General features: G+C 53.4%; 185 protein-coding genes, 7 tRNA genes and 3 pseudogenes (2 of these 195 only partly in view). 92 read left to right on the top strand and 103 right to left on the bottom strand.

Features of this window, described 5'->3' with window-relative positions; translation table 11 throughout:
* Both KTE_RS15085 and KTE_RS15080 read left to right on the top strand, forming a co-directional pair.
* Window positions 1-93: the 3' portion of a hypothetical protein gene (locus KTE_RS15085; protein WP_201382214.1), read on the top strand. The gene continues 1,269 nt to the left of window position 1, outside the view; only the last 93 of its 1,362 coding nucleotides appear in the window; the start codon falls outside the window, past its left edge; the stop codon is at window positions 91-93.
* A 111-nt stretch (window positions 94-204) separates the two neighbouring features.
* The gene (locus KTE_RS15080) at window positions 205-906 is read left to right on the top strand and encodes a MerR family transcriptional regulator (RefSeq protein WP_374226778.1); all 702 of its coding nucleotides are present in this window, start codon (window positions 205-207) and stop codon (window positions 904-906) included.
* An 84-nt stretch (window positions 907-990) separates the two neighbouring features.
* Here KTE_RS15080 and lgt read toward each other — a convergent pair whose 3' ends face one another.
* A complete protein-coding gene (gene lgt, locus KTE_RS15075) occupies window positions 991-2,016 on the bottom strand; it encodes a prolipoprotein diacylglyceryl transferase (RefSeq protein ID WP_201382212.1) in 1,026 nt (341 codons plus the stop codon).
* 410 nt (window positions 2,017-2,426) lie between these two features.
* Here lgt and KTE_RS15070 point away from each other — a divergent pair, with 410 nt between their 5' ends.
* From KTE_RS15070 to KTE_RS15055, 4 genes are all read left to right on the top strand, one after another.
* Window positions 2,427-3,374 carry a DMT family transporter gene (locus KTE_RS15070; protein ID WP_201382211.1) on the top strand — a complete coding sequence of 316 codons (948 nt, stop codon included), beginning with the start codon at window positions 2,427-2,429 and terminating at the stop codon, window positions 3,372-3,374.
* 179 nt (window positions 3,375-3,553) lie between these two features.
* Window positions 3,554-4,435 carry a DUF3592 domain-containing protein gene (locus KTE_RS15065; protein WP_201382209.1) on the top strand — a complete coding sequence of 294 codons (882 nt, stop codon included), beginning with the start codon at window positions 3,554-3,556 and terminating at the stop codon, window positions 4,433-4,435.
* Window positions 4,436-4,465: 30 nt separating this feature from the next.
* Window positions 4,466-4,879: a cytidine deaminase gene (locus tag KTE_RS15060; protein ID WP_201382207.1), complete on the top strand. Its 414-nt coding sequence runs from the start codon at window positions 4,466-4,468 to the stop codon at window positions 4,877-4,879.
* Window positions 4,880-5,779: 900 nt separating this feature from the next.
* Entirely contained in the window at window positions 5,780-6,910 is a 1,131-nt protein-coding gene (locus KTE_RS15055) for a carboxylate-amine ligase (RefSeq protein ID WP_236600409.1), read from the top strand.
* On the opposite strand, the gene KTE_RS15050 is transcribed toward KTE_RS15055, so the two are convergent.
* Window positions 6,895-7,032 (bottom strand): hypothetical protein, encoded by a 138-nt coding sequence (locus tag KTE_RS15050; RefSeq protein ID WP_201382202.1) that lies wholly within the window; start codon window positions 7,030-7,032, stop codon window positions 6,895-6,897. The two genes, KTE_RS15055 and KTE_RS15050, sit on opposite strands and share 16 nt — an antisense overlap.
* A 405-nt stretch (window positions 7,033-7,437) precedes the next feature.
* On the opposite strand from KTE_RS15050, the gene KTE_RS15045 reads away from it, so the two are divergent.
* Window positions 7,438-8,148 carry a tryptophan 2,3-dioxygenase family protein gene (locus KTE_RS15045; protein ID WP_201382200.1) on the top strand — a complete coding sequence of 237 codons (711 nt, stop codon included), beginning with the start codon at window positions 7,438-7,440 and terminating at the stop codon, window positions 8,146-8,148.
* Between the two features lie 57 nt (window positions 8,149-8,205).
* Here the strand turns inward: KTE_RS15045 and KTE_RS15040 are convergent, their stop codons facing one another.
* Window positions 8,206-9,591 (bottom strand): M20/M25/M40 family metallo-hydrolase, encoded by a 1,386-nt coding sequence (locus KTE_RS15040; protein ID WP_201382198.1) that lies wholly within the window; start codon window positions 9,589-9,591, stop codon window positions 8,206-8,208.
* A gap of 362 nt (window positions 9,592-9,953) precedes the next feature.
* Complete coding sequence (locus KTE_RS15035; RefSeq protein WP_201382196.1) at window positions 9,954-11,318, bottom strand: dipeptidase; 1,365 nt, start codon at window positions 11,316-11,318, stop codon at window positions 9,954-9,956.
* A 1,712-nt stretch (window positions 11,319-13,030) separates the two neighbouring features.
* Here KTE_RS15035 and KTE_RS15030 point away from each other — a divergent pair.
* The 3 genes from KTE_RS15030 to KTE_RS15020 all read left to right on the top strand — a co-directional run bounded on the left by KTE_RS15030 (window position 13,031) and on the right by KTE_RS15020 (window position 16,617).
* A complete protein-coding gene (locus KTE_RS15030) occupies window positions 13,031-14,053 on the top strand; it encodes a phosphotransferase enzyme family protein (RefSeq protein ID WP_201382194.1) in 1,023 nt (340 codons plus the stop codon).
* Window positions 14,054-14,757: 704 nt separating this feature from the next.
* Window positions 14,758-15,162, top strand: coding sequence for a COX15/CtaA family protein (locus KTE_RS15025; protein WP_201382192.1), 405 nt, complete (start codon window positions 14,758-14,760; stop codon window positions 15,160-15,162).
* Window positions 15,163-15,276: 114 nt separating this feature from the next.
* On the top strand, window positions 15,277-16,617 hold the full coding sequence (locus tag KTE_RS15020) for an exonuclease SbcCD subunit D (protein WP_201382190.1): 1,341 nt from the start codon (window positions 15,277-15,279) through the stop codon (window positions 16,615-16,617).
* Window positions 16,618-16,751: 134 nt separating this feature from the next.
* Here the strand turns inward: KTE_RS15020 and galU are convergent, their stop codons facing one another.
* A complete protein-coding gene (gene galU, locus KTE_RS15015; RefSeq protein ID WP_201382188.1) occupies window positions 16,752-17,642 on the bottom strand; it encodes a UTP--glucose-1-phosphate uridylyltransferase GalU in 891 nt (296 codons plus the stop codon).
* A gap of 236 nt (window positions 17,643-17,878) precedes the next feature.
* Window positions 17,879-19,048: an AZOBR_p60025 family cell surface glycopolymer formation protein gene (locus KTE_RS15010; protein WP_201382186.1), complete on the bottom strand. Its 1,170-nt coding sequence runs from the start codon at window positions 19,046-19,048 to the stop codon at window positions 17,879-17,881.
* A 289-nt stretch (window positions 19,049-19,337) separates the two neighbouring features.
* Between KTE_RS15010 and KTE_RS15005 the strand changes: the two genes are divergently transcribed.
* Together KTE_RS15005 and KTE_RS15000 are read left to right on the top strand one after the other, a co-directional pair.
* A complete protein-coding gene (locus KTE_RS15005) occupies window positions 19,338-19,628 on the top strand; it encodes a hypothetical protein (RefSeq protein WP_201382184.1) in 291 nt (96 codons plus the stop codon).
* 229 nt (window positions 19,629-19,857) lie between these two features.
* Entirely contained in the window at window positions 19,858-20,622 is a 765-nt protein-coding gene (locus tag KTE_RS15000) for a hypothetical protein (RefSeq protein WP_201382182.1), read from the top strand.
* Between the two features lie 69 nt (window positions 20,623-20,691).
* Here KTE_RS15000 and KTE_RS14995 read toward each other — a convergent pair whose 3' ends face one another.
* Entirely contained in the window at window positions 20,692-22,419 is a 1,728-nt protein-coding gene (locus KTE_RS14995; protein ID WP_201382180.1) for an Nramp family divalent metal transporter, read from the bottom strand.
* A 339-nt stretch (window positions 22,420-22,758) separates the two neighbouring features.
* On the opposite strand from KTE_RS14995, the gene KTE_RS14990 reads away from it, so the two are divergent.
* On the top strand, window positions 22,759-23,343 hold the full coding sequence (locus KTE_RS14990; RefSeq protein WP_201382178.1) for a hypothetical protein: 585 nt from the start codon (window positions 22,759-22,761) through the stop codon (window positions 23,341-23,343).
* A gap of 38 nt (window positions 23,344-23,381) precedes the next feature.
* Here KTE_RS14990 and KTE_RS14985 read toward each other — a convergent pair whose 3' ends face one another.
* The 7 genes from KTE_RS14985 to KTE_RS14955 all read right to left on the bottom strand — a co-directional run bounded on the left by KTE_RS14985 (window position 23,382) and on the right by KTE_RS14955 (window position 29,006).
* Entirely contained in the window at window positions 23,382-24,908 is a 1,527-nt protein-coding gene (locus KTE_RS14985) for a sensor histidine kinase (protein ID WP_201382176.1), read from the bottom strand.
* Between the two features lie 9 nt (window positions 24,909-24,917).
* Entirely contained in the window at window positions 24,918-25,622 is a 705-nt protein-coding gene (locus tag KTE_RS14980; protein WP_201382174.1) for a response regulator transcription factor, read from the bottom strand.
* Between the two features lie 188 nt (window positions 25,623-25,810).
* Window positions 25,811-26,629 (bottom strand): DUF5666 domain-containing protein, encoded by an 819-nt coding sequence (locus KTE_RS14975; protein WP_201382172.1) that lies wholly within the window; start codon window positions 26,627-26,629, stop codon window positions 25,811-25,813.
* A 125-nt stretch (window positions 26,630-26,754) separates the two neighbouring features.
* A complete protein-coding gene (locus KTE_RS14970) occupies window positions 26,755-27,129 on the bottom strand; it encodes a hypothetical protein (RefSeq protein ID WP_201382170.1) in 375 nt (124 codons plus the stop codon).
* Between the two features lie 115 nt (window positions 27,130-27,244).
* Window positions 27,245-27,317 (bottom strand) — tRNA-Arg (locus KTE_RS14965).
* 239 nt (window positions 27,318-27,556) lie between these two features.
* Window positions 27,557-28,363: a CHAP domain-containing protein gene (locus KTE_RS14960; protein WP_201382168.1), complete on the bottom strand. Its 807-nt coding sequence runs from the start codon at window positions 28,361-28,363 to the stop codon at window positions 27,557-27,559.
* Window positions 28,364-28,718: 355 nt separating this feature from the next.
* Window positions 28,719-29,006: a hypothetical protein gene (locus KTE_RS14955; protein WP_201382159.1), complete on the bottom strand. Its 288-nt coding sequence runs from the start codon at window positions 29,004-29,006 to the stop codon at window positions 28,719-28,721.
* A 400-nt stretch (window positions 29,007-29,406) separates the two neighbouring features.
* Here KTE_RS14955 and KTE_RS14950 point away from each other — a divergent pair, with 400 nt between their 5' ends.
* Entirely contained in the window at window positions 29,407-30,381 is a 975-nt protein-coding gene (locus tag KTE_RS14950) for an NAD(P)-dependent oxidoreductase (protein ID WP_201382158.1), read from the top strand.
* 25 nt (window positions 30,382-30,406) lie between these two features.
* Here KTE_RS14950 and KTE_RS14945 read toward each other — a convergent pair whose 3' ends face one another.
* Together KTE_RS14945 and KTE_RS14940 are read right to left on the bottom strand one after the other, a co-directional pair.
* Window positions 30,407-30,703, bottom strand: a complete 297-nt coding sequence (locus KTE_RS14945; protein ID WP_201382156.1) for a hypothetical protein — start codon at window positions 30,701-30,703, stop codon at window positions 30,407-30,409.
* Window positions 30,704-30,718: 15 nt separating this feature from the next.
* Window positions 30,719-31,867, bottom strand: a complete 1,149-nt coding sequence (locus KTE_RS14940) for a radical SAM protein (RefSeq protein WP_201382154.1) — start codon at window positions 31,865-31,867, stop codon at window positions 30,719-30,721.
* A gap of 556 nt (window positions 31,868-32,423) precedes the next feature.
* Here KTE_RS14940 and KTE_RS47515 point away from each other — a divergent pair.
* The 5 genes from KTE_RS47515 to gcvPB all read left to right on the top strand — a co-directional run bounded on the left by KTE_RS47515 (window position 32,424) and on the right by gcvPB (window position 38,183).
* A complete protein-coding gene (locus KTE_RS47515) occupies window positions 32,424-33,317 on the top strand; it encodes a DUF6585 family protein (protein ID WP_236600407.1) in 894 nt (297 codons plus the stop codon).
* Between the two features lie 122 nt (window positions 33,318-33,439).
* On the top strand, window positions 33,440-34,564 hold the full coding sequence (gene gcvT, locus KTE_RS14925) for a glycine cleavage system aminomethyltransferase GcvT (protein WP_201382148.1): 1,125 nt from the start codon (window positions 33,440-33,442) through the stop codon (window positions 34,562-34,564).
* 100 nt (window positions 34,565-34,664) lie between these two features.
* On the top strand, window positions 34,665-35,060 hold the full coding sequence (gcvH, locus tag KTE_RS14920) for a glycine cleavage system protein GcvH (RefSeq protein ID WP_201382146.1): 396 nt from the start codon (window positions 34,665-34,667) through the stop codon (window positions 35,058-35,060).
* Window positions 35,061-35,343: 283 nt separating this feature from the next.
* A complete protein-coding gene (gene gcvPA / locus KTE_RS14915) occupies window positions 35,344-36,696 on the top strand; it encodes an aminomethyl-transferring glycine dehydrogenase subunit GcvPA (RefSeq protein ID WP_201382144.1) in 1,353 nt (450 codons plus the stop codon).
* Window positions 36,693-38,183, top strand: a complete 1,491-nt coding sequence (gene gcvPB / locus KTE_RS14910) for an aminomethyl-transferring glycine dehydrogenase subunit GcvPB (protein ID WP_201382142.1) — start codon at window positions 36,693-36,695, stop codon at window positions 38,181-38,183. The genes gcvPA and gcvPB overlap by 4 nt, the downstream gene beginning before the upstream one ends.
* Before the next feature lie 102 nt (window positions 38,184-38,285).
* Here the strand turns inward: gcvPB and KTE_RS14905 are convergent, their stop codons facing one another.
* The 8 genes from KTE_RS14905 to KTE_RS14870 all read right to left on the bottom strand — a co-directional run bounded on the left by KTE_RS14905 (window position 38,286) and on the right by KTE_RS14870 (window position 46,077).
* On the bottom strand, window positions 38,286-39,158 hold the full coding sequence (locus KTE_RS14905; RefSeq protein ID WP_201382140.1) for a putative RNA methyltransferase: 873 nt from the start codon (window positions 39,156-39,158) through the stop codon (window positions 38,286-38,288).
* Between the two features lie 97 nt (window positions 39,159-39,255).
* A complete protein-coding gene (locus tag KTE_RS14900; protein WP_201382138.1) occupies window positions 39,256-39,450 on the bottom strand; it encodes a hypothetical protein in 195 nt (64 codons plus the stop codon).
* A 26-nt stretch (window positions 39,451-39,476) separates the two neighbouring features.
* The gene (locus tag KTE_RS14895) at window positions 39,477-39,761 is read right to left on the bottom strand and encodes a hypothetical protein (RefSeq protein ID WP_201382136.1); all 285 of its coding nucleotides are present in this window, start codon (window positions 39,759-39,761) and stop codon (window positions 39,477-39,479) included.
* A gap of 234 nt (window positions 39,762-39,995) precedes the next feature.
* Window positions 39,996-40,232 carry an Os1348 family NHLP clan protein gene (locus tag KTE_RS14890; protein WP_201382134.1) on the bottom strand — a complete coding sequence of 79 codons (237 nt, stop codon included), beginning with the start codon at window positions 40,230-40,232 and terminating at the stop codon, window positions 39,996-39,998.
* Between the two features lie 100 nt (window positions 40,233-40,332).
* The gene (locus KTE_RS14885; RefSeq protein WP_201382133.1) at window positions 40,333-40,851 is read right to left on the bottom strand and encodes a hypothetical protein; all 519 of its coding nucleotides are present in this window, start codon (window positions 40,849-40,851) and stop codon (window positions 40,333-40,335) included.
* A 146-nt stretch (window positions 40,852-40,997) separates the two neighbouring features.
* Window positions 40,998-41,657 (bottom strand): hypothetical protein, encoded by a 660-nt coding sequence (locus tag KTE_RS14880; RefSeq protein WP_201382132.1) that lies wholly within the window; start codon window positions 41,655-41,657, stop codon window positions 40,998-41,000.
* Window positions 41,658-41,759: 102 nt separating this feature from the next.
* Window positions 41,760-42,341, bottom strand: a complete 582-nt coding sequence (locus KTE_RS14875; protein ID WP_201382131.1) for a hypothetical protein — start codon at window positions 42,339-42,341, stop codon at window positions 41,760-41,762.
* A gap of 415 nt (window positions 42,342-42,756) precedes the next feature.
* Window positions 42,757-46,077 (bottom strand): BTAD domain-containing putative transcriptional regulator, encoded by a 3,321-nt coding sequence (locus KTE_RS14870; RefSeq protein ID WP_201382130.1) that lies wholly within the window; start codon window positions 46,075-46,077, stop codon window positions 42,757-42,759.
* 317 nt (window positions 46,078-46,394) lie between these two features.
* Here KTE_RS14870 and KTE_RS14865 point away from each other — a divergent pair, with 317 nt between their 5' ends.
* The 4 genes from KTE_RS14865 (at window position 46,395) to KTE_RS14850 (ending at window position 51,247) form a co-directional block, all read left to right on the top strand.
* The gene (locus tag KTE_RS14865; protein WP_201382129.1) at window positions 46,395-47,681 is read left to right on the top strand and encodes an NAD(P)/FAD-dependent oxidoreductase; all 1,287 of its coding nucleotides are present in this window, start codon (window positions 46,395-46,397) and stop codon (window positions 47,679-47,681) included.
* 404 nt (window positions 47,682-48,085) lie between these two features.
* A tRNA-Pro gene (locus KTE_RS14860) sits at window positions 48,086-48,162 on the top strand.
* Window positions 48,163-48,716: 554 nt separating this feature from the next.
* Window positions 48,717-49,262: an HNH endonuclease gene (locus tag KTE_RS14855; RefSeq protein WP_201382127.1), complete on the top strand. Its 546-nt coding sequence runs from the start codon at window positions 48,717-48,719 to the stop codon at window positions 49,260-49,262.
* A gap of 503 nt (window positions 49,263-49,765) precedes the next feature.
* Complete coding sequence (locus KTE_RS14850; protein WP_201382125.1) at window positions 49,766-51,247, top strand: DUF3536 domain-containing protein; 1,482 nt, start codon at window positions 49,766-49,768, stop codon at window positions 51,245-51,247.
* Window positions 51,248-51,482: 235 nt separating this feature from the next.
* Here KTE_RS14850 and KTE_RS14845 read toward each other — a convergent pair whose 3' ends face one another.
* The 4 genes from KTE_RS14845 to ffh all read right to left on the bottom strand — a co-directional run bounded on the left by KTE_RS14845 (window position 51,483) and on the right by ffh (window position 57,349).
* The gene (locus tag KTE_RS14845) at window positions 51,483-52,277 is read right to left on the bottom strand and encodes a DUF6585 family protein (RefSeq protein ID WP_201382102.1); all 795 of its coding nucleotides are present in this window, start codon (window positions 52,275-52,277) and stop codon (window positions 51,483-51,485) included.
* Window positions 52,278-52,441: 164 nt separating this feature from the next.
* Window positions 52,442-53,509: a DUF6585 family protein gene (locus tag KTE_RS14840; RefSeq protein ID WP_201382100.1), complete on the bottom strand. Its 1,068-nt coding sequence runs from the start codon at window positions 53,507-53,509 to the stop codon at window positions 52,442-52,444.
* Window positions 53,510-53,741: 232 nt separating this feature from the next.
* Complete coding sequence (locus KTE_RS14835) at window positions 53,742-55,469, bottom strand: L,D-transpeptidase (RefSeq protein ID WP_236600406.1); 1,728 nt, start codon at window positions 55,467-55,469, stop codon at window positions 53,742-53,744.
* A gap of 362 nt (window positions 55,470-55,831) precedes the next feature.
* Entirely contained in the window at window positions 55,832-57,349 is a 1,518-nt protein-coding gene (gene ffh, locus KTE_RS14830; RefSeq protein WP_374226810.1) for a signal recognition particle protein, read from the bottom strand.
* 445 nt (window positions 57,350-57,794) lie between these two features.
* Between ffh and ubiG the strand changes: the two genes are divergently transcribed.
* Window positions 57,795-58,535: a bifunctional 2-polyprenyl-6-hydroxyphenol methylase/3-demethylubiquinol 3-O-methyltransferase UbiG gene (ubiG, locus tag KTE_RS14825; protein WP_201382095.1), complete on the top strand. Its 741-nt coding sequence runs from the start codon at window positions 57,795-57,797 to the stop codon at window positions 58,533-58,535.
* 47 nt (window positions 58,536-58,582) lie between these two features.
* Here the strand turns inward: ubiG and KTE_RS14820 are convergent, their stop codons facing one another.
* The 15 genes from KTE_RS14820 to KTE_RS14750 form a co-directional block, all read right to left on the bottom strand.
* Window positions 58,583-59,170, bottom strand: coding sequence for a helix-turn-helix transcriptional regulator (locus KTE_RS14820; protein WP_201382094.1), 588 nt, complete (start codon window positions 59,168-59,170; stop codon window positions 58,583-58,585).
* Between the two features lie 143 nt (window positions 59,171-59,313).
* The gene (locus KTE_RS14815) at window positions 59,314-60,060 is read right to left on the bottom strand and encodes an RNA polymerase sigma factor (protein ID WP_201369976.1); all 747 of its coding nucleotides are present in this window, start codon (window positions 60,058-60,060) and stop codon (window positions 59,314-59,316) included.
* A gap of 257 nt (window positions 60,061-60,317) precedes the next feature.
* On the bottom strand, window positions 60,318-61,211 hold the full coding sequence (locus tag KTE_RS14810) for a PfkB family carbohydrate kinase (protein WP_201382093.1): 894 nt from the start codon (window positions 61,209-61,211) through the stop codon (window positions 60,318-60,320).
* A gap of 82 nt (window positions 61,212-61,293) precedes the next feature.
* Window positions 61,294-62,289, bottom strand: coding sequence for an RNA-binding cell elongation regulator Jag/EloR (jag, locus tag KTE_RS14805; protein ID WP_201382092.1), 996 nt, complete (start codon window positions 62,287-62,289; stop codon window positions 61,294-61,296).
* 287 nt (window positions 62,290-62,576) lie between these two features.
* Complete coding sequence (locus KTE_RS14800; protein WP_201382091.1) at window positions 62,577-63,644, bottom strand: YidC/Oxa1 family membrane protein insertase; 1,068 nt, start codon at window positions 63,642-63,644, stop codon at window positions 62,577-62,579.
* Between the two features lie 27 nt (window positions 63,645-63,671).
* Window positions 63,672-63,902, bottom strand: a complete 231-nt coding sequence (yidD, locus tag KTE_RS14795; RefSeq protein WP_007912653.1) for a membrane protein insertion efficiency factor YidD — start codon at window positions 63,900-63,902, stop codon at window positions 63,672-63,674.
* 130 nt (window positions 63,903-64,032) lie between these two features.
* Window positions 64,033-64,491, bottom strand: a complete 459-nt coding sequence (rnpA, locus tag KTE_RS14790; RefSeq protein ID WP_201382089.1) for a ribonuclease P protein component — start codon at window positions 64,489-64,491, stop codon at window positions 64,033-64,035.
* A gap of 98 nt (window positions 64,492-64,589) precedes the next feature.
* Window positions 64,590-64,724: a 50S ribosomal protein L34 gene (gene rpmH, locus KTE_RS14785; protein WP_007912655.1), complete on the bottom strand. Its 135-nt coding sequence runs from the start codon at window positions 64,722-64,724 to the stop codon at window positions 64,590-64,592.
* Between the two features lie 179 nt (window positions 64,725-64,903).
* Entirely contained in the window at window positions 64,904-65,566 is a 663-nt protein-coding gene (locus tag KTE_RS14780; protein ID WP_201382087.1) for an FHA domain-containing protein, read from the bottom strand.
* 67 nt (window positions 65,567-65,633) lie between these two features.
* Window positions 65,634-66,872 carry a VWA domain-containing protein gene (locus tag KTE_RS14775; RefSeq protein WP_007912659.1) on the bottom strand — a complete coding sequence of 413 codons (1,239 nt, stop codon included), beginning with the start codon at window positions 66,870-66,872 and terminating at the stop codon, window positions 65,634-65,636.
* 184 nt (window positions 66,873-67,056) lie between these two features.
* Complete coding sequence (locus KTE_RS14770) at window positions 67,057-69,039, bottom strand: protein phosphatase 2C domain-containing protein (protein ID WP_201382085.1); 1,983 nt, start codon at window positions 69,037-69,039, stop codon at window positions 67,057-67,059.
* 154 nt (window positions 69,040-69,193) lie between these two features.
* The gene (locus KTE_RS14765) at window positions 69,194-71,230 is read right to left on the bottom strand and encodes a protein kinase (RefSeq protein ID WP_201382083.1); all 2,037 of its coding nucleotides are present in this window, start codon (window positions 71,228-71,230) and stop codon (window positions 69,194-69,196) included.
* A 267-nt stretch (window positions 71,231-71,497) separates the two neighbouring features.
* Window positions 71,498-72,361, bottom strand: a complete 864-nt coding sequence (locus tag KTE_RS14760; RefSeq protein WP_201382081.1) for a PP2C family serine/threonine-protein phosphatase — start codon at window positions 72,359-72,361, stop codon at window positions 71,498-71,500.
* A gap of 369 nt (window positions 72,362-72,730) precedes the next feature.
* Complete coding sequence (der, locus tag KTE_RS14755; RefSeq protein ID WP_201382079.1) at window positions 72,731-74,155, bottom strand: ribosome biogenesis GTPase Der; 1,425 nt, start codon at window positions 74,153-74,155, stop codon at window positions 72,731-72,733.
* Window positions 74,156-74,517: 362 nt separating this feature from the next.
* Window positions 74,518-75,468, bottom strand: a complete 951-nt coding sequence (locus KTE_RS14750) for a ribose-phosphate pyrophosphokinase (RefSeq protein ID WP_201382077.1) — start codon at window positions 75,466-75,468, stop codon at window positions 74,518-74,520.
* Window positions 75,469-75,668: 200 nt separating this feature from the next.
* Between KTE_RS14750 and KTE_RS14745 the strand changes: the two genes are divergently transcribed.
* The gene (locus KTE_RS14745; protein WP_201382075.1) at window positions 75,669-76,214 is read left to right on the top strand and encodes an RNA polymerase sigma factor; all 546 of its coding nucleotides are present in this window, start codon (window positions 75,669-75,671) and stop codon (window positions 76,212-76,214) included.
* A complete protein-coding gene (locus tag KTE_RS14740) occupies window positions 76,214-77,593 on the top strand; it encodes a WD40 repeat domain-containing protein (protein WP_201382073.1) in 1,380 nt (459 codons plus the stop codon). The genes KTE_RS14745 and KTE_RS14740 overlap by 1 nt, the downstream gene beginning before the upstream one ends.
* A 71-nt stretch (window positions 77,594-77,664) precedes the next feature.
* Here the strand turns inward: KTE_RS14740 and KTE_RS14735 are convergent, their stop codons facing one another.
* From KTE_RS14735 to KTE_RS14725, 3 genes are all read right to left on the bottom strand, one after another.
* Window positions 77,665-78,150 (bottom strand): YggT family protein, encoded by a 486-nt coding sequence (locus tag KTE_RS14735; protein ID WP_201382071.1) that lies wholly within the window; start codon window positions 78,148-78,150, stop codon window positions 77,665-77,667.
* Between the two features lie 262 nt (window positions 78,151-78,412).
* A complete protein-coding gene (locus KTE_RS14730) occupies window positions 78,413-80,188 on the bottom strand; it encodes a DUF2079 domain-containing protein (RefSeq protein WP_201382069.1) in 1,776 nt (591 codons plus the stop codon).
* A gap of 45 nt (window positions 80,189-80,233) precedes the next feature.
* The gene (locus tag KTE_RS14725) at window positions 80,234-80,833 is read right to left on the bottom strand and encodes a metal-dependent hydrolase (protein ID WP_201382067.1); all 600 of its coding nucleotides are present in this window, start codon (window positions 80,831-80,833) and stop codon (window positions 80,234-80,236) included.
* 274 nt (window positions 80,834-81,107) lie between these two features.
* On the opposite strand from KTE_RS14725, the gene KTE_RS14720 reads away from it, so the two are divergent.
* Both KTE_RS14720 and KTE_RS14715 read left to right on the top strand, forming a co-directional pair.
* Window positions 81,108-82,886 carry a chloride channel protein gene (locus tag KTE_RS14720; RefSeq protein ID WP_374226809.1) on the top strand — a complete coding sequence of 593 codons (1,779 nt, stop codon included), beginning with the start codon at window positions 81,108-81,110 and terminating at the stop codon, window positions 82,884-82,886.
* A 350-nt stretch (window positions 82,887-83,236) separates the two neighbouring features.
* Window positions 83,237-84,151: a PhzF family phenazine biosynthesis protein gene (locus tag KTE_RS14715; RefSeq protein WP_201382065.1), complete on the top strand. Its 915-nt coding sequence runs from the start codon at window positions 83,237-83,239 to the stop codon at window positions 84,149-84,151.
* Window positions 84,152-84,205: 54 nt separating this feature from the next.
* Here KTE_RS14715 and KTE_RS14710 read toward each other — a convergent pair whose 3' ends face one another.
* From KTE_RS14710 to KTE_RS14675, 8 genes are all read right to left on the bottom strand, one after another.
* Entirely contained in the window at window positions 84,206-84,526 is a 321-nt protein-coding gene (locus tag KTE_RS14710) for a non-heme iron oxygenase ferredoxin subunit (protein ID WP_007912675.1), read from the bottom strand.
* Between the two features lie 6 nt (window positions 84,527-84,532).
* Window positions 84,533-84,943, bottom strand: coding sequence for a Fe-S cluster assembly sulfur transfer protein SufU (gene sufU, locus KTE_RS14705; RefSeq protein ID WP_007912676.1), 411 nt, complete (start codon window positions 84,941-84,943; stop codon window positions 84,533-84,535).
* A gap of 16 nt (window positions 84,944-84,959) precedes the next feature.
* On the bottom strand, window positions 84,960-86,228 hold the full coding sequence (locus tag KTE_RS14700) for a cysteine desulfurase (RefSeq protein ID WP_201382063.1): 1,269 nt from the start codon (window positions 86,226-86,228) through the stop codon (window positions 84,960-84,962).
* A 332-nt stretch (window positions 86,229-86,560) separates the two neighbouring features.
* Window positions 86,561-87,940 carry a Fe-S cluster assembly protein SufD gene (gene sufD / locus KTE_RS14695; RefSeq protein ID WP_201382061.1) on the bottom strand — a complete coding sequence of 460 codons (1,380 nt, stop codon included), beginning with the start codon at window positions 87,938-87,940 and terminating at the stop codon, window positions 86,561-86,563.
* A gap of 70 nt (window positions 87,941-88,010) precedes the next feature.
* On the bottom strand, window positions 88,011-88,829 hold the full coding sequence (gene sufC / locus KTE_RS14690; RefSeq protein ID WP_007912687.1) for a Fe-S cluster assembly ATPase SufC: 819 nt from the start codon (window positions 88,827-88,829) through the stop codon (window positions 88,011-88,013).
* Window positions 88,830-89,149: 320 nt separating this feature from the next.
* A complete protein-coding gene (locus KTE_RS14685) occupies window positions 89,150-89,674 on the bottom strand; it encodes an Rrf2 family transcriptional regulator (protein WP_201382059.1) in 525 nt (174 codons plus the stop codon).
* A gap of 347 nt (window positions 89,675-90,021) precedes the next feature.
* Window positions 90,022-90,738 (bottom strand): alanyl-tRNA editing protein, encoded by a 717-nt coding sequence (locus tag KTE_RS14680; RefSeq protein ID WP_201382057.1) that lies wholly within the window; start codon window positions 90,736-90,738, stop codon window positions 90,022-90,024.
* Window positions 90,739-90,824: 86 nt separating this feature from the next.
* Window positions 90,825-91,631, bottom strand: a complete 807-nt coding sequence (locus tag KTE_RS14675; RefSeq protein ID WP_201382055.1) for a trans-aconitate 2-methyltransferase — start codon at window positions 91,629-91,631, stop codon at window positions 90,825-90,827.
* A gap of 356 nt (window positions 91,632-91,987) precedes the next feature.
* On the opposite strand from KTE_RS14675, the gene KTE_RS14670 reads away from it, so the two are divergent.
* From KTE_RS14670 to KTE_RS14660, 3 genes are all read left to right on the top strand, one after another.
* Complete coding sequence (locus KTE_RS14670; RefSeq protein ID WP_236600403.1) at window positions 91,988-93,535, top strand: cellulose-binding protein; 1,548 nt, start codon at window positions 91,988-91,990, stop codon at window positions 93,533-93,535.
* 191 nt (window positions 93,536-93,726) lie between these two features.
* Window positions 93,727-95,154, top strand: coding sequence for an amidase (locus tag KTE_RS14665; protein WP_201382053.1), 1,428 nt, complete (start codon window positions 93,727-93,729; stop codon window positions 95,152-95,154).
* 162 nt (window positions 95,155-95,316) lie between these two features.
* Window positions 95,317-96,174: a DUF2785 domain-containing protein gene (locus tag KTE_RS14660; RefSeq protein ID WP_201382051.1), complete on the top strand. Its 858-nt coding sequence runs from the start codon at window positions 95,317-95,319 to the stop codon at window positions 96,172-96,174.
* A gap of 94 nt (window positions 96,175-96,268) precedes the next feature.
* Here the strand turns inward: KTE_RS14660 and KTE_RS14655 are convergent, their stop codons facing one another.
* Window positions 96,269-96,724 (bottom strand): response regulator, encoded by a 456-nt coding sequence (locus KTE_RS14655; RefSeq protein ID WP_236600402.1) that lies wholly within the window; start codon window positions 96,722-96,724, stop codon window positions 96,269-96,271.
* Window positions 96,725-97,000: 276 nt separating this feature from the next.
* Here KTE_RS14655 and KTE_RS14650 point away from each other — a divergent pair.
* Window positions 97,001-97,072 (top strand) — tRNA-Thr (locus KTE_RS14650).
* Between the two features lie 238 nt (window positions 97,073-97,310).
* Here the strand turns inward: KTE_RS14650 and KTE_RS14645 are convergent.
* Both KTE_RS14645 and KTE_RS49580 read right to left on the bottom strand, forming a co-directional pair.
* Window positions 97,311-97,652 (bottom strand): hypothetical protein, encoded by a 342-nt coding sequence (locus KTE_RS14645; RefSeq protein ID WP_201382048.1) that lies wholly within the window; start codon window positions 97,650-97,652, stop codon window positions 97,311-97,313.
* Window positions 97,653-97,832: 180 nt separating this feature from the next.
* Window positions 97,833-98,075: a tyrosine-type recombinase/integrase gene (locus KTE_RS49580; protein ID WP_374226777.1), complete on the bottom strand. Its 243-nt coding sequence runs from the start codon at window positions 98,073-98,075 to the stop codon at window positions 97,833-97,835.
* 309 nt (window positions 98,076-98,384) lie between these two features.
* Between KTE_RS49580 and KTE_RS14635 the strand changes: the two genes are divergently transcribed.
* Both KTE_RS14635 and KTE_RS14630 read left to right on the top strand, forming a co-directional pair.
* Window positions 98,385-99,650 carry a lactate racemase domain-containing protein gene (locus tag KTE_RS14635; protein ID WP_201382047.1) on the top strand — a complete coding sequence of 422 codons (1,266 nt, stop codon included), beginning with the start codon at window positions 98,385-98,387 and terminating at the stop codon, window positions 99,648-99,650.
* 62 nt (window positions 99,651-99,712) lie between these two features.
* Window positions 99,713-102,316, top strand: a complete 2,604-nt coding sequence (locus tag KTE_RS14630; RefSeq protein WP_201382046.1) for a hypothetical protein — start codon at window positions 99,713-99,715, stop codon at window positions 102,314-102,316.
* 414 nt (window positions 102,317-102,730) lie between these two features.
* Here KTE_RS14630 and KTE_RS14625 read toward each other — a convergent pair whose 3' ends face one another.
* A complete protein-coding gene (locus KTE_RS14625; protein WP_201382045.1) occupies window positions 102,731-103,666 on the bottom strand; it encodes a hypothetical protein in 936 nt (311 codons plus the stop codon).
* Between the two features lie 275 nt (window positions 103,667-103,941).
* Between KTE_RS14625 and KTE_RS14620 the strand changes: the two genes are divergently transcribed.
* A complete protein-coding gene (locus tag KTE_RS14620) occupies window positions 103,942-104,310 on the top strand; it encodes a calcium-binding protein (protein ID WP_201382044.1) in 369 nt (122 codons plus the stop codon).
* Window positions 104,311-104,418: 108 nt separating this feature from the next.
* Here the strand turns inward: KTE_RS14620 and KTE_RS14615 are convergent, their stop codons facing one another.
* Complete coding sequence (locus KTE_RS14615) at window positions 104,419-104,559, bottom strand: hypothetical protein (RefSeq protein ID WP_201382042.1); 141 nt, start codon at window positions 104,557-104,559, stop codon at window positions 104,419-104,421.
* A gap of 377 nt (window positions 104,560-104,936) precedes the next feature.
* On the opposite strand from KTE_RS14615, the gene KTE_RS14610 reads away from it, so the two are divergent.
* Both KTE_RS14610 and KTE_RS14605 read left to right on the top strand, forming a co-directional pair.
* Complete coding sequence (locus KTE_RS14610) at window positions 104,937-105,566, top strand: calcium-binding protein (RefSeq protein ID WP_201382040.1); 630 nt, start codon at window positions 104,937-104,939, stop codon at window positions 105,564-105,566.
* Between the two features lie 14 nt (window positions 105,567-105,580).
* Entirely contained in the window at window positions 105,581-106,924 is a 1,344-nt protein-coding gene (locus KTE_RS14605; RefSeq protein ID WP_201382038.1) for a hypothetical protein, read from the top strand.
* Window positions 106,925-107,069: 145 nt separating this feature from the next.
* Here KTE_RS14605 and KTE_RS14600 read toward each other — a convergent pair whose 3' ends face one another.
* The 3 genes from KTE_RS14600 to KTE_RS14590 all read right to left on the bottom strand — a co-directional run bounded on the left by KTE_RS14600 (window position 107,070) and on the right by KTE_RS14590 (window position 111,112).
* Window positions 107,070-107,780: an IS1 family transposase gene (locus tag KTE_RS14600; protein ID WP_236600662.1), complete on the bottom strand. Its 711-nt coding sequence runs from the start codon at window positions 107,778-107,780 to the stop codon at window positions 107,070-107,072.
* Between the two features lie 343 nt (window positions 107,781-108,123).
* Entirely contained in the window at window positions 108,124-108,936 is an 813-nt protein-coding gene (locus KTE_RS14595; protein WP_201382034.1) for a DUF2290 domain-containing protein, read from the bottom strand.
* A complete protein-coding gene (locus tag KTE_RS14590; protein WP_201382032.1) occupies window positions 108,923-111,112 on the bottom strand; it encodes a DEAD/DEAH box helicase in 2,190 nt (729 codons plus the stop codon). The genes KTE_RS14595 and KTE_RS14590 overlap by 14 nt, the downstream gene beginning before the upstream one ends.
* 679 nt (window positions 111,113-111,791) lie before the next feature.
* Here KTE_RS14590 and KTE_RS14585 point away from each other — a divergent pair.
* Window positions 111,792-112,238, top strand: a complete 447-nt coding sequence (locus KTE_RS14585) for a hypothetical protein (RefSeq protein ID WP_201382030.1) — start codon at window positions 111,792-111,794, stop codon at window positions 112,236-112,238.
* A gap of 263 nt (window positions 112,239-112,501) precedes the next feature.
* Here KTE_RS14585 and KTE_RS14580 read toward each other — a convergent pair whose 3' ends face one another.
* Window positions 112,502-112,873 carry an ImmA/IrrE family metallo-endopeptidase gene (locus tag KTE_RS14580; protein ID WP_201382028.1) on the bottom strand — a complete coding sequence of 124 codons (372 nt, stop codon included), beginning with the start codon at window positions 112,871-112,873 and terminating at the stop codon, window positions 112,502-112,504.
* A 100-nt stretch (window positions 112,874-112,973) separates the two neighbouring features.
* Between KTE_RS14580 and KTE_RS14575 the strand changes: the two genes are divergently transcribed.
* Entirely contained in the window at window positions 112,974-114,503 is a 1,530-nt protein-coding gene (locus KTE_RS14575; RefSeq protein WP_201382025.1) for an SEC-C metal-binding domain-containing protein, read from the top strand.
* 192 nt (window positions 114,504-114,695) lie between these two features.
* On the opposite strand, the gene KTE_RS14570 is transcribed toward KTE_RS14575, so the two are convergent.
* Window positions 114,696-115,238, bottom strand: coding sequence for a helix-turn-helix domain-containing protein (locus KTE_RS14570; protein WP_201382023.1), 543 nt, complete (start codon window positions 115,236-115,238; stop codon window positions 114,696-114,698).
* A 398-nt stretch (window positions 115,239-115,636) separates the two neighbouring features.
* Here KTE_RS14570 and KTE_RS14565 point away from each other — a divergent pair, with 398 nt between their 5' ends.
* From KTE_RS14565 to KTE_RS14525, 10 genes and pseudogenes are all read left to right on the top strand, one after another.
* On the top strand, window positions 115,637-117,859 hold the full coding sequence (locus tag KTE_RS14565; protein WP_201382021.1) for a helix-turn-helix domain-containing protein: 2,223 nt from the start codon (window positions 115,637-115,639) through the stop codon (window positions 117,857-117,859).
* A 39-nt stretch (window positions 117,860-117,898) separates the two neighbouring features.
* Entirely contained in the window at window positions 117,899-118,600 is a 702-nt protein-coding gene (locus KTE_RS49575; RefSeq protein ID WP_201382019.1) for a TnsA endonuclease N-terminal domain-containing protein, read from the top strand.
* Between the two features lie 10 nt (window positions 118,601-118,610).
* On the top strand, window positions 118,611-120,869 hold the full coding sequence (locus KTE_RS14555; RefSeq protein WP_201382017.1) for a Mu transposase C-terminal domain-containing protein: 2,259 nt from the start codon (window positions 118,611-118,613) through the stop codon (window positions 120,867-120,869).
* A 24-nt stretch (window positions 120,870-120,893) separates the two neighbouring features.
* Entirely contained in the window at window positions 120,894-121,982 is a 1,089-nt protein-coding gene (locus KTE_RS14550) for a TniB family NTP-binding protein (protein ID WP_201382015.1), read from the top strand.
* A gap of 78 nt (window positions 121,983-122,060) precedes the next feature.
* Window positions 122,061-122,513, top strand: a pseudogene (locus KTE_RS49570) (TniQ family protein); the annotation flags it as partial.
* Window positions 122,514-122,783: 270 nt separating this feature from the next.
* Window positions 122,784-124,238 (top strand): helix-turn-helix domain-containing protein, encoded by a 1,455-nt coding sequence (locus KTE_RS14545; RefSeq protein WP_236600400.1) that lies wholly within the window; start codon window positions 122,784-122,786, stop codon window positions 124,236-124,238.
* A 259-nt stretch (window positions 124,239-124,497) separates the two neighbouring features.
* Window positions 124,498-126,228 carry a phosphoadenosine phosphosulfate reductase family protein gene (locus KTE_RS14540; protein ID WP_201382011.1) on the top strand — a complete coding sequence of 577 codons (1,731 nt, stop codon included), beginning with the start codon at window positions 124,498-124,500 and terminating at the stop codon, window positions 126,226-126,228.
* Window positions 126,229-126,243: 15 nt separating this feature from the next.
* Complete coding sequence (locus tag KTE_RS14535; protein ID WP_201382009.1) at window positions 126,244-127,167, top strand: DUF4007 family protein; 924 nt, start codon at window positions 126,244-126,246, stop codon at window positions 127,165-127,167.
* Window positions 127,167-130,886 carry a hypothetical protein gene (locus KTE_RS14530; RefSeq protein WP_201382007.1) on the top strand — a complete coding sequence of 1,240 codons (3,720 nt, stop codon included), beginning with the start codon at window positions 127,167-127,169 and terminating at the stop codon, window positions 130,884-130,886. Before KTE_RS14535 ends, KTE_RS14530 begins: the two co-directional genes overlap by 1 nt.
* A gap of 16 nt (window positions 130,887-130,902) precedes the next feature.
* On the top strand, window positions 130,903-132,072 hold the full coding sequence (locus KTE_RS14525) for an aminotransferase class V-fold PLP-dependent enzyme (RefSeq protein ID WP_201382005.1): 1,170 nt from the start codon (window positions 130,903-130,905) through the stop codon (window positions 132,070-132,072).
* A 28-nt stretch (window positions 132,073-132,100) separates the two neighbouring features.
* Here KTE_RS14525 and brxL read toward each other — a convergent pair whose 3' ends face one another.
* The 7 genes from brxL to KTE_RS14490 form a co-directional block, all read right to left on the bottom strand.
* The gene (gene brxL / locus KTE_RS14520) at window positions 132,101-133,528 is read right to left on the bottom strand and encodes a BREX system Lon protease-like protein BrxL (protein ID WP_201382004.1); all 1,428 of its coding nucleotides are present in this window, start codon (window positions 133,526-133,528) and stop codon (window positions 132,101-132,103) included.
* Window positions 133,525-135,867, bottom strand: a complete 2,343-nt coding sequence (locus tag KTE_RS14515) for a PglZ domain-containing protein (protein WP_201382003.1) — start codon at window positions 135,865-135,867, stop codon at window positions 133,525-133,527. Before KTE_RS14515 ends, brxL begins: the two co-directional genes overlap by 4 nt.
* Window positions 135,864-139,832 carry a hypothetical protein gene (locus KTE_RS14510; protein WP_201382002.1) on the bottom strand — a complete coding sequence of 1,323 codons (3,969 nt, stop codon included), beginning with the start codon at window positions 139,830-139,832 and terminating at the stop codon, window positions 135,864-135,866. The genes KTE_RS14515 and KTE_RS14510 overlap by 4 nt, the downstream gene beginning before the upstream one ends.
* A 4-nt stretch (window positions 139,833-139,836) precedes the next feature.
* Window positions 139,837-140,310: a hypothetical protein gene (locus KTE_RS14505; protein ID WP_201382001.1), complete on the bottom strand. Its 474-nt coding sequence runs from the start codon at window positions 140,308-140,310 to the stop codon at window positions 139,837-139,839.
* Window positions 140,307-141,140 (bottom strand): DUF4007 family protein, encoded by an 834-nt coding sequence (locus tag KTE_RS14500; protein WP_201382000.1) that lies wholly within the window; start codon window positions 141,138-141,140, stop codon window positions 140,307-140,309. Before KTE_RS14500 ends, KTE_RS14505 begins: the two co-directional genes overlap by 4 nt.
* 468 nt (window positions 141,141-141,608) lie before the next feature.
* On the bottom strand, window positions 141,609-143,615 hold the full coding sequence (gene gyrB, locus KTE_RS14495; RefSeq protein ID WP_236600399.1) for a DNA topoisomerase (ATP-hydrolyzing) subunit B: 2,007 nt from the start codon (window positions 143,613-143,615) through the stop codon (window positions 141,609-141,611).
* Between the two features lie 543 nt (window positions 143,616-144,158).
* Window positions 144,159-144,737 (bottom strand): zinc ribbon domain-containing protein, encoded by a 579-nt coding sequence (locus KTE_RS14490; RefSeq protein ID WP_201381999.1) that lies wholly within the window; start codon window positions 144,735-144,737, stop codon window positions 144,159-144,161.
* Between the two features lie 904 nt (window positions 144,738-145,641).
* On the opposite strand from KTE_RS14490, the gene KTE_RS14485 reads away from it, so the two are divergent.
* On the top strand, window positions 145,642-146,676 hold the full coding sequence (locus KTE_RS14485) for a glucosaminidase domain-containing protein (protein WP_201381998.1): 1,035 nt from the start codon (window positions 145,642-145,644) through the stop codon (window positions 146,674-146,676).
* Window positions 146,677-146,686: 10 nt separating this feature from the next.
* Here the strand turns inward: KTE_RS14485 and KTE_RS14480 are convergent, their stop codons facing one another.
* Both KTE_RS14480 and clpB read right to left on the bottom strand, forming a co-directional pair.
* Complete coding sequence (locus tag KTE_RS14480; RefSeq protein ID WP_201381997.1) at window positions 146,687-148,084, bottom strand: response regulator transcription factor family protein; 1,398 nt, start codon at window positions 148,082-148,084, stop codon at window positions 146,687-146,689.
* Window positions 148,085-148,225: 141 nt separating this feature from the next.
* Window positions 148,226-150,820 carry an ATP-dependent chaperone ClpB gene (clpB, locus tag KTE_RS14475; RefSeq protein WP_201381995.1) on the bottom strand — a complete coding sequence of 865 codons (2,595 nt, stop codon included), beginning with the start codon at window positions 150,818-150,820 and terminating at the stop codon, window positions 148,226-148,228.
* A 656-nt stretch (window positions 150,821-151,476) separates the two neighbouring features.
* On the opposite strand from clpB, the gene KTE_RS14470 reads away from it, so the two are divergent.
* Complete coding sequence (locus KTE_RS14470) at window positions 151,477-153,903, top strand: FtsK/SpoIIIE domain-containing protein (RefSeq protein ID WP_201381993.1); 2,427 nt, start codon at window positions 151,477-151,479, stop codon at window positions 153,901-153,903.
* A gap of 78 nt (window positions 153,904-153,981) precedes the next feature.
* A complete protein-coding gene (locus KTE_RS14465; protein ID WP_201381991.1) occupies window positions 153,982-155,103 on the top strand; it encodes an FtsK/SpoIIIE domain-containing protein in 1,122 nt (373 codons plus the stop codon).
* Window positions 155,104-155,200: 97 nt separating this feature from the next.
* Here KTE_RS14465 and KTE_RS14460 read toward each other — a convergent pair whose 3' ends face one another.
* Window positions 155,201-156,733, bottom strand: a complete 1,533-nt coding sequence (locus KTE_RS14460; RefSeq protein ID WP_201381989.1) for a zinc ribbon domain-containing protein — start codon at window positions 156,731-156,733, stop codon at window positions 155,201-155,203.
* Between the two features lie 551 nt (window positions 156,734-157,284).
* Window positions 157,285-157,569, bottom strand: coding sequence for a hypothetical protein (locus KTE_RS14455; RefSeq protein ID WP_201381987.1), 285 nt, complete (start codon window positions 157,567-157,569; stop codon window positions 157,285-157,287).
* 364 nt (window positions 157,570-157,933) lie between these two features.
* Between KTE_RS14455 and scpB the strand changes: the two genes are divergently transcribed.
* Together scpB and KTE_RS14445 are read left to right on the top strand one after the other, a co-directional pair.
* Window positions 157,934-158,647, top strand: coding sequence for an SMC-Scp complex subunit ScpB (scpB, locus tag KTE_RS14450; RefSeq protein WP_201381985.1), 714 nt, complete (start codon window positions 157,934-157,936; stop codon window positions 158,645-158,647).
* 52 nt (window positions 158,648-158,699) lie between these two features.
* Entirely contained in the window at window positions 158,700-159,578 is an 879-nt protein-coding gene (locus tag KTE_RS14445) for a deoxyribonuclease IV (protein WP_201381983.1), read from the top strand.
* Window positions 159,579-159,769: 191 nt separating this feature from the next.
* Here the strand turns inward: KTE_RS14445 and KTE_RS14440 are convergent, their stop codons facing one another.
* Window positions 159,770-162,592: a choice-of-anchor D domain-containing protein gene (locus tag KTE_RS14440; protein ID WP_201381981.1), complete on the bottom strand. Its 2,823-nt coding sequence runs from the start codon at window positions 162,590-162,592 to the stop codon at window positions 159,770-159,772.
* A 609-nt stretch (window positions 162,593-163,201) separates the two neighbouring features.
* Between KTE_RS14440 and KTE_RS14435 the strand changes: the two genes are divergently transcribed.
* The 4 genes from KTE_RS14435 (at window position 163,202) to KTE_RS14420 (ending at window position 167,465) form a co-directional block, all read left to right on the top strand.
* Window positions 163,202-164,218: a Gfo/Idh/MocA family protein gene (locus tag KTE_RS14435; RefSeq protein ID WP_201381979.1), complete on the top strand. Its 1,017-nt coding sequence runs from the start codon at window positions 163,202-163,204 to the stop codon at window positions 164,216-164,218.
* A gap of 97 nt (window positions 164,219-164,315) precedes the next feature.
* On the top strand, window positions 164,316-165,329 hold the full coding sequence (locus KTE_RS14430) for an AraC family transcriptional regulator (protein ID WP_236600398.1): 1,014 nt from the start codon (window positions 164,316-164,318) through the stop codon (window positions 165,327-165,329).
* A gap of 144 nt (window positions 165,330-165,473) precedes the next feature.
* Entirely contained in the window at window positions 165,474-166,469 is a 996-nt protein-coding gene (locus tag KTE_RS14425; RefSeq protein ID WP_201370020.1) for a Gfo/Idh/MocA family protein, read from the top strand.
* Between the two features lie 183 nt (window positions 166,470-166,652).
* Window positions 166,653-167,465, top strand: coding sequence for a site-2 protease family protein (locus KTE_RS14420; protein WP_201381975.1), 813 nt, complete (start codon window positions 166,653-166,655; stop codon window positions 167,463-167,465).
* Between the two features lie 24 nt (window positions 167,466-167,489).
* On the opposite strand, the gene KTE_RS14415 is transcribed toward KTE_RS14420, so the two are convergent.
* Window positions 167,490-168,053 carry a GNAT family N-acetyltransferase gene (locus tag KTE_RS14415; protein WP_201381973.1) on the bottom strand — a complete coding sequence of 188 codons (564 nt, stop codon included), beginning with the start codon at window positions 168,051-168,053 and terminating at the stop codon, window positions 167,490-167,492.
* Window positions 168,054-168,070: 17 nt separating this feature from the next.
* Entirely contained in the window at window positions 168,071-168,349 is a 279-nt protein-coding gene (locus KTE_RS14410; RefSeq protein WP_201370023.1) for an Lrp/AsnC family transcriptional regulator, read from the bottom strand.
* 189 nt (window positions 168,350-168,538) lie between these two features.
* Here KTE_RS14410 and KTE_RS14405 point away from each other — a divergent pair, with 189 nt between their 5' ends.
* Complete coding sequence (locus tag KTE_RS14405; RefSeq protein ID WP_201381971.1) at window positions 168,539-169,726, top strand: carboxylate-amine ligase; 1,188 nt, start codon at window positions 168,539-168,541, stop codon at window positions 169,724-169,726.
* Window positions 169,727-169,860: 134 nt separating this feature from the next.
* Here KTE_RS14405 and KTE_RS14400 read toward each other — a convergent pair whose 3' ends face one another.
* Window positions 169,861-170,352, bottom strand: a complete 492-nt coding sequence (locus KTE_RS14400; protein ID WP_201381969.1) for a hypothetical protein — start codon at window positions 170,350-170,352, stop codon at window positions 169,861-169,863.
* Window positions 170,353-170,672: 320 nt separating this feature from the next.
* Between KTE_RS14400 and KTE_RS14395 the strand changes: the two genes are divergently transcribed.
* The 4 genes from KTE_RS14395 to KTE_RS14380 all read left to right on the top strand — a co-directional run bounded on the left by KTE_RS14395 (window position 170,673) and on the right by KTE_RS14380 (window position 175,150).
* Window positions 170,673-171,341, top strand: coding sequence for a hypothetical protein (locus KTE_RS14395; RefSeq protein ID WP_201381967.1), 669 nt, complete (start codon window positions 170,673-170,675; stop codon window positions 171,339-171,341).
* Window positions 171,342-171,485: 144 nt separating this feature from the next.
* Window positions 171,486-172,670 (top strand): CaiB/BaiF CoA-transferase family protein, encoded by a 1,185-nt coding sequence (locus tag KTE_RS14390; RefSeq protein ID WP_201381965.1) that lies wholly within the window; start codon window positions 171,486-171,488, stop codon window positions 172,668-172,670.
* Window positions 172,667-173,836: a M20 family metallopeptidase gene (locus tag KTE_RS14385; protein WP_201381963.1), complete on the top strand. Its 1,170-nt coding sequence runs from the start codon at window positions 172,667-172,669 to the stop codon at window positions 173,834-173,836. The genes KTE_RS14390 and KTE_RS14385 overlap by 4 nt, the downstream gene beginning before the upstream one ends.
* 108 nt (window positions 173,837-173,944) lie before the next feature.
* Window positions 173,945-175,150, top strand: coding sequence for a pyridoxal phosphate-dependent aminotransferase (locus KTE_RS14380; RefSeq protein ID WP_201381961.1), 1,206 nt, complete (start codon window positions 173,945-173,947; stop codon window positions 175,148-175,150).
* Between the two features lie 58 nt (window positions 175,151-175,208).
* Here the strand turns inward: KTE_RS14380 and KTE_RS14375 are convergent, their stop codons facing one another.
* The gene (locus tag KTE_RS14375; protein ID WP_201381959.1) at window positions 175,209-176,060 is read right to left on the bottom strand and encodes a methyltransferase domain-containing protein; all 852 of its coding nucleotides are present in this window, start codon (window positions 176,058-176,060) and stop codon (window positions 175,209-175,211) included.
* A 212-nt stretch (window positions 176,061-176,272) separates the two neighbouring features.
* On the opposite strand from KTE_RS14375, the gene KTE_RS14370 reads away from it, so the two are divergent.
* Window positions 176,273-176,836, top strand: coding sequence for a PadR family transcriptional regulator (locus tag KTE_RS14370; RefSeq protein ID WP_201381957.1), 564 nt, complete (start codon window positions 176,273-176,275; stop codon window positions 176,834-176,836).
* A gap of 814 nt (window positions 176,837-177,650) precedes the next feature.
* Window positions 177,651-178,528: pseudogene (locus KTE_RS49565) on the top strand (isoaspartyl peptidase/L-asparaginase family protein).
* A gap of 55 nt (window positions 178,529-178,583) precedes the next feature.
* Here the strand turns inward: KTE_RS49565 and KTE_RS14360 are convergent.
* Complete coding sequence (locus tag KTE_RS14360; RefSeq protein ID WP_201381955.1) at window positions 178,584-179,759, bottom strand: protein kinase; 1,176 nt, start codon at window positions 179,757-179,759, stop codon at window positions 178,584-178,586.
* A 118-nt stretch (window positions 179,760-179,877) separates the two neighbouring features.
* Entirely contained in the window at window positions 179,878-180,942 is a 1,065-nt protein-coding gene (locus KTE_RS14355) for an ROK family protein (RefSeq protein ID WP_201381953.1), read from the bottom strand.
* Window positions 180,943-181,344: 402 nt separating this feature from the next.
* Between KTE_RS14355 and KTE_RS14350 the strand changes: the two genes are divergently transcribed.
* A complete protein-coding gene (locus KTE_RS14350) occupies window positions 181,345-181,842 on the top strand; it encodes a hypothetical protein (protein ID WP_201381951.1) in 498 nt (165 codons plus the stop codon).
* 72 nt (window positions 181,843-181,914) lie between these two features.
* Here KTE_RS14350 and KTE_RS49560 read toward each other — a convergent pair whose 3' ends face one another.
* From KTE_RS49560 to KTE_RS14335, 3 genes and pseudogenes are all read right to left on the bottom strand, one after another.
* The gene (locus tag KTE_RS49560) at window positions 181,915-182,106 is read right to left on the bottom strand and encodes a TOBE domain-containing protein (RefSeq protein WP_201381949.1); all 192 of its coding nucleotides are present in this window, start codon (window positions 182,104-182,106) and stop codon (window positions 181,915-181,917) included.
* Window positions 182,016-182,612, bottom strand: coding sequence for a hypothetical protein (locus KTE_RS14340; protein ID WP_201381947.1), 597 nt, complete (start codon window positions 182,610-182,612; stop codon window positions 182,016-182,018). The genes KTE_RS49560 and KTE_RS14340 overlap by 91 nt, the downstream gene beginning before the upstream one ends.
* Window positions 182,613-183,037, bottom strand: a pseudogene (locus KTE_RS14335) (ABC transporter ATP-binding protein); the annotation flags it as partial. It lies immediately after the preceding gene.
* Window positions 183,038-183,298: 261 nt separating this feature from the next.
* Between KTE_RS14335 and KTE_RS14330 the strand changes: the two are divergent.
* The 7 genes from KTE_RS14330 to KTE_RS14300 all read left to right on the top strand — a co-directional run bounded on the left by KTE_RS14330 (window position 183,299) and on the right by KTE_RS14300 (window position 190,826).
* Window positions 183,299-183,712, top strand: coding sequence for a helix-turn-helix domain-containing protein (locus KTE_RS14330; RefSeq protein ID WP_201381943.1), 414 nt, complete (start codon window positions 183,299-183,301; stop codon window positions 183,710-183,712).
* 163 nt (window positions 183,713-183,875) lie between these two features.
* Window positions 183,876-184,379, top strand: coding sequence for an HIT domain-containing protein (locus KTE_RS14325; protein ID WP_201381941.1), 504 nt, complete (start codon window positions 183,876-183,878; stop codon window positions 184,377-184,379).
* A gap of 457 nt (window positions 184,380-184,836) precedes the next feature.
* Window positions 184,837-185,967 carry an ATP-binding cassette domain-containing protein gene (locus KTE_RS14320; protein WP_201381939.1) on the top strand — a complete coding sequence of 377 codons (1,131 nt, stop codon included), beginning with the start codon at window positions 184,837-184,839 and terminating at the stop codon, window positions 185,965-185,967.
* Window positions 185,954-186,814, top strand: a complete 861-nt coding sequence (locus tag KTE_RS14315; RefSeq protein ID WP_201381936.1) for an ABC-2 family transporter protein — start codon at window positions 185,954-185,956, stop codon at window positions 186,812-186,814. Before KTE_RS14320 ends, KTE_RS14315 begins: the two co-directional genes overlap by 14 nt.
* 4 nt (window positions 186,815-186,818) lie before the next feature.
* Entirely contained in the window at window positions 186,819-187,628 is an 810-nt protein-coding gene (locus KTE_RS14310) for an ABC transporter permease (RefSeq protein ID WP_201381934.1), read from the top strand.
* A gap of 248 nt (window positions 187,629-187,876) precedes the next feature.
* Entirely contained in the window at window positions 187,877-189,223 is a 1,347-nt protein-coding gene (locus KTE_RS14305; RefSeq protein ID WP_201381932.1) for a hypothetical protein, read from the top strand.
* A 322-nt stretch (window positions 189,224-189,545) separates the two neighbouring features.
* A complete protein-coding gene (locus KTE_RS14300) occupies window positions 189,546-190,826 on the top strand; it encodes a pitrilysin family protein (protein ID WP_201381930.1) in 1,281 nt (426 codons plus the stop codon).
* A 220-nt stretch (window positions 190,827-191,046) separates the two neighbouring features.
* On the opposite strand, the gene KTE_RS14295 is transcribed toward KTE_RS14300, so the two are convergent.
* The 6 genes from KTE_RS14295 to KTE_RS14270 form a co-directional block, all read right to left on the bottom strand.
* Window positions 191,047-191,970 carry a WD40 repeat domain-containing protein gene (locus KTE_RS14295; RefSeq protein ID WP_201381928.1) on the bottom strand — a complete coding sequence of 308 codons (924 nt, stop codon included), beginning with the start codon at window positions 191,968-191,970 and terminating at the stop codon, window positions 191,047-191,049.
* 77 nt (window positions 191,971-192,047) lie between these two features.
* On the bottom strand, window positions 192,048-192,533 hold the full coding sequence (gene mog / locus KTE_RS14290) for a molybdopterin adenylyltransferase (RefSeq protein WP_201381926.1): 486 nt from the start codon (window positions 192,531-192,533) through the stop codon (window positions 192,048-192,050).
* Between the two features lie 95 nt (window positions 192,534-192,628).
* Window positions 192,629-193,279 carry a CpXC domain-containing protein gene (locus tag KTE_RS14285; protein WP_201381924.1) on the bottom strand — a complete coding sequence of 217 codons (651 nt, stop codon included), beginning with the start codon at window positions 193,277-193,279 and terminating at the stop codon, window positions 192,629-192,631.
* A 191-nt stretch (window positions 193,280-193,470) separates the two neighbouring features.
* Window positions 193,471-194,745 carry a DNA double-strand break repair nuclease NurA gene (locus KTE_RS14280; RefSeq protein WP_201381923.1) on the bottom strand — a complete coding sequence of 425 codons (1,275 nt, stop codon included), beginning with the start codon at window positions 194,743-194,745 and terminating at the stop codon, window positions 193,471-193,473.
* A 232-nt stretch (window positions 194,746-194,977) separates the two neighbouring features.
* Window positions 194,978-198,124: an AAA family ATPase gene (locus KTE_RS14275; RefSeq protein ID WP_201381922.1), complete on the bottom strand. Its 3,147-nt coding sequence runs from the start codon at window positions 198,122-198,124 to the stop codon at window positions 194,978-194,980.
* A 194-nt stretch (window positions 198,125-198,318) separates the two neighbouring features.
* Window positions 198,319-200,733 (bottom strand): cation-translocating P-type ATPase, encoded by a 2,415-nt coding sequence (locus KTE_RS14270; protein WP_236600395.1) that lies wholly within the window; start codon window positions 200,731-200,733, stop codon window positions 198,319-198,321.
* 637 nt (window positions 200,734-201,370) lie between these two features.
* Between KTE_RS14270 and KTE_RS14265 the strand changes: the two genes are divergently transcribed.
* Window positions 201,371-201,637, top strand: a complete 267-nt coding sequence (locus tag KTE_RS14265) for a metal-sensitive transcriptional regulator (RefSeq protein WP_201370059.1) — start codon at window positions 201,371-201,373, stop codon at window positions 201,635-201,637.
* Between the two features lie 38 nt (window positions 201,638-201,675).
* Window positions 201,676-201,891 (top strand): heavy-metal-associated domain-containing protein, encoded by a 216-nt coding sequence (locus KTE_RS14260; RefSeq protein ID WP_201381921.1) that lies wholly within the window; start codon window positions 201,676-201,678, stop codon window positions 201,889-201,891.
* Window positions 201,892-202,055: 164 nt separating this feature from the next.
* Here KTE_RS14260 and KTE_RS14255 read toward each other — a convergent pair whose 3' ends face one another.
* On the bottom strand, window positions 202,056-203,456 hold the full coding sequence (locus tag KTE_RS14255; protein ID WP_201378659.1) for an IS4 family transposase: 1,401 nt from the start codon (window positions 203,454-203,456) through the stop codon (window positions 202,056-202,058).
* A gap of 35 nt (window positions 203,457-203,491) precedes the next feature.
* A complete protein-coding gene (locus KTE_RS14250) occupies window positions 203,492-204,103 on the bottom strand; it encodes a TMEM175 family protein (protein WP_201381920.1) in 612 nt (203 codons plus the stop codon).
* A gap of 290 nt (window positions 204,104-204,393) precedes the next feature.
* Here KTE_RS14250 and KTE_RS14245 point away from each other — a divergent pair.
* From KTE_RS14245 to KTE_RS14235, 3 genes are all read left to right on the top strand, one after another.
* Window positions 204,394-204,466 (top strand) — tRNA-Ile (locus KTE_RS14245).
* A 211-nt stretch (window positions 204,467-204,677) separates the two neighbouring features.
* On the top strand, window positions 204,678-205,112 hold the full coding sequence (locus tag KTE_RS14240) for a hypothetical protein (protein WP_201381919.1): 435 nt from the start codon (window positions 204,678-204,680) through the stop codon (window positions 205,110-205,112).
* Window positions 205,113-205,287: 175 nt separating this feature from the next.
* Window positions 205,288-205,650, top strand: coding sequence for a DUF4352 domain-containing protein (locus KTE_RS14235; protein WP_201381918.1), 363 nt, complete (start codon window positions 205,288-205,290; stop codon window positions 205,648-205,650).
* A gap of 98 nt (window positions 205,651-205,748) precedes the next feature.
* Here the strand turns inward: KTE_RS14235 and KTE_RS14230 are convergent.
* The 3 genes from KTE_RS14230 to KTE_RS14220 all read right to left on the bottom strand — a co-directional run bounded on the left by KTE_RS14230 (window position 205,749) and on the right by KTE_RS14220 (window position 206,089).
* A tRNA-Met gene (locus tag KTE_RS14230) sits at window positions 205,749-205,821 on the bottom strand.
* Between the two features lie 92 nt (window positions 205,822-205,913).
* Window positions 205,914-205,989 (bottom strand) — tRNA-Met (locus KTE_RS14225).
* Between the two features lie 24 nt (window positions 205,990-206,013).
* Window positions 206,014-206,089 (bottom strand) — tRNA-Met (locus tag KTE_RS14220).
* A gap of 507 nt (window positions 206,090-206,596) precedes the next feature.
* On the opposite strand from KTE_RS14220, the gene ftsH reads away from it, so the two are divergent.
* On the top strand, window positions 206,597-208,603 hold the full coding sequence (ftsH, locus tag KTE_RS14215) for an ATP-dependent zinc metalloprotease FtsH (RefSeq protein WP_201381917.1): 2,007 nt from the start codon (window positions 206,597-206,599) through the stop codon (window positions 208,601-208,603).
* Window positions 208,604-208,714: 111 nt separating this feature from the next.
* Here the strand turns inward: ftsH and KTE_RS14210 are convergent, their stop codons facing one another.
* Complete coding sequence (locus KTE_RS14210) at window positions 208,715-209,626, bottom strand: hypothetical protein (protein ID WP_201381915.1); 912 nt, start codon at window positions 209,624-209,626, stop codon at window positions 208,715-208,717.
* A gap of 788 nt (window positions 209,627-210,414) precedes the next feature.
* On the opposite strand from KTE_RS14210, the gene coaA reads away from it, so the two are divergent.
* Both coaA and KTE_RS14200 read left to right on the top strand, forming a co-directional pair.
* A complete protein-coding gene (gene coaA, locus KTE_RS14205; protein WP_201387076.1) occupies window positions 210,415-211,374 on the top strand; it encodes a type I pantothenate kinase in 960 nt (319 codons plus the stop codon).
* Window positions 211,375-211,623: 249 nt separating this feature from the next.
* Window positions 211,624-211,959: a hypothetical protein gene (locus KTE_RS14200; protein WP_201381913.1), complete on the top strand. Its 336-nt coding sequence runs from the start codon at window positions 211,624-211,626 to the stop codon at window positions 211,957-211,959.
* Between the two features lie 375 nt (window positions 211,960-212,334).
* Here the strand turns inward: KTE_RS14200 and KTE_RS14195 are convergent, their stop codons facing one another.
* The 4 genes from KTE_RS14195 to KTE_RS14180 form a co-directional block, all read right to left on the bottom strand.
* Window positions 212,335-213,282: an LLM class F420-dependent oxidoreductase gene (locus tag KTE_RS14195; RefSeq protein WP_201381911.1), complete on the bottom strand. Its 948-nt coding sequence runs from the start codon at window positions 213,280-213,282 to the stop codon at window positions 212,335-212,337.
* Window positions 213,283-213,288: 6 nt separating this feature from the next.
* Window positions 213,289-214,536 carry an RNA polymerase sigma factor gene (locus KTE_RS14190; protein ID WP_201381909.1) on the bottom strand — a complete coding sequence of 416 codons (1,248 nt, stop codon included), beginning with the start codon at window positions 214,534-214,536 and terminating at the stop codon, window positions 213,289-213,291.
* Between the two features lie 7 nt (window positions 214,537-214,543).
* Window positions 214,544-214,903 carry a YciI family protein gene (locus tag KTE_RS14185; RefSeq protein WP_201381907.1) on the bottom strand — a complete coding sequence of 120 codons (360 nt, stop codon included), beginning with the start codon at window positions 214,901-214,903 and terminating at the stop codon, window positions 214,544-214,546.
* A 747-nt stretch (window positions 214,904-215,650) separates the two neighbouring features.
* Window positions 215,651-216,268: a TetR/AcrR family transcriptional regulator gene (locus tag KTE_RS14180; protein WP_201381905.1), complete on the bottom strand. Its 618-nt coding sequence runs from the start codon at window positions 216,266-216,268 to the stop codon at window positions 215,651-215,653.
* A 296-nt stretch (window positions 216,269-216,564) separates the two neighbouring features.
* Between KTE_RS14180 and KTE_RS14175 the strand changes: the two genes are divergently transcribed.
* The 7 genes from KTE_RS14175 to KTE_RS14145 all read left to right on the top strand — a co-directional run bounded on the left by KTE_RS14175 (window position 216,565) and on the right by KTE_RS14145 (window position 224,190).
* Complete coding sequence (locus tag KTE_RS14175) at window positions 216,565-217,332, top strand: SDR family oxidoreductase (RefSeq protein ID WP_201381903.1); 768 nt, start codon at window positions 216,565-216,567, stop codon at window positions 217,330-217,332.
* A 70-nt stretch (window positions 217,333-217,402) separates the two neighbouring features.
* Entirely contained in the window at window positions 217,403-218,584 is a 1,182-nt protein-coding gene (locus KTE_RS14170; protein ID WP_201381901.1) for an acyl-CoA dehydrogenase family protein, read from the top strand.
* Between the two features lie 149 nt (window positions 218,585-218,733).
* Window positions 218,734-219,264 carry a flavin reductase family protein gene (locus KTE_RS14165; protein WP_201381898.1) on the top strand — a complete coding sequence of 177 codons (531 nt, stop codon included), beginning with the start codon at window positions 218,734-218,736 and terminating at the stop codon, window positions 219,262-219,264.
* 30 nt (window positions 219,265-219,294) lie between these two features.
* Window positions 219,295-220,185 carry an SDR family oxidoreductase gene (locus KTE_RS14160; RefSeq protein WP_201381896.1) on the top strand — a complete coding sequence of 297 codons (891 nt, stop codon included), beginning with the start codon at window positions 219,295-219,297 and terminating at the stop codon, window positions 220,183-220,185.
* 62 nt (window positions 220,186-220,247) lie between these two features.
* Window positions 220,248-221,012 (top strand): hypothetical protein, encoded by a 765-nt coding sequence (locus tag KTE_RS14155; protein ID WP_201381894.1) that lies wholly within the window; start codon window positions 220,248-220,250, stop codon window positions 221,010-221,012.
* Window positions 221,013-221,183: 171 nt separating this feature from the next.
* Window positions 221,184-222,074, top strand: coding sequence for an SDR family oxidoreductase (locus KTE_RS14150; RefSeq protein ID WP_201381892.1), 891 nt, complete (start codon window positions 221,184-221,186; stop codon window positions 222,072-222,074).
* Window positions 222,075-222,531: 457 nt separating this feature from the next.
* Window positions 222,532-224,190, top strand: a complete 1,659-nt coding sequence (locus KTE_RS14145) for a glycosyltransferase family 39 protein (RefSeq protein WP_201381890.1) — start codon at window positions 222,532-222,534, stop codon at window positions 224,188-224,190.
* A gap of 78 nt (window positions 224,191-224,268) precedes the next feature.
* Here KTE_RS14145 and KTE_RS14140 read toward each other — a convergent pair whose 3' ends face one another.
* Both KTE_RS14140 and KTE_RS14135 read right to left on the bottom strand, forming a co-directional pair.
* The gene (locus KTE_RS14140; RefSeq protein WP_201381888.1) at window positions 224,269-225,012 is read right to left on the bottom strand and encodes a TetR/AcrR family transcriptional regulator; all 744 of its coding nucleotides are present in this window, start codon (window positions 225,010-225,012) and stop codon (window positions 224,269-224,271) included.
* A gap of 565 nt (window positions 225,013-225,577) precedes the next feature.
* The gene (locus tag KTE_RS14135) at window positions 225,578-225,919 is read right to left on the bottom strand and encodes a hypothetical protein (protein WP_201381886.1); all 342 of its coding nucleotides are present in this window, start codon (window positions 225,917-225,919) and stop codon (window positions 225,578-225,580) included.
* Between the two features lie 299 nt (window positions 225,920-226,218).
* Here KTE_RS14135 and KTE_RS14130 point away from each other — a divergent pair, with 299 nt between their 5' ends.
* The 4 genes from KTE_RS14130 to KTE_RS14115 all read left to right on the top strand — a co-directional run.
* Entirely contained in the window at window positions 226,219-228,246 is a 2,028-nt protein-coding gene (locus KTE_RS14130) for a hypothetical protein (protein ID WP_201381883.1), read from the top strand.
* Window positions 228,247-228,512: 266 nt separating this feature from the next.
* Window positions 228,513-229,346, top strand: a complete 834-nt coding sequence (gene modA / locus KTE_RS14125; RefSeq protein WP_201381881.1) for a molybdate ABC transporter substrate-binding protein — start codon at window positions 228,513-228,515, stop codon at window positions 229,344-229,346.
* 15 nt (window positions 229,347-229,361) lie between these two features.
* Window positions 229,362-230,192 carry an ABC transporter permease gene (locus KTE_RS14120; RefSeq protein WP_201381879.1) on the top strand — a complete coding sequence of 277 codons (831 nt, stop codon included), beginning with the start codon at window positions 229,362-229,364 and terminating at the stop codon, window positions 230,190-230,192.
* Window positions 230,193-230,364: 172 nt separating this feature from the next.
* Window positions 230,365-230,686, top strand: the 5' portion of a protein-coding gene (locus KTE_RS14115; RefSeq protein ID WP_201381877.1) for an SRPBCC family protein. It continues 140 nt past the right edge of the window; the window shows 322 of its 462 coding nt (coding positions 1-322); it begins with the start codon at window positions 230,365-230,367; the stop codon falls past the right edge of the window.

Raw genomic sequence — 230,686 nt, 5'->3', positions numbered from 1 at the left:
AAAATTGATGATGAGAAGGCCAAGCTGAATAACCCTCAGCCCTCGCCGACTGTTCCCGCTTCACCACAGGCCACACCCAAGGCCAAGCAATAAAGCAAGAAAATAGTAACCTGCCGAGACTGAGAAATTGGCGCCCCTGCGTTCGCCGATCTCTCAGTCTCGGCACATTCACTATATCGAAGAACGTATATGAGGAAGAGTGCCTTGATCCAGAGTGATGTAGAGCAACCTTCCATGCTGCGTATTGATGATCTGGCGCAACTGGTGGGCATGCCAAGCCGGACGATTCGCTTTTACAATACCCAGGGACTGTTGCCGCCTCCTGTCATGAAAGGGCGCACGGCCTACTACACGCAAGAGCATCTCGTGGTTCTGGGTATTATTCGCGAGCTTAAAGAACATCAGAATCTCTCGTTAGAGGCAATCAAGCGCCTGCTCGAAGTTCGCGACCAGCAGGGAGATGTACAGATGCACATGGCGCTCAAGCAGCGCCATCTCAAATCCCTGACCGTAGGTGGTACACAGGTTCATTTAGCCCAGGAAGAGCTGGCGCGCCAGGGAGAAGTAGCTGTCACGCGCATCAATGAACTGGTAGAATTGGGGCTGCTCTTCCCCTTCGAGGGCGAGCAGGGCAAGCGGCTCTTCACTGGAGATGATGTGCTCTTGCTTCAGCTTTACCGCCACCTGGAAGAACTGGGCCTCCCCCTCGCGCTCCCCTCACTTATCCGTTTCCAGCTCAAACAGCTTACGCGTAGCGAGGTCGCGGCCTATGAGCAACATCTGCTCCCCCGCTGGCGTGAAGAGGGTCTCACGCTGGAGCAACAGACCGAGCGCTTCGAGGAGGTTATGGCTTTGTCTGATACACTCATTTCTCTCCTACACCGTAAGCTTCTCTACCAGGGTTAATATATGTAGTATCGAGTGAAGAAGCCCTCAGAGGCGTCGCATACGCGACGCCTCTGAGGGCTTCTTCACTCGATACTACATATATTACTCTTGTGTGGCCTGTTTGTTTGAGACTACCTGTGTCTCGGCCTCTTCCTCATCCACTTTCTCCTCTTCGGCTGGCTCCTCTGGCTTTTTATCGCTCGCTACCTCCTTGCTTGCCAGTTGGGGAATGCCATAGGTGGCGGCGACTTCGCCATCGGGAACTGGTTTGGAGCGGGAGATGACCAGGTAGGTGATGGGCAGCAGGAGGACGAACAGGATTACCGAGGTCCACTGCGCCTGCTTGAGAATATGTGTTCCCAGGAAGTCGACTATGATGTTGTCGCGCGTAAAGAAGATGAAGAACTGCGTAATCACATACGCGTACAGGTAAACCAGCATCAGCATGCCTGGGCGCCTGAACTTGCGCGCACAGTAGAGCATGACGCCGAGCAGTACGATATTGGTGATCATCTCGTATAGGGCTGCGGGCTGCACGGGAACGTTACAGAGGTTGTAGACGCCGCAGGCCCAGCTCTCGGGATGTACATAGACCGTCGACCAGGGTAGCGTGCTCTGATAACCAATGATGTCGCCATTGATGATATTGCCAATACGCCCAAAGATCTGGCCCGCCGCGCCAAAGAGGACAGCCGCGTCTACCAGGACCAGCGGATTCACGCGCTCGACACGCGCACGCCAGAAGAGGGCCGCGATAACCAGGAAGATCGCGCCAAAGAAGGCCATGCCGCCCTCCCAGGTCGCGATAATATGAATAGGATTCTTCAAATAGTATTCAACCAGGTTTGGCTGCTGTAAGACGAAATACAGACGCCCACCAATCACACCAGCCGCGATACACCACCACAGGAGGCGGTAGACCAGGTCTTCCGTAACTCCCTTGCGCTGGCAGTATCCCTTGATGACCCATAATCCTATCAGGATACCAACGACATACATCAAGCCATACCAGCGTACGGCCAGCGGTCCAAGCCTGAAGATGACCGGATCAATATTCAAGTAGATATAGGGTGGACCAATACGTAACCACCCCCAATTTATAAGATCGGCGAACGGGAGAGTTCCCATGCTGTCACTCCATATACTGATAATTTCTCTAGCAAACAGGCGAGTAGAGTTGCAACCTCTTTCGCACCTGGTATTGCCAGCATTGTTGTTTTACGCTTTCCTGTATCATAATATGCATTACGTAACCACGCAACCCATCTATCGGGTAGATGTGGGGGGTTCCAGTTCTTGCCTCGGCTCGCTACGCTCGCCGGGTAAGGGGATGTGGATGGAAAACGGCTTTGCCATTTTCCATCCACATCCCCTTACCCACGGGCGCCGCGGGCGCGCAAGCGCTCCTGAGCAAGAGAAGCTTCCCCCACACACCTACCTCTGAGCGCTACGTATACCATTATCATAATCGAGTTATTCTTTCTTTTCTTTATCGCCATAGAAAGGCCTATCTAACTACTATGCAGGAATGTCAAGAATTGCCGTCATCAACTACGCAGTCGGTGCCTACGGCAGCAGATCCGCGCAAGGCACGCATGCTTACGCTCCTGGGCTTTGGCGCCATGGTGCTCGTCTGGGGATCTTTTCCCGTGGCAGCCAAAATTGGGACGGAGCACGTCCCGCCTCTGCTCTTCTCTGCGGTACGCTTCCTTCTGGCGTTTTTGCTCTTGCTCCTGGTCGCACGCTGGCGCCGGGAGAGCCTCCAGATCACACGCACACAGCACTTGCGCATCTTTCTGACCTCGCTCTTTATGGTGGGTATACCAGCCGCTATTTTCTTTGCCTCAATTCCATACGCGCCAGCAGGCGCGCTTACCTTGATGTGGGCCACCGCGCCCCTCTTCGTCTCGCTCTTTAACTTCAGGGGGGCGGGAGAAGCGCGCGGCTGGCGTTTGCCTGTAAGCTTGCTTATTGGTATCGCGGGTATTTTGCTTGTGCTTCTGGGACGTGTTCCCTTTCTGCCCAACCAGGGGGCGAGCATACCTGGTTTTGCCATGAGTGGACCCGCGCTTATCGCGGAGCTAGTGGTCCTGGCCTCGGCGGCGGTCTATGGCTTTGGAATGCTGCTTGCTAAGCGCTATAGTGCCGATGTACCAGTGCTGGTTATGACGGCTTGGCAGGTCTTCTATAGTGGCGTTGTTATCTTACTGGCCTCTCTCATCTTTGAGCATGGGGGTCCATTCGCGCCTACCTGGACAACCCTGGAGGCTCTACTCTATCTCGTGGTATTTTGTAGCTGCATTAGTTTCTTTCTGACCTTCTGGCTTATTCGACGGATCGGTGCGATCCGAACGGCTTACTCTGACTTTATCATTCCAGGTGTTACACTCCTCCTGTCATACTGGCTATTGGGAGAAGAGCTCTCGCCAGCTAAGCTTGGCGGCTTTCTCCTGGTTATGCTGGGGTGCGCTCTGGTTGAGAAGTAGCAAGGATTGGAGGCGCGTGCTACAATCATTTTGCGATCTCCTAGCAAAAATCTGAGTGCGGAGCACTAGCCACCCCCATTAGGGGGCAGGCGATAGTGGCGCCGCGCCCCCTAATGGGGGCGGTTTTCGTATACAAAACACTTGCTGTATTGAACAAGCTTTATCCAGCAAGAATCTGCATGCAAGCGAATGCGAGTTACAATTTTGTGAAAAAGAGAGCATTCTTCCTGCGGCGCGTCCTCCTGGTGATATGTGTCGTTGTATTTTTAGCATTACTGGCCCCTGTGCGCCGCGCACTCTACTATAATTCCTTTGTACAGGCACCTTGTGTCATTACTGCTAAATCCCTGCTCACCATTCGGGAGGGCAAGAGCAACGGAAGTGGAAATGTATATGGAAGTTACCAGCCTCAACTCTCCTACACTTTGATTCTTCCTGGAGGACAGCAGGTTCGCACAAAGGGCTTTGAGGGGCCAGATATCCTGGTCTACAGTACGAAAGAGGCTGTCCAGCACATTCTGGATCGCTATCGCGTTGGCGATATGAAGAGTTGTTGGTACGATCCAGCCAATCCCCAGCGTGCGCTGCTGGTCTTTCAGGGCTTTACCTTTGGGCAGATCTTGTCCAGTTTTGCCTTCTTTTTCCTGGCCTTCCTGATCTTTGTTCCCGCGCTGGCCTACTGTCTGGAGTGGCAGTTCTGGCGTTATATCGCGCTGCGTACGCGTGGCGTGCTGACACGCGGCATTGTTGTCAATCGTGTTGAGCAACGCCGGCGCGACTTTACTATTAATGTGTATACGGTGCTTTATCGCACGGGTGAAAATCAGCAAGAGGGGGTTGCACGTCATATCCAGCTTATGGCACCTCCTATTGAGCGACATAGTCTCCCCGATCTGTATAATATTTTTGTCTGCTACGATCCGCGCCAGCCTATGTATGATCGTTGTGGGAAGTTTCCACGTCTCTATCGCATTATTCCAGGTGTGGTTGGTTCGCTCTTTTTTCTGGGGTTGACGCTTGTGTTTATGTATGAGGCGCTCTTTAATCTCTATTGGGTATGATTTTAAAGCTAGAGAGAGGATGGATGGAGCATGATTAGCCCGGAAGAGTTGGTTGCGAAGGCGCGTGAGGCGGCTCGCAATGCGCATGTGCCTTATTCGCATTTTCATGTGGGGGCGGCGGTGGTAGCCGATGGACGTGTGTATACGGGTGTGAATATTGAGAGTGCCAGCTATGGCCTGACGCTCTGTGCGGAGCGGTCGGCACTGGCTTCGGCGATTTCGGCGGGGGATAAGCAGGTGAGCGAGATCGCTGTGGCCTGCGTTGATGCGCCTGATGGCGCGCCCCTGAATACGCGTACGCCCTGCGGGGCCTGTCGTCAGTGGATGATTGACCTGGCTCCAGATGCTGTTATTCATATCGATGGCGGGGTGGATGAGCAGGGGAAGCCAGTTATTCATAGTATGCATGTGCGTGATCTCCTTCCTAATGCCTTCCAGCTTTAACCTCGAATACGCGCTATATGACAGAGATGGCATGGCGTTGCTAATAGGTACACCCGGCAAGTGGAGGGCACGCCACCTATGCAGGAGGAACTTTGCATCGTAAGCAAGGGGCACACCACCCATGCAGGAGGACTGAGGTAGTGCTTCTAAAGGGCGCACCTACCTCAGTCCTCCTGCTGCGCGGCTGCCGTCCCTGGCAAGAGAGGGTAGGTAAGCTTGTGGCACATGAAGTCTTATAAATCGGGCATCTATGAAAGAAAATGTGAGCCATTCTATTTATTTGCCTCTTGTGTGAATTTTGTGTGAACTTCCCTTGACAGGCATTCTATTCTTGTGTACGCTATATTTTACCAGTAGCATCTTGATAGATGTATGCGCCCTTTATGCCTGAGTTTGTAGCGTGAACCCCTAGTGCGAAAACTCTAGTTCTCGCTCTGAGGTGCATCTATGTGGTTTGGCGCACAGGCGCACAAGTACCACAACGGTCTCCTGACAACTTATCCCGGGTTCTGGCTCGGGTTCTCTTCCTGTTTTCTACGAGCACCAGGTCCGCGCAGGGACATATGGTGCACAGATGGCAGTTCTCTTTCCTCAATCCTAATTTTCCTGAGTCTGAAGCTTTCTCACCACCTGTTCGCGCATTGTTCCGATTACTTTATTTCCGGCGCACAACTGGCCCGCACAAGCAAGCATACATGCAATCTTTCTCACTAAACGGGCCTTCTGCGTGGGGAAAAGCTATTGTTCGCGCACAACTGTACCGTGAGCCTTGAATTGGGGCAGCAGGGTAGGTGCTCCCAATTGCCGGTTTACAGAACGAGTAGTGCTTCCATGCATCTAATGGTGTTTCGCTACCAGGTCGTAGGCCTGGATACTAGCAAGCTCAGGAAGGAGCCTACCATGGCGCATCAGTTTACACTTGGCGTCGAAGAAGAGTTCCAGATGGTCGATAAACATACGGGCCAGCTTGCCTCGCATATTCATGCCATCATGGACAAAAGCGCCCCCTCGCTCAGCGAACACATTAAGGCAGAGATGTTGCAGTCAGCAGTGGAGCTGATTACGAATGTCTGCTCCGACATTACGACGCTGCGTCTCGATCTCCAAAACCTGCGAGCCCAGCTTATTAACCTGGTTGAGGCCGAGGGGCTGGCCTTGATTAGCTCGGGGACGCATCCAACGGCGCACTGGAAGGACCAGGAGCGCACGCATAATCCGCGCTACGAGGAACTTGAAGAGGAATACCAGGATGTAGGGCGCTCGATTCTGATCTTTGGTCTGCATGCGCATGTGGGGGTCGAGAGCCAGGAGATTGCGATCTCGCTTTTGAACCAGTTGCGCACCTGGATACCTCACCTTCTGGCCATCTCTTCTAACTCGCCCTTCTGGGCCGGACGTCATACGGGCCTCAAATCGTATCGCTCTATCGTCTGGAAGCGCTTCCCGCGCTCTGGCGTTCCTATGCTCTTCAACTCGTATCGCGATTTTGATGGCTATGTACAGGGGCTTATCAATACTGGCTGTATCGATAACGGTAAGCGCATCTGGTGGGATGTGCGCCCACATCCTTTCTTCAATACGGTCGAGTTTCGGATCGCGGATATGCCCGCGACCCTTGAGGATACGCTGGCCATGACGGCCTTTGTTCAGGCCCTGGTGGCCAAGCTCTCCTGGATGCATAAACGCAATCTGACTACGTATGCTCTGCCCGCGCACTTCATTGAAGAAAACAAGTGGAAGGCCAGCCGTTACGGACTCGATGCTGAGTACGTCGATTTTGTGCAACAGCGCCGCATGACTATGCGCGAGTCGATTGGCGAGACGCTTGATTTTGTAGACGATGTGCTGGATGATCTGGGAAGCCGCCGCGAGATTAATTATCTGCGTACGCTCCTGGAGGATCCGCGCGGTACCGGGGCCGATAGGCAGCTCGCGGTCTATAAGGAGACTGGGAGTCTGTATGCGGTGACTCACTACCTTATGCGCCAGGTACATGAGAGTTCGTCGCTCAATAATCATCGCTCCTGGTGAGTGATGGGTAGGGAAATTGTTTTTGCCTTGCGGTTGTCTAAAGTGCGGTTGGCGCGACGTGGGACCTGGCGACCGTAGGTGGTTCGCCAGGTCCCACGTCGCCCCCCAATCTTCCTCTTCATTAGTTTCTCCTTCCTTTGTGTGGTGGGGTTTTGTTTTTTGCCGCCGCAGGCGGCAAAAAACAAATTAAAAAGAATTTTTCTGGGGACACCCCAGACCCCGGCAGGGGAGACTTCGTCCCCTGCACCCCCTTTTTCTGAGCCACTCTAGGCTCCGGCGGGGATCCTGCACCCCCTTTCTCTGGGCCACTCTAGGCTCCGGCGGGGATCCTGCACCCCCTTTTTCTGGGGGACATCAGATCCTGGCAGGGGGATTTCGTCCTTCTGCACCGCCTTATGTGAAGGGGATATAATAGGGGGGAGCCGTGGGGCTTGGGAGAAGATGTTGGTGTTATTTTTTGCATGGTCTTCTCTACTTTCATGGGAAACGGTGTTGTTTCCAGGGACCAATGAGGGAGTGAATAAGAAATGGTTAAAGAAATGGTTCACGAGTCGGGTAGGGGGCGCGAGTTGAGTACGTATGAGCGTTATCTGCGTACGGATGAGTTGCTTGCGCTGCAGAAGGCGGAGGGGGAGCTGGCTCATCATGATGAGTTGCAGTTCCAGGTTGTGCACCAGGTTTTTGAGCTGTGGTGGAAGGAGAGTGCTTTTGAGCTGCGGACAATTCGCACGCTTCTGGGCAAGGGCGATCTGCCTTATGCTATTCGCTTGATGCAGCGGGTGATTCGTACGCAGCATTTGATGCTGGAGAATTTGCGGATGCTTGAAAGCATGACCCCCTGGGAGTTCCATGCTTTTCGCAAGGTGCTTGAGGATGGGGCGGGTACGGATTCGCCTGGCTTTCACGCGCTGATGCGGCTCTCGCCTCTGCTGTGGGATGATTATAAGGCTCTGCTTGAGCGCGAGGGCGTGACACTGATCGAGGTTCATACACAGCCACAACATTACCCCCTCCTCCTGGCGATGGCCGAGGCACTCATCGATTATGATGAGATTTTTCAGCTTTTCCGCGCCCAACATTTTAAGCTGGCGATACGGATGATTGGTCCGGGTTCGATGGGTACGGGTGGGACCTCTATGCAGGTCCTTGAGCGCACCCTGCGTGATGCCTTCTATCCTGAGCTCTGGCAGGTGCGCAATGAGCTGACTGACCTGGCGAATCAACAGGGTGAGCGATAGGGAATTTTTTGTAGAACGTCTTGTTTGTCTGCGCAAAGCGCAGACAAACAAGACGTTCTACAAAAAATTATTCTTCTGCCAGGGCGGTGAACATGTAGCAGTTGTAGGAGACGGCGCGTTCGAGGTCTGAGAGGCGAATGTGCTCGTTGGGTGAGTGGGCTGCGCTGCCCCAGTAGGCGGCGTTGCCGGGGCCATCAGTCCGAGCAGGTTGACGTGCTTGCGCATGGAGCCGAGCAGGGGTAGGGTTCCTCCACCAAGGGGGGTGATGGAGACGGGCTTCTCCGCGTACTCCTCGGCGATATGGGCCACGCGTTGCGCGAAAGGATGGGCCAGGGGTGTCATGGCGGGTTCGGCATTGCCGAAGGTCGTGATGCGAATGTCCTGGTAGCCGTGGGCGTCGAGGTGGGCGCGCAGTTTGGCGACGATGTCGTCCGGGTCCTGCTCGGGAACGAGACGGAAATCGATCTTGGCCATGGCTTTCGCTGGCAGGACGGTTTTGGTGCCCTCGCCGGTGTAGCCGCTCAGCAGGCCCGCGATATTGCAGGTTGGCGAGAATGCCTGGCGCTTGCGCAGTTCGATGCCGGTCAGGTTGTCATTGAAGGTCTCGACGGCGAAGGCTTTTTTGAGGAGTTCTTCGTGATCACCCTGGCTGGCTAAAGCCTCGATCTCGGCCTCGCTGGGGGTCATGACGGCGTCATAGAAGCCGGGGATGAGGACTTTTCCTTCGGGGGTGCGTAGCGATGCCAGGGCCTGTACCAGGCGCCAGGCGGCGCTGGGCAGGATAGGGGCATTGCCTGAGTGCGCGTCCACGCCTACGCCCTGGACGTCGAGCTGAACATATACCAGGCCTTTACAGCCAAGCACCAGGCTGGGGCGACCATCCTCATCGAAGCCGGAACCTTCCCAGAGCGCGCCATCGCCTTGCAAGAGGTGAGCGTATTTCCGCGCGATTTCGTCGAAGTGGATGCTGCCGATCTCTTCTTCGCCTTCGATCATCCAGCGAATCGTGATGGGGAGTTCGCCGTGGGCGGCACGTAGAGCGCGGATAGCAGTCATGCGGGCGGCGATCTCGGCTTTGTTGTCGGAGGAGCCGCGGGCGTAGAGCTTGCCATCGCGTATGGTTGGCTCAAAGGGTGGAGTATCCCAGAGCTCCAGGGGTTCGGCGGGCTGGACGTCGTAGTGGTTGTAGAGCAAAAGGGTGAAGGGGCTGCGGCCGCGAATTTCGCCGAAGATGACGGGTGGGGCGTCGTCTACGGTCAGGCGTTGGATGCTGAAGCCATTCTCAGCGAGCAGCGACTCTACGAGGTTCGCCATTTCTTCGACGCCGTCATTCTGGGCGGCGACGCTGCGCTGGCGGCAGAGGCGTTCCAGAAGGTGTTGGGCTTCGTCTTTGTGTTCGTCGAGGTATGCCTGGACGGCGTTTGATTGGAGCTTCCTGGTCATAAGAGTTGTTCCTTTCTTTTTGTTTTTGCCGCCTGCGGCGGCAAAAACAAATTAAAAAAGTTTTTTCTGGGGACACCCCAGACCCCGGCAGGGGGACTTCGTCCCCCTTGCCCCCCCTTTGCTACATCACCTTACAGAAAAAGAAGTTTCTGGGGACACCCCAGGCCCCGGCAGGGAGGACCCTGTACCCCTTTTCTGGGGACACCCCAGACCCCGGCACTTCTCGCGCCTGCGGCGCTCGCCTTGGTAGGTGGTGTGGTGCGGGTTGGCGGCCTGTGGCCGCCAACCCGCACCACACCACCTACCAGAAAGATTTGGCTGGGGGCACTAGCCTGGCACCGCGTCATTAACCACTTTTTTAGTTAGGCGAGGTTTTGGAGGAAGCGGGCGACGGTGCGGATGCCGCGGTAGAATTGGGCGAGCGAGTATTTTTCGTTGGGGGCGTGGAGGTTATCGTCGGGGAGGCCGAAGCCCATGAGGACGACGGGGACGTGTAGGATTTCGTTGAAGAGGGCTGCGACGGGGATCGAGCCGCCTTCGCGGAGGTAGATGGGTTCTTTGCCGTAGGTCTCTTTGAGGGCCTGGGTGGCGGCGACCATGGCGGGATTATCCAGGTCGACGACGAGGCCTTCGCCGCTGTGCAGGTTTTGGACTGTGACCTTGACGCCTTCGGGGGCTGCGTTGTGGACGGCCTTCTCAAAGAGGGGGAAGATCTCTTTAGAGATGAGGTCGGGCGGGAGGCGCAGGCTGATTTTGGCTTTGGCGACGGCCGGGATGACCGTTTTGGCGCCCTCACCGATGAAGCCGCCGACGATGCCGTGAACCTCCAGCGTGGGGCGCGCGCTGATGCGCTCCAGGGGTGGGTGTTCTGCCTCGCCAACGAGTTGCGAGACGCCCATTTCCTCGCGCAGGGCCTCGGCGAAGTTCAGAGGGTCTTTCTCCCAGAAGTCGCGCTCAACCTGGGCGGCGGGGCGTAGTTTGTCGTAGAGGCCGGGGATATGGATGTGTCCCTGCTCGTCCTTCAGTTTGCTGATAATGATGGCAAGGGCGTGCAGGGGGTTGGGGGCGATGCCGCCGTAGGTGCCTGAGTGCAGGTCGCGCCTGGCGCCCTGAACTTCGACCTCGGTGTAGGTGATGCCACGCAGGCCGGTGATCAAGGCCGGGGTCTCGGGTCCGGGCATGTGGGTGTCACAGATGAAGGCGGCGTCGCAACCCAGGGGTTCGGGAGTGGTACGCACATAGTGCTCGATGGATTCGCCTCCGGCCTCTTCCTCGCCCTCGATGAGGACCTTGACGTTTACGGGCAGCTTGCCATCGACAGCCATGAGGGACTCCAGGGCTTTAAAGACGAGCATAGTCTGCCCTTTGTCGTCGCATGCGCCACGGCAATAGATGTTGCCATTGCGGATGGTTGGCTCGAAGGGGGGCGTATCCCAGAGTTCCACGGGATCGACAGGTTGGACGTCATAGTGCCCATAAATAAGCACGGTAGGCTTGCCAGGGGCATTGAGCCACTCTCCATACACGAGGGGATGGCCTTGGGTCGCGATGACCTCGACTTTGTCGAAGCCGATGCTTTGCAGGTCGCGGGCGGCGTATTCGGCGGCGGCGCGGACGTCGCCTGCATGCTCTGGCAGGGTGCTGATGCTGGGGATGCGCAGCCAGCCTTTCAGTTCGTCGAGGAAGCGTTCCTCGTGTTCGGTAATATATGTTTCTAGCTGTGTCATGAAGCGAGTAGACCCTTTCTATTTTTCCAAGTTTTATTCGCCCAAGCCATATTCAGAAAAGGAGTTTTTTTCATCCTATCAGCTAGGGAGGGGAGTTGTCCAGTGGTGCACCGCCTATGCAAGAGGACCAAAGGAGCCAGTGGTACGACGCCCATGCAGGGAGGAGCAAGGCCACAAGGCAGTTAAAGGTAGGTTACCTGGGTGCGTTGGTGAGACGGTGGGATGGTAAGAAACAGATGATCCATCGTGCGAGATGCCGAAAGTGAACGTTTTAGGCTGCGCCTACAGGCCATAAAAGGCGTTTGGACGTGATAAATCGGGTCCCTACCAACAATTCGGGCGTTTATCACAAGTCTGTTCGGACAACTTGACAAAATTTCCAAGCAGAGTCATAAATGTGGCGCCTATGATTGGGAATGCCTTCGCATCCGATTTGAGCTGCCACATCCGGACAAAGCGACTCAGCGCTTGTGGGGCGAGAGGCGGACCGCCGCATGGGAATTCAAGTTGTTAAGGTGCAGGTGGTGATTGTGAGTAATCAGGGTTTGGTTGTGAGCGATTGCGGATTTGGGTTAGATGGTAGGTGGTCGGTGTTGTTGGTAAGCCGGGTTGTAGGTTGGGTTCATGGAAGAGTGGCCGCCAAGTGGGTTGGAAGAGTATGTGTGTTGTTGCAGTTGATTGTGAACGATTGTAGGAGTAGGTGTGGCTAGTGAGTTGTGAGCGATTGTAGGAGTAGGTGTGGCTAGTGAGTTGTGAGCGGTTTGAGAAACGGGGATGAATGTGGCCGGGGATAGTTAGTGATTTGAGAGATGGGTGTGGCTGGGGTCGGTGGAATGTGAGCGATTGTGGTTTTGGATGAAGAAGAGCTGGTAGGTTCGGAGGTGGCATCAGATGGAGAGAGATTGGAGGGGATTGTGGTGGGGGAAGAGGTTTCGGGGTCAAGGTCAGAAGGATCGAGGTCGGGATCAGAGGAGTTGAAGTTAAAAGTTTCAGAGTCGAAGGTGTCAGGGTCGGAGGGTTCGGGGTCAGAGTCTGAAATTTCGGGGTCGGCGGATGGGATGTGAGCGATTGTGATTTTGGGGAGGAAGGGGTATTGGGTGAGAAGGGAGGGGATGAGGAGGCGGATGGCGGGGTGAAGGGTGTTTTTATGTGTGCACAGAAGATGTTATATAATATATTAGTTATATAAGTGTATATAAAGTGCAATAAAGAATAGATGGTTTTTTCAAGGGTAACGGGGATAGATTGAAGGAATTGGAGGGAGTGGCGGGCACAACGCTACTGAAGTACACGTCTACATATGGATGGGAGGGAGGCACGACGCTACTAAAGTACGCGTCTACATATGGATGGTGGCGGGCACGACGCTACTAAAGTACGCGTCTACATATGGATGGTGGCGGGCACGACGCTACTAAAGTACGCGTCTACATATGCGCTTTTGGGGGCAACCACAGGAACGTGCGCTTTTTCCGTTTGGAGGTGCCTATGCCTTATTTTGTCCCAATTTACTAGCGAGAAGGAGGGGTACTTTTACGTTACGATTCATGATGTGCGGCGGCGATTGTTGGAGAAGCCCTTTCGGATCTTGCATAGCTCACTAAGGCTCGCGTAATATAGGGAGACATCCCCTTTCACCAATGGGTGAACACATATTCCTTTGAATGGATGAAGAACACTGAAAGAAAAGATAGGATGGGATGAGCAGAACTATGCGTGAATCACCGAGGATTAGCGAGGAAGACCTTCGCGCCTGTTTGCAGGACCAGTATGATCTGAGCCCTGTCACGCTGACGTTTCTTCCCCTGGGGCATGATTACGACGCCGGGATATATCGTGTGGAAAGCGAGCAGGGAACAGCCTATGCGCTCAAAGTCACGACGAGATCGCTCTACGAACCACGATGTCTGGCTCCTCGCTATCTCAACGACCAGGGGATTGCATCGGTCGTGGCTCCTATTCCCAACCGCAGCGGTGCATTGTGGGCCCAGCTCTCGGATTGGACCGTGATCGTCTACCCCTGGATCTCCGGAGAGAGTAGCTTGACAGGGATGACGGACGAGCAGTGGAGGCAGGTGGGAGCCATCTTCCAACGGATTCACCAGGTCATGCTGCCGCCTGGTGGCTTTGCATCCTTGCGCAAGGAGACCTTTGATCCGACAGAGTATGTTCGATGGGTGCGTGCCTTTGAAACCCAACACACCTATGCTCAAGACGGAGGTGCCTCACAGCGTGCACTTCGCTCCTCCTGGGTGGCGCATCAGTCCACGATTCACACGGTGGTGACCTCCCTGGAAAAGCTGGCAGCGGTGCTCCAGTCGCGACCATTGCCTTGCGTCATCTGTCACGCCGACCTGCATGCAAGGAATCTGATCCGGAATCGAGCGGGCCAGGTGTTTGTGGTCGATTGGGATGAGGTGATGCTGGCCCCCAAAGAGCGCGATTTCATCTTTGTCAGGCCACCACACGCTGAGGCGTTTTTTCAGGGCTATGGGCAGGCGGAGATTGATTGGGTGGCCCTCACCTACTTCCTCTGGGAACGGGTCGTACAAGATCTGATCGAGTGTACCCACAACGTGTGTTTCAGGGATGATTGGGGAGAAGAAAGCAGGGCCGAGGCCGTCCAGTTGCTTGATATCATCCTGGCAGAGGACAAGGGCCACATCGACGCCGCCTATCAAGCCGCAGCCCATCTACCAAGAGATCTCACCGTTCACAGCGGGAAGAGCTCTTGATGAAACTTCTCCGATCCAGAGGTGATTTTCGCCCTCCGCTTTCCTCTGCGCAGGCACGCAGAGCCAGTACCTCTTTCTTCCCTTCCAGATCAACTCTCAAGGCCGTCAAAATGATGCTGGTAAAGATCCAGTGATTAGCGTCAAGATAAGTAAGGAAGTGATGCAAGCGCGATGCTGGCCTTCACTTGACGCCAATGGGACCAGCTTTAGCGCGTCCGAAGGCGATTCATCGCATTGTGGCGCTAGCCAAAAGTGTCCCGGAGAAGCACGATGAGTAATCTCTTGCTTGTCTAGCTGGAAAATTTAGGCTTACGCCGCACTGCCATAAATGGCGTTCGGACGCGCTAAAGCTGGTCCCTACCGATAGCCGACAAGCCAGCAAGCCAGCAAGCCGACAAGCCGGCAAGTCGACTAGCCGACATTTCTTGTCTTTCGTGCCTTTCGCAGATGTCTGTTCGGACAACCTCCTAAAATTTGCCAGCAGAGTCATGAATCGCCTGCCAATCCTGTTTTTTTGTGGTATGTACGTAAGTTGGAGGGCGAGGCGAGTGGTGAGAGGCGGGCTGTAATGTGGAGGCATACCGCCATACCTTACCCCCAACTTGTTTTTCCTCCCTACTCGCGCTATATTACAACACAGCATCCACAACCCTTACCGGTTATGCCAGGTACGCAAAGAATAGATTCCTTGAGGAGTATCAACCTTGACTGGACTTGTATTAACCCTTCATCAGTACAACCCATACCTGATCTTTCTCTCAGGCGCCATCGTCATGATCTGGAGCTTCGTGCAATATTTCCGCAAAGAGAGGGGGGGCGTTACCCGGCCCCTGGCGATTGGCATGTACATCGCCGTTGGCCTCGCCGCCCTACAGGGCCTACTCGGCCTCATCATGGTGGCCTCGGGCCTCAAACCCGGCGGCGGCTCCAACCTCTACTACCTCCACTACGTCTATGGAGCCATCGTCATCTTCGCCATACCCGTCGCTACCACCTACGCATCCAGTGGCAAGAACCCACGCCGCGACGCCCTGATCTATGGCCTCGCCGCCCTGATCCTCGTCGCCGCCGCCGTTCGCGCCTTCATGACCGGCCCCGCCACTATGTAACACAAAAAGGGAGGGTGCAGGAGGGTTCCCCTCCTGCCGGGGCGTGGGGTGTCCCAACAAAAATTTTTTCTTTCCCAATTTAAGAATATACAAAAAAAGAAAGGCATAACCCTTATGCGCGCATCCTTCATACACTGCGCGGACACCCACCTGGGCTATGAACAATACGGCGTCCGCGAACGCTTCAACGACTTCACATGGGCCTTCTGGGAACTCGTCGACGAAGCCATAGAGCGCCGCGTCGACTTCATGGTCATCGCTGGCGACCTCTTCAATAAACGCGCCATCGACGCCCTGACCCTCATCCATGCCATCGAAGGTCTCAAGAAGCTCAAGGACGCCAACATCCCCGTCATCGCCATCGAAGGCAACCACGACCGCAGCTACTACCGCGAAGGTACCTCCTGGCTGCAATTCCTCTGCTACCAGGGCTATCTCGTCCTGCTCCAGCCGCGCATGGTCGACGGCATGCCCCAGCTCGAACCCTGGGACCAGCAAAACATGCTCGGCGCCTATGTTGACCTTCTCGATGGCAATCTGCGCGTCTATGGCATCCACTGGCTCGGCTCCTCAACGTCCCGTGCCCTCGAAGGCATGTCGCACGCCCTCCAGGATGCTCGCGCCGACGAAGACGCCTCCGGCGTCGCCTACCGCCTGCTTATGATGCATACCGGCATCGATGGCATGGTCGCACGCATCCAGGGCCTTCCTACCATGGCCCAGTTCCAGGCCCTCAGCGGCCAGGTCGACTATCTCGCCCTCGGTCACGTCCACAAACCCTACGAATTCGACGGCTGGATCTACAATCCCGGCTCCACCGAGACCTGTAGCGCCGAAGAGGTCCAGTGGGAGGATCGTGGCTACTACTACGTCGAGATCGACACCGACGAACCCGGACGCATCATCAACCTGGAGAAGAAAGAGCGCATCCATCACGCCGAGCGCCTCAAGAGCACCCGCCGCCCCTTCGTGCGCCACGAGATCCGCGTCGACGGCCTCAACGAGCCCGAAGACATCTATCTGCGCCTCGAATCCTACTGCCAGGACAAAGGCCCCACCTACGCCCAAACCGAGAAGCCTCCCGTCGTCCAGGTCACCCTCTCGGGCACCCTCGCCTTCGACGCCGGCTCCCTCGACATATCGCGCATGGAAGAAATGCTTCGTCAGTACTTCAACCCCCTCCATGCTCGCATCGACAACCATACCAGCGACCAGGACTACGAACCCGACGAAGGCGACCTCGATGGACGCGACCGCTCCCTCTGGCACGAACTCGAACGCCATATCTTCGAGGAACTCCTCGCCCGCGACAACCGCTTCCTCACCGCCAAAGAGCAATGGAGCAACGTCCTCGCCGACATCAAAGCCCAGGCTCTCCGCAAAGAGGAACCCGCCCAGATCGCCCAATATCTCCGCGACAAACGCACCACCCTCCTCACCCCCGAAAAAAACTAACCAACCACCTTACCCCCGGCGCCCCATACGATGGTTTGGTGCGCCGGGCCATCCATAGCCGTGGCGGTTATGGGAGCGATACCGCAAAAGAATGACGCTCACCCACATCCCCTTTCCCCGTGCGCAAAAAAGGATTAGCGCTCGTTGAGTTTCTGGTCCTGGAGGACGGAGTGCATGTATTCGCGGAGGGCGGGGGCTAGCTCGGGACGTTTGAGGGCGTAGGCGATGGAGGTCTTGAGCAGGCCAAGCGGGGTGCCGGTGTCGAAGCGCTCGCCGTCGAAGCGGAGGCCGTAGCAGCGGCCGGATTCGGCCTGGCGCTGGAGGGCGTCGGTGAGCTGAATCTCGCCGCCTTTGCCGGGCTGGGTCTGCTCTAGAAGTTCGAAGATGTCGGGCGAGAGGACATAGCGACCGGCAACGGCCAGGTTGGAGGGGGCCTCTTCGGGGTCGGGCTTCTCGACCATGTGGGAGATTTTGATGAAGTCGTTTTCGCCTTTGACGGCCTCGCCAGCGACGATGCCAAAGGATGAGATCTCTTCTTTGGGGACCTCGAAGAGGGAGATGACGCTGCTCTGGGTGCGCTCGAAGAGTTCAATCATGCGAGGCAGGCAGGGTGTTTCGGGGGCGACCAGGTCATCGCCGAGCATGACGACGAAGGGTTCGTTGCCCACGAGGTGTTTGGCGCAGAGGACAGCATGCCCCAGGCCGTGGGCCTCCGGCTGGCGGACGGCGGCGAATGAGGCCAGGGTCTGTACGCGGCGCAGCTCCTCTAGCTCTTTGAGCTTGCCTTTGCGCTCCAGGGTGCGCTCCAGGTCGGGGAAGGAGTCAAAATGGTCTTCAATGCTGCGCTTGCTGGAGCTGGTGACAAAAATAATCTCTTCAATTCCAGCGGCCACAGCCTCTTCTACGATGTATTGTAACGTCGGTCGATCGACGAGGGGTAACATCTCTTTGGGGATAACTTTACTTGCTGGCAGAACACGAGTGCCTAGACCAGCTACCGGCAGTACGGCTTTACGTATGCTCATCGGTCCTCCTGATAATAAGAGCACAGAAGTGACGCCTTAATGTCTGACGCTCGACTTCTCTTTTACTATTGTAGTGTATGTACTTATGGTTGGTCAATCTGTACCAGGGAGACGACGCTGCGGGGGGACGACGCTACTAAAGTACGCGTCTACATATCATGGGGACGGGGTTGCGGTACATGGGTGTATGGGGTGACGTGTCACATACGTCACCCCATACACCCATGTACGTTGTTTTAGCTGGGGAAGTGGAGGATGAAGAGTCCGGCGATGTAGAGGACGAAGGTGATGGTGTAGATTTGGGAGACCCAGAGGGTGAAGCGGTCACGGGCCTGCCAGCCGTAGAGGAGCATGGCCAGGACGAGGCCGGTTGAGAGGCGGCCGGCGGAGACCAGTTCCTCATATGAAGCGATGGACATGAAGATGGTCAGGGCCAGGTTCAGGCCCCAGATGAGCCAGGTGTGCCAGGTACAGTTGCCCCAGCGGCGCAGGAGGGCGGCGCGGGCGAAGGCGATGATGCTGAGCACGGTGGGGATAAGCATCAGGATGATGAGTGGGGGGAAGCGGTTATGGTCCTGGTAGAAGACAAATAGCCCGCGAAAGGGGATGCGCTCGAAGGGGGGAGCATAGCCCAGACCGGTGCGCCCGAAGATGACGACGATCAAGCCATACCAGAGTACGGTGGGGAGGAGCGAGATGAGGGCGAAGCGGATGCTTTCCCACCAGCGGCGGCGCCAGAAGAGGAGCGCGATATAGCCCAGGGGGAAGAGGACGGCGGTTTCGCGTGCGAGGACGGCCAGGCTCATGCAAAGGGCGGCTGTACGGGTACGTTTCCATTCTAACGAGAGCAGGCCCAGGCAGATCAAAAAATAGGTCAGGGGTTCGGTTGTGTCGAAGATAAAGGCGGTGGTCTGGCCGAAGTAGAGGCCCAGGGCCAGGCTATACCAGGGCGAAAGCTGGCGTCGCTTGAGCAGATAGGCCGCGATCTCTACGCTGCCCACAATTGAGATAAAGTTGATGAGCAGCATGGCATATGGGACCAGGGCTTTCTGTCCCAGGCTAAGTAGCGCCGTCAAGAGGGGATAGATAATGCGTTGATAGCGATATGAGGGATCATCAATATGCGCGGGCGCGTGCTGGGGGTCAGTCACCATATAATAGAAAAACTGGCCATCGTAGCCGGCGCTTCCATGAGCTACATGCTGCGAAAAGACTGTACCGATGTGCACATAATGCAAGGCGTCATACTGCCTATATATGCTAAATGCCACGATGAAGACTAGATAGAGCAACGCTGTAACCAGCGAAGGTCTGATAAGAAATGCCAGGAGGCGCCTGGGTCCTGCCTGTCCCTTCCCCTGCTGAATCAGTTCGCCTGAAGACGCCGTCTGTGTGCCTGTACTCATGAAAAAACCTGCTTCCTCTTGCAATATTAGGAAAAAGTCTAGCAGAACCATTTGGAAATGGCAAGAACGATGCTTTGGCGGGGGGATGACTTATTCGAGAGTATTTGCAGAGTAAAGATTAACTGCGTCTTGATGTTTTCTTGAAATCTCAGCTTTATAATCGAGAGTGTCGGTGGGAAAACAAGTAGGCAGAGAAATAAGTTCCCGGGCGACAAGCTTATTCCACGCATATGTTTATGCTCTGCGAAAAGAGAATAGATAGAATTTTTGGAAATGAAGGAGCTGGCTGATGAATTGGAAAAAGCAGGCACGGCGCTTGAGCCTTCTTCTCGTCTTGAGCGCGTTGCTGATTCTCTCATGCACGCTGGTGGCGTGTGGAGGTAATGCTAGGGGTACGAGCACAGGTACGACGACGAGCAGCACACAGACGACGTCCAGTCAGTCGACGTCTGATCAGTCTACGACGAGCGATAATGGCAGCGATGATCAGCAGATTCAGAACCTGATGCAATCGGCGAATGATACGTCTCCAGATAACAATGGTGGTTCCCATGGCAGCGATAATGGGTTTATTCCCTAAGCCCGCTACTGGCGTACGCGGCTACTGTTGAAGCCAGTGCGTCCATTCGAAAAGTTTTGAGGCTGCGCCTACAGGCGATTAATCGCCTTTGGACGCGCTAAAGCGGGTCCCTACCGGTATGTTGGTCTTTGGACGCGCTAAAGCGGGTCCCTACCGGTATGTTGGCCAAGTTCATAGCCTATATTCACTCTGAAGAAGAGTTTTTTGAGAAAGGATTCGGTTTAAAGATATGATCAGCCCAATGCAGTTTGTACGCCGGTTTTCGGGTCGTGTTGGTTTCGCGGTTGGTTTGGGGGTGCTCTCGTTGAGTATGGCATTGCCGGCACAGGCTTTCGCGGCCACGACGAATGTTGATGCCCAGAAGTGTGGGGTCAAGGATGTAAAGTGTGTGATTACCTTTGGAGATCAGCGTATCACTGAGCGCCTGACTGATCTCAGCGCCCTGGACACCAAGGTGCAGACCTTGCAGCAGAAGAAGCATATCGGCGAAGACGAGGCCGAGGCCCTGAAAAATGATGTGAGCACCAATAAGAATGGCCTCAATACGCTGAAGAGCAAGCTGGACGCCGAGAGCGATGCCCAGGCCGCGCGCCAGGATGTGAAGAACATTTATGAGCAGTTCCGCATCTATGCCGTTGTGCTACCACGCGATGAGCATAGGCTGCACCTTGACGTCGAGAAGACCCTCGATGATAAGCTCACGGATATGAAAACGAAGATTGAGGCCCGCATCGATAAAGCGCCCGCAGATAAGAAGGATCAGTTGAACAGCCTGTACAATGACTACAAGGCGCAGTTGGCGGCCGTCACGCCTCTGATTGATGGGGCGAAGGCTATCCTCCCTAACATGACCCCGGCCAACTTCAATACTAATCGCAGCGTCTATGAGGGGCAGCTCAACACACTGAAAAGCGATGAGAAGACCATCCAGAGCGACCTGCAAAAGGCCACCAGCGATCTGAAGCAGATCAACCAGACGCTTAAAAAGAAGTAAAAGTGGATAATAAAAACACAGTGGTGCCCTCGCATGCGAGGGCACCACTGTGTTTTTATTATCCACTTTTTAATGGCCCTGGCCGGTCAGGAGGCCGTAGAAGAGGAGGAGGGCGGCTGTGGTGAGGACCAGGGTTGTAATAATGAGGCCGGTATTGGTCAGCCAGTTCAGGCGCTGCTGCTTCATTACCTTGCGGCTATTGCCGATGATGAGCAGGTAGATGACCAGGATGGGGGTTAAGACGCCATTGAGGATATTGGCCCAGAAGAGTAGGGTGATGGGATCGAAGTGGCAGAGGGCCAGGACCAGGCTTACCACTAGCGCGCAGGTAAGGATGAGGTAGAAACCTTCGCGCTGCCAGGGCTTCTTGGAGAGGCCCACGGGCCAGCCGAAGGTGCCTGCCACGGCATAGGATGTACTGGCGAGCAGGACGGGAATCGCGACCAGGCCCGCGCCAATGAAGCCAATCGCGAAGAGGTAGGTGGCGTAGGGTCCGAGGATGGGAGTGAGCGCGACTGCCGCATCTGAAGCGGTTTGAATCGTCTTGTGGTGAGTAAAGAGGGTAGTCGCGGCAGTCAGAATAATACAGTAGGCGACCAGGTTACCACTCACGGCTCCCAGGGCGATATCGAGGGCCGCGTAGCGTGATTGCTGACGCTTCGTCTTGCCCAGGCGTTTCTCCTCTTTCTCGCCCTGCATCTGCCAATAGATCGTATAGGGCGAGATGGTGGCACCTAGTAGGGCCACGGCGCTACTGATGCTATCGAAGGAGAGTCCAACGTGGGGCACAAAGGTATTAAAAAGGACCGCGCTCCAGACCGGCTTTGAGAGGACGGAGGTCACGAGGTAGACCACAAAGGCCAGGCTCATCACAAGAAAGACCTTCTTGATGGACTCAAAGTTGCTATAGACGGACAGGTACCAGAGGATAAGGGCCACGGGAATGACAAACCAGATCCAATTGATGCGTAAACCCGTGAGGAGTTCAAAGCCGCTACTGACCGCGACCAGGTCAGCAGTAATCAGCGCCACATTAGCGCTAATCAGCACCAGCGAGGCCAGGATAGCCACGCGGCGACCATAGTGAGTTCGCAGTACCTCGCCCAGGCCCTGGCCAGTGGCGCGGCCGATTTGAGAACAGCTATACTGGACCGCCTGGTAGAGGGGCGTCGCCAGCAGCATTAGCCAGAGGTGCGCGAGTCCAACCTGGGCGCCATCAAGCGAGTAGGCGCCAACGGCTGAGGCATCATTACCGGCCATGCCGCTCAGGAAGCCGGGGCCAAGCATGCGTAACAGGCTGGCTTTACCACCCTTCTGAGAAGTTTGCTCCTCCACATCTCGGGCCGCTTCAGCGTCGATACCGGGATGTGCCTCCATCTGGCGCAGGCCTTCAGCGGTAGGGATATGCTCTTCAAGCTCGTCGAACAGGTCGTTCTCTTGCTGGTGCTCGGCCTCGGTCTCGATCTGCTCGCGGCCCTGAGCAGTTAGACGTTTAGATTCGTTCTTATCAATGTCGAGTGTCACCGTGCCAGGATTATGGCTATCGTGAGGGGAGTCTGGTGCATCGACCTGTTGAACGCGGTCGGCGGGAATCTCTAATTGCTTATGGAAAACGGTACCCTTACGCACGAGGAGTTTTTGGACGCGGCCCTGGCTATCGCGTACGACTTGCTCAACCTTCGGTTTGCTAACATCCTCTTCGCCCAGATCGCCCTCGGTGGCCGCGACTGACATACCGGGCTGGATGTCATCGACTTGAGATGGGGGAGTTTGTTCCTCTGGATTTTTCGTGGCCATACGTGCTTTTCCTTTGCTCTTTGGGCGAAGGCGGGAAGATGATAGCGTACCCCTCGCCACGCATGGGATATTGTTCTGTTCTATCTTATTACTATCGGAAAAACAGAAAAGTTTCAGGGTAGGGGGCTGCGTGGGGGGCGACGCTACTAAAGTACGCGTCTACATATTATGGGACGGGTCACAATGCTGAAGAGGGGGGCGACGCTACTAAAGTACGCGTCTACATATTATGGGACGGAGGAGTTCACACATGTTATTGAAATTTTTCAGCTTGGCAGGCAGCTTTTCATGCGTTATACTGTTATCGATGTATATATTTCTTTTTATAGCAAGGATGGCATGATGAGTACTTATGTTGAGCAGTCTGAGGTTGTTGCGGATAAGACGAGGCGGGTAGTGGGGCGGGTGGCATATATTTCGGCGGGACTCTGGATCGTGCGTTTGCTGGCTTTTTTTGTTCCGGCATTGCGGGATGCGAGTCCGAGTGGGGCGCCGTTGTTAAGTGAGGTATTTTGTGTGTTGGGGATCGCGACGCATATGACGTTGCTGCCGGTTGTGGATGCGCTGCCGGGTCCGAGATGGGGGAAGGCAGCGGGCTATAGCTGGATCGCGATTGACATGGCAACTGAGATCATGCAGTTGAATGGTGTGCCACATGCGACGTATATCGCGTTGAAGTATGGCGGGCACATTTCGGCGGCGGTCTGGTTCGCCACGGCCTCGTGGAGACAGAAGGGGGCGATGCGTGTTGTGGGGCTGCTCCTGGCCGCGGTCCTGGGTGGCTACTCTTTCGTCGCGCCGTTTGATCCAACGCATTTTATCGGGTTGCTGCCCTCGCTGGTTTTGATTCCGACGTGGATTATCCTGGCGGGGCGCAAGATTGCCAGAGAGAGGCGAGCCAAGGCTGACGTGGCTGTGGAGTAGTTGGTACATACAATTTCAAGACATGGCGTCAACGTGTTTCACGGCATCACCTGGTTTCCTACCCGCTGATTCGTGGGAAATTGGAGGGTTAAGGTGGTGCCCTGGTTGGGGGTGCTGGTGAGGGTGATGGTACCGCCGTGGGCACGGACCAGGCCCTGGGCGATGGAGAGGCCCAGGCCGCTACCACTCTGGGCGGTGGTGCGTGTGCGGGCTTGATCGACGCGATAGAAGCGATCAAAGATGTGGGGGAGAGCTGAGGTGGGAATGCCAAGGCCGGTATCGGTGATTTCTACGCAGGCCAGAGAGAGATCCTCGCATTGTTTACTCAGGGCGCGCAGAGTGATATCTCCACCAGGAGGGGTAAACTTGATGGCATTCTCAACAAGGTTGAGGAAGACGCGACGCAACTGGTCGCTATCGCCTTCAATGGAGAGGGGTTGTTTGGGCAGATCAAGAGTAATATGCTGACCTTGAGCTAGAATATCGGCCTGTTCTTTTACATTGGTCAGGAGTTGGCAGAGATCGATGTGGGTCTTTCTGAGTTTCACCTGGCCTTCGTCCAGGCGAGAGAGCACGAGCAGGTCAGAGACCAGGCGTTGCATACGCTCGACCTCGTTGTACATGCCAAGAACCAGGCGGCGTTTAGCCGCCGCGTCACCATTGTCGGCTTCCAACAGCAGCATCTCCAGGCTTCCTCCCAGGCCCGTTAGGGGGGTACGTAGCTCATGGGAGACATCGGCCACAAATTGTTTCTGGCGCGCAAACATGTGCTCCAGGCGGATGACCATACTGTTGAAGGCCGTGGCCAGGCGGCCAAGCTCGTCCTGGGTTGGGGGTTCGGAGAGGCGCTGAGTGAGATCGCCACTGGCGATACGCATACTGGCGCGCTCGATTTCGGTCAGGGGGCGCAGAGCCTGGCGAATCAGGGGTAATGTCAGGAGAGCGGCCACAAGGAGGCCGATAGCAATGGCGATAAAGAGGAGCAGGCGTGTAGAAGAGACGGCGCTATCGATGACAGTGGTTGAGCTTTGAAGTTGCAGGATACCCCCGGCATAAGTCATGCTTTGCTTATCCATCGCCAAAATGCTATAACGCACCACCAGTTCGCGCTGTCCGTTGGGAGCGGTCGCAATCATGTCGGCATGGCCCTGTTTGTGCAACTGCTGTAGTAATTGTTGCTCCTGCTCGGAGCTAAAGAGATATGTGGAATTCGTTCTCCCGTCGCTCTGAGCCAGCAGATGACCATCGGGCGAGAGAAGCGTCACGAGGGTGCTTTTATCAACAAAGTTTTGCGCGCTCCCAGCGATTTTGCCCGCCATACCCTTCGAGAGAGGCTGAAAATTAGCAAGGGTATTAGACTGGTCACCTGAAGTTTGGATCAGAATGCTCGCCTGAGTGTTAAGCGTGCTGAGCTGGTTGGAGAGGAGCACCTGTTCCTCGACGCTTGAAACCACAATACCCATCGTAATCAAGATTAGCGCCAGCAGACCAAAGGAGACGAGAGCCACACGCCAGCGCAGGGGAAGGCGATTGAGCCAGAGAGAGAGCCCGGAGAAGCGGCGCATAGGATCACCTCAGCTTTTCACTTCGCGCAGGACATAGCCAACGCCACGCACGGTTTGCAGTAGTTGGGGAGGGAGATCCTGAAGTTTCTCCCGCAGGTGTTTAACATAGACCTCAATGACGTTATCATCACCGACATAGTTGTAGCCCCAGATACGCGCCAGGATGGCGTTGCGCGTCAGCACCTGGCGGGGATGAGAGAGAAATAGCTCAAGAAGCTCAAACTCGCGCGGAGTCAGCTCTATTTCGCGTGTACCACGGCGTACGACACGGGTGGTGCGGTTAAGCGTGATATCCTGAAAGACCAGCACATTGCCAAGCTGCAAGCCGCGTCGTCGAAGGACTGCGCGTACACGAGCCAGGAGTTCTTTGAAGGCAAAGGGCTTGGTCACATAATCGTCGGCCCCTAGCTCAAGGCCAGCCACGCGATCCTCCACCTCCTCGCGGGCCGTCAGCATGATAATGGCGGTATCGTAGATGCCGTGAAGTTGTTGCGCAACGGCCATACCATCCAGGCCGGGGAGCATAAGGTCGAGGATCACAATATCTGGCTTGTGCCTTTCCACGGCTTGCAGGGCCTCGTGGCCAGTCATGGCTACATGCACAGTAAAGCCCTCATACTCGAAGCCCATGCGCAAAAACTCAATAATCTGCCGCTCGTCATCGACGAGCAAGATGGTGGGCCTGTGCTCTTGTGCTTCGGGAGAAGATACCATATGACCTCATTTTGTTTGATATGTAAACGCTGCTAAAGCACGCGTCTACATATGATGACCATATGTAGATACGTGCCTTGGTAGGTGCACGACGCTGCTAAAGCACGCTTCTACATATCAGGTACTAGAAGTAGGCGCGCGCCTTGGTAGCGTCATTGTCCTAGAAAACGGCGTTATTACTTGCTGGGCTACTTGCAGGCTGGAACGTCCGAGGGGAGTGGTCCGACAACCACCTCGCGAGCATCCAGTGAACCATTGCTAGCTAGCGTACCATCTGCCATGATAAAATCGCCAACCTTCAATTTGCTCAGGGAGATCGAGTGGCCTGCGATTTTGCTCGCGAACTCGGTGCTGGTACTAGTATTGACGGTATAGGTCTTGCTATTCTTATAACCGCTTACCGTAAGCGTTGCCCCATGGATCGCGGTAATGCGTCCCACGATGCCGATCTGGTTAGTTTTGGCCGAACCTTCGAGCTTCTGCTTATCGCTCTCGGAAGAGGGCTTTTTCTCGCTGGAGGAGGGTGGCGACACAACCGTGATAGATTGGGCGGTCAGAGCCTTATCAGCACTATATACGGCATCGGCCTGGATAAAGTCACCAACCTTCAAATCTTGAGATGAGATGGCCTTGCCCGCCAGCTTGCTCCCATACCCTGTAGAAGAGGTTGTGGTGACCGAGACAGTCGCCCCATTGTCATAGCGGCGCAGGGTAAGCGAGGAGCCGTTGATGGCGGTAATCGTACCGAGCACATGTACGGTATTGGGATCGGGCTGCTTCCCCGGATTGCACTTGGAGAGATCAACCAGGTTCGTGTTAGCTAGAAGAGAAGCATTGGTAGAGGCCTGAGCCGTGTGCATAAAGATGCCGCCTGCGACGAAGGCCGCGAGCATCAGGCATGTGCTCACCAGGGCGTAGAGATGAACTGGCCTAAAGCGAGGTGGGCGCGGACTAATCTTGTCGAGAGACGTACTGTTCTCGACCTCAGGGTTTTGCTCGTGTGACATAGGATAGTATTTCCTCCTTGATAGGTTTACAGACAAGAGAACAGGTGTGGTCTTGCCTTCGAGAGCAAGCATAGCAAGCTGGATTGAAATATCAGGAGGTTTTTGCTGAAAAAACGCTGAAGAATTTAATCCGATGTGTCAGGCGAGAGGCACTCGATCATGAGGACCTGGGGGTCTTTGACGCGGTGGCTCATCTTGACGATATTCTGGATGTTGGCGGGATGGGTCATGAAGGTTGTGGCCATGTCTACGGCATCCTCGGCGCTGGCAAAGATGCCATCGAAGAAGGCGAGAGGGTCTTTTTCGAGGAGGAGGCCGACATGCCAGCCCTCGTTGAAGGAGAAGACCAGCAGGAGGCCGATGTAGTGACCGGCGATCTTCGCCAGGCTGGTGGTATGGTAGATAACGTCGGTGGCAGTGCGATCTTCGAGGCGGAACTCCTGATCCTCGATACGAAGGGAGGAAGGAAAGACCATATCCTGGGCGGACCCATCACTCATGAAAATATCCTTTGCGCTGTAAGGGCTTTTGTTAGATGTGGATATTATACTATGTAGACGCGATTTCTTCAGAAAGGGGCATGTGTGGAAAAGATGTGGATGAATTGTGGAAAAGTGGGCCTGAGAGGACTCGAACCTCCGACACAGCGTTTAGGAAACGCTTGCTCTATCCACTGAGCTACAGGCCCATCGCCTTCAATGATACCATACTCGTCAATCATCGTTCAATAGGTTTTGTGGGGTATTTAAGGGAAGAGGGAGAGGCAGATTGTGCCTGGCGAAGCCGGGTACAGTCTGCCTCTTTCCTGCAAAAAAGAAGGTGCATGGGGGTCTCGATACGACAGCCATTTATAGGGGCTACCTCTCTCGCGCGGGCAAGCATAAGAAAGGTAGTTTGGCCATTTATAGTTTGGCTATATATAGTTTTTTATTGGGGGCTGACAAAAGATACACCCCGGCCGGGGTAGTAATGCTGGTAAGAGACGGCGCGTGGATTAGGTTGCCAGTTCATGGAGCTGGCGATCACTGATCCATCGTCTAGAACCTGCTCTACGACTCCGACGTGGCCTGCTCCGCCTGAACCTTGCACGCCACCCTGGAGCACGATAATGGCTCCCTCAGTGGGAGCTGAGGAGACGTTCCAGCCTGATTCGGCCGCGCGGTCGGCCCATTGCCAGGCCATGGCGCCACCGTGGCTCCATGGGACATAGTATCCGTAGAGGTCATGGAAACGTTTATTGGCATACCAGGTACAGGTTCCAAAGGGGAAGCTGTTGTAGTCTATCTCATCATCCGAGTCAAACCAGGGGAACTGGCTGATAAATGAGGGCTGTTGTGGCCCTCCTCCCCTGTTGTGTTGCAATGATAGGGATTGTAAATAAGGCTGCGCATTCTCTCCCTTCCCGGCGTTGTCCACGCCCTCCTCCGCATCGGCAGCCTTGAGAAACCCGTTCTGGTATGGCGCTGTTTTTCCATTGTTATGGCATACAAGTTGATTGCGGGAGGAGTGTTGAGAAGATTGGGCGTGTTGATCTGACAGGTGCTGCTGGCTTGCGCTCTCCACGCTGGCACACTGAGACGCCTCGGCGGCTGCGACCTGGACATTCTGCATGGAGAGTCCCAGGGCAACACCAATCGAGAGTACGCCTAGTAGCGCCAGGGCACCGGTCTTGAGTACACGCTGTAGTATATGTGATGGCTGGATTTCGCTCCAGCTTTTTCGCTGCGTTCGCACTATATCCAGTTCCTCATTATGCGAAAACTAACGCCGCTCTCGCGGCTAGCGCTAACCTCCATTCGGGGGCGCGGCGCGCTCAAGTTTTCGGATAAGCACTTCCATTTCGGCAACTTGCAGACCCCTGCAATGGCTTGTACTCCTCTCCTAACACCGTATGGGTTCGCACTGCCCAGTTTTGGCCCGTTAAGGGCGGAATACTCTGCCTAAAAATACTATACACCGCCCCTTGTAAAAATAGATACCGATATGCAGGTAATTTAAGGATAGAGTAGTTATTATCGAGGGTAAAAGATATCGGGGAGCCAGCATACGCTGGCTCCCCGATATCTTTTACCCTCGATAATAGAATATTTTAGAGGCGTTGTTTGGGCTTTTTGTGGATGAAGGGCGAGGTTTTCTCCTCGGTGCCACGGATTTCGGAGACGCCGGTCTCCTGGTTGTACTCAACCTCGGTCACCTGCTCGCGACGAATGGCATTGATGGGCTTCATGCCGGTAGGAGGAGGAGTAGTGCGTGGACCGGGCCGGGAGGAGGGCCATTCCGGAAAAACAACCTTCACTTCGCCGGAGAGAGCGGTATTGTCTGCGGGCGCCTGGCCTTGCAGGGCTTTCTTGGTATCAGTAACTTTTGGTTTCTGCATGTGTCTTCCCTCTGAAAACATTTCTAGATTGATAGGTCAATGTGATAAGGTCAGTAAAAATTTTACTGTACGCCGAGTGAACATACAAGTAAGAAGAACTATAGATTACACGCAGAAGTCTTCTTGACCTGTGACACATCGAAATACTAGTACTTTTAGAAGTTTCGGTATGGGTGTGTGATATTTGCTCGTTGCGTAATGGGAACGAGTAAATCTTCTTTTCTATTGTACAATGCTCAATCTAGTAGCGCCATGTGCTGTTTTTTGGCGTGACTTCTCGCGCCTGCGGCGCTCGCAGGAGTAAGTAGGTGTGATGCAGGTTGGCAGCCTAAGGCTGTCAACCTGCATCACACCTACTTACCCGATTTTTAGATATGTGATGGAAGTGAGGAGGAATATTATGCGTGTGTTGGTGACGGGGGCGACGGGGTTGCTGGGGGGACACCTGGTGAAGGCGTTGCGGGAGAGGGATGAGTGGGTGCGGGCACTGGTACTTCCGGCTGAGGATGCGCGTTCATTGGAGGAGCTGGGAGTCGAGGTGGTGCGTGGGGATATTACGGAGGCTGGTGCGCTGGTGGAGGCTGTGCGAGGGAGCGAGTTGGTCTTTCACCTGGCGGGGATGATGGGGGTCTGGCGTCCCCTGGCGGAGTACCGCCGCGTGAATGTTGAGGGGACACGGAATCTCTACAAGGTAGCTATGGAGGCAGGAGTGAGGCGGTTTGTGCATACCAGTTCGCATACTGTGTATGGGCTGGGATATGGGCGATTTCTGACGGAGGATGAGCCACTACGGCCCGATAACGATTCCTATAGCTTGAGCAAGGCAGAGGGGGATAGGCTGGTGCGCCGCCTGATGCTCACAAGCCCGATGGAGACAGTGATTATTCGGCCGGGAACATTCTTTGGGCCGGGCGATAGGCTGCATTTCGCGCGCATGGCGGAGAAGTTGAGGCGGGGGCGCGGCGTGATTCTGGGGCGCGGCGATAATCATCTCCCCTTTTGTTACGTTGACGATATCGTACAGGGTTATCTTCTGGCGGGATATCATCCCCAGGCGCCAGGGAACGTCTACAACATTACGAATGATCAGCCGCTGACACAGCTTGAGATGTTTAGTGAGATCGCGGACGCCGTGGGGGGAGAGCGCCCCAGGCTGCACCTGCCTTACCAGCCGATCCGCCTGGGGGCGATCTGCGCGGAGAAGTTGGTGGCGCGTATGACGCGGACCCGGCCCCTGGTCACGGAGTTGGGGGCTTTGATGTTTGGTAGTGATAATAAGCATAGTATTGAGAAGGCACGCCGCGAGCTGGGCTACGCGCCCCAGGTGGGGCTGCGCAAGGGAATTCAGCTCGCGGCGCAGTGGTTCAATGGGTAGCCAGGAGTCCATGCAAGCATGGACCCTACAGCAGTGGTTTAGTCGGGAGGGGATTTAGGGGGGCGGCGTTTTGGAGGCCGAAGCGTTGGATGGTGCGCGCCAGCCAGGTGGCGACGGGTCCCTGGTCGGCGCGCTGGCTGGATTGGAGGAGGAAGCTGGCGGTTGGGGGGTGTGAGGGTTGTTGCTGGCTTTGTTTGATGTGCGCCAGTTCGGCGTAGTGTTGCGCGGCCCAGTAGAGGTTGATACGGCAGGCGCGGCAGTTTTTGGCGCTCTCTTCATTGCTTTCGCCACATTGAGGGCAGATGAACATGGGATTGGACATGGTGAGGTAGCTCCTTTATGATGGTTGGCTGGCTGTTTTAGCCTGGGTAGCGCGGGGGCGCAGGGTAATCAGCGATTGGGCGCTCTCGCGGGCGACTGTGAGCGCGACGCGGCTGACAGTGGGTATATGACAGAGCATGTTGGTGTAGGCCGCGTTGGCGAGGGGGCAGTAGCACTCGCCAGCCTTGATGCTGCGTCGCAGTTCGGCGGCGCGGGGAGTGCTCCAGACGCTTTGGAAGTTATAGTCGTGCTCGCGCAGGTTGCCCATGGGTTCGGCACGGATACAGCAGGTCCAGACGTCACCATTGGGAGCGATCTGGGCGGAGGCGACGCCCGCGAGGCAGGGGATTACCTGGCGCTGCTCGGCGAGGGTGCGTTTAACGAGATCATAATAGCGATCCCGGAAGGCCTGGGTGATACGTGAGACGCCGCTGGCCTCGGATTGGCGTATCCCCTGCTGCAAGCGTTCAATAACGGCCTGGTACTTGGGTAGGGGAGGGGTGATGCCCATACCGACTGTGTCCAGCTCCACGCGCTCCTCGGCGATCTCACTGATGAAGGAATCGGGGCGCAGTTCCTCGCGCACGTAGGCATAGATCTGCTCAAATTCGTCGACATTAAAGTTTGAGATGACGGTATGTACTCCCACGGTCAGGTTTTTGTAGCGCGCTTTGAGGGCCTTGAGGCCAGCATAGGTCTTGAGGGCGCGGGCGAAGTTGCCTTTGACACCACGCACGCGATCATGCTTCTCGCCAATGCCATCCAGGGAGAGATTAATAATGACTTCTGAGCCGGGCGCGGCTTCCAGGACCTGCTCGATGCGCGCAGGGATGATGGCGTCCTGGATGCCATTGGTGGGGATATTGATGATGCCAGGTCGACAGTGTCGGTAAGCGGAGGCGATAATCTGGGGGAGGTCCCGGCGCAGGGTGGGTTCGCCCCCGCTGAAGGTGAACCAGTAGGCGGCGCGGCCAATTGAGGCGAAGGTGCGTTCGTATTCTTCTAGCGTGAAGTCGTCGTTGGGACGCTGCCAGACGTTACAGGTTTTGCAGCGCGAGTTGCAGCGATAGCTGACGCTGATGGTGAGGTTGAGTGGGAGGGCCAGTGGTTGGGCTGTGGCGTATGAGGCTTGTATTTTGGCGATTTTTGGTAATATTTCGAGCATGTGTTTCCCTTTCCCTTCTTTCCACGTTGCCGCCTGCGGCGGCAGAAAAAAATCACTCGGGGGCTTCGCCCCCGCACCCCCATAGTTTCCGACCGAGGCTGCATGCGGCGGCAGGAGAATTTATTCGGGGGCGATGCCCCCGCACTCCCCCGCAGTTCCTGACTGAGGCCGCATGCGGCAGCAGAAGAATTTACTCGGGGGCGATGCCCCCGCACTCCCCCGCAGTTTCTGACTGAGGCCACATACGGCGGCAGAAGAATTTATTCGGGGGCGATGCCCCCGCACCCCCATAGTTTCCGACCGAGGCCGCATGCGGCAGCAGGAGAATTTATTCGGGGGCGATGTCCCCGCACCTCCATGGGCGAGGTGCTCTCTTAATTAAGACGGATAACTGTATGCAATTACGTTTGGTATGGTACCAGAGGATATTTTTGGTATTTTTGTAGCTGGGGGTAAATTTGCGCGATTTTTGCTGCCGGATTCCATTCTAAATGATGTAAATAGATGTTACGATATAAGGGATAATAGCAAGCGAGATAGCAAAGGGTGTGTATTTATGGTTCAACAATCCCGATATAGCGATGCTGGCCAGAATGGGGGTCCATATCTTGGGGTGCTGCGTGCGACGTATCGCCACGTTATGCTGTTGAAGACAATGTTGACGCTGATTATTTGTGTGATTGCACTAGGGCTAATATTAGAGGCTGTACGTTTATTAAAAATTCATATGTTGACGGTAGGGATAGCGGGATTCTTCGGGGTGATTTTGCTGATCGTTTTTGGCTTCTGCCTGGCGTTGTTTCTGCGTTATCGGCATGAGACGGTGCAGGTCTATGAGCAGGGGCTGGTGGCGACGAATCGCGAGGGGTGGGTGGCGCTGCGCTGGGATGAGATTGAGTATATCTGGCATAAGGTGGATCTGCAGACGCCTGATCCAGATTTTGAGATTGATACGAACCGCCTGGCATATATCGCGTATGATAATCCGCATGCGACATCGTGGAGTAACCTGGATTATGTGACCCATACCGAGGCGACCAAGGGATCAAGCATTCTGAAACATTCGTATGTTGTGCGTTCATATCGAGGGGTTTCGCTGAACATTCCACAGCATTATCTGCGCTGGTCGAAGCTGTGTGACACGATTGATCACGAGGCCACGCGCTACCAGTATTCACTGGCGCAGACGCTACTACAACAGGGGAGGCCGGTCTCCTTTGGTCCACTCCTGCTAAGTCACGATGGTATTTACTATGGGCAGGATCTCTTGCCCTGGCAGTTCTTCGGTGCCCTCTCTGTGGATGAGCGCTGGGGGCTGATTACGATTACGGTGAAGGGGTATGCGCGGCCATGGGCCTGGCTGCTGGTGGCGCGCGTCCCCAATATCGCGCTCCTGCAAGGCTTGCTGGTCATAGCACAGCAGAAGTTTGCGCGCGGGCCGCTGAGATAGCGTGTTATTGTCGCCATAGCGAAATTTTGCTATAGTGGACAGCGGAAGCTTTGCGCGTCTGGTATTTTTATTAGATAGCGAGAGTAATCGATCCTCTAGAGCGCACGCATGGGAGTTTTTGTATGACCACACAAGACAGCGCCGTCCCTAGTTTAAAAAGGACCCCGCTTTATGAACAGCACCGGGCTCTGGGTGCCCGCCTGGTGGAGTTCGGTGGCTGGGATATGCCTGTACAGTATAGCGGCATTATCGAGGAGCACCAGGCCGTTCGCACGAAGGCGGGTCTCTTTGATGTGAGCCACATGGGTGAGTTTAAGGTCGAGGGAAGCGATGCCCTGGCCTTTCTGCAATATCTTGTGCCCAATGATGTCTCACGCCTGGCAGTTGGGCAGGCATTATATACGCAACTCTGCCGACCAGATGGCACGACGATTGATGATTTGCTGATCTATCACCTGGCGGAAGAGCAGTATATGCTCGTCGTCAACGCCGCTAATATCGATAAAGATTATGCCTGGATCGAGAGTCACGCGCAGAAGTTTGCCAACGTCACCCTCTCTAATCAGTCGGATACGACTGCGTTGATCGCCCTGCAAGGCCCACTGGCGATGAGTATTCTGCAACCGCTGGCGGACGTCAAGCTGGACGAGATCAAGTATTATCACTTCGCGCCGGGCCAGGTCGCGGGCATTCGTTGTCTGATCTCACGCACCGGCTACACAGGCGAGGATGGCTTTGAGCTGTACTGTCCCTCCGTTGATGTGGCCAGGCTATGGCAGACCCTGCTTGAAGCGGGCAAGCCACAGGGGTTGCTTCCGGCGGGCCTGGGAGCGCGCGACACGCTGCGCCTGGAGGCGGCCTACTGCCTCTATGGGCATGAGCTGGACGATGAGACCAATCCGCTTGAGGCCAGTCTGGGCTGGACTGTCAAGCTAAAAAAGAGCGCGGAATTTATTGGTCGCAGCGCCCTCCAGCAGGCGAAGGAGCAGGGACTGAAGAAGCGCCTGGTGGGGATTGAACTGCTGGAGCGTGGCGTACCACGCAGCGGCTATGCTATCTATGATGGCGAGCAGCGCATTGGCGTTCTTACCAGCGGCTCGCATGGGCCCACAGTGCAGAAGAGCATTGGCCTGGGCTTTGTGGACCCAGCACACGCCAGCGCGGGGACACGCGTGCAGATTGAGATTCGCGGGAAACGCGTCGCCGCGCAGGTGGTGGCTCTTCCCTTTTATAAGCGCGGGGAATAGAATTAGTTGTGGGCTTTTAGTCCATGCAAGCATGGACCCTACAATTTCCGTGATGTGGGGAATAGAACAAACAGAGATACATTGAAGGAGAAGATAGACGATGGCTAGCCTTAACCATCCTGCTAACCTGAAATATACGAAGACCGATGAGTGGGTCCTTGTAGAGGGGGACCAGGCGACAATTGGTATTACGGACTATGCTCAGGATCAGCTGGGTGACATTGTGTATATCGAGCTGCCCTGGGATGGCGGCCAGACGCTTGGTAGCGAAGAGAAGTTCGGCGATATCGAGTCGGTCAAGGCGACCTCCGAACTTGTGGCACCGCTCAGCGGCGAGGTGGTTTCCGCCAACCAAGAGTTGAAGGAGCGCCCAGAGCTGATCAACGATAACCCCTATGATGAGGGGTGGATGCTGAAGATCAAGCTTGCCAATACCGCGGAGTTGGACCAGTTGATGACTGCCGAGCAGTATTTGCAATACCTCGAAGGTAGATAGATAACGAGAAAGAAAAGGCCGCTGACAAGCGCGTTGCGCTTGTCAGCGGCCTTTTCTTTCTCGTTATGGTCATTAAAAAGGGCTACTCTCACTTATCCTTTTTGGCTATTCCATTCGTCAATGCGATATAATATTGCAGTATCCTCCGATGGATCGAAGTAATATGGTGAGATATCAACAGCCTCTTTCCACAACCAACTTATGATAACAAGAGTTTAACATGATAAAAGCAAACATATCAAGTGATTTTGCATTGGGATCTCCAGGGAGATGTTTTAATTCCATGAGTTATGTGCCTAATACACCGGAAGAGCAGCAGGCCATGCTGGAAAGCATGGGCCTCTCTTCGATTGAGGATCTGCTGACTCCCGTTCCTGAAAATGTGCGCCTGGATCGCCCGCTCGATCTGCCGCAAGCTCTCTCAGAGCCAGACCTGCGACGCGTGGTCACACGCATGGCGGCACGCAATAAGAGCCTCGACACTACCATTTCATTCCTGGGGGCCGGGACCTATGACCGGGCCATCCCCAGCGTGGTGCCGCACCTGCAACGCCGCTCGGAGTTCGTCACGTCCTACACGCCCTACCAACCGGAAGTGAGCCAGGGCATCCTGCAGGCGACGTACGAGTTCCAGACCATGGTCTGCCAGATCACCGGCATGGACATCGCCAACGCCTCGCTCTATGATGGCGCGACAGCCATGATTGAGGCGGTCTTCGTGGCCCTTGGCCCCGGTGGGCGTGGCGAGGTCGTCATATCGACCGGTGTTGATCCCCAGTATCGCCGGGTGTTGCAGACCTATGCCTTCGCGCGCGGCTTTACGGTACACGAGGTTCCAACTCAGGATGGTGTCACCTCCCTTGACGAGCTGGACGCGGCAGTGACACCCTCGACTTCGGCGGTCATCATTCAGCAGCCGAACTTCTTTGGCTGTGTTGAGGACGCACACGCAATCGAGGCCATCGCGCACAAGGGCAAGGGTCTCTTTATTACGACCATTACCGAGCCGGCCTCGCTGGGTATCCTGGCAACTCCTGGAGAATACAACGCCGATATCGCCGTGGGTGAGCTGATGAGCTTTGGTAATCCCATGAGCTATGGCGCACCGGCCCTGGGCTTTATGGCCGCCAAGCAGAAGTTTATGCGCCTGCTTCCTGGTCGCCTGGTTGGACAGACGGTGGAAGAGGGTGGTCATAAGCAGACCGGCTATGTGCTTACCCTGCAGACACGCGAGCAGCATATTCGCCGCGAGCGCGCTACCTCAAATATCTGCACCAATCAGTCGCTGCTGGCGATTGGCGCGACAATCTATATGGCCGCGATTGGCAAGCAGGGCTTCCGCGAACTGGGCGAGCTATGCCTGCGCAAGGCGCATTACGCCTTCCGCCAGATCACCTCGGTACCCGGCTTTGAGCCTGTCTTCCATAATCCATTTTATGATGAATTTGTCGTCAAGTCCCCCATTCCGGTTGCGAAACTGCAGCAGAAGCTGGCCCAGGCCGACATCATTGGCGGCTATGCCCTGGAAGAACACTATCCCGAGTTGAAGGATTGTCTGCTCTTCTGCGTCACGGAGACCCGTACCCGGCAGGAGATCGACACCCTGGTATCTGTGTTGAAGGAGGTGCAGGCATGAGCGTTGAGACATTAATCTTTGAGAAGGGCGCACCAGGACGCCGCGCCGCGAATATGCCTGCGTTCGACATCCCCATGGAGTCGCTGGACGAGCTTCTGCCCGCGGACATGCGGCGCAAGGAAGAGGCCCCCCTGCCCGAGGTAAGCGAGATCGAGGTGGTACGCCATTATACGCATCTCTCGCAGCGCAACTTTGGCGTCGATAGCGGCTTCTACCCACTCGGCTCCTGCACCATGAAGTATAATCCCAAGATCAACGAGGACATGGCGGGCCTGCCGGGCTTCGCGCATATTCACCCCTTGCAGCCCGATGAGACGGTGCAGGGCGCGATCCAGGTTGTGTATGAACTGGAACGCTACCTGGCGGAGATCTCGGGCATGATCCGCGTCACCTTGCAGCCCTCGGCGGGCGCACATGGCGAGTTGACCGGACTGATGCTCATCAAGGCCTATCACCAGAGCCGGAACGAGGGAGAGCGCAACCTGGTCCTGATTCCAGATAACGCACATGGCACCAATCCCGCCAGCGCAACCCTGGCTGATTACAAGGTCGTCGAGGTCAAGACCAATCCTGAGACGGGCGGCGTGGACCTGGAGCACCTGCATAAACTCTTGCAGCAGCATGGCAAGAGCGTCGCCGCCATCATGCTGACCAACCCCAACACGCTGGGCCTCTTTGACTCCAATATTCTGGAGGTCGCGCGCCAGATTCACGAGGTTGGCGGTCAGCTCTATTATGATGGCGCTAACGCCAACGCCGTCATGGGCATCACACGCCCGGGCGACATGGGCTTTGACGTCGTGCACTTCAACCTGCACAAGACATGCAGCACGCCGCATGGCGGTGGCGGTCCTGGTGCCGGTCCCATCGGTGTCAAGGGGCATCTCGTGCCCTTCCTGCCGGGTCCTCTGCCCATGAAGAACGAGGACGGCAGCTACTCCTGGGAGGATGCTGGCCCCAAGTCCATCGGCAAGGTACGTGCCAATCTGGGTAACTTCGGTGTCCTGGTGCGCGCATACACCTACATCCGCTACAATGGTCCCGATGGCCTGCGCCATGTCTCGGAGAGCGCCATTCTCAATGCCAACTATGTGAAGCATGGACTCTCAGAGGATTATGAGATCGCCTACCCGCTCATCTGCCAGCACGAGTTTGTGGCCACGGCCCGCAAGCAGAAGCAAGAGGCCGGTGTGACCGCGACGGATGTCGCCAAGCGCCTGCTCGACTTCGGCATGTACGCGCCCACGACCTACTTCCCGCTGATCGTCCCCGAGGCTCTCATGATCGAGCCGACCGAGACCGAGACGCGTGAGACGCTGGACAGCTTTATAGCTGTCATGAAGCAGATCGCGGAAGAGACGCGCACAGAGCCAGAGATTGTAAAGACCGCGCCGCATACCACGGTGATTGGGCGCCTCGACCAGGCCCTGGCAGCGCGCAAACCGAACCTGCGCTGGATGCCCGGGCAGGAGGTTACGCACTCCTAGGTTGTGGGGAGGACGACGTGAGGGGACGACGCTATTAAAGCACGCGTCTACATATCATGGGACGAAATGCCTGATACGTGTTTTGACACGTATCAGGCATTTTTATGCGTGTTTTTGGAGGAGGAGGCAGTGGAATTGGATGTCGCAGGGGCGGGAGTCGATGGTGGAGAGGTGTTGCTCGATGGTCTCGGTCATATGCCAGTAGTTGGGGGTCATGCGGACGAGCTGGCGCAGGGAGTCTTGATCGAGGGTGAGCTGATAGGCAAGCTCGCGCTGTTCTAGCAGGGTAAAGTTGGCGGCGAATTGCTCCAGGATGTGTTGTTGCTTCTGTTCCTCGATGTTGAGCAGGCCGAGTTCGGCGCGTACCTGGGAGAGGTGGCGAGGGCCAGGGATGACTATAAGCAGGAGGCCACCGGGAGCGAGGACGCGGGCGTATTCGGGGGCATTGCGTGGAGCAAAGATATTGAGCATGACCTGAATGCTGGCGTTGGCGAGGACGAGGCGCTCCCACAGGCTGGCGACGATAAATTGGGCGTCTGGGTATGACTTCGCGGCCATGCGGATGGCCTCTTTGGAGAGATCGAGTCCGAGCGCGCAGAGGGGCTGACTGGAAATGGTGGGTGGTAACTGGTGAAGGATGGAGTTTAGATAGTAACCGTTTCCGCAGCCAGCATCGAGAATGGTTAGAGGAGAGGTCTGCTCTACCGACCTCTTGTGGAGGTGGGCCGCCAGCAGGTCTGTTAGTGTCTGTGCCAGTGGAGCATAGTAGTCCCGCTCCAGGAAGGCCCGCCTCGCCTTTAGCATCTCCTTTGTATCTCCCCCACTGGCCTGCTTGCGTAACAGAGAGACATAGCCCTCGCGCGCGATATCGAAGGCGTGGGCGTGTTCGCAGCGCAGGGTTTTCTCCTCGACGTGGAGTGGATCGCCACAGATTGGGCAGGTGAGTAGAGCCAGGGCGCAGGTATGGATGGGCAAGTGAGTTCCTCCTAGAGTGTTTAGGCTTTAGGGTACGCCTTTATTTTCCTTTCTGCAAGGTCCCGACATAATGGAAGCCACTGTACTCTTCTGAGATTTATTTCGTACGGCGTGCTTGATCGAGAAAAGCTAATGCAAAGAGGATAGTGACAGTACCAATTACGAGATAGAGAACCCTTCTCTCAAAGAAAGCAAAGGCAATGAACCAGGTCAGGCTTGTCAGGAACCAGCCGATGACTGAAACATAAGGATTTTTGAAGAACTGCCGCAAGGTTTGGACCAGGCTTGGCATAAGAATCGCCTTCCTTCCACTTTCTTTTATGCTCGCTGTGCCCTTATATATGCAATCCCTGCTATGATGGCTAACAAGAAGCCGAGAAGCACACCAATGAGGACCAGCAGAAAGTCAGGCTGAGCAGGACGCCCATAAGACATAACCTGGCTTACCACTGTGCCTAAGAAAACACCGAAGCTTCCACTTGCAAGCATAATTGGTGGCGTAAATCTCTCTCTCACGGTGTTTTTTTGGCGTGTAAGCAGACTAAGTACTGCAAACATGATGATTGCCATAGGTAAACTGATGAGAATAAATATGAGATTCATCGCATTCTCTCCTGTTAAAAATTGAATTCTGTTGCAAGGGCATATGAAATATGAACGCCTGCATTGTGGCAAAATCAAACAAGACGGGCTAAGTGAGCCAACGTCACTTACTCTCCTTCCAATTTCGCCCTTCTGTCTTCGCTGTAGCTGCCTTATGTTCTCTGTAGCCAATTTTGTCAAGCTGCTGATTATTTTGAGTGCCATCCTGGCATATGTATACAAAGCCAGAATGGCCTAAAGAATAGTCTCTCCAGATGATTCTTGATTGTGAGGAGCATATGTTTCGAACAGTTGCTGGCAGAGTTGCGCAAATGGCAAGGTTGTATGCCTTTTAAATACCTCCATCTCATCTGGCGTTAGCTCGAATCCTTGGATCTCCAGAGCGGCTCGTGGATCTTCTTGCAATTGTTGGCGGAAGGCTGGATTGATGGCAGCCAAGCCGAGAATGCGATTGATTATTTTCCATGACATAAGCGTCTAGCCCTTTAGAGCTTATCCGAAAGCTACGGTACAATATAGCTCAGCCTATTTTTTGTCGCATTTAGTTTTCAGATAAGCTCTTATTGGATATCTATTGCCGGTCTGGTTGAGTCCATGCAGTGATCATCACTGGAAGAGACCAAGTCAGAGCGCCAACTATGATTGGAAGCAAACCTCCTATCCTTTTTATGCTCCCTAATGCCGAGTCTGGAAAGAGTGAACCATTGAGATTCCAAGAAACAAAGATTGCGCCTAAGATACATACAAGCGCAAGAATGCGAGAAGTTAATGCATGTGCATGAGCATATGAAGTACGGCCTTCCTCGTTTAGCCGCTGGTATGGAGTGAGGGTAATCTTACGTGTTAGGCCTATGAGGTAAATGTAATGCCAGACAATAAGAAAGATTGTCAGCGCCAAAACAATAATTTGTATGTAGTCCCCGATTGCATTTCCAAAGATATGCGCAAACAACGTTGTGCCATGTGTACCGATGCCAGCTAACCACAATAAGGGTTCAATGATAAGCGTCGTAAAATAGAAGCTGATAACTACCAGTCGTCGGTGTTTCAACGAAAATTTATGTGAGTTTTGCTCATTTCTCTCAACCATGCTATTACTCTCCCGGATGACTATAACCAGGTAGGCTCTGATGATACAGATTGGCTACCTGGTTCTTTTAAATTAGCCCTGCTTAAATCCTCGCCATCTTGCTACGTGAACAAATTGGATTTGTAAGGTTTACCTCTTTCTTAAAATTAGCATACCGGCGTTACACTTGGTTGAAGATACCAGTTTATATCTATGAATACTCCCTTGTTACCACATTGGTTATCATAAAAGGTCGGTGACCAGCCGCCGACACTCAATATCAATCCAACAATGGCCCCAGCAGTAACACCCAGAGGACCTCCTACAGCAGCTCCTATAGAGGCTCCTATAGAGGCTCCTATAAATGCCATAGCACCGCCGAGATTTTGAGCCGCAGGGCTGTTTAGCCAGATACGCACACCCCACCAATACCAATCGTAACTCCACTGATAAGCTGTGCTATTTGGACTCATAGTGTTAGGCTTGTATGTTCCTGACACATGTGGATGCTGCCGGGTGGATAGAGGTAGCTTGTTGTAGTGATTGACAGCGTTTTGAACTTGAGCAATTTCATCAGTGCTTAAATGCTGACTTATTGCTGGATCAATTGTTGCGGTGCCATTGATTATATGCACATATGGATCTGCGCGCTGAACCCAACTAGCAGGAGTATTGCTCGTCTTAGCTTGCTTGTTTTGGTAAACTACCTGCGGTGAGATAGATTTTGAAGCAGCATGTGCTTGTGTAGCTGTTCCAGCAAAAAGAACGATGCCTAGCAACATAGCTAGCACAAGGCTAACATTAAATCCCTTGAATATACTTCTCATGAGATCCTTCTTTCAAATTAGCAATAAACTTTTGTCGCAGATACGACTGACTCTACGCATTGTTTGAAGCATTCCACTGCTTTACCTGCTAATATGAGTCGTTTAGTAACAAGCGAACTGTATTTCACCTGCCGCCATGTACGTTCCATTTTCTCCATTGTTGCTTGAAATCACGACATGATGGATGCCATAGATTCCGAATGCCAGGCCAATCCAACTGTAATGAGTATTTTGGTTGATGCTATAGCGACCTATTAACGAGTTGTCGGCACGATAGAGCCCATATGCTATATTAGCTGTTGCTAATATAGTTGGAATATACACGGTCAAATCACATATCTTGTTTTGACTTGTATCATGCTCATCCCAAACAGCCTTTGAACACGCTTGCGATCGAGTTGTATAGGCGTATTCAAAGGAGTGCAAGTATGGATCAGTAGCACCATTCCAACCTGTTCCACAACCTAGAAAATAGGTGGCGGGGTAGATGACATTTGTGACGCTATCCAATGGCAGTGCTCTATTATTTAAATGTGGAGGGCTTATCTTTAGGCCTGGGTTATTTGCCGCAAATGCTTTTGGGCTGCTGGTGGCAAATAAAGTCAAACACACGATAGCTGCAATAGCAAAGCTACAAAGCAGCTTCCTTACACCAAAAGTTCCAAGAAGCCTTTTTTTCTTCAAAAGCTTACTCCTTTTAATCTCCTATACCCATCGCACCAGCAGGAAGTGATGGCAGAATGCGATTGGGACCAGTCAGGATCACCATTTCCGATATGGTTTGTTCCAATGAGCTGCATCAAGAGGGTGAGTGCCAGGGCCGTCAGCAATAAGGTGCTTCCTATAACTAGGGAGACGCGAGACACGCGCCAGGGCAGTGGCCTCCTTTGCCCTGCTTCTAAATCCTGAAAATAGCGCTTCAATGTTCTTTGTTACCTCCTTTCATGAAAAGTCGATATAGAGCAAACAACCTGCTTTCTTGCGCTGTCCGCTTGTCTTCGCTGTGTCTGAGGAAAGAATAAGCTCTGCCCACTCCGCAGTGACTCCGCACTATGTTGAGTGAGGTAGATGCAGCGGGAAGTCCAGGCTTGCCTGGACCCTACAATTTATTCTGTGGATTGAGGAGTCGCTGGTAGAGGTGCTGCATGGCCTGGCCGGGCTGGACGCCGAGTTCCTCCTGGAGGAGTTTCTGGCAGGTCTGGTACTGGCGGAGCGCGGCTTGCCGTTTGCCCTGGCGGGCGTAGCAGCGTATGAGACCATAGTGCGCCTCTTCAAGGCAGTTGTCCATGTGGAGCATCTGGCGCCAGTGCTCGGTGCTTTCGTTCCAGGCTTCCGCATTCCAGGCTATTTGGGCCAGCTGGCGACGGGCCTCCAGGTACGCGGTACGCAGTTCATCGCGGCGGAAGGTACACCAATCACTGTAGAAGGGACGCCCATAATCGCCGCGATAGAGCTGAACCATTTCAAGCAGGGACTCTTTCGCCAACGCGTGATATTCACGCGCCAGAGCCTGTTCGGCTTCGCTGCGTCGTTGTTGAAATATATGAACGTCATACCAGACCTGCTCTCCGTAAACAGCAGCAAGGTTAAGGCTATAGCCTGAAGGCTGAAAAACCACGCAGGATTCACCTAGGAGCTTGCGCAGATAGTACAGCGTATTGTGAAAGGTTTGATTAGTTTGTTCGTCATATTCTGGCCACAACACCGTGAGAATGGATTCTTTGCTCATGGGATGCCGAGCGTCCAGCAAGAAGAAAAAGAGTTCCATGGTGCGGTTCATGCGCCAGCGTTTGACTGGCTGTCCATTGAGCAAGACGGTTGGCTCGCCAAAGGCGTAAATAGTAAGGCCAGTCAGATTAGCGTTTGTCAATTCAGCTTTGATTGCGGTTGGCTGTGGCTGCTTCTGATGCTGGAGTGGTTCAGCGATGTTGAGCAGTGTGCGCAAGGGTGCGAGGTAGGGATGATTCTGAAGTATGGGAAGTAGGCCTGGGAGCCATTGTAGTTCGATCTGAACCAGGTGAGTATATGTATGATGGGTAGACAGGAGAGTTGCAACCTCGCCAAGCAATTGTACAGCCTGCTCAATTTGGCCCTGCTCGACGTGGCAGGCTGCCAGGCGTATTTTGGCTTGAAGCAGTTCGCGTTTCAAAGAGGTCGAACGTAAAACGGTCTCTATATGTGACAGGCGGGTAGTGGCTTCGAAAGATCGTCCTTGCTTCAGGAGTACCAGGCCATAGGTGAGATCGCGCCAGGCATGTTCATATCCCACTGTTTCTTCGCTCGTTGCCTGGGTCTCCATTTGTTCAACCATGAACAAGGCACTGACGGCATCTCCCAGAAAGAGATAGCTCAGAGCCAAACTTGAAAGGGCGGCATTGACCAGACTACGATTGCCAAATTGGCGCGCCAGACCCAAACCATTTTGCGCATGAGCCAAAGCCTGAGCATACGTTCCTTGCTCCACATAAAACAAGCTTAGATTGACTAAGGCGTAGGCTTTTCCGCGCTGCATATATGAGGGCTCATTAGTAAGTGTTAGTACTTGAAGGAACGATGCCTCGGCCTCAGAGGCCAATCCCCGGTCCTGGGATATAAGGCCTTGTAAAGTTAGGGCGCGTATTTTCCCCGAGATATCCTGGAGCTGCTCGCAGGCATTCATCATTGCTACCAGGTGATGTTGTGCCAGGGGGAAATTGCCTATGAAATAATAGGTATTGGCCAGAGAGCTATGGATCTCAATAGCCTGATTCAGCGGAGGCTCGTTGTTCCAGATACGAAGTGCTTGTTGCAAGTGCTGAATACCAGAAGTGAAGTCCCCCTGGAGACTCGCGCATACGCCCAGGCGCATTTCGGCCGCCGCCCGCAAGATATGGTCCTGCTCGGGAATATATGTGAGCGCCTCCTGGCAAAGCTCCTGGGCTTGCAGGTAATTCCCCATTTGTGAGAAGGCCTTGCCACGCAAAATGGCGATTGAAGCGTGAAACCGAGGGTTCACGCCCTCAACCTGGTCAGGCAAGAGCGCTTCGGCTTTCTCAAGGAGAGGGAGCGCAGCGCTATGTTGTCCATGTTCAAGGAAAATTGACGCCTGGAGTAGCAGGAGTTGCGGATGATGTTCCTGAATCTCTGTGGGGAGAGTGTGCAACCAGCGGATCAAGGTTTCTTGCTGCCCCTGTTGGAACAGGCGCTCAGCATTATTAGAAATAAGGACAGTCGCCAGGTCATAGGCTTCGGATTTTAGGGCATGATAGAGCGCCTGCTCTGCATTCTCACTGGCCTGCCAGAGGGTTGCCGCGTAACGATGTAAGGCGAGAAAACGTTCGGGTTCCTGGCTGCGTAGTTGTGCACTCAGCAGATCGCGAATGACTGGGTGAAGGGAATAGGTGGTACCTGAAAGGCTTTTATAGGAAGTTACAAAGAAGCCCTGGCTTTCCAGATGGGCTAATTGTTCGGCGGCATCGTTGATGTTGAGCAGGGCGTTACAGATGGAGGGTTCGATTTGCTGGAGGATGGAGATGGTTTGCAGAAAGGCGTAGGCTGTTTTATCACGCTTAAGCACTTCATCGACAACGTAGGTAAGAAGTGTGGTCCGTTTGCCTTTTACTGGAGAATACTCGTGAGGGAGTAGTGAAACATCTTCGCGCGAGGCTTGCTGTTGAAGGAGTTGGAAGCGCGCATCCCCTACGCGGGTTCCCAGGAGAATCCCGGCAATCCAGCCATCGAAAGACGTGGCTAATTGCTCGGCCTCGGCAGGCGTGAGAGGAGGCAGGCCTTGCAGGCTAGCCAGTTCCGTAATTTCCTGGGAAGAGAAGCGCAAGGCATTGCTATGTAGCCCACACATTTCATCGTGGATGACGAACGAGGCAAAGGAGATATCGGGAATGACACGACTTTCAATGACAAGCGTTACCTGATCCGGCAGTTTTTTTAGCAGGTAGGTCACCAGATCTGTGAGGACTTCGCTCTCGTTAATCTCTTCGTAGTTGCACAGCATAAGGAGAAAGCGCTCAGAGATTTCGGCAGCAATGGCGATACAAAGCGCATCAATAGTAGCATGATACGAGCTGGCAGTGAGAAAGGGTAATTCTGGAAAGAGGGAGAAAGTGAATGTGGGAAAAGCCTGGCGTATGCTTGCAAGGAGAGTACGAAGAAAGACGACCGGGTCGGTATCGGTATGATCGAGGAAATACCAGCAACAGGGCAAGGATTGAGAGTGCGCGAAATCAGCTAATAAAGTTGTCTTGCCATATCCGGCGGGAGCGCAACACAGAAATAGTTTATAACGTGTAGAGGCTCCATGTTTATATTGTTCAGGTGTAATGGACGCTTGTAATTGCGCAATCAACGCCTTTCGGTGAAGCAGAATCGACGGAAGAGTAGGGCGGACAACCTTCTTATGATGGAAAGATGCATCATGCACCATGTACTCTCCTTATTCATTAAGGCATACTGAAGTTCATGCAGACAGGCAGACGGAAGGCAGGCTTTTCTATCTATGTTGGAAACGATGGCCCGCTTCTATTCTATTTTTGGAATGCCCACAAGTAAGTATAATAACACATGAAAAGCGATGCCAAGCCATATATTTTGCGGTTATCCAAGTTTAATATCTTCATATCCTAGATACTTTAGTAATTACGCGCCGATAGAAAGAGGTCAGCAAAGGTCGGGTATGTTAAAATAGTGCAGGGTAGCTGGATGCATATTTTGAGATTATTTTATATCGGGAGAGAAGAAGGTATGGAATACGCGGTCCTTGGCGGCGGGGCGCTGGGTTTGATGGCGGCATACCGCCTGGTGGAGGCGGGACATACGGTAATGCTCTTTGAGAAGGAGCCGATGGCGGGTGGCCTGGCGGCGGGCTTTCGTGTTGGCGAGGCGTGGCTGGATAAGTTCTATCACCATATCTTTCGTTCGGACACCACGGCCATTCGTGCCATAGAAGAGCTGGGGCTGGGCGAGCGGCTGGAGTGGCAGCGCCCGCGCACGGTGAGCCTGGTTGATGGGAAGCTTGAGCAGTTGGATTCGCCGTTGACGCTGCTGAGATTTAAGCCCTGGCGGTTGGATGAGCGCATGCGCGTCGGCGCGGTCCTGGCCTTTTTGAAGGTCGCGCCACCGGCGTGGTTTGAGGGGAAGACGGCCACGACCTGGCTGCGCAAATGGATGGGGAAGCGTCCCTACGAGGTCCTCTTTGAGCCACTGTTTAGCGGGAAATTTGGCGAGCTACGCGACGAGATCGCCCTGCCCTGGATCTGGGCGCGCCTGCATGATCGCACGACGCAACTGGGGTATTTACGCGGTGGTTTCCAGTTGCTCTATGATCGCCTGGTCGAGCGCATTCAAGAGCGCGGGGGAAAGTTGCTCTTTGGCACCACCGTGGAAGAGGTGCGGCGCGAGGGGGAGCGCTGGCATGTACAGACCGACCAGGGGAACTGGGAGTTTGACGAGGTTATCTCGACGCTGCCGACACGCCTGACCTGCCGCCTGGTTCCAGAACTGCCTGAGGATTACCGGCGTCAGTATGACTGGGGACAGGCCTATGGCGCGCACTGCCTTATTCTGGGTCTGGACCGGCCCCTGACCGATAGCTACTGGATCAACATTTGCGATCCGGGCTATCCCTTCATGGCCCTGGTCGAGCATACCAATTATCGCGCGCCCGAGGAGTATGGCGGGCGACACCTGATCTACCTGGGGAATTATCGCCCCATGAATGATGCCCTCTTTACGCGGAGCAAAGAAGAGGTGTTACAGGAATTTCTGCCGCATGTAAAGCGGATTCAGCCTAATTTTGATCCCAGCTGGGTCACGGAGAGCTGGATGTTCCACGCCCCCTTCGCGCAGCCAATTGTCACCGTCGATTACCGCGAGCATATTCCGCCGCTGCAAACGCCGCTGGCGGGGCTGTGGATGGCAAACATGTTTCAGGTCTATCCCCATGACCGGGGGCAGAACTACTCGCTTGAGCTGGCCGAGCGCCTGGTAAAACAGGTTTTAACACCCGGCGTGGGAAGTCCCGTCCCATGAACGGAGACGGGACTTCCCACGCCGGGTAAAACTCAGCCGTTACTTTGTCCCTGGTGACGGCAAACTTGTGCTCTCCCCCTTTATGGGCGCCGCAGGCGCTCAAGGGAGCGAGGGGAGCCATTGGCTATGACACGGCCTCTCAAGCCAGGATCAATTTGATCGATATATACTAAACACGGGCATTTCCTCTTGTCAAATAGCAAGAGGTATGCTATACTAGCCCATGAGCAGTATTAAAACCTTACCCATCCGAGTGATTGGGAAGAAAAGGGAACTGCCGGTTTCGTAGGGTAGAACTTCGTAGTCGGATAGAGGTATTCGTCTAGTGGTCGAGCCTGGAAATTGAGTAGGATTGCTCAGTACGGATAAGTGCGGTGCGATAAAGCATTTGCATGGAAGACTTTCGGGGTGTGGCGCAGTCGGCTAGCGCGCAGCGTTCGGGACGCTGAGGTCGGAGGTTCAAGTCCTCTCACCCCGACCAGGTAAGGCACATACTCTTCCCCCTGTTTTCAAGGGGGAGTGAAGGAACTATCGATGAATTGGATCGATGTTACAAAAGACATTCCTTCAGCCGTAAGAGTATGTGCCTCTTTTTTTGCAGGCATGCCTTCTTATGCGGAAACCAACGTCGCTCTCGCGACTAGCGCTTCCCCCATTCGGGGACAAGCGCGCGCAGGTTTCCGGGTAGGCACTAAGGAGTTTTCTTAGCATGCGGGTTTACAGGTTGCGTACAACGCTCACTCCATCTCAGGATGGCCCAGTGAGCTTTATAAGCCCTCCCCCCTCTTCACTGGATATGTTGCGCGGGCAACATAGATCTGGGGGAACGCACGCAACTGCTCCTGCATGGCCTGGCCTTCCTGGACATGCAAGATTTCTCCACCCTTATCCGCTTAGTCGTCACAGGCGGCAGTAGAAGCATAGGGCCTGGAAGCCAAATTTATTATTCCAATATATCGCTTCCAATATCCCTTGCGCCTCTTCCTCGCTGTCTGTGTTTGTGTCGGCTCTGACAGAGAGGAAAGGATGTCATTCATGCCTGTTCTTGTTTTGAACTCCTCACTACAACCTCTCTCAGTTATTCCCGAACGCCGTCTCATCGTTTTGCTATCCAAGCAGAAAGTCACCTTTGTCGATGAGAACGTCCGGGCTTTGATTGAGGAGAGCATTAGCGCTCGTCGCCTGGATCTTGAACGTCCCGTTATCGTCCAATTGCTGGCGAATGTGCGCGTGCCTCGCATGGCACTCCAACCGACGCGCTCGAACATTCTCCTGCGTGACGACGATACGTGCCAATACTGCGGCAAGCGCACCCGCGAACTGACGCTTGACCACATTCTTCCGCGCTCACGTGGTGGGCAGAGCACCTGGGAGAACCTGGTAGCCTGCTGCCGCGCCTGCAACGGGAAGAAGGGTAGCCGCCTGCTGAAGGATGCCAATATGCACTTGCTGCGCCAGCCACGCCCGCTCACTACGGAGTACGCCGGCGTCTTCCTGCTGCGCTATCCCAAGCTACGCGCCGCCTATGAAGAGTTCATCACCGGCTTTCATGGTAGTCAGGCCAAATTTATGAGCGCGTAGCCTGGTTAGTCTCAATGCGTATAGGCTTATAGAGAGCAAATTTTCTTGTTCTTATCGTTTTTTGGTAGAGAGAGTGGCCCGACGCTGTTGAAGTACGCGTCTACATATTATAATATGGGGCGCCGTGCCGAGGGAGACGCTGCCGAAGCACGCGTCTACATATTATGGACCATATGTAGACGCGTGCTTCGGCAGTGTCATTGGGCCTTCACATGCAACCGCTGGGGCTCGTCAATACGTATTTAAAGTGAGCAGTGTGACAATCGCTGGCGATGGGCCATATATATTGGTACATTGATTGCCTCATTGCTGACAACTCTGTTACCATTATTGATGAGTAGCCTAGTTGTGTAGAGTCCTTCTTATGCGAAAATCAACCCCCATTCGGGGGCGCAGCGCCACTGTCGTGGCTAGCGCTCACAAGCGCGCTCAGATTTTCTAATAGGAAGTAAGTCCAGGCGTGAGAGTGCTGCTTTTGCTTTGGACAAAATTAAGGTGGTTGCATGATCGAAAAGATACTTTCCAATGAATCTCTATCACGTTCGAAGCTTGGTGAGTCTTACCTCTGTTTGCATGGTCATTTTTATCAGCCTCCACGTGAAAATCCTTTTACACATGAAATACCATTAGAAGCCAGTGCCTCTCCCTTTGTCAATTTCAATGAAAAAATCACGGCTGAATGCTATCGCCCCAACGCGGAAGAGGGCAATTTTGCCGCGATCAGCTATGATATGGGTCCTACCCTGGCAGCCTGGCTGGAAATCCATCATCCCAAAGTTTACCAGCAGATCATCGATGCGGATCGCCAGCATATCGCGCGCTACGGTGTAGGCAACGCTATGGCGCAGGCCTATAACCATACCATCCTGCCACTAGCGACGACACGCGACAAGCATACCCAGATTCTCTGGGGGTTGCGCGACTTCCAGCAGCGCTATGGGCACGAAGCCCATGGCATGTGGCTGGCGGAGACGGCGATTGACCTGGAATGCCTAGATATCCTCGCCCAATATGGCGTCACATACACAGTGCTGGCTCCCTGGCAGGCGGCCACGCCTGTTGATCCGACGGAGCCATATATTGTGCGCCTGAAAAATGGGCGCTCGATGACGGTCTTTTTCTATAATGGTCCGCTCTCGGGTGGCGTCTCCTTTGACTCATCCATGACGAGCAACGCCGATGTCTTCGCGGGCTCATTCCTGACCGGAAACCTGGTACGGGAGAAGCTCGATAACGGTGAGCCGCAACTGATTCTGATCGCGACAGATGGAGAGCTGTATGGGCATCACAAACCATGGCGTGATAAGTTCCTCTCCTACCTGATCCAGCATGGCGCACCAGCAGAGGGCTTTGAGATATGTACGCTTGAGCGCTACATGCAGATCCAGCCGGCAACCAAAGAGGTTCAGTTACGTACTCCCAGCGCCTGGAGCTGTGAGCATGGGGTCGCGCGCTGGAGTGGGGGTTGTACCTGCACAGAGGGCGAAAGTAGCTGGAAATCGGTCCTGCGGCGCGCGCTCTCGCGCCTGGCAGAGCGTGGTGACCTGCTCTTTGAGCAATATACCGCGGAGGTCTTCCAGGATCCCTGGGCAGCGCGTAATGACTACCTGGCCCTACGCAATGGCTGGGAGAGCGAAGAGAGCTTCTGGAGCCGTCATGGCAAAGGAGGTCAGCGTCCCGAGCAACAGCTGGAGTATCGTGCGCGCTTGCTGCTGGAGGCGCAGTACTACCAGCAGTATAGCTTCACCAGTTGCGCCTTCTTCTTTGAGGACCTGGATAGGATTGAGCCACGCAACGCTATCGCCTTCGCGCGTCGCGCCATCAGTCTGACCTGGCAGGCCGTGGATGTCGATCTCCAGTACGACTTCCTGCAAGATCTACTGCCAGCACGCAGCTGGCGTAGCCAGCAGAGTGGTGTTGACCTCTACAAGGAGCTCCCCGAGGTGGATGCTGGCTTGCTACCGCCTTTTCCTTTGGGAATATAGCTCGCTACTTGCGTACGCGGCTACTGGGATGTTCTCAGTACCTGCGGTGCTTCGTATGGTATGGGTGGTGGCGCGTGGCTCTGCCACGCGCCACCACCCATACCCTTACCCGGCGAGCCACGCAATAGCGAGAATATAAGGGCGCTGAGGCGCGAAAAGGGGCTATCTTCGTGGGAAGAGCCCCTTTTGTCTGTTGAAGGCTTCTATTGGTCTTGTAAAGCTTTTTTGAGGGGGTCTAGCGGTACTGGGGTTGGGCACTGAGGCCATCGGTTACTAGCTGGAGCAGGATCGGCAGGTTGGAGACCTTGGCAACATCTACCGTGGCCCAGGAGAGCATGCTGCCCTGCTTCTTCACCTGTACAGAGCCATTGACCAGTTTGACGTCCTTGACCTCGGGCCAGGGGAGGAGTTTATCCCTGAAGCCGATGCCCTGCAAGCTTACGCTCAGATCACCAAAGCTGACGGGGACGCCGCTCGCGTAGGCCTGGCGGGCCAGGGGCAGGTGGCGACGAGTCACCTCGTTCATGATGACATCGCCCAGCTCTTTGACCTTTTTCAAGTGGCTGCTAATCACTACCTGGGCGCCATCAGGGCTCTTAATGGTGTAGGTGTGACGGGTAGAGCCATACCGTGAAGTGCGCACAATCTTCATCCATACTGCCTCAACGCGATCCCAACGGATGACGTTGAGCTGAGAACCGCTGGTATAGATGAAGCCCTCCTGGTAGAGGAAAGCCTTGTGGTTATTGGTCCTGATGGCATTAACGGCATAGATAATGATCAGAATGGGCACGATCCATAAGTAGTAGACAATATAGCCCGCCAGGTAGATGAGATAGTTCAGGATAATATCGAGAACCAGCACCCCGACGGTAATACCCATGGCCACCCAGATGTTGGTTGGTCTGAAGGCACGTACAAAGGGACCCAGAGCATTGATATTCGCCTGCTGGGCAATCTCAACTGGGATCTGCCCCGTAGCGACCTGAGGGGGCAGGGCATTTGCTTGCTGATAGATAGGTTCAGACATATGAGTGCTTCTCCTCAAGAGTGCAAATAATGATAGAAACGACATACAGGCCCTGCATAAGAGAAGATACAGGAGTCAATATGCTACCTGTTACGTCCGTAATATACCAGTTACTGTACGTAGTTACTATGAGCTATCTCACAAAATAGCAAAAACGTGTCAAATCAGGAGTTTGCGTTGAGCAGGATATAGCGAATGACCTCGCGCAGTTGCTCCAGATTGTGTATCTCGCGCAGGGGGAGGGTATACCATTCGCGCGTGTGCTGCTCGCCGTAGCGCGCGATGAGCAGCTCCTGAGGGCCAATGCCGATGGCGCCGATCTCTTCCCAGGCGAGGCAGATGGGGTGTGGTAGCTCAAGCTGAATGCCTTGCTGATCTATTCTTAATCTGCCAAAGGAGAGCGGTTGTCCGGCCTTATAGGCCATAACGTGGGGAGCACGATGCAGGGCATGTTCTTGCCAGGCATGATCGACGAGGCGACGCAGAATATCGATATTTGGTAGGTTGGCTGTTTTGAGGCGAACGAGGGGTTCCTGGGATGTGCGCGTATGTACCAGTACGACTTGTTCATCGATGGTTAAAGCTTGAAATTCCGTCCAGGGCAAGAGGCGCTTGAGTGAGCGAATGGTCAGGCCCTGGCGGCTGACAGCGATCTCATCGAAAGAGACACTTCCACCAGCCCGATAGGCGGTTATGGCACGCGGCAGCAAGCGACGCGTGATCTCGCTTTCCATAAGCGCGCCCAGGAGATCGATATGCTGTAGCTCATTGGTAAAGGTTAGCAGGGATTCATCGCTGCGGCGGATGGTGTAGCGTCGCTTGCCATGCGCGCGCCCATCGCTCTCCTTCCAGAGACGCTCTAGCTGGTCCCAGCGCACGGCCTCGATGGTGTCGGCGCTAAAAATAAGCCCCTCGGGACAGAGGTAAACCTGAGGTTGCGTATAAAAATGGGGTGCCAGCAAGACCCAGCCGCCGAAGATAAGCCAGATCAGACCGATCAGCGGAATCAGCAGAGCCTGCCAGAAGGGCCACCAGCTAAAGAGCTGCGGGTAGGCCACGCCAAAGACCAGGAGGATAAGGCAACCGACGAAGAGGGCGGCGAAACCGGTAAAACGGAAGAAACGAAGCTCCTGGCTCGCCTCAAAGGCTTTCTCGGGCGTGCCAAGGCGATAGGCGGTTGCCGCGCCCAGGATATCGAGCGGCACCTGTTTCTGCGAAAGAATCTGGCGCATGTGGGCAGCCTCCATAGGACAGAAGGGCCAACGCTGGCACAAAGCAGAGTCGCGTGGGGCGGCGCTGCTAAAGCACGCGCTTATATATCATGGTACCTATATTAAGCCAACAAAACGCTAGAAAATGCAAGAGAAAAAAAGATGTGGATGTTGGTTTGCCTGGCTTCTGCCAGGCAAACCAACATCCACATCTGACTCAGAAGAGGAAGGTGCTTCTCTCAGAGTGGAGAGGTTAGTATAGGATGATGCTGGTATTCCAGTCGCTATTGTCCATCAACCAGGCGGCCTGAGCGGTTGGCATATTGATGCAGCCATGCGTACCGTTTCCGGCGCTGCTGTTGCCGGTGGCATCAACATGGGGGAATTGTGTGCCTGGACCGTAGTCGGCGCGCCACCAGGAGTCATGCAGGAAGTAGCCGCCCGCATGATAGCCAATAGCATAGTTGATGGGGGTATCCTCATACCAGTAGGGAGACCCTTTGGGAAAGGGTGACTTGAACTTGATATTGGTCTCGCGACTAAGCACTGTCCAGAGGCCGGGAAGCGCGGGCAGTTCCTGGCGACCAGCCGTGATGTAGAATGAATTGATCAACTGCCCCTCGCGATAGAAGCGGAGAGCCTCTTCAACCATCGAGACGACGACCACGGTACCCTTTTTCAGTTTGTAATGGTCAAGCAGTTGCAGGTCGCTCTGGTGCACCTGGTTGTAGGGAGTCTTGTCGTTGTAGTCGGCCTCCAGCATCTGGTGGTGGAAGATCGCGTTCTGGATATCGTTCAGGGCGGTCTGATAATCGGCTATCGTCGATGCATTGGCGAGTTCCGCATCCAGGTCGCTACCGATACCTTGATCCATATAGCCAACATTGAGGTAGTAGGCGCCAGAGACCATGTGCGCATTGCCCCAATTCTTGACCTCATTATGGAACTGCTGGAGCAACTGGCGGGCCTGCGCCATAATCAGATCCTTCTGCATCGCGTTCAGATCGTTATCAATCTGCTTGCTAAAGGCCTTATAGTCGTCGAGCGTTTTGGTCTTCTGCTGGAGATCGCGAGCGGCGGCCAGGCGTTTCTCATAGTTGCTGACGTCGATGCCACTGCTTTTGAGCTGATTGATCTTCGTCTCCAGGTCATCTACTTTGGCCTTAGCGATAATGGGAATATCCTGTTTGAAGGTTGCCGCGGCCTGCTGGTACTGGGTATCGATCTTCTTATCGATTTGCTTGAGATCCTCGGGTTTGGTGGCTTTGGCCATCTCTTTCTGATCGCTGTCATACTGGTTTTTGAGCGTGGTCACATCTACCTTGCCCGCGGTCATGAGGTCAATTGTGCTCTTGAGCGTGGCGAGTTTATCATTGGTCGCAGGCATCATATTCAAGGTCTGGATGGCATTGCCAGTCGCGTCACTCACCACGAGGTAGTCTTTGGGATATTGCGCGCTCTTCATCTTCTCTAGATTTTGGGTATACACTTGTTGAAGCGTATCAGTGGGATAGCCCTTAGCGCGTTGTTGAGCCAGCGTAATCTGAAGCTTTTGCAGATTATCCTGGGCCTGGTTATCTGTACGCTCGGTCGTCGTATCGATCACGCCCTGGAGTTGGAGGTACAGTTGATCATAGCTATGGGCAGCATTTGTGTAGTACGCATCGACCAGTTGCGCATTGAAGGGATTCCAGGGGGCGGAAGAGTTATCCAGGTTCTGTTTCTGGGTGAGAATGGGATGTAGAGTAGTTGAGGGGACACCAATATCCTGAGCATGTTTGAGCAGCTGCGTCAGTTTAGTGAGGCTCTGATCTTTTTCTTGCTGTACGCGTGGGTCCGCGCCACATGCGCTGATCAGTGGGAGCAGCGCACTGAGGAGCAGGGTCAGCAGAATCATTTGTGCCAGGCGTTTAGTACGCGCCTGCCTGCGGGCAGATGTGGCCTGGCGAGCCACATGAGAGGGCGGGACGGGTGCTGGCATGTGAGTCATTCCTTTGTGTCGCACTATTGGTTGCATCGGGCATATCCTTGCTTTGAATCAATGCATTGGTATAGACAGAAAAGGGCAGGGTATATTGGGCTTCATTTAAGTATTTTTATTTACTGATATAGGGTATGGAAGGAGCAAGCTTACATGCTCTGCCATAAGAGACGTTGGACATGCAAACTTTTCGCGGGCCTGGTACCTTTGGATATTTCTATCCTTCTATATATTACATCGCAGGATATATAAAAATGCAACGCCGAACAAGGAAATTTTGTCTCATGCAAAAAAGAGAGCATGTACAACCCAGGCATATGCCTGGGTTGTACATGCTCTCTTTTTTGCATGAGTTTATGAATTTAGCGGCCGCGACCGCCACGAGATTTCTGCTTCTTGCGTTTCTCTTTACGGGCAGCTTTGCCAGTTTTCTTGCCACGTGGCAGACCGGGCATGCCTTGCATATTGGAGAGGCCATCCATACCAGGGAAGCCACCCAGGCCATCAGGGAGGCCGGGCATACCCTGGCCACCAGCACCAGCATACTGGCGCATCATCTGACCCCAGGGTCCCTTACCGGAGGAGACCTGGCGGATCATGGTACGCATCTCAGTAAACTGCTTGAGCAACTGGTTCAGCTCCTCGACCTTGGTGCCGCTACCCATGGCGATACGCTTGCGGCGGCTGCCATTGATGATATCGGGATTGCGGCGCTCCTCTTTGGTCATGGAGAGGATCATGGCCTCGACGTACTTCAACTGATCGCCTTCAAGCGCCTCCTCCATCTCAGGCGTGGAGGCTAGCTTATTGAAGCCGGGCAGCATCTCCATGATCTGGCGCAGGGGCCCCATTTTCTTTAAGCGATGCATGGCAGTCAGGAAGTCTTCGAGGTCAAACTTGCCCTGTTGCAGCTTCTGCTGGGATTGCAGAGCCTCTTCTTCGTCGATGGCATCGCGGGCCTGGTCAATCAAGGTGAGCACGTCACCCATACCCAGGATACGCTGGGCCAGGCGGTCGGGATAGAAGGGCTGAATGGCATCCATCTTCTCGCCCAGAGCCATGAATTTGACTGGCACACTGGTGACGGTGCGAATGGAGAGCGCGGCACCACCACGGGCGTCGCCGTCCATCTTAGTCAGGATCATGCCGGTTAGCGAGACGGCATCGTTAAAGTCCTTCGCGACGCGTACGGCCTCCTGACCGGTCATAGCATCGGCGACCAGCAGGACCTCGCGTGGGTGCACGCGCTCGCGGATATTGACGACCTCTTGCATCATGCGCTCGTCGATGTTCAAGCGGCCAGCCGTGTCGAGAATGATCACGTTGCAAGCTTGCTCGCGCGCATAGTCTAACGAATGCACGCAGATATCAACGGGATCAGAGCCCATGGGTTCCGAATAGACCGGGACCTGAATCTGCTTACCGAGCGTCTTGAGCTGATTGACCGCAGCGGGGCGGTACATGTCGGCCGCCACCAGCAGGGGACGTGAGCCGTTCTGTTTGCGCAGGTAGTTAGCCAGTTTGGCCGCCGAGGTGGTTTTACCCGAACCCTGCAAGCCCACGAGCATGATGATGGCGGGGTTGCCATTGGTATCGAGTTTATTGCTTTCGCCAGTGCCGCCAAGCACCTCGACCAGTTCATCATGAACAATCGAGAGCACCTGCTGTGCGGGCGAGAGACTTCCCATCACATCTGCGCCGATGGCTTTCTCCTTGACCCGGTCGACGAACTGCCGTGCGACTTTTAAGTTGACATCCGCCTCGATGAGGGCGATGCGAACCTCGCGGAGGGCGGAGTTGACGTCTTCTTCCGTCAGTTTGCCCCGCCCTTCAAGGTTTTGAAAGATGCCCTCGAGGCGTTTGGTTAAGCTTTCAAACATTGCCATATTGTATTACGCGTTCCTCTCTCCGCCGAGCAGATAATGCCTATCTTTAATTGGTGACTATTATATCATGTTTCATCACAGAGGTAAGTACGAAGTTTTTTCGCGTCTGCGGCGCTCAGGGTCAGGTGGTATAGGCATATGGCGCGGCGAATACCGCGCCATATGCCTATACCACCTGACCAGGAGTGAGTTTGCGAACCGGGCTAGAAGAGCTTGAGATACGCTCCTGGCTATTTTGCGCCACACACTCATACCACCTGACTACTGGTAAACTTGCGAGCAAGGTGTCCACTATCTTCAGTGTATATTATCGTCACTTTGATGGTTGTCTACAAGGCTTTTGTATGCATTTCATCTAATCACAAGAGAACACAAAACAGTTACGTTTATTTCTATGCTAGAATGAGGAGAGATTATTTTTTGTGAGCAGAGGGGGCCTATGCGATTTCTGACTGCTAAAGGGGCGCCCAGGTTGGCGCAGGATGAGATATTTTCAACGTATAACTGGTGGGACAAGAGTTGTCTGCTCTTTCAGATTACGGAGGAGCGCTGTGACTATATTGAGGAGCGGGTGGAGCGTGTTTTTGGGCGGGAGGCGTTGCCACAGCAGGAGGTACTGGAGGTAGGGTGTGGAGGGGGCTTGATCTGCGCGAGCCTGGCGCGGCGAGGCGCGGTCACCTTTGGGATTGATCCATCAATTCAGGCATTGGAGGTCGCACGCGCAAAGGTACAGCAGGCGGGATTGGGGCAGCAGGCCTTTTTTGCGCAGGGCTACGCCGAGCGGCTCCCCTATGCCAGTGGGAGCTTTTCCGTGATTGTGTGCCTGGATGTTCTGGAGCATGTCCAGGACCTGGACGCGACAATCCACGAGATCGCACGAGTTCTGGCGCCCGGAGGCATCTTTATCTTTGATACAATCAATCGTACACTCCTGGCCCGCCTGGCCTTGATCTGGATTGGCGAGCGCTTCTTCCATGAGCATGGCCTGGTTCCAGGGTTACATGACTACCAGCATTTTATCAAACCACGAGAGCTTCACGCGACACTGACCAGGCACCAGCTAGCGGTGCGCGAGATGGTTGGCTTCACACCCCGTCTCGTCAAAGGGCGCCTGACGCTGGGTGTGGGTGGGCCAAAGCTCGTTTCTTATGTTGGCTACGCGACAAAGGGACGAAACTAAAGGGCAAGGATCATACGGCACGAAAGACGAACAGCGCACAGGCTAGCCTACTGCTCCAGCCAGAAAGCCTGATCTTCGCTTGACATGTTACTGCGCGCGATAGCCTCCGCGAAGCTCTGTTTCTGTGGTCCCTGTTCCTGCTTGCGTGCAGCCTGAGAGGTCTGACGGCGATTATAGGTTAGCGCGGGCTGGCTATTGTCCAGCAGCGTGGCGAACTGATCGAGTGAGAGCTGGAAGTAGCCCGCGAGGCGCTCTAGCTGGCGCTGGCTCAGGCTAGCGGCCTCGATGGCGCCCGCCTCAAACTTGTTCCAGACATCGACCGAGAGGCGCAAGGCCCTGGCCACATCGACCTTTTTGAGATTGCGGCTCTTGCGTAGCTCAACGAGGGTCACAGTCTCAACCTGCGGGACGAGGACGCGCTGGAGCGCGCTTTGCAGGGCGCGCTGCGTTAATGGCAGAATGGTCGCGTTCTCCTCTAGCTCCTCGGCGGTGGTGGCATAATAGCCAGCGATAAAGTCAGTCAGTTCAGTCTGTGCTGTGGGATGCTCGCACAGGATTTGTAGCTGTGTCTGCGCATCACCTGCCTCCCTGGCGGCCAGCCAGGCCATTTTGAGTTCTTGTATTGACATGCTCATCGTGAGTGCTCCTTTCGTGCCTCAACCCTTTTTATCTTCTCCAGTGCTTTCTTAAGAAAAGAGTTTGGAAAAAGCGGGGACACCCCGCGCCCCGGCAGGGGAGACCCCTGCACCCCCTTTTTCTGCACTGGAAACCTGGATAGTTATTGCTGTGAAATCATGGGTGGATATGAATGCTGGCCCTCGTGCGCGATACATTCGCGCAGATAGCTGCGAGCGCGCTCATAGCGTAGACGGACGGTGCGCTCGGTACGCTTACAGACAACGGCGATATCGTCCCATTTCATACCCTCCAGGACGCGCAGGACCATAATCATGCGATCCAGAGGGTCGTTCAGGTAGGTTAAAATACGCTTACTCTCATCGTTGGCGTGTAGCACCTCGTACTGATCCTGTGGATCAGCCACGTCGGAGCTGGGCATGTTCTCGTCATCCGGCGAGGCTGAACGCAGGGATTCTACCAGGGCGCGTGGCACATGCTGGGGTCGGCCGGCAGGTCGCCCCTCGTCATCGCGGCGATAATAGAGGCCCTCCTGGCGTAGCACGCGGTTAAACTCGTCGACGCAGAGACAGCGTAGATAATGGACAAAGTTCTGGGTAATAAATACCTCTTTTGGATTGAGAGCCTCGCGTAGCAGGTGCTCGCTCATATTCGAGATGACCTCCTCGCGTAGCTCTGGGCGATGGCGCAGGCCCTGAGAGTGGCGCTGAAAGAAGGGGGCGCAGCGTTGAAGCAACACCTCTGCCAGCATGCTCACTCCCGGTGTATCGCCAGCGCGTTGGCGCGCGCGTATATTTTGGACCAGCTCGATCTCGCTGATTTCGTAGCGTCCCTCCGGAGTGCGACGCCGCAAACGCTCTTGAAGCGTGGGATCATTTAGATCGATCATATTCTCCCTCTACTTCGTAATCCTGGTCAGGCTAGCACGTAACCAGGTGTATCTATCCCTCTATTCCTCTCGCCCTACAAAAAACGGAAATGTTTCTGGCTGTTTGGTTATAAGTGGTCTGGTATGCCCTGGCGACCGAAGGCCGCCAGGGCATACCAGGCTACCTTACCCGGTTCTTACCCGGATAAATGCTTTGTGCTTCATGTTGTATTGTACTTGTATTGCTAGCATGAGCACAAGCGTATATGGGAGCAAATTCACGAGAGGGGGCGCAGGCGCTGGACAACCTGGGCGGGGGTGGGGATGCCGCTGATGCCGGGCTGCTCAACGGAGAAGGAGGCAGCGCAGTTGGCGAAGTTGGTAGCCTGGGCGGGATCGCCATGCTGGTAGAGGTGGGCGAGGAAGGAGGCGGCGAAGACGTCACCCGCGCCGGTGGGATCGACCTCGTGGGCGGGATAGGACGGAAAACTGGCGGGAACGCCCTGTTGATAGAGGGTAGCACCGTGACGGCCGTCGGTGGCGACGAGCAGGGGGACACGCTGGCTCCAGGCGTTAAGAATGGCGTCGGCCTCGGTGCGGCTACCATTGGCGAAGGGGAGCAGGTCATCGTGGCTGAGGATCAGCACATCGAGCTGGGGGAGCACCTGCTCGGCATCGAGCCAGGGCGTGGGCCAGACGCGCCCATCGGCATCCCAGCGGCGCAGCCAGCCCTGGGGCGTGGCGGCCAGGATGCGACCGGGTCGGCGTGGAAAGGCCGAGAGGATCTGGGGTGTCAGTTCTTGCGCCAGAGGTCCCAGGAGCACGACCGGAAGGTCACGCCAGGCGGTGGGAATATGGTCGGGCTGGATAGTGCTGGCGCGGGCGCGTAAATACTGGGTGCGGAAGCCCTGGGCATACACATTGACGAACGTAGATGTCTCGGCGGAGGGGATGGCTTGAACGGGGATGGCGGGCGAGAGGAGCGAGGGGAGGCGAGAGAGGAGATCGGCATCAGCCGAAGTCACGATAGTGGGAACTAGTCCCAGGCGATAGGCGGCCAGGGCGGCAAAAGTAACGGTGCCACCGAGTGAGAAGGTACCATCGGGATGCAGATCTTTAGTGACGTGGCCGATGGCGAGAAAGTTGGGTGAGGCAGAGTAGGCGTCCAGCATGAGAGAATGTTGTGGGGCGATTCCATCCAGAGAATCGCCCCGCTCCTTTTTTCAAATAGGTTGTGGGAGAGATGTTTTAGCCTTAGCGACCGGGGCGCTTCAGTGAGATGACCACGCGTCGCGCGTCGCCCTCACCAATGCTCTCGGTACTGATATCACCACTCTCGGAGAGAGCCAGGTGAACGATACGGCGCTCATGAGGTGGCATCGCCTCAAGCGCGATTGAGCGGCGATAGTTGCGCACCTGCTGAGCCACGCGCTGGGCCAGGGAGCGCAGATTCTCTTCGCGGCGCATACGATAGTTCTCAGCATCGATGATGATGCGCATCCGATGATGTGTACGATGGCTCACGATCAGGTTCACCAGCAGCTGGAGCGCGGCCAGGGTCTCGCCACGGCGGCCGATGAGCAGGCCAAGATTCTCATGCATGCCATGAATGTTAAGGGTCAGCGGGCTGGTTGAGCGGACCTGGACCGTGGCGCGAATATTCAAGTGGCGCAAGATGTTCTGGAGCACATCCACCGTAATCTCGATATCTTCGCGCGAAGGTTTCTCAACGAGTGGGAGAGCGCCAGCCGGCTGCTCGGTGGCTTCCGTCTCGGGTTCAGAGGCGATTGCCGCAGCAGAGGTCAGGGCAGGGAAGGTATCGGCGGAGATGAAGGGCGTCACATCCTCGTCCTCGTCGCCTTCCTCCTCCTCCTCCTCCTCCTCTTCCTCCTCCTCATCGAATTCCTCTTCTTCCTCATAGGCCTCGTCGACATATTCCTCCTCCTCCTCCTCCTCCTCCTCTTCTTCCTCTTCCTCATCCTCGTAGAAATCGACATCGCCCAGTTCGTCGTCGGAACCAAGAATGGCATCGGCCATCTCGGGAGTAATGACCGCGCCTCCAAGCGCGCCAGAAGTGGAAGGGCGGACCGTCACGCGGACGAGGGCCTCCTTGCTTCCCAGGCCAAAGGTACCACGAGCAGGTTCTTGAAGCACAGCAATATCAACCTCGTCGCGACGGCGATTGAGATGCGCCAGGGCCTTCTGAACGGCTTCATCTATGCTTTTACCACTAGCCTCTATACTTTCCACAGTTTCCTTGCCTCCCTAAATGCGTCGGTAAGAACTTCACAAGTAATAGATTACAACCTACCTCATAACAAGAGTTTGTGCTAAAGGGCACAACTCTTGACGAGTCAGCCCCTCCCTGTCTCTTCACGCTTGCGGCGTTCAGGGGCAAGGGGTATGGGTGTACCAGGCAGGTCACGACCCGCCTGGCACACCCATACCCCTTACCCAGATGGCTCGCGAAGGAGCCACCGGGTGTGAAGAGCAGCCTTAGCCAAACCCTCAAGGAGGTAGGCTGCAATCGATCAAGCTTAGCCTCGCGAACGTTGAGCGCTACCGCGGCGACGAGCAGAGGCACTGCTGTTGCGCGAGCGACGGCGCTGCTGTTGCGTTGTTGATGATCCAGAACGATTATTTCCAGTGCGCATCTGGCTCGCGACGGGACCACTAGCGGCTTCCTCATCCTCATCAGAGGCGCTATCGGCCTCAATGATGTTGGAGCGGCGCAGGAGATCTTTCTCACGCTGCTTCTTGCCTTCGCTTGCGAGTGTGCTTTCAACCACGGCGGGCGCCACCTTGGGATCATTCGCGAACTTGGGCGTGGTCAGCAGGGAACCCCAGCCGGTGACAAAGTACTGCTGTACCGCCTGGAAGATCGAGGAGATCGTCCAGTACAGGGCCAGGCCCGCGGGGAAGGTCCAACCGATGAAGATGGTCACAAAGGGCATCACATACTGCATGGTCTGCATGGACTGGACCATAGGATCAGGCGTATTTTTATCTTTGTTTTTGTTCGCCTGAGCGTTGCGCGGCTGAGCCATGCGCAGGGAGACGAAGGTGGCCAGACCAGCCAGGATCGGCAGGATATGCGTAGGATCGGGCTGCCCCAGCGAGATGTACCAGTGCGGATTGAGGAACTCGAACCAGCGCAGGTTGATGTCGGGTATATGTGTGAAAGGCGCGATAAAAGAGTACAGATGATCGTTGAGCGTTTTAGTAGTCAGATGCTGATCACGCAAGATGTTGCCCACAGCAAAGTAGAGGCCGTAGAGCACAGGGAGCTGGATCACGAGTGGCAGACAGCCTGCCAGTGGTTTCACACCATACTCTTTGTACAGCTGATTCATGGCCAGGGACTGTGACTGGACATCGCCGGGGTGTTTCTTCTTAATCTCGGCGATCTTCGGCTGAAGTACCTGCATGGCCTTGGAGGAGCGCAACTGCTGAAGAGTGAGTGGGAAGAGTAAAAGCTTGATAAGGACGGTAAGAACGATGATGGCAAGGCCAAAATCACCGAAGAGGCGGTAGAGCACCACCAGGCCGTTGAAGATGGGGTATGAAAAGATTATGTTAAAGAGATTACCGATAGCTCCAAACACGAGAATTTCTCCTGCGTTCCTCTCCTTCTACTTTCCCGGCCAGGTCTCTGGCACGGGATCGTAGGAATCACCGTGATAAAAGGGTTGGCAGCGCCCGATGCGCTTCGCTGTAAGCCAGCCGCCACGGAAGAAGCCGAAACGATCAATTGCCTCGTATCCATATTGGGAACACGAGGGTGTAAAACGGCACGAAGGCGGCATCACTACCGACAGAGTGCGCTGATACAAGCGAATTAAGCCAAGTGCGATATATTTCACAATGACAGGATACCTTTACCGATGGTCAGGCTTCTTATGCGAAAACCAGCGCCACTGTTGTGGCTAGCGCTTCGTCCCCATTCGGGGACCACCTAACCCCCATTCGGGGCAAGCGGTGGCAGGCAAGCGCTCAGGTTTCCTGGGAGGCACTAAGCCTTGTATCGTCTACCACGGGAGCAGGGACCAGGAGCTGAGCCCTACGAAGCAGGAGACGAATGTCCTGTTTCAACGTAGAAAGATCGGCAACAATAACGCGTTTGCCTGTACGAGCGTCAGTGCCCACCACCTGGTGGCGCGCAGTGAGGACGAGGTCATATCCCGGAGGGATTTCGTGCCAGAGCGATCTGACCGCCTCGGAGAGCAAGCGTTTAATAGTGTTACGGGTGGTCGCGTTCTTGGATATGCGTTTGCTTACCACGAACCCCACCCTGGTAATTGCGACATTAGATTCTAAATCGGATTCTAAATGCGATTCTGGATGTGGTGACCAGGCGAGAATAAGCAGCCGAGACGAAACGCTCTGCCTCTGCTGCCTAACCCGCTGAAAGTCACCGTTTTTGCGTAAGCGTTGAGCACGTCGAAGTGCCACTCTATGACTCCTTACACGAAAACCAACGCCGCTCTCGCGGCTAGCGCTCACGCGCTCAGGTTTTCGAGAGGCACTGAACCGTCCGTTCTTGCGAAAAGCTAGACCGTCAGGCTCCAGCGTCCCTTGGCTCGACGAGCCTTGAGAACGCGGCGCCCATTGCGGGTATGCATGCGCTTCATAAAGCCGTGTTCGCGCTTACGCGGAATGCGCTTGGGTTGCCATGTGCGTTTCATGAACAAGCCACCTCCACTTTCAATATCCCGTAGATTATAACGAGTATTATGTATGCTGTCAATTAGCCAGGGCCAAGTGGACCGACGCTACTAAAGTACGCGTCTACATATAGAACGCGCATATGTAGACGCGTACTTTAGTAGCGTCGTCCACGCCGCACATACTATTGCAAGACAGGCTAGGAGGTCTTAAAGCGCAGCAGGACACGGCCGAAACGTACCTCGTCATTGTCCTGAAGAGGAGTTGGCGTCTTGCTGGCCAGGCGCTGGCGATTCAAGAAAGTGAAATTGGTACTATTCTCGTCCTCAACCATATACTGGCCATTCTCGACAAAGATGCGAGCATGCAAGCGCGAGACACCGCCCTCTTCACCACCATGTGGGGTGAGATCGACATCGGGATAGATGTTGCTGACCGCGTCTTCGCGACCAACCGTCACGTTCTCTTTACCACTCAGATCAAACTCCTGGTTATCGGCCTCAACAATCAGGCGGGCGTGTAGCGCCGCAGGAGCGGAGGCCGGGGAAGCGGGAGCCTGCTGAGGTGGCTCAGAGGGCGCGGAAGGCGCTGGAGGTGGGGTCTGCACAGCAGCGGGCGCGCCCTGAAGGCTCGCGCCACAGCTCGAACAGAAGGCCTCACCAGCGGGATTGCTCGCGCCACAGGATGGGCAGGTCTGAGTACCGGTCGCCGTATCGGCGGGAGCAGCAGCGGGTTCCGCCGGAGCGGTCGCGGTCGCAACCGGGGCCACTGTGGGTTCCGCGCTGTTCAGCGGCTCTCCGCATTCATCGCAGAAAGCCGACCCATCTGGATTTTCATGTCCAAGCGAACATCGTACTGACATTGTTATATCCTTCCTCTTCTCTATGTAGTTATCGGCAAGAGTGTGCGCAGGTTAAGTAGTTGCACCTCTATGGCAACAGGTCATCGAGACGCTGCGTGAGTTTACGTGTCTTATTGCCAATCGACTTCACCTGCTCCTGGGAGATCTGCTGGCCCTGGTTCAATTGCTCAAGGGCCGCCTGTGTCTCCTGATCGAGAACACGGGTCACATTGGGAGCGAGTTTCGTCGTCGCCTTACCGGTCCGCTTGTACTCGTCGAGGACGCGTGTCACCAGGCGATTGGCGTTGGCCTTCTCCGCGTAGTTCATGACCAGCGCGTTGACCTGAGCGGCCTGATTGGCATCGTTGGTGAAGCTGACGGTGATGTTCTGCCGCACGCGCTCGCCAATGACATTGGTGACCGGGACATCATAGGAGAGTTCGGCCTGCGCGATACGGAAGAGGCCAGCCGGGCGTGGATCAATCATCAGCTCGACCAGGACGGACTGGGCCGTATCTTTCTCCAGATCGCCCAGGGGCACCACCACGCGGCGGTCGGAGAGGGCCGAGGGATCGATATCGCGAATAAGCGGCAGGACCCTGACGGCCTTGCGGGGCGAGACGCCCGCGGGTAGGTTCAGCGTGATGACGGCGTTACGCACGGCAACAGCCACGGCACTCTGCACCTGCTGCTCAAAGATGGTCATGGCATCATTTGGTGAGCGGATAAACTCAGCGGGCGTACCACCGCTGAGCTGGCCGACATCATCGAGAAGGTTCTCGTCCCAGTCGGCACCGATACCTAGCGGATAGATGGAGATGCCAGCGGCCGCGGCATCACGCGCGAGCTGGCGGCAGCGATCAGTATCACCATAGGTCACGCCATCGGTGAGCAGGATCATGCGGCTCACGGCGTTGGGGATGTTCCAGCGGCGTAGCTCGCCCAGGCTCTGGATCATACCCAGCGACATGGTGGTGCCGCCCGCGTCCTGAATGCGATCAATGGCGGCCTTCATACCAACGGGATCGTTGGCTGGCATCGAGGGAATAATGACCTGAGCAGAATCGTCAAAGATGACGACCGAAATGTAGTCACTTGGCTCCAGACGGTCAATGACCATCTTGACAGCTTCCTTCACATTGCGCAGCTTCGCGCCCTTCATCGAGCCAGAATGGTCGATGACCAGGGAGAAGTTCAAGGGCATACGCACCTGAGCCATAATATCGCTTGGTTTGGCTTCTAGCAGCACATATGCGAGCTGGCTTCCGCCAGTTACTGGCATATATTCTTTCCCTACCTGGGATGTCAGAGTTACCTCTCCGGGCATAGTCTGTCAGCTCCTTTCGCCATCGGCTGGCCCTAGTATATCATATAGAGCCGTGAGTTCAGCTTATTGATGTTTTTAATTTGTGGGAGACTGGTTTCGTATTCCGCCCACCAACAGTGCTCCGCACCTAGCCTACCGGCTCAGGTGGGCGGAAAGGAGACCCCACACCCCGGTTTGAATTTCTTTAGCGCACAAAAACCACGACCGCACTCACGTTATCCTCACCCCCGTTAATGTTGGCGGTCTCAATCAAATGCGAGCAGGCAGTTTGTGGATCGGGTGCATTATTTAGAATCTCTTCCATCTGTGGATCACGTACCATCTCCCAGAGGCCATCTGAGCAACTGAGCAGGACATCACCGGGATGCACCTGTTGCTTGATAATATCGATCTGGACATTGAGCTTATCACCCAGGCTACGGAAGATCTGATTGCGCTGTGGGTGTGTATAGACTTCGTCCGGCTCGATCATACCGCCCGCGACCAGCTGGCCAACCAGGGAGTGGTCCGTCGTCAATTTATAGAGTTTGCTATCACGCAGGAGGTAGGTGCGACTATCCCCTACATTGAGGATATACGCAAAATCCCCCACTAACATAAAACCAGTGATGGTGCAACCCATGTCGGTCTTGTTCTGCTGATTGGCCTGGCAGATGGTGGCGTTGGCATCTTCGACCGCGTCATGCAGCAGTGTCACCAGGGAATCCTCGTCGTGCGCGGCCTCCTGGCCCGCCTGCTCGGCAGAGAGAGATGCGAGCAGTAGTTCGTGGAGCATACGCTCGCTGATACTGCGAATGGCGGTACGACTGGCGAGTTGTCCGTTGTCATGTCCGCCCATGCCGTCGGCGACGATATAGAGGCCCAGCGGCGTTGAGAAAGATTCATGGTTACGCTGCAACTGGAGCACCAGGGTGCTGTCTTCGTTAGGTTCGCTGCGGCGCATATTGCCAGCGTCGGAGTCGCCAGCGGCAAGCACATGCACACCATTGGGGAAGGACGATTGCAGGGTCTGCTGCTGCTCAATCACATAGGTATGACCATTGGCGACAAAAGTATCGAGAATGGCGTCATGTACGAGATTCGCGTCGGCCTGCCCAGAGGACGAGGCGAGGAACTCACGCATCGTATATGTGGCATCCTGTAAGTTCGCGCCACACTCCGAGCAGAAGTCATCTTCCTCGGTATTCTCGGTCGAGCCGCAGTTCCAGCAGCGCTTGTAGCCCTGGTGGTCGACCACCCGGTAGAGGCGACTTCCCTCCTCATCAGCCAGTTGTTCCGCGACCTCGTAGCGATTATTGAGCAGTGTGCCCTCCGCCAGCGGTCCCTCCTGCTCGTTGGTCGCCTCGCCTGTCGTTGACGCGGCCTGAGCCTCGGTATAGGCGCCCTGGGGAGGTTCCTGTTCAGGTACGGCTGGCGTGGGTAGCTCTTGCTGATTCTGCTCCGTCGTATGTGTATCGTGCGGTGGTGTCACCTGCTCCATTACAACCTCTGCATTTCCAGTGGGAGAGGCGGCGCTTGCAGCGTGCTCCTCCCCATAACGATCATCTTCTTCATGGGTCACGCTCTCCGAGAAGGCGCCCGGCTGAGCATACGCGGGAACAGTGCCATACTCTTCCCCAGTTGAAGAGAAGAGCGCGGCGCTCTCCTGCGGCGTCATCAGTACCGTTGGCGTCTCGGAAATATCCTGCTGCTCGGGGGTAAAGGCGAAGGCGCCAGCCTCGTCAGGCGAAATTTCTTTCGGCACAGGCGACATCATCATGGTTGGCGCATCGGCGATATCTCCCTCATGAGAAGGTTGGGCCTGTCCCTGATGATCGCGCTCCAGCTCTTGCTGCCAGCGGCGCGACTGATACTCCACCATTTTCTCAGGCGAGAGAATTTGGGTCGGAGCCTGGCTTAGATCTTCCTCAGAAGCCGGTCCAGACGCGACCACTTCGATAAACTGATCCTCGTCCTCCTCAGGCGCTGGAGAGGAGGATGCTTCCTGAGAAGGGGGGGCAGAGCCGTTCGCGGTCGCCTGCTTCTCATCGAGCGGAGAGTCTGAAGGGGTAGGTGCGGCTTCGGGAGCCGCGACCTCCTGAGCAGGCTCGGCAGGAAGAACCTGCCCGCACCCCTTACAGAACTTGGCGTTTGCACGATTTGATGTATGACATGACGGACAGAGCATTCTGCCCTCCTTCTTTGCTTCATTTGCAGTGAATTGATGTAGGGTCCATGCTTGCATGGACTCTTGCACCCCAGAGTGAAATCCGGGAGGAAACATATCGCTGCGCTTGGAGTCCATGCAAGCATGGACCCTACAACTTTGCGAACACACCGTTTTAGATCTGTTTCAGTAGACGTAAGGCCTCGGCATTAGTGCGATCGCGCTTGAGTGCTTCGTCAAGCATCTGGCGCGCCTCAGCCTTGCGATTTAACTTCAGGTAACAGTTCGCCAGAGCACTATAGATGTTCGGATTTTGGGCACCGGTTTTGCGGGCGCGCTCAAACGCGCTCACGGCATACTTCCACTCTTTAGCACGCATATGGGCGCGTCCCAGTTGATACCAGGCCTCCCAGGAGCTAGCATCAATCTGGACGGCGTGGCGCAGGGCCTCAATGGACTCGCGAGTGCGCTTGGTTTCTCCATAGAGGCGTCCCAGGGCCACGAGCATCAGAGCGTGTTCCGGGCTCAGGCGCAGGCCTTCGCGTAAGTACGATTCCGCATCGCGAAAGGATCCCTGCTCCAATGAGGTCAGGCCGAGTTGATAATAGACCGCTGGGTCATCGGGATTGAGCGAGAGCGCCTTCTTGAAGGACTGCCCGGCCTGTGGCAAGAGACTGAGATCGCGATAGCACATCCCGAGCTGGAAGTAGGCGTTGAAGGATGTATGCGAGTGCTGCAGTGCCGCTTCAAACTGCTCGGCAGCATACTTCATATTCTCCTGCGAGAGCTTTTGATCGATATCGCGCACAGAGAGGCCGTACTGGCGGTAGGCGCGCCCCAGATTATAGAGAATATCATAAGGTGTTCCACCCTGGGACAGAGCAAGCTTCAGCTGGTTAACGGCCTCGGCGTAATTCTTATTATTCAAGGCCTGCAAGCCAGCACGATAAGCCACCGTGGGATCGCTGGCCGGGGCCACGCCATTAGAGGGAGCCACCGGGCGCGCCTGAATGCTGCCACCTGAGCCAACCGGGCGGGCGAGAATAGATGAAGAGCGTGCCTGAAGTGGCTGGCGCACGGGTCGCGCGAGAATAGGCTGACTCATCCGCGCCTGTGGCGGAGGAACAGCCCCCTGCACGAGCTGGTAGCCATCGCGCTTGCAGAACTTGGCGCCGGGTCGGTTGTGAAAGCCGCAGCGTGGGCAGATCGGGCCAGCCGCCGTCACAGTTGACGCGGGCTGGGCCTTGACCGTAATCGTCGTTGCCGGTGACATGGCGGGAATCTGTACTGTTGGCACGGCGACATGCGCCTGAACCGAGGCGGGCAGGCAGGAGAGCAGGGCATTGCGCATGGCCTCGGCACTCTGGAAGCGCTGTTCTCGATCCTGCTGCATGGCCTTAATAATTACCTGCTCGACGGGACAGATGCGCTTCCCGCCCACCTCACGCGCCAGCAGGCGCGGATTTTTGGCTAGAATACTGCCAGGAGCAGGCGTTTGAATCGGATCTGGCTCATAGTTGGTCAACAGGTGAAATATCGTCGCGCCAAGCGAGTAGATATCGGCACGAGCATCGGTCTGGACCGGGCGACCGGGATTCTGTACTGAGCGACGCTGTCCTGGAGTGGTAATCGAACCCAGATGCTCTGGCGAGGCATAGGAGATGGTGCCCAGGTTCTCTGTATTCGTACGCTTATTGGGATCAAAGCGGCGCGCAATGCCAAAGTCGATCAGTTGCACCTCGTTATCGGGGGTAATCATGATATTCCCTGGCTTGAGGTCGCGCAGGATGATGGGCGGCGTACGCGAATGAATATAGGTCAAGGCCTCGCAGACCTGCATCATCCACTTAACGACCTGTTCCTCTGGCAGTGGGCCATGGCTATCTTCGAGAATCTTCTCCAGGCTGCGCCCGGGCACAAACTCCATGGCGAAGTAGTAGTTCCCGCGATCCTGAAAAGGAAGCATCAAGGCCGCGATCCGTGGATGCTTTAGGCTCCGTAGGAGCGCGATCTCTTTATTGAAGCGCTCGACGGCTGAGTTGCGCTCTTCCTCGCTGGTATTGGGGCTGATGAGCAACTCTTTAACGGCGTAGTAGTAGGGAGGATTCGTACCAAGCTGCTCAACCTTGTAGACGGTCCCCATACCACCTTCGCCAAGGATCTGAACAATCTTAAATTTACCGTCGAGTATCGTACCTATAGGGAGAGCCATACTCTACGCACTAAACCTTTCTTCGCAACGCTCCGCACGATGGCATAGTATGCTATAAAAACTATTCATCTTTTCCTGCCGCCTGCGGCGGCAAGAGGAAAAGAATTTGGGGACTGGTTCCTTATTCCGCTCACTACCCCCCATTCGGGGGCGCAGCGGCACTTTCGCACCTAGTCTATCGGCTCAAGTGAGCAGAGAGGAGGCCCCAAACCCCGCCAGGAGCTCCGCCCCTGGACCCTGTTTGTGCAAACTTGCACACCGAGTTAGCTAGTGAGCGCTTACCTGAACCACAACAGCGGTGATATTGTCCTCGCCACCGCCAGCATTCGCCAGCTCGATGAGCTTATCGCAGATGGCCTGTGGACTGGCCTGCATCTTCATTGTACTCTCAAGCTCCTCGGGATGAACCATCTCCCAGAGGCCATCAGAACAGAGCAAGAAGAGATCCCCTGCTTGAACCGTCTCATGGAAGATATCCACTTCCAGCGTTGAGCGACCAGCACCCAGCGAACGATAAATCAGATTACGATGAGGATGCGTATAGACCTCTTCCGGCTTGATCTGCTTGGTCTCGACCAGCTTGGCGACCAGAGAGTGATCCTTAGTAAGAGGGGTTAACGCTCCATTACGTAATAGATACGTACGACTGTCGCCAACGTTGCCAATATAAGCAAGATCATTCTGTATCAGCAGCGTAGTCACGGTGCTGCCCAGGCCACGCGCCTCGGATTGCTGCTCGCCGTAGCGCACGATCGCCTGGTTTGCTTGCTTGATCGCGGCCCGCAGTTGATCCTCTATGGCACTCGCCATCGTCGCTTCAGAGAGTTTATGAGTCTCGGCTTTAGAGGGCTTCCCAGTGGGAGACGAGGGACGCAACATGGAGCGATCAATCTTGATTGTGGGCTGATCCTGAATTGGCTTAAAAAACGTATCCATGGCCTTATTAATGGTTTCCACCGCCATGCGACTGGCAACTTCCCCCGCTTTATAGCCACCCATGCCGTCAGCGACTATAAATAGACCGCGATCACCATCCTCGGCAGATTCAACCCTGCGATATGGTCGATCTTCGTTTTGATCGCGTTGCTTGCCGACATCCGTCTTATCGGCAGCGAAGAGTTTTATGTGCATAGGTACGTACCTCATAGAAGCAGGAATGCGTAATGTAGTTTTCCATGCTCACTATAGCATATAGTAGTATTGATGACAATTGAAACATCGCAGATAGATTGATAAGTAAAAATTCTTTTATTTCTAGCCAGAGCAAGAACGTCGCTGAGAGTTCTTTTCTACAAGCCCATCAATTCATTTATACACTATGATTAGCTGTAGAGCCGATGATGGTTCGCCCGCGTGCATTCCCCTCCTTCTCATCCGCGCTCTGTTGCATATACGTGTTAACTACCTGCAAGGTTGGAAAAAAATAGAGAGAAGAGGTGATGTGCGGGCGTCTGCCCGCACATCACCTCTTCTCTCTATTTGTATCTATAATGGAGCTTGTTATTTCTCGCGGTCGTCTCTGGTGGAGCGGGCGCGGAAGTAGATGCGGATGCCTGTGCCTTTGAAGCTAAAGGCTTCGCGCAGGCGGTTCTCCATAAAGCGCTCATAGGAGAAGTGAACTGAGCGTGGATCGTTCACGAAGAAGACGAAGGTTGGCGGATTGACGCGTATCTGCGTCGCGTAGTAGACGCGCAGCGGCTTCATACCAGTCACATACGCGGGCGTCTGGCGGCGTTTGGCCTCCTGCACAACCTCATTCAGGCGCGCGGTCGGTACGCGCAGGTAGCGCATATCGGAGATCTTCAACGCGGTCTCTAGAATCGACTTGACGTGGTAACCGGTCTTGGCCGAGGCGAAGATAATGGGCGCATAGGGAATAAACTTCAGCTCGTTCATCAATACCTTGCGGTAGTGCTCGGCGTCGTCGATCTCCTCATCTGGCTGCGGATACTCGCCCTCGCGCTCGGCTTTGCGCTGCTCCTGCGCCAGGTCCCATTTATTGACCACCACGATCACGCCTTTGCCCATCTCGTGGATCGTACCCGCGATATGAGTATCCTGCGCCGTCAGGCCCTCGCTGGCGTCGATGAGCATCAGAGCCACATCACAGCGCTCGATGGCGCGGGTTGAGCGCAAGACGCTATATTTCTCCACGCCCACGCCCACGCGACCACGGCGGCGGATACCGGCTGTATCGACCAGTTTAATCTTCTGGTCCCCAAACTCAAGCTCGGTATCGATGGCATCACGGGTGGTGCCGGGGATATCGCTGACAATTGAGCGATTGACGCCCAGGATGGCGTTGAGCAGCGAGGATTTGCCGACGTTTGGACGCCCCACAATGGCGATACGCGGGGTCTGATCGTCTTCCTCTTCGTCCTCCTCAGAGACAGGAGGCAGCGCCTCGACGATCCTGTCCAGCAGGTCGCCGGTACCCGTACCCTGAATGGATGAGATATCGCTGGGCTCGCCCAGGCCCAGGCTATAGAACTCGACAACATCCAGGCGACGCGAGGCATTATCGGCCTTATTGGCCGCCAGGATGACCGGCTTAGTCGCGCGGCGGCGCAGCAGGTCGGCGACCTCATCATCAGCGGCGGTAATACCAGCGCGCGCGTCGACCATGAATACGATCACATCCGCCTCTTCGATGGCGAGTTGAGCCTGGCTCATGACGTGATCCATGATATCGCCTGGCTGTCCGGTCAGGCCGACCTGGCCGACAGGAATGCCCGTCCCCAGTTCCAGGCCACCAGTATCGATGAGCGTAAACTCACGACCGTTCCAATCAGTATCTCCATACAGACGATCACGGGTCGTACCGGGCATATCCTCAACAATGGCGACACGCTCGCCAATCATGCGATTAAAAAAAGTAGATTTACCGACATTAGGTCGGCCAACGATGGCAACAAGTGGCTTCATGTGTCGCCCTCCCACCCTTTCAGTGCAAACAAAAGATGATGTTAATTGTTAACATCATGTGCAAGTCGTTTCTGCCGCCTGCGGCGGCAGGAGGAGGGAAGAAATTGGGGACACCCCAAACCCCGCCAGGGGCGACTGCCCCTGGACCCCGTTCTTGAAAACTTACACATGGGGTTAATTAATTAGATAATAACTGCGTTCAATGTTATCTGGCGAATTCTCGAATCTTGACGCAGGCATTATAGCATAAAGTTTTACCGCTGGGTAATAAAGGGGACCAGCGTGTATGGATTATAGTCCATGCCAGCATGGACCCTACAGGGCCGTTGTAGGGTCCATGCTGGCATGGACTAACGCACTTATTAGTAGAAGAGTTCGGAGACGGAGCGGCCGTCGTGGATACGGGTGATCGCGCCAGCTAAGAGGCCCGCAACCGAGAGCACTGTCAGATTGGGCAGGCGATTGATGTCGGGAGGGGGAATCGAGTTTGTGATGACCAGTTCTTTCAGAGAGGCAGCGCGCAAGCGCTCGATGGCCGGGCCAGAGAAGATGCCATGGGTCGCGGAACAATAGATATCGCGCGCGCCCTGCTCGCGCACCACGCGGACAGCCTGCGTAATAGAGCCGGCGGTATCGATCTCATCGTCCACAATCAAGGCATTGCGGCCCGCGACATTGCCGATGATGCCCATGGCCTCAGTGATCCCCTCGTTGCCCAGGCGGCGCTTCTCAACGATTGCCAGGGGAACGTTCAGGCGGTCCGCCAGTTTGCGTGCTTTCTTGGCGAAGCCCTCGTCGGCAGAGACGATCGTCAGATCCTCGATCTGTTTCTGCGCGAAATACTCGGCCTGGATGGTCTGAGCGGTCAACTCATCAACCGGAATATTAAAGAAGCCCTGAATTTGCCCGGCGTGCATGTCCAGCGTCACCACGCGGTGGGCGCCCGCGACCGTAATACAATCAGCGACCAGGCGCGCCGTAATCGGCACACGTGGCTGATCCTTCTTGTCAGTACGGCCATAGGCGTAATAGGGAATGACGGCGGTGACACAAGCCGCCGAAGCCCGCTTAAGGGCATCAATCATAATGAGAAGCTCCATGATAGAGCGATTGACAGGCGAGCTAAAGGACTGAATAACAAAGACATCGTTCCCGCGGACATTCTCGTTTATTTTGACAAAAATATTTTCATTACTAAATTGAAAGACATCAGCCTCCCCTAGCGATATGCCTAGATGGTCGCATATCTCTATGGCAAGCTGGCGATTAGCGTTTCCAGTGAAAATGCTCAGTTCGCTCGTCAATGTGTTCAAGTGGCACCTCCTGAGTACCCCAGATTATACCATACTGACAAGCGCGACCGCAGGCACACCCCTTACCCCAGAGTGACACAGGCGTGAAGGAACCTCTGAGAAAGTGGCTTTTCATATGTATTGTTACACTTGACCTTTCTATACGATTGGTTCACTGAATATTCGCTAGCGAAATAAATTCTTAAGAATAGGACAATGACATGCAGCCTTTACGTTCCCTGGATGACAGGGATGAGATAGGGATTTCAGAGCTCTATCGGCAACATGCCTCCGCGCTTCTGACCCATCTACGGGCCAACCTGAAGTCGAGAGAGGATGCTGAAGATCTGCTCCTGGAGGTCTTTATCGCAGCCCTTGAACGCGATTCTCTGCGCGCACTCTCTCAAGAAGAGCAACGCTCCTGGCTCTGGCGGGTCGCCCGGAACAAACTGGTTGACCATTATCGCAAGAGAGCACGGCAGCAGAACCTGCCTTTAGAGGTTGCGAGCGACATGGTCTCCCCTGATGGGGAGTTCATACCCGAGTGGACGGTGCTGCGCAATGAGGAGCAACGCGACCTGATAACGGCCATTGAAGGCCTGCCTTCACTGCAAAAAGAGGTGCTGCTCTTACGCTACGTCGAAGGGCTGCGCTCACCAGAGATCGCGCGTATGCTGGGGAAACGAGATACAGCTGTACGGATGATCCTCTCACGCACTTTAAACCTGTTGCGCCAAACCTTCGAGAAACGACTGGGAGGAAGATAATGGAACATCAAGAGCAACCTTTTACACCTGAGCAAGTCGATGAGCAGGTAGAACAGCGTTTCAGCGACTTGCACACGCCCGAGGCCCAGTTTCACTCAGAGATGCAGCAGGTCACCCGGCAGATCCGCGAAGAGCATGATCGCTCCCTACAGCGGGTCGAACAACGCCTGATGAAATACGCTCGTACGCACGCTGAGTACGCGGCAGCCAAACCGGAAAAGCAGCCATCCTCGCCGCATACATTAAAACAAGGAAGATTACGCTTTATGGAAAAGAAGCAAGCCTCAACGTTTGCCCGACGTGTGACCACGTTGGTCGCGGTCTTTGTTATGGTTCTTCTTGTCGGCAGTTTGCTTGTCGTCCTAAACCTTTCACGGCAAACGACGGGCACAGGCTCAAAAGTCACTCCAACCGCAACCGCGACGCCCGTGAAGACCTATACCAGCGCCCAACGGCTCTGTCAATTCGCGAATGATAACAAAGCCACGCGCTTTGGCTCACTACAACCCTCGTTCGACTGGTCCGCCAACGGCCAGCTCGCGGCCACCTATGGAAATCTGGAGATCGTCAATGGAACGACGTGCATGCAGAAGCTACATCTTGACAATCACGGCACAAATGCCCTCTGGTCGCCCGATCATACCCGTCTGCTGAGCGAAACGGATAGTTCACAGCCACAGATAGTAGATGCTAGCACAGGCAAGGTCCTGACGACCTATGTACCCACCATTTATGGCACTGGTAGCGGCGGCGGCGGTTATATGACGCCAGTTGAGTCAGTCTGGTCCACAGATGGGACGCAGATCATCTCGCTCTTTGCTGGCCCGCCACACCACTGGACCATTCAGACCTGGAGTGCCAGCACAAGCAAGGTTGTCAGCACACCCCTGACGCAGAACGGAGACCTGATGTTTATGAGCCTATCGCCACACGGTACACACATCGCCATTAGCACGGGAAAGGATATCGAGATCTGGAATATCGCAACAAAAGCGCTGGTAAGCCATCTTCCAGCCAGCATCGATGATCAACATTCCTTCTCGCGAGCCTGGTCACCCGATGAGACAATGCTCGCCCTTGGCACGGCCGATAGCAACCATGTCAACATCTGGTCTGTGAGTGATGGGAAACAGATCGCCTCATTCGCGGACAAAAACATTGGTTCCCTGGCCTGGTCACCCGATGGGAAGTACCTGGCCGAGAGCAACACCATGATTCACCTCTGGGATGTACACGCGAAGAAAGTGGTGGCGACCTTTGGTGATAATCAGTGGGTTGCCAACCTGGCCTGGTCGCAGGACGGCAGCAAGATTGCTTCCTCAGCGGTCAAACAGGGCGATTTTACTAAAAACACGGTAAGCATCTGGAAGCTCTCATAAAGGGCAAAAGGTGCACCGCAGCAGAAGCAGGGAGGAGGCATGGCACGCCATGCCTCCTCCCTGCTTCTGTCTTATGACTCCACGGAGTCTTCGGGGCCAGTAATCAAGATGTGCAGGAAGCGGCGGATGGCCCAGAAGACCAGAAAGTAGATGAGCATCGCGATGAGCGTTGACCACTCAAAGGCCTGGTTCGGGTGCACCGAGAAGGGATGAACCAGCGTGCTAAAAGGAAAGAGGATAATATCGGTCAGTGAGTAGAGAAAGCCCGCGAAAAGGTTGATGGGATCGGCTCCAATGAGCTTGAGCAGGAAGCGCATTGCCAGCGTGACCTCCAGGACGGTCAAGAACCAGCGCAGGAAGTCATTGAGCTTGCCAATGGCATATTTTACGGTTCGGGCCTCTTCCTGACGCGTCTCCGCTATCTCTACCTCGGGGCCTGGCTCATCGGCCGCAGGCGAAGGGGGCGACGCTGGCTTCATAGGAAGATCATCCATGCGCCCCGTACGCGAGGGCTGTACACTCGTTGGCTCATTGGGATAGGGATTATTATTGCGCATCCTGCCATTCCTCCAACAACTTATACAAAAACCAATCCCCATTCGGGGACGCGGCGCCACTGCCGTGGCTAGCGCTCCCCCCATTCGGGGGCAAGCGCACTCAGGTTTTTCGAAAGGCAACAAACCTCAACAACAATTGCCTGAAAGCGCAGAGACAAACAGTTCAGCAATTGTTTGCCTGCATGGATTATAACATCTCGTGCCCGTGAAAAGCTATGGGTTTACGCGGGCAATTTCAGGACTTCTCTGGGGCATCCGTGCGTCAGGAAGCAGGCGAATTGATCGCGCCGCTGCCACAATGCCCATTGCTCTGCACCAGCAGGATCACTCCTTCAATCTGCTTGAGGGTACAGAACTGTTGCGAACTACGAACCTGGTTGAGCATACGGGCCGTACTATCCTTGTCATCTTCAGGAACGATGTTGTTGAGATCTACCACGATATAATCAACGGTGCGCAGGTTCTTCTGCTCATCGGTATAGGTGATGAGCGGGAAGACCGTCACATAGGGGCGCTCGGTGAGGTGAGGATTAAGCGTCCCGCTTGCCGAGACGGAGGCAGTTGGCGGAATAGATGCAAGCAACTGATTGATGGCCTGGTCACGATCGCCCGGCAGATGATCGGGCAGCAGCACATTGAACCAGGGAATCATGATCACAAAATGCAGCAGGACCATACACACAATCCAGAGCGAGACCACCCATTGCAGCCGTGCCAGCGTCACCGTCCGCGCCAGGTCAACGACGCGATCATTAAGGCGTTTCCGGCGATGCGCGCTTGCGATTGAGACAGCCAGCAGGCCCGGGCGGGCAAAGGTGAAGGGGCGAGACAACAAAGATAAGCCCGAAAGGAATGTCAGGCGCACATTCTCCAGGCCACGCATAAAGGAGTCCACCTGCGCCTTCTCGCGTAGCGCCTGCTCATCAGTCACCAATACGGAGTCAACCGGCTCGCCACGCCACTGCTGCCATAGTGCCACCAGGCGTGCCAGACCAATAATCGACGCCATCACCACAAAGGGAATAATGGGGGCATTGTAGTGATAGATGCCGCTATAAAGAAGGGAATTGTTATTGGGCAAGAGATTGAGGGCCAGATTGGGCAGAGCGGGAAGCAGCCACTCAGGCGCGAAGACACTGAAGAAACCAGAGCAGCGCGCAAGACCTGCCAGATAGTAGAAGCGCTCAAGCGTGAGATAGGTCATAGGAAGAACCCAGGGATGCATAACGATGTTCACAAGCGCATCGCTGGGGGTTGCCCCCAGGTAGGCGTAACGATACCAGAAGTTATTGCCCTGGTTACCGGGATAGAAATGCTTGATCATCAACCAGGCAAAGATGCCATAGAGGATACCACCCAGAATGAGAATCAGGCCCAGGCGAGGCGCCCGGTATTTCCAGATTATCAGCACGCCAAAGACCGCCACCACAAAAGGAATCTCTTCTTTACAGATCGCCGCCAGGGCGCAACAGAGGAGGCACCAGCCAAAGCGGCGGTAGGTGAGGGCGAGAAAGGCATAAAGGAAGCAGGGGGTGACCAGCGCCACCGGGTGAAAATCGAAGAGATTGATTCCGATCAACGGGGCCGAGAGCAGGTATCCCAGCACCATGATCGCGGCCACCAGAGGCCACTGTGGAAGGTAGCGCCGCGTCATAAGAAAGATCGGTAACGCCCCACTCACCAGGACCAGCGTCTGAAAGATCAGCAGGATGCGTGGATCGGCGCCAAAGACATAGAGCAGCGAGAGGGGCAGGAGCACTGGCTCGAAGTGTTGCGCGAGACGAATGGGGGGGCCATACCAGTCAACGCCCTGGTTCGTCCACTGAAACGGGTGCCCATGCAGGGTATTCCAGAGCACCTGGTCCATATTCCCCAGGTCGAAAGCCGTAGCCTTGAAGGAGGTATAGCGTAGCACAGCCAGAAAGCCTACAATCAAGGCGTAAGCCAGCATGGCCAGCACCAGTAACGACCAGGAGAGACGCACCTGGGCGCGCGGCGATACTTGAACCTGTATAGAGAATTGTGGCAAACGTATCATAAATGTTTAACTCGCCTTTGGGTAGGAGTGCCGCAGGCACGAAGGCTAGAGGATGACATACCCCTGCCAGATACAAACCGCGACCACGAACATAAAGCCCCAGACTATTAAAAATTCCGGCCAGGTACCTGTACGGAAACGAAACTTATTATCCATTGGAATGCCAAAGCGTTTTTTGACAGGCCAGAACAGAGGTATACCGCCATAGGTCAGCGAGTCACATAAGAGGTGCATCACACATCCAAACAAGACACCAAAGAAAACGACATGTGAAATGCCTACGACATGCGCGGGAGCGGAATAGCCTCGTAAGCCCAGTAGATATATTACCACTCGTTCTAGCCCTATGGCTAGCAATGAGCCGACAGCCAGGCCAAGAAGACTATGAAACACCGTGCGATGACCTGCAATACCCTGAATCGTCTTACTAATGATACCAAAGCGATGGCCCAGGGTGCTACGTGCATTATCTATATCTGGCAGTAGCGCGCCAAAGCCAACCGCACCATAATATACCGCCTTACTCACCAGCAGTGGGAGCGTCACACTCGTGCCCGCCGTAAGAGCATTGCCAGAGATATGCGTGACACTATCGAAGACGACCCCGGCTACCAGACCAATCAATAAATGTGAGCGACCTTCCATGCGCTTTTTGTCTCCCCTGAAACTCAATTTTCTTTCTGCCTTGGGCAATTGTAGAGAGAATATAGAGTGGTGTCAATAGACACCCTCTTTCAATTTATGTCGTAATACGATATAATATTCAGAGGAACGATATGTGTCTACTACTAAGGAGAAACAATTGGCAATTAATGCGTGGCAGGAGGAACATCGACAGGCGGGGAGGGATGCGGCGAAAAAAGCAGGTAGTCAAAAGAAGGTCAATCATGAGCTGGGGGATTTTACGACTACCCCACGTATGCTTTTCATCTCGCTCATCGCGCTTGTCATTGGTATTGTGAGCACCTTTATAGCTCTACTCTTATTAAAATTAATCGGACTATGTACAAATCTCTTCTTTTATCTACGCTGGGATACGGCCCTTGTCAGTCCTGCACAGAGTCCCCTGGGGATTTTCATTGTGCTGGTGCCTGTAATAGGTGGACTGATTATCGGTTTTATGGCGCGCTTTGGCTCGCCTAAGATCAGAGGGCATGGAATTCCCGAGGCGTTGGAAGCTATCTTAATGAATGGCAGCAAGATCGAGGCCAAGGTAGCACTACTCAAGCCGCTCTCGGCGGCGATCTCGATTGGGAGTGGTGGCCCCTTCGGCGCCGAGGGACCAATCATCATGACGGGCGGCGCCATTGGTTCTCTGATCGCGCAATTCTTTCATTTCTCCAGTAGCGAGCGCAAGACGCTGCTGGTGGCGGGGGCAGCGGCAGGTATGTCGGCAACGTTTGCCACGCCTGTGGCGGCGCTGCTGCTGGCAGTCGAACTCTTGCTCTTTGAGTGGAAGCCGCGCAGCCTGATCCCTGTGGCCCTGGCAAGCGCCACGGCTGGGATTGTGCGCTACTACATTCTGGGGGCGGGCCCAATCTTCCCGGTGCCGGCACATGTGGCATTTATTGGTCCGGTAGGTTTCCTGGGCTGTCTGCTGGTCGGCGTCCTGGCGGGACTGGTCTCAGCGCTTATGACCTACCTGGTCTATCGCTTCGAGGATACCTTCTCACTCCTGCCCATTCACTGGATGTGGTGGCCAGCTATTGGTGGTCTGGGCATTGGCATTGGCGGATTGATCTATCCACGCGCGCTGGGCGTTGGTTATGATGTTATTGCGCAGTTGCTGCGGGGAGATGTCTCGCTCCAGTTGATCCTGGGCGTCCTACTGGTCAAGCTCTTGATATGGTCGTTCTCGCTTGGCTCAGGCACCTCGGGTGGTGTGCTGGCCCCATTGTTGATGATGGGTTGCGCGTTAGGAGCGGCTGTGAGCCTGTTTCTCCCCAACGAAGGACCGGGCTTCTGGGCGCTGATCGGTATGGCCGCGATGCTCGCGGGAACCATGCGCGTCCCCTTTACCAGCCTGGTCTTCGCATTAGAACTCACGCACGACTTTAATGCCCTGGTTCCGCTGCTGCTGGCAACCCTGGTGGCCTATACATTTAGCGTGCTGGTCTTGAAACGTTCGATCCTTACCGAGAAGGTAAGTCGCCGAGGATATCATCTTAGTCGTGAATATGCTACCGATCCCCTGGAGATCCTCTTTGTACGCGAGGTCATGCGTACCAGCGTGGTCGCCATTCCCGCCAGCATTACACGCGACGAATTGAGCAGTTTGCTCACAGAGGGTCAATCGCAGCAGCGTGGCATTCAGCACCTCTATCCCATTGTTGATGACCAGGTGCGGATTGAGGGTGTCGCGACACGCCACGACTTGATGAACCTGGTACGCAACGAGCCGGGCAAGCGCCAACTGGCCGACTGCATCCAGGCCAGCCCGGTTGTGGCGTATGAAGATGAGAATCTGCGCAGCGTAGTCTATCGCATGGCCGAGACCGGCTACACGCGTTTCCCGGTAGTTGAACGTGAGCATCCAGAGCAACTGGTGGGCATGGTCTCACTCCAGGACCTGCTCAAGGCCCGCTCACGCAACCTGGCGGAGGAGCGCGAGCGCGAGCGCTTGCTGCACCTGCGCTTGCTCTTTCCCTCGCGCGCCAGAAAGGAAACACTCGCAGGCAGTCAAACAACAGGAGACTAAGGCAGGCATATCGCTACCTCTGGATGTGTTTCTACACAAACAGCATATACTAATCCTACGATAGCGAGTTTGGGCGGGCCTGGACACATGTGTCCAGGCCCGCCTTCTTTTTGGTGAAACGACGCACTGTAAACGTTTCCGCCGAGGGCAATTCATCGCACTTTGGCACTAGGTTGCTTGTTGCCTACGCAGGAGATTGGCTTGCGCCGAACTGCCATAAATGGCGTTCGGACGCGCTGAAGCTGGTCCCCTACCGAGAGAGGGGCGCGTTTCCACGAGAGGGGTAAATCGATGAGGAGGGGAGTGGCTTGTGGCATAATGAAGGGCAGTAGGAGAAAGGAGCAGCTAAGATGCGCAAACTACGTTATATTTTGGTAGATGTCTTTACGGATAGGGCCTTTGGTGGCAATCCCCTGGCCGTTTTCCCTGATGGGCAGGGCATCACAAACGCCGAGATGCAGGCACTGGCGAAGGAACTGAACCTCTCGGAGACAACCTTTGTCTTGCCAGCAGAGCAGGCCGAACATGACTACAAGCTACGTATTTTTACGCCCGCGCTCGAATTGCCCATGGCGGGCCATCCCACGCTAGGCACAGGCTTTGTCCTGGCACATGAAGGCATGACCAAACTGGCGGAGGGTGAGACACGCATTACCCTGGAAGAGAAAGTCGGGCCGATTCCCGTAAGCTTCCAGGCGCGTAGTGGATTGGTAGAGAGCATAGAGATGCAGCAGCCGCTGCCCAGCTTTGGTGAGCGCTTCGAGCGGCGCGAGGTGATCACGGAAATGCTTTCTCTGTCGCTCACAGATCTGGATGAGACGCTGCCCCTGGAGATTGTTTCTTGTGGCGTGCCCTTCCTCTTTGTGCCACTCAAAAGCCTGGAAGCCGTCAAGCGCGTGAGCTTTAAGCGCGATATACATGATCGCGAGTTGAGTGAGAGCGAGGCGATGGGCGTCTTTGTCTTCGCGCGCGGAGGCGAAACAGAGGGCGCGACCGTCCATAGTCGCATGTTTGGACCAAAATTTGGGATCGCTGAAGACCCGGCCACGGGCGCGGCCAGCGGTCCCCTGGGTGCCTATCTCACGCGCCACAACGTAGTGGATACACGACATGAGGAGGTCGAGATCATCAGCGAGCAGGGTTTTGAAATGGGACGCCCCAGCTTTGTGCGCATTCGCATAGCGCACCAGGGCCAGGAGATCACGCGTGTGCGTGTAGGAGGCCAGTGCTACTACATGGGTGAAGGTACTTTCACCCTGGAGTAGGTGCTGAGAAGCGCCCTGGCAGCCGCAAGTTGCCAGGGCGCTTCTCAGTACCTGTTATTCTTCTTCGGGGAGGCCGACGAAGATGGTTTCATCTTCGATTTTGATGGAGTAGGTATGGAGGTCCTGGCGTGCGGGACCGCGCAGCACCTTGCCGGTGCGCACGTCGAATTGCGCGCCATGCCAGGGGCAGGTCAGCGTGCAGCCCTCCAGCTCGCCCTCGTTGAGGGGGCCGCTGATGTGGGTGCAATTATCGGTAAAGGCGCAGATCTGGCCCTCCACCTTCGTCAGGCAGACTGGTTCGCCATCAACTTCTACCGCGTAAAGCTCGCCTTCTTTGATCTCTTCCAGGCGAGCTGCCTTATAGAACTCAGTCATACGGTCTTATTCGTCCTCATCTTCATCATCAAGATTGGGGTGCTCAAAGCCTCCCATAGCCAGGCCCCGATGGAGTACACGCAGGGAGAGGAAGGCGCACTTGGTGCGAGCAGGGCTGATGGGAATGCCTAGTACCTCCAACACTTCCTCTTTCCCCAACTTTACAACCTCGTCTATCGGCTGGCCCTCAATCATCTCTGAGAGCATGGAGGCTGACGCCTGGCTGATCGCGCACCCACGCCCCTTGAAGCGGACCTCAGCGACGCGCCCATCCTGCACGACCAGGTCCATGGCAAGCTGGTCGCCACAGAGCGGATTGGAGTCCTCTGAATGCACATCGGGCTGCTCCAGGGTACCAAAATTACGTGGATTGCGATAGTGATCCAGGATATATTCGCGGTAAAAATCCATTGCCATATATGTATGCCTCTTTTTAGAAAGTAAAGATTTGGAGGGCTTTGTGCAGGCCCTGGACGAGGGCGTCGATATCTGCTTTTGTTGTATACACGTAGAAGCTGGCGCGGGCGGTTGCGGGCACATCGTAGCGCTCCATGAGTGGTTGCGCGCAGTGATGTCCGGCGCGAATGGCCACACCGGCCTCCTGGTCGAGAATCGAGGCCAGGTCGTGGGGGTGGACATCGCCAAGTGTGAAGGAGATGACGCCACCGCGTTGGCCGATCTCGCGGGGACCATAGATAGTCAGGCCCGGAACCTGCTGGAGCTGCTCCAGGGCATAGGCCGTCATTTCTTGCTCATGGGCCTGAACCCAGTCCATGCCCAGCTCATTCAGGTAGTCGACTGCCGCGCCCAGGCCGATGGCCTCGGCAATCGCGGGGGTGCCTGCCTCAAACTTCCAGGGCAGATCGTTCCAGGTGGACTCGTGGAGCTTGACAGTGCGGATCATATCGCCGCCACCCATGAAGGGGGGCATAGCCTCCAGCAGGGCACGCTTGCCATAGAGCACACCAATACCCGTTGGACCCAGCATTTTGTGCGCGCTAAAGCAGTAGAAATCGGCGTCGAGGGCCTGGACGTCCACTGGCAGGTGGGGAACACTCTGCGCGCCATCCACCAGGACGATGGCCTCGACGGCATGGGCCTGGGCGATCATCTCTTGTACGGGATTGATGGTTCCCAGCACGTTCGACATATGCGTAAAGGCGACCAGCCTGGGGCGCTGCTCCAATAACTGCTGATAGATATCCAGGCGCAGCAGGCCATCATCGGTGACCGGAACGAACTCCAAACGCGCGCCCGTGCGCTGGGCGAGCAGTTGCCAGGGGACCAGATTGCTGTGGTGCTCCATCTCGGTCAGCACAATCAGGTCTCCGGTGTGGATATTCGCGCTGCCCCAGCTATAGGCGACCAGGTTGATGCTCTCGGTCGTGTTACGTGTGAATATCACCTGCTTGCTATGGCGAGCATTGATAAAGCGTGCAACCTTGACGCGAGCACGTTCCTGGGCCGCGGTAGCCTCTTCACTGATCGTATAGACTCCGCGATGTACATTCGCGTTATAGGTCTGGTAGTAGGTATTCATGGTCTCGATGACAGCCTGGGGCTTCTGCGAGCTGGCCGTGCTGTCGAGATATATTAGAGGCTTATTGTGTACCTGGCGTGCGAGGATAGGGAAATCCGCGCGCACCTCGGCGACGGTGCGTCCACTGCGTGTCTGTTGTGTCTGCTTCTCAGATGTCACCATAGTTTTTCCTTGCTGCTAATTGTAGGGATCCACAAAATACACCACCCTGCTAAGGCCGCTTCCCAGGTTGGTAGGGACCAGCTTTAGCGCGTTCAAAGGCGATTAATCGCACTTCGGTGCTAGCCCAAATTGTTCCTGGGAACCATGTCACGTGATAGGTTACTTGTCAGCAGCAAAAGCAGGCTTGCGCCGCACTGCCATAAATGGCGTTCGGACGCGCTAAAGCCCCCATTCGGGGACAGGCTGGTCCCGACCGCGTCTCAGGTGGCCAGAGAGCATAGAGGGCACCCACCGGCCTGGAGGGTGCCCATTGTGTATTTAGCGCTGTGTGACTAGTACTCGCTGAGTTCAATCTCGTCTGATTGAGGACGAGTTGAGTCATCGAGGTAGATGGCACCTTCGTCGACACCCTCGATCTCCCAGCGCTCCTGGGCGTCAACCCAGGTATCGGCCTCGGTCGCGGACTCACCACTCATACGAGAGATGATGCTGCGGCGCAGGCGGATGCGCAGGTTCTCCAGGGGGATGCGCTGCAAGACTGGCTCGAAGAAGCCCTGAACGATGATGCGCTCGGCCTCTGGGCGCGCGATACCGCGTACCATCAGGTAGAAAAGCTGCTCCTCATCAATCTGGCCCGTGGTGGCACCATGGCTAGCGCTGACATCGTTCGCGGCGATCTCCAGGCCGGGAATAAACTCGCCACGAGCCTTCTTGCTTAGCAATAGACCATGCGCGGCCAGGAAAGAGGCCGTCTGCTGCGCATTCTTATGGATACGAATCATGCCATCGAACTCGACGCGTGACTCATCGGTCAGGACACCTTTGATCATGGTCTCCGCGTTGGTTGAGACGCCAACGTGGTCCGAGAGGGTATTGATGGCGTAGCGCTGGTTGTGGTCGGTGAAGAAGACACCCACCAGTTCAGCGGCACAGCCATTGCCCTGTAGGCCCGCGCCAATGCTATTGAGGTTGAGCTGGGCACCCAGATCGGCCATCACGAAGGTCACGCTGGCATCGTTCTCATGCGTCGCGTTCTTGTTGGTGATGAGCCAGGTATGCTGATCGAGATCCTGCAAATTGCTGAACTCGACCATTGCCTCACGTTTGGCGATGACCTCAACCACGTCGCTGACCAGGCTGGGATGCTCGGCCTCGACGCTGGAGGTAAACTCCTGCACAAAGCGGGTGCTGCTCTGGGATTCCGCGATCACCAGTGAGTGGGAGAAGATAGCCGATGCAGAGCTATCGACCCAGACCTGGGCCAGGATCGGCGCCTCGATCTCCACGCCATCTGGGACATAGAGAAAGAAGCCACCCGTCCAGAAGGCCGCGTGCAGGGCAGTATACTTGCTCGCAGTCGCGGGGACACACTTCGTCATAAAGTGCTCCTGCACCAGCTCTGGATACTCGCGAACGGCGGTCTCCAGGTCGGTCAGGATGACCCCCTGCGCCTTCAACTCATCGTTCAGGTGTATATACACAACCGACGAGTTATGCTGCACGATCAGGCCGGAGCGCTCATTGACCAGCGACTCTTGCAGCGACTGCTGAATGGCTGGAGGAAGCGAGGTATCCGGCGCGGGAACAAAGGGCTTTAGTTCCTGGAACTTAAAGCGAGAGAGATTCTGGAGGGTGCCCAGGTCGCCGCGGCGTCCCAGGGGGGCGGGAGTCTGCTCATAATGCTCCCAGGCCTGAAGGCGCTTCTGTAGCATCCACTCAGGTTCCCCCTTCTGACGCGACAGCTCAAGCAGCGCGTCCTTTGTGAAACCTGTAGTTAGAGCATTAAGCATTCGTGGCCACCCCATTCTCATTGGATGTCAGCCACTCGTAGCCCTTATCCTCAAGCTCGAGCGCCAGTTCCTTCGTACCGGACTTGATGATGCGGCCCTGGTACATGACATGCACAAAGTCGGGGGTAATGTAGTTAAGCATGCGCTGGTAGTGGGTGATCAGCAGAATGCCCAGGTCGGGACCGCGGAGCGCGTTCACGCTCTCGGAGACAATCTTCAGCGCGTCAATGTCGAGACCCGAATCGGTCTCGTCCATCAGGGCGATCTCAGGCTCCAGCAAGGCCATCTGGAGGATCTCCGCACGCTTCTTCTCACCACCGGAGAAGCCATCGTTGATCGAGCGGTTGATGAAGCTATTATCAACCTTCAGCAGCTTCATCTTCTCTTGCAGGAGGCGGCGAAACTCACCTGGGGGAACGGCCCGGCGCTTGCCCATCTTGCCGGTAGGATTCTCACCCTCTTCAAGGGGCTTATTGCCCTCACGCACAGCCTCCAGAGAGCGGCGCAGGAAGTTAGCCACGCTCACACCGGGAATGGACATAGGATACTGGAACGCCAGGAAGAGGCGCATACGCGCGCGGCGGTCGGGAGAGTACTCAAGAATATTCTCGCCCTTGAACCAGATCTCACCATCGGTGACTTCATACTTGGGGTTACCCATGATCACATTCGCCAGGGTGCTTTTGCCGGACCCGTTGGGTCCCATCAGCGCATGAACCTCACCCTGGTTGACCACGAGGTCGACGCCACGCAGAATAGGCTTACCTTCAATATTGGCATGAAGGTTCTTTATAACGAGTTCAGATCCCATTATGGATAACACCTTCCTCAATTAAGTCTAAGTCTTATTCCGAAACCCAACGTCACTGACGTGACTAGCGCTTCGCGCTCAGGGTTTTCGGATCAGAAGTAAGTGCGAATCATGGTACTCAAGCCAGAAAACGATTCGCCTTGTCTATCAGAACATATGAATGTGTGCGCCGCGATTGACAATGTAGTAGTGAACACGGCGCAAAATGTGTAAGTTAATGATCTATACAGCCACAAAGTATGGAAAGCGTTCCCGCGCTCTCCTACCTTTGATAACTATCGGCATACAAGGAAAAAAACGTGACCTGTGGTGGCAAGCGGCTATTCGGCGGTCAACAACTCGTGAGGCGATGCCATATTGGCACCGATGCCAACGTGAATATCCGTCAGGGCAATAAACTGGCCTGCCTGCCCCGTAGGCTCGGTCGTTTGAGCCACCAGTTCAGCCAGGGTAATCGAGTCAAGCGTCTGAGCAACCGCGTCACGAACGCGCGCCCAGAGGTACTTGGTCTTACAGGAATCCATAAAACCGCAGACCTGGCTCATCTCTCCCTCGGTCGCACAGATCATAGGTGAGATCGGGCCTTCCAGCACACGCACAATCTCGCCCATCGAGATCTCATTGGGATCTCGGCTCAGGCGATAGCCTCCATGCGCGCCACGCGTACTACTCACTAGTGGCGGGTCGGCATCGCGCAAGAGCTTGACAAGCTGCTCTAAGTACGCCAGTGGCAACGTCTCAGCTTGCGAAATATCTGTGAGCGAACGGGGACGGCCACCGTAATGACGAGCCAGGTCGACCATAATGCGTACACCATACTCGCCTTTTGTAGATACCCGTAACATTGTGGTCTCTCCCTTTTTCCTTGCTCTGACGCCCTTTTCGCTCTATGCTCACGACTCAATGCATCTGTCAGCAACTGGAATACACTTGAGCATAGCCCTGGCGCTAATGAACGCGCCCAGCCAGGAAATACCGTCAGAGGATACACACGTCAGATGAGCAATGAGCACTACACGAAATTAATCCGACCTAATCACTAGGAAATATTTTAGCACTCAGACCACAAAGCGTCAACTGGTGAATCAGAGAGTGAGGGGAGGTGTGAGTGGCCCGACGCTACTGAAGTACGCGTCTACATATAATGGGTACGGGCAACATATATAGACGCGTACTTCAGTAGCGTCGGGCTTTATCGTGCTTCGACGGCGATCTCCAGGCGTTTATTGATCTTGCCCTTGCTCTTATAATTCACCACGCGAATGCGCTCGACCTCGTGGGTATTGGCAACGTGGGTGCCGCCATCGGCCTGGATATCCAGGCCCTCAATCTCAAGGACGCGCACTGTGGTCATAGCGGCGGGGAGGAGGCTGACCTTGGTGCGAATGAGATCGGGATTCTGGTCGGCCTCGGCGCGCGGCAGGAAATAGACTCTGGTCGAGCGGGCCTCGGCGATCTCGGCGTTGATACGCTGCTCAATCTCCTGCACCAGCTCGGCTTTCAGGTTCTCAAACTCAAAATCCATGCGCCCACGCAGAGGCTCCATATTACCGCCCGTCACCTTCGCGCCATAATCGCGCCAGACCACCCCGCAGAGGATGTGCATGGCGGTATGCGTGCGCATGAGTGCATAGCGACGCTCCCAATCCAGCACGCCGTGTACCCGGCTCCCAACGGCGGGTGGCTCGCCCTCGACCTGGTGCCAGACATAGCGCTCATCCTTCGAGACCTTCGTCACCTGCCAGGTTTGCCCATCCTGGCTGAGCGTTCCCAGATCGTGCGGTTGCCCACCACCACCAGGGTAAAAGGCGGTAGTATCCAGGGCGACAGCGTTCCCCTCCACGGCAAGCACCGTCGCATCAAACTCTTTTACATACGCATCGGTATGATATATAGCCTGCGTCTCCACGTTCGCATCTCCTTCTGCATGGCAAAATGATGGGGTTGCCAGTTTCAGACTGACAACCCCATCATATCATTACCATTGACTTACTATTAGCGGCGCTTGCGTCCGACCACAATCTGGCGTGTGCCCTTACCAAAGGGCTTCCAGTCATAGCCGCCGTAGATGGACTCAATTGAGAAACCAGTTGCCAGGAAGAGGAGTTGGAGCTCGCGGGGGAAGAAGACATGCATATCCAGGCGCGTCAGATAGCGCTCGTTCTCGCCCGTTTCAAAGAATTTCTCATGCGTCCAGGTGAGGTGCTGTACCTGCTCAAAGGCATCATACTTACGCGTCGTATAGAGCATCATCGTGAAGTCGCCATCGGGCGATTCCAACTCGTCCTCTAGATAGACGGTCGAAGGGCGATTGAGGGCATCGCTCAGATAATCGATGTCGGGCAGGAAGACATCGACGACAAAGCGTCCGCCGGGGGCCAGGTGCTCCAGCGTTTTCGAGAAGGCCGCGAACTGCTGCTCAATTTCGTACAGGTGCGAGATCGAGTTGAAGGGGAGAATAATCAGGTCATAGGTTCCCCTGGCAGGCAGATCGTAATCGCACATATCGCCCTGATGCAGGCTCACGCGCTGCTGCGTGGCTTCGGGCAGTTCGCCAAGCTTGCGCTGGTAGGCCTTGAGCATGCCAGGCTCCAGGTCCAGGCCATCCAGGCGGAAAGCGCCAGGGACCTTTAATAACTCTAAGCCGATGCGCCCGCTACCACAGGCCAGTTCAAGCACATGCTGAGGGGTATAACGCACCATCAATTCCTGCCAGAAGGGCACATCCTGCTCAGACTGGCTTTGATACTCCAGGTCATAATCGCTGACCCGCTCATAATATTCGCCCATTTCGTAAGGCATGGTCTGGAAGCTCCATTTGCTCGCTCGAAAACGTACCTATGAGATCGATTGGTCGAGCCGCGCCAATCGCCTCTATACAAGAAGAGTTTAGTGTGGAGGAAACCGGGACATGTCCCGGTCTGAAACCTTGTAGAGATTACCATAAAGTCTACAGGGGAGACAATCATTCCACCAAGAATTCCCCCTGCTTCCTTGAAAACTGAATAAAAACTGAATGCTTATGGCATTGCATAGAGAAAACTCTATGTATATGCTTGGTACATATGCGCTTTTATGCGATTCCTGCCCACATTTATCCAGAGGAAACAGGCTTCCACCGAGGGATACCTGGTAGTTTATGAGAGCAAGTAAGGAGCATGATGCGAAAAGTATTTAGCTTGCCACCGCGCCATGGCAGAGGCAGGTCCACGCTGCCAATGATGCTGGCCCTGATCGCAACGTTTGTCATGCTGGGTGCATATCCGCTTAGCGCAGCAGCTGCGGATACTCCCACAGTGCAAGTCACCGTTGATACACATCATACGCTAGCAACCATTCCCGAAACAGCGCTAGGGACCAATGCCGCCGTCTGGGATGGCCACCTACTTGACCAGGGCGTTCCGGATCTCCTCCACAACGCAGGCGTCAAAGTGATCCGTTATCCTGGTGGCTCGACCTCAGATGTGTATCACTGGCAGTCCAATACAACAGAGCCAAATCAGGGTTATGCGAATCCAAACAATACGTTTGACGCCTTCATGAAGGTGGCGCAAGCGACTGGCGCGCAGCCAATGATCACGGTTGACTATGGTGCTGGTACACCGCAGGAGGCCGCCGATTGGGTACAGTATGCCAATAAAGGGGGCGCGGCCTATACCGGGCCTGTCCCAACATATACCGGGGGGAGTAGCACCGGTCACACCTATGGTATCAAGTACTGGGAAATCGGCAACGAGCTCTATGGCAATGGCACCTTTGGCGCGAACTGGGAGTACGATCTCCACGAGAAGGGGCCGGTTGCCTATGCCAATAATGCCCTCCAATTCATCCAGGCAATGAAGGCCGTTGATCCCTCCATCAAGATCGGAATTGTACTGACCTCGCCCGGCGACTGGCCCGATAGCGTGACCGCGCCTGGCTTGAGCACAGACTGGAATAACACCGTCCTTTCCATCCTGGGCAAGCAGATCGACTTCGCCGATGTCCACTGGTACGCGCAGAATCCCGGCAACGAGTCAGACGCGGGTCTGCTCGCCAGCACCTCGGCCCTACCCGGCAAGGTCGCCACACTCAAGACAGAGCTGCAGCAGTATAGTCCGCGCAAGAATGTACCCATCATGATTACCGAGACCAACTCGGTCTCATACAATCCAGGCAAACAGACAACCAATCTGGTCAATGCCCTCTTCCTGGCCTCGAACTATATGAACTGGCTGGAGAGCGGCGTGCAGAACGTTGACTGGTGGGATATCCATAACGGCATCGTGACCTGGGGAAATAACAGCCCAACGCTCTATGGCAGCAATCAGTATGGAGACTATGGACTGCTCTCCACTGGCGATAGCGAGCCACCAGCGAATACCCCATTCCCCACCTACTATAGTCTGCAAATGCTCCATCACTTCGTTGATGGGAATGGCAGCATGCTAGCATCTTCAACGGACCAGAGCCTCATAGAGGTCCATGCTGTGCGTCAACATAATGGCAAACTGGCCCTACTCCTGATCAATAAAGATCCGCAACAAAGCTATCAGCTCAAGCTGGCAGGTGGTTGCGGCGACCAACAGGCTAGCGCCACCGTCTACTTCTACGGCCAGAATAGTAGCGCCATAACAGTACAGTATATCTCCGGCAAGGCCCTCTCGACGCAGACCCTGCCTCCCTACTCGCTCACGACTATCGTGCTGAATGGAGAAGGTGATTAAGAGGCCCCAATCACAACTTCATTCATAGGCATATAGGGACAGTAAACGCGAACCGAGCGGTTCGCGTTTACTGTCCCTACATATTTTCCTCCTCAACCTGATACAATAAAGGGCAATGAAGCCAGAAGACGCATTCGGCAGTGTAGAAATTAGGAGATGCGTCGCATTTTTTGCGGAAGAGGATATTTTGCATGAGCTATTTGTCCATACGTAAAGTGGCCGAGGAGTTACAGGCAGGCATTATTACGCCCACGGAGCTGGTGGAGGAGACCCTCAACCTGATTGAGGAGCGCGACACTGAGGTAGAGGCCTTTGTGACGGTGATGCGTGAAGAAGCCATGGCACAGGCAGAGCAGGCCGAGCGCGAGCTACGCACAGGTCTCAAGCGTGGTCCCTTGCATGGCATTCCCATCGCCATTAAGGACCTCATCGCGGTCAAGGGAGTGCGCACGACAGGCAGCTCGCAGGTCCTGGCAGAACATGTTTCTGAGGAAGATGCCACCGTAATCGAGCTTCTGCGTAAGAGTGGGGCTATTCTTATTGGTAAGACCAATACGTATGAATTCGCCTATGGTCCCTACTCGCCTCCCACGCGCAATCCCTGGGACCTGACGCGCACGACGGGTGGTTCCAGTGGCGGCTCGGCGGCGGCGGTCGCGGCAGGCATGGTACTGGGCGCCATTGGCACCGATACGGGCGGCTCCATTCGTATCCCCTCCGCGCTGTGTGGCGTTACCGGTCTCAAGCCAACCTATGGACGCGTTAGCTGTCATGGTGTGCTTCCTTTGAGCTGGTCGCTGGACCATGTTGGGCCTATCGCGCGGAGCGCCGAGGATTGCGCATTCATCTTTGATGCTATTGCCAAGTATGACCCACGCGATCCCAATAGCGTCTCAGGGCCTCCCAGCTCGCCCAGCCGCTCGACGGCGACCCTGATTGAGGGCGCGGAGGGGCGCGGGCCGCTCTCGCTACAAGGGCTACGACTCGGTGTGCCTCAGGAAGGCTTTGTCGCGCCGCTTGATCCCGAGATCCATATGGCCTGGCGCGGCGCGTTGCACGTGTTGGAGGAAAACGGAGCCGAGCTTGTAAATGTCGAGCTACCTCGTCCCACGATGACAACGTATAGAATGGTGCAGAAGCCAGAGGCGTCCCTGGCGCATATGCAGCAAGGCTGGTTCCCTCACCAGGGTGATCTGTATACCGAGCTGGTTCGCACACGGTTACGCGAGGGACAGGAGATTCCCGCCGTGGAGTATCTCAAGGCGCAACAGGAGCGGCGGGCCTTCACCAGCCAGTTACGAAGCATCTTACGAACCGTCGATGCCTTTGTGCTACCCACCCAGGCCATGGCAGCGATTCCCGCTGAGCAGATGGGGCAGGAGGTTACTATTAATGGCGTGCAGGAGAACGCGACCGATGCCATGCTCCGTATGACTATGCCCTTTAACCTCGTCGGCTTCCCAGCGGTCTCGTTCCCCTGTGGCTTCACGTCTGAGCATCTCCCAATCGGCTTACAAATCGCGGGCAAACCCTTTGAAGAGGCCACGGTATTGCGTATCGCCCATGCCTATCAGCAATTAACCGACTGGCATCGCCGCGAAGCGTGGGAACGCCAGTAGCGGGCTACTACTGGCGTTCGCGGCTGCTACTGGCGTACGCGGCTACTGCACCATCCTATCAATGAGAAAAATGAGGAGGCACGATACGACCGTGTACAATGAACTCAAGGATTGAGTAGTAGACATACCTGAACTTTTACTGGTACTAGAACGGGAAAAGCGATGGAAGCAACAGATAATCTGGCAGAGAACAAAGAGGCCTTACGCTCTATTGTTGAGCAAAATTATGCTATACCAGAGGCGCTTGATAGCCTTGAATTTGCGCAAAAGTTATTAGTAAATCTGGGATCGAGCGATGAAGAGCTGCGTGATGACCTGAGCTATATGATCCTGGCACGTGGCATCCTGGAGCCGGGGAAGCTAGAGTCAGAACAGCTTAAGCAGCTTCTCATAAGTGTTATAAACGATGAGCATCTCTTCTACCATATTGGAGAGGTGAACAACGACAGCATCCTGATGCGCAGCTTCTCGAACCTCATCATCGCGGCTATCCTCTATACGGATGCCTCGCGGCCCAGTCTCTCACGTGAGAGCATTGGCCGTGTGAAGGATGCGCTAGTGCGTTATGTGCGTGAGGAGAAAGACTGGCGTGGCTATATTGAGGGCAAGGGTTGGGCACACAGCATGGCTCACCTGGCCGAGGCGCTTGACACCTACGCGCAGCATCCTCATGCAACCAGCGATGACCGTAAAGATGTGCTCAAGCTGCTTAGCCAGCTTAGCAAGACCTCGGTTCCCCTCTTCTATGAAGAAGATGTACGCCTGGCAACGGTCGCGCACCATATCATTCTGGGGAAACAGGTGGACTCAGAGTTTCTGCATAGCTGGCTCAAAAGCTGCTATGTCCAGCGGGAAACGGATATACGCTCATGGCGTCGCGCCAACAACACCAAAAGCTTTCTACGCAGTCTCTACTTCTTGCTACTCTGGGATAACATCGGCGTTGGCCTGATGGACGATATCGCGCACATCCTCAGACGGCAGGACGAACCCTTTGCCGAGAGCGAAGAGGGAATATAGTTGGTGATCAGGGTCCCTGCCTGGCCCAAAGAGATGAGAGCAACACGCGAGTTCGGCTGCTCTCATCTTCGGGCATATCCACCAGGGAACATTACTAGCATTGTAGTAGTGAGTCGACCTTATCTAGAAATTCGTCCAGTTCAAAAGGCTTGTTCAAGGCCACGAGATTGCGTTTCCGCACCTCTTCCTGGGGCGGCAGGTACGCGCTCATCATAATTGTGGGCGTCCCGGCAAGCTCATTTAGGGCGTGGAGACGATCATACAGCTCAATCCCATTCATCAGTGGGAGACGATAATCGGTAATGATCAGACAGGGCTTTACCTGTTTGGCCAGCGTCAACGCCTGCACACCGTCATTGACCAGTAACGGGCGATAGGGCGTCTCCTGGCACAGGGCCTCCACCAGCATAAAACCGATATAGTCATCATCTTCAATAATCAGAATGGTTTTATCTTCTGAGCTCTGGGGGGCAACCGCCGCGAGCGCCTCAGTTGAAGGCTCGCTTTGCCACATCTGCCCCTGCGCGGTCTCAGTCATGCTCTCAATCATATCATGCATTCCCTCCTCACGTATGCACACAGTATGCACACAATCAAGCTCATACATTCGTCTGTGATATTAAGAACACGCCAAATGCTGGGATTTCGTTTCGCGCCAAGCTTTAGAACTATCTTAAAAACCACCCTAAAAAGTCTTAATACAACCCTTGACATTGGAAGCAGATATCAGTATAATCCTCTACAGATCTACCAAGATCTTATTCCGAAACCCAACGCCACTGGCGTGTCTAGCGCTTCGTGCTCAGGGTTTTCGGAGAAGAAGTAAGCCGGCGTAGCTCAGGGGTAGAGCAGCTGTTTTGTAAACAGCTGGCCGGGGGTTCGAATCCCTTCGCCGGCTCCCATGTTCATCTTATCCACTTCACACCACATAAAAAGCCACTTCAAGCAATTTCCCGCCAAAGACAGAAAACCACTCAAAACGGCCCTTTTTTATATAACCGTTGATGGGAAACCCCACTTTTCAAAACTATAACCGTTGCTCTACAGACCGGCATAACATAACGGAATTAGCCTGACGAGCAAGGAAACAGGGCTTGAGAGATTAATTCTCTCCCTCAGTAATTTCATCTTTAACATTACGCCTCCATGCGATCTGCCAATCGCATCAACCAGAGTACTACCTTCGCAGCAATGTTCCCTTCGTTACTTGCCTCGATAGCTCGTTTCATTGCACGATCGTGTCGTTCTTCAGGAGAGAGAGTATCCCAACCTTCTGGCAGACGGGAGATGCCATCGCGGGCCATCCATCTAGAGAAAAAATTTAACATAATGGGGACAATGAGGAAGGAAAAGCCTATTAGCAGACAACTAATGGTTAGTGTATTCCACCCTATATAGATCACCACAAATACTCCTCCACTCGCCCAGAGAAGTCCCGTAAAAAACGTTTTGAAATCAAAGGCCCGATCATATTGCATGTGACACTTCCTTAAGTGGAAAGAAAAACAGAGATACACTACCTGTGCATCTGCTTAGTATACTGTGGGATTTCCGGAAAATCCATAAACTGGACAAGTGTTACAGCTTAGCTAGAGCTTGAGTATGTCATCTGGCTCAAGCTTTTTGCAAGCCCAAATCGACAAACTACCGGTAGACACTCATTCCTCTAGATAATCAGACGCCTTTTTACGATAGCCGCCCTTAGGTTTGCCCAAGTTCAAACCAGCTATAGGAGAATGCTTCGACTGTACACGCCTGGCTGATCTACTCTCAAAGTCTTTGAGATAATTTTCAGTTACCACCACACTACTATGGCCTAGGAGCACAGAGAGCTTGTATACGTCGCCACCATTCTCTAAAAACATGCGAGCAAAGGTATGTCGGAAAGTATGAGACGACACACGCGCACCTTTAATATTTGCACGCTTTCCAGCTTCTTGTACAAGTTGCTGAGATATATCTAAAATGATATATTTGTGTTACGAGCATTACCTCAATTGAAGCAGAAACACTAATGAAAGCCAATTCTTTCTATTGCAAGAAATTATCCTCTTTCTCTGAGCATTGCTCCTCATCTCCTACGCCCTTTTTCTGGTATCACGCCAAAAGAGAGTGAAGCGACCAGGCAGCAGGCACATGATACAATGCAAGGAATTACAATACGTTGATCTAATCGGTATGGGAGAAAAGTGCAGAGAGGTGATATTACCATGAGTATGGGAACAGGCTATACACAACAGGCGCTCGGTGAGGAAGAGATACGTCAGATCCTGGCGCAGGCCTTTGGCGAGCTTTCGCTGGACGGTAAGCGCGTCCTGGTGATTATTCCTGACAGTACGCGCACGGCGCCCCTTCCCTTGCTGTTCCGCGAGCTATACGCCCTGCTGGGTCAGAGGGTACAACGCCTGGATTATTTGATTGCCCTGGGGACGCACCCGCCGATGTCTGAGGAGGCGATTGCGCAACTGGTTGGCGTTGATGCTGTGGAGCGCCAGGAGCGCTATCCCAATGTCGCAATCTATAACCATCACTGGGACAAAGCAGGCGTGCTAAAGACGGTTGGTGTGATCTCACGTGAAGAGGCCCAGGTACTCACCAACGGCATCCTCTCGGAGGCGGTTCCCGTACGCCTCAATGGTATGATCTTCGACTATGACCAGATCGTGATCTGCGGGCCGGTCTTCCCGCACGAGGTCGTCGGCTTCTCTGGCGGGGCCAAATATCTCTTCCCTGGCATCGCGGGCGCGGATATCATCAACTTTACACACTGGCTGGGCGCGCGCCTGACCAGCATGCTCACCATCGGCACGAAGGATACGCTGGTGCGCCGAGTTATCCATCGCGCCGCGGCCTTTGTGGACCGCCCCATCCTCTGCCTGGCCCTGGTAATGCAGGGCGAGACCCTGCATGGACTCTACGCAGGCAACTATATCGATGCCTACAATGACGCCGCCGACCTTTCGGCGCGCTTGAACGTAATAACAGTTGAGCGACCCTTTAAACAGGTGCTCTCGCTGCCATCGACGCGCTATGACGATTTGTGGACCGCGGCAAAAGCCATGTATAAGACGGAGCCAGCCATCGCAGACGGGGGCGAGGTCATTATCTATGCACCACATATCAGCGAGATCTCTTATACGCATGGCGCACTTATCGACGAGGTTGGCTATCATGTGCAGGAGCACTTCCTTAAGCAATGGGAGCGCTTCAAGCAGGTGCCTGGCTCAATTCTGGCTCATAGCACGCACGTGAAGGGGACGGGAGCCTACGATAGCGCCACAGGCATCGAGCGACCGCGCATCCAGGTCACGCTGGCGACCGCCATCCCCGAGGAGCGCTGCCGCAAGGTCAACCTGGGCTATCGCGATTATCGCGAGATCAATCCCGAGGACTGGGCCGGGCGAGAAGACGAGGGACTGCTGCTGGTCCGCCACGCGGGCGAGATGCTCTACCACGCCCCCAGCGTCAGAAAATAATAGCGTGCTGTAACGTTTCTCTTATAGAACCGAAAATTAGATAGGAGAAGAGAAATTCGCTTATGTCCTGGACACCACTGGCCGAGCGCCTTGACGAGTTACCCTTAATTCTGGCGGGACCCATCTTACGACGGACGGAACCAGGCTCGGTCACTGTCTGGTTGGCGCTTAAAGCCGAACGCCTGGTCACACTCCATATCTTAGACGCTGAGACCAGTGGAGCATTACGGGAGCGCTTCCAGGGCAGGCGCAAGACTGTTCGTCTGGGGGATAATCTACACCTGGTCGCAGTCACGGCGCAGGCCTCGGCAAGTGAAGAGCCACTCGCCTGGGGCGAACTCTACTACTATAACCTCTCTTTTCAGGCCCACCAGGAGGCGGAGCGCGAGGAGCTCTATACGCCAGGCATCTTACGGCCAGCAGAGCAGGCTGATGATCCGCTGGCCTCGCTGGTCTACCCAGGGCATCCCCTGCCAAGCTTCCTGCTTCCCGCGAGCAAGCTAGAGCAGGTGCGCTTCTTCCACGGCTCCTGTCGCAAGGCGCATGGCTCAGGGCGAGAGATGCTCTCGGCGCTTGATCTGCTCATCGAAAAGTCCACCCTGGCGGGAGATCATGAGCATGTTAATCGCCCCCAACAACTCTATCTCACGGGCGACCAGGTCTACGCGGACGACGTCGCGCCGCCGCTACTCTTCGCACTGATGGATGCTGGTGAGACGCTCTTTAGCGGCCAGCGCCTGGAGATACTGCCAGGTGTACGCCAGCCCGCGCCTAATTTTGCTCCCGGCATGCGACGCGACATTATCCATCAGCAGGCGCTCTTCACCTCCAAGACGCCAGATAGCCACCTGCTCTCCTTCGCCGAATACGCCTCAATGTACCTGATGTCCTGGTCCAATCAGCTCTGGCCCGAGACACTTCCGGGAATTGAGGAACTTTGGCAACGTTATCCAGCCAGCCAGCCTGCCATCCTGGCCCAGCAGGACCGTGATGCGCAACACTTCATGGAATGGAATGCCCAGCTCGAACGCTTTCGCGCGCAACTGCCACATGTGCGGCGCGCCCTGGCCAATATCGCGACCTATATGATCTGTGACGATCACGATGTAACGGATGACTGGTTTCTTGATGGTGCGTGGTGCCAGAATGTCCTGAATAGTCAGGCAGGCAGACATATTGTGCGCAATGGTCTGCTGGCCTATACCCTCTTTCAAGCCTGGGGCAACACGCCTGAACAGTTTGCAGACGGCTCTGGGCAGCTCTTGCTCTCAACGCTCGATAGCTGGCAGGGGCAAGAGGGGACAGAGCAACGCTTGATTGATGAGCTCATCGGTATGCCCTTGTCCTACAATGGGCAGGGCGAGCTAGCACGCTCTAAACGGGCTTTGCACTGGCACTACACCTACGAAGCCCCCAGCCACCAGGTCATCGTCATGGATACACGCACACAGCGTCACTACGATAGTCCCAAAGCTTTTCCGGGCCTGCTCTCGCCCCAGGCCTTGCAGGAACAGATTGTCACGGCTGTACGGCCCGAGGCGCAGGTCAACATAATCATTTCAGCAGCCCCGGTACTGGGCATCGACTTCATCGAAAATATTCAATTCTGGAATCAGCTGCGCGCCCACGACAATTATTCTATGGACTGTGAGGCCTGGGGGCTAGAATGGGGGGCGTTCCAACAATTTTTGCGGGCCGTAAGCGGCCTCAAGCGTGCCGTGATTCTGGCTGGAGATGTGCATTATGCCTTTGGCTCCAGCATGGAATACTGGGATATGCACACAGGCGAGACGGCCAGGCTAATCAACTTTACCGCTAGCCCACTCTGCAATGAGGGCGCAGGCGAACATATGGCCGTCCTGGCGCTTGGTTATCCACGCCTCTTGCGCCTGCAAAGTCGTGGGCGAGATCCCTATGTCAGCTTCCTGGCCTGGGATCTCAAGCCGGACAGCAATCTCATTTTCCAGACTGTGGTGAGAAACATTAGCCAGCACCTCTTCCGCTTCTGGTGGTCCCTGCCAAGGCTTATGGCGGCCCACAGGTCCCAGCGGGAGATAGTGTTGCCCGCCAGGGGCTGGCTGCCAGGCACCTTTAAACAGATTCCGCCGGATCGCGTCTATCGCATTCGTTACCTGCAAAACACGCGGGCGCCCGAGACAAGGCAGCGGAAACGGGGCGTGCTCCTGCGCTTTAGCCGTCTGCTACAGCGTCCGCAGCGCCTGGCCCTGGGCATGACCTGGTTACTAGAAAGCGCGCTCAGGAGGATACGGCAGAGGACTACGCGCCTGCATCAAAAAACAGAGCGCCAGCCCTTGAGTGTGCGCTGGCTGCTCGACCGGCCTACCCATGCCGTCACTCACGAGATTCTGGATAAAAGTGCAGACCTGGAGCAAGCGTTGAGCAAGCGCCGCAACGCCCTTGTCACGACGCTTCTCAAGGGCCGCAACTGGCTCAATAAGTGGAAGGCGGGCACGCTTATCGTTGGCTATAACAATATTGGCGAGATCTACTTTACACCCGGCGACGAGGGGCTGCGCGAGGTCCGCCAGCGCCTCTGGTGGTGGCGGCAGGATGACGAGGGACAGAGCGGCGATATGATGCAAAGCACCGAGTACCGCGAGTGCCTGGCGCTGCCCACAAGCGCCGAGCGCCCCCCACTGCCGTAGTTGTAGGTAGAAAAGCGAGAGAGGCCTACAGCAATGCATTTGTAAATTATCATAAATATTTGGCATTACCTCAACAATAAGCGAGCTTATGGGCACCCCTTATGTCATAAATATTTGGCCATTTTTATCACAAACATTTGGGTTGCCCGTACTTATTATCATAAATATTTGGGCCAAACCAACGAATTGACTCACGGAGAGATCTTACTTTAAAAGGTACTTACCTCACCAGTAGTATTACCCGTCAGCCTATTTTATGGCAGAGGGCAAAAGAAGGTTATTGCTGATAGCATCTACCTGGGTAAGATTTTCTCATGAAGTAGTGCGCCCAAATTAGTCCAGATTCAACCCGCCTGACTGGAAAAGGTCGCTTTTTGTGCGAGAGCGAATCTTTTTGCCGCACCAAGGGCACAATCACGGTTCAGCCCCTTCGAGTAGCACCTCTGCTGTTTGCTCAGAAAGCGACCAACAATCTGGGGGCGAAAAATTCATCGCGAGCGATAAAGCCCGTTCTTCCCAGCCATCTTCGCTCTTCTTATTGATAACATTGTAGATTGCATGCATGCTGGGCACCATTCCTTCAGCGACTTTCTGTACGATGGCATATTCTTGTATGGGTGTAATGCGCCGTTGCAGGAGTGGGCGGGGCTCCCATTCACCCGCGTGAATGTCCTCGATGCCCGACTTGTTGCGCCAGTACGCGTTGATCAATCCGTTGGCGAGCCAGCGAGCGGGATTGGGCAGAATCTCTTCCCGCTTCTGTTCGAGCCGTCCATCCCCGTATTGTTCTTTGAGCATCTCAAAGAAGTTCTGGCGCGATTGAGCCGAGTTGATGGAGCTGATGGTCTGGTACAATTTATCGTTGGTCCTCTCGTCGAGAAGTGGTGGAAGCATGGGAAGGACCTGCGCCGTTTTGACCATTTTCCGAAAGCAACCGTCATCTGTTCGCATCAACTCAATCCATTGAGCAAGCGCCGCCGAGGCTTCGATGTTGATTCGTGCCATTTCATCATCGGCGATCATGCTGATCTCTTCCCGCTCCGTCTGCGGCCAGATCGGTTTGGTCCGGTCCGCGAGAACCGCGAAGTAGGTTCCCCAACGTAGACAGACTGCAATGGTTGCCAGTGTGACCTCTCCAAAGTTGAGTTGAGACTTTGGTGGAATCTTGGCTGCGCGAGAAATAGCTTCTAGATGGCGAAACACTTGATCGTACATCGTGGGTTCAGGCGGGTGAATGAGACGACAGGGAAGAGTATTTCCCGAGGCAGTTTCCTCCATAGTTTCTTCCCACCAGCCTGCATTGAGGGCAAAAGTATCACTGACGTTGACAGACAATTGGTGGTGTTGCATCGCTTTTCCCTCTTCTCAGAAGCATTCGGTACTCATGAAGGTACAAGATTGGTTGCTTGCCTCATTGCCTGGGACCGATATATCTCTCTAACCTCGATTATAGCAGATTTGCCAGGTGCCTCAATGAAGGAGCAGTGATTTTTCGTGCATATTTTGTGAGGATGGAGTGGTCTTGCTCCGATTGAGCTGAGTTTCTCAATGCTCCAGTTTGGCGTCTGTTATATACTATAGTGCTTCGTAGATTCTTGGTCTTTATTCCTATCAGGAGGAAGGAGATGACTCGTCCCGCCAAAGAAGAGGAACGTGAAGAGCGCATCCACATGGAAATCATTGTAGACGCCTATGGCCCAGAAGAGCAGGCGATAAGCTGGTACAACTATCTTTCCGACACCTTGCAATTTCCGTTCTCAGCCCGGTGTGTTGCTCGCCGCGCGATCTCGCCGTTGGAACCGGGAGATGAAGTTGAGGTCGTGGGAATAGCTCCCGATGAGGAATGCCAGCATGAAATGTTCGTGCTGATCCGGTGGCGTCCCCATCCGCTTGCTGTTCCTTTGATGCAATTGGAGGGTATTCACGTGGATGAGGAGACCCAACAGGCCATTGAGGATTGGCACTACTGGGTGAACCAGGGCTACGAGCTATAAGTCCCACCAGGTTCAGTACGAGACAGGTCGCAATATCATAGATAGCAACCCCTTATATGGCAAAATATGCAATAACAGGGGAAATAAGATCACCTAAATCGACGCTTTTCATGGCTCCAGTGGTTCTATGTTGGGCTCACGCTCCAGAAGTTGTTCTAGAAGAAAGAGTAATTCCTCGCGGCTTTTCTTCTTCAGTTGTCCCAATACTGTTGTCTCAGCCTCTCCGGTTGCCTGTTCATCTTCCGTCATGCTCTTCCCCCTCTCTAGCAAGAAGACACCCAATATTGCTCAATACTGTGTATCATCATACGCTATTAACGGGCAAAGGTAAATATGAGGTATACTGACCGGCACATGGGTGCCGGTCAGTATAAGAAACATTTCAGCCTGTTGAAAAAGTCTTCAATGGATTAGTATATCTTGCACTAACACTGTCTTTTACGCTCAAATTTTGCTCGCAAAATACAAATTGATGAGATTACTTGGGCTTTTTCAACAGGCTGATTTCCTTTGATCAGAAGTAATCGTCAGTGTGATACACTTGAGGCATGTATTCCCGAGGAGGGAGAATATTAGACATTGGAAGAAAAATGGAAAGCAGAAATTGGACAAAAGGTGAGAGCGTCGTGGTCAAACCAGACGTCACCGATCCAGATACAGGCCGCAACATTGGTGGGTGGCAGGGGCGCATCAGTGCGATCTTTGATGAAATGGGAACCCTGGCCATCCAATGGGATAGCCACACACTGAAGAGCATGCCTCTCACTCATATTACCTGGTGTGAAGAAGAGGGGATGTCCTGGTCAGAGATGAATCTGTCTAACGATGAAGTGGAACCGGCGACAACACGTGATACCGAAGACGACGTGACCAGGACCATCGCAGAGATTGAGTCCAAGTCTAGCTGGCTCCATCTCGGAGGAGAACAAGGCAAACGGATTCAAGAAATCGTGAACCGAGCACAGGATCACGACGTGTTTGCCGTGTTTCGGATCTGGCATGCGTATCTAGAGGAGCATCTGGTCTTCCCTTTCGCGGCTACGGTAGCAGAATATCAGCGCGGGCCGGTTCGCCAGGGCGCTCGGGTCAAGGTTCTGGACATCACCTTCCTGGACGAGACATATGGCACCATCGTGGCGGTGAAGCAGAAAGATGGGGTATATGAACTTCCCCTGTGTGATCTGAAGGCCACAGGTGCGGATGTCGAGATCCAGCAATTGGTGGAGGATTACGCTGTGTGGTTTGCCAATCGCTAAGGAGGCAAGCAATCATGGACAAGTTTGATACCTCTTCACCCCGGCGGACACAGGTGGATGCCAAAGCTGTACGTCGGCAGGTGCAATCTATTTTACGCAGCTTGGACCGGATGCGTTCCTCTGAAGCCTACTGGCAGGTGGGCGCAGTTGTCAATGAGGTACGTCAGTTGCTTGAGCAGGGTTGGGTGTTGATCCGGGCAGATGATGGTCGCAGTGCTCTCGCTTTGCTTGGTGCTATTACTGAAGCATATGTGGCTGACTGGACCAATCTGGATGATTCAGATGGTGAGGCCAGCGGGTTCTTTCAAGACCTTAGCCCTATCTGGACAGAAGCCTTGCTCAGCGTGGACCTTTCGTCCAAAGAGTGTAAGGTATGGGCAAGCAAGTTGGAAACCTGGCAACGGAAAATTGATGATTACGGAGTCGATGAGGTCTTTGCAGCGGCACAGGATGCGGCCCTCCGAGGCTGGGACGATCCTCAACTCCAACATGTTTTGCAGGGAACCGTCAGCGAAAACGACTCCTGGGATGGAGAAGCACCTGAAGTAACGGTTGCCCGGCTTCATATACTGGAGCGACGTGAACGCTTGCAAGAGTATCTTCATCTGGCCCGTGCTGAAGGGCAGCACGAAGCCTACGTTGCTATGCTGGTACGTGTGGGTCGCACGCAAGAAGCAGCAGCCTATGGGCGAGCACACCTGGAGACAGCACAGGAGGCTCTTACTCTGGCCAGCGCGTTGCATGACTGGGGTGAACGCGAGCAAGGCTTGAAAATCGCTGAGGAAGGTCTCCTTCTTCAAGGACCAAAGACAGCTCTCGCGAAGTGGCTCCGGGACGAAGCGGCAACCATGGGCGAGAGAACACAAGCCCTTACAGCAGCCGAAGTGGCTTTTCGCGAGGAACTGAGCTTAGCTAACTATCTTCGCGTGGCAGAGATCGCCGGAGAACAATGGCCGGAGCGGCGTACGAACCTGCTGGAGTATGTACGTCGCACGAAGTCATACACTCCACAGGGGCAAGTTGATGTGTTCCTGCATGAGGGACTTATTGATGATGCCATAGCAGCAGTCGAGCCCAAGGCAACGCATACCCTGGTCGAGCGCGTCGTGGACGCTGCTATGCAGTCACATCCAGAATGGGTGATCAAAGTCTGTCGGCAGCAGGCGGAGCCGTTCATGGATGAAGGCAAAGCCCAGTACTATAGTGCGGCAGCTAAATGGCTTGCGAAGGCACGTACGGCCTATCGAAACATGGGGCGTGAAGAGGAATGGCAGACGTACCTGTCTGAACTGCTAAATCGTCACCGGCTCAAGCGCAAATTAGTGCCGATGCTAGAGGCACTGCGGCGATACAGATGAGAGCAGGAACTTGCACTCTATTGACTCAGCGACGGCCTGGGAAGAACACCATCCGGTTTCTCCCTCACTTTTTTGTAGAAGACTTCGCCTCATCTCTCATCCAACCTCCTGTTGCCTTGAACGTGACGACTTCCTTGGGTAGTGGTTAAATTGTAAGTGATAGGCTCAAATTATATTGGATAATAAAGAGTTGGGTGATGAGGTGGTGAAAGGCATCGCATTTGGAAAATGAGAGCGTCTGTCGCACATAACGACCAACGCGCTGGCGTAATGTATTATTCCACCGCTCCATATGTGCTGTGTCTCCCGTTTCTTTTCCCACACAGCGATGGGTTTCTACAGGAAAGGCCTCTCGATAGGCCGCCCAAAAGTCGCTGAAGGAGTGACAGGTTTTGTATTCATGAGGAAGTGCCTCCCATAAGCGGAGGCAGGTTGCTTTACTGCGGTCACCAATCACAAAGGCCACAATTTGGCGTGTTCGACGGCACATGGCTGTCCACAACCACCTTTTGTACTCTTTTTTGAAGACAAAGCTCCACGTTTCATCTAACTCCAAGACATCATCTGCTGTCGCAGCCAAAAAGGTATCTTTGACATCTGGCAATGTTTGAACGTGTGCTTTGATCCATCGAGCAATAGTCTGCCGCGTGATGCCAAAAATCCGCTCAACTCCACGCAAACTCGAGCGCCCTTGGCAGGCCTGTAGCACCGTTTGTTTCTCAGCTTCCGAATAAACATGCCTTGGTTTTAGGACTCGGTACGTACCACAATTCTTGCAATGATACTGCGCATTTCCACAGCGATTGGTCCCATTTTTGATACTGTTCGTGCTCCTACAGACATGGCATTGGTGCATCATCGTTTCTTGAATCATGCGCCAATCATATCTCATCACTTACAACCTAACCACCACCGCAAAATAAACCATAATTCTTGCAAAGCCAAAAGAGACTGAGCCTCCTATCCAATATTCCCAGCAATTAGTCATAACAACCTCTAAGATGTACATAGTTGCCTATGTATTTCTTTTGGGTGTTGTGAAACTCAGAAGTTGGCTCATGCACATTTCCGATAATAAAGGAGAAATTACTAAGCCATAAATGTCGCTTTCTCCCCTTCTCCTGATTTAGATCTAACCCAAGTTTGTAGGTCCAGTACAAGTCCTTGATAATTTAACTATAGTGATTATTCATAAATCATCACCGACGTTTTTCTGAAAAAATAGGTATGCGAAAATGTGCTATTTGGTTAAAAACCTTATGATCCAACAAAGGAACATATTTTGAATTCACGGTCAAAATGCGTTCTTCAGTAATATACTGACCATTACTATCGAGACGGTGCTTTTCATACTCTTGAGGATAGCAAAGCGCCATAATGAACTCAATAAATTGTTTGGGACTTGGTACACCAGCCACAACCAGCCTTGCGTATGGAAATGCGCTTAAATGCATGTGGCAATCATGGTGTAAAACTCCTCTTGCATGCTGAGGATCATAGTCAATCCTTAACCAATGAGCTAAACTATCATCAGATATAGGTACGTGCTCATCCGATTCTTCATCTTCCAGTGCTTCCTCCTCTTCCAGCACTTCCCCCTCTTCCAGTGCTTCCTCCTCTTCCAGCGCTTCCCCCTCTTCCAGTGCTTCCTCCTCTTCCAGTGCTTCCTCCATCGAGGCTCTTTCACCAAAAGTGCTTATATCTTTCACCCTCTCTTTATACACAGCAGTACTATAAAATGCCAAGCATGCTGATTTTATTTCTTTGCCTCTTGAGTCATAAAGGTAATAAATTTGTATAATAGAACCGTCTGTAGCAATTTGAAAGGTATATTGCCCGCTATCCGCTAGATTAATCACATCAGATATCATTACTGGCTGCTTCAGCATTTTCGGTACACGGCCAGTCCATGTGATCTGGGAATCTTTACGTATACCACAAGGATTAGCTAAAATATGTGACCAATCGATGTAAGCAGAAGTTAAAAGATCGCTTGCCTCATTGATTTTCACGTGCAACCTCGTTAAGACGTTTTAACAATTTATTAAATGCCTCTGGGTTTGTAGATGCCAACTCTTCTAAAGCTTCAACCTCTGTTTTCTGAATAATCTCTGCCGCTTTGCTGAGTTTTTCAAATTTTTTACGCTTGTAGCTATTTTCTGCATCTAAACGACGCACGACCCGCATATCAGGAAATTCGAATTTAAAACTAGGCAGATCTCCTAAAATTTGTTCAATCTCTTGTTTTGCTGCCTCCATTTTTTTCCCTATGCCAGTTATTCGCACCCACGCTTTTGATCTTGTAATAGAAGCAAACGCATGGTTACGATTTCCAATTCCTTCAAAATAATCATAAAGTGCGTCAAAACTAAGGATATAAACAATATGAGCCTCATTTCCCTTGGCCCTAAAGACGGTGGAAAGGGTCACTCTGCCAACTTCAGCAAATGCAGAGGCATCATCTATAAGTCCAGGTATAGTTGAAGCTATGTTAGCCTTAACTAGACGCCCTTGCAATTCCAGCAAATAGCCTTTCGCTCTAGAGTTATCGAGGGATATAACCATAATCTGTCTTGGTGCTACTTTTTCCACTTTTATGTCTCTGATAATAGATTCTGCTATCCAATTTAACTCAGATGCTCTATCTTGAAAGACATTAACAACAACTAATTTTTGCTTATCATATATTTCGTGAATACGATTTGGGCTGTTTTCTAAGGGCCGAGAGATAACAACCTGCTCGCCTTTTTGTAGCTTTCCGCTCTCGACTTTGTATCCGACTGCTTCCCAATATCCTTGATCTTCCAACATTTGAACAGTGCCTTTAGGGTTATGTATACCGAGTCCAATAGCATGCGCGAGCATAAGCACATCTTGTGGGCAACGATAGGAACGATGCAAAACAAAATCTTTTTCTATAGGACCTGGATAGTCGGGACCTTGAAGTGAAACGAGGGGTTCTCCATGTGCATCGTAACCGAAGAGATCTTCGGGTTTAGGAATCTCCAAAGAGGAAAGACTTTGTAGCTCATCGTATGCCCAATAAATTCGGTGATAGGCCTCATCGGACAACTTATATAAAACACGAAAAAACTCTTTTGGAAAATCTTGAGCCTCATCTACAAGTATAAAATCATATTCTGATAATATCTGTCGCTGCAACGCATGTTCACAACAAACCTGGAAAGAAGGTTTCACAGGATTAGTAGCTCTTGCAGCCCGTAAATCCAATGGAATTACACCTTGGCGCGCACATAAATCTGAATAAACGCCAGAACGATTACGGCCACCCCAAGCATGTCTTACATGTAACAAATCCCAATCAGGCTCAGTACCGGTTTGCTCACGATAGGTCTTTGATATAAGCTCTCTCACTTGATTGTAGAGGCTCTGTGTATTAAATGTGAAAAGGATTTTTTTGCCTGGATATAAGATATGGATGTTAGCAGCTTTCTTTGCAAGCAGTACTGTTTTTCCTGTGCCAGCGAGGCCCCGAATACGTTGAGGGCCAGGAGCTATTTCAAGGCCCACTCTTTCTTGCTCATCATCCAAAGCTGCTATCTGCTTATCTAGTTCTCTGATAGCTGATCCTAATGAGGTAATGTTCTGCAATGAAATATTAGATAGTTTATGTAAATTAGTTGCACCTAAATTAGTTAAGCCTTGAATAACTGACCTAGTAAGTATCCATTCCTCATTCGACAACTCTTGTTTCAGGTCATGCTTGAAAATTTGCTTATTACCACCAGACCACAAAATTTTCACATTTTCTTCTTTGAAGGGTCCAAAGTTTTTTTCAAAATCTCGTTTAATTAGAAATGGAAAAGCTAATATCCCCTGAACGTTTAAGCGATTACGTAACTTCCTCTGTTCAACAAATTTGCTTTGCATTTTTAATACAATATCTTCAATTTCTAATAATGGTGAGTCAATAGGTTCACCATTGATTATCCATTCATCATCCTCGACAAGGTTAATATCTTGAAGATTTTGATCAAAAATTTTAACTATTAAAGGTTGGTTGGTTTTAGTAAATAAAATGAAATCAGGAATTTTGCCTGTTTTTGTAATCACAGCAGGATGTTTATAATAGCAAACCCCTTCATCATTACCAAAACATTCCTCCAACCACCTCTCAACCATATCAGCAGCATCGGTTTTAGGCACACTTCTGACAAACTTTAACATTTAAAAATCTCCAGATTCTCACTTTTATATTTGTGAACCTAAATTTATAATACCTCAGAAATGCATTTTTCGCCAATTATATGCAACCACGCTCTGCTATGTGAGAATTGATACATACCATAAAAGCCGTAGTATCTGTGGCTTTTATGAAATAGCGATAATGCCTCTTGCTATGAATAATAGCACGCGAAATAATCTTTCACAATTCTAAATTGTATTAATGTCTAGCCCGCTGAATACTTGTAGAAAATCTACCAAATATTCTCAGAGCTCGTTACGCAATAAATGCTCTTCTTTAAACTTAATACTTATGGCTACAATCTCAATTTTACAAAACCTATATTTTTATGTAAATTAGCACAAATATTTGGGTTGACTATACGGGTTCTCGGCAAATCTTCACTACTATGAGACCTGTGCTAAATTCGTGACCACTCCTGAATATGCTCTACGACTTCGTCTTCGTCGGAAAATTGAGCAAAAACTCGTCGAAGATGCCGTTGCTCGCGGCTAGCAGTGCAAAGTAGAACGGCACCAGTGTACCATTAAACGGATCGAGCAGTTGCTTGCTGATCTGGGTGAGTTTCTTGATGGATCAGAAGCAACAGACTAAAATAGAGACAGTTACAAATATATTTTATGTAAGAACCGGCTCTACTCAAGAAGAGGTGTATCAGTTATGTGGCAACTAGATGACATTACTAAATATGCACTATTAGACAGTTTTGACTATCCCAATGCTTTTACTTCAGCGGATAAAACTAAATCAAGGCGGGAGATTATTCGTAAGGCTGCAGCAGAAAAAATCTCTGAGGAAAAGATCCGCAATGCTCGATATGATGCAAAGTGGTGGGCATTTCGCATCTATTTCCATATAAAACCACGGGGAACGCAGGCATTCGATATCGAGAATGCTTCCAAGCTTGTAATAGATGCATTTAGCAAAAAGACACTTGAAGCTGATCAGTCACCTTTTAAGGACCGTCTAGCTCTTTTTGAGGATGACTCTATCGAATATGTGAGAGTAATCGAGATTGGTGGAAAGCCAGACCAAGATTCGAAGACTACTGTTGAAATATTTTACTGTCTGATAGAAGAAGAGCAGGATGTCCAAAATGAACCTTAGAACTCAATAAAGCTTTTACGCCGCACCTGTTTGAATGGTTTTGTTAAATATTTCAGAAGTGTCTACATAAGCGTGCTATTGTTAACTTTATGGCGAGGACAAGCCGAGCCATCGTAGGGTCTTAAGAATTGATATACCTAATTAAAAGAGCAGGTCGGAGATCAAGCGACTTGAGCAGCGCATATAAGAGCTGAAGCGCGGGAGTTAGCGCATTGTCCCACTGTGCAGATCTCGATCACAGAGAACAACTATTTCTTCGTCGATTATTCTTCCTGCCAGATGTTGAGATTACTTATTCGAATTGACATTGCTTGAGTGCTTACCTGGAACTTATTGGCAAGAGCGGTGAGCATCTCTTCGTCGCCAAAGTCAAAAGGTTGTTTCTGAATCTCAGAGCGCAGAAGGGTAGCAGGCATTAGCAGAGCGGCCGCGAACCGGTTGGCCTCTCTTTCGCGTTGATCCTCACTCGTAGAGGACTTCGCATCGCGGTGATAGACGATGTACTGAGCATCGATAAAGAGAGCAGAGGGATTATCGCTTAGGTGCAAAACGAAATGACCTATTTCATGTGCGATCGTGAACCGCTGTCGGACAGGAGCTTGCGTTGCGCTGTAGCCGATCGCAAAGCTCAGCACATTATTATCGCGTCAGTATTAACGAGACTGCTAAGCTGCCAGGTGTATGTTCTGCAACATTACCCGGATGCAAAGTGGTGCAGCAAGAGAGGAATATATCTTGAGTTCCAGAACTGAGAGTGGTGGCAACCCAGCAGGGTCCATTCACCGACACGATGGCGTTACCCCCGCAGAGCGGTATCTCAAGCGTCTCTGCGATCATTCGTTTCTGTCACTATGGAGTTACTCCGGTGTGTACCGCGATCAGTGGCTGGATGGAACTGTCAAAGAAGGCAAAGAAGTTGCTGACCTGCTGGTGGTGTTTGAAAACCATATCATCATCTTTTCCGATAAAGATTGCGTCTATCCGAGTGGTGATGATCAAGGCTTGAACTGGCGAAGGTGGTTCAGGCGAGCAGTGCAGGAATCGGCAAAACAGATCTGGGGAGCCGAGCGCTGGATAAAGACAAACCCCAAGCGGCTTTTCCTCGATCACGCTTGTACGCAACCATTCCCAATTATGCTCCCTGATCCATCAACGGCCACATTCCATCGTATTCTTGTCGCTCATGGAGTCGCAGAGCAGTGTAGCAAGGTTTTCGGAGGCAGTGGCAGCCTCATCATAGCCCCACAGGTAATCGGTGCAATGCACACGGCCAATGTAGCCGATGGAGGTCAGCCTTTTACCATCGGGCAGATCGATCCGGCCAAAGGCTATATACATGTCTTTGATGATACCTCTTTAGAAGTGGTCTTGGGCACCTTGGACACCGTTATGGATTTTGTCGCCTACTTGACCAAAAAGGAACGCTTTATTCAGAACGGTCAGTTACTTTGGGCCGCAGGGGAAGACGATCTGCTTGCGTACTACCTCAAGGACCTCAACAGCAAGGGTGAGCACGACTTCATTGTCCCAGATGGCACTAACGTGATAGGCATCGACGAAGGGCTTTGGGACAGCTTTGTCAAGAGTCCTCAGCGGAAAGCTCAGGTCGAAGCAAACAGGGTAAGTTATCTATGGGATATGCTCATTGAGCGTTTTGCTACTCATATTCTGGGCGGTACTCAATATTACACTACACATCCCGGCAGTATTAGCGATAGCGAGCGAATCATGCGCTTTTTCGCCCGCGAGCCACGTACTCGGCGGCGTATGTTAGCACAATCACTGCTGGAACTGCTGGAAGCCAGGCCCTTCTCAATGAGGCGAACCCGCGTTCTGCTTCCATCGCGTGAAGGTGACCCCTACTATGTGTTGCTCGTACTTCCTTTTACTGAATGGATGTCGGATGCCGACTATCGTACAGTACGGTTTAATATGCTGGAAGCCTGCTGCATGGTCACGAAACTGGTTTTCCCAGAGGCGCAAGACATTGTTGGGATCGCTACCGAAAGCGGATCAGTTGCAAATGAGCATCGTTCTGAAGATTCTCTCTACCTGGATGCACGTTATTGGACTGAAGAACATCAGGCAGAGGCTGCGCAGCTCCAGCAAGATCTGGGGTTAATGACGAATGTAACGAAGTTTACCAGTGTTGAATTAGAGTATCCAGCAGTGCCAGCAAAACAATTGCCGCCAATGAAAGGACGAGAGAGAAACCGCCCCTGTCCCTGTGGGAGCGGGAAGAAGTTCAAAAAATGTTGTGGGTGATTAGAAATACTCCCACTACGGGTGCTATGACCACACACGCCTGTAGGTCCAGCAGATGGATCCGCCAGTGTTATCGCTGTACGATCTGCGTATTACTGGACCTACGAAGCACTTGGGCTCGATACTGAAACTTGCGCTTCAGATCTCATATCTGAATGCGACGTGATATCCTGATTCCTCTTTTTACCTCATTTAAGTGTGAATAATTGCTTCGTTAGTATCATACTGAGCGGTCCTCCAATCCAGCACATCAGCCATCTCCTCTTGAAAAGCTGCAAGGTCATCTTGGCGCGTGGGCTCTTCGGGCATCTCAGTATCTTTCCAAATGAGTAATATCTGTAGAGCAGTTAACTCGTCATTACCCTTTATGATATACCGTGCGACTGTCCCAGGAAAGGTATGCTTACCCTCTTTCTGAATCACTTTCAATTTGTCTATAAGTTTTTCTTGCTGACCGGCACGAACTTGTACATTAATCTCTGTTGTAAGCAGTTTGCCTCGGCTACGATAAGTTCGCCAAGCAGGAGCCTTGGTCCTCGTGCGTCCAGAAGGGCCAGGTTTGAAGCGCCTGACCTCTTCCTCTGGAAGAATCAAGATATGACCAACTTTTTGCGCTGGGAGACGGCCAGACATAACGTATTGGTAGACTCTCTTATCAGAGACACCTAATATATCAGCTGCTTCTTTGATAGAAACATAACCTGCAAGGTTAGGAATATTTATACCATCCATCATAGAAGAAGTGTATTGATAACTATACTTCTCTGTAAACTTAACTTTTCAGTTATTCTTTGATCAAATTTACTTTATTTCTAGGTTTATTTACAAACCTAGAAATAAATGTTATAATCCTGGTCGCTACTCCTTGATGTGTTTTAAAAAGATACAAGATTGTGAAGAGGTTGAAGATGGAAGAGAAGATGCACTTACTCGCCAAGCAGCAACAGAATTCCTTTCTTTAAGTATGAATTCCAGCTTTGTATTTAAAGGGTGAAATAGACTACATACCAATGCTCTTACAATTTAAATATCACCTTAAATGGCCTGCACAATGTGTTATATGGCTGGATTGCGGGTGCGGCCTCACCTTGAAGAGAGTTGGCAGAGTATTCAAGAATAGGATTCTGGCATAAATGCAAGCAGTATTACAACCGCTACTCGTACGACCACCAATATTACCTGAAGAGTCCTTGTTTTCCTTTTTGATAAGGCTTTCTCAGTCAAACACCTACCTTTCTCCAAAAATTATGTCGGATCTTATACTGGGCACATTAGATTCTCGTAAACACCATCAATACGTAAAAGATAGATTCGATTTCCCTCTTAAAGCTGAAACTTACAATCGGATTGCCACTTTGGCAATGATCGACATTTCGACGCTCTACAAGAGTACTTATCATCGTTTCGCCCAAGTCCTTACGTCTCCACCTCACTCGGTAAGTCATCTCGAGTTACCTGATGGCACATCAGTTCCTTGCCTTTCTAATGGCCATGAGTTGCCACAGCTACGTCCCTCAAATGTTAGCCAGTTTTGTCCTAAGTGCCTAAAGCAAAATCCTCACCATCAATTAAATTGGGTACCAATAGCTTTATCGTCTTGTCTTAGGCATAAATGCCTGCTTGTGGATCAATGCCCTAATTGCCAAAAACAAGTCTCTCAATACGCAGTAATTACGGCGAAATGCAATCACTGTAAAAGTGATTTGATGAGCGCACAAACAATCTCTATAGCTAACGACGAGATCGGATTACAAACTCAGCAAATACTCCGCGCGTGGTTTATGGGGTACGTCACCCCAGAGTACGAAGCCTCCCACTTGCCTCAACAACCTCCATCAGTGTTGTATAGAACAGTTGAGGGCATTCGAGACTCTATAGAAGACGAAATAAGTGGGCATTGGTCGTACATTCATCGTCTCCCTGGCGATCTTGAAACACACACCATAGCTTTTCAGAAAGGAAAACAAATACTTACTCCCAGCGAGAGCTATCGTATGTATACATCTGCTTGTAAGGCCCTTATACATTGGCCCGGCAGTTTTTTCGATTTTCTTACTAGATATAGCAGAAGAGAGAACTGCAGTCTACAAGGCTCGTATCAAGGAGAATATGTCCAGGACCAACTTTTCAAAGGCCCACCCAAAGAACACCTAGGAGAGCTATATACACGGTGGATCAAGCAGCTATGGAGCTATCCAGAATTTAAGTTTATCCAAGATGCACTTGACCACTATATCGCCGATAACTACTGGTTAGACAACTTTGCGATACGCACGAGCTTTTTTAGAAAGAGACCCCACCTCGCCAAGCATACCAAGCCAGTAAGTGTTACAGCCGCTGCAAAACTCCTTGATACCACTCCAAACGTGGTAAGACTGCTACTTAGAAACAAAGAATTGACCCAAATAGCCGAGAATGATGGAGAACTAGCAGACAAACAAAGGGTACTCTACTACTACAAGGCGTGGGATAGCCTAATTACGCCGGAAAAAGCTGGCTTGCTTATGGGAGTACAGAAAAGAGTAATAGAAGAGTTATGTGCTCTGGGACTTATTTCCAAAGCACCTGAGTCAAAGAATAACCCTGGAAGATACTTCAAGCTATCAGAGGTAATGACAAATCTAGAGTCATTTTCAAGATATGTAAAAAGTTATCCCTCTCAGGAACTTATCGAAAAAGGACCCTGGATTGATTTTGCCAAGGCGGATCACGTTTTCAACTACAAAGAGTCCTTCAAAGCCGTAACAATACTACTGCAAATAGTAGAGGGGAATTTGACCGCTTATCACCCATCGGAAGGGAAATTTCAGCTCAAATCTCTTCTATTCGAGCCGCGGGACTTCCAAGAATGTGTTATGCAGCTACGGGATCGAACGATGCGCTTAAAGCGCGAAGAGGTGGTGGAGATCTTAGGCATTAAAGATGCCACTCTAGCAGGGTGGATCAAAAACAGGAGCATTTTACCTACAGCAATGTATAAGCACGACCAATATTTTGACTTAGTAAGAGTTTATGATCTTCGTTCAAAATACGTCACTCAGGCAGAGGCGCTTCGTATTCTCGCGATAAATATCTCTACATTGAGAAACTGGATACGCGCTGGCCTAGTACCTGGGGTACTTACCAACGACATTGATGGAGAAGAAGGTAGCGCACGTGTCTTTGACAAAGAACAGCTAATGCAATGGAAAGGCCAATATTGTACCTCAAGCGAGGCCATACAAATTCTAGGAGTAACAAAGCCTACCCTTTATCGATGGATCAAGGCAGGAAAGCTAAAACCTTTAGATACTGTTAACAGCAATCAATACTGGTTTCATAAACAGGCGGTAGTAGATTTGAAGAAGTCATTATAAACATCGCGCGTGCGCGAAAATCTAGTTAGGAGGGTGTTAATGCCTGTTAGAAAAGTTCGTCATCACGACACAAACGTTATTGTGGTTTTTCAGTCCATCAAGATGAATTGTATAATACGATGCGAGTCTAAAATCGAAGGCGACCTGCCCTACTTCTTAGAATACGATCCCACGGTGCTAGCGTACTCCCCTCAACCTTTTACCATTACTGCTACTGATGCGGCAGGGGAGAAGCACAGTTATACTCCGGACTTTCACGTAATACGGCGGGAGAAAGAAGAGATTGTTGAGTGCAAACCAAAGGAACGCGTAACTGATAAGCACACACAGCACCAGGTAGAGCTGGGCAGGGCCTGGGCCAATGCCAATGACTGTAGTTTTGTTCTTGTCACAGATGAAGACCTACGTGCGGGGCATGTCTTAGCCAATTTGAAACTACTATGGCGTTACAGTCGTCTAACAATACCAACGATACTCCTAAACCGGTGTATAACCTATTTAAAAACACATCCTCAAGGAGTTTCTTTTGAGAACTTAGCATCTTTCCTCTCTAAATCGCCACACAACCAGGCAAATTCACAGCCATTTACTCAGGTGCCATTTATTTACAGCATGCTCTTTCGGCATATCCTCCAGATAGATCTAGATAGTCCAATTACCCCCAGTTCTACTGTCAAATTGGCTCCCACGACCCCAAGCACCGGTATTATAGGCTCTTTGATTCGCGGTTCTAGTTTTTAGTGGAGGACTTATGGCACGCCTGCACTTCACTGTGGGAACTCGCTATCTATACAATGGGCAAGTATACGTCATTAGCGAATTGCTACTCGATAACAAAATTGTTGCCAAAAATCAGAGTTTCCCTGGTTCAGTCACATTAACTCAAGAGGAGCTAACAGAGCTTTGGATGCGAGAAGAAATACGTTTTGAAGTACACGGGCGTTATGTAAAGAAAGAGCCAAACGCTCCACTTTCTGTCGAGTACACGATCGCCGACTTTCAACAACTACCATCAAGCCGCCGAGACGAGGCAAAGCGCAGATATGAGATTATTCGCCCGCTTTTAGACATTCCACCTGAAGAGCGCACTAGAACATACCTGGAGGAATATGCGAGTAAGTTAGCATCAAGGCAGGAAGCTCAACCACTTCCTCTCGGCTCCCCTAAACCTCCCCCTCGCAAGGGAAAACACATTGGTCAAGCTGTTGGACGTTCTAGTATTGAGATGTGGCTAAGAGCTTTTGTAGAGAGCGGGTACGACATTCGATCCCTTGTCCCAGCAACAGACCAACACGGAGGGAGGGGTAAAACGAGGGTAGACGATGAAACGGAAAGTATTATCAAAAGCGTCATGGAAGAGTGCAAATCTCACCCCAAGCATCGCACAATAGAGGATGTTCACTATGCGATAGTCAATCGTATAGCTGATGCAAATAAATTCCTTCCCTCATATCAACAACTAACCCCACCAGGAATAACAACGACCTATCGACGTATAAATGCAGAAGGAAAAGCATCGATTTTACGGCGGCGTGCAAGTCGTCTCGAAGCCCAAGTCAATAATCCAGTATACCGAGGCCCCAAACCCACAAGAATATTGGAGCGTGTAGAAATTGATGATACTACACTAGATCTTATTGTCGTTGACTTGGAAGATCGGCTACCAATTGGTCGCCCAACGCTAATGTATGCAATTGATGCCTACAGTGGCTTCCCCTGTGGTTTCTATGTAGGCTTTGAGCCACCTAGTTACTTGGCTGTCCAAAACTGTCTCCTTCACAGCATCCTCCCTAAGCAAGATTGCCAACAACGCTATGGAACAAAGCATTCCTGGCCAGTTTATGGTCTTCCTGAAACACTTATCGTAGATAACGGAAAGCACTATATTTGCCGTAACCTAGAGGATTCGTGTGGGCAGTTAGGTATTAACATAGAACAGATGCCTATAAGGACGCCTTGGTTCAAAGGACGTATCGAGCGTTTTTTCCGAACCAACAATACTGGATTCATACATAGTTTACCAGGCACAACTTTCTCAAATATTGTTGAACGTGGTGATTACGATTCCCAAAAATACGCGTGTATTTCTCTTACTGCATTCCTGGAATTGCTCCATGTTTTCTTGCTTGATAAGTATACCCAGGAATGGCATGATGGGATAGGTAAATGTGGCGGTATTCCAGCAAAACTTTGGGAAGAGAACTTACAGAGTGGTTTTATTCCTCCCTTGCATGAAGATGCTCGGGAGTTACGTTTCATTCTTTACCCAGGAGAATACCGCACTATCCAAAATACCGGTATAGATTTTGAGTCACTCCGCTATCAACATCCTAGTTTAGCAGCAATTCGAAGTCGCCATCTAAAAAAGAAACAGAGTAGCTATAAAAAGGAGGGAGATGACACCAAAGACGATCGTTCGGAAGAACAACGTGTTGTCCATATCAAATACAATCCATCAGACATAGGTACTTTATACGTCTATGACGATGACAAGCACACCTGGCTAGATATTCCTGCTATAGATCCCGAATATGCCAAAGGACTATCAATCTGGAAACACCGTGTTATTCGAAAATATATACTGAGACAAAAAAAGCCAGTAAATATTTTCGAACTTGCTGCTGCGAAACAGCATATGCGGGAAATTATAGAACGTGAGTATGCACTTACTCGTAAGAGCAGAGGGCGCAAAAAGGGAGCTCGATTCCTCGGAATTGATGTAGCACAGGCTGTTTCTCCAGAACACTCGCAGCCAATTACAGCAGAAGGTAAAGCACTTGAAGATATAAAGAAGGATAGCGCGCAAGAGCATAAACTCCACAAGCCATTACATGCTGTGCCCCAAGTAGACGATACGACTAATCCTCCAACCCAAACAGAGAAGAAAACTCGCAAGAGGAGAGAAAAGAAGAATACCTCTCGAGCGGATATTAGCCCCCTAAGGCAAGCCGCACCTCAGGAAGACTTGAGTGCGGAGGGATGGGGAGGAGACTATGGATTGCCATCGTAGATAAAGAGTTCGAGGAGGCGACCAATGAGCGAAAACGATTCTAAGCACGACAGTACCAAGAAGACATTTTCACGCGAGGAAATGTGCAAGCTCTCTAAACCCGAGCGTTTACGCTGGGTAGAGCAAATGCGGGTCTTCTACCCGCTCTGGAAAGAGATTTCCGAGGAAATTCAACGATGCCATCAAATGAAAGCAATAGCAGCAGAGCCCCAATGTATGCTACTTGTGGGGCCATCAGGAGCAGGGAAAAGTACGCTCGTTAGTTCCTATGCCCAACGACACCCGGCAATAGTTACAGATAAAGTGACACTTAGGTCAGTTGTTATGGCTACTATACCCTCGCCGGCGAGCATCAGTAACTTAGAAACAGCCCTTCTCAGCGCACTGGGGGACCCCGCCGCCACGAGAGGCACGATAGGCGCAAGAGAATATCGCCTCATCAGGTACTTCAAAGAGATTTGCAATGTAGATCTGCTCATCCTTGATGAACTTCAGCATTTTGTGGATCGCGACAACCAGAAAATACTGCAGACTGCAAGTAATTGGCTAAAGACCTTTGTGAAAGAAACAAAAGTTTCTTGCATCCTTGTGGGCCTACAAGGGGAAGCTGAAGATGTCGTCGATGCTAACCCACAATTAGCGCGTTTATTCGGGGACCCCTATATATTGGCGCCATTCGAATGGGATGAAACCAGGCCAGAAAACACAATTAACAAATTCCGCATTTTTTTAAGTGAATTGGAAAAACTTTTACCACTCAAGGAGCCTTCTTACCTTGCTAACTATGAAACAGCTCTGCGCTGCTTTGCGGCCTGTGATGGCATAATTAGCTATCTCATGGCACTTATTCGAAGAGCCACGTACTTGGCACTAGAGAAAGACTGCGAACATCTTGATCTCGATTTCCTTTCCAAAGCCTTTACTCAACGACTTGCTGGCGAGAGACGCGGTATTCCGAATCCGTTTATTGGCGATTTACCCAACCTCGAAGAGATTAGGAAAAATAAACCCAAGCAAAAGCCAGGGAAACACAACAAAAGAGGTACAAACCAGCGCAGCAAACCGCGCAATCCTGATGAACCACCAGAAGAACGGATGAAAGACATTTTCTGATTTGGTCTCTCTGAGACGGTCGTATATCCTTCAGGGGCAAACAGGCAGGCATATTTAGACTGCAAGGGGAAAAGGGCAGTGAGTGACCAAGAAGGTACCTTGATAAGGCGCACATCGGCTTTGACAAATGAATCTTTACCTTCTCTTCTCAGGCGTTTAGCGGTTTTGAACTTTTATGATCCATACAGGACGTTAACTCAGATAATCAGAGAAAGAAGCGACAGTAAAGACCAGGCCGAATTTCCGCGCCTGGCCATCACCTACCAGGAGATCACAAAACTCACCCTTATTCCGGTCTTCGAGATACACATGTCCTCGGCTCATCGCTTTGCAGAGGTACTGACGCCACCACCTAGCCCCATTGATTCTCTAAGCATAGGAGAGCACACTCTTCCTCTGCTTTCCCAAGCGTGCGCGGCCAAGCAGCTCAGGCCTTTACATACCAGTCAATTCTGCCCTAAGTGCCTGAAGGAGTCTGCACATCACCGATTACTATGGCAGCCGATCGCAGTTTCGGCATGTCTGCAGCATAACTGCCTTCTCGTAAACCGCTGTCCAGCTTGCCAAAGCTACGTCACGATACAATGCATTTTAAAAGCCCAATGTAGCCAATGCCACGCGGACCTTTTATCTGCCGAGCCAGGTGATTTACATCAGGACACGTGGGGTTTGTTCGCCCAACGCCTCATACAGGCTTGGCTCATGCGAGAGACGCTTCCTACCTCTACGAGTACCCTTCTGCCCACGGAGACAGCAAGGGTACTCTACCGAGTGGTAGACGGATTACAGTGGGCAACAAGGATGTTAGCAGAAACAGATTGGCCCTATCTACACCGCATCAAATCAAACCACGCTGATAAGCGGTTGCAAAGAAACGAAGCACGCAACATTACTCCATACGAAAGCTATAGCCTCTACGCGACTGCGTGCAAGGGAATAGTATGTTGGCCACATGGTCTCTGGGACTTTCTACAAGCCTATCGGACCCATATGGGAGCTGTAAAACCTGCCAGAGGCGGACCCAAAGCGGACTTGGGGAACTTTTACAGCCAATGGATCCAAGAGTACTGGGAACACACTGCGTTTGAGTTCGTTCACAGGGCCTTCAAGGATTTCTTTATTCGCACATATCCGTTGAGCAGCGCAGTAATACGTACAGAACTTTGCCGAGAAAACGCTGAGGTTGCAGAAAAAATCACATACGTGAGCGTCACAGAAGCGGCCAGGCTTCTCAGAGTATCCCCTAAAACGGTCAATTTACTGATTCAAAGAGGAGATTTGCCTTGCCGAGTAGATCGAGCAGGGAAGCATGTATATCGTTTCTTGGATCGCGAAGAAGTGCTGATACTCCGAGCTAAGTGGAATGAAGCAGTTGGCAGTGTAGAGGCTATCGCCTACTTAGGAGTTACGGAAAAGATAATGCGGGGCCTTACTGAGACAGGCTTACTAGTAGCTGAAAGACACCCAGCAGAAGGATATTCACATTGGGCATTCAGTAGATGGTCGTTGGTCAACTTTATGGAACAGATATCGAAGCATGTCAAAACGTACCCAGAGGTGGATTTGAGAGCACTTTCTTTTGTAGGCCTAATAAGAGCATCTCAATCACTCTCTATAGTTGGAATGAACGCGGCTTCCCTACTGGCACGAGTAGCAGCGGGTAAGCTTCGCGCGTATTATCCCGCAGATCAAGAAATGAAACTCCGGTCGTTGCTATTTGACTCTACTGATATCCAACTCTGTATAGATGCCGTCAAATCGGAAAATGGATGGATGAGCAGGGAGGAAGTAGTCCAGCTATTGCAAATCAAGGATCATACTTTAGCGCGCTGGGTACAAACTGGACTTATTCCTATCGCCGTAACTCATGGAAATGCTCAGTATTTTGATCAAGAGGCTGTAAGACAGTTTATGACTAGTTATATCAATACGAATGAGGCAGCGACAATACTCGGGGTTGGAAAGCTAACAACTCAAAAGTGGGCGCATCGGGGACGGCTAGCTCCAGCTTGCGTAAGTGGTCCGCACATTGACGGATATCATGCCTATCTCTTTGATAAGGAACAACTGATACGATGGCGGCAAGAGCACCTTACATTCGGTGATACGGTGCAATTACTAGGGATCAGTAAGGCAACACTCCACAGATGGGTCACAGAAGGGAAATTGCAGCCTCTGGATAACATGGGAGGCAAGCAAAGGTGGTTTGCCCAAAAGAGGGTCTTGGAATTCTTGGAAAGAAAGGCAGCACATTAAATCCATCTCAAAAACTAGCAAAGGTAATCAATTTATTCTAACAGTTAGAACATTAGCCCCATTTACTCTTCTCCATTGACATGTTTTTGATGCATACTTATACTAAGCGTTACTCATCAGAAATTTTTGCCGTGATCCAAATTGTTGTAAGCAGCGGAACGCTAGACTCAGAGAGACCTCTTGGATCTGTTGTCAATACACAGCAGTTAACTACTCTTTTTTAGAATGTTTATTCAATAACGGTTAAGGAGACCTCCTTATGGACTTGGAGCCCTTGTTTCACTGGTGTGAAATTTGCCAGCATCCCGTTTATACAGCTCGGGGCAATAGCTGTCCGAATTGTGGAGGTACAATCAAATACCTAGCAACAGATGCTCGTCCTGTATTTGCACGTGAGCGGCGTATACTGCAGTTTTACGGACACGGTCCTTTAACCACAGAGGCTGTTTGGCGAGCCAGTAAGAGCCGCTACTACTACATCAATGGAAAACAGGTGACGTTACCAGCCTCTGAAAAGCTCAAAAACGACATTCCAGCTATCGCCGAATACATTCGTGATAGTGATCACTACGACGCTTTAGACCAACAACTAATACGCGATTACCAGAGACAACTGGAAGTGAATAAGCCCCATCTTCTGGAGTTAGAGGATGAAGCATTTCAATTCATTCAGCACGCAGTAAATCGCTTCTCCCGACGCCTAATTCTAGTATCGTTTAGCGGTGGTAAAGACTCAACAGTTGTATCTGATATTGTACGAAGGGCCTTGGGGCGCTCCGATATTCTCCACGTTTTCGGAGATACCACGCTAGAGGATGAGCACACCTATGATTATGTGCGTACATTTCAAGAAGAGAATCCACTAATTCCTTTTTTTAATGCTAGAGCAGAACACAACTTCCATGAACTAGTCGAAGAAATGGGTCCACCAAGTAGAGTTATGCGTTGGTGCTGTACTATATTCAAAGCTGGTCCTATCAACAACCTTCTTCAAACGTTAGGGGATCAAAAAGTTCTCACGTTTTATGGTATTCGCAGAGATGAATCACAGCGTCGTAGCCAGTATCACAAAGTATCTTGGAATGACCCTGACCGCTTAGGCACCGTGGTGAAAGTTGATCAAGGTGACGAGCTGAATGGAGTGACAGTAGGTGCAAAAATCGGGCAACAGGCTACAGCCTCCCCAATTATTGATTGGACTGAGTTCGATGTGTGGAATTACATGTTGAGCTATAACGTACTTTTTAATAAATCTTACCGTTTGGGCTATAGTCGAGTGGGATGTTGGCTCTGTCCTCTCAATTCTGAGTGGTCAGAGATGCTCGCAGGTATCTTCTTTCCAGAAGATGCTGCGCGCTGGAGAGTGCAGCTTATTGATTTCGCACGCCGTATTGGCAAACCAGATCCAGAGGAGTATATTGATGACCGAGGCTGGGTCAAACGCTTTGGCGGTGCGGGACTTCCGAATCGCTTTAGCGGATTAGAGGCTAAGCCTTGCGGAGACATGGCCAACACCGTCCAAATAGAAATTGAGCGTCCGGTAGACGTAGAACTAGAGGAGTTCCTTAAGCCGCTAGGAAGGATTATTCGAGATCGCTGCAGACCAGCTCTAGGCGAGATTTATTTGGAGGGGCGACGAAACCAAGATTGGGATGCGCTCATTGTGCAGGCCCCCGATAATAGTACTTCTTTGCGCTTTACCGTAATAAATCCCAAGCAGGATATAAACCGCTTGACATGGTACTTCAAACAGCAGTCTACCAAGTTTCAAACGTGCATTCAATGTACAGCCTGTTCAGCAGTTTGCCCACAGGGGGCCATCACCATCAAACCAGAACAGCGCATTTATGAAATCGACCAAAACGTCTGCACGGGATGTATGGAATGTGTAACTCACTTTGGATCGACAGGGTGCCTCGTTGCGAAGAGCTTAAGTGTCTTCGGCAAGAGCAAGGGGACAAGGGAGATTATCCCTCTAAAACAATTGTAGGGGTGGTATTAGGCAATGGCATTTGCAAAACATGAGACCTTCTACATTCGTGAAGGCTGGCTATATAAAGGGATGGCGGCAATAAGGAGTGCTGAAGAGGAAGGTAGGCTTCCGACGGTATTCCTCGATATCGACGCAGCTGAGAGACTAGGCATAGGACAAAACATGGTAAAGTCTCTCCGCTTTTGGATGCAGGCAACAGGATTGGCTGAGGAGAAATCAGAAGAACGCCAGCGGGTGCAACATCTTACACCTCTTGGCCAGTTAATCTGGACATACGATCGCTATTTAGAGGATAATGCTACACTCTGGCTCCTCCACTACCACTTGGCTTGCAGCCGGGATCACGCCACCACATGGTATTGGTTTTTCAATCATTTCGCACCATCGTTCTTTGATGATGGTAATTGCCTGGAGTCACTTAACAATTGGGTGATAAATAATTACGCAGACCAGGAAGTTGCTATTGGCTCATTGAAAAGAGATATAGATTGTTTACTTCAAACGTATCTACCAAGTAAAGTCTCTCGAACTCCCGAAGAATTGACGGAATCACCATTCTCTAGATTAGGGGTTCTAAGCAGAGTAGGCGACAACCGTGGGCGTCAATACAGAATGGAAAGGCTAGACTCAGCTCGTTTTCATCCACTCGTACTTCTCTACGTACTTGCCGACCGACAGCTAAAAGCCCGGAATGGTGTAACACAAGTGGGGCTCACTGACGTTTTGCGCGAGCCATTAAATGCTGGTAGAGTTTTTAGCCTGACCACAACAACGCTTTCCGACCTACTGGCCAGGCTTAACAAAGATTATCAGGACTGGCGCATACAGTTTGTCCGAACAGCTGGACTCGATACGCTCACACTTCCCATACTACAACCTAGTGATATTTTGGCTCGTTATTACACCGAACGAGTGTCTAGGCGCGAGGATATATAATGTCATCAAGTACCATTACAACGCCATTGAAGGCGCTCTCTCCGCATTTCCAGCGGTCTATCAATGTAGTTTACGATGCTGGTAATGCCGACTACGTCTCGGGTTACATCCCCACTCCTAATGGAGCAGAGGCGTTAGCATCTATCCTTGATGGCACGGTATCCACTGCTACACAGCGCTCCCACATTTTACATGCAGCATATGGCTCAGGTAAATCACTCCTAGGCATTGTATTGGGCACGTTCGCCAGTAAAGATGCCGACTGCCACGACGCTCTATCAGTCGTACAAGAGAGGTTGATGCGCAGGTTTCCAACCCAGGCAGAGCGTATTAACCAGTATGCTCGTAGCGAAATGCGTCTGCTGCCTGTCATCCTTTCAGGTGATGAAAAAAACTTAGCAACAGCCCTTACCAGAGCACTGTCTCGCGCATTGACACACCAAGGACTGTCTCATCTCAAACCACGCACGCAGTTTGAGTCGGCTCTGAGTATGATTAGCCTATGGGAGACCAGTTATCCAGACGCGCATCAGCAGCTTCAATCAAAACTGCTTGAAAAAGGGTCGTCACTTAGCAAGCTAACCGATAAATTACAAGCCCTCAACCGTGAAGCGCTAATCCTGTTTGAACAGCTCTATCCAGAGATTACGGCAGGAGCTCAGTTCGATTACAATACAGGGCCTTCTCTAGAGAGTATATTCCATGCTACAGCAGAAGCGCTCCACGACAGTGGCTACGAAGGCATTATAGTTATTTGGGACGAGTTTGGACGCTTCCTTGATTCCAGAGCAGGAGAGCCGTTTGGGGCTGAAGCAGCGCTTTTACAGTCATTTGCCGAGTTTTGCAATCGAAGCGGCTCATCCCAAGTGCATCTTGTTCTCATCACACATCAGCTTATGTCCAGTTATGCAGCTGGCTTACCACTAGTCCATCAGCAAGAGTGGGCGAGGATAGCTGAGCGATTTCGTAACCACGATATCTCTAGTGATCCTAATGTTATGTACCAGCTCATCGTAGAAGCCATTAGTACACCTGACACCAAAGCGTGGCAGCGTTTCACAGACATTCATCGTTCCGCTTTCAATCAATTGACAGCCGTTTCTTTTGACCTCTCTTTATTCAATGAATTAGACGATGTGGCATTGCGCCAACATATTATCGAGCAGGCATGGCCGCTACATCCCCTGACAATTTATGCACTTCCTCGCCTAGCAAGCCGTGTCGCTCAAAATGAGCGAACGCTCTTCACATTCCTCGCTGCTGACGAACCAGGAACATTAGCTGATTTGCTCACAGATTGGGGAAACGTGGACACATGGAATGTATTAAGCTTAGATCTTGTGTGGGATTACTTCGCCGACGCTATACGGTCAGATACAAAACCAGGTGGAGCACATCCCATATGGTCGGGGACAATGCATGCCCTGGGCAAATTAGGCCGAGAAGATAATATAACACAATCACTGGTCAAAGCATTAGCCATTCTTCTGATTGTTAACGAGGTTAATACTCAGTCTCAAGGTGCGTCCGATCGTGTCTTACCTACTACAGAGATACTAGCATGGGCATTAGGCATTTCTGCCGATGACGTAGCAGCGCGTTTAGAAACGCTTACGCAAAGGAGAGTCGTTGTCTATCGCCGGTCGGACGGATATTGGACGTTCACTCGTGGAAGCGATGTAGACCTGGATACAGAACTGAGCGCTGCACTTGAGAGGCGCTCTCCCAATCAGCAACAAATACGTTTAGTGGTGGAGCGTTATGTTCCTCTGCCCTACTATCTACCTCGCCGGTATAATCAAGAACACTCCATCACGAGATTTTTCAATGGCATTTACTGCTGGTCAGGTGATATGAAGCGAGTGAGCGCCGAGCTTTTCCTCAAACAACTCGGTGAGCATGGCTATGCCGATGGTGCTATTGCTTATGTACTAGCAACAAATGCGGCAGAAAGAGAAGAAGCCATTCGTGTTGTGCAAAATCTTCCAAGCAGCCGTACAGTATACGTCATTCCAGATCAGCCGTTGTTGCTTGCAGAACCAGTTCGCGAACTCTTTGCATTGGACGACCTAAGCAATGATCCTGTTTTTATGCAGAAAGATGAGCGTCTTCCGACGGAAATTGCTTTCTTCGTCGAAGATGCGAGGACTCGTCTCTTGCGGGCATTAAATCCGCTCTTGCAGCCCAGCCTCGCGAAGGCGACCTGGTGGTGGTATGAGGGCTCTGAGTGGCGCTCAGGACATTGGGAAACGGACGACATCTCTCGGTTACTCTCGGGGCTATGCGACCAGTGGTTTAATAAAACGCCGACATTAAATAATGAGTTGGTGAACCAGCAAGAGCCATCCGGACAGCAAGAGCGGGCACTGGAGAAAGTCATCGAAGTACTACTTGGAAGCCCACAGGATGCACTTCCTCCGGATTTTGGCTTACAAGGTCATGGTCCAGATTGGCTCATTGTACGAACACTCCTAATCCGCACAACCTTAGTACAGCTCACTGCCACTGGATACGGTATCCTGAGAAAACCAACTAATGGGGACTCACTGGCTGAAGCATGGGAGGTCATACAAAACTTTGCAAATACAGCAGTAGAGAGAGAGCAAGAGGCCTCTACGCTCATCGATAGACTGCAGTCACCTCCCTTTGGTTTGCGCCGAGGTGTTCTGCCGCTACTAGTAGCAGCTGCCTTGCACTTCCGTCTCCCAGTACTTACCATGCGGCAGAGTAGAAAAATAGTTTCTCCTGTAACTGCAGAGGTCTTCATTAAGCTCTGTAAGCAACCAGAGCAATATACTATTGAGCTAGGGCCTTGGGATGCACGGCGCTCAATCCTGTGGTCAATCCTTGAAGAGCGGGTAGAGAGTTTCGTGTCAGATCAGAAACAGACGCAACAACCACTTAATGCTTTGAGTATAGGTCTACTGCGTTGGTTGCAAAGCCTGCCAAGATACTGCCGAGATACTAATCTGGTCTCCACTAATGCCCAGGAATTCCGCAATTTACTGCGAAAAGCGCAAAGAGAACCAGCTCGCGTATTATCTTACGATTTACTAGAACTACTCGAAAACGACAGCATTGACGTAAGCAATGAAGATAAATACAGGCAAATAATGAGGGAGCGGCTATCCAACTTGATGGATGAAATAGCAGCTGCCTACCAGATGTTATTGTATTCCTTAGACCGCTTTGTGCGAGAAACCTTTGCTAGCGATGCCTCAGACGGACATGCAGCAATAGTTACATGGTTAAAAATCATTGAAGAACAAGCTGAGAAACCATTGAGATCCCTTCGCTTTAGCGACCAGCTTGCCCAAAGATTAGTTCAAGTTGCCAGCGAAAACGAGTCAAAGCAAACAGCGAACTTCTGGGATCATCTGTCCAAGGCTATATTGGGTATATCCTTGAGTGATTGGAATGATCGCAGCAATGAGACTTTCAGGCATAACTTACTAGAAGCAAGGAAGAGGATTGAAAACGAGATTTTCGATCTCTCCTCCGACGAGACCGCGGTAAAACTTTCTGTTGCACTGCCCGAAAAGAGTGAGCAGACATACCGTTTTCGCCAATCGGGTTTATCTCCACAAGGGCAAAGAATTCTACAAAATTTTAAATCTACTCTGGAGATTTCGGGACGACCTCTGTCTCTCGACGAAAAGCGCCAAATTGCTCTCGCTCTATTAGATTATGTTATGGGAGGATCAAATGTCAGCGACTAGAGAGAACTCTTTACAGATGGAGGAGCAAGAACCTATTTATTTAGACAACGCTGCTACAACATTTCCCAAACCCGAAAGTGTTTATGTAGAGGCGAACTCATTCTATATGAAGCAAGGCGGCAATGCTGGGCGCGGAGGGAACCCATTTGCACGCGCAAGTACACGAATGCTTACTGAGACGCGAGAGCTCCTAGCAGATTGGCTTGAAGCTCCGTCAGCAGATAGCGTCATTTTTACCGCATCTGCAACGCACGCTCTCAACCAAGCTATCTTTGGAGCCAACTTTTATCCCGGGGACATCATCTACGTCACACCATTTGAGCACAATTCAGTACTAAGACCGGTAGAGCACCTACGGCAATCAAAGGGAGTCCAGGTCCGACAAATTCCATTTGGACAGAGAACATTTACCTGTCAACTCGACAAGCTCACAGCTGCTTTCCAATCTGAACCGCCCACAATGGTCTGTGTTACTCACGCAAGTAATGTTTGCGGAGTGATGCCCCCAGTGGCTGAAATTGCGAAGCTCGCAAAACAAAGTAACCCAGAAGTTATCATTATTGTAGATGGTGCACAAACAGCAGGGCTCTATCCCATTGACTTGAAAAGTGGTCTTATTGATGCTTTCATCTTTTCAGGGCATAAGTCGTTGTATGGTCCGTTTGGTATAGCTGGCTTTGTTCTAGGGTCTAACTGGAAGCCTAATCCACTGCTGTTTGGCGGTACAGGTACTTTCTCTGAGAGCATCGACATGCCTATGTCATTGCCCTCAGCATACGAAGCTGGAAGCCATAATATATTGGCAATAGCAGGACTACATGCAGCTTTAACCTGGTTGCAAAAAAATGGGCGAAAATCTATTGTAGAGCATAGCATTAATTTAGCAGAACAGATACGCGAAAAGCTAATGAGCTTACCAAACGTCGAGGTATATACACCACACACATCTACCTCTTGGTGCGGTATTATTTCGCTTACAATAGCTGCCTCCTCCCCACAAGCAGTTGAGGCAGCTTTAGGAGCCAAAGGAATCGCAGTCCGCGCCGGTTTACACTGTGCCCCTTGGACACATAAATGGCTAGGAACGCTCGAAAATGGAGGCACTGTAAGAGTAAGTCCAGGTTATTTTAATGACTTTCAAGATGCTGATGCTATTATTAGTGCGCTGCGAACAATAGCATGCTAGCTTATGGTCAGAGATTATCAGAAAGCTATTAATCTGATCTCGGCTTCACATCTATAACAACCCTCTTATATTCAGGATCCAAGGCTGCTAATTGATTGCGGACTAATTGCCGTAATGAAGCAGCAGGTCGTAAGCAGTAATCAACTAACTCCTTCGTGCTCAATCTCAAATCGGGAAAAAGTAGTTTAAGATATCCCGCAGCCAACCTTATAATAGCATTATGATCACGAAGGTCGTTAGTGCCAATAATGGATCCGTGAGCTTTAACATAATCCTCATATCCTGCCATAGATCGTAAGTTATGAAGTACCTCGCCGAAAAAGTCGGCTTTAAAACCAACGCTCATTGATATTGATTCTTCTTGTATCCTAGGCAACTTCCAACCCGGCAATATTCCATGGATACGATCAATAAACGCTGTTTCACGCAAAAATTCCGGAAGGTTTGCAAATAAGTTCTCTGAGCGCGGATAACCATTAGCATCTAACGGTATATTTGCTAGTATGACAATGCCAGAAGTTGCAATATTTTGCTGTTTACCACCCCGTGAGAAGCTTCCCGACTCAAGGTAATCCTTGAGTACACCGATGACTTCATTTGGGTTATCAAAGGAGAGCGATTGTGCCTCGTCAAAAACAACCACATCAAAACGCGACAATAAACCTGACTGATTAGTTGCATTATTGTGAAATAATACTGCTGCAGTAACTTTTCCACCGGATATTAAGCGCACATAACGTGAAAGATTAAGGTATACAAAGGATTTCCCTGTGCCTTTAGGGGCCAATTCTACAAGATTGACACGCTCTTGCACTATTGGAATAAGGCGTGTAATCAAAAACATGAGTTGGTCCGGAGTATAAGCAGCAGGGTTATAACCCATACTGCTTACCAATAAATCTCTCCACTCTTCAAGCGTAAAATGCTGGCGCTGTTCACAAAATAAATCCATATCTATCGTTGCCGCTTGCATAGGTCGGAAATCAACCATATGTATGGTGCCGGGAAGGTGCTCAATCTCATTTGGCGGCTGATATTCTAAGCGTCCGACTCCCCAAACGCCTCCTCCAAGCAAAAGGGGGTATTTCTCGACAATATACCCTTCAATAGTGGCTTTGTTGTCATCTAAACATGGAATCCTCAAGGTGTATTTATCTGAACGAAGGTTTACCTCTACAGTATATGTGTCCAAAATGAGCAAAGTTTGCCCATTTTTTAGTTGAGATTTGAGTTGCTCTTTTCTGTCCTTTGATGGCAGGTGTTTGTTGATAAAATCCCGCATACGCTTGCGTGCAGCATCATCAATGCGTCCATCCGTCATATGGCGAGATACAATCCATTCACCAACGTACATAGGAACGCTCTGAGATCCAATACTCGCCTGGCGCATAAGGCCTTTGTTTATACATACTTCGTCATAATAGTAAAGTGCTTTTTGCTCAAATGAAAGCGTCATAGCATATCCTCAAACATCTCATCAACATCACTTGTCTGCAAACGTCGTATAGGTATACTTACATCACCCCTGAAAACTTGGCGGATTCCACCACCTTCACAGGTAAGGGACCATGTAACCAATCGAGCAGATTCTCGATAGACTACAGCAGGTAGTATAACTTCGCCAGTAATCATCGCATTTGGTTCCACGTAACTCTGAATCAATTTTGCCGTGGAATCGGCCACCAACAGTTGAAGCACTGTAATAGGAAACGGATTCATATTTCCAAGCGTAACCTGTAGTGCATTAACTTTACTTGAGAACAAAAAACCTGATATGTTTATCACTGGCTCTAAGAATTCTACCTTATTAGTCTGTAACGCGATGAAAGGAACTATCACTTCTTCTGGCGTTGCGCCACCATGCGTCCAACCTTTCGGTCGTCGTCCTACGGCACTATATGCTTTTGGTATAAAATACTGTTGAGGCAGGCTGAAAACATCCTTCTGTAGGTAGTGCCAATCCTTTTTGATCTCCTCTAGTTCATCCTTCTCAGGTATTCTGCTACTAGTACAGGCACGTGCTCTTGAAGAGGCTTTCGTTTGCTCATCTGGTATACCTTCTAAATCGCTGTCATCTACTGAATGGGCAAATTTTGGAAGTTGTAATACCCTAGCATCTTTAGGTAAAAACGTACTTCCGTGATCGCTGCTGACAAATGCCTTGGCTCTCAAGTTTAGCCTCAAACAACGCTCAAAACCTTCTTGTATGAGGCGGGAAAGCAATACAAGGTGGCCATCAATACTTTCGGTATCAGTGAACCCTTGAGTATCATGGCTGTGGTGATCTAGTCCATTGTACATCAAAGTATACAGCCCTGGTTGAAGTGTTGAAGAGAAGGCTTCTTCTAGTTCATTTTCGTGTCTATACACATGGATGTTCTGTACAGCTGAAACTAGACGTTCCCTCACAATCTGAGCTATAGGCTTCGTATTATCCGTCGACTCAAGATACCCACTTACCAAAGCTTTTTTAGAAATCGATGTGATCGTTGGGAGTGCAGAAATCGTTGGCTCGAGATATATTCCCCCAACTTTGCGCTCAGCACAAAAGGACTTCAGTCTTTCTCCCTGCCACCAAGTTAGCCCATCAACAACAAACCAGAAGACAACATCGACTGATTTTTCATCAAATAGCTCTTTGATCCTACTTAGTTGATGTGGGGTAAAAGGGGCCATCGGATCTGATGGAAACTTTGGGTATATTTTTAAGAGCCACTGCTCAAACTGAGCTGCAAGCTTCATTTGCGTATCTCTCGCTTGTTTGTTACGAATCACCCATGCGAAGTAAGGAAGATATGCTTCTGTAACCCAGCGCAGCCAATTTTCGCTAGACCATAGAGGATCGGGTATAGGAGGGACGGGAGGAGGAACTACTTTCGCTAACCGTTCCAAAACATTATTTGCACGAGGGAAACGGGCAAAGCGATTTTTAATAGCTTCCAATAACTGGCCTGTCACGAGCAATGCATTAGCCCTTGCCCAATCCTCAATCACATCTAACTCAGCATCTGCAAGACCCGACATTTGTTGCAATGCAACTGAAATATCTGGTGAAGAACCAGAGATAAGCCATGTGTGCCAAAACCGTCTAAGTTCATTGTTTTTTTCTCGAAAAAGCTCGATGCAAATATCAGTATACTGATTGCAATCTACCAGGGGGAACTCTTCTAACCTTTGGCGCAAGCTAAATGTCATGGGATAAAAGCGTAATGCCCAACGGAGAAGAAGCGCTCTTGCAGTTTCTTTCCAAGACGGGTCAAGAAACACCTTGTACCGATCATCAACTTTAGCCCACTCAGCCAGGCGTGCTTCCATAAGTGGCAGTAGGAGCACAGGAATCTGTTTTACCCTTACCATCCAAGCAGCAACATCGGCCAAGTGGTTCTCAGAGGGCTGACTACAGCCCCAAACATGATCAACGCGCTGGCTTAGGATCCACCCTGTTGGATCTGCCGTTACTTCTTCATAGGGAAGCGGTAGTACCTTTAATAACTCTTGAATTGCCGATATGCTTAGTTCTACAGGGGGAACGAAACCAAAACGTTGTTCAAAGTATGCATATGGATCAATATCCTCCCAACGCACAATGTGGGGATCATAACCACGCAGATCCTTTAGCCATTGAGCGAGAATGGGATTTTGCACATAGACAGTGTAAGCAGTGTTCTCCTTGTCGAGAGCACTGCGAATTCGCTGTCTCAGCGGTATGTAATCTTGTATACGCCTTACAACATCTTGCTCATCTGTAGACTCAACTTGGAGTATGCTGTAAAAATCGCAATATATTGTGATCATCGAGGATCATACTCCTCAACTAATCGTTCCCACAGCCGACGTTGGTCTTTGGGTAACAATCCTTCAAAGATTGACTGTATCATCTCAAAGGCCTGCTCTACCGTATCGCTCGCCATATCATTGCGAGATGATGCCACTTCAACAGCTAGCTCTGCTTTATGCGGCTTTTCTCGGAGATGCAATTCACTTCTAGAAACAACTGGTGGCGTTGCAGGGAAGTTTGAGGACCCAACAGTATTTTGACGAGGCGCTATTACATCCTTCAGTGGCGTTGCTTCGGTAGAATTTGGTTGATTGGTGCCAGCGGTAAGTGATTCCGCTCCAGAGATTGCTGAATGCCCTGCTCGTTCCTCCCTCGATCCATTGTTTCCGATCTGAGCGGGCCTCTGTAGCACATCTCTATCGACTGTCCTCTCTTCAAGTATCTGCGAGGAAAGTCGCTCTACCTGATCTTTAACTGCTTGCACTGCCTTTTCGAGAATGTTCATATACTCTTTTTTCGTATGCAACGCTTGCCATTCACCGAAAGTCTGCAATTTCCAGCGGGCTGGGAGGGCATTAAGAAATACCTGCTCGAAGTTATATGGCCTATCATCAAGTAACCCTAACATATCTTGGGCCTCTACCTGACCTGCCAAGTCCTGTAGGCGCACTCCCGTTAACTTACGCCATCTTAAAGCAGCTTCTAACACCTCTTTTTCATCTTTAGGCGTCTCGCTTAACCCAAACCACTGGCCGATTTGCAGTGCAATAGTCTGCCTCAGCCTCTTCGGAAGTTGCTGTAATTGTCGATATGCGCTCTCTAGATTTGAGAGTGCTCGATTGATATCTTTACTATCCCATTCCACACCATCTACGGGCAAACCGATATGCTCAGGTAGTGCGTCAAGGAGAGCTGCTTTTCTTTCAGAATCCTCGCGCAATTGGCTAAATTCTATTAGACCTTGGCACGCAGGCAGTAGCTCCCGAGGCATATCTGGTAGGGCTTCAGTAAGTTCTTCTAAAGAAGGTGCTTGATGTATTAGAGCTACCTCCCTAATTCTTTGATACAGAAGTTTTGCTACCTGATTGCGAAGTGACGCAGCATCCGCTCTTTTGGTATGCAATTCTATTTGAGAAGGTAACAAGATGCGTAATAGCCCCTGCAAAAATTCTCTTTGAGGATTCGTCAATGGTTGATAACGTATAGTATAGTTTTCGGGAGAGTCAATCATCTTTAGGATAATTTCCCCAGTGACCCCTACGGGGTTGAGTACCTGCTTTGCATCGAAAACTTCTATGTAGTCTCGATTCAAGTGGAGAAACGCTGCGAGGAAAAGGGCCAATACTGAAGGATAAAGCCCATAAGGAGGGGATTCTAGTTGCTGAACAATGTTTGGCCAGGCAACGCTACTTTTCAACTGCCCATCCAAGGTATTCCATACGAATCTGCTGTTCTGCAAACGACGGTTCTGTTGATCAGGAATACAGGTATCATAGCGATTGTATCCTCCATCACGATCCACAACATAGAGTAGACCTAGCATCCTTGCTCCATCGGATAGTATCGCATCAGTAGCAGATTTCTTTCCATTTGCACGACGAAATGGAGCATTTAGTATATTATCCAAAGCATCTCGCAGTTTCGCTGTATTCCGTTGCGCTTTCGGAAGATGCTGGCTTGTGCTATGTACAGGAGTCGATGGAAAAACCTTTTTCATTACCCTCGATGCTAAATCCTCAGTTTGCATTAAGGTTTGAATGCTGGCAATTTTCCCTTCAGAATACCACTCAAACGATGCATAGTTCTTTAATTTTTGCTGTGCACGTTCGAATGCAGAGAGATAGTCTCCACCAACTAATCCATTGTCAGCTAAAAGTTCTTGATAATCTGGCCTGCTGTAATCTTCAGTATCACGTAAATCCTCTACAGCCATCCTACGTTTGAGACGTTCAAGGATATCAGTAGGTTCAAGAGGGACTGCAATAACCAATCGGTCGTATTGCTTAGTAAGCTGCAGAGCCAACGAACGGGCCTGTAATCTTTCATCTTCTGCGTTTGTTATAACGTACCATAGCAAAGCATCACAATTCTGTAGTTGTGAAGAGGACAAAGAGTTACTTGCCAGATCAGCAACTCCCACAAATTTCGCTGAGAGCTTACGTTCTGTACCATGTGTTCGATTGTAGTCGACAGCATTCACATCGCTTGACTCCTGCTGCTCATTTAAAACAGAAATCGGTGATTTGGTGATATCCTCTCGAGCTAGACGTTCAATGATACTGCGTAATTCACTTGGATTAGCCTGGCCTTGTTTTACTAAGAGGTAGTAACCCATCTGATTTGGATAGGCGATACCCGCTTGCATCAGTTCCTTAAGAGCGACCTTAACATTCTCTGAACTAGATGGGCTTAATCCTAATGCGTGACGTAATGAGTCAGAGTCAGTGCGCAGATTAGTATCACCAGAGGCAATTTCGAGCAGCACAAGTGCCTTGAGCAGGCGCCCCTCTAAACCCAAGTTGACCTGCTCAGGCAGTAGCTTAGTTCGAGCTTGTTGATATAGGAGATAGAGATCAGGGCGCTTCTCTTTCAAACTGACATCAAAATAGGCGAAAAGATAATCCAAAGGAACTAATGTAATCCATCCATCGAGAGAAGACACATTCGACTCATTAATAAAGGATTTGAGGCCGTATTGTTCGTCCCAAATGAAGCTAAACATAGTTCGCTCATTTTGAGCCAATGCTCTGTTAAGGGAGGGAAGGCAATAAGTTGTCAATGGATGTAGGGGATAGCAACCATTAACGATAGCGTTTCGGACCCATTCGCGATCATGCGTCACAGTAGGACGGTCTCCCCAAAGACGCATTGCTAGAGAAAGCAACTCATCTAGCTGATCAGGAACTGTCTTAAACAAACTCTCAGGAGGAACCAATTTGACAATAGAAGCCTTAATCAGCTCTTCCATATACTGTGATTTTAGTTCTACCTGCCCTCGAATGAAACGACCGCCCGAACGCTCAAGTGCAGCTTGGGAAGTGCGCGAACCAGCCTTTGAGCTTGCAAAACCTTCTAAACTCACAACATAGAAATGCAACTGGTATCGCCCAGAATCGTCTGCCATCTCTGCCAAATTATCTATAGCCTTGATATCAGGAGAAGCAGTGGCAGGTTCGGCGAGCTTTTGTAGCAGATATGTAAACTCATCAGCGATGATAAAAATCCCACTATATTCCCCGCTCTTAACCAGCGCCCCTGCGGCTCTTTCGAAAGCCTCATATGGTCTCTCAATGACTGCCGTCTCGTGAAATGGTAGCCCGATAGCTTGCAACGTTGCTGCTCGAAACGTATTAAGAGCACTATCAGCATTAGGGCCTGCGAGATCTCGCTTTAGTTGCGCTAAAGTGCAGCTGTGGTTCTCTTGTAGTTCTTTTTTCAAACGATGGATATTCTCGGGATGTCCTTTCTCCCATAAGTCAATTCGATCAAGTGCAGCTCGATAATAGGTCCGGCCAAGTACGTTTTGTTGGCCAATCCGCGTAAGCTCTTTCTCCAGCCCATCTAGTACAAAGCTAGAGAAGGTAATTGCTGTATCTGCTTGTAGCAGTACAAGGAGGAATGGGGGAAGACCTAAACGCGCATTATAGATAGAAGCGGCTTTATCTTTATCTAAATTCCTTAACTTTTCGTAAAACGGTGCAAGTAACGGATCATCAGCAGAGCAAGTAACATAATTAGAAATCATTAGCATAAGATCAGATTTACCAGTGCCATATGTACCAGTGAATAGTTTTGTTCTATGCACAGAATTAGGTTGTAAACTATCCCGTACCTTTAGAAAAACATCTAGCGTTTCCTGAGTTGGGATATAGTTTTGAACAAAATGGCGATTGCTCTCCTTATCAAAGAAATGTCTGGGAAGCTGTACAGATGGCTTGAATCCCCCCTGAATCTGCACCACATCTCGCATCATCTCAGGCATATGGTTACTCCTGCTCTATTTCATATATGTGATCTTGACTCATTTCCGGTAAAATGGACCGGAGTTGTAGTGCAGAGCGAATGCGGGTTACAAGGACGACTCCCGCTCTTAGCTCCGGAATACGCCCAACTATTCTGAAGAAGTTGTCTTGGTGTTCTCTATTCCATAGCCCGAGTAAGGGCTCAATTTCATCAAATATAATAAACTCTTCCTTCGAGTTTGAGCACCAAGTCAAGAGATCTCCTTCAAAATCTTTTGGGCGATAGGTTTCCTCTCTTCCAAGCAAACTGTCAAGATAACCAGGATCTAAAGTAAAATTCACGTATTTCCACTGATGAGCTGTACAAATATACTGGCATAATGAGGTTTTGCCACTACGTGGCGCGCCAATAATCCAGAGTACGCGGTAACGGGATTGGGCACCGCACACTCTGCGAATTTGAATTTCGAGCGATTGAGCAACATCTTCAATATTCATCTTTGTGTGTAGTAACGCTCCAAAAGAGAGACTGGTCGGTCTTGATAGAGCCGATGTACAGGTTCGTGCTGGGTCTCTGAGAAGCTCAAATAACCTAGTCCAGTTAAAGCTGTTATCCATTGTCTCACTTGGCCTGCATCAGCAAGACATAAGCGACCTATGCTTTCTTCCTCGCGGCCAAGCTGCGAAAAACTAAGCGTATTTGTCTCATCATAGTGGTACTGCCACCAATCGAGCAGCATGAAACCAACGACAAGGGTCGGAGGTGAAACAGGTTGCCTCACACAAAATGTTGTATTATCTAACTTCTCTAAAATACGTAATTGTGCCAATGCCTCTGGGCGAGTGTATGTAGTCAAGGCGGTTCGAGGGTCCTTGATCAAGGCACTTTGATTTTTGGTATTACTACCCATTAAATCCGCGAAGAAAGACCTGAAATGTTCGATATTTACTTTTGAATTAAAAGGGATATATTTATTTATTAAAATATACCAGGCATCAGAGGCTTCATCACGTTTGGTTGCCAAGTAGTAGTGTAAGATCCACTGAGTGCCTCTATCTGTTAGCGCAGGATCATATTGATAGACAAGTTTCCCAAAGGGAGTAAGTTTGTAAGATCGCTTTTGAGATCCTGGATGCGGTTCACTTATTATTAATCCTGTATGGCGCAACCAAGATGAAAACCCTTCAGCAACAGGTTGATTGACACTCATGCACTGGGCTAATGCAGAGTGACCCACTTCGGGGTCCTCCTGAATACAACGTAGCGCACTGCTTAGACGTTGTAAAACAAGATCAAAATTTTGGTAAAAGCCTAAAGTTTTGGCCATCCACTTTCCCTCATATTTATGCCTTCATGAGCAAGGAACGCACGCGCGGAAAGACATTTTAACAGCTTATCTAGCGATAATCTGTTAATTGATAATCTATGATTAAAAAGTGTATACTACACAAACCCAATTTGCAAGCATACACCATAAACAAGATATGTGACGAGGCGGGAACCAAGCTAGCTTAATTAGCTCAAAAAACACCAATTGATACACTCATAAGATGAGTGTATCAATTAACGTCACTAATACTCGTGGAAAGCAAGCTACCCGTATCTAGATGCTAGGATATAATTCGCTTACGAGCTGATACAAATCTTCAAGAATTTTATACAGGTGCGGATTTTAAAGTCCTAACTACCTCCTAAAAATTTTGGTTTATTTGGCCCCGCCAAATATTTGTGAAAAACTTCGCCAAATATTTGTGATACGGGGCCAAGTATTTGTGATAACCTACATATTTCTCTCTTAGATGTCCAGGTTGGCGTTGCGGGCGTGGCTCTCGATGAAGCGGCGGCGGGGCGCGACCTCGTCACCCATGAGCATGCTGAAGACCTTGTCGGCCTCGACGGCCTCATCGACGGAGACTTTGAGGATGGTACGGCGCTCAGGGTCCATGGTGGTCTCCCAGAGGGTCTCCGGGTTCATCTCACCCAGGCCTTTATAGCGGCCAACCTCGGGCTCCTTGCCGTTGTGCGTGGCCTTGTATTCGTCGATCAGGGCATCACGCTCTTCTTCCGTGTAGACGAAGTGGATCTGCTTACCAAACTTGACGTGGTAGAGAGGTGGCTGCGCGATGTAGAGATGGCCGCCACCGATCAGTTCGGGCATATAGCGGTAGAAGAAGGTCAGCAGGAGGGTGCGAATGTGCGCGCCGTCAACGTCAGCGTCGCACATAATAACGACGCGGCCATAGCGCAGGCGGGAGAGATTGAACTGCTCACCAATACCCACACCCACGGCGGTAATGATATTTTTGACCTCTTCGTTGTGCAGGATCTTGTCCAGCGTGACGCGCTCGACGTTGAGGATCTTACCACGCAGGGGGAGGATGGCCTGGAAGTGGCGATCACGCCCTTGTTTTGCCGAGCCACCAGCGGAATCACCCTCGACCAGGTACAGCTCACAGCGGTCTGCGCGCCGCTCGCTACAGTCGGCCAGCTTGCCAGGGAGCGTGGTGTCGAGCACGTTTTTGCGCTGGACGAGGTCACGTGCGGCCCGGGCGGCCTCACGTGCCTTGGCGGAGGTCAGACACTTGCTGATGATGGTCTTGGCCTCGCTGGGGGTCTCCTCCAGGTAGCGGTTGAGCATGTCCGCGGTGATGTTTTCGACGATAGGGCGGACCTCGGCATTGTTCAGTTTGCTCTTGGTCTGGGCCTCGAACTGTGGATTAGGGATCTTCACGCTGACTATTACGGCCAGGCCCTGGCGTACGTCGTCGCCAGTTAGATTGGGATCCTTCTCTTTGAGCAGACCAGCCTTGCGGGCATAGTCATTAAGAGAGCGCGTGAGGGCGCTACGAAAACCAGTGATGTGCATGCCACCATCTACGGTGTTGATGCCATTGGCAAACGAGAACTCGGTGGTTGACCAGCTATCATTATATTGCAGAGCAATATCGACTTTGACTTTATCAATCTCGCGGCTGGCGCTCGCGGGGCGTGCCTGAAGCGTGTTGCGATTCTTGTTGAGGTAGCGAACAAAGGAGACCAGGCCGCCCTCGAAGTAGAAGGTTGCTTCACGGTCGCTGCGCTCATCGCGAATGCCAATGGTCATGCCGCGATTGAGGTAGGCCATCTCGCGGAAGCGCTGGGCGAGGATATCAAAGTTATAGTCGCGTGTCTCCATAACGGAGAGATCGGGCAGAAAAGAGGTCCGGGTACCCGTGCCCTCGAAGCTGCCTACAGCGGCTAGCTTGGTGACAGGCGTGCCCTTTTCATAGCGCTGGCGATAGATTTTTCCATCGCGCCTGACATCGACCTGGCACCACTCTGAGAGCGCGTTCACCACCGAGACACCGACGCCATGTAGACCACTACTGATCTGGTAGCCGCCACCGCCAAACTTACCACCGGCATGCAGGACCGTCATCACGACTTCAAGCGTCGACATGCCCGGGCGCTGGTGATGCTCTTCAACAGGGATACCGCGACCATTATCCTCAATCGTGACCGAGCCATCGGCATGAATGGTGACCTGGATGATATCGGCATAGCCGGCCATAACCTCGTCAACACTGTTGTCGACCACCTCCTGGATGAGGTGATGGAGGCCACGCTGATCGGTCGCCCCGATATACATACCTGGACGCACACGTACAGCTTCTAAGCCTTCGAGAATCTGAATATTCTGGCCGCTATAGCCATTGTTGCCATGATTCTGAGTGGTGCTACCCAGGTCAACCTCATCACTGCTAGAGATTGTATTGGCAGGAGTTGCTAGGGCCTCCTGCTCATCTGAAATGTGCTCTGCCATTATTGATTCTCTTGTCTTTGCCATAGAACCTGTACATTCCTTTTGCTCAGTAAACACGGAACTGCGGCGGAGGCCGTTGCGCCTGGATAAACAACGGACAAGCCGCGGTCTGATACGAATTGCTGTTCTTTGAGTGATCGTCGTGGCTGGTCCCCCTACCACAATGGCACAACAGTAGTAGCGCTAGGAACAGGGGGCGAGTTATAGATGTAGAAGCTAGCCCCAATGCCTGCTGGTTGGACGTCTTCAGGTTTCGCCTGGCGTTCGCCTTATACATGACACGTGCTATACGCGTTCCAGGATGAGCGACAGACGACTGTGGAAGGCTAGTATTTCTCTGTGTGTAAGTATTCTACTTAAGCATAGAAAAAGTGGCAATGAAAGCCACTGTGTGCCACATCATTATAGCACATTTTGCTTGATAAACAAAGCAGAGAAGTGGGTTGAACGGACAACCGCAAGGGGAAAGAAAAGGGAAGAGATGAAGTGTGTCCCCTGGTGACCTGGGCCATCAGGGGACACACTTCATCTCGCATAGTTTGGCTAGAAACGATTCCCGGGAATCGGTCCCCCCATAGGAATGTTTGAGTTGGGAACGCCCGGCATATTAGCCATGCCTGGCATACTCGGCATAGGCGCGCCTGCCAGATTGGTTGTGCAGTACGGGCAAAAGGTCCAGCGCAGTTCCAGCAAGCGCTCGCACTTGGGGCAGGAGCGCTTGAGCTTCTGGCCACAGGAGGGGCAGACCTGGAAATCCGACTCGATGCGTGCATGGCAATTGCTGCACGTCTGGCGCTCGGTCATTTCAGCCAGGAGCGACTCTTCTTCCAACTGGCGCTCATAGATCTCGGCCAGGGTCTGGCGGGGGCGCAGAATCATATACACAAAGACGCCCGCAATCGGAAAGATGGCGACAGCGACGGTAGAGATAATCTGCAGGAGGAAGTCTTGCGTGCGCGCGCGAATGTCGCGAAACGTCCAAATAACGGTGCTCAGCCAGAATACTACCAGGAAGGCCACCATACAAGCGACCATAGGACCAACCAGGTTTTGCAGTGTTGTGAGCCAGCCAGGCTGGGTAGTGGCCAGGGAGGTGCTCAGATTTGCATATACAAAATTCACAGGACAGACGCCCCTTTCAGAAAATAGAATAAAGTACTATTTACTACTCGCAACTTTTGCTTGCGTCGCTCCACTATTTTTTATCTGGATTAACGAGTTACATACACTCTCTTACAACGTTCGTTTCCCCTAGCATGATGACGACATAGGACTATAAGCTGGCAGAGTTTTTGCTATCTTCTTTATATAATACTCTACAAACGCCATATAATCACCTATGAATACCTCCCTGGCCCTTCGCACCTGCATCCACATACCCTTACCCGCCGGGGGTGTGAAGGCTGCTGAGCTAGTCTCAGCGGTTGAGGCAGAATGATTCCTGTTGGCTCTCAAGCCTGGTAAATAGCCTCTCTCTAATATATATCGAGAGGGATACGAAAAAGGAACATTTTCGTAACTTACCCCAACCTATAGGCTAGGTGCCGACGCTGCAAAAGCAAGCGTCTACATATAATGGCCCTGCATATCGCCTCTGATGTCCTCTCCCAGAATAATAATATGTTTGTGAAGGCCAGTCCTGGGCAAGCCCATGCCAGCAAGGACCCCGCATACTCTTTTATTCTCCAGTGCTGGGCATGATGTTGTGGGCCGGGCGGATGCCCGGCCCACAACATCATGCCCAGCACTTTAAGATTCTAAGCAAATTCTAATGTAGTTCGAAAAACAGGACTTAACTCTTACTAGTTTAGATGTTTTAAAGGTGATATGATAGTTTCTAACTAGAGGTTTATCATGAAGGCTGCGGTTATAGCGCCAGTGAGAATATGGTAGACCTGTATCTGGCCCCGCTTCAGCCGCAAGCGGAACGTGTAGCCAGAGAAACATATAGGTAGGAAACTTGTGCGGTTCTGAGCATTATGCTACAATAGAACACTAGTTCAAAGGCCCTATAAGGAGGTTATTCATGGCGAGTGGTAACTACGCCAGGAAGCGCTCACCACGCCAGCCAGTCGACACGACTTCACCCATACCCGCTCGAGCTACTCGACAATTGCCAGCCGTACAACAGCATCCCTTTGATGATGAAGATATTCTGACGGAATCGCTTCCGCCGCGTACACGCCCTACTCCCACGACCACTGCGGCAATCAGGCGGACGACAGCGGAGGCACAGCGCCAGACGAGTGAGTTCAGGCGGGTGGGCACACCAGCGCCACGTTCGGCGCGCCCATTACAACCAAATAGGAATGCTACACGTAAGCCCGCATCCAAACGTCGCTACCAGGTCATCGACGATTACGCGCCGCATCCATTACACCGGCATCGCCGCTGGCTCAATCCACTCGTCTATAGTTCACTCATTGGCGTTGTCTTCCTGGCTCTCTTGCTCTGGGCCGCTATCGCGCAGCGACCGGGTGCGCCGATGCTCTTACCATACGCGGGAGGACAGGTCTACAATATCCAGGTTGGCGCCGATAAGGCGGGGACCTGGGAGTCCCCTAAACCCGCGCCCCCTAAGGTGCCGGTCCCAACAGGGCCCTACTCGATCCTGGGCAAGCCCACGGTCACCGCCGACTTTATTAATAAGGTGCTGGCTAACGCTGGCTCTCCGGCGGCAGGCAAGGGGCAAGCCATGTATGACCTGGGTGTGCAATATGGCATTGATCCGGTCTTTGGCCTGGCCTTTTTCCAGCATGAGAGCACCTTTGGAAAAAATGGCGAGGCTCGCACTACGATGTCGCTGGGCAATCTGCGCTGTATCCCGGACCATGAGTGCATTGACCAGGACCGTGGCGGCTACGCCAAGTTTAATGGCTGGGAAGATGGCTTTCGCTCATGGTACGCACTTATGCGCAACCTCTACGTCGCCCAATGGGGACGCAGTACCATCGATACTATTATTCCCAAGTATGCTCCCAGCGCGGATAACAACAACGAGGCGGCCTATATCGCTTCAGTGAAGCACGCCGTCGATAACTGGCGCGCTGGCAACATATAATATTGAGTAATTATCGCGCCTCTACGAGGCCTTGAGCCAGAGCTTTGCTCAAGGCCTCAGTCCGGCCTGAGACATTCATCTTCTGGTAGATATTCGCCAGGTGAAAGTTGACGGTACGCTCGCTGACATAGAGCCGGGCCGCGATCTCTTTATTACGCAAACCACGTGCCAGGAGGCGCAACACCTCCAGCTCACGCGTAGTAAGCGCCTCGCTACGCGCTCCCCGTTCACGCTCACGCCCCACACGCGAGAGAAGACGGCCAGCAAGCTGTGGCTGCACCAGGACCTCTCCACGCGCCACTACGCGCAGCGCCTCAGCCAGCTCCTCAGATGAGACATCTTTTAAGAGATAACCATCGGCTCCGGCACGCAAGGTTTCATACAGGTAATCTTCCCGCTCCTGCGTTGAAAGCATCAGGACACGCGTGTTGAGGTTCAATTGCTTGATCTGGCGCAGGGCCTCCAGGCTCTGACCTTCAGGGAGCTGGGCATCGAGCAAGACGACCTGGGGTCCCAGTTCTAATGTCTCGCTCACGGCCTGCACCCCATCTCCAGCCTCACCCACCACCCACAGGTCCGCGTAGCTTTCCAGCAGGTGATGCAGGCCCGCGCGTACGACTGGTTGCGCATCGACTATGAGCAAGCTGAGGCGCGCTTCAGGCTGGGATGGTGCCGAGACAGAAATAGGGGCCGCGGGTTCCGCAGGCACTACTGCTTGCGCTCGTTCATGCTGATAGGGGAGGCGCGCCTGCACACGCGTTCCCTGCGTAAGCACCTCGCTCGTCAAGGTACCCCCCATCGCCTCAAGGCGGGCACGCAGGTCACAATAAATATGTTCGGAGAAGTTTCCTACTCCCTCTTGCACGTCAGACCAGAAGGGCGAAGGATCATCGGGGGTAGGAAGATCCGAGGGCGCGGCTAGCGTTGGGAGTGTGCCATCATCCTCAATCGCCAGGAGGATATCCTCCTGTGTATAAGCTAGTGTCAGGCGCACGCGCCGCGCTCCTTGATGCTGGCGCAGTTGATACAGCGTCTCCTGCGCCAGGAGAAATAGCAGATATTCAGCATGAGTGACGCCCGCGTTCTGGGCGTGTTCCTCCACACCTGTCAGGGTGACCCGGCTGGAGAGTCCAAGCTGCTCGGCAGTAGCATCAACTAGCTGCTCAAGCGCCTCGCCAAGCGTATGCCCTTCTAGCTCGGGCAGGACCAGGTAGTCGCTCGAGGTGCGCGCCAGGTGCAGGGCCTGCCGGGTCATCTGCTCGAGTGAGCATAGATGGCTCGCCAGATCTGGCATGTGTTGCAGGTCTGCACTCGCAGATAGCACCTGGAACTCAATGAGCATAGCGCTCAGTGTCTGGAGAAGTTGCTCATGCTGCTGTTCTTGTGAGTGCGCATTCTCGCTTGCCATATTTTTCTCTCTTAGTTTTAATGCCATGTGTACATTCCTGGCTTGACCTCTCGCGCCTGCGGCGCTCGCCTGGGTAAGTGGTGTGGTGCCGTAGCCGCGTACGCGGCTACGGCACCACACCACTTACCCCATTTTTTCCTATTAGATGGCCTGGACGGCAATGGAGCGTAGGGCTAGTTTGCCGTTCTGGACGTCGATCTGGACGGTGTCGCCGTCGCGCACGGAACCATCGAGAATAGCGCGCGCGATACGGTTCTCGACCTCCTTCTGGATCGTCCGTTTGAGTGGACGGGCGCCGAAGTGGGGGTCGTAGCCCTCCTCGGCCAGGTAGTCCTTAGCGGCATCGGTCAGTTGGAGCGTGATATGGCGCTCGGCCAGGCGTGGGCGCAAGCGGTTGATCTGGATATCGACGATGTTGCGCACCTGCTCCTTGCTGATGGGATGGAAGATGATGACCTCGTCGATACGGTTGATAAACTCGGGTCGGAAGCCCTCCTCGCGCAGGCGCTGGCGCACCGAGCGCTGTACGTCTTCCTCGTCCATGCCATCATACTCATGCAACCAGGCTGTGCCGACATTACTGGTCATGATAACGACGGTGTTACGGAAGTCGACCGTACGCCCCTGGCCATCCGTCAAACGCCCATCATCTAATAGCTGCAACAGAACGTTAAAGACTTCGGGCGCGGCCTTCTCGATCTCGTCAAGCAGGATCACACTATAGGGGTGGCGGCGCACAGCCTCGGTGAGCTGGCCGCCTTCTTCGTAGCCCACATATCCAGGAGGCGCTCCGATCAGGCGCGAGACCGAGTGTTTCTCCATGTACTCTGACATATCAATACGCACCATGGCCTGCTCATCATCAAAGAGGAACTCGGCCAGGGCACGCGCCAGCTCGGTTTTACCGACGCCGGTCGGGCCCAGGAAGAGGAAGCTCGCCAGCGGACGATTGGGGTCTTGCAGGCCCGCACGCGAGCGACGTATGGCATCTGAGACCGCCTCAAGTGCCTGCTCCTGGCCCACAACACGCTCACGCAAACGCTCCTCCATGTGCAGGAGCTTCTGTACCTCGCCCTCCATCATTTTGGAGACGGGGATATGCGTCCATTTCGAGACGATATTCGCGACATCCTCGGCATCCACCTCTTCTTTGAGCATACGCGAGGACCCTCCAGTCGAAAGCTTGGCCTCCATCGCCTGGATACGTTCCTCAAGCTCTTTGATGGTACCATAGCGCAGGCGCGCCATGCCCTCGTAGTCATAGGAGCGCTCGGCCTGCTCGTACTGAACCTGGGCTTCTTCAAGCTGCTTCTTGAGTGACCTCAGCTCATCCACGGGAGCGCGCTCGCTCTCCAGGGCCAGTTTCAGGGAGCGCAGTTGCTCATTCAAATTGGCGATATCCGCCTCAACACGCTCGCGGCGCTCACGGCTGGCGGGATCGGTCTCTTTCTTCAGCGCCTCCTGTTCCACCTGTAACTGGCGTATGCGGCGGTCCAGGGCATCAATCTCGGTTGGTGTGCTATCCAGCTCCACACGACGATGACTGGCCGCCTCATCGATCAGGTCAATGGCTTTATCGGGCAGGAAACGGTCTGTGATATAGCGATTTGAGAGCATGGCTGCGGCCACAATGGCGCTATCCTGAATGCGTACGCCATGATGGACCTCGTAGCGTGGTTTCAGGCCACGCAGAATACTAATGGTATCCTCAACACTGGGTGGATCGACCAGCACTGGCTGGAAACGACGCTCAAGCGCGGCGTCCTTCTCAATATGTTTGCGATACTCATCGAGCGTGGTCGCGCCAATACAATGCAGCTCACCACGTGCCAGCATTGGCTTGAGCATGTTTGAGGCATCCATGGCGCCCTCAGCGGCTCCCGCTCCGACAAGAGTATGCAACTCATCGATAAAGAGGATAATGCCGCCCTGGGCACTGGTGACCTCCTTCAGGACCGCTTTGAGTCTTTCTTCAAACTCGCCACGGAACTTGGCGCCTGCAACCAGAGCGCTCAGGTCCAGGGTCACGACCTGCTTATTCTCCAGCGTCTTAGGGACATCACCACGCACAATACGCTGGGCCAGGCCCTCTACAATGGCTGTTTTTCCAACGCCAGGCTCGCCGATCAAGACGGGATTATTCTTCGTGCGGCGGCTCAGCACCTGGATTACGCGCCGGATCTCTTCGTCGCGCCCAATGACGGGATCAAGCTTTCCCTCGCGCGCCGCCGAGGTCAGGTTACGCCCATACTTCTCCAGCGCCTGATATTTCCCCTCGGGATTCTGATCGGTCACGCGCTGCGCACCTCTAATGGATGTCAAAGCCTGTAAGACAGAATCGCGACTCAAGCCAGCAGATTGCAGGGCTTTGCGCGCCTCGGTATCGCTGTCGAAGAGCGCCAGGAGCAGATGCTCGACGCTCATATATTCATCTTTAAATTTCCCCATCTCGCTCCACGCATCATCCAGGACTTTGTGCAAGCGAGGTGAGATGCCAGGATCACTGCCGCCATAGACGCGCGAGAGTCGATCCAGGTCGCTCTCGACACGGCGCAGAACGGCCTGCGTGCTTCCACCAGCTTTTTGAATAACCTGGGGTACAACCCCGCCCTCTTGCAACAGGAGTGCGTTCAGCAAATGCTCTGGCTCTACCTGCGCATGATTGCGGCTACGCGCAATCTCCGATGCCTCATATATGGCCTCGCGGGCTTTCTCTGTAAAGCGCTCTATTTTCATATGCAGCCTCCATCGCACCCTGAAATGTTTTTTTACGCTATCACTATACTACAATGAGTAGTAATCTAGCAAGAAGTTTGAGTGCTTATCTATCAAACTTTAACGTTTCTTTGTGGGCTATTTATTCCCACATCTGCTAGGAAATTGAGAAACGCCCCGCTCCGGTAGGGGGTGCGTCTAAAGGCGATAATGAGTTTTAACATTCAAAGCAGGTAAGCTGGATAACGGCTCTGTAGGGTCCATGCTGGCATGGACTGCGAGCGTAGCGATGACCGGCAGCGGTTAGGTATCGGCCTGCGGGCCTCGGCAGTCCATGCCAGCATGGACTCTACAATTTGCTACCTACTTTTGTTGTTAAAATTCATAATCGCCTGTAGGCACAGCCTATACGTTTCCTTGATTGTATTGCCTACCCACGACAAAACCAGGCTTGCGCCGCACTGCCATGAATGGCATTCGGACGCGCTAAAGCGGTTCCCTACCGGTTTGGGAAGCCGCCTCGCGTGGCTGAAATGAATCGCTAAAACGCTGTAGGCACGAAGGTTTTTAAGAACGTCCTAGAAATTTGCAATAATATAGAAGCTTTGTTACCATAACATAAGAGTAGAAAGATATGCAAACAAGTAAATCCGGTTTATGTTGAGAGGGAGGGGTCAGTGTCTCACCAACAAGCTACGTCTAAGCCTGCCAGTCATGTGATCTCGCGCAAGGCCCGCATCTGGCCGGAGATTCCCCAGGAGAAGGTTCTGTTACCTAGCCCGCCACAGCTCCCACAGGGACCACAGGTGGGGACACTTTCTTTTGTGCTTTTTAATCTGCTGGGCATGGGACTCTATGTGCTTATCTTTAGTACCTTCAAAATTGGGGGAGGCGCTCAGTTCTTTTTGCTGCCATTTATCGCCATTTCGGGTATGATGGCGCTGGGGACCGTGGCGAATTTCCTGGTACAGCACTTCAGCACGAGGCGTAAGAGTAAGGCATTGATGGAGCGCTATGAGGCACAGCTACAGAAGATAGAGCAGAGACTCCAGAGCTTGCACTGGAAAGAACGGCAGGCACGCCTGGACCTTGATCCGCCACTTCTTCCCCCCAGGCCTGAGCAACAACTCTATCAGGGCCTGAGCATCGTGCCCTTGATAGAGCGTGGCTTCGATGAACAGGATACACAGCTCTGGGCGCGCAAGCCAGATGATCCAGATTTCCTCACTGTGCGCATCGGCATGGGCAACCAGCCAGCTACGTATGAAGTTCAGACTCCTCCCACGGCAAACACTTTCCCCGACCAGCCGCGCCTGGAGGCCTCCCTGGCGCGTGTCCAGGCCTTACAGGAGAGACATAGCACGTTAAAGGTCCCCATCACAGTCAAGCTCAACGAACCAGGGCCTATCGCGCTAGTGGGGACACGCGACAGGCTTGAGGCGGCGCGTGAGTTGCTACAGGCCATGGTTTGCCAACTTGTCTATCACCATTCACCTGAAGAGGTGCGCATCATCATCCTGACACCACGCTCACAGGAGCAGGCCTGGCGCTGGGCAACGGCTCTGCCTCATACGGTACTATATGATCCACGCCAGGCAGAAGAGGTGGTGGACGAGAGTAATCAGAGACACGCCGTCGCCATTGGCGCGGGGGCGATCCTTGAGCATTTGCCCTTAATCTCGCGGGAGCTGGGGCGGCGCGAACTCCTGCTTGGCGACACACGCCGGGAGGAAGGGCAACACCTCTTACCTCACCTGGTAATTATCGTTGACCACTTCGATCTCTGGCAGGATCTAGATCAACCCTCGGCTCCGCAGCCCGTGGTCTCGCCCCATAACTCTATTCAGCGCACTGGCTCGCTTGAGCACCGGCCTCAGCTCTCCGTCTCTCCCCTCAAGCGCCCCGAGATGACGCTGGCGCTCAGCGGACCTACAACCCTGGGGGTCTCAGTGCTCTGCCTCTGCGCACACAAGGCGGATGTCCCCATGAACAGCAACCTGCTGGTGGATATCACACACATTCAGGATGATAAGCAGGCAGGAAAGGGGAGTTATACACACCAGGCGCAGGTGCGCCGGCTCTGTCCCAATCCGCCACCCGCTATTACATGCGACGAGGTAGATGGCGTGCCCTTGCAGGCATTGAGCTACTTCTCACAGCGCATGTTCCCGCTGCATGTCAACCGCACTAAACGCCTGGAGTTGCGCACGCAGGTCGATCTGCGCACGCTCTTCGAGCCGCCACTTGACCTGCTCTACTATGACCCCTTCGCCTACTGGAGCGATCCTATGTTCCGTGGACGCGACGCGAAGGGCAAAGAGATGCCCATGATGCGTATTCCCATTGGGACGAAGATAGGTGATGAAATTCAATATCTGGACCTGCTCAAGGATGGCCCTCATGGCCTGCTCATCGGGCAGACTGGTTCAGGCAAGAGCGAGCTGCTCCAGACCATTATCATGGCGCTCTCCATCATCTATCGCCCCAATGAGGTCAATTTTCTGCTGATCGACTATAAAGCGGGGCTGGCGCTGGAGCCTTTCCGCCATTTGCCGCATACCATCGGCTTTCTCTCCAACGTCTCCTCGCCCGCGCTCATCCAACGCTTTATTACGATGTTACGAGCCGAGGCCATGCGTCGCGAGATCCGCCTGAAAGAAGGCAAGAAATCGCCGCGCCTCATCATCATCATTGACGAGTTTGCCGAGATGGCCAAGCAGACCGATTCTGTTCTAGATGAGCTCTTCACGATCACACGCGTTGGGCGCGAGATTGGCATGCACCTGCTCCTGGCATCACAGCGACCCGAGGGCATTATCGCCACGCGCGTCCGAGACTATGTCCAGTACAGACTCTGCCTGCGCTGCGCCTCGCCGGAGGACAGCCGAGAGATCCTGCGTCGCGTCGATGCCGCCTACCTGCCCGCTAGCATTCCAGGGAGAGGCTATCTCCTGCATGGAGACAATCAGCTTGATCTCTTCCAGGCGGCCCGCGTCTCTATCCCTGTCACCCTCGACCAGCTCTATATTAAACCCAATGGGATCGAAACCCCAGTCGATCCCACCAACGACGTCCTGATCGCCCAGCTAGCAGCAGAAAAGTAATTTTGTGGTGGAGGATGCACGCTGACAGCCGTTGGCTGTCAGCGTGCATCCTCCACCACAATAGAAAGAGAGAGAAAGATGAGCACCCCCCATTTACAAACATTTCAGAATGCACAGACGGTTGCCGAGGTTCTGGTTGGGCGCATTACCGAAACCTACTCGCGCGAGGATGCGCGCAAGGCTGGCATTTACTACTGGCCGGAGCCGCTGCCAACGCCCAGCCAGCCCCTTGATCCCGATCCATTGATTCTTTTTCGTCCCGGGGGCGAGCATGAACAGCTAGCAGGCTCCCGTCCTGGGCGCGTATCGCTTGTGCGCGGAAGTATCGCCGAGTTTCTTGCCAAGCATGAGCGAGAACGTCTCAAACCAACAATGCAGCTTCCCCTGGGCCTTGTAGACAAGCCTGAGCAGCAGAAGCAGGAGGCGCTTATCGTCGATCTGCATGGTTCAGCGGGAGCTTTGAGCGGCGGCCCGCTTTTGATCGCAGGCGCGCAACATAGTGGCAAGAGTACGGCACTGCAAAGCATTCTGCTCTGGCTCACCACGTACTATGGCCCCAACCAGTTGCGCTGTGCCATCATCGACCCACACCATGAACTGGATGTCTTTCGCGAACTGCCTCATCTCCTTGATGGCGAAGGGCATCAGCTCTGGACTGATGGCAGCAGCGACGAGAAACTGGAGGAGTTCGCGCGAAACATGCATGGTCTGCTGGCCAAACGGCGCGAGGCATTCCCTGAGCAGCGTTGGACCGAGAACAGTCTGGGTCAGCTCTGGACGCAAGGACATATTATTCCCCAGGTACTACTCATTATCTGTCACTATCACAGCTTTGCCGAGCGCTTCAACGCCGCAATAACGCTAAAGAAGCTTGCTCTAGCGATGGCCGAGGCTCGTACCATGGGAATGTACCTGGTGGTCAGCAGCGCCGAGGTAGGGTACCGCTTCCTCTCGTCAGAGCTGATGGGAAAATTTGGCACCAGCATCGGACTGTACCTCAATGAGCTCCAGCGCTTAGACCTCTTTGGGCGTCCCCCCATCCTGCCGGACCCCATTCCTGGTCGTGGCCTAATCCTGGCACCAGATCGCAGCATTCACCAGGTGCAACTGGCCCTGCCCATTGCAGGCCCCAGCGAGAGCGTGCGCTACGAAATACTCAAGCATGAGATCGCCAAACTCGCTACACGCTATAACGCTTGAGCACGGAGTCCACTACTGTGACACTCCGCGTCGGCTAAAGCCGAGCAGCTTCTGACACTGTGCCGTAGTCGGATTCGTGAGATAGGTGGCGTAGCCATTACTCAAAGTGAATCCGTAGTTGGGACGCAATATCTGAGAGGGGCGCGCCCATCCGGCGCCTTCCTCTCTGGGCGGTGCCATGCCCGTTGGCATGATCTCCACGCCTTGCCGCAGGGAGAGATGGTCCCTGCTGGCGTTTGGCATCCTGGGAGATCCCAACACCTGAGCCTTTCGGCTCCCTCTTCGCATGTCGCATCAGAGCATGAGGCTTTTCCTTCAACGGTGCTTGCGTACGCTCGATCAAACGCTGTCCGACTCTCAGGCTGGCATTGCGGTCGGCATGGTCGCGCATCTGGCACTGTGGGCAGAAGCAGAGGGCGGCGCCGGGAGTATAGCCCTCCTGGGGTTGTCCCTGGTTGTAGCGCACGACCAGGCCATGACAACGATGGCATTCCCGGCTGGTATTGCGCGGATTGACACGGGTCGTGATGAGACCGCCTGCATTCCACGCCTTGTACTTTGCGTAGCGGAAAATGCGGCCCTTCATCCAGTAGGCGCGTTTCGTATTGCCCCGACGCGAATACGTGCCCTGCTCTGGTCGCAGGTTGCCTAGATGCTCGAAGACGAGAATACTCGCCTCGTGCTTGGTGGCGAACTGGACAATGCGGCTGCTCACCAGGTGCGCGATCTGTTCGTCCACGTGCCTGATTTTGGCCCAGAGGTCGGCATTGTCCTGTTCGTTCTCGGCCATGATGCCAGTCTGAGATCGGTTGCGTGCAATACGTCCAAGCAATTTCTTCCTACAGCCCGATACCGCTGTGCCATTCCCAATGAAGGAAGTAGCCAGGATGGTGCCGTCAACCGTCTGGACGCTGCACACAGCTACGTGATGATCAAGATTGAGATCCACCGCGCAGAGACGTCTATCGGCGGCGGTGAGTTGCTCTCTGACGTTTGCAGGAGCCTCGAATGTCTTCTCAATGGGAGTATGCAACCACCAGCGATCTCCCTTGCGGACGAGTTGCGGACTGCCCATCTCGAAGCCATCAGGGAGATCGCGACCGAGCGTGTGTAGTTTGAGCCAGGACCAGCACGAGCCGGTCCAGACTTTGAGCATGATAGAATGGGTACGACGCTCGCGCCAAAGGCTTGCGTAGAAGGGAGCTGACTTCTTCCATGATCGGGGTGGGACTGGTGGCCGCACCCTGAACAGCCTCTTCTTGCCCTTCTTCGTTTGTTTGGCTTCGTGTTTCTCCTTATGTGCTCGCCATGTTTTGAGAGAGGAGAAGAAGGAGCGAGCCGAGCCGAGCGCGGCATTGATGGCGGCACGTCGGAACAGAGCAGGGATATCTGGCGCGAGATCGGTGAGCGGCATGATCGGATTGGGGTTGGACTCCGTTGTATGCGTGAGTTTCTCCAGGGCAGTGAGAGCCTCCTTATTTTTGAGGGCAAGAAGACCTTCGTGTGCCTGGATACAGTCGAAATAAAAGGCCACGACGCGATTGAAGAGGACCTGGTTTGCCGCGAAGTAGGCAGCATACTGCGGCGGATAGTGTAATGCCTGCCTGATGGTTTTCGTGGCTTTTGCCATGTTCAGCCCCTCCTCTCGCAAAATAGATGGTATCTCTCTTCGAGAATACCAGACTGATGTGAAATTGTCAAACATGCGTTCTATAGAGTACTCTCTTGTACAAGGGCTCAAGCCCAAGAACACGCCTCACCACGGTCGAAAGAACCGTGGCTTGCGGCGGGCTAAAACCCTATCCAGTCATAGCGGCTACTGTGGAGCTGCCAAACACAGACGCACCATGTACCGGTGGCGTCTCTGTAATTTGGTTTGGGAAGTTAATTTGCTTTGTTAGAGGGGATTTGTGGTGGGAAAACGGAGAGGGAAGGAAGGCGTGTGAGTTCGCAGGCACAAGACACCACGAAGAGACAGGTAATAATGGACAAAGAAAACCATCGAACATCCACGCCCAATACGTGGAGGCGCAAACGCCCTCGGTACCGGATGTGGGAGGTTTGTATATGACCCTGACAAGGGGTTGGGCCTATACAAACCCATCACATTGCGTGACCTTATATGAAGCGTCACCTCTCAAATACACAGTAATTGTGTATGTATCCTGCCGGTTCAGGAAATTAGTGAATGCCGTTGAGGCGGCTCACGTGGCCGCTGCTGTCATCCAGCATATTCTGCAAAGCACCGTTGTAGCGCCCCATCTGATCGGTGATGTTGGCGACGTTGGTGGTCCAGCTATTCAGTGAATCCTGAAAGTTCGCAACCTGGTTGCCATTGAAAGAGTTGTTCAAGAGGTTGTTCGCTACATGAAAGTCCTTCAAGACATTTGTCAGGTTAGCCTCAATGTTGCTCAGATTAGAAATCAGGACACTAAGGCTTTCGAGGTCTAGAATTGTACCTGCCATTCTGAATATTCTCCTTACTACGTATCTTTTATATTATTCTGGCCTTCTGACGTTTATACTGGCCATTAACGGATTTCTTCAGTCCGTTGTTGACACTTTACCAGAGTATATTTTTAAAGTCAATACATTTTTACACTAAAATATCGTAAATTAATATATTTTAATTGCAATTATATACAAATATATTACTTTATCTATATACTTTGCATAAAATGCAATCAGGACATGGGCGATATGAAACGACCTTCAAACTCAGGTGTTCTTCATGTAATGATTGTTCACAGGGATAGGCATGGTGGCGAGTTGGCTATTAGATAGAGAAAGAAGAAGAATTTTCTGGTGATTGTGTTATACTTTTCTCACTATGCAAGAGAACAAGCTCGAACCATCGCTTGAGAGGGCCATAAGCGCCCAGGGGCCAGTTTTGGCGCCCGAGGCGCACCAGTTGGGAGCAGCTATCGAAAGCCTGCTCTTCGTCTCTGGACGCCCCTTAGAACGTGCGGAGCTGCGCAAGTTGCTGGGTGTCGGGAATGAGCAATTGGAGCCCGGCATCAGGGCGCTGGAGTCGACGCTTCAGAATGGACAGCGAGGGATTCGCCTCCAGCGGCTGGGTGAACAGGTGCAGCTTGTCACCGCGCCAGAGAATGCGCATTATGTCGCGGCCCTGCTGGGGCTTCCCATGAGCGCGAAGCTGACGAATGCAGCCCTGGAAACGTTAGCGGTCATCGCTTACCGCCAGCCCATGACGCGCAGCCAGATTGAAGCCGTGCGCGGCGTGAACAGCGACCGTGCGCTGGCAAGCCTGCTGCAACACGGGCTGGTGGCTGAAGTCGGTCGCGCCCAAACAGTGGGACGCCCGGCGCTCTTCGCGACCACCGCCGAGTTTCTACAGCAATTCGGCCTGACCAGCCTGGAGGAGTTGCCACATATCGACCTGGCAACCCAGCAGATGCGTACTGTGCCAACTGAGACGGCGGAACAAAGTATGCTCAACGGCGAGAGCGGCCAACCTGGCCACAATTCCGCCGCCAGCCAGCCAAATCTCCCTACGTTTCAGGTGCCCCAGGGCACAGACTAAGCTGGCGCCTGATTTATTTATTTTGCGGCGGATCGCGAGGAAAAAGGATAACATGCGTATTGGACGACATATGCCCACAGGCTCCAAGCCCCTTAAGGCTATTGAGACCGCCCGGCAGATTGGTTGCCAGGCCATCCAGGTCTTTGCCAGCAATCCCACGGGTTGGAAGCTGCCAGCTCTCGATGAGAAGAGTGGCCAGGCCTTTGCCATGGCGGCATGCAAGCAGGAACTGAATCCCATTGTGCTCCACGCACCCTATTTAATTAACCTGGGCACGCTCGATGCCACCATCTGGGAGAAGTCTATTCTCCTATTGGCCGGTACACTTCAGCGAGGCGCGCAGCTCGGAGCATCCTATGTCGTTTTCCATACCGGGAGTCACCGGGGTGCGGGCGTGCCCACAGGTCTGGCGCGCATCGCGCAGGGCATTGAGCGTGTCATGAACCAGAGTCCCGCCGAGGTCATGCTACTCCTCGAAAACGATGTTGGGGCTGGCAACGCTCTGGGGCATAGCTTTGAACACCTGGCCACTGTTCTCGCGCATCTCCCACAGTATAGCCAGCGCCTCGGCGTCTGCCTGGATACGGCCCACCTCTGGGGCGCGGGGCACGACATAAGTACCCCCCAGGCCGCGCAGCAGGTGCTCCAGCATTTTGATGACACTGTTGGGCTAGCACGCCTCAAGGTGCTACACCTTAATGATACCGCGATGGCCCTGGGCAGCCATAGAGATGTGCATACACGCCTGGGTGAAGGCATTATTCATCCCACTGGTCTGCGCGCCCTGCTCACTGATCCTCGCCTCGCACATGTAGACGTACTTATGGAGACGCCTATTGAGACAGACGAGGATGGCAAAGAGGACTGGGTCCATGACGCGGGACAGATCGCCTACGCCAAAAGCCTGTGTCTCCCCGAAAAGCGCTGCTAAAACTCTTTTAAGGATTTATCCGAGAATGTCCGTGGGAAGCTGCGCTGCGTTACCCCAGGTACCATAGGCGCCCGATTTATCGCGCGCAAGGCGATGAATCGGGCGCCTATGATGCGTGAACATGTTTCGCCTGGTATTCTCAGACTATTTTTTTAAACAGCATTAGCACGCGCATAACGTTTCGGTCCGCTTCAGGGGGTTGGTGTGCCTCCAGGCGTAGAGATGGCAGGCACCACCACTGTCACGGTGACTGGCTGAGGGCTTCCTACGATAGCGGTCCCGCCTTGCGTGGCAGTCACTTGAAGCGTCGCGCTATAGGTGCCCGTGCTCAATGTGGGATCCACCAGGGTCACGGTAAAGGTTGTGCTCGCGCCCGGTGCTACAGTGACCGTTTGCGGCGTGACGCTCAACCAGCCTGAACCAGTACTATAAGAAGTCTCTAGCATGATGATGATATTCCCCTGGCAGGTGTTCGCGACTGCGAGCGAAAATTGTGCAGTGGTTATGGATGGAGATAGATCCAGGCTTGTTGGCACCGCGGACTGAATACTGCAAGGCGCTACGATGTTCAACCGCACAGTGATGCTATGGGGGGCGCCTGTCGTGGTCCCGGTATCCGCGTCAAAGGTGGAGAGGGAGACAGCCCCCTGGTAGACTCCAGGTGAGAGGCTAATGCTGCTTGCGCTCACGGTAAGAATCGTTGAGGCACCAGGATCCAGCCCGCCAATTTTTTTACTCACGCTTAACCAGTTCCCGCCGCTGGTCGCGCTGGCCTGCCAAGCGAGAGACTGCGCGCAGGAGGCAGGTTCTTGCAGTGTGATGGAACGCTCAACCGGCGTAGACTGATTGGCGGGCAGAGTAAGAGAGAGCGTTCCAGGCGTCACACTGATATCGCACGTAGCGGGTGGTTGAATCACCAGATTCACTGGAAGCACGCGCTCACTTCCAGCTACCGGGTGCCCAGCCGCGTCCAGGCTCTTGATGCTCAGAGAGCCATTATACGTCCCCGGCCCCAGAGCTCCAGCGGGCTGGGCAGAGATGTGCAAGGCCAGCGACTTGCCTGGATTGAGGGAACCCGCGGCGGGAGAGACACTCAACCAGGAGCCACCAGAGGAGGTAGAGGTTGTGGCTTTCCACACCAGCCTGCCTGTGCCGTTATTCGTGAGCGTCACATCTTGTCCGGCCGCTGTCGCCTGCCCCTGAATTGTGGTTAGTGAGACCCGAGTCCTGGAGAGCGTGATCGCAGGCACTGGCACGGTTGCTTGTAATGACAGGGTGACTGGTAGTGGCTGCACTCCCGAGGGAGATGAAAAGAAAAGGGTAGCATGATAGTCACCTGGCCCAAGCGCGGAGGAGTCAACACTCACCTGGAAGGTGCTGGGGAGTGTTCCCTGATCTGCATCGAGGTGCAACCAGTTGGCATCGCTCTTGACACTCCAATTCACGGGACCACTACAACCCTTTGTGCCTCCAAGCTTAAGAGATTGCGCCTGGGGCAGTGCTCCTTGATAGGTCCCTGTAAATGTAAGACTGGTGGGAGCGGCCTGCAAGAGACAGCCCTGAGTGACGGTCACGCTCACAAAAAGCTTTTGCGGGCTACCAGGCACATCCTGCCCATCCCAATCCTGCCCCCGTAGAGTCACCGCTGCTTGATAGATCCCCGGCAACAAAGCGTGTGTATCGACTGAGAGGCGCAGGTTCCCATGTTCACCTGAGACCAGGGTGTGTGTCGCTGGATCAGCTTTTAGCCAGGAGGCATCGCTGGTCGCGCTCCAGTTCAGTGAGCGGATTCCAGCATTCAAGAGAGTAACATCCTGTGGGGAAGGCGAGCTATCTCCATCGGCTGCCAGGAAGGAAAGCACAGGAGGACTGACGCTCAGTGCTCCAGACGAGAAAAACGGCGCGGAGACGACCCGGATGCGCGTCGTCAATCCATTGTTGCCCGCATCCGAGGTAAAGGCGACATGCCCGTTGTAGGCTCCAGGCTGCATATGTGAGCGATCAATTGCGATAAAGAGGCGCATACTCTGTCCACTGATGAACGTCCCGCGCGCCGGGCTAATCTTGAGCCAGTCCTGGTCGGATTTCGCCTGCCAGTTAATCGCTCCACTGCCCGTGTTTGAGAGAGTCAGCGTTTTCACCCCGTTGGTAATGGTGTCGCCAGTACCAAAATCAAAGGCCTCACTGGAGAGGTGCAGGTGTGCCGGGCGTAGCACGCCTCCTTTCCCCTTTACCAAAAGAGAGAAGGTGGCAAATGTATGCGTCTGCGCATCCTCGGCACGTAACGTATGCCAGCCCTGAGACCACTCGCTCAAGGCAACCACCGTATCCGTAAAATTTCCCTGCTGATCAGCCTGAATGATAGCTTTACCCACGGTATCCACAACAGGGAAGCCATGGTCACGAGAGAGGCCAACCTGACTCCCGGGCGAGAAATGCGACCCATGTAGCGTCAGCGTCGCGCCAGCAGTAACAGTGCCAGGTGAGATCTGGAGCGTCATCCGCGTGGGGCCTGCGCCAAAGGCGGAGAAGACACCAAAACTGCCTCCCGCGACCAGTACAACCATGACCAGGCAGGAGAACCAGAAAAAGAGCGTCGGTGAGATAGACCGTCGTGTCGCGGTTCGTGGCTTAGGAGGCACGGAGGATTCAACGTGTGCTATCGCATTACGCACCTCTTTATACCAGGTGCTAGCATAGCTCTCAGGCACCAGGATAGAGGTCTCTGAAAGTTCTGGCTGCTCTTCATCTTCCGGAAGAACCTGGATACGAGGTACATGGTGGTACGCATCCTGAAGTGGGTCCTGAAGAGTAACCGCCTCATCGCTTTCAAGAGACGCAAAAGGGCTGCTCACGGCACTCAAAGCGGGATGGAGATGTTCGTACAGTGGGATGGTTTGCGCCTGGTCTTCCGGGCATATATGCTCACAGGGAACCACGGAGCCGCCACATAAGGGGCAAAAGATAGCATCCTCCTGCAATTGCGCGGCGCAATGAGGGCAAGATATCAACATGAGTCGTGGTCCCTCTTTTTTCTGTTCTTACGCAAACGCGGTGTGCACCTTTTTGCTGTGACGCCTCCCACCCTGGTTAGTGGTAAGATGCAGCAGCCCGCTACTTGCGTACGCGGCTACTGGGGCTACGCCCTTGCGTACGTGGCTACTTGCACCCATCACACTCCCTACCCGAAAGAACTTGCACATGGCGCTATCAATGCATCTATATAGTAAGACGCGCTTTCATGGCATTTTGTGACGCCCACTTTGGATTCTTAGAATTTTTTCCTATTGATGCGCGTCACACTCTTCACCTCGTTCCAAATTGTCGTAATTTCGCAGGGCATAGAGCGACTTTGTCGCGTGGGTGCATTGTCATTCTTCAGTACCAGAGATTACAATGGATAGAGACGCATTGTGCTCGGTCGCAATTTCGCAGATTGGTGGGGCTTGCGATCTAGTATGTAGGGTCCATGCTAGCATGGACTTAAAACCCCACCCAGTGAAAATGTAGCCTATAGAGGAGACAGCCCACGTAGGTCACGTAAGAGTCCATGCCAGCATGGACCCTACATATTACATATCACTAAGCGCGCCACTCCATACACTGAAAGGAAACGCAGATTTATGATTCGAGTTGCCATGGTCAGCTTCTGGCATGTGCATGCAAACGACTATAAGCGCCAGGCCCAGCAGCATCCATCAACACAAATAGTCGCGGTCTGGGACGAAGATGTCCAACGAGGGCGTCGTTGGGCAACAGAGTTAAGCGTCCCTTTCTATGAGAATCTCAATGAGCTACTGAGCCAGCCCGATATCGATGCCATCATCGTCGATACCCCGACCAGCATGCATCATGAGGTGCTCCTGGCTGCGGCACACGCGGGCAAGCATATTTTTACCGAAAAGGTCATTGCGCCCACGCTTCACGAGTGTAACGCTATCATTAAGGCAGTTGAAGAGGCCTCTGTCAAGCTCACGGTCTCCCTCCCACGCCTTAGCGCAGGATATACCCAGGCCATCCAGAGTCTCATCCAGCGCAACGCTTTTGGGCGGTTGACCCTGGCACGTGTACGCCTCTCACACAACGGGGCACTCCCCAACGAGCGTTCACCTCTCGGCTGGTTGCCTGAGCACTTCTTCAATAAAGAGCTATGTGGTGGCGGAGCCATGATCGACCTGGGATGCCACCCCATGTATCTGACGCGCCTCTTCCTGGGCATGCCCGAGAGCGTCAGCGCCAACTACGGCTATGTGACCAGGAAAGAGGTCGAGGATAACGCGCTGGTCTCGCTCCACTACGCGAACGGAGCGATTGGTGTTGTCGAGGCGGGCTTTGTCAATCCATACTCTCCCTTCACTATCGAACTGCATGGGACGGAGGGTAGCTTGCTCTTTGGCACGCCTGAGGAGCAACTCCAGATTCGTAGCCGCCTCTTTGCAGAGGGTCAGCAATGGAACACGATCACCGACCTGCCCGCGGACGCCCCACTGCCCTTCCAGCAATGGGTCAAACATATCGAGGAAGACACGCTCGCCTCCGAAAACATCCAGGCAGCCATTGACCTGACAACGCTGATGGAGGCGGCCAATCGCTCCGCGCAAGAGGGGCACGCCATCAAAATTTCCGAGCTGGCACACTAGACGCAAAGCGCGCTAGTGGTGAGCGGTCAGCAAAGCCATGACCGATCCGGCGCGCCTTTTGAGGGTTGACAGATTCGCAGAGCAGGAGGAGGCTTTCGTGGCAAAAGCGGCTCGAGAACTGGACCGAGGTACCATCCAGGCCTTGCGCAAGCAGGGCGGTCCTTTTCTCTTTGCGCCCATGCAGGCGGAACCTGATGCGCTTGACCGACTTGATATCAGCTTCCGCTGGGGTCATTATGGCATTCGTATACTCCGTTGTCATCTTATCTCCTTTCAGGCGGGACATGTTATTCCCTATCACAAGCACCATAACTACGAGTTTCACTTCATTCCGCGCGGACAGGGGCGCTTGATCCTACAGGATGGAAGCTATCCCCTGCACGCGGGGATGTTCTACCTTACCGGGCCACAGGTATTTCACCAGCAGGAGGCGGGACCTCATGAGGCCATGTACGAACTCTGCCTACACCTGGACATTGTGCCCCTGAAGGAGCCAGACACCAGCACGGAATGGGGTGAGCAATGGGAGATTGTGGAAGCCGATGCCTGTATCCAGCAACTAAGCACTATGGAGGCCAGGCCAGTGCTTGACCAGTATAGTGCCATGAACTGGTTTCTTACAGCCTACCAGGCGTGGCAGGAAGGCGAATTTGGTGCCTTTACCACGATTCGTCAATCCATCATTCAAATCTTGCTGCGCACAGCACGCGTCCAGCATACGTCGCAACATCAACCGTCGCTCCCTTCACGCGATATGAACACGTATCGCTACCAGCTCGCGACACAATATATACGCGACAACTATGCGCGCCCCTTGACGCTCAGTGAGGTCGCAGAGAGCCTGCATATCTGTGGACGCCAATTGCAACGCATTCTGGACCAGTATGCTAACGAGACCTTCAGCGGCTACCTGGAGCGCTATCGCCTGGCGCAATTGTGCCAGGCCCTGACACACTCTGAGCAGACGATTGAGCAGCTAGCATACAACCACGGCTTCTCAAGCGGTAGCTACCTGCACTACGTTTTTAAGAAGCGCCTGGGTATGACACCGGCCCAGTACCGCCAGCGCCAACAGCAAACGTTGGCTAATGGGTACCACGAACCCTGTTAATTTTGCGCGGTCATCCGTTGTAAAGAGTTTAGTGTATGTGATGTGAATCGGCGGCCTTGGGCCGCCAATTCACATCACATACACTACCCGAAAAAAAATTGTGCATGACATTCATAAGGTTCATTCTTCTAAGGAGAGGAAAAAATGACGATTAAAGTTGGACTAATCGGCTGTGGTGGTATCGCCGCCGTTCACGTCGGTGGCTATAATAAATTGACTGATGCGAAAATAACGGCGGTCTGCGATGTCGTAGAGGAAAGCGCACGTATTCGCGCTGAGGAGGCCGGCGGAGCCGATGTCTATACCGATATGGGCAAAATGCTCCAGGAGGCAGATATCGATGCTGTAGACATCTGCCTGCCCCATCACCTGCATAAAGGCGCGATCATTGCCGCCGCGCAGGCAGGCAAGCACATTCTCTGCGAGAAGCCGCTCTGCCTCTCGCTGCAAGAGGCCGACGAGATCCGCCAGGCCGTCGAGGCCAATGGGGTCACGCTGATGTGCGCGCACAACCAGCTCTACATCCCCGCGGTCCAGTACGCTAAGCGCCTGATCGCTGGTGGTACGATTGGCGATATCTATGAAATCCGCACCACCGATTCGTTCTATCACACCTTTGATCCCAAGACCATTGGCTGGCGTGGTCAGCGCCAGTTCATTGGCGGTGGTGAATTGATCGATACGGGCTATCATCCCTCATATCTCTTGCTCTACCTGGCCGATAGCAAGCCCGTCGAGGTCACCGCCATGACGAGCAACCATCGCCTGAGTTTTATGGATGGTGAAGACTCGGCCCAGGTCCTAGTCCGCTTTGAGAATGGTGTGGTCGGCAACATCGTCACCAGCTGGGCCTATGAGCCAGGCGACAACACCGAGAAGTTTGGCATCGTCGGTCAGCGCGGCTACGCCTATAGCAAGGGTAGCGACATCACCTACAAGATGCGTATGAGCGAACCACCTGTGGTGAACACGGTGAAACTCTCGGGCATCAATACCTTCGACGCGGAGATCGCCGACTTCGTCAAATGCCTGCAAGAGCAGCGCCGCCCCATCAACAACCACGAGGATGGCATCAACGTCCTCAAGATCATTCTCGGCGCCTACCAATCAGTCGAGCAGAAGCGCACCATCGAGCTATAGCCCGCTACTAGCGTACACGGCTACTGGCGGTGGCATACCCTTTATAGAATCAAGGTGTGTCGGTGTGGGTTTTCGGGCGGATGCCCGAAAACCCACACCGACACACCTTTACTTTTTGCCGGGTCAGCGGGTTATAATTAAGGGAGGATAATCACAAAAAGCTAATCTGAGAAACGGTGAACAGTGCAGAAACGTCCCCTCTCGCCTCAAGCGCGCTTCTGGCTCCAACAAACGCTTGCGATCCTCTCTCTGATCGTTAGCACCCTGGTGCTGGGCTTGATCTTTCGCTCATGGCCTCTGGCGATTGCCTTTATGCTGCTGCTCCTGGTCCATGAACTGGGGCATCTGCTGGCGCTACGCATCAAGAAATTACCTGCAAGGGGGCCATATTTCATTCCGCTTATTGGCGCGTTCGTGGCCATGCCCAGGCTACGCAAGCCCGCAGATATTACCTTTGTCGCGCTGGCAGGCCCCTTTCTGGGAGGGCTGGGAGCTATTTTCTGCTATGGAATATCATGGTATGTGAGCGCGCGTAGTTGCTACGGTCCTGTCTTTACGAGTATCAATACGCTGATCCCCCGGCTCTGTTTTCTGCTCGATGGGGGACACTTCTGGCTGGTACTGGCAAATGTTGGCTTCTATCTGAATCTACTCAACCTCTTGCCTCTGCACCCGCTGGACGGAGGGCGGGTCGCGCCGCTGATCTCGAAGTGGCTCTTCTTGCTGGGCATTCCCCTGGGTATATTCTTACTCTTTGATTCATTTTCGACCAGGTCGCCCCTGGAGAGCGTCTTTAGCCTGATTACCCTGGTACTAGTTATTGTCAGCGTGACCTTAACCGTCGTTAATATGCGCAAGCCACCCTACCGGGTGCTCCCTGCTCGTGGCCGCACGAAAGTCATAATAGCCGTAGCCTATGTGGCCATGGTGGCCATGCTAGGCTACGGCTGGTGGCTGACCTATCACTTATTGAACATTGTCAACGGGTTCTCGTAGTATATGTAGTATATCCGGTGCCGCTTATACGGAAAGAGAGTCATTTGCTTGCTGAGCACGCCATTCGCTGGCGAGAATGCCATAGACGAGGGTGTCCCACCAGCGTTCTTGCATCCAGCCATTTTCGCGCAAGTGCCCCTCCAGGCGCATGCCTATCTTTTCCAGGACATGCGCTGAAGCAGTGTTTTCGACGACGCATTGCGCGTAGATACGATGCAGGCGTAACTCGTTGAAACCGAAGTCGAGCAACGCGTGCGCAACCTCGGTAGCATAGCCATGGCCCCAGTGTGTGGAGGCCAATTCATAGCCGATATGGGCCTCCCAGGGTTGCGCATGCGTTGAGCGAATACCGCCATTACCGATCAGTGTACTGCTCTCTGGCAAGACCACAGCGAACTGGTAGCGGTAGCGAGGGCGCTCTTCACGCCAGTTAATAAACATCTGCACAAAATCGCGCGCATCCCCTTCTGTGCGGTACGTCCAGGGAGTATAGCGCAGATAGAGTAGATCGTTCTGATAGGCCTGTACGGCCTGCCAATCGTCCTCCTCGAATTCACGCAGTTGGAGACGAGCGGTAGAGAGAAGCATGCAACGATCCCTTATCCTTACTCGATACCAATATCCCAGGCCTGTTGCAGGTCTGCGCGCGAAAAGCACTTAAAGGCCATCAGCGTATGGGTCTTTTCGATGGAGGAGATCTTCTGCATATGCGTCGTCACCACCGTTGACAGATCATCGTACTGCGTCACACGCACCAACGCGACCAGGTCATATTCGCCAGTAACAGAGTACACATCAGAGACGCCGTTAATCTCTAACAGTCGTTGCGCGGTCTCATTGACCTGCCCACGCGCTACATTGATTAACACTATCGCGGATAGCATAGAGTCTCGACCTTGCCCTTTCTTCAAAGTTTGTATGTAGTATTTCTACTCTATCATGCAACACCAGAAACCGACAAGAGAAAGGTGGTGTTGTATTGAATGGGGACGAGCAAAGCGCAACCCCCACTCAATACAACACTATCCCCCAAAATGAAACGTACTTCATCCTTCACATAAGGAGACAAACCCATGTCCACTACCGAAGTATTCTCGCTGGGGGTTGAGGAGGAGTATCAAATTGTCGACCCGACCAGTCGAGAACTGGATTCGATAGCGGAAGAAGTTGTGCAGGAAGCGCAAAAAACACTGGGCAAGGATGTACAACTCGAAATTCAGCTGTCACAGGTCGAGGTCGCAACTCCCGTATGCGCGAGCCTGGCCGAAGTCAGAAATCAGCTTACGCGTTTGCGTAGCGCGGTCATAGACGCAGCCCACGTCTTTCATAAACGCATTGCCTCTTCGGGGACGCACCCGTTCTCCCTCTGGCAAGAGCAACCCTTCACGCCTCGTGCTCGCTACCTGGCTCTTGAACGCGATTACCAACAGCTGGCACGCGAACAGGCCATCTTTGGCTGCCATGTGCATGTCGGCATCAGTCAACGCGAGCTTGGACTCCAAATCATGAACCAGGCTCGGACCTGGCTTTCACCGCTGATCGCGCTTACCGCGAACTCGCCCTTCTGGTGCGGCCTGGATACAGGCTATGCCAGCTATCGCATCCCCCACTGGGGGCGCTGGCCACAGTCGGGCCTGCCACAGCATTTCTCCTCGCTGCGAGATTATGATAATCTGCTCCAACTCCTGGTCAAGACGCGCAGTATCGATGATCCAACCAAGATTTATTGGGATATTCGCCTCTCTGAACGCTATCCTACCGTTGAGGTGCGCATCGCGGACGTCTGTCTGACTATTGATGAAGCGGTCATGGCCACCGCCCTCATACGCGCCCTGATTCGCGCCTGTCACGAGCAGGTGATCCAGGGCCAGCAAGCGGAGCCAATCCGTATGGAGCTCTTACGCATGGCCCACTGGCGCGCCGCGCGCTACGGCCTGGAGGGTGACCTGCTAGATGTGCACATGCAAGAGACCGTGCCCGCGCCAGTCATGATTGAGCGCTTCCTGACCTTCCTGCGCCCATCGCTGGAGGCCTCTGACGACTGGCAAGAGGTTTCGACGCTGATCCAGAAAACGTTGCGTGAGGGCAATGGTGCAATGAGGCAGAGACGGATCTATCGCCAGCGCCAGGAACTGCGCGATGTCGTGGATTATATCGTGCAGGAGACGGCAGAAGGCACTCTGAGGTCACCCATAGACCCATCTATATATCAGTATATCAATCCAGGCCTGAGTGGCGGAGCCGAATCCAATCCAATGTAACTGATTTTGCTGAAAATTTTTGTCCAGACACGTTGCCGCGCTTGGAGGGTCACTCATTGAGCGAAATGACATACCAAGTCGGTAGGGACCAGCTTTAGCGCCTTTCGTAGAGGATCATGCCAGCATGGACCCTACTATGAGAAGGCAGAGGGCATCATCGTGCGCCAGGGAGTAGGTGGTGAGGCAATGACGGCTGGTTCCCAGCCTATTTCACCATAAAGGATCGAACCATCCCAGGTAGGATTTTTATGGAAATAGCGATAGCGCACCTGCCAATGCCGCCCCACTTGCTTCTTCTCATAGCAAGCGGTCACGACGTTGAGATGAAATGCCAGCAACTGCGCATAGTATGGTTGCAAGTTATACTCCATTTCATCTGTATCCAGTGTATGTTCGTTGAACGAGAATTGAATATTAAAGCAATAAGGATACTCTATAACTTCAGGATCCCGCTCCTCCTCTTCAGTGCATTGCACAAGCACAAACATACCCAGCGTCTCAAACTGACAATAGGGTGAGCCCGCGAAAGATTTATCGGTAAAGGGGGGTAAATTAAGAAGCGCACGTATCTCCGTTGCAAGCTGCTGCAATGATTGGTGCGTTTTAATAGAGATCTGCAATGCCATAGAACGGCTCCTTAGCAATACGGAGATTTACGTATACGTTCCATGAAAATATGTAATCAATATCTTACGACTGATAAGGAGCGGTGTCAAGCAGGGGAAAACAGAGAAAATAGTTGCGATGGCAGATTATGACTGGTATACTCAAAAGGATTGAACAGTACTTCCGCAAAAATAGGCGAAAAGAAGAATTCTTCTCTATCACTACTCTCATCTCTATAGACGAAAAACTCAATACCCGGTATGGATGGGAGACTCTGGTGTAACCCGAAATTACCTTGAGCAGGCAGTAAGTAACGCGGCTCTAGACCATCTGAGGATATATGACCACGACAAAGAAGAGCAAAAACACGCGGACGCGACGAAGCATGGCTCCTGTTCCCCCCACATTGATGGGTGCCCCCTGCATTTATGGAGATCGAACGACCTTACAGCACTGGCTCAAGCACTACTGGCAGAAGCTCCAACTTCCCGAACACGAACTGGCTCACCTGGCTATTACCCAGGACCGGCAGGAGTTTATGCGCTGGACGGGGAAACGCCTCAACCTCATGACACTGGGCTGCTATTGCTATGTCACTATGGCGCAGGCTTTACGCAAGGAGTACTGGCACCTGATCTTTATTGAGCCAGATCTGCAACCCAAATCAATCGAGGTCACGGTCGCCCATGAGCTCATCCACCTGGCGGATCGTGTCAATGGCACGCCCCGCAAACACCGGCACCACGGCTATGACTCAATCGCCGCCGACGAGGCGGCTGTGACTGGTTATGGGTTGGAAGAGTTACGCGCGCTCCTCTTTGAAGAGAGCAAACGCCGCGAAGAGATGCGCCGCGCACGCCGCCCCATCCGCTACATCTATGAATGTCCCAGTTGTGGCAAGCAGTATCCGCGTACCCGCCGCTACAGCCGCCCGGTCTCTTGTAGCAGCTGTGATAAACACTATAACCCGCAGTTTCGCCTCCAGGAGAGCAACACAGCCTCGGCATAAATGCCTAGGTAATGGGTGTGGTGCATGCTGGTGGCCTGCAGGCCACCAGCATGCACCACACCCATTACCTAGGACGCTACAACTTAGGCGAGCGAGTAAACGGAGCTGAGGTATACTGAGAGCAGAGAAAAAGGAGAGAGAATCATGGGCTTGCCTCTACAATCGATACGCGTCCTGGACCTGTCTCGCCTCCTCCCGGGCGCCTATGCCTCCCAGATCCTGGCGGACTTTGGTGCCGATGTGATCAAGGTCGAAGATCCCGAGAGCGGCGACTACTCACGCACGCTGCCACCCTATGGACCTGGCAACATGGGCCTCTATTTCATGGCGGTCAACCGCAACAAGCGGAGCATCGCCCTTAACCTGAAGAGTGAGCAGGGGAAAAACCTCTTCCTACGCCTGATCAAAGAGGCGGATGTGCTGCTAGAAAGCTTTCGGCCAGGCGTCATGGAGCGCCTGGGCCTGGGCTATGAGCGGCTGAAACAGGAGCAACCGGGCCTGATCTACTGCGCGGTCAGTGGGTATGGACAGGATGGTCCCTATCAGCAGCGCGCGGGCCACGACCTCAACTATGTAGGCTATGCCGGGCTACTCCACTACCAACGTGATGAGTCGGGGCGCCCGCTTATGCCTCCGACGCAAATGGGTGACCTGGCAGGCGGGGGCCTTATGGCGGTCATGGGTATTCTTACCGCCCTGGTGGGGCGCGCCAGCAGCGGCGAGGGCCGCTTTGTCGACGTGGCCATGACTGAGGGCGTGATGTCACTCATGCCCCTGGCGATGACGGCGTATTTAAATATGGGCAAGGTGCCGATACCTGGTCATTCCTCACTCGATGGTGGACTTCCCTGCTACAATATCTACGAGACGCAGGATGGCAAGCATATTACTCTGGCGGCCCTGGAACCCAAGTTCTGGCACGCCTTCTGCACCAGAATAGGGCGCCTCGAACTCCTGCCGTTTCGCTCGCCCGTTGGACGTGGGGAGCGCGACCAGGCCGTTGAGATACTCACAAACATCTTTAAGACAAAGACGCGTGACGAGTGGCTGGCGGAATTCGCCGACATCGATGCCTGCGTTGGGCCAGTCTACACGCCAGAGGAGGCCATGCAGGATCCCCACATACAGGCCAGGGGCGTCACCTTACAACATGGCGAGGGCGGGACACGCTTCCAGTCTCTGCTCAGTTTCCCGCGCCTCTCGGGCGTTCAGATTGAGCAGCGCTACGCGCCGCCCACACTGGGCGAACATACCGGCGTGATTTTGCGCGAGGCCGGCTATAGTAACGAAGAGATAGAACGTTTACGCGAAGAAGGAGTCATCGCATGACGGAGCACCACCCACGCATTGACCAGGCACGGCAACTACTTCCCGAGCTGCTGAAAGACCTGGAAGCCATCGTCAATATCGATTCAGGGACATATAACAAAGCAGGCGTAGATCAGGTCGGCGCATACCTACAAAAGCGCTTCACAGACCTGGGCTTCTCCACCTCATTTGATTCCCAGCAGGAGTATGGAGACCACCTGATCGCGATCCGCAAGGGAGGCAATCCCCAGGGGGCGCGCGTGCTCCTGATCGGGCATATGGATACGGTCTTTCCCGATGGCGAGGCCGAGAAGCGGCCCTATACCCAAACCATGCTAGATGGCCGAGAGATCGCCAAGGGACCTGGCGTGCTGGACATGAAGGTTGGCTTGCTTATGGGCATGTATAGCGTGGACATGCTGCTCCAGCAGGACTGGAATTCATATCAGAGCATCACCTTTGTCTTTAATAGCGACGAGGAGATTGGCTCGCCTGCCAGCAAGGAGCTGATTACAGAGTGGGCAAGAAAGTCGGATGCAGCCCTGGTACTGGAGCCTGGTCGTACCCTGGAGACAGTGGTTTCGGCACGCAAAAGCTCGGGGCTGTATCGTGTCGAGGTCTGGGGGCGTTCAGCCCACGCAGGCGTTGAGCCAGAGAAGGGCCGCAACGCCATCATCGAGCTCTCGCACCAGGTCCTGGCCATGCAGGCACTCCATGAGAGCTTCCCTGGCGTCTCAGTCAACGTGACCAGCATCCAGGGTGGCGACCGCAAGAACGTCATTCCAGACTATGCCTACTGTGATATGGACGTACGCGCCAGCAACATGCGGGGTATTCACGAAATCGAAGAAGCCATGCAGCGCGCCGTACGCCAGCAGCATATTCCCGAGACGCAGGCTCAGGTAAGCGGCTCGATGCGCAGCCTCCCCTTTGAGCATTCAGAGGTCAACGCATCCCTGATCCGTATGACACAGGAGGCGGGGGCAGAACTGGGCATAGCGATCCATGACGTCGCCAGCGGCGGGGCCTCAGACGCCAACAACACCTCGCCCGTAGGCGTTCCCACGCTCGATGGCCTGGGAGCAGGTGGCGGCCTGGCGCATAACCCGGACGAGTATGTCGAACTTGAGTATCTACCAGAGCGTATCGCCCTGCTCAGCGGGCTGATAGAGCGCATTTGTAGATAGGAAGCATTCAGGAACATATCCTTAGACAAAAACCAACCCCACTCGGGGGCGCAGCGCCCGCTCTCGCGGCTAGCGCTTGCGCGCTCAGGTTTTCGAGAGGCACCACGCATGAAAATTGGCAAAGAGAGTATTTATAACCAGCCAGCAGGCGGCTTCGGCGCGGTAAGCGCCTATGCGCGCCAGCTACAACGCGAGGCCCAGGAGCGTGGAGAGGTCCTTCCGCCTCCGCGCCCTCTCCAGATGGGGGAGCCAGACTTCCTCACGCCCACGCACATCCGCAAGGCCGCCATTGAAGCACTCGAACGCGAAACCATTCCCTACGGCCCACCACCAGGCTGGCCCTGGTTCCGCGAGCTGCTGGCGGAGAAGATCAGGCGCGTCAATGGCTATCATGTCGGCGTCGAGAACGTGGTCACCACGATGGGGGGCACCAACGCCCTGCAATCTATCTTTCACGCCACCGTGGGACCTGGCGACGAGGTGCTCATTCCTGATCCCTGCTGGCCAGTCTACTACACGCAGCTACTGGCCTGTGGCGCGACCGCCGTTCCCTACCGGCTCGATCCCGCCAACGAATGGCTGCCCTCAGTCGCCGAGCTGGAGCAACTGGTCACACCGCGCACGCGCATGCTACTCATCAATACGCCGGGCAACCCCACAGGCGCGGTCTTCCCCCGCGAGCTGATCGCTGACCTGCTGGCCTTCGCCTTGCGCCATGATCTCTATCTCCTCTCGGACGAATGCTATGACCAGATCGTCTTTGAGGGCGAGCACGTCAGTCCCGCTACACTGCTGAGTGCAGAAGAGCTAGAACAGGGGCACTTTATCGGGGTCTATACCTTCTCCAAGACCTATGCCATGACGGGCTGGCGCGTGGGCTATGCTGTGGCTAGCAAGTCCTTAATCAAGTCCATCACAGAGGTCCTGGCCGGTAGCCACACCAACGTGAGCCTGATCGGGCAGCGGGCCGCGGCAGCGGCGCTCACCGGCCCTCAGGACTGTGTTACCACCATGCGCGAGGCCTATCGCCGCAGGCGCAACCTGGCGACGCGGCTACTCAAAGAATATGATCGCTACATCTATACACCCCATGGCGCCTTCTACGCCCTGATCGACGTCCGCGACCGGGCGGGTCGGGTCTCGCGCCGGGACAACCAGTTCGCCCTTGACCTCCTGCGCGAATATAACGTCATGATCGCGCCCGGCAACAGCTTCGGCGCCACCTCAGCCGAGTTTGTACGCATCTCGCTTGCCGCCTCCGACGAGGACGTGGAGTACGGCGTGCGCGCCATCTGCGAATTCGCCGACAAATAAATATAAGTAAGAAGAGACAATCCGGAGATGGCGTCCGCCATCTCCGGATTGTCTCTTCTTACTTATACGCCAGGATGCCGAAGGCTTCAGGGCGCTTGATGACGCGCTTAAAACCGGCCTCTTGCAGGCGCTTAAACGCGCCCTTCGCCACCGTCCCGCTCGACTTGCTCTCCAGGTTGCCTATGTAGTGGAAGAGCCGCCCACCTTTTCTCAGCACGCGGTAAAGCTCGCGGTAGAAGACTGCTGAGTAGAGCTGGCCCGCGAGGCTAAAGACGGGGGGATCATGGACGATGCGGTCAAAGCTGTTATCGTCAAAGGTCGGCACGACCTCGTAGGCATCCCCCATCACCTGGCGAATCTTCGGATTATCAAAGAGCTCGTGGGACCAGGGATTCTGGCGCGCGATATGCTGCGCACCGGGATCAAACTCAATTGTCGTCACCTGCTCGGCGCTTTTGGCGGCGGCAATCGCCGTATAACCCAGACCAGTCGCCGTATCCAGCACGCGTCCCACCACAGGCATCAACGTGGCCATCTTCTTGCGCGTATCCTCCATGGGATCGATATCCACAATGCGGTGCATGGTAAAGCCAGCAATTAGCATGGTAGGCGCGCCACGCGTGGGCATCAGGCTACACATGCGGTTAGTATCCTCAGAGAAATACTGGATGGAGCGGATCTCATTCTCTTCCACCACAAAGCAGTTCACCTCAGAGGCGGCAATCTTCTCTACCTGAGTCCAGCGTAGATGGACTCCGCCAGGAAAGACTACCCCGCTATCTGACAGTTCAACTGTCACATGCGAGAGGCCCAGGTCAGGCGAAATGCTTGTCTGCTCCTGACCGCTTTTATAGGCCGTGCGTAGCTCCCTAGCCTGCATAAAGGCCAGCACAATCGGTGGCTGAGACATGATACAAAGATGCTCCCAAAAATATAATTAAATGGCATATTGCCGCTCATAGAGCACTGAAAATGTAGCATATTTGCTACCTTGGCGCAACAACCATCCCTAACGTCTCAGCTCACAAGCTCACCGCAGGCGCGAAGGAAGGATAATGTGCATGATAATGTTATAATGGGCGGCAAGCTTAGCTATTTCTTGTTGGAGGGAGGATGAGACGCATGCAGATCAGTGAGCCGGCGGAATACGCGCTGCTGGGGCTTTTACAAGCGCGACCAATGCACGGTTATGAAATGTTCCAGGAATTTGAGCGAGGCACGCTGGGCGAGATAATTCATCTTGAGATGAGCCAACTATACGCCTTTCTCAAGAAACTGGAGCGCCTGGGATATATCGAGGCCACCGTAAAAGAGCAGGGAAGCCGTCCGCCACGCAAGGTCTATCACTTACGCGAGGAGGGGAGAGCGCTCTTTCATACCTGGCTGCTAGAGCCAGTGGAGAAGCCGCGCGATATTCGCATCCACTTTTTGATCAAACTCTATTTTCTGCGGCCATACGCGTCCGAGCAGACCATCGCGCTCGTACAGCGCCAGGCCGAGGCCTGTGAGCGCTTCCTTCAGCACCTGGAGCTGCGCCAGCAGGCCAGCATCGATGATAGGCAGGACCCAGAACACTTCTTAGCCCATGTAGTACTACGCAGCCGTATCTATCAGACACGCTCGCTTCTGGCCTGGCTCACGGAATTGACCGCAGAGTTGCGGGATGAGAGCCGCCCAAGCTCTTGATAGCTTCGTGATAAAATGGATGAGCGTCTAATTATCTTATTTACGTGCGCCCTTTCACGGGTAAAGGAGTTTCTCAAAAGAGATATGCTTGAGTAATGGCATAAGGGTTGAGCGGCATGCGTAAAGCCTCAGCAAGGCTTTAGGTGTGAAGCCCGCTGACAAAGGAGCTTGTGATCCTAGCCGAAAGGACCCAAGACCGAACCCTGTGACCTATGCCGACGAGAGAAACCTTCGTCCGAAGCGTCGTTAGATAAGACGGGTGAAATGGCTGACACACCCGACCCAAAATGGGATGGCGGCTGTCCGGCTATGTGTAAATTATGGCTGGAATTGCTCCGAAGTCCGCCCGGCGTATAGGAGGCGAGCTAAGGGTCACTAGAACTTCTTTACTTGGAATGGGGGAACTCTCAAACCGCTTTACTCGACAGAGACGCGAGAATGCTAGCGTGCGGCAGAGAGGGCGGAGGCGGCATAGTAACCGAACGCCACGCTGTAATGGCGAGGACATGGTGAAGGTCCGCCAGGGAAAGACGCTTGACGAGAGGAAGAATGGATGCAGTGAGGAAAGCAGATGACGGTTGGAGTAGTGGCATCATGTTCTCCAGCAGAGTGGGGGATGCCATGCAACAGGTTGTGCTGTGCTCAAACTGGTGCTCTTCACGGGGGCAACCCAAATCCACCACCTCATACGCAAGGGCCGAATAGGTCATGTCGAGTACTGGAAAGCGCAGTGCGGGGAAACTCGCCTGCTGCGTTTGGACGGGGGGAAAGGACGTAAGTCCCTACCTATCCGTACATATTGGAGATAGCAAGCATGTCAGTAGCAATTGTTGTTCATGGTGGGGCGGGAACCATTAGTCTGGAGCGGATCGGTACCGGTATGGCGGGCTGCCACGAGGCGGCACAGGTCGGAATGTGCATTCTTGAGCAAGGGGGCACGGCCCTGGATGCCGTTGAGGCCGCTGTGCGCGCAATGGAAGATAATCCCAACTTCAACGCAGGCACAGGCTCCTGCCTGACCTCTGAGGGCAATATCGAGATGGATGCCGGTATCATGGAGGGACACACCCTTCAGGTTGGCGCGCTTGCGGGCATTGAACTGGTGAAGAACCCGATTGCCCTGGCACGCCTGGTCCTTCAGAGTCCTCATGCCATGCTGATTGGCCGGGGGCCAGCCTCTTCGCCGAAGAACAGGGCGTCACGTTCTGTCAGCTTGAGGACCTGCTCACCGAGCGCCAGTACAACAACTGGAAGCGCGCCCAGGCCCAGGCCCAGCATACGACCGAGGCCGAAGATCTCTTCGAGGAGAAAAAGCATGGAACAGTGGGGGCCGTCGCCGTCGACAGCCATGGGCATCTCGCGGCCGCGACCTCCACAGGTGGCATCATCAACAAGCATCCCGGGCGTGTTGGAGACTCGCCCCTGGTCGGCTGCGGCTTCTACGCGGACACAAACGCAGCCATCTCCTGCACAGGCTATGGAGAAGACTTCACGCGCCTGATGATCGCCAAACGTATCGCGGACGCCGTTGGCACAGGCAAGACGGCCCAGGAAGCGGCCGACGAGGTCATTGCCTTCCTGGGAACTCAGACAAAAGAGACTGGGGGTGTCATCGTCGTCGATAAACACGGCAACACTGGTCAAGCCTGGAACAGCGAAAACATGATGTACGGCTCCGCGCACAACAAATAGGTACATAAAGAAAAAGCGAGGGTGCCATCTGCAGGATGGCACCCTCGCTTTTTCTTTACTTTAATACCATTTGGGCCAGGAAGTAGCCGATGACAAAAAATAGGGCGAATAGCAGCAGACCAGCGACGATCAAGACTGGCATATTCACGCGGTTGGGAGCCTGTTGGGCTTCGGGATAGGGAAGCGCCTGGTCCGTCATGGGAGACTGGGCGAACTGGGGATCTGCCAGGGCGGCAGCAGCCGGGGGGGCATCCGAAACAGCCAGGGAGCCAGGCTCAGAGCGATAGTTGGAGAGCAAGCCTGGCTGTGAGCGCTCCTGGCGGACCCCAGCAGAGGCTGAGCTTAGCTTGCCAGTGCCAGTAGGCAAGACCTGGTGTGGCTTTAAGACATCCTCTGACTTGAAGGTGGACACGGGTTCATAGGGTTCCAGGGCATCGGCAATCGCTTTGAGTTCGCTATAGAGGGCATCTGGGGTCACGATATTTTGAGGATGCTGGCGAATGAGCGCCCGGGCAATCACATCGCAGACCTCAGGCGGCACATTGCGGTGGAAACGCAGGCGGCCATCAGTGGGCGGCTCAACGGAGGTCGCGCCCTGAGGTCGACCCGAGAGCAACTGGTAAAGCAGGATACCGACCGCGCGTGTGTCATCCGCAAGCCGATTCTCGCTCATCTGTCCCCAGGGGGTCTCGGCATCGAGCAGGGCAACTCCATCGGCCCCTACAATGCTCCAGGCATTAAAGTAAGCCATGTCAGGAGGAGAGGCAAAATTGCTTAAGCGCACACTGCCACGACGATCACGTAAAATAGTGGCGGGTGTCAGATCTCCATGACAGACTTTGCGTGAAGAAGTATTGGCGTACATGAGCGCCTGGCAGATCTGGCGACCGAGGTCAGCAATTTGGTAGATAGATGGCTGAGCCTGGAGCAGCGTAGCAAAATCATCGCCGTCTACATATTCCTGCACAATATAGAGGCCATCAGCTTCAGGAATCACATCATATACACCAATGATATTAGGATGTGAGAACTGAGATGTCAGTCGGAGCGAGGCCCGATATGCGGGGATCTGTTCAGCGGGAGCAACCTTGACTGCAACCACACGCTGCAATACCTGGTCGAATCCTTGATAAACAGCACAGACCTGGCCCTGCTTCACCAGACGTTGCAGCAGGTAGCGCCTTTGTATGACTCGACCTGTTTCTACCATAAGCCCCTCGAGATTCTGCATTATTCCTTACGATCTTATTCCGAAACCCAACATCACTGGCGTGCCTAGCGCTTCCCCCATTCGGGGGCAAGCGGTGGCATGGCAAGCGCGCTCAGGGTTTTCGGATCAGAAGTACATGTCATAAATCCTGGAGAGCCAGTGTGACGGCTCCAACCAGGCTGGCATCCACTCCTAGATGCCCTTGCACGACCTTTAGATCCTGGCACACCTCGGGCAGACACAACTGGTGTATCTGCTGCTCCACGGGTTTCACGAGGAGATCGCCAGCCTGGGCGACCGATCCTCCCAGGATAATCATACTCGGATTGACTAGATGCACGATATTAGCAAGTGCGATGCCAAGTGAAGTATGCGCATCCGATACGACGCGCTGTGCAACCTGGTCGCCCTCATCGGCCAGTTGAAAGACCTGGGCAACTGTCAGGCGCTCCGCCTGGTCATGTGTGAGGCGCATAATCGCGGCATGCGTCTCTGTCACCTCAACCGAGAGGCCAAGCGTGGTACTGATAATCGCTCGCGCCGACGCGATGGCTTCAAGATGCCCATAACCACCACAGGAGCAACGGGGGCCCTGCTCTTTCACCAGCATATGGCCAATCTCTCCGGCCATCGAGTTCACCCCGTGATAAATTTTCCCGTTAATGATCAGTCCCCCGCCGATACCTCGCCCCAGGCCAACATAGAGTATCACACGCTCGCCAATACCAGCCCCACGATGATACTCAGCCAGGGCCGCGGCATTTGCGTTATTATCAATAATACAAGGAGCATCAAAGCGCTCAGTGAAATAATCCTGAAGCGGAAAATCGTTCCATCCATGAGCGTGATACAGCCTTCGCACCATGCCACGCGAAGCATCTACCAACCCTCCGACCGCAATCCCTACACGTAAGATGCGTCCGTCCACAAGGCGCTCAGGCGAGGTGACCTCGGCCAGCATCGCCTCCAGTTGCTGCAAGACAGTCGCACTATCAGGAACGACCTCCAGTGGGCGGCTGATACGGAAGAGAATGTCTCCATCCAAATTGGCTAATGCTACCGATTGGCGCAGACCACTACTGCTAATCTCAATGCCTACGACATAGCCGTGAGTGGCAAGCAGTTTGTCTGTAACGCGCTGTGGATGTACCAGCCCTGTGGAAAAAGATCCAGTTGGCATATCGGAAGAGTGCTGTATAGACACGGCGGTTCTCCCTTTCACGCGACCCTTCGCCCACGCGCCTAACGATTTTCCCGAGAAAGATCTTATTCCGAAACCCAACGTCGCTCTCGCGACTAGCGCTCCCCCTATTCGGGGACAAGCGCGCTCAGGGTGTTCGGATAAGCAGTAAGCGACGCAGAGCGGTCTTCTCTAAGGCCCCTTGTGACTGATTAATACAGGTGCTACCGGGCAACAAGGCATACTACCCTACCGGGACAACGTGTTCAGTATATCATACTGGTCGGGCAACGCAAAGGTGCTAGGATGCCTGTCCCAGTTTTGGCATGTTGCATTGTTTTCGCCCTATTGTTACAATACCTGTTACTACTATACTGCGTTAACATACGTCCGCCTATATTTATAAATTTATGGGAGCAGTTTTCCATGGCATCATCTCCTGCCTCCTCCAAGCAGGTCTTTATAGGACCCGGCCTGAGCCGCTTTAAGCTCGTTGTGACCGTTATAGGCATTATTGCTATTACAGCTTTAGTGCTCTGGATTGCTATTCATCAGGGCGCGTCGGTACTGGCCAGCACCATTATCGCCATCCTGTTTATCCTGGGCTTCGCGATCTATCTGCGCATCGTTGCCCCCATCCCCTTTACCATCTCGCTCGAGCCAAATGCCCTGGTCAGACGCAATAAAAGTGGTGAGGACGTTGTCATTCCCTGGGAGAACCTGACTAAAATCAAAGAGGAGTTTTTTCCCAACGGCAAGCGCATCAGCGTCATCGCCTACCGCAAGGTGACAGAGCCTGGCATGAAGGCCAAGGCCTGGGCGGTCTATCGCGACGACGTTACCGACCTCGATGGCCTGGCCGAGGCCCTCAAGCAGAATCATCCCGATACCTGCCAGTGGGAGAGCGAGACTGTTCATGAGTAGTTAATGTTTTGGCTATGTATGATGAGGGCTGTCAGCCTGCGGCTGACAGCCCTCATCATACATAGCCAAAACTTACATATATGCGTGGGCGGCGGAGGCTTTGAAGGAGGCGTAAATCTCCTGGCCCTCGTGCAGGTTCAGGCGCGCGGCGGAGGAGGCCGTGATCTCAGCAGTTAGAGGGATGGGCGCGGACGCCACACCGTCGACGGCCATACTGACACGGACGCGCCCCTCAGAAGGCGAGAGCAGATGGAGCAGTTGCACAATACGCCCCTTGCAACTATTGCGCGCCGAACTCTCGGGGGGGCAGGGTGCAGCGTGATGTCACGCGGCTCCACCACGACATAAATCTCACTCCCGCTCGGGGGCACTCCCTGGCGCTCCTCAAACATGACCGTCAGATCCAATGCTGGCTGAGATTGCGCGATACGCACCACACAAGAGCCGTCGTCCTCGGTACGCAGCAGGCGACCACGTAGAAAGTTCATTCCGACCAGCTCGGCCACATAGGCTGAGCGCGGCTGCTGCGCCAGGTCAAGCTGCGAGCCCTGCTGCAAGACCTGCCCCTGGTCCAGCACCAGGATATGCTGACCAAAGACCAGCGCATCCACATACTGGTGCGTCACAAAGACCGTCGTAATACCCGCCTCAGTCAAGATACGGCGTAGTTCCTGGCGTACCTCGCGCCTCGTCTGTACATCCAGGGCAGAGAGCGGCTCGTCCAATAGCAGTAGCTGTGGCTGTAGAACCAGGGCGCGTGCCAGCGCCACGCGCTGCTGCTGTCCCCCGAGAGCTGGGCAGGATAACGCTGGGCGTAGCCCTCCAGGTGTACCTGTGCCAGCGCCTCAGCAACCCGCAAGCGTATGCGCGAGCGCGCCTCTGCCTGCGCTCGTAAACCAAAGGCAATGTTCTCAAAGACCGTCAGGTGCGGAAAGAGCATATACTCCTGGAAGACATAGCCAAAGGGGCGTGCCTGGGGCGGTAACGCCAATCCGCGCTTGCTATCGTAGTAAACCTGCTTATCGAGGATGATATGGCCTGCCTGAGGCTGCAAGAGGCCCGCCAGTAAACGCAGAACGGTGCTTTTCCCCGCGCCACTCTCTCCAAGCAGCACCGTCGTTGTTCCCTGCGGCACGGCGAAGCTTACATCCAGCGTAAAGGTATCCAGTTGTGTTGAAAGGGAGACATCCAGCATACCGCTAGTGTAGCACAAATCCCCCTACCAGGCTCACGAGCTGGCCTTATAGGAGAACCTTCGCGCCTGCTGCACTCAGGGAAGCGACCACTATATAACAAAAGTATGAGGGCAGAAAAAAGCTTTCCACTTACTTTTTAGCTGTATCCATCCTTGCCTTAGAGAATAAAACATGGTATACTTACAAGTAATTCTAAACAGGCGCTTTTTATCCCTATTGGTACAATCAAGGTACCTGTGAAATGGCAGGTAGGTGAATCCATGGCTACAAAGCCTACAACCTCAACAACATCGGCGCAAGACTCACCAGCGCGCATGTGTCCTCGCTATGAGCACGCGGTTCAGATACTTGGCAAACGCTGGACAGGTCTCTTATTGAACACGCTCCTTAATGGCCCGTGTCGCTTTGGTGAGCTGACCACGGTCGTCGAAGGACTCTCTGACCGCGTATTGAGTGACCGCTTACGCGAATTGGAGAGCGAGGGCATCGTTAAACGCGTTGTCTACCCACAAATTCCTGTGCGCGTCGAGTACCAGCTCACGGAGAAAGGGCACGCCCTTAAACCGGTCGTTGATGCGATCCATCTATGGGCCGAAGACTGGATTCCACTGCGTACAGAAGCCGAAGGCTGCCCCGCCCTGGAAGAACAACCAGAAGAGTCCACACAAATGTAGCCGCGAAAACGTGTTTTCGCGGCACGTTTCTTTCCCCTCTCCAACACCTACAGCATCCACTCCCAGACATAGCAGGCTTCGCTGTGATGTGATACTCTCTCTAAGAGCTGCTCTTCACGAGAACAAAAATTTTCAACTTACACACTGTAGAGGATGGATGTCTATGGAAAATTTATGGGCGCCATGGCGCATGGCCTTTATTCAACCCAAAACTCCACCCAAGCCCGGCTGTATCTTCTGTACCCAGCCAGCCGAAGGGCGCGACGAGGAATATCATATCCTCCAGCGCGGCGAGCACTGCTTTGTAATGCTCAATCTCTATCCCTATAGCAATGGACACCTGATGGTCGCACCCTACCAGCATATCGGCTCACTAGAGGAGCTTGATGCCGCGACGCTAGCCGAGATGATGGCCCTGGCTCAACTCGCCATCAAGGCCCTACGCCTGGCCATGAATCCCGATGGCTTTAATATGGGATTTAATCAGGGGAAGGTCGCGGGCGCGGGCTTCGCGGAACATATTCACTTCCATGTCGTTCCGCGCTGGAACGGCGACACCAACTTTATGCCCGTCCTGGCCGATATCAAAGTCATGCCTGAACACATCGATACCGTCTACCAGCAGCTCAAAGAGGCCCTGGCCAAAGTCCAGAATGGTCAGGAATAAATACGATCCGACGCTGCTAAAGCACGCGTCTACATATGCACATCATATGTAGACGCGTGCTTTAGCAGCGTCGGCCCTCCTATTTGACAAGACGCGTATTTTACCTGTACAATTTCTCTATGTTATACGCGCGTTTATAGAAGCAACTTCTTCATCGTGAAGTTGCTTCCTGTAATTATCATTTGAGACTGAAAGGGCTACGATAACCACCATGCAGGCGAAGAACATATGGTTTACCACTACCATGCTTGCCTCCACTACCCAATGTTATTCCCACGTGGAATATCCTCGGGTAAGGTGTCGTTGTCCTCTAGCTCATTCTCCATCAGTAGGCTTACCGTTACAATGTAGCTGTCAATAGACAGAATGAGATAAAGAGAGAGGCGCAGGCGACACACCTGCGCCTCTCTCTTTTTTTACTCTGGATCTACTTTTCTCAGGCAAAGGAGGGGTATGTATGCCAATCGTCGAAGTGGAACAATTAGCCAAGACCTTCAGGAGTCGGGAGCGGGCTTCGGGTCTTGCTCAGAGCCTCCAATCGTTTGTGGCGCCGCGTTATCGGACACGTGAGGCCGTGAAGCATATTAGCTTTGCCCTTGAAGCGGGTGAAGTGCTGGCCTTTATTGGTCCCAATGGAGCAGGTAAAAGCACGACCATTAAGATGCTGACCGGTATTCTCCACCCTACGGCAGGCAAGGCACAGGTGCTTGGGTTCACCCCCTGGCAACAGCGGAGACAACTGGCTTACCACATCTCCAGTGTATTTGGGCAGAAATCACAGTTGTGGTATCACCTTCCACCACAAGACACCTTCAATCTTCTGGCACGCATCTATGAGTTGGATATGGATGAGTACCGCAAGCGACGAGACTTTCTGATTGAGATCTTTGACATTGCTGACTATATTCACACGCCAGCACGGAAATTGAGTCTAGGTGAGCGCATGCGTTGTGAATTGGCGGCAGCCTTTCTGCATAAGCCACGTATCGTCTTTCTGGATGAGCCAACGATTGGCCTGGATGTCATTGCCAAGCAGCGCATTCGAGACCTCATAGGTCTGCTGAATGTGGAGGAAGGCGTGACCGTGTTTCTCACCTCACATGACGCTGGCGATGTCGAACAGGTCTGCCGCCGGGCTGTGGTCATCAATCATGGGGAGATCATTCTGGATGAGTCGGTGGCGATTCTGAAGCGCGATTACCTGAAGGCGAAGACCATTGAGCTGCAACTGGCTGAGAATGTTGAGAGTCTGATCGCTAGTGATCATGATCCTCAAACCCGGTTGCAAATGAAGTTAGCTACGCCCGCACTCGCCCAGGAAGGCATTCAGGTTTTAAAGGCGCAAGGGCATAGTCTCACGCTTGAGGTCGATACTGCTCGCTGCCCACTAGAGCCAGTCATTGCAAGCATTATGCAGCAACAACATATTCTGGATATGACCATTTCGGACCCGCCGATGGAGAAAATTATCACCTCGATCTATGGGGAACAGAGGGAGAAAACAAGCAATACCACTCATACCCAGGTTGAAGAGGTCGTACAGCAGCAAGCAGGAGCGGAAAGGGAACTACTCCATGAAGATGTATAGCGAGAGGGAGTCAGCAAAGGGAATCGTTGAGCGCATCCAGAGGCGAGGTCGCCTCTCTACCCTCAAATACCTGGCCGTCTTACGAGTGAGTATCTTAAATAACCTGGCATACATCATGGAGGTCTTCTTTCGCGCATTATTGCTGGTCGTACTGGTCTTCGTTCTCACCCAACTCTGGAAAACGACCTTTGCCCTGCGTGGAACCAGTGTCCTGAGCGGTTTTAGTATCGCGGATATGATATGGTATCTCGTCGCGGGTGAGGCCATTGCCCTGAGTTTACCTGCCTTAACAAGGCGTATTGATCAAGAGGTCCGTTCTGGACAACTGGCCTATCTGCTGGGACGTCCCAGCAATTACGTGCTTTACAATTATGCTCACTACCTGGGAGAGCGCCTGGTTCGTCTGCTGATGAATGCGCTGATAGGGACGGTGCTGGCTTTTATTATGGCTGGTCCTCCCCATTTCACCTGGCAAGGAGTGCTGGCCTGGCCGCTTGTCGCCTTCCTCGCGCTCAGCATTGACTTCGTTATGCACTTTAGCATTGGTTTAATGGCATTCTGGAGCGAGGAAACACAATCGTTTTCACTCATTTTGAGTCGGCTCACTCTAGTACTGGGAGGCGTACTGGCACCGCTTGAAATCTTTCCCCAGCCATTGCGCAGTATCGCCCAGGTTTTACCATTTAGCACCATTCTCTATGGGCCATCGCGCACCCTGGTACATTTTGAAACAGCTCGCTTTACAAGCCTGCTCGTGCAACAATTCGCGACACTGGGGGTGGGAATAATTATTATGCTGAGCATTTATCATGCTGCGGTGCGTCGCGTCAACATCAATGGAGGGTAGAAACATGGCTATGAGCTGGCTTAAACGTTGCGTTTCCGAGGTAAGCTTGATTTATGCCTATACCATCGCGAATACACAAGCGGCGCTAGAATATCGTTCCGCCTTTATTGTACAGGTCGTTGCTATGCTCGCAAACGACTCGCTCTGGCTCTTCTTCTGGTGGAACTACTTCCAACAATTTCCTCTCGTAAATGGGTGGCAAGGGAGCGATATTGTCATTTTATGGGCCGTCTCGGCCTGTGGATTTGGCATCAGTGTCGCCATATTTGGCAATGCCCGCCAGATTTCGGCTCTGGTGATGAATGGAGGTCTGGATGCGTACCTGGGGATGCCTCGCTATGCACTGATCCATGTATGTATTGCCGCGACTGACCCGACTGCATGGGGAGATATCATCTTTGCCATTGGCGCCTACCTGCTCTTAGTGCGACCAGACATAGGTCATATCGGACTCTTTATCCTCCTGGTATTGCTGGTCTCACTCATTTATACCGCCTTTATGGTGTTGCTTAACTCGCTTGCATTTTTTCTCGGCAACACTGAAGGGATGGCTCAACAATTGTTTGGCGCTCTGATCTCATTCAGCACATACCCGATGGATATCTTCAACGGATTTGTGCGTGTGCTGCTCTTCACCGTTCTGCCTGCTGGTTTTATCTCGTTTGTGCCATTACAGCTCCTTCGTCATTTTTCATGGTCACTATTGGGCATCCTTATCAGTGCAGTAGCCATATTCATCCTGGCTGCCGCTGGCCTGTTCGAAGCTGGCTTACGCCGCTATGAAAGTGGAAATTTGATGGGTTCACAAATGTAGTTAGAGAGGAGTGTACAGAAAGGTTGATTTAGGGCTATCGACCGACGCTACTAAAGTACGCGTCTACATATCCAGGAACGGGGCATCTCGTCCTGGATATGTAGACGCGTACTTTAGTAGCGTCGTGCCGCCACACAGCTCAATACATCTGGACACTATCCTGGAAGAGATGTGCCAGGATTGCTTTTCTGCGCTATCATTGCTAGAGGCACACTACTTTCAACACGAGACACGAGGAAGCCAGGCGTATGCACCAGTTACCCGAGCACGAATTTGATGATAAGACAATAGAAGTCAGCGATCTGCCAGGCGCGGAGAAACAGGGCGAAGTGCGCAGGCTCTGGCTTGGATCACGCCTGACATACAAGCAGAAGCGGCAGCGCCTTTTCTGGACAAGCGCACTTATCGTCCTGGCGCTGCTTGGTCTTCTGGCAAGCCTGGCTCCCGTACGCGTGCTTATCGGCGAGAGTTTCTCAGGGAACAGCACTCCTGGCCCCAATGCGCGCAACCTGTATTTTGTGCAACTTTTGCCCGGCTGGGGGCAGCTCAGCGTTGATGGCAAGCTATATAATCCCCTGCCGACAGTCCTCAATGAGCAACCCATACACCTGGCCAGTGGAATCCATACGCTCACATGGGAGGGCGAGCCCTTTGCCCCTCTTACCTGCCAGCTTACCGTGCCGGGCGCAGGCAGCACGCCTCCAGCCAGGGGGCAGGCATGCCTCACCAACAGCGCCAACACGGCTCAGTACAAAGCCAGCGTCATTAGTTTTCCCCGTGCCGTCAATCTGACAAGTCTTTCAGGAGGTGAGCAGACGAACCTCAAGCAAGCGGTCCAGGACTTTCTGGACAAACAAGGTAGCAGCGAGTATGTGCAGCCCGGCGAACAATATAAGCTGGACTATGATGCTCAAGAGACCTTCACCGCGCGCCAGCGTCTCCAGGCAACGCAGAGCTTTCTCCTGGATACAGATACGCAACGGCCAGGCGCCTGTGATGGACCAACCGTCGGCCCAGGCTGTACACTGCAACAACAAGACTGCCGCCTCTTCTGCACGGTCCCGGTAGGCAATAACCACCAAGCTGAAAGTCAGCATTACTGGAACACCTTCGTTGTAGTACGCGAGCATTGGAGCTTTCAGGGAGACAATACCAGCCGGCAATCGCGCGCCAATCACCAGACCCTGGTCCTGCTCCGTATTAGCAGGGTCAAGGATAGCTGGCAGATCGCGTTTCTCCCCCAGGGATATAGTGGCTTTAACAACCCAGCCTGTACCCTCACAATGGGAACGATCTTTGGCAATGCTCGCTATCGACAGATTACCCAGAAGCAGCAGGACGCGGACTGGCAGTTTGCGACAGGCGAGAGGGGGGCACGAGGTTGTCTGGCGGCGGCGCAGTTTTATATCAACTATTCCCGGACCTCGACCCAGAGCGAGCTGAGCAACGCCGACGCCTATCTCTTAACGCGCTTCAACATCCTGCTTGCTGGAAACGCCAAAGCGCACGAGATCTGGCCCGACCTGCCCCTCGTCAGCTTGGAGGCGCGCCAGGCCACCGATGAAATAATTAGTCGCCCCAGTATCATCTCATAAGAGTCTGTCACTATGCTCGGAGAAGAAGGGGGCTACACGCATATTGTAGGGTCCATGCTGGCATGGACTCCAAGGCCCGCAGGCTGATACCTTGCCGCTGGGGAAGTCGCTTCGCTCGGAGTCCATGCCAGCATGGACCCTACAGGGAACGCAATCGTCCGCAGGCGTGAAAACTCATTTGACAACCAGGACACAGCAGGTCTATCATGCTAGTAATATGTCCTTTTGCCTGTTGAAGAGAGAAGGCACAAACAGTACATCTTTCGGAGGCGAGGCTTCACGTAGTGGGGGTGGCGCAGCCGAATTGTGAAAGGAGCATTCGATGTCAGAGAGCCAGAATAATGGCGCTGTGTTTCATACGCACCGGCTGAGCAATGGTCTACAGATCGTGGGCCAGCCCATGCCAGACTTTGAATCGGTGGCAATCGCCTATTATGTCCGCACCGGCTCACGCGATGAGTATGATCCAAAGGTCGCGGGCGTCTCGCACTTCCTGGAGCACATGGTCTTCAAGGGAACCCAACACCTGGACTGGCAGGAGATCACGCTGGAATTCAATAAGATTGGAGCGGAGATCAATGCCTTTACCTCCCACGAAGCGACCGTGTACTACGCTCGTGTGCTCGGCGAGTACCTGGATCGCGCCATGGAGCTATTGAGCGACATGATGTATCCACGCCTGGACGAGAACGATTTCAATATGGAGAAAGAGGTCATCGTCAACGAGATCGCTCGCTCAGAGGATCAGCCCTATAACCTGACCTATCGTCGCATGATGCAGACGTATTTCGGGGAGCATCCCCTTGGCCACGATGTCCTGGGCACACGCGAGAGCATTCGCGGGATGCACATTGAGCAGATGCGCGAGTACTGGCAGCGGCGCTACGCGGCCAATAACCTGGTCCTCACCGTCGCCGGGAATTTTGATTGGGATCACCTGGTCGAAATGGCCGAGAAGCACTGCTCAGGCTGGCGTACAGGCGATGCCAGTCGTAACGCGGCCCACTATGAACCAGCGCAACCCATCAATAATATCGTGGTCGATCCCAAGCTGAAGCAGCAGATCATGATCCTGGCCATGCCCACCGTTGACGTCAAACACCCCGACTACTACGCAGCCATGCTGGGTGGTAGCATCCTGGGCGATAGCGATGGCTCGCGCCTCTTCTGGAACATCTATCAGCGCGGCCTGGCCGAGTCGGCCAGCGCGGGCATCTGGTCCATGGAGGGCACCGGAATTATGATCATGGAGTCCAACACAACTCCTGATAGCGCCCCCCGCGTGCTCAAGATGCTCCGCGATGAGCTAAACAGCCTGCTGGCAGACGGCGTCCACGAGGACGAGCTACGGCGCGCCAAGGATAAGCTGATCAGCAGCATCGTCATCAGCAATGAGTCCACCTTCGTCCGTATGCGGGCCCTGGCCAGCGATTGGGTCATCGAGGGCCGCCTGCTAAGCGTCGAAGAGGAGATTGAGCGCATCGAGAAGGTCACGCCAGAGGACGTCATGCGTGCCCTGCGCAGCTTCCCCTTGCAGGAGAAACAGGTGCTCACCGCGCTTGGTCCCCTGAACGAAGAGGAATTATTGGCTGAGGTGCATTAGAAGCGATATGCCTGTTCTCGGTAGGAATCCGGTTTACCGCGTCCAAATGCCATTCATGGCAGTGCGGCGCAAGCCAAAACCTTTTTTTGCGGGTAGCAGACCCATCACGCGACATCGTACCAAGGGAACGATGTGGGCTGCGCCTACAGGCGATGAATCGCCTTTGGACGCGGTAAACCGGGTCCCTACCGGACGGGGAAACATCTCGCGTGATGGGTCATTAGAGGCATTGGGTCAGGTAAATATCAGAGGCGCTGGCCGAGGCCAGGCATGTGCCGTCGGGCGACCAGGCCAGGGCTCTTATCCAGGCGCGATGCTCGGTAAAGGTATGCAGCGTCGCTCCTGGTTCGGTCGCGAACGGCTCATAGACATTCACCAGCTTGTCCTCGCCCGCGCTAGCAAGTCGCTCGCCGCCTGGCGACCAAGCCAGCGTTTTAATGGGACGCGTATGCATGGGCAAGACACGCGGCTCAATGATTGCCGGGGCCAGAGCAGGCTGATGGCCAATCCCTGGCACGCTCCAGATATGCACCTCCGCATCCTCCCCAGCCGAGGCCAGGTAGCCATGAACAGGTGACCAGTCAAGCGCATAGACTGGGCCACTATGGCCGCGATAGATGAACACGGGCACTCCATCCTGTGTCGACCAGACATGCACACTGCCATCAAAGCTGGCCGAGGCCAGATAGACTCCATCTTGCGACCAGCCAAGCGAGAAAATGCGATATTGAGCGGTATACGTTGTGAGTAGCTTCCCCGACGTGGCTGACCAGACCTGCACAGTATTATCCCCAAAGTCACCACCAGAGGCCAGGTAACGCCCATCTGGCGACCAGGCCAGGCAGCGCGCAAAGCGCCGATGTCCACGATAGATTAGCTGGGGTTTGTCGGATCCTGTCGCCACATCCCAGAGAAAAACCGGGCCAGTGGTCGAGCCAGCCGCGAGGTAGCGCCCATCCGGCGACCAGGCCAGGGAGAGGAAACAGGTGGTCGAGGGTTCATGATAGGTATATTGGAGCCGTCCCGAGGTGAAATGCCAGAGATGCACCTTGCTGTCACGGCCAGCGGAGGCCAGGAATTCACCTGTAGGAGACCAGGCCACAGCAAAGATATTATCGCTGTGAGCATCGAGCAATGTATGCATATGGCCTCCATTTATCATTGTGGGTGGGCTACGGATTGGCAGCCGAAGGCTGCCAATCCGTAGCCCACCCACAACCTTTAATGTTCCTTTGGGCCTTCTACAAGCAGGTTGATGGCATGGGGCAGGACAGGCAGGATATATTCCAGGCATTCTTTGACGGCCTTGGGGCTGCCTGGAAGGTTGATGATGAGCGAGTTGCCACGCACGCCTGCCACGCCTCGGGAGAGCATCGCCATGGGCGTATATTGCAGGCTGTTGAAGCGCATGGCTTCAGCGATGCCGGGAGCCTCGCGCTCGATAACATCAAGTGTGGCCTCGGGGGTGACGTCGCGTGGCGCCAGGCCAGTCCCGCCGGTCGTCAAGATAAGGTTCAGGCGTTTCTCATCGGACCACTCGCGCAACAGGGCTGAAATCTGGTCACGCTCATCTGGCACGATTGCGCCCGCTTGAATAAGCGCCTCTGGGAGCTGCGTCACCAGGGAACGGATTCGCGCCCCGCTCAGATCCTCCCGCTGCCCATGCGAGGCACCATCGCTGATCGTCAGTACACCAATGGTAATCATGGTATTTATCCTACTCTATCCTGTAAAAACATAATTGATGGTGTGGATGACGAGGCTTTGCCTCGTCATCCACACCATCAATTATGTTTTTATGATTACCCTCCAGGGGCGAGTTCGCGCATAAGGGCACCGATCTGACGCCGTGAGCCATAGAGCCAGACAACGTATTCGTCGGGGAGGCTCTCCACCTCCACGCTACAGTCCATCTCGCTGGCAAGCTTGCGCGCGATACTGTAAAACTGGCCGCGCTCCGCATCGTTCCGGCTCTGAGTGCTCAGTGCGAGCTTACCCAGGCGCTCTTCCGGCGCGAGTACTCCACTGATAAGTTCTGAGAGCTGATCCAGGCCGAAGACCACCTGCAATGGGGGCAGGTCCTGGGCCTGGCGAGGGGAGAGCGTCGCGATATGATCGCCAGTCCCATCGGCTCTATCACGAGCCATGAGCAGCGCCTCGACGTTCTCATAGGCCGAGCGCAGATTCTCTAAGATGAGCAGCCGCGCCTCCTGAGGAGCATCGCCACGTGGATGGACATAGGCCAACAAATTGTGAGCCGGGTCTGAATATATGAAAGGCGTCGAGATAGCCGCTTTCAGTCCACAATTGGGGCAGACGGAGACGTTGAGCAGGCCCGCGAGCACGGTATAGCGGAGACCGGCATCTTTAGCGACGTTGACATACTCGTATATTGAGCTGGAAAACACTTCGCCACAGGGGCAAGTGAAAGTGTGTGTTGTTGAACGAGACATATGTGTTAGGTTCTGTTTCTCACTTCTCGCGCCTGCGGCGCTCGCTGTAGATAGTGGGTGTGTGCTGTGGGTTGGCAGCCTTCGGCTGCCAACCCACAGCACACACCTGACGCTAGTTTATGAATCTTTTCTCTATTGTAACTTAGTATAACACATGAGCGAGGAAGAACCTTCCCTCAAAGAGGGGTGAATTAAGGATAGCGGCGGCGTCCTTTGCTCATAGACTTCTGTGAGTAGGTGAACTTCATGCCCTGATGCTGGATAAAATCTTGAAACTGGTTGTAGAAGATATCACGGTCAACCGAGCGAATGACTGAGACCTGGTCGGCGGTTTCAATCGCATAGGGATAGCCCTTGCCAATAATAATCTCGGCACGTACTACATCTATCACTGGCTCTACAAGTCCGTCATCAAGCATCCAACGCGGGAACTCCAGGCGAGCAGGCGGGCGCGTAGAGGAGGTTTGCAGGTACGAGAAGGCGACGCGGTCGCGATAGGGCCCATAGCTATCGAGGATATCGTTACGCGCACACAACATGGCAGGCGTGCGATCACCCCAGTTCATATGTCCCTGCCAGAGCAGGGCGTCGTGGATCTTCTTGGTATCCCGCAGAATAGGTTGGCGGTCGGCCCCATCCACACGGCGCAGCATGGTAATCATATCGCGGGCATAGCTGGTATCGATATACCCAATCAAAGGAACGCGCAAGTCCTCGGAGAGCTTTAGGAGCATTACCGCCGAATCAACATATTTCTGGCGATACTGCGGAAGCATGGTCAAGGCGAACGAGACCACCAGCGAGCCATCGAAGAAGACCACGGGGCTATGCGCAGGATCATCGACGCGACGGTTACGCGCCTGCTGTTCCATCAGATTACAAAGCGTCTCAATCTCCAGCAGATAGCGGCGCAACGTCACCTGCATATCGGAGTAGGGATAGCTATCGGGGTCATCCCCTTCTTTGCGCGCATCCTCCATGATCTCATCCGGGGCTAACACTTCAAGGCGTACATCCTTCGTGTAGGGACGGTTGTGCCCGTGCGGATTGACAAAAAAGCCCACCTGGACCAGCGCGACTGGAATCGAGGCATCGCGCCAGGGAAGCAACTGGCTGCCATCCACAGCAATCGTGGTGACGCCCTCGATACACTCGGCCCACTGATTGGCCTGTTCATGATTGGCAAAGGCCTGACCAAAGGGATAGTGGGGCGCGCGATATTCACGCAAAGCGGCCTCAGCCAGCCAGTGGTCAAACTCGATGGTTGGGCGAGCACCAGCAGAGGGCATCCCCGGCTCGGCGGGCGGCAGAATCTGCTCCAGCGCAGCGCTGGAGGGATAGCGATGATAGAGGTTCTCCAGCACATGGCGATAAGACTTGAGCTGGTCGCCAAAGCTGCCGTCATAGAGCGAGAACTGACCGCGCTTCAAGTTCAGGGCAGCGAGCAGCTTGCCTTTGTGCAGCATGAGCAAACTCCTTTTTTGTTTAAAGTGGGAAATGCCCTCCTCTTGGTAGGGACCTGGTTTACCGCGTCCAAAGGCGATGAATCACCTGTCGGCGCAGCCCACATTGTTCCATTGCATGATATTGCGCAACAAGTCACTTATTTGCCCACAGAAGGCTTCGGCTGCGCCACATTGCCATGAATGGCATTTGGACGCGGTAAACCGGGTTCCTACCGGAGCAGAGGATATCGCTCTACACATGCTCCATGGAAGGCTCATTGGACCCATTGGGGTAGAGCGCTTCGTCGCTAAAGGATGACTCAGAGAGTCCCTCCTGTTGGAGCTGGGTCTCGCCGCTGGCCTTGCGCAGGCGAATCAGGCTATCCAGCCCCTGCTCAAATGTATCGTCGTGGCTGATAACGATCAGCTGCTCAAAGCCACGGACACGGCGGATCTGCTCGGCAAGGTTCATGCGGCGTAGCTCGTCCATGTTCTGCGTTGGCTCATCGAAGAACGCGAGATTGAGTGTCGAGAGCTTCTTGAGCAGGGCCAGGCGCACAGCAAGGGCGGCGCTCATCTGCTCGCCACCGCTCAACTGTGCGAAGGTACGAGAAACGCCCTGACGGCGTAGCACCACCTCGTAATCGTTCTGCCAGGAGAGCTGGGCGCTGCGGTCACCCATGATCTCGCCGAAGATACGATTTGCCTCGGCCGAGATATCGTTGAGCATGGCCTTGAGAACGTAGGGCGCGGCCTCCTTGATCACCTTGCGGAAGTATTCCATCATGGTGTGCAGGTCTTCCAGCTCGCGGTACTCCTGACGCACCTCCTCCAGCTCGTGCAACTGCTGCTCAGCGTTCTGGATACGCTGCTCAGACTCGTTGATGGCACGTTGGATCTGCTGCATCTTCTCCGCAAGGCTGCTAATCTCGCCGTGCAGGTCGCGTCGTTGTCGGCGCACCTCGTCAAGCTCCTGCTCATTGAAGGTGGCTCGGGCCTGCATGTATGCCTGCTCGGCCTCGCGCATATGCTGGTGGGCCTGCTCGGTCTCCTGCTCCTGCTGGCGGCAGACACGCTCGCGCTCAGGCAAGGTTCGCGCCTGCTCGATGTGCTTGAGGTAGTTCTGATGCGCACCCTGGGAGCGCTGGCGTAGCTCCTCCTGTCCCTTGATGCTCTCATCAAGCTCATAGTAGGCCGCGAGCTGTTCATACAGGGCGGCGAGTTGGGTGTTTAGTTCCGCAAGCTCCTGCTCCGCCTCGGCCACTTCCTTCTGAAACTGGGCAGCCTGGGCGACGATGTTTCGCTGCTCACGCAGTTGCGCGCGTGGATCGTTGAGGGTAATCAATTGCTCGTTGACCTGCTGTAGACGCGGCTCACTATCGCGCAACTGGTTGGCGCGTTCGCGCATCGTCTGGATATCGGCCTCGTACTGCGTGATGAGCTGCTCGTTTTGCTGGAGCTGATCGCGCAGCCCTGGCAGGGTGGCGACCTTCTCGCTTGCCAGTTTACTCTCTTTATACTGTTCTTCGTTTTCACGCACCCGACTATCATGCTCTTTGAGCATCTCAAGCTGGACTTCTAGTTCAGCACATGCCTCCTCAAGCTGCTCCATTTCCCTCTCTAGCTGCTGCATCTGCCGCTTGAGATCATCGCGCTTCTCGACATAGAGGCTATATTTGCCCAGAGCATCGGCATATTTTTTGATCTGCTCGATGCGAGTCTCAACGTCCTTGCGCTCAGTGAGGACCTGCTGCCGCTGTGCACGCTCCTCGACGAGCAGGTTCTCGAAATAGGATTCCAGGCTGACCATACCCCGATTCTTGATATTGAGGCAGGGTTCGCGCAAGAGGGGGCACTGTCCGCCCGCCGACTGCTTGAGGGAATCACTATAGGCCTCGATGTTGCCATCCAGGCGATGAAGGCGGGCGTTGATTTCGTTCAAGCGCTCCTGAAGCGCAGGCATCTCTTCCGCTTCAGCACGATTCTCGTCGATAAGCTGGACATTGCGCTCGGCCTTTTGGAGTTTGGTGAGCAGGGGCGCATGCTGATCGCGTCGCTCATGCAAGGCGCGCCGCTTCTCATTTAGTTGCTGGAACTTGTTCTTGCGCTCGACGCTCTGTACTTGCAAGCGCGAGCGCGCCAGGTCAAGCTCTGGCAGGCGTTGCGCCAGCTCTACCAATGGTTCAATCGCCGCGATACGTTGCTCCAGCACACCGCCAGTCTTCTTCGTGCTCTCCAGGCGTTCACGCTGGTTCTTCCCCTCTTCGCAGATGGACTTATAGAGCTTGACGTTCTGAAGTAGCTCATCGCGTCGCTCCTCCAACTCTTGCTGGCGCTGTACATCTGGCTGGAGCGCCTCGATACGCAGGCATGCCTGCTCTACCTCCTGCAAACGCGCATGCAGCCCCTTCGCCTTCATCTCAATCGAAGCGTGTTTATTACCCAGACGTGCCTGCTCCTTGAGCAAGCGATTGCGCTGCTGCTCCTGCTGGCGCAGTTGCTCAAGCGCTCTCTCAGCCTGGAGATACTGCTGATAACCCTTCTCTGTCTCGCGGGCGATCTGTTCGGCGGCCTGGGCCTGGGCCAGAGCTTGCTGATAGTTTGCCAGGATGCTACGGGCAGAATCATACTGGCTGGCACGCGCCTCGGAAGAGCGGCGTAGATCCTGGAGCTGGTTATATTGCGCATTCAGCTCCTGCTCGCGCTTCTCCAGTTGTGCCAATGTTGTTGTAAGCTCGGCATTACGCACCTTCTGCTGCGCGTCCTCCTGGCGAGACTGCTTCAACTGCTCACGCCACTGCTCAAGCTCGCGCGTCTCATACTCAAGCTGATCGATGCGGCTCTGACGCTGCTGCATCTGTTCGCGGTAATCTTTCTGCGAATCCAACAGATACTCGGCGGCGGCCTTGTAATCTTCAATCTGGAGCAGCGCATCAAAGGTCTGCTTGCGCTTACTCGCTGCCTCAAGAAAGATGGAGGTAAAGGTTCCCTGGGGGACGCCCAGGGCATCGCGGAAGAGCGAATCGAGCGGACGTTCGCGATCAATGCCGAAGAGCTCATGTAGTTTATCCAGTACATCGGCGCCCTGCTCGATGCGCATATTGGCCTCTTCATCGTGAATCAGCCAGCGCGAGCCGGAGCCACAGCGACGCTCCACGACATACGGACGCTCATCTCCGCCCAGCAGATGGACAAGTACCCGGCCCCACTTCTCGCCCTCGCGCACGAAACGCGCCTGGCTGTAGGGAAGGGAATCAAAAAGGGCGAAACCAATAGCCTCAACCAGAGTGGTCTTGCCGGCCCCGTTTTCGCCACTAATGGCCGTCGTCCCACGGCGAAAATCTACGCTAAAATGACGGTAGCTCTTGATATTCTCTAACTCAATACGCGTAATGAGCATTGCAGGTCAGCCAGCCTTCCCAACAAACGGCACAGACGATCAAACTCTCCCAATTTGCTTTTCTTGCTCAGCGGGGCAAAAGCGGAAAAGAAATACAAATGTACCGCCAGATTATAACATAATCTAGTGGTACATCTTATGTCTACGGGGCGAGCGCCTGCGGCGCTCGCCCGGGTAAGGTGAAACCCTACCCATTATTTAACACGGAAGCCGCGCAAGCGCAGAGAGTTTGTCACTACTGTGACAGAAGAGAGCGCCATTGCTCCGGCGGCAAAGATAGGGGCCTGGGTCTGTAGGAAGGGGATCAGCGGCGAGAGAATGGCCGTAGGAATCAAGAGCACATTGTAGGCGAAGGCCCAGAAGAGGTTCTGCTTAATTGTACGCATTGTGGCCCGCGAAAGCTCCAGCGCGCTCACCACGCTTTGTAGATTGCCCTTCACGAGAGTAATATCCGCCGCCTCCATAGCGATATCGGTTCCGGTCCCCATGGCGATGCCGGCATCGGCCTGCACCAGTGCAGGCGCGTCATTAATGCCATCACCCACAAAGGCCACGACCATGCCCAGGTCTTGCAGGCTCTTGACCTGCCTGGCCTTCTCCTCGGGCAGAACATCGGCCAGTACATGCTCGGCATCGATGCCCACCTGCTCGGCAATGGCCCGGGCCGTGCGTTCGTTATCACCAGTAATCATCCAGACCGCCAGGCCGCGCTGCTTCAGGTCTGAAATGGCCGCAGCCGAACTCTCCTTGACCGTATCCGCGACGGCGACCAGACCCGCCAGATTGCCATCCACACTGATCAGCATTGCTGTCTTGCCCGCCTGCTCCAGAGATTCAAGTTGTGACAGTAGCGCGTCAAAGGCGATTCCACGCTCCTGAATAAGGCGCCGATTCCCAATTAGCAACTCACGCCCCTCAACCAGGGCCTCGACGCCCCGTCCTGGAAGCGCGACGAAGCGCGTGGGATAGTGTACCAGGGCGAGACCTCGCGCCTTCGCGCCCTCGACGATGGCCGCCGCCAGTTGATGCTCTGACCCTTGCTCGGACTGCGCGACCAGCCGTAGCAGCGTCTCCTCGTCCAGAGTCTCATCCAAAACTAATACATCCGTCAATTCAGGCTTGCCTCGCGTAACGGTACCAGTCTTGTCGAGCATGACGGCCCCGATGGCCTGAATGCGCTCCAGGCTCTCACCGCCTCGGATGAGAATACCCTGCTCGGCACCCTTGCCCGTTCCAACCATAATCGCCGTCGGGGTCGCCAGACCCAGCGCACAGGGGCAAGCCACCACGATGACCGTGATCGCCGTTACCAGGGCGTTGACTGTAGGGTCCATATGCATGAGCATGTTCATCAGGTGGCCGCCCATATACATCGGCATCATCATGGGGGGCAGAGAGAAGAGGTTGCCATAGATCAACCAGCCAACGAAGGTGAGCAGGCCAACTACGAGCACCGCTGGAACAAAGATACCCGAGACAGTATCGGCCAGGCGCTGGATCGGTGCCTTTGACCCCTGGGCCTGCTCTACCATACGTACGATCTGGGCCAGCATGGTATCGGCGCCCACCCTGGTCGCCCGGACCTGCAACAGACCCTGCTGGTTAAGGGTTGCGCCAATGACCGTGTCGCCCTCAGCCTTCTCGACAGGCAGGCTCTCGCCGGTCAGCATCGACTCATCGACAGAGGATTGGCCCCCCAAAACCTCGCCATCCACGGGGATCTTCTCACCAGGGCGCACGCGCAGGATATCGCCCACGCGGACCCGCGCCACGGGAATATCCATCTCCTGGCCCTTGCGCACAACGTGGGCCACGTGAGCCTGTAAGCCAATCAGCTTCTTCAGAGCATCATTTGTGCGTAGGCGCGCACGTGCCTCCAGATATTTACCCAGGTAGATCAGAGTAATGATCAACGCGGTCGTATCGTAAAAGGTCATAGTTCCCAGCGAGGGATTAAAGGTGATTGCGATACTGAGAGCAAAGGCTGCCGTCGAGCCAAAGGAGATCAGGGTATCCATCGTGGCGCTCAGATGGCGTAGATTCTTCAGCGCGTTGCGGTGGAACTCCCAGCCAACCAGGCCCCAGACTGGCGCGGTAAACGCCAGCAGCATGGTATTCATATTGCCCATGCCGGGCATGCTAGCACCCATAAAGAACATGTTGAAGAAGACCACAATAGCGCTCAGGATAACGCCCACAATGAGCAGGCTGCGTTTGCGCTCAAGCTCGGCGCGGTGGCGCGCGCTCTGCTCCTCCTGGCGCTGGACAATGAGCTGCAGGGGATCGAGGGCCTCGCCCTCCTCCTCTTGCTCCTCCTCGTCTGCTGGACGAACCACCACATCGGCGCGAGGAATGGCCTTATAGCCCAGGGCATCTACCTTTTGCACCATCTGCTCCGGCTGCGCCTGCGTGGGATCATAGACCACCGTTGCCTGCTCAGACGCCAGATTCACATTGGCCGTATGCACCCCTGGCAACTTCTTCAAGCCCTTCTCTATACGTATCGCGCAAGAGGTACAGGTCATTCCCTCCACCGCGAAGGAGAGCTGCTCGGGTATATATGTCGCCTGAGAGGGGTTCTCAGGCGGCGTCTGCATTTTCATATTCATAAGAACGAACCTCGTTCTGACAAACGAATCAAATCACATCAAATTTATAATATCATAGGGTCCATGCTTGCATGGACTCCGAGGCCCCTAGGCCGATATCCCGGCGCGGAGAGATCACTGCGCTCGGAGGCTGAGCAAGCTCCGCCCCTACATATAGCATACGAATTACTGTCAGGGTATAGATTACTATCCGTACCCCCCCGGTAGGGGTATAGCAGACACTATACCCCACAAAAGGAGAGAAGTCAACCCTCACCCGGAGGGTACAATTCATGTTTTCACGCATTCAATACAAACTGGAGGAGACGCTCCCCACTCGGTAGGGACCAGCTTCAGCGCGTCCGAAGGCGATTAATCGCCTGTGGGCGGAGCCTGAAGTGCATCCATGTGTCATGTCATGTATAAGGTCGCTTTTCACCGGCAATAAAAGGCTAGCGCCGCACTGCCATAAATGGCATTCGGACGCGCTGAAGCTGGTCCCTACCAAAAATTTTACCGACCTAACTTGTAGACATCGACAACACATGCTATAATATACCCCGTCCCCCCGGTATGGGGTATAGGCAAAACAGATCAAGCAGGCCGGCGGCTAAGGTGACCAGTCGTGTTGCTGAGATGAAGAAGCAGGAGAAGAGGAATGAAAGCCGAAAAGCAAGATGTCCTGAAGCGACTCAATTACATTGAAGGTCATGTCGCGGGTATTCGCAAGATGGTCGAAGAAGACAAATACTGTGTCGATGTGCTGCGTCAGACACATGCTGTCCGCAAGGCCATTGAGAAGCTTGAGCAATTAATTCTCAGCGGACACCTGGAATCATGCGTTGTGGAGGGCATCAAGGAGGGACGTGAAGAGGCGGTTATTGATGAGCTGCTCCAACTCTACAACGTCGCCGGCAATAAATAAATCCATCTTATTCCGCATTAAAGATAGAGGAGAACAGCATGAAGGAAATTACGCTTTCTGTGCCAGACATGAGCTGCGAGCATTGCGTCAATGCCATCAACAAGGCCCTCACCGGACTGGATGGCGTCGAAGACGTCAACGTCAGCCTCCCCACGAAAACCGTCTCCTTTGGCTACCAGCCTGAGCAGGTCTCCATGGAGAAGATCGAGGCCTCCCTCGACGATGCAGGCTACACCGTCGCCAGCGTACAATAAGAATAAACGATAGTGGAGGGTGTGGTCAGGTCATGGGCTGACCACACCCTCCACTATCGTTTATTCTGGCTTCTGGCTTGTCGAAAGGGCGATCCCTGGCAGTAGAAAGAAGATCGCTAGTAAGATATTCACCGCCAGGCTAAGCCCTGACACTTACACACAAATCATGAAGGATGGAGACGAGCGGCGAGATGAACGCCCTCCAAGACGTCCATGACCCGCATCCATCCTTTCCATAAGGTCTGCCATCCTGGTGGTCCATCACTCTTCCGGTCGAGGTAACCTCCCAGACGGGCAATCGCGCGCCACAAGTGCTCGGCCGTCACAATGTTGCGGTGACGGTGATCCAACAAGATCACGGCCTGGATAGCCTCTTGAGAAACCACATTCCCCGCAGGGATCTCGGTGGCTTGCTGTGCCGCTTGTCGTATCAGCAACAGGCGCAAGGCAATGGGAGTGAGGATGGCTAACAGGTTCCATTGGGCCTGCATGCTTTGCAGATTGTGCTGCTCCATCCGACAGCCAGTTTTGAGTGCCTTGTGGAAGTCCTCCAGTAGCCAACGCCAGCCATACCATTGCACCACCTCCCATGCCTCGCTTGGGCAAGTGATCGGCAGCGTGGTCAACACGATCCATTCTAACGGTTCTTGCCCTTCGGGTGGGGACGGTTCCCAAACCCGGACGACCCAGGCGACAATCTCCGTTTTGCGCAAACAGGCTCCGTTCACAGGTGGCTGGACTCGCACCTTTTGAAAATTCATCTGTAAGAGTGCTTCTCGCTTGGGCTGAGCATGCTGGGCAGGAATGTGCACCAGATGGGCATCTACGCCAGGGAGGGCACGAGCCAGGGCCTTGAGATGCCCTTCGTCGAGCCTTGCTTGCGCATCCCCTTGGGAAATCTCCACGTTACGATCCTGGGCCACTCGCAACACAAAATCATACTCTAGATCCTCACACGTCTGCCAAAACGTGTAGACATCGCTGCCGCTATCGCTTACATAGACCCATTGATGATGCTCAGGCACTCGCCCGATCTGCCGCACGCTCTCTTCCCAGACGTGGGATTCTCGCTCTCTCTTTTTGCGCTCCGCCTTGGTTTCCCCAACGGGAGCAAGCTGACGAATGAAGGGTGAGAGCGTCATACATCCTAAGATCTGCTGGTTGTGCGGATTCATTGCAAGCACGGTGTGTAAACTGAAGCCAATATCTTTTTTGCTGTTGCCCATCGGCCCTCGTCCTTTGAGTGCATGATGGGTCGAAAAGTCAAACTCGGTCGTGTCTGCCAGCAGCAGGGTGCAAAAGTGTTGGGTTGCCTCGCCGTAGACCTGGCTCCAGTGGGGAGCCAGGATATCCTGATAGGTGATGGCGTCCAGATTCAGCAGGCGATAGGCCCCCTGCGTTTCGCCCCAGGTCTGCAACGCATGAGGCAAGGAACCCGATGGGGTTGTTGCCAACGCGCTGGAGACCTTGAGCAAACGATCTGTGCGTCGTGGATCCCCCAATTCTGCTGCTCCGAAGGTCTGGGCGGCCCATTCGTCGGCATGCTGCAAAGGTTCTTGTTCCATGAGCCTTCCTCCTTGGCTTTTTCACGCTTTTCTTTTCAGCACGCCAAAACTTGTGTGTAAGTGTCAGGGCTAAGCCAGGGACTCAAGAAAGTCAGAGCGAAGGCAATGGCATAAAAGAGCGGCCCCAACAGATATTGTCGATTAATACGCCTGACTGCCTCCATATCCACATCCCTGCTCAGCAAGCGTCGCTTATGCGTCGCATAACGCCAGAGGAAGTTATAGACAACCGCCACAAAGAGAAATACACCATTATACAAAATCGTCGCCAGCCAAAAGTTGGCTCCATTATTCTTCACATCCACGCCATTCACCATATCCGCGCCATATCGGCCCAGTAAAGCCGTGGGGAAGGGTACCACGGTCGCGGCCAGCAGCAAGAGGATATTGAGCACCAGCAAGGTATGATCGGCACGCACGATCAGCGTAAATAGTCTATGGTGATTTAGCCACATAATACCGATGGTAGCGAAACTCAGCAAAAAGGCCAGCAGCACCGTCCATTGCTGCTGAAGCAAGCCAAAGAGCTCAAGCTTTGATGCGTCACTAAACGCAGACGTTACATCCAAAATTAGCAATGTAATAGCGATAGCAAACACGCCATCGCTAAAGGCTTCGACCCTCGATGTTTCCTTCTTCTCATCCATGAAGATACAACCTCTCTTTATTCATCGCCCCATATAGCACAGTATAGCCGCTACAGGCGTACGCGGCTACTCTCTACTTTTTTATCCCCTTCCACCCATTAGAGATTTTTGTATTTCCTTTAACCAATAAAATTCGAAAATAACCTTGACAAAGCGCAAAAGTAATGTTAATTTGTCAATTAATAAAAGCAGTAACAAAGCACCATTTCACTCAACACATCGAAAAAATACATACTATTAGCTTTGCGGCTGAATATAACATAGCGATATATTCAGTTTCTGCGCTTCCTGGTGGCATAGCTCAATGGTGAGAGCATCGTCCTTATAAGACGGGGGTTATGGGTTCGAATCCCATTGCCACTACTTCGCTCATCTATCATTTCCCACACCTTCATTGTCTCAAGTGCCGCGTGAAGTGTTCGCGCGTCCTTGATGCACCTGAAATAAATGTGTAAGCTCTATCAAAAGATGCTAAATTTACTTACTTCTTATCCGAAATCCTGAGCGCGAAGCGCTAGTCATGAGAGTGACGTTGGGTTTCGGAATAAGATCTTAAGATAGAGAAAGGTGAGAAATGCAGAGAGAACATATCCAGAGGTTGACACGTCTATGGCCGTTATTACTCCTGGTCGCCTGGATCATCTTTCCCGAAGAATGGCTGGGTTTGAAATGGGCCACCTTTGGGCATGTGCTCTTTACGATCTTTGCTAACGACACTGAGCACGTGATAGGACACATAAGCCTCTTTCTTTTGTTAGGGCTAGGCACAATATATGTATTCCCTAAACTGCGCAAAAAGCCATTCTTCTATTTCTGCTTGCTTCTTGTAGGAGTAATCCAGGAAGCAGCACAACTCCTTTTTAAGCACAGGTGGCTGGCCCGGGACGACTGGCGCGACCTGGCAACAGACCTGGTAGGGCTGACGCTGGCATATGCGTTGGCATGGGGTGAGTATGCGTGGCGAAAATCGCGCGTGAAGCGCGAGAATACGCCATTCCCAATAGATTAGTTAAAAAACTTATCCACAACTTATCCACATATTTATCCACAAAAGTTGAAAAACGACATTTCGCTTTGATACATAATGTTATCCCCATGGAATGGTCAATCTCTTGTGAAATGGAAACGCTAGATAGCAAAAGACACTCGTATTCCTCGCCGGTCTCTTCGTTATCCTGGGTGCATTGTTGGCCTGTGGTGGCAGTTCCGATAACACCGGCACCTCAACCTCCAGCAGCACTACCTCACAAACCTCACAGCAAGTCAAACACTTTAAAGCTGGCGAAACCGTCAAAGTGGGTGATACATGGGAGGTGGTCGTTAACAGTGCAAAAACTTCAGATGGAGATGACTATACTAAACCCGACGCCGGAAACGCGTTCCTGATCATCAATGTCACGGTCAAAAATATCAGCAATAAGGAGCAGGATATCAGTAGTCTGCTTAACTTCAAGTTGAAGGACAAGGATGGAACAGAAGGGAAAGACGCACTTCTCACCACTGGAGTCATGTCCCCTATGCTCTTTAGGATAGCTACTGGGGCATGATGAAGATATCCCTGGTGCACCCCCGCTGATGTAGTAGAATTGCCAAAAAATTAAAAACGCCCTCGACCTGCTCTAAGAGCTAGCCGAGGGCAACTGAGTAGCGGCTACTGGACTCGAACCAGTGACACAGGGCTTATGAGTCCCTTGCTCTACCACCTGAGCTAAGCCGCCATATGTTTCGTCCATCATATTACCATATGCTGTCAAGCGGGCGTATTGGACGATTTACGAAAGTTCACTGCACGTGTGCAGTGAACTTTCTTTGGTAGCGGGAGCAGGATTTGAACCTGCGACCTCCGGGTTATGAGCCCGACGAGCTAACCACTGCTCTATCCCGCGTCAATTTATTAAGGTCTTGCGACCTGGTAGCGGGGGGAGGACTCGAACCTCCGACCTTTGGGTTATGAGCCCAACGAGCTAACCACTGCTCCACCCCGCGTCGGTGTTTACATAATACTACAATCTTTGTTTCCTGTCAAGTATCTAGATTTTCTTGTTTGTGTAGGCCATCATGATGCTTGCCGATAAGGAACTCAATTGCACTGGACTATTATAGCCCAAAATGTTATGGACAGGCAAGCTCTTAGGGAATACAATATGCACATCACCAGATTGCTCTATATTCTTAAGACGATTCTTAGACGAAAACCAGCGCCACTCTCGTGGCTAGCGCTCCGCGCTCAGGTTTTCGAGAGGCAGGTAATTCTTAGAGATGGCTTAGAGATGGCAGGGGGCAGGACTGCCAAACTCTGCGGTGTAACCTTTCCTTACTCACGACGTATCACAAAGTAAGAGGTTACTTTCTTGCACACACGATACGAAATTTTGCCACGTATCGTTTTACATACAATTACTCTTTCAGGCGTCTTCTTTTGAAGACGTAGGAAGCATCCGGCTTCATCCTATCAAAGACATGTCGTCAGACAAAGAAAGCAGGTCTGAACATATGGACGCTCAGGCTATATATATGTACCAGAACAATAACTCAAATGATCAACGCACTCCTGGCAACCCTCAGCCGGATAACGGTAGTAATGGGAATACTCCAGGAGGCCCCCGCGATGGCGGTTCCTCGCTCTTGATTCGCGTCGTTTTGCTCGTTGTCCTCTTGCTGGGAGTCTGGTATTTCTTCCAGTTCTTCGTCTCCGGTTCCGGCGGCGCCAGCGCCAATGCGATTGAGGTCCCCTACAGTAAGTTCTACCAGCAGGTACAGAATGATAACGTTAGTTCTGTAATCTTCCAGGGACAGGACGCCTTTGGCAAATTCAAAAACGCGATCACGATTGTTGATGCCAATGGGCAGAGCAAGACCGGCCAGGAATTTCACTTTACCCAGCTCCCCAATGGAGACCCGCAACTGACACAACTGCTGATACAACATAATGTCACGTTCTCGTCGAAGCCCAATAGCGATAATAACCTCTTCTGGACCTTCCTGCTCAACGTCGGTCCCTGGATTGGTTTGATTGTCGTCTTCTTCTTCATCCTGCGCCGGGCCAATCAGAGCCAGCAGAATATCTTTAGCTTCGGCAAGAGCCGGGCGAAGATGGTGCTGGAGGATCGCCCCAGCACTACCTTTGGGGATGTCGCGGGCGTAGATGAGGCCAAGAATGACCTGGTTGAGGTGGTCGAGTTCCTGCGCACACCTCAGAAATTCCAGCGCCTGGGTGGTAAGATTCCTCGCGGCGTCCTGCTGGTAGGCCCTCCAGGAACTGGTAAGACCCTGCTGGCGCGTGCGGTCGCCGGTGAGGCCAGCGTCCCCTTCTTCTCGATGAGTGGTTCCGAGTTCGTCGAGGTACTGGTGGGTGTTGGTGCCAGTCGCGTACGCGACCTGTTTGAACAGGCCAAGAAGGCGTCCCCAAGCATCATCTTTATCGACGAAATCGACGCCGTTGGTCGCCAGCGTGGCTCTAGCATCAACAGCAACGACGAGCGTGAGCAGACCCTGAACCAGTTGCTGGTCGAGATGGATGGCTTTGATACTCACCAGGCCGTGGTCGTGATCGCGGCGACCAACCGCCCTGATGGCCTGGATAAAGCGCTCCTGCGCCCTGGACGCTTCGACCGCCGCGTGACGGTTGACCGCCCCGACTGGAATGGTCGCCTGGCGATCCTGAAGATACACTCACGTGACGTTCCCCTGGCTTCCGATGTGGACATGATTACCATCGCACGCGCCACACCTGGCATGGTGGGTGCCGACCTGGCGAACCTGGTGAACGAGGCGGCTCTGCTGGCGGCTCGCCGCAACCTGGATGCCGTGACTCAGCGCTGCTTTGAGGAGGCCCTCGACAAGATCCTGCTCGGCGCTGAACGCCCGCTGATCTTGAGTGAATCCGATCTGAACGTGGTTGCCTACCACGAGGGTGGGCACGCGCTCACGGGTATTCTGACCGAGGGCGTCGATCCCGTCACGAAGGTAACGATTGTGCCTCGCGGCCAGGCCCTGGGCGTTACCCAGTATACGCCGCTTGACGACCGCTATAACTACTCGAAGGATATCCTGGAGGCACAGTTAGTAACCGCGCTGGGTGGACGCGCAGCCGAAGAGGTCGCAATTGGTCGCATCACCACAGGCGCGGAGAACGATCTGCAACGGGTGACAGCTATCGCGCGCCAGATGATCACACGCTGGGGCATGAGCGAGCGCCTGGGCCAGATCTCTTACAGCGAGCGCGAAGATCCCTTCTCGGGCACGGCCCTGGCGAGTAACTCTCGCGAGTATAGCGAGCGTACAGCCACCATCATCGACGAGGAGGTTACGCGGATCGTGAACTGGGCACATAACCAGGCCGTCACACTGCTGCGTGAGAACAAAGAGGCGCTTGACCGCATCGCCAAATCACTCCGCCTCTATGAGACAATTGACGCCAAACAACTGCGCGAGATTATGGTCGAGACCGGCTCAATTAATGCCGCTCCCGAGTCATACCGCGCGGAGGTTACGGCCTAACACCCCAAAGAGCGAAAGCGGGCAGGCTGGAGGATGTGTATTCTCCAGCCTGCCCGCTTTTCTTGTCTCAATCTTTCACAGGTGCCAGGCATTCTAGGATTCATTGCGCGCCTATGAGATTGGAAAAGCGTACACACTCATCAGCGCCAGGAGTGCCATCGTCACAACGACGATCACGACAACGGTGGCCTTCTTCTGGGATATGTGGCTGCGAATGATACGCGTAATATTCTCTGAGAGCGAACGCGCATCGCGTTGCTCAATTGCATGTTTGCTTTCATCCACCCTGCTTAACTGGTCTAACTGAAGCGTCTCCTGGAAAAATTGTTTTGCCTCACCTGGCGATGCAGATGCTTGCGTATCGCCTCTTACGCGCTCTTCAACCAGGGAATCACGTGGAAGAGACACTACGGGGAGCGAGGGATCGGTTGTGCGTAGTTGCTCGCTGGTAAGGGTTGGCGTAGCCCAGCCAGAAGGTGCGCGTTGAGCGCGTTCATTTTCAAACAGGAAATGGGGGACGGGTTGTTCGGGGTCTGTCTCGCCCTCACGAGGATGCGTCATCACGGCTCGCAACTCGTCGAGGATAGTTGCGAGCACAGCGGAATCGAACTTGCCGCTCTCGGGCCTGAGGAGCACGCCTCCCTGAGAGGGCAGGGGACAGAGATTGCCGAAACTTGTTGTCACCCAGGACGTTTTGCGCACTACTATTGGATAGACAGAGACATCACCGCGCTGCTCCCGCTCTAGAATACGCTGTATTTCACGGGGATTGCCAAGGCTCAGCGTCTTGAAGTGCTCGCTTACCAGCAAGAGAATGATGTCAGCCTCTGTGATCTGGACCGCGGCCTCAACCGCCTCGTAGCGACCAGGGCTCAGATTTAAGCCCTGCCAGGTAGCGGGCACCTGCTCGCGCGAGAGGCCATCGAGGAGATACGTTTCAAGCCGGGTCTGGATCAGCCGGTCCTCTTCTGCGTAACAGCACAGAAGACGATAGTTTTTCCCAGAACGTGTAAGCATCTGCATTCTTTATCCCCTTCCTTGAAAAATGGTTCAGGTAGGCTAATTTCTACTTTTCAGTTCGCCAGTCCAACCATGACTGGCGTCGGCAATGACTCGTATTGCCAAATCTTTATGGCGACGAGAGTCATTCAGGGAGACGCGTTCTCAGTGACCTTCTTAGACGAAAGCCTGGATGACTAGATGACGAACCCGATGTTTTTTTACCAGGCTCAGCACTAGCGATATCTTCAGCTCTCCTTAACCACCGTTTGCGACACTGCAACAGGCACGCTTCTCTCCAGAATCATGCACGGCGTGCATCAAGCATGTATGATACACGTCAAGTAGAAATAAAGAATGCAGTGTAAGGCACTTTATGACCATAAAATTTATACTTTGTAAAACTACAAATTTACAATTGTAACATTTAGCATATAGACGACAAAGGAAGACAAAGTATAAAACAGTTGAAGCAAATGTCGCTCTATCTAAATAGACCTCATTACGCTCCAATCGTCTGACAAGACATTGTTCAGGCAATCAAAAATGTCGGAAGGTTGTTGGAAATCGCCCCATCTGTACACAAGCCGCAGCATGACCACGCACCACTTAGACGTCCTCTCTCCCCTGAAATTAAAGGTGTTTATAATGTCCGCGGAACAGGAAAGTGTAGTACAATGGAGCAGGTTTGCCAGTATTTTTATAACCACAAAGGAGTGAAGCGGCCTGGAGCAGTGTGCCGTGATAGCCCGATGCTGCTGAGAGTAATGGAATCAATCTTTCTGCACCCTCGCCCAGGCCGTTATATCGATATGCATCTATCAAAAATCACACCCAAGGAGCACTCACGGTTTCTCACATTTTCGCGTGAAGCATGGGCCAGCCTGCGTGCCAGCACGCCTCTAACCCTTTCAGAAGAGCGCCTGAACGCTCTGCGTAGCTTGAATGACCGCATTGACCTCAACGAGGTTGAGCAGGTCTATCTGCCACTTTCCCGGCTACTCAACCTGTACGTGGCAGCCGCACAAAAGCTACATACTGCAACGTCGACCTTCCTGGGGCACCATACCGCCCAGGTTCCCTACATTATCGGTATCGCAGGCAGTGTCGCGGTTGGGAAGAGCACAACCGCCCGTCTCATACAGGCGCTGCTCTCCGATTGGCCTTCACGCCCCAGGGTTGACCTGATTACAACTGATGGTTTTCTCTATCCTAATCGTGTCCTGTTGGAGCGTGACCTGATGCAGCGCAAGGGCTTCCCACAAAGCTATAATCAGCGCCGCTTACTGCAATTTATGCTCGACGTGAAGGCAGGCAAGCCAGAGGTCAACGCGCCCATCTACTCCCACTTGATTTATGACATTATTCCCGACCGTGTGCAGACGATTAGCCAGCCTGATATCCTCATTGTTGAGGGTTTAAATGTCTTGCAGGCCAGGCGTCCCACCGGGCGCTCGGCTCAGCGCCTCTTCATCTCGGATTTTTTTGACTTCTCGATCTATGTCGATGCCGAAGAGTGCGATGTTGAGCAATGGTATGTTGAGCGCTTCCTCACCCTGCGTGAGACGGCTTTCCGCGATCCCTCATCCTTCTTCACCCGCTACGCACGCCTCTCTGAGCAGGAAGCCATCGCCACCGCACGCGACATCTGGCAGCAGATCAATGGCTTAAATCTGCGTGAAAACATTCGCCCAACCCGTGAACGTGCGCATCTTATCCTGCGTAAGGGGCGCAGGCATGCCGTTGAAGAGGTTCGTCTGCGGAAAATCTAGTGCCTCTCCAGGCAGGTCACTGTACACAACTGGCGAACTTCTCTTTGTATCGGAATTCGCTCGCAATGCGTATTCAGAGTATGAAGAAGCTACGTTTTCCGTGTCATCTTCACGTAGTATGCCTGGCTACGCATTATGGCGTATACTATATAGTATAAACTCGCAGCACCTCTTCGTAGTCATTTGCGCGCGAATTTCGTTGCTTAGGGCATGGCTGTCTACCAGCCTGCCAGCAGGGAGGAATGCAAGATGGGGCAAGAACGGGGTATCAATAGGCACCGCCTGCGCGTCTTTTACCGGGCGGTCAAGAGCAAGGCCAATAAGTATACGTGGAGTGGCCTGTTTATATTCGTCCTGGGAGTCGTGTTTATCGCAGCCGGCGTCAACCTGAGCCGGGGAGTCTACTACTCTACGCCAGGGCTTCTGATTGGGCTAGGCGCTATTATCGCCATTATCGGTTTGATTCGTCTCGCAATCGGCTTTATCAATCCTCAGACGCCCGAGGATCTGCCACCATCACCAGAAGAAGAACTGGTAACAAACGCGCAACACACCATCGCTGTCGATGAGCTTTTCGAGGCGTAGAAACAAAGGGCTCGGCGCTATACTATAAGATGCGCGTCGAGCCCTATCACCAATGCACAGGCAGGCCCTCTGCGGCCCGAATTGAAGACCCAGGTGGTTCTGGAGATCCTCAAAGGACAGAAATCCTCGCAGAAATTTGCCGGAGCATGAAGTCGCTTCGGATCTGGTATGGCATTGGCGGGATGTGTTTCTGGAACGCGCTCCCCAGATCTTTGTCGATCCGCGAGGCAAAGACTCAGGTAACGAGCAGGGCCTTGCCGACCTGGAACGGATGGTCGGACGCTTAACGATGGATCTGGACCAGCAAAAAAGCCTTGAGGCCGCGCCTTTGATTTCTGATCACCAAAAACGAGCGATAATATCCTTATGTCTGCTCTACATGATGAACGCTCGAGCGAAATGGCGGATGTCATCCAGATGGGTTGCATCGGAGAAACTGATCACGAGTTCCTGGACACCAGCAGACTCATAGGCGGCTAGCCGCTGACGGATGGTCTCAAGGGTACCAATGAGGCCATATGATCCGACGTCTCCAGGGAACACAGCGCCCGCCCATCCTGGTATTAGAGCCTTGGCCTGCTCATCGGTCTCACCAATGATACAGAGCGTGAGGGCTGTACGATGAATGCTCTCGTAGTCCCGCCCAACCGTCTCGCAGTGCTGTTTGAGCACCGCAAACTTGTGCTTGAGCGTCGCAAGGTCGCCGCTCACATTACACGCATCGCCGTATCGGGCCACGAGCTTGAGCGTCACCTGTTCACCACCTCCGGCGATCATCATGGGAATATGTGGTTGCTGCACCCCTTTGGGCTGATTGATCGCACCCCGAATCTGGTAATAGTTCCCTTCAAAGGTGGCTTCCTCCTGGGTCCACATGGCCAGAATGACCTGCACCGCTTCTTGCAACTGGCGCAGGCGTTCCGGACCATCGGGATACGCGTAGCCATAGGCTCGATAATCGGGTTCGTACCAACCTGCTCCAATGCCAAAAGTGAGCCGTCCATGCGATAGGACATCGAGAGTTGAAGCCATTTTGGCTTGTAAGGCGGGGTTGCGGTAACTATTTCCTGTCACCATCTGGCCGATACGCACCCGCTTCGTATCGCGCGCCAGGGCTGCTGCCATGGTCCAACACTCAAAGACCATTTCCTGCGATGGAGGAGCCGTTATAAAATGATCCGAGATCCAGACCGAATCATAGCCAGACTGGTCAGCCGTTTGCGCAAGGCGGGTCAGCGTTTCAAACGCTTCCACCGGATCCTTGATGCCAGCCAGTTCATGCGTAAACCCTTGGGGAAGGAAAAGACCATATTTGAGAGACATACGTATTTACCTCTTTGAATTTAAATGACTCTGGAGACGTTGATGAAGGAGGAATTGTTCGGCCTGGTTGCCTGTCAGCGCAAGGGCACGCAACTCGGCTGCGTGAGCCTGCTCGCGGCGACCGAGTTCCAGCAAGAAATCCCCCCGAATGGCGTGAAAGAGATGATACCCCTCCAGATCACGCGCAAGCGTTTCGACTTCGACCAGTGCTGCTTCTGGACCGGCCACATAGCGCAAGGCCACTGCACGGTTCAGTTGGATAACTGGCGAAGGCGTCATGCACAGCAGCAGATCGTAGAGCGCCAGGATCTGTGGCCAGTCAGTCGCCTGCCATGATGAGGCTTCCGCGTGACAAGCCACTAAAGCCGCCTGAATCTGATAGGGTCCTGGACGACCTAGCGCCGCCGCTTGCTCAATCAGGGCTCCCGCCTCTGTAATCATCCGTCGATTCCAGCGTGAGCGATCCTGATCGGCAAGCAAGATCAGTTTGCCCTCGGCATCGAAGCGCGTGTCAGATCGCGCCAGGTGCAGACGCATCAGCGCGAGCAACCCCAGAGGCTCCGGTTCTCGAGGATAGAGCCGCGTGAGGAAGGCCGCCAGCCAGGCTGCATCTTCGGCAAGGTCGCGGCGCGCCGAGGCGTTGCCTCTGCTGGTAAGATAGCCTTCGTTAAACATCAGGTAGAGTGCTGCCAGTACTTCGCCCAACCGCTCATCGAGGTCCTCATCACGGGGAACGTGGTAGGGAATACCAGCCTGCACAATCTTCTGTCTCGCCCGCACCAGACGCCGCGCGACTGCCGCTTCAGAGGTCAGGAAGGCGTGGGCGATTTCTGCGGTTGTGAAGCCACAGACCGCTCGCAGCATCAAGATCACCTGGGTCTCGCGCGAAAGCGCCGGATGGCAGCAGGTAAACATCAGCCTGAGGCGATCGTCAGGCTCTTGCATCACCGGGTGCTCCAACGCAGCAAGCTTATCGCGATAGCGTGCGTCGCGCCGGAGATGGTCGATAGCTCGACGACGAGCGACCGTCAGCAACCAGGCACCAGGCTGAGTCGGAATACCTTCGACCGGCCAACGTTCCAGCGCGACCAGCAGGGCATCCTGAACAATCTCCTCGGCGATCTCAAAGTTGCCCAGGATGCGCAGAAGCGCTCCCACGACCTTGCCCGCCTCTTCGCGGAAGACGACACTGAGCGTGACCTGGATCTCGCCACTGGAAGCAGGTGGGAACAGGGTTCTTGAGGGATCAGACATGGAGATGCTATTCCTCCACCACAGGCCAGATCTCGACCACATTGTAGCCTGGCGCGTGAACAGACCACTCCTTGGCGAGGTGCAACGCCTCATCAAGATCAGCCACGTCGATCTCAGCTATCCCCCCGATCACTTCTGTTCCCTCAAGGAACGGGCCATCGGTCACCAGAGGTTGGCCGCCCGAGCCAACATGGACGCTGGTAACGGTATGGGGCAAATGGAGCCCATAGCTCTTTCGGATCTGAGAGCGGTGTTCGTGTATCCACTGACTGGCCTGCGCGCGCTTCTGGGCAAGAGCTTCTTCAGACAGCTCCTGCCACGCGGCCAGGTCCTGGGCATCGGTGCAAAACAAAAGGAGATATTTCATTGTTTCTTTCCATTCTAGAAGTTGCTCTTTAAAAGATGCTCGGTATTCAGCCTTTATACATACGACGAACAGACCCGACCCGAAAAGGACATTCTTAAAGCTGAATATGGCGGCAGGAGCAATATGATTGGCATTTCATCTCTTTGCAAGCTCTCACATTTTCACACGTGCTGCGTTGCGCCCACATTCGGCTTCAAAGATGTCCTTTTCGGATCGTGCCTGTTCGTCGTATGTATAGAAGATCACAAGTGGTGATTTTCATGACAATGTCTCACATCACAAGAAAGGAAAAAGATGAATATCCCATCAGTTTGGTTTCCCGATGTCTGGTTTCCTACGGTCTGGTTTCCCTAAGCAATATGCCAGGCTTGGATGATGGCCATCATCTGTGCCCCTGGCAGCATGAATGCTGTCAGGGGCATCTCTATCAGAAGACTAGGGGAAGGCGTGATGAGGGTGAGTCACCACGGTGGCACAAGGACCGTCTGTGGTTCTCTCACTGGAACACTCAGGGCGTAGCCGAGAAACAACAGGGCCCTTCCCAAGAGCGGCGAGACAACTCCATTCCCCAAGCTAAAATAAACACTGCCTCCAGTTGAATTACCTCAACCTGGGGCAGCGTTTGTTTTCAACTGCGCTGTTTGCGATTGTCCCTCTTCTATAGCAGCTTCTGACTACGAGCATTTACGTGAGAAATACACCGATGGCAGTGTATCGCTGGAAACCGGGCCTGGGGTAAAGTTTTGCTTAACCAAGAAGAGGTTCAAGGTAACGCTGCAACGCGGTTTTGAGTTCTTGTACAAGCGATCTTCGATCAGCCTCCTCTGCCTCGAGTATGAGTGGGAGGACAGCCTTGAAGAGCTGAACACTCATCGTGGCACACAAAAGGCGTTGCGCTATCGGGAGGTTGGGGGCACGTACCTGAAAACCCCGCTCAAAGTTGGCTTGCATATCTTTCGGCAAAGCTTGCGTAAGACTCGCCAGAGACATCGATGGAGTGGGAATTGTGAGAAGGATGTAAAAAGCAGGATGGGCCAGGTGAAATGCAATCAGGGCATCAATAACCTGGTCCAGCCAGAGAGAGAAGGTACGTGATGCTGCCTCGCGCGAAAAAATAGAACCATATACCTGTCGGAGTTCCTCGGTATACCGAGCAGCCAGGGCCAGAGCAATCTCTTCTTTGTTAGAGAAGAATTGATACAGAGAGCCGGGCGAGATCCCAGCCTGCGCTGCAATATGATTGGTCGTTGCCTCATCGTAGCCCATTTTCGCAAAGACAATTTCAGCGGCATCAAGAATGGAAGCAATGCGCTGTAAACCTCGCGCGCGCCGCTGAACAGGCCGTGCGTCTTTCTGCTGATCCATACGATCCTCCAAACATTCATTCCAAACAGCATCAGTATATTTTTTTACGCTGGCAAATCTCTTGACAACACGAGTTTTTACTCGTATAATTCTTTGAGAGGACGAGTTTTTACTCGCCTATGTAGTATAGGATATCAGGGCGGCTTTGTCCACAAGAAGCGGGGCTTGCCGAAAGTTATCCTGAAGTATCGCCCATGGTATCCATGCTGATCCCGGTCGTTTCGACTTCAGGACTTTTATCATGATGACCATACGTCATGTTAGGTGAATTGGTTGTTATAGAAGAAGGATCGCATATGAACACATCAGCCGAGACGAGGCGCTTAGATAGCAAGAGCGTGGTCGTCATTGGAGGCAGTAGAGGTCTGGGGCGCGCCATTGTGGCCGCAACTCAGGCTGAAGGTGCACATGTGCTTGCTGTAGCACGCCAGGAAGAGCCGCTCAAGAAGCTCGTCGCAGAATATCCAGCCGTGCAAATGCTCAGACTCGATGCAAGCGACGAAAACGCTCCTGCGAAGGTCTTTGAAACGCTTTCGCCAGACGTCCTGATTGTCTGCGGAGGTGCCATACCCCATAATGTGCCACTTTCGGAGCAAAGTTGGGAGCAGTTCTCACGCAACTGGAATACTGATGTCAAAATGTCGTTGCTTTTCTCGCAAGCCGCGCTCACCAGGCCGCTTCCTGTAGGAACGAGTGTTATCCTCATTTCAAGCGGTGCGGCCATTGGTGGTTCTCCACTTTCGGGCGGCTATGCTGGCTCAAAACGTACACAGATGTTTATCGCCAGTTACGCCCAGAAGGAATCTGATCGCAGAGCACTTGGTTTGCACTTCTTTGCGCTAGCACCCGGAAGCATTATGCCAGAAACGGACCTTGGAAAAGCCGCGGTCTCGGCCTATGCTTCTTCGCTCGGCATTTCTGCCCAGGACTTCATCAAAGGCATGCCATCACCGCAATCGCCGGAACGTGTCGCAAACGCGGTGGTAGAAATTGCGAGCAATCCAGGCAGCAGAGAGGGAAATGTGTTCCTGGTTTCTGGAAAAGGCATTGAGGCTTTACCATAGTTTTTTTAGATTAAGAAAACGCTACCTGTGTTCACAGGAGTGTAAGACAACTCATTGAAAGTGAGATAGAATGACAATCACTTCTCTCCCAACTCGAGCAGAGCTCGTGAGCCGTGCGAGCGCTATTGTACCTCTTCTCCAGAAACATGCGCAATGGCACGAGGAGCATCGGCGTTTGCATGAAGAAACAATCGAGGCGATGGCACGAGCTGGCATCTTCAAATTGCGCATCCCCAAACGCTACGGAGGCTACGAAAGCGATATCCAGACCGTGGTGGATGTGCTCACCGAGATCGGGCGAGGGGACGGCTCATCCGCGTGGACGGGGCAACTCTGGTTGCATGGTGCATGGATGGTTGGCCTATTTCCCGATGCAGTCCAGGAGGAGGTCTTCTCCACACCTGATGTCCGTGTGAGCGCACTCTTAAGCCCAACAGCGACAGCGGTGCGCACAGAGGATGGGGTCGTCGTGAGCGGGCAATGGCACTTCAATTCCGGCGCGCTACACAGCCATTGGGACCTGGTCAATGCCATATCCATCACAGACGAAGGGGCACCGGAGCCGATCCTTGCACTCATTCCGATGTCGCAGCTTGAGATCATCGACGACTGGGATACCTCGGGCCTGCGAGGAACCGGCAGTGTCACCACCGTGGCGAAAGAGGTCTTTGTTCCCAATGCCCGCGTGCTCTCGCTCACCGCTTTAACGCAGGGGCAACCCCAAAGTGCCTTAAACGCTGATCTCCCCCTGTACCGCAGCCCGGTGATCCTGACGGGCGCGACACTCTCCAGCGTGACCGGGCTTGGTCTGGCGAAGGCCGCCCTGGAGGTCTTTCTCCAGCGGCTCCCTGGTCGACATATTGCCTACACAGCCTACGATAACCAGGCCGAGGTACAACTTACCCATCTCCAGGTCGCTGAGGCAGCGATAAAGATTGAGGAGGCTGCGTTCCATGCCTCACACGCGGCAAGCCTTCTGGACACAAAGGCCGCGAGCGGTGAGACATGGAGTGTGGAGGAGCGCAGCCGTGTTCGTCTCAACGCAGCTCTGATCGCGTTGAGAGCCAAGGAAGCGGTAGACATACTCAACACCGCCAGCGGAGGATCGTCGGTTTACAGCAGCGTGCCCATCCAACGCATCGCGCGCGATGTTCAGGTGCTAAACCTGAACGGCCTGCTGCATCCCAATACCAATCTCGAACTCTATGGGCGGGTCCTTGTTGGCCTTCCCCCGAATACGCTCTATCTCTAGACGTGTTCTTGCCCGCGCCACACGACCCGGCAGCGATCTGCTAAAAGCAGGATTGAAGGCCATCGGGTATCCTTCACAAGGCCACTTTCGCGCTTTGCACAACACCCGATGGTGCACCCCCTGGGGCCGCGTGGCTCATCGGAGAAAACATGGAACAGGCTGCATCGAAAACACATCACAATGAGTCACGGCTGGTCGATCAAGAACGCTTTCGGAGCGTGATGAGCCACTTCGCCAGTGGGGTAAGCATCATCACTACACGAAACGCAGGTGTTGATTATGGCCTCACCGCCAGCGCCGTCACCTCGCTCTCACTCGACCCGCCCATGCTTCTCATCTGCCTCAACAAAGCCTCGAACACACGAGATGCCATCGCAGAGGCACAGGCTTTTGCAGTCAACATTCTGCGGGAAGATCAGAGCGAACTGGCGCGCCGGTTCGCCACCTCTCAACCCGGCAAGTTCGAGGGCCAGAGCATCTCCTATGGAGAGCTCGGTGTGCCTCTACTGGACAACATGCTGGCTAGCATGGAGTGCCGCGTTGTCGAGGCCGTTTCAGGTGGCACCCACTCAATCTTCCTGGCCGAAGTGCAGACGGCCCAGGCCACAACAGAGATGCCACTGACCTACTTTCGAGGGAGAATGGGCCGCTTTACCTTCCTGGGCGCCGATGCCAGGTGAGTAGCGATATAGTATGAAAGGGACTAAAATATGCTTCTCATTACAGGAGCAAGCGGGCTAAGCGGATCCGCAATCATCCGCGAGTTTGCTCGCCAGGGGTATCCCGTCAGGGCGCTCGTCCGAAATCGAGCAAAGGCACAGGCATTGGAGACATTGCCTACTGTAGAGATTGTGGAAGGCGACATGCTGCGCCCTGGCACGCTCGCAGACGCGCTCTCTGGAGTAGAGCGCGTACTGCTAATCTCGACCGCTGACCAGCAGATGGCGGAGACGCAATGTGCCTTCATCGACGCTGCCAGGAAGGCTGGTGTCCACCACATTATCAAGTTCTCCGGGGCCGAATCAGGTGTTGGTTTCAACCAGAGAAACTTCCGCTTCACGCGGATGCACGAAGACGTTGAACACTACCTCGAACAATCTGGACTTGCCTGGACGCATCTGCGCCCCAGCCAATTCATGCAAGTGTATCTACGGGAAGCGCCTACAATCATTGCCCAGGACGCGCTCTTCCTCCCCATGGAGAATGCCAGGCTCTCACCCATCGATATTGAGGACATCGCGAAAATTGCCTGTGCGTTGCTGCGCACTGGTAGAGAGCATGAGGGTAAAAGTTACGACATGACAGGCCCTGAGTCCTTGACAATGACGGAGGTTGCCGAGCAGATCTCTCGGGCGATCGGGAGAAACATCCGCTATGTGAACGTCACTCCAGCGGAAAGAAGACAGGCTCTTTTGGCGAAAGGAGGAGTATCCGCCTATTTCGCTGACGCCCTCGATGAGCAGGTTAGCGAGCGTCTGAAATGCGCTGAATCACAGGTCTGCCTCGACGCACACAAGGAATTTGGAATTGAGCCAACCACGTTCGCCGAGTTTGCGCGCCGGAATGCAGCCGTGTTTCGGGGCGAGCTGGCACGATCTTGAGAGAGGGTGCACCGAGCCTCGACCTGCCAACGTTATCTGAGACAAAAAAGGATGTATGAAAAGTGATCAGAAACGATTACCAAAGCTATCCACTCGTTGATACTGCCGTGGGAACCCGGCTGCTGCTTGGCTTTATCGCCGACGTCACAGCTGTCCAAAAGCGTTTGCCTCCAGGGTGGAAGATCGCGTCTTTACCGGCTTTCGAAGCAGTAGGGTTGCCAGCGGAGCACCAGCCCAACCTGTTGCTTGCCTTCCATCACCTGCTGTTGGACCAGGATCCCCAGGGACAAACACTCACCGATGCTGGCTCGCGCTTCCTTGTGTTAGATATTCCGGCACATCATCCAGACAGTGGTGAACATGGCCTGGTCCACTTTCAAATGTTCACCTGCGGAGCCATTCCTGGTCGCTACCGTGACGCTCTGCCAGCGCAGGTGACGCATGACTATCACGTCATGGAAGATAGCGCTTCCACGAGCACCAGAGAAGCCTATCGGGTGCAACCAGAGGCTGGGGGTTTGATCGAGGTGCAAGTGATCTCTCAAAGGGGGCCTCTTCTGCGTCAGACAGCGTCCTCCCCGAACTTCCCCTTGTGGGCAGCAGCCGATCCAACCATCATACGCATCTATCAAGAAGATAGCGTGATGGAACTCCTGCGTAATGACTTCACGGGCTTCAACCACGTCCAGGATCTCACCTTTCGCGTGACAGTGCCAGCCCTGGCGGATCTCTTTGATGGTAACGAGCGACTCGTCGCCATCATCGGCAACCCACATTATATGCGGAGAGTGTTCTCGCCACGCAGCGAACCAGCTTCCCGCGAATAAGCGCCGTACAGACAAAAGATCCTGACGAGCATGGGCATAAGCGCACTTTTGTTCTTAAATGCCATCAACCAGGTGACCCATCTCACCCTAGTCGATTCGACATCAGCCAATCTTAGTTATTACCTGATGTCTTTCCATACCTATGTACTAACGTAAGGAAAGGAATACCTTATGATTCTTGTAACTGGAGCGACCGGATTGAGCGGATCTGCTGTGATCCGCGAGTTCGCCCAACAAAAGGCACCAGTACGTGCGCTGGTTAGGAACCGCGCGAATGCACAAGCCTTGGAGGCGTTACCCACCGTGGAGATTGTAGAAGGAGATATGCTTCGGCCTGAGACACTCGGAGCCGCGCTACGCGATGTAGACCGTGTCCTCATGATCTCTTCAGCCAGTAAACGGATGGTGCAGACACAATGTATGTTCATTGACGAGGCCCGCCAGGCTGGCGTTCGCCACATCGTCAAGCTTTCCGGCAAGGAATCAGGTATTGGCTTCAACCCGAATCACTTTCGCTCTACATGGGAGCACGAACACATCGAGGACTACCTCGAACACTCCGGGTTGGCATGGACACATCTGCGCCCCAGCCAATTCATGCAATTTTACCTCCCACCAGCGCCGACGGCGGTGAATGTAGCCAAAAGCGCGCTCTTGCTCCCCATGGAGAGTGCCAGGCTCTCACCCGTTGATGTTGAGGACATCGCGAAAGTCGCTTTTGCGTTGCTTCACAGTGAAGGACATGAGGGCAAGAGCTATGACATGACGGGGCCCGAAGCCCTGACAATGGCGGAGGTAGCCGAGCAGATCTCTCAGGCGATTGGCAAACCCTTCCGCTATGTCGATATCCCGCTGGAGGAAATGAGGCAGGCGTGGTTGGCGGCAGGTATCCCCGCCGAGCGCGTTGACACCATCAGCGAAGTGCTCGGTGAGCGCATCAGATGTGTCGACTCGAGAGTCACCCTCGACACACACAAGATGTTTGGGGTTCGCCCTACAACGTTCGCCGAGTTTGCGCGCCGGAATGCAGCTGTATTCCGTGGGGAAACGATGCCGTTGTAATTGCTTTGCTACCAACCTGACAACTGAGACACGCTTGCCACTATCTTGTGAGAGCCCGACGCGCTGTTTCTGAACAGAAGGCGAAGGGCTTTTCACGGGTAGGTTCCTTTTTTGCTGCGACTGATAGGTTGGTTCCAGTCGCGGTGCTCCACGTATGATCGTGGGCAACGTGATTGTCACCAATGTCACTAACGATTACAGAACAATTACAAGTTTATATGCAGTTCAGGACACTTCCATCATTGAGCGCTAGATTGCACCTCTTTCTTGAGTGGGGAGCATTGTGGCACACCTGGACGAGGTGTAGCAGCGGGCCAAAACCATAAACCTCCAAAAAGTATTCACTAGCCACTCTAGTCAATTTGTCACCCTTTTCATATTAAGATCGTTTATCATTGTTGAATTATTATTTAAGGATTCTTTTGTAGCCGCACGAAACAATACTTAGGAGAGAGTCTTGCAATCTTTTAGTAAAGAGCTGCCTTCATCGCTTGAGAAGCAGCAGAATGAAGATGATGTGTCGACTCGCAGGCGCTCCTTGCCTGGACGCATCATAATGGAGAGCTGGCTACCTGGCCTGCTCGTCGTGTGTGTCGCCCTCGGGCTTAATTTCTACCGGTTGGGAGACCCTAGCCTCTGGTTTGACGAGATTCTCTCGGTCACCAGGGCAATTCAACCATTACCTGTGGTATGGAAAATCATCTGGACAACCCAGCCCAATATGGCCTTGTACTATCTCCTCCTCCACTTCTGGCTGGATGTCACTAACGCGCTTGGTTTCGCGCCAACTGAGACGGTTGTGCGCCTCCCATCGGCCATTTGCGCGGCATTGAGCGCGCTGGTGGTGTTCCAAATGGGACGTCGCTACCTTAGTCTCTCGGTGGCACTCCTGGCATCTGGTCTCTACGTCATTAATGCCTTGCAGCTAACCTATGCCCAGGAGACACGTTCATATGGCTTGCAACTACTCCTGCTCAGCCTGGCATGGTACGCACTCTTGAACATACTGACACAGGAGAAGTTGTCCTGGCGCTGGCTCGTCGTCTATGGGCTCACGGCCACGCTCTCAGTGTATACCCAGATCTTTAGCTTGCTCGTCTTGTTGAGCCAGGTCGTAGCAGTTGTCTGTCTGCTTGTACTGCCAACCACCTGGCGCGAGCGTACACGCCTACGCTTCCGCCCCCTGCTTTTCTGCGGAATTGTCGTAGGCATCTTGCTGGTCCCCATTTTGTTGGCGAGTCGGGGAAACGACAAGACTGGCTGGATTCCCATTCCTGATCTCGGGGACGCCCTCCATGTCTTCACCGTCATCAGTGGCGACCAAAGACTCTATGAGGTAATCCTGCTCGGCTTATGCCTCCTGAGCGTAATTGGCGCCCTCTGTGTACAGAGTACATGGCTACGCACGCCGCTTCTACGCCTTCCAGCCTTCGCGTCCCTTGGTAAGCAACCACGCCTACGCCAATTCTTCCCAGTCATTGTCGTGCTGGCTTGCTGGTTTGTGATTCCCTTTGTGCTCAGTTATATCATCTCGCAAGGCTCGACACGCCTGTTTATTCCCCGCTACCTTGTCACGATTGTGCCGTCACTCATGTTACTGGCGGGCGCCAGTTGTATGCTTATCCCCTGGCGTTACCTGCGAGTAACGCTCATGGTAGGTGCGCTCTTTGTGGCAAGCTGGGCAGTACCGCTGTATTATCAGAGCGCCGAGGTCGAGGATTGGCAGACGCCTACAGCCTGGCTCCAGGATCACTACCAGTCTGGCGATGGTATGGTCTGTTACGATAACGATCAAGGCTGCGAGGTAGGCATCGAATATTATCTGCGCGCTTATCCCACCGATGTCACTTTCCCTGAAGATGCGCCTGGCGCCTTTCCCTGGGTCCACTACGATACAACCAATCAGCTAGGGGACTCGGAATCCGCGCTTGATACAACCCAGTTGGCGGCCTATATGGCTCAACACAAGCGCCTCTTTTTTATTGTCGCGCGCCTCAGCAGTGATGACCAGGTCGCGCGGGTCAAGGCTACCCAGCAATGGCTTAACAGCCACTATCAATACCAGGACCAGGTAACGACACCTACCATGACGATCTATCTCTACAAAGTGAAATAATATAGGTGATTGCGTGGCTCACCGGGTAGGGTGTGTAGTGGCAGGTTGGAGGAGCCAACCTGCCACTACACACCCCTTTTATTGGGCGGGTTCTTCCGTCTCGGAAACCAGGTCTTCTGAGAGATGTATAGGGGGGAGAGTAGGCTTTGCGTCTGCCCGATGGCTGGCCAGGCCAAAGAGTAGTATAGGCACAACCTGCTCAGCCTGTTCCAGGTAGCCAGGCTGATAAGAGGTCTCAGGCAATGAGGGATGGGATTCAGAGCCAGCAGGTCTGAGGCGCAGCGCATGTAGAATAAAGCGTTTGAGCATATTCATAAACAGGTCGGCTGCCATAAGTGCATCAACGCCATAGGTCTGCTCATTGCAAAGGAAGCCCTGGCGGATTCCATCCTCAAAAATAGAGGCAATAGGCATAAGCATACCCGCGTGAAATTCCTGATATAAGTCCGCACGCGCGCGCTCGTGCAGTTCATGCTCGATATCGTGCAGCATCATACCAATATCGATACGATTGGTGCTTACCAGGAAACGTGCCACCAGTCGCAGGCGTTCAGGCACACTTTCATTACGATGCGCGATCCGCTCAAGTCCAGCCCGCGACTTGGCAATAGTCTCCTTCACAACCGCGAAATACAAATCCTGCTTATCGGAGAAATGGTGGTAGAGGGCGGGCTGTGTCAGACCACAGGCGTCAGCAATCTGACGCGTGGAGACAGCGCGAAATCCATATTCCATGAAGAGCTGATGCGCTGTGCGCAAAATCGTATTACGTGTCTCTTCTATATCCTCGCCTGTACTTGATCGCCTTTGACCGCGTGGCATACGTATGACTTCCTCTCTAAAGTTGGCACAATGATCTATAGCAGGTGGAAAATTGTTGGGGGCACTTGACTCTAATAGAACATCCTTACGTGTCAAAACTATATGACACGGCAGGGGTAGTGTCAAGAGGTGAGGAGGATAAGCTGAGAATACAAGAGATATACCTTCTAACCACCAGGAGCGAGAGGTTCGAGTAGGCAGACCTCTCGCTCGCAAACGAGCGCATCCTCTTGACCGCTAGAGCATGCGTCGCATACAGGAGCATGCCACCCCGTAGGGCAACATGGATTGCGAGGAACACAAGGAGGGCGACGGGGGGTGCCGTAAGTAGTAGTCTGTCGATACAGACCCGCCGTCCAGCGCGCTTCAATGTGCTCGTTTGTTTCCTTCAACGATACTTATTTTAACGAGGTCGTGTTAAAGGAAAGTTATATGCATGTAAACATACCGCAAAGGATAGGTAAAAATGCGTATCAAGCAAGCGAGAGGAGCCAGAACCTTGACATTGGTTCTGGCTCCTCTCGCTTGAAGCTCATCCATCAGGGTATTGATGGGTAAGCGCGGATCATTGCTGAGGGTATGATGGATAGCCGGGGCCGACTGGTGGCTGCGGATAGCCAGGACCAGCCGGTGGTTGTTGCGGATACCCGCCAAAACCAGAGCCACGTCTCAACGCCGCCAGTTCCTGAAGCACCGGCCATTCAGCAAGCGCCAGGTAGAAAAGCAACACAATCTCCGCCAGGGGAACAAAAGCCACTAACAGGCTCAGCGCGCCGCTATAGCCTGCTTTCGAGAAAATCTTCCACCAGACAAAAAGCTTAATCGCAATACTGACAAGCGCAATAACGCCTACAACAATAAAATACGTTGTTAAAATAGCTGTAAGCTGTGATTGACTATTGTCCATCAATTGCCTCCACTGAAATATCTATAAGTAAAACTATTCACTCTATTAAACTCAACTTTTTGTTTGAGGTAACATATATCGTTAAGATGCTCTCAGCATACCATACCTCAACACGCGCAACAATGAAACAGCTCATAAGCCAAAAGTGAGTTACCTCACCCAGCAAGCTATTTGTTGACAAGGTGGGGGTGGACTCGTACAATCTGAAAAGACACATATTGGCAGTCACGTTACCGGATTGGTAGGAGTCAACACGTAGCGTAGGCTGTAGAGATAGTGCATCGAGTGTAGAGAAGAAGATGAGCGAGAAGCAGCAGCACGAGGAAGCCCAGGCCCTCTATGCCCAGGGCCTATGGTATAGTAAACAGGCAGAAGGAGAGCGCCAGGACTACCTGGATAAAGCGATAGCCTGCCTGCAAAAGGCCCTGGAGCTTTATAGTATCCATGAGACACCCACAGAGTGGGGGCGCGCGCAAAACGCGCTGGGCGAGATCTATGGCAGCCTGGAGAGAGGGAATCGCCAGCTTAATCTCAGGCGGGCTATTGCCTGCTATCAAGCCTCACTAGAGATCTTCACACGTGAGCAAGCGCCGGGCGAGTGGGCGCAGGCCCAGTATGGATTAGGCCTGGCCCATCTCTCACTGCCCGGAAAGGATACGCGCCAGAGCCTGGAAAAAGCCCTACTCTACTTCCAGAACGCACTCAAAGTCTACACGCTACAGGACTATCCCCTGGCCTGGGCCATGGTCAACAATAGCCTGGGCAATCTCTACTGCCTCCTGCCAAACGAAGATCGCTACGATACACTGAAACAGGCCATTAACTGCTACGAGAACGCGCTCAAAGTCTACACCAGAGATCGCGCTCCAGAAAACTGGGCCATGACACATCAGCACCTGGGCAATGTCTATGCCTTTCTCCCAGGTGGAGACAGGCAGACACACCTGCGCCGCGCCATAGAGCACTATCGCGCCTCCCTGGAAATCAATACCTATGAGCATACACCGGAGCACTGGGGCGACATCATGCATAGCCTGGGCAATGCCTACCGTAATCTCCCCCCAGGCGAAGGCGAGGGCGAAGAAGCCAATCTTCGCCAGGCCATTGACTGTTATAGCCAGGCCCTGCGCGTCTACACCCGCGAGACATATCCCCTGGAATGGGCCTCCACGCAGACCAATCTCGGTATTACCTATAACCTGCTGCCGGAAGGAAATGAGCAAGAACGCCTGGAGAAAGCCATTCAACAATTCCAGAATGCGCTTGAGGTCTATACGCTTGAGGAACATCCTGTCGAGTGGGCCAAGACGAATAATATGCTGGCCCTGACCTACCTGGACATGCCAGATGGGAATGAGCAGGAGAACCTGCGCCAGGCCATTACCTGCTTTGAAAACACCCTGCGCGTCTATACACGTGAGCAGTTTCCTATTGGCTGGGCCAATGTACAGAGCAACCTGGGACAGGCCTATAGCCGCCTGGAGAGTGGAGATATCCAGCAGCACCTACACCAGGCCATCAGCAACTTTGAGGCCGCGCTCACCGTCTATAATCGTAAGGCCTACGCCTTTGACTGGGCGCGTGTACAATTCTCCCTGGGAGGCGCGTACGGCTCCTTATTAGAAGAGCGCCAGGAGCACCTTCAGAAGGCCATTACCTGCTACCGTGCGGCCCTACTTGTCTATAATAGCGAGTACACGCCCCTGGAGTGGGCCGCGACCCAGACCAACCTCGGCACCTCCTACTGCCACCTGCAAGACGAGAAACCCGAGGTCCGCCAGGAACACCTTGAGCATGCGATTGCCAGCTTTGAAGCGGCTCTCAAGATCTACCAGCCAGAGCTACACCCCCTGGACTGGCAGAAAACCCAGAGCAATCTGGGCTTTGCCTATGCCGAGCTTCCCCATGGTGATCATCAAAGTAACCTCTACCATGCGATATCACACTATGAGGCCGCGCTCCAGGTCGACTTCGCCCAGGCGGCTCCCATAGAATGGGCCTCCCTGGTCTTCAACCTGGCCAACGCCTACCGCGAATATCAGGAAGGCAACCGGCAGAAAAATCTGGAGATGGCTATCGCCCTCTATCAGGCAACCCACAAGGTCTATACCCCCACCACCTTCCCTCTCGAATGGGCCGCGACACAGAATAACAGTGGTAACACCCTGCGTGAGCTTCAGATCGGCGACATCCGCGCCAATCTGCAAGCCGCCATCACCTGCTACGAGAACGCACTTCAGGTCTTCTCAGCCCTCAGCATGAACACATACGCCCTGGCAGTACAGGAGAATATAGCCTCCGTCCAGAAAACGCTCCAGACACTTTAGGTGGGTCAGAGTCCCCAAGCATATACGTCCCTTGCAATCCTCATAGCACCTTCTAAACAAATTATTGTATGTGGCGCTGGCTGGCGGCATTCGCCAGCCAGCGCCACATACAATAAAAATCTAACCTTGACTTCCATAAGCCCTGCTCGTATACTCAATCATTGAGTACTTGTTTGCTGAGTATAAGAAGCTAGACGCGAGCTGACGGGCTAAGATGCAAACATCCCTATGTATCACGCCTGCGCTCGGATAAGGAGGTCCTCATCATGGTGCGCAAATATCGCAGCTTATCGATCCTATTGTCACTATTTACACTACTCCTGATGGCCTGCGGAGGCACGGACACATCGACGAACACCAAACAAAATACGACGAGCACCTCGCCTGTGACCCTCAATGTCTTCGCCGCTGCCTCGCTTACCGAGTCTTTTAAGGATATAGCCACCCAGTATAAGCAGGCGCATCCCAACGTGAACATCACATATAATTTCAATGGCTCGCAACTCCTTGAGCAGCAGATCGCCAATGGAGCCAGCGCCGATATCTTCGCCTCAGCCGATCAGACAAATATGAAGAAGGCCAGCGATGCCAGCCTGGTCACCACCAGCAAGGTTTTTGCTCGCAACAAGCTGGCGGTCATTGTTCCATCCAGCAATCCTGGCAAAATTCAAGCGCTGAAGGACCTGGCCCAGAAAGGCAAGAAGATCGTAGTCGCGGCCCCTTCTGTCCCGGTTGGAAAGTATATGTTGCAGGTTTTGGATAAGATGGGCAAGTCCACCGACTACGGCAGCAGCTATGAGAGCGCCGTCAAAGGCAACTTTGTCTCTCAGGAGGAGAACGTCAAGGCTGTCGTACAAAAGGTACAGACGGGCGAGGCTGACGCGGGCTTTGTCTACCTGACGGATATCACGCAGGCCGTTTCGTCGAAGGTAACGATTATTGACATCCCTGATACCCTTAACGTCATCGCCGAGTACCCTATCGCTGTCACCAAAGACGCGAAACATGCTCAGGATGCGCAAGCGTTCATTGATTTCGTGCTCTCTACGCAGGGCCAGGCCATTCTCACACGCTACCACTTTATCAGCGTGAATAGTTAATAAAGGAGAGGGCATATGGAGCAGTCAAGCAAGCAACATCTCATGTACCGGACAGGGCAGTGGCGAGGGCGCGGGGGAAACCTCCTCTTTCGCCTGGGCATCGGACTGTTGAGCGCGCTTTTTCTCCTTTTTCTGGGTATTCCCCTGGTCGCGCTGCTCTTTCACGAGGCCCCTGCTGTCGTCTGGAGCGAGTTGCAACAGCCAGATATCCTCCAGGCCCTACAAATCAGCCTGTTCACAACCACGGTGAGTACCCTCCTGGCCGTTATCTTTGGCCTGCCCGTGGCCTATCTCCTGGCGCGTGGTAAATTTCGTGGGCGCGGCTTTCTGGAAACCTTAGTAACCATGCCAACCGTTCTTCCACCAGTGGTCGCGGGCGTGGCCCTGCTATTGACCTTTGGACGCATGGGACTGCTTGGGAGCTATCTTCGTACTTTTGGCATCAGCATCCCCTTTACCACCGTCGCCGTCATTATGGCCCAGACCTTTATCGCCGCCCCTTTCTTTATCAATAGCGCCAAGGCCGGGCTAGAGCAGATGGATCGGCGCTACGAGCAGGCGGCCTATACACTGCGGGCCTCCGCCTGGTATACCTTCGGGCGCGTGACCCTCCCGCTGATTCGTCCCGCGCTCCTGGCGGGAGTTGGCCTGAGCTGGGCGCGCGCCCTGGGTGAATTTGGCGCGACGATTACCTTCGCGGGCAATTTTCCCGGCATCACCCAGACGATGCCCACCGCCATCTATCTCGCCTCGCAGGACGACCTGGATAAAGCTATCGCCCTGGCCGTAGTGCTGCTCGCCGTCTCCTTTGGCCTACTGCTGGCACTACGCATCAGGCGCGTATAAAAGGGGGGAGCATATAGGTAGACCCGGTTCACTTGGTGCGCTGTGTATGTTGATAGTAGCAGTGACAGGCGAGCAGCACAGCCTGTGCACAGGCATCACCAGGAAGAGATAACACATTAAGCAGAACCGGGGCTGTCCATCAGCCCTCCACCAGGAAGGGAAGATTTTCACCATGGGAGAATATGAGCGCTCTATTAAGATCCAGGCACCCAGGCGCCAGGTAGAAGACTTCATGTCGGATGTGAGCAATCTGCCCAAGTACCTGCCGACAACCAAGCGCGCGGAGCCACAGCAGGGCGAGCGTGTACACGTCGAGGGCGAGGCTCATGGGCACCACTACGACTCGGAGGGCTTCTTCCGCGTTGACAAGAGCAAGAACCGTATGGAATGGGGCGCGGAAGGCGAAGAGCGCTATCGCGGCTGGCTCGCGGCCAAAGGTGATGAAAACAAAGGCCCGACCGAGGTCACTGTTCATCTATCTTTCGAGCCTTCGC

It is taken from the genome of Ktedonobacter sp. SOSP1-85 (genome assembly GCF_016587415.1).
Lineage (GTDB): Bacteria > Chloroflexota > Ktedonobacteria > Ktedonobacterales > Ktedonobacteraceae > Ktedonobacter.
Note: the sequence above shows the minus strand (reverse complement) of the source record. Positions and strands in the feature narration are given on the sequence as shown.

What these genes read in the sequence shown, in the direction of transcription:
- lgt (WP_201382212.1), bottom strand. Translation starts at nt 2,016, where the DNA reads ATGGGAACTCTCCCGTTCGCCGATCTTATAAATTGGGGGTGGTTACGT.
- KTE_RS15065 (WP_201382209.1), top strand. Translation starts at nt 3,554, where the DNA reads ATGCAAGCGAATGCGAGTTACAATTTTGTGAAAAAGAGAGCATTCTTC.
- KTE_RS15060 (WP_201382207.1), top strand. Translation starts at nt 4,466, where the DNA reads ATGATTAGCCCGGAAGAGTTGGTTGCGAAGGCGCGTGAGGCGGCTCGC.
- KTE_RS15055 (WP_236600409.1), top strand. Translation starts at nt 5,780, where the DNA reads ATGGCGCATCAGTTTACACTTGGCGTCGAAGAAGAGTTCCAGATGGTC.
- KTE_RS15050 (WP_201382202.1), bottom strand. Translation starts at nt 7,032, where the DNA reads ATGAAGAGGAAGATTGGGGGGCGACGTGGGACCTGGCGAACCACCTAC.
- KTE_RS15045 (WP_201382200.1), top strand. Translation starts at nt 7,438, where the DNA reads ATGGTTAAAGAAATGGTTCACGAGTCGGGTAGGGGGCGCGAGTTGAGT.
- KTE_RS15040 (WP_201382198.1), bottom strand. Translation starts at nt 9,591, where the DNA reads ATGACCAGGAAGCTCCAATCAAACGCCGTCCAGGCATACCTCGACGAA.
- KTE_RS15035 (WP_201382196.1), bottom strand. Translation starts at nt 11,318, where the DNA reads ATGACACAGCTAGAAACATATATTACCGAACACGAGGAACGCTTCCTC.
- KTE_RS15030 (WP_201382194.1), top strand. Translation starts at nt 13,031, where the DNA reads ATGCGTGAATCACCGAGGATTAGCGAGGAAGACCTTCGCGCCTGTTTG.
- KTE_RS15020 (WP_201382190.1), top strand. Translation starts at nt 15,277, where the DNA reads ATGCGCGCATCCTTCATACACTGCGCGGACACCCACCTGGGCTATGAA.
- galU (WP_201382188.1), bottom strand. Translation starts at nt 17,642, where the DNA reads ATGAGCATACGTAAAGCCGTACTGCCGGTAGCTGGTCTAGGCACTCGT.
- KTE_RS15010 (WP_201382186.1), bottom strand. Translation starts at nt 19,048, where the DNA reads ATGAGTACAGGCACACAGACGGCGTCTTCAGGCGAACTGATTCAGCAG.
- KTE_RS15005 (WP_201382184.1), top strand. Translation starts at nt 19,338, where the DNA reads ATGAATTGGAAAAAGCAGGCACGGCGCTTGAGCCTTCTTCTCGTCTTG.
- KTE_RS15000 (WP_201382182.1), top strand. Translation starts at nt 19,858, where the DNA reads ATGATCAGCCCAATGCAGTTTGTACGCCGGTTTTCGGGTCGTGTTGGT.
- KTE_RS14995 (WP_201382180.1), bottom strand. Translation starts at nt 22,419, where the DNA reads ATGGCCACGAAAAATCCAGAGGAACAAACTCCCCCATCTCAAGTCGAT.
- KTE_RS14990 (WP_201382178.1), top strand. Translation starts at nt 22,759, where the DNA reads ATGATGAGTACTTATGTTGAGCAGTCTGAGGTTGTTGCGGATAAGACG.
- KTE_RS14985 (WP_201382176.1), bottom strand. Translation starts at nt 24,908, where the DNA reads ATGCGCCGCTTCTCCGGGCTCTCTCTCTGGCTCAATCGCCTTCCCCTG.
- KTE_RS14980 (WP_201382174.1), bottom strand. Translation starts at nt 25,622, where the DNA reads ATGGTATCTTCTCCCGAAGCACAAGAGCACAGGCCCACCATCTTGCTC.
- KTE_RS14975 (WP_201382172.1), bottom strand. Translation starts at nt 26,629, where the DNA reads ATGTCACACGAGCAAAACCCTGAGGTCGAGAACAGTACGTCTCTCGAC.
- KTE_RS14970 (WP_201382170.1), bottom strand. Translation starts at nt 27,129, where the DNA reads ATGAGTGATGGGTCCGCCCAGGATATGGTCTTTCCTTCCTCCCTTCGT.
- KTE_RS14955 (WP_201382159.1), bottom strand. Translation starts at nt 29,006, where the DNA reads ATGCAGAAACCAAAAGTTACTGATACCAAGAAAGCCCTGCAAGGCCAG.
- KTE_RS14950 (WP_201382158.1), top strand. Translation starts at nt 29,407, where the DNA reads ATGCGTGTGTTGGTGACGGGGGCGACGGGGTTGCTGGGGGGACACCTG.
- KTE_RS14945 (WP_201382156.1), bottom strand. Translation starts at nt 30,703, where the DNA reads ATGTCCAATCCCATGTTCATCTGCCCTCAATGTGGCGAAAGCAATGAA.
- KTE_RS14940 (WP_201382154.1), bottom strand. Translation starts at nt 31,867, where the DNA reads ATGCTCGAAATATTACCAAAAATCGCCAAAATACAAGCCTCATACGCC.
- KTE_RS47515 (WP_236600407.1), top strand. Translation starts at nt 32,424, where the DNA reads ATGGTTCAACAATCCCGATATAGCGATGCTGGCCAGAATGGGGGTCCA.
- gcvT (WP_201382148.1), top strand. Translation starts at nt 33,440, where the DNA reads ATGACCACACAAGACAGCGCCGTCCCTAGTTTAAAAAGGACCCCGCTT.
- gcvH (WP_201382146.1), top strand. Translation starts at nt 34,665, where the DNA reads ATGGCTAGCCTTAACCATCCTGCTAACCTGAAATATACGAAGACCGAT.
- gcvPA (WP_201382144.1), top strand. Translation starts at nt 35,344, where the DNA reads ATGAGTTATGTGCCTAATACACCGGAAGAGCAGCAGGCCATGCTGGAA.
- gcvPB (WP_201382142.1), top strand. Translation starts at nt 36,693, where the DNA reads ATGAGCGTTGAGACATTAATCTTTGAGAAGGGCGCACCAGGACGCCGC.
- KTE_RS14900 (WP_201382138.1), bottom strand. Translation starts at nt 39,450, where the DNA reads ATGCCAAGCCTGGTCCAAACCTTGCGGCAGTTCTTCAAAAATCCTTAT.
- KTE_RS14895 (WP_201382136.1), bottom strand. Translation starts at nt 39,761, where the DNA reads ATGAATCTCATATTTATTCTCATCAGTTTACCTATGGCAATCATCATG.
- KTE_RS14890 (WP_201382134.1), bottom strand. Translation starts at nt 40,232, where the DNA reads ATGTCATGGAAAATAATCAATCGCATTCTCGGCTTGGCTGCCATCAAT.
- KTE_RS14885 (WP_201382133.1), bottom strand. Translation starts at nt 40,851, where the DNA reads ATGGTTGAGAGAAATGAGCAAAACTCACATAAATTTTCGTTGAAACAC.
- KTE_RS14880 (WP_201382132.1), bottom strand. Translation starts at nt 41,657, where the DNA reads ATGAGAAGTATATTCAAGGGATTTAATGTTAGCCTTGTGCTAGCTATG.
- KTE_RS14870 (WP_201382130.1), bottom strand. Translation starts at nt 46,077, where the DNA reads ATGGTGCATGATGCATCTTTCCATCATAAGAAGGTTGTCCGCCCTACT.
- KTE_RS14865 (WP_201382129.1), top strand. Translation starts at nt 46,395, where the DNA reads ATGGAATACGCGGTCCTTGGCGGCGGGGCGCTGGGTTTGATGGCGGCA.
- KTE_RS14855 (WP_201382127.1), top strand. Translation starts at nt 48,717, where the DNA reads ATGCCTGTTCTTGTTTTGAACTCCTCACTACAACCTCTCTCAGTTATT.
- KTE_RS14850 (WP_201382125.1), top strand. Translation starts at nt 49,766, where the DNA reads ATGATCGAAAAGATACTTTCCAATGAATCTCTATCACGTTCGAAGCTT.
- KTE_RS14845 (WP_201382102.1), bottom strand. Translation starts at nt 52,277, where the DNA reads ATGTCTGAACCTATCTATCAGCAAGCAAATGCCCTGCCCCCTCAGGTC.
- KTE_RS14840 (WP_201382100.1), bottom strand. Translation starts at nt 53,509, where the DNA reads ATGCGCCAGATTCTTTCGCAGAAACAGGTGCCGCTCGATATCCTGGGC.
- KTE_RS14835 (WP_236600406.1), bottom strand. Translation starts at nt 55,469, where the DNA reads ATGCCAGCACCCGTCCCGCCCTCTCATGTGGCTCGCCAGGCCACATCT.
- ffh (WP_374226810.1), bottom strand. Translation starts at nt 57,349, where the DNA reads ATGTTTGAAAGCTTAACCAAACGCCTCGAGGGCATCTTTCAAAACCTT.
- ubiG (WP_201382095.1), top strand. Translation starts at nt 57,795, where the DNA reads ATGCGATTTCTGACTGCTAAAGGGGCGCCCAGGTTGGCGCAGGATGAG.
- KTE_RS14820 (WP_201382094.1), bottom strand. Translation starts at nt 59,170, where the DNA reads ATGAGCATGTCAATACAAGAACTCAAAATGGCCTGGCTGGCCGCCAGG.
- KTE_RS14815 (WP_201369976.1), bottom strand. Translation starts at nt 60,060, where the DNA reads ATGATCGATCTAAATGATCCCACGCTTCAAGAGCGTTTGCGGCGTCGC.
- KTE_RS14810 (WP_201382093.1), bottom strand. Translation starts at nt 61,211, where the DNA reads ATGCTGGACGCCTACTCTGCCTCACCCAACTTTCTCGCCATCGGCCAC.
- rpmH (WP_007912655.1), bottom strand. Translation starts at nt 64,724, where the DNA reads ATGAAACGCACATGGCAACCCAAGCGCATTCCGCGTAAGCGCGAACAC.
- KTE_RS14780 (WP_201382087.1), bottom strand. Translation starts at nt 65,566, where the DNA reads ATGTCAGTACGATGTTCGCTTGGACATGAAAATCCAGATGGGTCGGCT.
- KTE_RS14775 (WP_007912659.1), bottom strand. Translation starts at nt 66,872, where the DNA reads ATGCCCGGAGAGGTAACTCTGACATCCCAGGTAGGGAAAGAATATATG.
- KTE_RS14770 (WP_201382085.1), bottom strand. Translation starts at nt 69,039, where the DNA reads ATGCTCTGTCCGTCATGTCATACATCAAATCGTGCAAACGCCAAGTTC.
- KTE_RS14765 (WP_201382083.1), bottom strand. Translation starts at nt 71,230, where the DNA reads ATGGCTCTCCCTATAGGTACGATACTCGACGGTAAATTTAAGATTGTT.
- KTE_RS14760 (WP_201382081.1), bottom strand. Translation starts at nt 72,361, where the DNA reads ATGCACATAAAACTCTTCGCTGCCGATAAGACGGATGTCGGCAAGCAA.
- der (WP_201382079.1), bottom strand. Translation starts at nt 74,155, where the DNA reads ATGAAGCCACTTGTTGCCATCGTTGGCCGACCTAATGTCGGTAAATCT.
- KTE_RS14745 (WP_201382075.1), top strand. Translation starts at nt 75,669, where the DNA reads ATGCAGCCTTTACGTTCCCTGGATGACAGGGATGAGATAGGGATTTCA.
- KTE_RS14740 (WP_201382073.1), top strand. Translation starts at nt 76,214, where the DNA reads ATGGAACATCAAGAGCAACCTTTTACACCTGAGCAAGTCGATGAGCAG.
- KTE_RS14735 (WP_201382071.1), bottom strand. Translation starts at nt 78,150, where the DNA reads ATGCGCAATAATAATCCCTATCCCAATGAGCCAACGAGTGTACAGCCC.
- KTE_RS14730 (WP_201382069.1), bottom strand. Translation starts at nt 80,188, where the DNA reads ATGATACGTTTGCCACAATTCTCTATACAGGTTCAAGTATCGCCGCGC.
- KTE_RS14725 (WP_201382067.1), bottom strand. Translation starts at nt 80,833, where the DNA reads ATGGAAGGTCGCTCACATTTATTGATTGGTCTGGTAGCCGGGGTCGTC.
- KTE_RS14720 (WP_374226809.1), top strand. Translation starts at nt 81,108, where the DNA reads ATGCTTTTCATCTCGCTCATCGCGCTTGTCATTGGTATTGTGAGCACC.
- KTE_RS14715 (WP_201382065.1), top strand. Translation starts at nt 83,237, where the DNA reads ATGCGCAAACTACGTTATATTTTGGTAGATGTCTTTACGGATAGGGCC.
- KTE_RS14710 (WP_007912675.1), bottom strand. Translation starts at nt 84,526, where the DNA reads ATGACTGAGTTCTATAAGGCAGCTCGCCTGGAAGAGATCAAAGAAGGC.
- sufU (WP_007912676.1), bottom strand. Translation starts at nt 84,943, where the DNA reads ATGGCAATGGATTTTTACCGCGAATATATCCTGGATCACTATCGCAAT.
- KTE_RS14700 (WP_201382063.1), bottom strand. Translation starts at nt 86,228, where the DNA reads ATGGTGACATCTGAGAAGCAGACACAACAGACACGCAGTGGACGCACC.
- sufD (WP_201382061.1), bottom strand. Translation starts at nt 87,940, where the DNA reads ATGCTACAGAAGCGCCTTCAGGCCTGGGAGCATTATGAGCAGACTCCC.
- sufC (WP_007912687.1), bottom strand. Translation starts at nt 88,829, where the DNA reads ATGGGATCTGAACTCGTTATAAAGAACCTTCATGCCAATATTGAAGGT.
- KTE_RS14685 (WP_201382059.1), bottom strand. Translation starts at nt 89,674, where the DNA reads ATGTTACGGGTATCTACAAAAGGCGAGTATGGTGTACGCATTATGGTC.
- KTE_RS14675 (WP_201382055.1), bottom strand. Translation starts at nt 91,631, where the DNA reads ATGCCTTACGAAATGGGCGAATATTATGAGCGGGTCAGCGATTATGAC.
- KTE_RS14670 (WP_236600403.1), top strand. Translation starts at nt 91,988, where the DNA reads ATGATGCGAAAAGTATTTAGCTTGCCACCGCGCCATGGCAGAGGCAGG.
- KTE_RS14665 (WP_201382053.1), top strand. Translation starts at nt 93,727, where the DNA reads ATGAGCTATTTGTCCATACGTAAAGTGGCCGAGGAGTTACAGGCAGGC.
- KTE_RS14660 (WP_201382051.1), top strand. Translation starts at nt 95,317, where the DNA reads ATGGAAGCAACAGATAATCTGGCAGAGAACAAAGAGGCCTTACGCTCT.
- KTE_RS14655 (WP_236600402.1), bottom strand. Translation starts at nt 96,724, where the DNA reads ATGATTGAGAGCATGACTGAGACCGCGCAGGGGCAGATGTGGCAAAGC.
- KTE_RS14645 (WP_201382048.1), bottom strand. Translation starts at nt 97,652, where the DNA reads ATGCAATATGATCGGGCCTTTGATTTCAAAACGTTTTTTACGGGACTT.
- KTE_RS14635 (WP_201382047.1), top strand. Translation starts at nt 98,385, where the DNA reads ATGAGTATGGGAACAGGCTATACACAACAGGCGCTCGGTGAGGAAGAG.
- KTE_RS14630 (WP_201382046.1), top strand. Translation starts at nt 99,713, where the DNA reads ATGTCCTGGACACCACTGGCCGAGCGCCTTGACGAGTTACCCTTAATT.
- KTE_RS14625 (WP_201382045.1), bottom strand. Translation starts at nt 103,666, where the DNA reads ATGCAACACCACCAATTGTCTGTCAACGTCAGTGATACTTTTGCCCTC.
- KTE_RS14620 (WP_201382044.1), top strand. Translation starts at nt 103,942, where the DNA reads ATGACTCGTCCCGCCAAAGAAGAGGAACGTGAAGAGCGCATCCACATG.
- KTE_RS14615 (WP_201382042.1), bottom strand. Translation starts at nt 104,559, where the DNA reads ATGACGGAAGATGAACAGGCAACCGGAGAGGCTGAGACAACAGTATTG.
- KTE_RS14605 (WP_201382038.1), top strand. Translation starts at nt 105,581, where the DNA reads ATGGACAAGTTTGATACCTCTTCACCCCGGCGGACACAGGTGGATGCC.
- KTE_RS14600 (WP_236600662.1), bottom strand. Translation starts at nt 107,780, where the DNA reads ATGCACCAATGCCATGTCTGTAGGAGCACGAACAGTATCAAAAATGGG.
- KTE_RS14590 (WP_201382032.1), bottom strand. Translation starts at nt 111,112, where the DNA reads ATGTTAAAGTTTGTCAGAAGTGTGCCTAAAACCGATGCTGCTGATATG.
- KTE_RS14585 (WP_201382030.1), top strand. Translation starts at nt 111,792, where the DNA reads ATGTGGCAACTAGATGACATTACTAAATATGCACTATTAGACAGTTTT.
- KTE_RS14570 (WP_201382023.1), bottom strand. Translation starts at nt 115,238, where the DNA reads ATGATGGATGGTATAAATATTCCTAACCTTGCAGGTTATGTTTCTATC.
- KTE_RS14565 (WP_201382021.1), top strand. Translation starts at nt 115,637, where the DNA reads ATGCAAGCAGTATTACAACCGCTACTCGTACGACCACCAATATTACCT.
- KTE_RS49575 (WP_201382019.1), top strand. Translation starts at nt 117,899, where the DNA reads ATGCCTGTTAGAAAAGTTCGTCATCACGACACAAACGTTATTGTGGTT.
- KTE_RS14555 (WP_201382017.1), top strand. Translation starts at nt 118,611, where the DNA reads ATGGCACGCCTGCACTTCACTGTGGGAACTCGCTATCTATACAATGGG.
- KTE_RS14550 (WP_201382015.1), top strand. Translation starts at nt 120,894, where the DNA reads ATGAGCGAAAACGATTCTAAGCACGACAGTACCAAGAAGACATTTTCA.
- KTE_RS14545 (WP_236600400.1), top strand. Translation starts at nt 122,784, where the DNA reads ATGTTAGCAGAAACAGATTGGCCCTATCTACACCGCATCAAATCAAAC.
- KTE_RS14540 (WP_201382011.1), top strand. Translation starts at nt 124,498, where the DNA reads ATGGACTTGGAGCCCTTGTTTCACTGGTGTGAAATTTGCCAGCATCCC.
- KTE_RS14535 (WP_201382009.1), top strand. Translation starts at nt 126,244, where the DNA reads ATGGCATTTGCAAAACATGAGACCTTCTACATTCGTGAAGGCTGGCTA.
- KTE_RS14530 (WP_201382007.1), top strand. Translation starts at nt 127,167, where the DNA reads ATGTCATCAAGTACCATTACAACGCCATTGAAGGCGCTCTCTCCGCAT.
- KTE_RS14525 (WP_201382005.1), top strand. Translation starts at nt 130,903, where the DNA reads ATGGAGGAGCAAGAACCTATTTATTTAGACAACGCTGCTACAACATTT.
- brxL (WP_201382004.1), bottom strand. Translation starts at nt 133,528, where the DNA reads ATGACGCTTTCATTTGAGCAAAAAGCACTTTACTATTATGACGAAGTA.
- KTE_RS14515 (WP_201382003.1), bottom strand. Translation starts at nt 135,867, where the DNA reads ATGATCACAATATATTGCGATTTTTACAGCATACTCCAAGTTGAGTCT.
- KTE_RS14510 (WP_201382002.1), bottom strand. Translation starts at nt 139,832, where the DNA reads ATGCCTGAGATGATGCGAGATGTGGTGCAGATTCAGGGGGGATTCAAG.
- KTE_RS14505 (WP_201382001.1), bottom strand. Translation starts at nt 140,310, where the DNA reads ATGAATATTGAAGATGTTGCTCAATCGCTCGAAATTCAAATTCGCAGA.
- KTE_RS14500 (WP_201382000.1), bottom strand. Translation starts at nt 141,140, where the DNA reads ATGGCCAAAACTTTAGGCTTTTACCAAAATTTTGATCTTGTTTTACAA.
- gyrB (WP_236600399.1), bottom strand. Translation starts at nt 143,615, where the DNA reads ATGGCAGAGCACATTTCAGATGAGCAGGAGGCCCTAGCAACTCCTGCC.
- KTE_RS14485 (WP_201381998.1), top strand. Translation starts at nt 145,642, where the DNA reads ATGGCGAGTGGTAACTACGCCAGGAAGCGCTCACCACGCCAGCCAGTC.
- KTE_RS14480 (WP_201381997.1), bottom strand. Translation starts at nt 148,084, where the DNA reads ATGGCAAGCGAGAATGCGCACTCACAAGAACAGCAGCATGAGCAACTT.
- clpB (WP_201381995.1), bottom strand. Translation starts at nt 150,820, where the DNA reads ATGAAAATAGAGCGCTTTACAGAGAAAGCCCGCGAGGCCATATATGAG.
- KTE_RS14465 (WP_201381991.1), top strand. Translation starts at nt 153,982, where the DNA reads ATGAGCACCCCCCATTTACAAACATTTCAGAATGCACAGACGGTTGCC.
- KTE_RS14460 (WP_201381989.1), bottom strand. Translation starts at nt 156,733, where the DNA reads ATGGCAAAAGCCACGAAAACCATCAGGCAGGCATTACACTATCCGCCG.
- KTE_RS14455 (WP_201381987.1), bottom strand. Translation starts at nt 157,569, where the DNA reads ATGGCAGGTACAATTCTAGACCTCGAAAGCCTTAGTGTCCTGATTTCT.
- scpB (WP_201381985.1), top strand. Translation starts at nt 157,934, where the DNA reads ATGCAAGAGAACAAGCTCGAACCATCGCTTGAGAGGGCCATAAGCGCC.
- KTE_RS14445 (WP_201381983.1), top strand. Translation starts at nt 158,700, where the DNA reads ATGCGTATTGGACGACATATGCCCACAGGCTCCAAGCCCCTTAAGGCT.
- KTE_RS14440 (WP_201381981.1), bottom strand. Translation starts at nt 162,592, where the DNA reads ATGTTGATATCTTGCCCTCATTGCGCCGCGCAATTGCAGGAGGATGCT.
- KTE_RS14435 (WP_201381979.1), top strand. Translation starts at nt 163,202, where the DNA reads ATGATTCGAGTTGCCATGGTCAGCTTCTGGCATGTGCATGCAAACGAC.
- KTE_RS14425 (WP_201370020.1), top strand. Translation starts at nt 165,474, where the DNA reads ATGACGATTAAAGTTGGACTAATCGGCTGTGGTGGTATCGCCGCCGTT.
- KTE_RS14415 (WP_201381973.1), bottom strand. Translation starts at nt 168,053, where the DNA reads ATGCTTCTCTCTACCGCTCGTCTCCAACTGCGTGAATTCGAGGAGGAC.
- KTE_RS14410 (WP_201370023.1), bottom strand. Translation starts at nt 168,349, where the DNA reads ATGCTATCCGCGATAGTGTTAATCAATGTAGCGCGTGGGCAGGTCAAT.
- KTE_RS14405 (WP_201381971.1), top strand. Translation starts at nt 168,539, where the DNA reads ATGTCCACTACCGAAGTATTCTCGCTGGGGGTTGAGGAGGAGTATCAA.
- KTE_RS14400 (WP_201381969.1), bottom strand. Translation starts at nt 170,352, where the DNA reads ATGGCATTGCAGATCTCTATTAAAACGCACCAATCATTGCAGCAGCTT.
- KTE_RS14395 (WP_201381967.1), top strand. Translation starts at nt 170,673, where the DNA reads ATGACCACGACAAAGAAGAGCAAAAACACGCGGACGCGACGAAGCATG.
- KTE_RS14390 (WP_201381965.1), top strand. Translation starts at nt 171,486, where the DNA reads ATGGGCTTGCCTCTACAATCGATACGCGTCCTGGACCTGTCTCGCCTC.
- KTE_RS14385 (WP_201381963.1), top strand. Translation starts at nt 172,667, where the DNA reads ATGACGGAGCACCACCCACGCATTGACCAGGCACGGCAACTACTTCCC.
- KTE_RS14380 (WP_201381961.1), top strand. Translation starts at nt 173,945, where the DNA reads ATGAAAATTGGCAAAGAGAGTATTTATAACCAGCCAGCAGGCGGCTTC.
- KTE_RS14375 (WP_201381959.1), bottom strand. Translation starts at nt 176,060, where the DNA reads ATGTCTCAGCCACCGATTGTGCTGGCCTTTATGCAGGCTAGGGAGCTA.
- KTE_RS14370 (WP_201381957.1), top strand. Translation starts at nt 176,273, where the DNA reads ATGCAGATCAGTGAGCCGGCGGAATACGCGCTGCTGGGGCTTTTACAA.
- KTE_RS14360 (WP_201381955.1), bottom strand. Translation starts at nt 179,759, where the DNA reads ATGCAGAATCTCGAGGGGCTTATGGTAGAAACAGGTCGAGTCATACAA.
- KTE_RS14350 (WP_201381951.1), top strand. Translation starts at nt 181,345, where the DNA reads ATGGCATCATCTCCTGCCTCCTCCAAGCAGGTCTTTATAGGACCCGGC.
- KTE_RS14330 (WP_201381943.1), top strand. Translation starts at nt 183,299, where the DNA reads ATGGCTACAAAGCCTACAACCTCAACAACATCGGCGCAAGACTCACCA.
- KTE_RS14325 (WP_201381941.1), top strand. Translation starts at nt 183,876, where the DNA reads ATGGAAAATTTATGGGCGCCATGGCGCATGGCCTTTATTCAACCCAAA.
- KTE_RS14320 (WP_201381939.1), top strand. Translation starts at nt 184,837, where the DNA reads ATGCCAATCGTCGAAGTGGAACAATTAGCCAAGACCTTCAGGAGTCGG.
- KTE_RS14315 (WP_201381936.1), top strand. Translation starts at nt 185,954, where the DNA reads ATGAAGATGTATAGCGAGAGGGAGTCAGCAAAGGGAATCGTTGAGCGC.
- KTE_RS14310 (WP_201381934.1), top strand. Translation starts at nt 186,819, where the DNA reads ATGGCTATGAGCTGGCTTAAACGTTGCGTTTCCGAGGTAAGCTTGATT.
- KTE_RS14305 (WP_201381932.1), top strand. Translation starts at nt 187,877, where the DNA reads ATGCACCAGTTACCCGAGCACGAATTTGATGATAAGACAATAGAAGTC.
- KTE_RS14300 (WP_201381930.1), top strand. Translation starts at nt 189,546, where the DNA reads ATGTCAGAGAGCCAGAATAATGGCGCTGTGTTTCATACGCACCGGCTG.
- KTE_RS14295 (WP_201381928.1), bottom strand. Translation starts at nt 191,970, where the DNA reads ATGCATACATTGCTCGATGCTCACAGCGATAATATCTTTGCTGTGGCC.
- mog (WP_201381926.1), bottom strand. Translation starts at nt 192,533, where the DNA reads ATGATTACCATTGGTGTACTGACGATCAGCGATGGTGCCTCGCATGGG.
- KTE_RS14285 (WP_201381924.1), bottom strand. Translation starts at nt 193,279, where the DNA reads ATGTCTCGTTCAACAACACACACTTTCACTTGCCCCTGTGGCGAAGTG.
- KTE_RS14280 (WP_201381923.1), bottom strand. Translation starts at nt 194,745, where the DNA reads ATGCTGCACAAAGGCAAGCTGCTCGCTGCCCTGAACTTGAAGCGCGGT.
- KTE_RS14275 (WP_201381922.1), bottom strand. Translation starts at nt 198,124, where the DNA reads ATGCTCATTACGCGTATTGAGTTAGAGAATATCAAGAGCTACCGTCAT.
- KTE_RS14270 (WP_236600395.1), bottom strand. Translation starts at nt 200,733, where the DNA reads ATGAATATGAAAATGCAGACGCCGCCTGAGAACCCCTCTCAGGCGACA.
- KTE_RS14265 (WP_201370059.1), top strand. Translation starts at nt 201,371, where the DNA reads ATGAAAGCCGAAAAGCAAGATGTCCTGAAGCGACTCAATTACATTGAA.
- KTE_RS14260 (WP_201381921.1), top strand. Translation starts at nt 201,676, where the DNA reads ATGAAGGAAATTACGCTTTCTGTGCCAGACATGAGCTGCGAGCATTGC.
- KTE_RS14255 (WP_201378659.1), bottom strand. Translation starts at nt 203,456, where the DNA reads ATGGAACAAGAACCTTTGCAGCATGCCGACGAATGGGCCGCCCAGACC.
- KTE_RS14250 (WP_201381920.1), bottom strand. Translation starts at nt 204,103, where the DNA reads ATGGATGAGAAGAAGGAAACATCGAGGGTCGAAGCCTTTAGCGATGGC.
- KTE_RS14240 (WP_201381919.1), top strand. Translation starts at nt 204,678, where the DNA reads ATGCAGAGAGAACATATCCAGAGGTTGACACGTCTATGGCCGTTATTA.
- ftsH (WP_201381917.1), top strand. Translation starts at nt 206,597, where the DNA reads ATGGACGCTCAGGCTATATATATGTACCAGAACAATAACTCAAATGAT.
- KTE_RS14210 (WP_201381915.1), bottom strand. Translation starts at nt 209,626, where the DNA reads ATGCAGATGCTTACACGTTCTGGGAAAAACTATCGTCTTCTGTGCTGT.
- coaA (WP_201387076.1), top strand. Translation starts at nt 210,415, where the DNA reads ATGCATCTATCAAAAATCACACCCAAGGAGCACTCACGGTTTCTCACA.
- KTE_RS14200 (WP_201381913.1), top strand. Translation starts at nt 211,624, where the DNA reads ATGGGGCAAGAACGGGGTATCAATAGGCACCGCCTGCGCGTCTTTTAC.
- KTE_RS14195 (WP_201381911.1), bottom strand. Translation starts at nt 213,282, where the DNA reads ATGTCTCTCAAATATGGTCTTTTCCTTCCCCAAGGGTTTACGCATGAA.
- KTE_RS14190 (WP_201381909.1), bottom strand. Translation starts at nt 214,536, where the DNA reads ATGTCTGATCCCTCAAGAACCCTGTTCCCACCTGCTTCCAGTGGCGAG.
- KTE_RS14185 (WP_201381907.1), bottom strand. Translation starts at nt 214,903, where the DNA reads ATGAAATATCTCCTTTTGTTTTGCACCGATGCCCAGGACCTGGCCGCG.
- KTE_RS14180 (WP_201381905.1), bottom strand. Translation starts at nt 216,268, where the DNA reads ATGGATCAGCAGAAAGACGCACGGCCTGTTCAGCGGCGCGCGCGAGGT.
- KTE_RS14175 (WP_201381903.1), top strand. Translation starts at nt 216,565, where the DNA reads ATGAACACATCAGCCGAGACGAGGCGCTTAGATAGCAAGAGCGTGGTC.
- KTE_RS14170 (WP_201381901.1), top strand. Translation starts at nt 217,403, where the DNA reads ATGACAATCACTTCTCTCCCAACTCGAGCAGAGCTCGTGAGCCGTGCG.
- KTE_RS14165 (WP_201381898.1), top strand. Translation starts at nt 218,734, where the DNA reads ATGGAACAGGCTGCATCGAAAACACATCACAATGAGTCACGGCTGGTC.
- KTE_RS14160 (WP_201381896.1), top strand. Translation starts at nt 219,295, where the DNA reads ATGCTTCTCATTACAGGAGCAAGCGGGCTAAGCGGATCCGCAATCATC.
- KTE_RS14150 (WP_201381892.1), top strand. Translation starts at nt 221,184, where the DNA reads ATGATTCTTGTAACTGGAGCGACCGGATTGAGCGGATCTGCTGTGATC.
- KTE_RS14140 (WP_201381888.1), bottom strand. Translation starts at nt 225,012, where the DNA reads ATGCCACGCGGTCAAAGGCGATCAAGTACAGGCGAGGATATAGAAGAG.
- KTE_RS14135 (WP_201381886.1), bottom strand. Translation starts at nt 225,919, where the DNA reads ATGGACAATAGTCAATCACAGCTTACAGCTATTTTAACAACGTATTTT.
- KTE_RS14130 (WP_201381883.1), top strand. Translation starts at nt 226,219, where the DNA reads ATGAGCGAGAAGCAGCAGCACGAGGAAGCCCAGGCCCTCTATGCCCAG.
- modA (WP_201381881.1), top strand. Translation starts at nt 228,513, where the DNA reads ATGGTGCGCAAATATCGCAGCTTATCGATCCTATTGTCACTATTTACA.
- KTE_RS14120 (WP_201381879.1), top strand. Translation starts at nt 229,362, where the DNA reads ATGGAGCAGTCAAGCAAGCAACATCTCATGTACCGGACAGGGCAGTGG.